The sequence below is a fragment of the Flavobacterium algoritolerans genome (genome assembly GCF_030010385.1).
In the GTDB taxonomy this organism is placed as follows: domain Bacteria; phylum Bacteroidota; class Bacteroidia; order Flavobacteriales; family Flavobacteriaceae; genus Flavobacterium; species Flavobacterium algoritolerans.
Genome location: NZ_JASCRZ010000003.1, coordinates 115,343 through 346,028 on the forward strand (window position 1 = coordinate 115,343; position 230,686 = coordinate 346,028).

Here is a 230,686-nt window from a genome sequence, read left to right on the forward strand (position 1 = left end):
AAGGGTTCTTATTGATGGCAAGCCTTCAAATGCTATTAATATTGCTGAGGCATTGCGATTAATTCCAGCCGATGCGATTGACAAAGTAGAAGTTATTACCAATCCATCTGCACGATATGATGCCGAAGGTGGTGGTGGTTTATTGAATATTATCTTGAAAAAAGGTAAAAATCAAGGTTTGAACGGAACTTTTATAGCTTCAACCGGATATCCTGAAACATACGGTTTAAGCGGTACCTTAAACTATAAATCAAAAAACTTTAATCTTTTTACTACTCAAGGATACAATGATCGTAGTAATCCCGGAAATGCATTTACAGATTCAAGATATTTAAATGCTGATAATTCTACTCGAAATTATGTAAATGAAACTAGAGAAAACGAAAGAGATAATAAAGGGTATAATGGTAATTTTGGAATGGAATGGTATTTAAGTGAAAGCCTTTCTTGGACTAATACCTTTAACTATAGAAAAAGCAACGGTATCAACGTTGATAACGTTTTCCAAAATAATTATGATTCAGGATTTAATTATGACTATACCCGTAATCGTATCAATTTAGAAAATAGCGACAGTGAAAACGTAGAGTTTGCAACAAACTTCACTAAGAAATTTAAAAAAAACGGTCATAAATTAACCATTGACGGTTCCTTTTCTACTAATGATGACATCAACGATGCGCTAATTACAGACACTGCTACAAATACAAGTGTGATAAAATTTGATAACACTATCAACAATCAAACTCAAAGCAGAAATTTACTTCAAATGGATTATGTTTTACCTATTGGAAAAGGAAGCCAGTTTGAAGCAGGATACCGTGGTGATTTCTCAGAATTACTTACTGATTACAGAGTAGAAAATGATGGAGTAATCAATAACAACTTCACAAATACATTAGAATACAAGGAGAAAGTTAATGCGCTTTACACTCAATATGGTGTAAAAATTAATAAATTCTCAGCCCTTTTCGGATTGCGTTTTGAGGATTCCAATATTGAAATCAATCAATTAGCGACCAATGATTTCAACACTAAAAAATACAACAACTTTTTTCCAAGTGCTTTCTTCACTTATGAAATATCAGACAAAAGCAGCGCTTCTTTAAGCTATAGCCGAAGAATTCAAAGACCTAGAGGAAGAATGTTGAATCCGTTCAGCAACTTGTCGAGTAACATCAATATTTTTGTTGGAAATCCAGATTTAGATCCTGCGTTTTCAGATGCTATTGATTTTGGTTACATCAAAAGATGGGAAAAATTAACCTTCAATACTTCCTTATATGTAAATAAAACAACAGATGTTTTTCAATTTGCAAGAAGAGAATCAGGAGATTTCGTTAACGGAACACCAATCTTAATCAGTTCTCCTATCAACTTGGCAACTGAATATAGAACAGGATTTGAATTTACATTAAACTATTCTCCATACAAATGGTGGAAATTAAACAGTAACTTCAATTTCTTCAGAAACGAAACGCAAGGAGATTTTACCTATACAGATTTTAACAATAATGAAATTGTACAAAATTTTGATAACGTAGCAACATCTTGGTCAACAAGACTAACTTCAAAAATCACATTGCCATACAAAATCGACTGGCAGACTAATGCAACCTATAATGGTCCACAAAATAATGCACAAGGAAGAAGCTTAGGGATTTTTGCAGCAAACATAGCATTCAGTAAAGACGTATTAAAAGACAAAGGAACACTTTCATTCAACGTAAGTGATGTATTCAATTCCAGAAAAAGAATCATGGAAAGTAATCTTCCAGGAATTGTAAGTTCGTACAGCGAAATGCAATGGAGAGAAAGACAGTTTAGCTTATCGTTCACGTATCGTTTTAACAAACAGAAAAACGAAAGAGAACAACAACCTAAGCGAAATCAAAATGAAAATGAAGGTGATTTTCAAGGATAAAAAAATAAGGACTCGTGAAAACGGGTCCTTTTTCTTTTTAGACAAAAAGTAAAATAGCTGAGTATAACGCATAAAAAAAAGGGCCCATAAAATGAGTCCTTTTTTTATTTAACAAAAAGTTTAAACTGATTGTTCTTTCTTCGCTTTTCTTTCTTTATATCTTTCCCATAAAGCTCCACCAATCCAATATTGAACGAAACCTACAAGAAAAAACATTAACCAAAATCCTATAGTAAGAATGGTTAAGAAAAGTAAAAAGCCTAAGTACTGTGAAAATTCAAACATGTTTTCCGGAATTTTTGAATGTAGCCACAAATGTAAGTTTAATTCCTTTTCGTACCAATAAAAAAACATAAAAACTACCAATCAATTTTTATAAAAAAGGAATTATCCGTATTTTTGAGCTCAGAATTTGGAGCTGTTTCCCGCTGTTCACTCTAATCTTTTCTTTTTGGCAGCAAAAAGAAAAGGATTTCTCCCGAAGCTTCGGGATCATCGGGGCTAAAACGTATTAAACGACATAATTATTTTTAAATAACAAGAAATGAAATTCAGAATAGAAAAAGACACCATGGGTGAAGTGCAGGTTCCAGCTGATAAATATTGGGGCGCACAAACAGAACGTTCAAGAAACAACTTCAAAATAGGTCCATCGGCTTCCATGCCAAAAGAAATTATTGAAGGTTTTGCTTATCTTAAAAAAGCAGCGGCTTACGCCAATTGTGATTTAGGTGTTTTGCCAATCGAAAAACGCGATGCCATTGGTGCTGTTTGTGATGAAATTCTAGCTGGAAAATTAGATAACGAATTCCCATTGGTGATTTGGCAAACTGGTTCAGGTACACAAAGTAACATGAACGTAAATGAAGTAGTTGCAAATCGTGCGCAAGTATTAAAAGGATTCAATATTGGCGAAGGCGAACAATTCATCAAAGCCAATGACGATGTAAATAAATCACAATCTTCAAATGATACTTTCCCTACAGGAATGCACATTGCAGCTTATAAAGCAGTTGTAGAAGTTACGATTCCCGGTGTTGAAAAATTAAGAGATACACTTCATGCCAAAGCGGTTGAATTCAATAATGTGGTTAAAATAGGTCGTACACATTTAATGGATGCTACGCCACTTACATTAGGACAGGAAATTTCAGGATATGTAGCGCAATTGAACTACGGTTTGAAAGCGGTTAAAAATACTTTGGCACACTTATCAGAAGTAGCTTTAGGAGGAACTGCAGTAGGAACAGGATTAAATACTCCAGAAGGATATGACGTAAAAGTAGCGGAATATATTGCTGAATTTACAGGACATCCGTTCGTAACTGCCGAAAACAAATTTGAAGCGCTGGCAGCACACGATGCTATCGTAGAAACACACGGTGCGTTAAAACAACTGGCGGTTTCATTGAATAAAATTGCCAATGATGTGCGTATGTTAGCATCTGGACCTCGTTCAGGAATTGGAGAAATCCTTATTCCGGAAAATGAGCCAGGATCTTCTATTATGCCAGGAAAAGTAAACCCAACACAGTGTGAAGCATTGACTATGGTTTGCGCACAAGTTATGGGGAATGATGTTGCAATCTCTGTTGGTGGAATGCAAGGTCATTATGAATTGAACGTTTTCAAACCATTGATGGCTGCAAACTTCTTACAATCGGCCCGTTTATTAGGTGATGCTTGTATGTCTTTTGACGAACATTGCGCACAAGGTATTGAACCTAACTACAAACGTATCAAAGAATTGGTTGACAATTCGTTGATGTTAGTTACGGCTTTGAATACTAAAATTGGGTACTACAAATCAGCTGAAATTGCTCAAACTGCACACAGAAACGGGACAACGCTTAAAGAAGAAGCGGTTCGTTTGGGATATGTAACTCCGGAAGATTTTGATGCTTGGGTTAAACCGGAAGATATGGTTGGAAGCCTTAAATAATTAATGATGAATTGTTAATTATTAATGAGTTATAAATTAAAAACCCTGCAACTTACATTGTAGGGTTTTTAATTTAATCTATTTTAAATAATTGAGCTTCTTAGATGAACTTACATGACTTATATGGTTTAAATTTATCAAAATATAAGTTAATTTTAGTTTAAAAAAACATCCGAAATTCTATTTCTTATTAATTGTATCCATTACTTCTTTCATGATTCGAATGCTTTTCAATTTATCTTCATGATTAAAAATCGGACTCGTAATCATCAATTCATCAATTTGCGTATATTCAATAAATTGCTTCAATTCGGTAACTAATTTTTCTTTGCTTCCTACAAACGAACAAGCAGTCATTTGGTTTACATGAAAATGTTCTTCTTCACGCATAATTCCATCAAGCGAATCAACTGGCGGTTGTAACGGCTTTCTATCATTCCGAATCAAATTCAGAAACATTTGAGTTAAACTCGTGGATAATTTTTCCGCTTCTTCATCTGTATCTGCAGCTATTGCGTTTACACAAGCCATTGTTTTGGGTTGGTCTAAATATTTTGAAGGCTCAAAGTTATCTCGGTAAAATTGAAATGCCTGATACATTTGTTTTGGCGCAAAATGTCCTGCAAAGGCATACGGTAATCCATTGGCAGCAGCCAAAGCAGCACTATCCATACTGGAACCTAAAATCCAAATGGGAACATTAGTTCCTTCTGCAGGAAAAGCACGCACTTTTGCAGTAGCATTATCCTCCGAAAAAAATTCCTGTAGTGCGGCAACATTTTGAGGAAATCGCTGCGATTGTTCGAAGAAATCTTTCCGAATCGCTTGTGCGGTTAAACCATCCGTTCCTGGTGCTCTTCCTAATCCTAAATCAATCCGATTGGGATATAGTGTTTCAAGTGTACCAAATTGTTCCGCAATAATTAACGGGGCATGATTGGGCAACATAATACCACCGGAACCTACACGGATATTCTGGGTTTGACTGGCAATATAACCAATCAAAACTACCGTAGCAGTACTCGCTACGTGCGCCATATTATGATGTTCGGCTAACCAAAAACGGTTGTAATCTAAACTGTCAACCAGTTGTGCCAGTGCTTTTGTTTTTTGTAATGTTTCGCTTGCATTGCTATTTTCGGTAATTATCGCTAATTCAAGTAGGGAAATTGGAATATTTTTAGTCATTATAAATTTCAGATTTTGAACAAAATTAGGCAATTACACAAACTCATTAAATTTTGAGGTGTTAATTGATTTATAATATTTCAAAAAGAAGCAATTTTTTAACCAAGAAAATTTCCATAAAAAAACCTGCAACTTTACATTGCAGGTCTATCTATTTTTTAAAGAAACGGTATTTATTTCCCGTCGACATAATCTTGTAAATAACTAAATCTTGGAGTCAGTTTTCCGTTTTCAGTTATTTTGGCTCTTTGTAAGATTCCATCTTTATCTCCATTGAAAAACGCAGGAATTACATGCTCCATAAACATTTCTCCAAATCCTTCACTGGCATCTTTTGGCAATTCACAAGGTAAATTATCTACTGCCATTACCACAATTGCAGCCGGATGAAAAACATCTACTTCCTTATCTTCACTTGGTAAATATCCGTATAGTGGTTCCGCAATTGTTGATGATCTGAGCGTGCAGGCTATTGGACCATTAACATCACAGGAAACATCGGCAACAATCTTAATTTTACAATCATTAGACTGAAGCATATCACGGGTCAAGATTACTGGAGCTTCATTGGCATGAAAATGTCCTGTAATATAAATATCCGAGACTTTAGTAAATCGTTCAAAATCAGAAACGTATTCTAGTGGATTATCATAAAAATCAGTAAAATCCAACACTTGTCCGTCTTTACGTTTGTTGTATTCTAATACATCAATCTGAGTATAAACGGGTTGTGTATAGTTTTTTGTTAAATAATTTTCAACTGAAACTTCTTTTATTTTTATGGCGTCCAGAATCTCTTTTGCCCCATTCCCTACTTTTCCTGTTCCAGTAACCACAAATTTTAATGGAGGTAAAACCAATCGTTTTAAATGTGCGATTAAGGCTTCTTTACCGGAAAGTGTTTCCGCTTTTGGCAATTTAAATAACTCGAATTTTATTCCAAAAGCTCTTATACTATTGTACGCACCCACAATTCCAGCATAACGTCCAAAACCAATTAGCCTGTGATTATGAGGATTTACAATGGTTTCATGGTCGTATAAATCAATGTTTTTTTCTAAAACGGCTTGTAATAATTTTCTATTGTAAGGTTGCTTTTTTATGGTATGCGAAAAAAAGAAATATGCTTTATTAGGAATCAAATTTTCTACCGGAACTTCTTTCACCCCAAATAAAACATCACAATCACTGATATCATTGGTTACTTCAATTCCTAAATTTTTATATTGTTCATCCGTAAAAACCCGAATATCGGAACTTTCTACTTTTATAGAAGCACCTTGATACAGCTGTTTTAATCTGGCCAATTCATCAGGTGAGAAAATAACTCTTCTGTCAGGCGGGTTTTTTCTTTCTTTTAAAATTCCGAATTTCATATTTTTTTATGCTTTTGATTTGTTTTTATTATAACTTTATTTGGTTTATTTGTTACAAATATAACAATTTAAACGAAATTCAATTTATTTTTTTCATAAAAAAAACCAGCAAGAAACTACTATAAGCTGATGTACAAAATAATACAAAAATTGCTCTACTTTGATACTGATAAAATAGTGTTAAGGTTTCAAAAAAACAACGTCTGAAAAGACATTGATTCTATATATTTGCCTTTCTAGCACTACAGAAATGAATTTTATAAAAAAAACAAATATACTACATATATTCCTCCTCTTTTTGGTTTTAAGCTCTTGCAATAAGGAGAAAAAGAAAATAGAATTAAGTGATGCTCAACTCCCAAAGAGTACATTACCTAAGATGAAGCCGTTACGCAAACCTGAGACAAAATTAACTGCCGAATACATCAATTCAAAAAAGATTTCCATTGACTCTTTTTATAAAAAAAACTGGCCCAACAATAGTGCAAACGGAAGTTTTCTGGTTGCTAAAAATGGTCAAATTATTTATGAAAAATATGAAGGCTACTCCAATTTTAGAGATAAAACATTAATTACTAAATCTACTCCGCTCCACATAGCGTCTGTGAGTAAAGTAATTACGGCAACGGCTATTTTAAAACTAATAAATGCAAAAAGACTTGACTTAGATCAAAAGGTGAATACTATCTTGAAAGAGTTTCCGTATCCTGATGTTACGATACAAACCTTGTTGAATCACAGAAGTGGAATGCGTAATTATGCTTATTTTACGGATCGTGACAAAACTATCTGGGATAGGCACAACATACTTACCAATCAAGATATCCTGACAATCATGGCAACAAAGGATATTGGTTTAGAATTCAAAACCGATACTCGTTTTAGTTATTGCAATACTAATTATGCCATGTTGGCATTAATAATTGAAAAAATCACAAAACTTCCTTACAAAGATGCCATGAAACAAATCATTTTTGAACCATTAGGCATGAAAAACACCTATGTTTTTGATTATGAAAGAGATAAAGACACCGCCGTTACTTCTTACAAAGGCAATAAAGTCGAAATTGGAAAGGACTACTTAGATGCGATTTATGGAGATAAGAATATCTACTCTACACCTCGTGATTTATTAAAATTTGACAGAGCCAGAAACAGTTCAGCTTTCCTAACACCAAAATTGTTAAGTCTAGTATATAAAGGATACAGTAATGAACGCAAAGGCACTAAAAACTATGGTTTAGGCATTAGAATGGTCAATTGGGAGACCGGACAAAACTTTTATTTTCATAACGGTTGGTGGCATGGCAACACTTCCTCTTACATTACCTTGAGAAAAGAAAGCGTTACCATTATTGCGTTATCCAATAAATTTACCCGAAAAACATATGATGTTAGGAAGTTAGCCGTTTTATTTGGGGACTACCCGTTCAAATTAAAAGACGAATAAAAAAAGGAATGATTTTTGAAATAGAGTTGGGAGTTTAGCACTACTAATTCAAGTTTAAAAGTGTACATTTGCAAACTCAAAATTCAAATGTTGGATTTTGAAATAAAAAAGGGGTCGACTGGTTTTGACAGCGAGTCGAATTGAGAAGTAAGCACGTCGAGCATTGAGACCTTGCTCGTAAATATAAGATCTTACAATTTTACACGGCGAAAATAACTACGCTTTAGCTGCATAATCCGAATTATAGTACGATTAAGCCACGTTCCTATCAGATAGGAAAGCTGGATTCTCCTTGAAAGCCTTGGTTTGTGGCGGTCAATTTAGGGGAACCGTAAAAATAAACCTAGATTTCCATAAGCTTCGGGTGGATTTCGAAATTAAGAAGATAAGTATTGTGTGGCTGTTTCTGGCCTAGCACACTATCGAAAACCTAATCAGGAAATAAACGCGTAGAAAGCTTTTTAGTTGCTTGTTTGGACCCGGGTTCGATTCCCGGCGACTCCACAAAGGGAAGGTGTCGAACACCTTTCCTTTTTTATTTTTTTTAAGTAACTAAAAATTAAATACTTACTAATTTAGTAATTCAAAAATCAAGACAAATTCCTTAAATATACTAAAAAAACATAGTAATTCCGCAGGAATCAAACAACCTAAACATTTTAAAATAAGCACTTTAATAAACCTGAAAATTGGTGTTCGATCAAAATTTATAACTCCCTTCCACTATCCTTATTTTTTTCATAGAATTCTTCAAATTTCTTTCCCACAATAACTCGGACAAAACAATCAACTATAGCAGCACGTTTTTCCTTTGCTTTACTCTTTTTTTTACTTCCATCACTTTTTTGTGACCTATTAGATTTTTGTTTCATAGTAAGACCAATAAATTAAATTAAATTGGAAAACTTATATTAAAGTTTTTAATTCAATTTAAATTGATCATTAAAGAATAATGATTTTTAGATTAACACTTATTTGATTAAAACAGTATCTAAATATTTATCTTCGAACAGGTATTTATAACTGCTTATTTATGTAAGCTAATTGATAAGTTTTGAAGCATTAATGAAATTTTAGGAATTACTGTTTTCCAAAAGGAAGCTATGAATTAAATACTATCATTTATTTTATTGTTTAAGTACAATTAAAGTAATCAAAATTCAATATGGCAAAAAGTAGAGGTTTCTCAATTTATTTATTAAAAGATATATTTTCACCAGAAATGCATTGAAAGATGTCAATAATCTTCAATTATTGTTGTAAGAAGGTACCAACCTTCATTTTAATGTAGTAATACCAAAATAGTGTAAAAATAGTGCAATGCATTGGCTTATATTAAGCACATAATTCATATCTCGCGATACTACAATTAAAAAAAAAGGAGAAATGAAATGAAAATTTTTGTTAAAAAAAGTAAATGGAATACAAAAAAGTAAGTCGAATAAAAATTTTTCCATCTATTATTATCCATTCCCTCTTTTTATTATCGAAATTCAAAATTTCTTTTTGTAAATTATATAATGTATTAATAATCTTTACAATATGAAAAAAAATTACTTAATTAATTTTTTAATTTAGGTGGAACATAGAAATAGTTGCGTGACTTTTCCAACCAATCAAGATAATTCGTGTCTTATTTTACAGCCTGTATTACCGTTGGTTCCTTACATTATTAATCATTTTCTTTTATTAGTATTATATATTAATTTTTGTTTTGTAATGGGACCAATCTATTATAAATGTGAATGAATTCGGTCTGATCTTTTCAACTTTTTCATTATTCAACTTTCTGATGATAAAAAAAGATTTAAATCATTGTGTAAAAAAAATTATAGTAAGTTTGTAAATGAATCCCATTGAATTTTTTTAAAAGTAACAATAATGAGTTTAAAAGATTTATTAGACAGTAGTAAAGACAAAAGCCTTTCTGGACAAAAGTGGCATATGCTAAGACAAGCAATCGTAAAACGATTATTGTCTGCCGGTAATGCTACTATAGCAGAATTAAGTTCTGAACTACAATCTAGTGTTCCAACGGTAACTAAAGCCGTTAACGAATTATTGCTAGAAGGCTATGTGGTAGATCTTGGGAAAATCACCAATAGTGGCGGAAGACGACCTTCTCTCTATAGTATTAATCCAACTTGCGCTTACTTTTTAGGGGTCGAAGTGAGTATTGCCAATATGTCCATAGGCTTACAAAACATTAAAAACGAATTTGTCAGTATTGAATTAGGTACTTCGTTTGGTTTACAAAATACTCAAGAATCTTTATTGGAATTTTGTACTCTAATTAATTCATTCGTTGAAGACAGTTCTGTAGAAAAAAGTATGATTGTGGGAGCATGTATCAATTTTTCAGGTCGAATAAATTCAATGGAGGGATTTAGCTATAATTATTTCTTTAGTGAAAACAGACCTTTGACAGAAATCATTTCTGAGCAATTAGATTTGCCCGTTCATTTAGAAAATGATACCAGAGCAATGACTTTTGGGGAATATTCTGAAGGAGTTGTTGATGATGAACAGAATATCATATTTCTTAATTATAGTTGGGGTGTTGCTATAGGAATGATTACCGACGGAAAACTTTATTATGGTAAGTCTGGTTATTCTGGAGAATTTGGACACAGTACTATCTTTGATAATGGTATTATGTGCCAGTGTGGTAAACTCGGATGTTTAGAGACTGAAATTTCAGGTTGGTCACTCGTAAATCAATTTAAGGCTGCTTTAAAGGAAGGCAAAGAATCAAAAGTAGTTCTTGATGATAATGCTTTGGCTTTACAGCATCATGCAATTATTTCGGGAGCTTTAACTTTAGAAGATACGCTATGTGTTGATTTGGTGACCAAGCAAAGTGAGAAAATGGGACGTTATTTGTCTATTCTACTCAATATCTTTAATCCTGATTTATTAGTAATTGGTGGGGATTTCGCTCAATTAGGGGATTACACACTACTACCAATTCAATCTGCATTAAAAAAATATTCACTAGGTTTAGTTAACCGTGATATGAAACTTAAAAAATCGACTTTAGGTCGTCGTGCAGGCGTCATTGGAGCTTGTTGTGTTATAAAAGAAAAGATGTTATCCCCATTAATAAATAATTAAAGATTACTTCAAAATTTTAATTATTAAAATAATTTAATAAGTATATTGTATTTATTAAATTTATTTATATATTTACACCGTGATAATAAATAACACGGGGAAATTCTATTTTTAAATTGTTCTTTTACTTTATCTTATAAATTATACACTACAGATTGTCAATAAGATACAATAGTTCAAGCGAAAAATCCGTTCAAAATTACTATTACAAAAAAAGAGATTTTATATTTTAAAATTATTAATCTCAACACGTATTTTTGACTGTAATGTTTCTATTTATATGATTTTTTCTATTGGTAATGATTCTTCAAAACTAAGCCATAATTCATATTCTTAAAATAAAAAGAACAGTTTTTAGATTGCTAAAATAAAAAACAACCAAAATTGGGAATACCCTTTTTTACAAAATATTCATTTGTTATCCATAAAAAAAGCCAGCATATGCTCTAAACATTGCTGGCTGGTTCTTCACAAAAAGAACAGTGGTTGGAAAACAAATAAATAAACCAAGAAGGAAAATTATTATTAACCTAACCATTACAAAAGTATGTATTTATTACCAAAAAGCAAGCCGAAAAATTATTGGCTTACCCCTAACCTAGGGAAAGCTATGAAATTAACATCCTTATTTCTAGTAGCTTTTACCGTACAAGCATCTGCTACGGTATCCACAAAAACGGTTATTTCTTTAGAGAAAAACGGTATTGTTACAAAAGATGCAAACACATTAGACCTATTTCAAAAGAAAATTACAGGAAGGGTAACTAATGAAAAAGGAGAATCTTTACCTGGAGTAAATATTATTGCTAAAGGCACTACTATTTCAACACAGACAGATTTTGATGGAAATTTTGCATTTGAAGTTCCAGACAATACTACAACAATTGTTGTTTCATACATAGGTCTTCAAGAACAAGAAGTAGCCATTGGAAATGAACTGCTAAACATTGTACTAAAGGAGGTAGGACAACAAATGAATGAAGTTATTGTTGTGGGATATGGGTCACAGAACAGAAAAACGTTAAGTACCTCAGTTTCTAAATTAGACAAAAAAGTTTTAGAGAATGTTCCTTATTCAAACGTAACACAATCATTACAGGGAAATGTAACTGGTTTAGTAGTACGCACAGCGTCAGGACAACCTGGTAAAGCATCTAACATTATAGTTCGTGGAGGTACTTCAATTGATAATCCATCAGGAGCAACTCCTTTGTATATTGTTGATGGAGTTATTCGTACCCAAATTGATGATATCAACTCTGCTGATATCGCTTCATTACAGGTTTTAAAAGATGCCGCTGCAACTTCAATCTATGGAGCTCGTGCTTCTAATGGTGTAATTATTATTACAACTTCAACTGGTAAAGCTGGTAAAACCAAAATCACTTATAATGTTTCTACTCAAAATAGTCAAGTAGGCAAAAAATATGATTTTCTAGATGGTGGAGACTACATTAGATTACAACGTTTAGGGTTATATAATGCTGCCGAAATCGCTGGACTTTCAACAACGACAGGTATTGCAAGACTTGGGCAACTAACAGGTGCTACTCCTGCAGGTACTGGAAATAATTTATTGAACAACACACCATTCGCTACATTATTAAAATCAAATTTGGATGCAAACACTATTCAAGGTTTACAAGCTAAAGGTTGGCAGGAAATGACAGACCCGCTTAATGCTAACAATACTATTATGTACAAAAGCACGAATTGGAATGATGTTTTATTTCAAAATGCAATTACACAAAATCACACTTTAGGCTTTAGTGGCGGTGGAGATGCCGGAGTTTTTGATTTGAGTTTAGGCTACTTAAAAGGAGACGGTATCACGATATTTACAGGCTACCAACGTTTTACTAGTAAGTTAAATGCTTCTTTAAAATTAGCGGATAACTTTACAATAAATGGTCGCGTTTTATATTCAAAATCAAGTAATAATCAAGTTGTTGCCAATAGTGTTGTTTTCAACAGATATTTAGGAAATTCCCCAACTACAAAATTATACTTGGAAGATGGGACTTTGGCTCCAGGCCAGAATAATATTAATGGAAATCCATTATATCAGATGGGTAAAGTGAAAGGGATTAATGAAAATAATAAATTGCAAATGAGTGTCGATGGTGATTTAAAAATCACTAATGATTTAACTTTTACACCTTCATTGTCATTATATAATGAAAATGAAAATAATAATACTTTTCAACAAGCTTTTTTAAGTGGAAGTAATGGTTTAGTAGATAATACTCGAACTGCAACCCGATTAAGCAATCAAATTGCACAAATTCAATACGAAGGGGTATTTAGTTATGCTAAATCTTTAGAAAACACAGGTGATTTTCAGGCAAAATTAGGTGTTTCTAAATTCGACAGAACTATAAAAACATTTAATGCTTCCGGAAAAGGAAGTCCTTCGGATCTTGCGCAAACATTAGATTCATCTCCAATACCAGTTTCTGTATACAGCAATAATACAAGATTAGTATTAAACAGTGTTTTTGGACGTGTAAATTATGATTACAAAAGCAGGTATTTTGCAACAGCCTCTTTTCGTTATGATGGTTCTTCCAGTTTAGGTCCCGATAATAAATATGGCTTTTTTCCTGGATTATCTGCAGGTTGGAATGCACACGAAGAGACGTTTTGGAAAGTAATGCCAGAAGTTGTTTCCTCTTTCAAACTTCGTGGAAGTTATGGGGTAAATGGTAACTTAGGTACTTTAGGTGATTTTCAATCTGGAGGATTATACTCCGGTACAACAAATGGTTTCGCTAATAGTTACAATGGTCAATCTGCAATTGTAAACTCTCAAATTGCAAATCCAGGTTTAAAATGGGAACAATCACAAACTATAAATGGAGGTTTTGATTTAGGCCTTCATAATGACAGAATTAGAGTAATTGGAGATTTTTATAATAAATTGACCTCTGATTTATTGACGAATCTAACGCTTCCTTCTAATAGCGGTTTCTCTACAGTACTAACAAACTTAGGCGGATTAAGAAGCAAAGGTTTTGAATTAGAATTGAATGCAAATGTCTACAATCAAAATGATTTAAAAATTAATGTTGGTGCTAATGTTTCGCACAATACAAATGTAATTGAGAAACTTCCTTTCAATGGAAATTTAAACAATAGAATTGGTGGAACAGAAATCTGGGATGCAGCCAGCGGAACATATAAGTATGTTGGGGGTTTACAAGAAGGTCAAAAAATTGGAGATTTTTATGCTCATAAACAACTATACATTCTTTCTACACAAGCAGAAGCAGATGCTTATAACTTAACGACACATGACAATTATGTAACTAAAACTGCTGCTGCAGGCGGAAACCCAACCGGTAAGAAATTTGCTGGAGATGCTGTATTTGAAGATACAGATAACAATGGTATAATTGACAGTCGTGACAGAACTTACATGGGTAATATGTTCCCTAAATTTGTTGGAGGATTTAATTTTGATGTCAATTACAAAGGACTTTCATTGACCGTAAGAACTGATTACTCTTTAGGAGCTACGATTTACAATGAAGCCAGAGCGCGTTTTGTAGGTCAATTTCAAGGAAATTACGGTTTATTGTCCGAAAGTTTACAATCTTGGCAAAATGAAGGTGATATTACTAATGTACCTCGTTACCGTTGGGCTGATCAAACAAACCAAAACAACTTATTCCGTTCTGAAGCAAGTGGTGCAGGTTATAATACTAATATGTTTCAAGGAAATAGCCGTTACTACGAAAGTGGGGATTATCTATGTATAAGAGAAATTACAGTGAGCTATACAATTCCTAAATCAATAATTGACAAAGTTAAATTAGCATCGGTACGTGTGTATCTAACAGGAAGTAATTTACATTATTTTACTAAATATAGCGGTTTAAGCCCAGAAGTACAAGGAATTGATGGCGGGTCAAGCCTTGGATTAAATGATGCTGGAGCAAAAGGTACTTATCCTGTTCCAAAAAACTTCATCCTTGGTTTAAACATTGGTTTGTAATTTTTAATAATAAATATCATGAAAAAGAAAATTCTTTTATACTCTATACTTTTTACAGGACTTTCACTATTCAGTTCGTGTGAAGACGATTTAAACTTACAATCTGAAAGCGTAATTACTTCTGCCAGTTTTTGGAAAACAGAAGATGATGCGAAAGCAGGTGTAAATGGTATGTACTTCAATTTTAGAACCCAAACCCAACAAAATTATTATCTTTTGGGAGGAGCAAGAAGTGCTGAAATAACAAGCGGTGTTCAATCACCTCTCAGTTTGGCAAATTATTACAATAACAACTTAACTGCACAAAATATTGATGTGGATTGGGCTGGTTTGTATACCGTAATTCATCAGGCGAATTTGGTTTTGAAATATGTTCCGACTATTCAATTTAGTCCAACAACTGTAAATGAGCAAAAGAGATATATCGCGCAAGCGTATTCGATGCGTGCTTTGGCTTATTTCATCATGGCTCGTTCTTGGGGTGGTGTGCCAATAGTAACTACACCAACAGAAAACACGAATCAATCCGAATATATTGTTTCGCGCAATACAATTGAAGAAACTTTTGCATTCATTAAGTCTGATATTGAATCAGCCATCGCTAATTATCCTGATGCAACAAACAATAAGACCCAGCTCTCTTTAGCTTCTACTTACGCTTTAAAAGCGGATGTGAATTTATGGACAGCAAAACAATTAGGTGGTGGAAGTACTGATTTAAACACGGCTTTGGCTGCAATTAATGCTATTCCTACTGCACCATCTTTATTACCAAATTTCAAAGACGTATTTGGTTACACCAATAAAGGAAATGCCGAAGTGCTTTTTGCGGTTCGATATTCTTTGGCGGATGTACCGTCTGCGCTATCTGACAATTGGAATTCTTTCATGTTTGTTGGACCAAGTGACTTTGCACCGCTAACGGCAGCAACGGCGACGGCAACTTTTGGAACTTTGGGTGTTGGTACTGGTAATGCAGGTATTTCTAGAGTACAACCAGATATTACCCGTTTCAATTTCAATAATACGGATACCCGAAAAACTGCTACTTATTTAACTCTATACAATGGAGCCACTCCGGCAGTAACAGGTTTAGTAAAGTACAACGGAACTGTTGACGGTGCTACCAGAAGATTTGTTAGCGATATCATTATTTACCGTTGGGCTGACATCTTGTTGATGAAAGCAGAAATTAAAAATGCTTTAGGTCAGGATCCAACTAATGAAATGAATCAAGTGATGCAAAGAGCCGATGCTTCTTCCTCATTTACAAATGGCTCTCAAACTGCTAATGACGATGTTATTTTGAATGAACGTCTAAAAGAATTAGCTTTTGAAGGTAAAGCATGGTGGGATTTAGTTCGTTTCAATAAAACGAATCTTGTGCCTTCTATGGCCGGTAAAAAGATATTGTTTCCAATATCTCAAAATACCATTAACTTTAATCCTAAAATCACTCAGAATCCATAGTAAAAACTGGATTTAAGAAGTATAGTTTAAATAATAAGCCGGGAATATTTAAGTTCCCGGTCTATTTAAACAACATAAATAAAAGACAATTTAAAAAAATACCTCATGAAAATTGAACATTTACAAGGGCTTATTTCAGCTCCTTTTACACCCTTTAACAGCAATGGAAAATTAGATGTTAGCCTAATTCCGGCTTACTATACTTTTCTAAAACGAAACGGAATAACGGGTGCTTTTATTAATGGCTCTACAGGAGAAGGCGTTTCTATTACCTTACAAGAGAAGAAAACGGTTGCTCAAGCTTGGGCAGATTGTTCTAACCATGATGCCGACTTTAAAGTAATGGTATTCTTAGGAGGAACATGCCTTACGGATTGCATTGACCTAGCAAAACATGCGTATGAAATAGGATTGTATGCTGTTTCACTAACGGCTCCATTTTATTTCAAACCAGCTAATGTAGATATGTTGGCGCAAGCCTGTATCGAAGTTGGGAAAAGTGTTCCTAATATGCCTTTCTATTACTACCACATTCCAGTATTGACAGGTGTAAACTTACCAATGTTTGATTTAGTGCAGGCCTTAGACGGGAAACTTCCAAATTTTGCTGGCATAAAATATACACACGAAGATTTCATGGATTTCCAAAGTTGTATGAGTTATGAAAATGGCAAATTTGATATGCTTTGGGGACGAGATGAGAATATGTTATCTGCATTAGTATTAGGTGCCAAAGGTGCTGTAGGAAGCACTTTCAATTATGCGGCTCCTTTATACTATGATTTAATTGCGGCTTTTAATGCAAATGATTTGGTTACAGCTCGTGCTTTACAGCAAAAATCAATCAACATGATTCGTTTATTGGGCAAATATGGCGGTATTTCAGTAGGTAAAGCCTATATGAAAGTAGTAGGACTAAATTTAGGTGAATTTAGATTGCCTGTAAAAAATATGAGCCCTGACCAATTTGAATTATTCAAAAAAGATGTCGAAAGTCTCAATTTTGAAGATTTCAAATCGAAATAACTTCGTTCGTTTTATTTTAAAATAAATACTATGAATAACTATTTTTCTTCTCTAATCCTTTGCTTACTTATTATGTTGACAACAGATGCCCTTTCTCAAAAAAAAGCTGTAAACCATATTGAATGGAAAAAAGGAGCACATCTACAAAATGCTGATGGAACTATATCATTGGGCTTTGCAGGTGCAATTAATGGTATTACTAACGATGTTTTAATTGTTTCAGGAGGTGCTAATTTCCAAGATAAAATGCCTTGGGAAGGTGGAAAAAAACACTATTCAAAAGAAATTCATGTATTACAGAAATGTGATAATACGTATGTTTGGAACAAAAAAGTTTCGAGTGTATTATCCGAACCTATCGCCTATTGCGGTTCAACTTCAACCGACTTAGGCGTGGTATATGTAGGGGGCGAAAATGAAAATGGACTTTCGAATAAAGCTTTTATCTTAAAATGGAATGCATCTAAAAATGAGGTTGAAATAAAATCGCTACCTAATTTTCCGGTAGCTATTACAAATATTGGCTTAACACATATTGGCAATGTAGTTTATGCCATTGGTGGTGATGAAGCGACTAAATCTTCTAATGATTTTTTAAGCCTTGATCTAAATAGCAAAAATCCGGAATGGAAAACACTTCCGAAATTACCTATCGCTCTGGCAAATTCAGTTACGGTAGTTCAAAAAGACAAAAACGGAATCAATATTTATGTGATTGGTGGAAGAACTAAAACACCTACGGGGATCAGTGATTTACACAATACTACTTTTGTTTTTAACATTAAAAAACAAATCTGGGAAAGTCGTGCAAACATATCCGATGGAAAAAACACAACCAACTTTTCCGCAGGTGCAGGTGTTGCTGTAGGCAATCATTCAATCGTAATTGTTGGTGGTGATAATGGTGAAACTTTTCATAAAATCGAAACCTATTTGTCCCAAATTGCAAAAACTGATTCTCCGGAAGAAAAAGCAAAACTATCCGTAGAGAAGAATAAGTTGAATACAAATCATGATGGTTTTTATAAAGGAATTTTGGTATACAACACCCTTACAGATTCATGGTCAACCATTGGTGAACTGCCCTTTCTTGCTCATGTAACTACAACAGCCACACTCTGGAATGACGACATTGTTTTATCAAATGGGGAAGTAAAACCAGGCATTCGTACTCCTGATGTTATGTTAGGAACAATAAAATAACGACACAAAAAATTGGTTTTAGCTGCTTTTTAATGTTGAAAAAGAAGAGTAAAACTAAAAAAAATAAAATATGAAAAATACAAAGCATTATCCTTGGATTGTAGTTGGTTTACTCTGGCTGGTAGCATTGTTAAACTATATGGACAGACAAATGTTGGCCACAATGCGTCCGTCTATGGAAGCCGACATCCCTGAATTAGTATCCGGTGAAAATTTTGGACGTCTAATGGCTATATTTCTTTGGATTTATGCTTTAATGAGTCCTATTTCCGGAATTATTGCTGACAAATTAAACCGAAAATGGTTGATTGTAGGCAGTTTATTTGTGTGGTCAGCGGTCACTTATGCAATGGGATATGCTACAACTTACAATCAGGTATATTGGTTAAGAGCGCTTATGGGAGTGAGCGAAGCCCTTTATATTCCAGCAGGTTTATCACTAATAGCCGATTATCATCAGCAAAAAACAAGATCGCTGGCTATTGGTATTCACATGACTGGACTTTATGTGGGTTCTGCATTAGGAGGTTTTGGAGCTACCATCGCAGCTACCTATTCTTGGCATACTACTTTTCATTATTTTGGAATCGTTGGTGTTGTCTATGCTTTCGTTTTGGTATTCTTATTAAAAGAGAAAAAAGCTACTGAAATAAAACCTATTGATTTAGATTTGATAACAACAAGTGAAAAAAGTTCACTGTTTAAAGGTTTAGCACTGCTTTTCACGAACATCTCTTTCTGGGTTATCTTATTCTATTTTGCCATAATCAGTTTACCGGGCTGGGCTACAAAAAACTGGCTGCCTACCCTATTTTCAGAAAACTTAGCAATCCCTATGGAACAGGCGGGACCTTTAGCAACTATCGCCATATCCTTTTCATCATTATTGGGAGTGATTTTCGGAGGTATTCTATCAGACAAATGGGTACAAAAAAATATAAAAGGCAGGGTTTATACCAGTGCGATTGGTTTGAGTTTAACGATTCCTGCATTATTGTTAATTGGTTTTGGAGATTCATTATTCAATGTTGTAGGTGCTGTACTTTGTTTCGGTATCGGTTACGGAATGTTTGATGCCAATAATATGCCCATTATATGTCAATTTGTTTCTTCAAAATACCGGGGAACGGCCTATGGTGTCCTTAATATGACCGGAGTTGGTTGTGGTGCATTAGTAACTTCATTATTAGGCAAATCATCGGATAGCGGGACTTTAGGTTACGGCTTTGCTTTGATGGCGGGAGTTGTTGCAATTGCATTAGTAGTCCAAGTCAGTTTTCTGCGTCCAAAAGTGAATGATTTTGTCGATGCCTAAAATACACTAGTATCGTTTACTAAGTTCAAAAATTTGTTTTAAGTTGGTTTTGGTTTTTATCTGTTAAGGCGGAGCCTTCTGTTCCGCCTTGCGGATAATTTATGCCCATTTTTAATGATTTTTGAAAAAATAAAAACATAAATACAATGAAAAGGAATCTATTTTTAGTGGTCTTTTTGATTTCAATAGTCACTCATTTTGAGTCAATTGCACAAAAAGCAATACTCAAAGTAGCTTGCATTGGGGATTCTGTTACAGCAGGTTATCTTCTGTCTGATGCTACCAATGAATCCTATCCTTCGCAGCTTCAAATCTTGATGGGCAGACAATATGAAGTGAAAAATTTTGGGCATAGTGGAGCAACACTTTTGAAAAAAGGAAGTAAGCCATATTCCAATACAACAGAATGTGCAGATGCCATTGCATACAGACCAGATATCGCTATTATTCATTTGGGTTTAAATGATACAGATCCTAGAAATTGGCCTAATTACAAAGAAGAATTTGATGCCGATTACACTTGGTTGATAGACACTTTAAAAAAACAAAATCCGGCAGTCAAAATTTACATCTGTCGATTGACACCCATATTTAATGAGCATCCTCGATTTAAATCGGGAACCAGAGATTGGTTTTGGCAAATTCAATCTCATATACCCAACATTGCAAAAGCAAATCAAGTGGGTTTAATTGACTTACATGAAAAATTATACCATCGTCCCGATCTTTTTCCCGATGCTTTACACCCAACGAAAGAAGGAGCAACTATTCTGGCCAAAACCGTTTATGAAAACATCACTCAAAATTATGGAAGATTAAAATTAGCTGCTGTTTTCACTAACAATATGGTTTTGCAACGTAATCAACCCATTCCAGTTTATGGAACGGCTAATGGAGGTGATACAATTGAAGTGACTTTTAAACAACAAAAAAAGAACGTCATTGCCGACAAATATGGAAAATGGAAAATTACTTTTCCCGCAATAAAACAAGGCGGACCGTATGAAATGACTGTCAAATCTAAGAAAACAAACATTATTTTAAAGAATATTTTAATTGGAGATGTTTGGTTTTGTTCAGGACAGTCGAATATGGCATTTCAACTTCAAAATTCAGAAAATGGTGCAGCAGAAGTAAAAAAGGCAATCGCAAATTCTACTATTCGGTTATTCAATGCCAAAGCAATCCGGGAGACTGATGAAACAGCTTGGGATTCAATCACTTTGGTTAAAACCAATCAGCTGGAATTCTTTTCCGGAAGTTGGTCAGTATGTGATTCAATAAGTGCCAAAGATTTCTCGGCCATTGCCTATTACTTTGGTAAAAACATCGCTCACGAAGAAAATGTACCCGTGGGTTTAATTCAAGTTGCCGTTGGCGGATCACCGATAGAATCTTGGATAGACAGAAATACCTTAGAATATGACGACAAAGTAGTTGATGTATTAACCAACTGGCGCAAATCGGATTTCATCATGCCATGGGTTAGAGAACGTGCTAATGTGAATTTGAAAAATGCAACAAATGTAAAACAACGCCATCCGTATGATCCTTCCTATAATTTTGAAGCTGGAGTGGAAACTTTTACAAAATTCCCGATAAAAGGTGTGATTTGGTACCAAGGCGAAAGCAATGCACACAACGTTGAATTATATGAACATCTCATGCCAAAATTAGTAGAAAGTTGGCGTAAAGCTTGGGACGCTAACCTACCCTTCTATTATGTTCAATTAGCAAGTATTGAGCGACCAACTTGGCCAGCCTTCAGAGATATGCAAAACAGATTGCAAAATAAGATTCTAAACAGCGGAATGGCAATAAGTATGGATTATGGAGATGCTTTAAATGTCCATCCAATTAAGAAAAAAGAAGTTGCAGATCGTTTGGCGCTTTTGGCCTTGCGCTACACCTATGGAAAAGCTGTAATTGCGAATGGTCCTTCCGCTTTGAAAGCCATACAAAAAGGCGACACTATTCTAGTTTCGTTTGCATTTGCAAAACAATTAACTACGGCAGACAAAAAGGAGTTAATTGGTTTTGAATTGGTAAATGACAAAGGAATTCACTTTCAAAGTAAAGCCGCAATTGTAAAAAATCAAGTACAAATTACTATCCCGAAAGGAGAAAAAATAAAAACTGTTTTATATGCATGCAAGCCTTTTAGCACAGCTAATTTAGTGAATGAAGCTGGTTTACCCAGTTCCACTTTTAAACTTGAACTCCATGCAATTACCAAAAATTAAAAGAGATTCCGTAAGGCAGATAATCACATACAGTCAAATGTGTTTGACTAAATGACGTCCAAATTAACCCTAGTACAAAATAAAATATAGTAGTTACATAACATATAGTAAAGAAAATGAGTTATTCAAAAATAGATCTTCAAAACCTCAGAAACTTTTATCAGAATCAATTGTTAAATGACACCGTTCCCTTTTGGTTTCCGCGCTCTATTGATACCGATTTTGGAGGTTATTTATTAATGCGTGATCAAGACGGAAGTTTAATAGATGATGATAAAGCCGTCTGGATACAAGGGCGTGCTGCTTGGTTATTGGCAACACTTTACAATACAGTTGAGCCAAAACAAGAATGGCTGGAAGGTTCAAAAACAGGAATTGATTTTTTGAACAACCATTGCTTTGATACTGATGGACAGATGTTTTTTCACGTAACACGAGATGGGCAACCCATACGCAAACGCCGTTATTTCTTTTCGGAAACCTTTGCGGTTATTGCCATGTCAGCTTACGCCAAAGCTAGCGGAGATGAAACAGTAGCTGAAAAAGCGCGATTTTTATTCGGAAAATGTATTGAATACTCTACTAATCCCGATTTATTAGAACCTAAATTCACCGCCACCCGACCGTCAAAAGGAATTGGCACACCTATGATTCTAATAAATACAGCGCAACAGTTACGAGAAAATATTGGAGATCCGCGTTGTGATGAATGGATTAGCAAATGGATTGCAGAAATTGAAACCTATTTTGTAAAAGACGATATCAAATGCGTGATGGAACAAGTAGCACCAGATGGTTCTATTATCGATCACATTGATGGCCGAACCTTAAATCCTGGACACGCTATTGAAGGTGCTTGGTTTATTTTGCATGAAGCAAAATACCGCAACAATGATCCTCATTTAATCGAATTGGGATGTAAAATGCTGGATTATATGTGGGAACGCGGATGGGATAAAGAACATGGCGGTGTCCTCTATTTCCGAGATGTATATGACAAACCAGTACAGGAATACTGGCAGGATATGAAATTCTGGTGGCCACAAAACGAAGTGATTATCGCAACACTTTTAGCCTACACCATGACTGGTAATCAAAAATATGCTGCTTGGCACAAAATGGTGCATGATTATGGGTACAGTAAATTCCATGATACCGCAAACGGAGAATGGTTTGGTTATTTACATAAAGACGGAACCATTGCCCAAACGGCAAAAGGAAATATGTTCAAAGGACCGTTTCATTTGCCAAGACAGGAATGGTATTGTTTACAACTACTTAATGAGTATTTAGAAGACAGTTAAATTTGATTTCGGCTATCGCTGTCAGCTCGTTTAACAAAACCGTTCCGGATTACAATCTTATGCTTTACTAACCAATTTTAACCAAATCTTAAAAAATATGAAAAATTTATTACTTTCTTTTTGTTTGTTTTTTATGTGTTTATACGCTAATAGCCTAAAAGCACAAAGTGGTAAGGTCTTAAACCTTAATGGAACTAGTACGTATATGACGGTTGCTGATCATGCCGATTTAAACTTTGGCACAAGCCAAAATAAAACAATTACCTGTTGGATAAAAACTACCACTACAACTGGTACCCCACGTATTTTTGCTAAAAGAAATGGTTCATCAGGTAATGGATATGAGTTTTGGACCGGTAATGGTTCAAATGCCGGCAAATTTGCCATAAATATGCAAGGTATGGGTATACCAAATAATATTAGTACAGCAGGTTATTCTGCAAATTCAATTGCTGATGGGACTTGGCACCATATAGCATTGGTATTAGATGCTTCCAGTAACAGAACAGTATATGGTTATGTAGACGGTGTTTTAGCAAATACAGGAAAAACCTTTACATCCATTACTTCGGATTTCTCCAATGCGTTGAACTTTGTTGTTGGAGCTACATCTGACACAAATAACAGTTACAAATGGGCTGGACAAATTGATGCTATACGAGTTTGGGACAAAGCAATGACTCCAACAGAATTAATGGCAGACATGACTGCAGTAATAAATGGACCAACCACTAACCTACTCGCTGCTTGGGATTTTGAAAACATAAGTGGCAGCACTGTTCCTGATGTTTCCGGTAATAATCATGCAGGAACTCTTTTTGGGTCTCCAACAGTTTCAAATGCTTTTCCGATGATTTTATCTTTGGATGGGGTAAATGATTATATGTCTGTTGTAAATCATGCCGATTTTAATTTGGCAATGGGACAAAGTTTAACCGTTACCTGTAGAATTAAAACAGCCGATTTCTCTAAAAGAATCTTGAGTAAGCGACCAGGCGGTTCGGGTATTGGTTATGAATTTATCAATAATTCATTAGCTGGCGGCGGGCAATTTGGAGTTAATCTAACAACAAGTGGGGGCGCTGCCGGACCACCTTATGGTACATCAAATGTATCTAATAGCATCTGGCATCATCTGGCAATGGTTATTGATGTGGCCACTACGAGTTGTAAAATTTATGTGGATGGTGCTTTACAACAAACCAAAACTACCTCAAATATTGGTGGTATAAATACTGTTTCTAATACTGGTAATTTATTGTTTGGAACGCTAAGCAATTTTGCATCCTTTATGAATATTCAAATTGACGATATCCGTTTTTGGAGGAAAGCAATGACAGCTGCAGAAGTACTTACAGATAAAACAGCAATTGTTACTGGTACCGAAGCTAATTTATTAGCAGCATGGGATTTTGAAAATGTAAGCGGAGTTACTATTCCAGATATTTCTGGCCACAGCCATCCCGGTACGCTAAACGGCGGAGCATCAGTAATCGCTCAAACAAATACCATGCAAATTAATACCGTATCCTTAATTCAAACGGAACTTCCAACGGGTATGGGAGATATTAATCAACGTATTGTTGCTGTAAAAGTCGCTGCCAACGGAACGATCAATCCACTTACTGTAAGCGCACTAAAATTCACTATGAATGGTACGACAAATAGTGCTGATGTTAGCACTATTAAAATATATTCAAGTGGAACTGATTCCGTTTTTAATACTGCTACTGCTACGTTATTTGGAACTACAGCACCTGCAGTCGGTAACCTAACCGTTAATGGAAGCCAAGCACTAGTGTCCGGAGATAATTATTTTTGGATTACTTATGATGTAGCTTCCGGAGCAACTGAAGGAAATCTATTGGATGCCAGTTGTGAATCGATAGTTGCAAATACTATAACTTATAATACCGCTGCCAACACTGTTGCAGGTAACCGCGTTATCCTATTAGCTAATACCCTTTTATTTACTCCGGGAGATGCCGGATCCTCAAACTATCGTATCCCTGCAATCATAACTGCGGCCGATGGTTCATTGGTAACCGTAACGGACAAAAGATGGAATGGTGCGGGAGATTTAGCAGCAAAAATCGACCCGGTAGCCCGCCGCAGCACAGATAATGGAAAAACATGGTCAGAACCTGTGACCATTGCCAATTTTGGTGCACCTACCGGAGTCGGAGATGCGGCATTGGTTATGGATAAAGCAACTGGTAATTTAATTTGTTTACTTGCTGCCGATTTAGGTTTCTTTGCTTCGACACCAACAAATCCAATTAAAATAAAATATTGCAGAAGTACTGATAATGGAATCACTTGGGGCGCACCAGTAGATATAACGAATCAAATTTATGGCGCTGGTTGCAGTAATGCTATCACTCAAAATTGGTTAGGCGTATTTGTAGCATCAGGTAGAGCGCATCAATTAAGAGATGGTCGTATCGTTGCTGCCATTTGTGTCAGAGAATCAAGTGGCGGAATCAATAATTACATGATTTCAAGTACTGATGGTGGTATTACTTGGACTCCATCAACAGGAATTGCTGAAACAGGAGGCGATGAAGCCAAAATTGTCGAATTGAATAATGGAAATCTGATGATGAGCATCCGTAATTCGGGAACACGCAGATTTAATGTATCAACCAACAAAGGTGTTTCTTGGGGTACAGCCTACAATCAGGCTAATATTACCGATCCTAATTGCGATGGGGATTTTATTCGCTATACCTCAACTTTAGATGGATTTGATAAAAACCGTTTGCTGCATACGATTCCTTTTGCAGCAAATAGGACCAATGTTTCTGTGTTAATGAGTACCGATGAAGGAGCTACTTGGCCAATCAGAAAAACAATTTTTCCTGGAGCATCGGCATATTCTAGTCTAACGGTTTTGCCTGACGGAACATTAGGAATCTATTATGAAAACGGTGAAAGTTCAACTTATCAAATGTATTTTGCCCGATTCAGCTTAAATTGGTTAACAAATGGAGCAGATACATTTGTTCCTAATACATCTTTTTCTTCATCTCAAACCGCAAAGCGTTCTGGTATTTCAATTCCCTCTAATAAAAATTCAATATCAGGTAAGGAACTAAGTATCGATTTAGAACCCAATCCAACCAATGATTTATTAAAGGTTAAAGTTAATAATACCAAAGAACCAGTTACCGTTAAAATATTTAATTTAACAGGTGCAATAATTCGTAAAGCTACAATAGATAATACTGACCTAGAGACAATATTTTCTCTGGGAGATCAAGCTCAAGGTATTTATATCTTGCAGGTAAGCGACTCAAAAACAACAATCAATAAAAAAACAATAAAAAAATAAGCCTGTTGGATTGTATTTTTTAAACAGGAATAGGTTAAACACATTTAAATTATAAAAAATGAAACAAGCCATTGTTAACGGAATTGTACATACTGGCGATGAAATAAATAATGATGTCATTATTATAGAAAATGGAATAATTATTTCTGTCCAAAAAGAAATTCCCAATTCTATTCCTCTAATTGATTTGAAAGGAGAACACATTTCTGCTGGTTTCCTAGACATCCAAATAAATGGTGGAGAGCAACTTTATTTTAGCCAAACTCCAACAGAAGAAACCATTCAAGATATTTATGAAACTAGTTTGAAATATGGTACCACTCATGTACTGCCATGCCTGATATCTTCTTCTAAAGAAACCATTCTTCAAGGAATTGAAGCCATTCGCAATTATAAGGCAAAATACAATAACGGAGTACTAGGAATGCATCTGGAAGGTCCTTTTTTGAATCCTTTAAAACGTGGCGCACATAGCATTAATCAGGTTCGTAAACCTACTAATGCCGAATTAGAAGAAATTATCCGTTATGGTAAAGAGGTGATAAAAGTAATGACAATTGCTCCGGAATGTTTTACTGACGAGCAATTGGATATGCTATTAGAAAGCGACATCGTCATTTCGGCGGGACATTCGACGATGACCTACAAAGAAGCACAATATTACTTTTCTAAAGGGATCAAATTGGTTACCCATTTGTTTAATGCGATGACTCAATTTGGGCATCGGGAACCCGGTTTAGTTGGTGCAACATTCGAAAATAAATCTGTTTATGCACCTGTTATTTTAGATGGTGCACATTGCGATTATGCTGCTGCTAGATTAGCATACAAACTAAAGAAAGACAAATTCTTTTTAATTAGTGATGCTGCTTTTTTAGGACGCAAAGTTGCCAATTTCAAATGGGAAAATTTTGATGCCCATCTAGACAATGGTTTTTACAGAAATGAAGAAGGTAATCTAGCCGGTGCCAGTATTTCGATGAAAGAAGCGGTTCAGAATGCTTTCAATCATTTGAACGTATCGGCTGATGAAGCGATTAAAATGGCGACTTGCCGAGTAGCAGCCGCTATTAATATGGAACATCAATTGGGTAAAATAAAACCCGGATTTCCGGCAAGTTTTGTCACTTTCAATGATAATTTGTCAAGAATAGAAACCCTAATTTATAATCCGATTTAAACAATCAATATTAAAAAAACAACTACACAACTAACTCAAATAAAAAATTAAAATGAAAAGTGTTTTAGAAATTAAACCTGACATCAGTTATAAAAGTGCCGGTAAATTTGAAGAAACGAGATTTGAAAAAATTCATAACGAAATTTTCAAAAATTCGGTTGAAGCTTCAAAAATTGTTGCACAAGAAATAGCGGCATTAATTAGATCCAAACAAGCCGAAAATAAACCGTGTGTACTTGGTTTGGCTACTGGTTCTTCTCCTATAAAGGTCTATGAAGAATTGGTACGAATGTATAAAGAAGAAGGACTTAGCTTTAGTAATGTGGTCACTTTTAATTTGGATGAATACTATCCAATGACAAAAGAAAACAACCAAAGTTATCATTATTTTATGCATCAGCATCTTTTTAATCATATCGATATTAAACCGGAAAATATAAATGTCCCCGACGGAACGGTAGTGATTGATGAACTGAATCAATATTGTGTTGATTACGAAATGAAAATTAAAAATGCCGGAGGACTTGATTTCCAATTATTGGGTATCGGCCGTACGGGACACGTTGGGTTCAATGAACCGGGTTCCCACATCAATTCAGGAACCCGAATCATTACTTTGGATCATATCACAAGAATAGATGCATCGTCAGATTTTAATGGTATCGATAACGTCCCTAAAAGAGCGATTACGATGGGAGTTTCTACCATTTTGAGATCCAAAAGAATTGTATTAATGGCTTGGGGCCAAAATAAGGCTTCCATCATAAAGAGAACCATTCAAGGAGAAATAAGTTCCGAAGTTCCTGCTACATTTTTGCAAAATCATACCAATACTACTTTTGTTTTAGACCAATCGGCAGCTTCCGAATTAACCAGATTTGAAACCCCTTGGTTGGTAGGAGAATGCATTTGGACATCAGAATTAAAAAATAAAGCCATTGTTTGGCTTTGCCAAGAGACAAAACAATCGATATTAAAACTAACCGACAGGGATTACAACAACAACGGAATGTCGGATCTTTTGGCGCAAGAAGGCTCAGCATATGATTTGAATATTAATATGTTCAATGTATTGCAGCACACGATAACTGGATGGCCGGGAGGAAAACCCGATACGGATGATTCCCACAGACCCGAAAGAGCCAATCCTGCAAAAAAAAGAATCATCCTTTTTAGTCCGCATCCGGATGATGACGTGATTTCTATGGGAGGCACTTTTTCTAAATTGATAAAACAAGGTCATGATGTTCATGTAGTGTATCAAACTTCTGGAAATATTGCTGTTACGGATGATGAAGCATTGAAATTTGCTGAAGTTTGCAATGATTTTATTGGAGAAACCGATTGTAATATTGATTTTCCTGCGGTAATCAATTTCATTAACAACAAAACTGAAAATCAAATTGATTCTCTTGACGTTCGAAAATTAAAAGGATTAATCAGACGTCGTGAATCGTATGCTGCAACAAGATACATTGGCTTAAAAGATGAAAACACGCACTTTTTAGACCTTCCTTTTTATGAAACGGGCCGAGTAAAGAAAAACCCATTAGGCCCTGAAGATGTTGCCATAGTTTCTGCCATTATTGCAAAAATAAAACCGCATCAGGTTTTTGCTGCTGGTGATTTGGCAGATCCACACGGTACCCATGAAGTTTGCTTGAATGCCATATTTGCCGCCATGAAACAACTCAAATCAAAACCTTACATGAATGATTGTTGGTTATGGTTGTACAGAGGTGCTTGGCATGAATGGGATATCCATGAAATAGATATGGCCGTTCCCTTAAGTCCTGATGAAGTTTTGCTAAAAAGACATGCTATTTTGTACCACCAATCCCAAAAAGACAGAGTGATGTTTCAAGGAAACGACTCCAGAGAATTTTGGGTTAGAGCCGAAGATCGCAACAAAAATACCGCAAAGATTTATGACGATTTAGGACTTGCTGAATATGAAGCTATTGAAGCTTTTAAACGTTTTGATTACTAACCTTATAATTAAATTTAAAACTATCAATATCCTAAGATTTTAATAAGGATATTGATAGTTTTAAATTTTATAAATAACCCAAATTTTACTTCCAAATGTTCGTGAATAAAAAAAATTAGTTTTCGTCTTAACACTTCTATCCAGTATTACTGTTGGATGTAGTCATGACGAAAACCAAAGCAGTGCATACCAACCTAATTATTCACCTACTCTTGACGCCACTAATTTACCAGTCGGGTAATCACTATTAATTATAATACTTAATTACCGTCCCAATGTCATGACAATTAAGTATATAAATTCATGACCTATATTGTCGGTATCATTCTCTAAAAATAATTAAGTAAATTTAAGAAATAGAATTTAACTTTAATAACTTTCCACATAGCCAGTTTCTTTAAATAGTGTATAAATTAGTTTATGACTTGTCAAGTAAAGGTAATATTTGCAATACAAGTTATAGTACCTAATTTTTCTTGTTTTTTACTCTAGTCTTTAAAAGAGTTCGACAGTCGAACTCTAATGTCTCTTTTAGCGTCAACTTTTTATCTTTAAAAAACTTAGAATTATTAAAAAAAGTTAGGTAAATATTTTGAACCTAAAAAATAATCATTGAATTAAAAAAAAAATCAAATCACTTAAAATCAAATGATTACATTACAGTTTTAAGCTGTCAAAAAAAGTTAATATAGGAATTAGATGTTCGATTGTAGTCCCATCGACTCCACAGAAAACCTTGTAATCAATTGAATTACAAGGTTTTTTTATGTCTAAATTTCAGCAAAATCAAGACTTAACAATAATAGCAGAATCAAAACCAAATTTAAATCTGTTCTTATAAAACAAAAAAACAGTAGTAAACTTGTGCTTACTACTGTCTAAAAATGTTTTTTATATTTGATTCGTAACGTACTGTTTTTTAGAAACTCAAATTAATTTATTTCCAACCGCCACCTAAATCCCTGTAAACATGAACTACAGCATTGAGTTGCTCTTTTTTAGTCTCAATAAGTTCGAGCTTGGATTCCAAAGCATCGCGTTGGGTCATCAAAACTTCAAAATAATCTACTCTGGCAGACTTAAATAAATCACCTGCTACAGCAATCGAACGGCTCAAAGCATCTACTTGTTGTGCTTTCAGTTGGTAACTTTTTTCCAAATTATTAATTTTAGAAAGCTGGCTGGAAACCTCGAGATACGCTTTAAGAATTGCACGCTCATAGTTGTACAAAGCCTGAATTTGTCTGGAATTCGCAGATTTATACTCCGCTTTTATTGCATTTCGGTTGATCAATGGTGCTGCAAAATCTCCCACAAATGAATACAATAATGATTCTGGCAATGTAAACAAGTACGATGACTTAAAAGCATTTGCGCCTACCTTTGCTGTAATATCTAATGAAGGATAAAACTCAGCACGAGCTACTTTTACATCTAGTTTTGCTGCTTCCAATTCCATTTCGGCTTGTTTGATATCGGGTCTGTTCGCTAACAATTGAGCTGGAATCCCAGAATGAATTACCGGAGGCAACAAACTAATAAAATTAGATTTATCTCTCTTTATTTCCTGCGGGTATTGCCCTAACAAGAAACTGATTTTATTCTCCGTTTCATTTATATTCTGAAGAATCTCAAACTCCATACTTTTGGAAGCCATTACCTCAGCCTGAAATTTCTGAACAGCCAATTCAGTTGATCTAGCGGCTTCTTTCTGAAATTTCACAATTTCCAAAGCGGTGCTTTGCAAGGCAATATTCTGTTTTACAATATCCAATTGGCTATCCAAAGCCAGCAATTCGTAATACGAATCAGCAACCTCAGCAATAAGATTAGTTATCACAAAATTCTTCCCTTCAACAGTTGATAAATATCGACTTACAGCAGCTTTTTTAGAATTGCGCAATTTTTTCCAAATATCAACTTCCCAATTGGCATAAGCTGCTATTTTCAAATCGCCCAATGGTTCTGGCATTTCTAAGCCTGGTCTTATTTCAGTTGAAGCATCTCCGGCGCCTTGGCTGGTATATCTCCCTACTTTTTCAATTCCTGCTCCTGCTCCAATACCCACTTTTGGTAAAAGAGCCCCTTTTCGTAAACGAATATCGTTTTTAGCAATTTCAATTTCCTGCAAAGTAATCTGTAATTCCTGATTGTTTTTTAAAGCAATTTCAATCAGGTTTATCAAATTCGGGTCTTTAAAATAGGTTTGCCAAGGTGTCGCAGCTATATTGGTAGTATCCGTACTCTTGTTGAAAAATTCTGGAACTGCTTTGGTTTCAACCAAAGGAGCTAAAGCCGGAGTACAACTTGCCACCGTTAGACAAATAGCCAGCGGGACAATATATTTATAATTCTTTATTTTAGGCATGATTATCATCAAATTCTTCGGTTAATGGATTCTCTTTTTCATTTTTTACGAGTTTATATTTTTCAGCAATTCTACCAAAAACATAATATAGTCCTGGGATGACAAATACCCCGCAAATAGTTCCTATAAGCATTCCTCCTGCTGCCGCTGTACCAATAGTTCGATTACCAATTTTACCGGGTCCAGTAGCAAATACAAGTGGAATCAAACCTGCTATAAATGCAAAAGAGGTCATCAATATAGGACGGAATCTGGCTTTAGCACCCTCCATTGCGGCTTGAAGTACCGTTCTTCCGGAAGCGTGCCTTTGAATTGCAAATTCGACAATCAAAACTGCATTTTTACCCAATAAACCTATCAGCATTACCATGGCTACCTGAGCGTAGATATTGTTCTCCAAGCCTGTCAACTTCAATAAAAGAAAGGCTCCAAAAATTCCTGCCGGTAAAGAAAGTATTACTGACAACGGAAGAATGAAACTTTCGTACTGTGCTGCTAAAACAAGATAGACAAAACCTAAACAGATTAGGAAAATCCAAATGGCTTGATTTCCTTGTGAAACCTCATCAGCAGAAATACCCGCCCAATCAATACCAAAACCTCGAGGTAATTTTGACTCTGCTACTTCTTGTACAGCTTTAATGGCGGCTCCACTACTGTAACCTGGTGCTGCTGATCCACTAATCTCAGAAGAATTATACATGTTATGTCGGGTGATTTCTGATAGTCCATATACTTTTTCCAACTTCATAAAAGCGGAGAAAGGCACCATTTCGTCCCTATTGTTTTTCACATATAATTTCAAAATATCTTCAGGTAAAGCACGGTATTCAGGAGCGGCCTGTACTATGACTTTGTAATTAAACCCGTATTTGATAAAACTGATTTCATAGTTACTACCCACCAATGTTGATAAAGTATTCATGGCGTTTTCAATGGAAACCCCTTTCTGCTGTGCCAAATCATTGTCGACTTTCATCATATACTGAGGAAAACTGGCACTGTAAAAACTAAATACAGATGCTAATTCTGGACGCTTATTCAATTCCTTAACGAAATCATTATTAACGCTTTCCATTTTCTTGTAATCCCCTGACCCAGCTTTGTCCAACAGACGAAGTTCAAAACCTCCTGCGGCTCCATATCCTGGCACAGCCGGCGGTTGGAAAAACTCAATATTGGCACCCGGAATATCTTTAGTTTTCTCTTCTAATTCGCTCATGATTTCTTGTACAGAATGCTTTCGCTCGCTCCATTCTTTAAGATTAATCAAACAAGTTCCGGCATTGGCACCCGTACCTTCCGTAAGAATTTCATATCCAGCCAAAGCAGATACCGATTGCACACCGTCGATGGTTTCGGCAATTTTCTGTAATTTTTCAGCAATATTATCCGTTCTTTCTAATGAGGAACCGGGAGGCGTTTGGATGATCGCATAAAACATTCCTTGATCTTCATTAGGAATAAATCCTGAAGGAACAGTACTGCTAATGAACCAAGTTCCTGCACAGAAACCGATAAGCGCAATAAAAGTTATGGTTCTTCTGTTTACAATGCGACTTAAAACGCTTTCATACTTTTGAGCAGTACTGTTGAACTTCGAATTAAAACCATCTAAGAAGCGGTTTACTGGCGTTCTCTTTCTAGGTTTACCATGATTGCTTTTCAACATCATTGCACAAAGTGCCGGTGTAAGCGTTAATGCCACAATACCCGAAAGAATAATAGCTGTTGCCATTGTAATCGAGAATTGACGATAAAAAATCCCTACAGGCCCAGACATGAATGCCACCGGAATAAATACCGCCGCCATCAAGAATGTAATCGCTATAATTGCTCCTGCTATTTCATGCATCGCTTTTTTTGTAGCTTTTAGTGGCGAGAGATGGTCTTCCTCCATCTTGGCGTGGACGGCTTCGATAACCACAATGGCATCATCGACGACGACTCCAATGGCTAATACTAATGCAAATAAAGTAATAAGATTTAGTGTAATCCCGAATAATTGCATGAACATAAAGGTTCCAATAAGGGAAACAGGCACAGCAATGGCCGGTATAATAGTTGACCTCCAATCGCCCAAGAAAAGAAATACTACCAAACCCACTAAAATAAAGGCTTCGACCAAAGTATGAATTACTTTTTCGATAGAAGGATCCAGAAATTTAGATACATCATAACTGATTTCATAATCCATTCCTTTTGGAAAAGAATTTTTCTTGATTTCAGCTAATTTTAATTTTACATCTTTAATAACCTGACTGGCATTACTTCCGTAGGATTGTTTCAAAACAATTGCAGCAGAAGGTTTTCCGTTTAAGTTCGAATAAATATCATACATCGAACTTCCAAACTCAATATTGGCAACATCTTTTAATCGTAAAATTTCGCCGTCAGGATTTGATCTGAGCACTACATTTCCATATTGTTCTTTACTTGTAAATCGGCCCGAATATTTTAGTACATATTCAAATGCTTGCGATCTTTTACCTGAACTTTCACCTGTTTTACCTGGTGACGCTTCTAGACTTTGATTGGCTAAGGCTTCCATAATTTCCTCTGCAGAAATTTTATAGGCTAACATTCTGTCTGGCTTAAGCCAAATTCTCATCGCATATTCCCGATTACCCAAAACATCTGCAAATCCTACTCCATTTACCCTTTTTAATTCAGAGAGAATATTAATCTCGGCAAAGTTGTACAAAAACTTCTGATCCGTATTCTTATCCGTACTGTAAAGATTCACATACATCAGCATACTCGATTCTTCACGCGTAATTTTCACTCCTTCTCTTACCACTAATGGCGGTAATTTATTGACTACAGAGGCTACACGGTTTTGAACATTTATCGCTGCTTGATTCGGGTCGGTACCCAAATTAAAAATTATTTGAATACTTGCTTCTCCGTCGTTACCCGCATCTGAAGTCATGTATTTCATTCCAGGAACTCCATTGAGTGCCTTTTCTAATGGTATGATTACGGACTTGATCATCAGTTCTCCATTTGATCCCGGATAATCTGCTATTACGTTTACCCTTGGTGGCGAAATGGAAGGGAATTGAGTCACCGGCAAATTGGTTACCGCCAAGACTCCCAAAAAGACAATTATGAGCGATATTACTATCGACAAAACTGGTCTTTGAATAAATTTATTAAACATTATATTTATTTTTTTATGGTTAAACCAAATTGAAAATTATAAACCTATTCCGTTTTTAATCGCAAATGAGCGATGACGTCTTTCGATTTTACAAAATCATACTTTATCTTTTCATCGTCTTTAACTTTCTGAATACCTTCCAGTAAAATCTTGTCATTTTCAGTAATTCCACTGGAAACAACATACAAATCGGGGATTTCACCAGTAATAATAATTTCCTTTGATTCCAGCACATTGTTTTTATTTACTAAAAAAACATATTTTTTATCCTGAATTTCATACGTAGCTTTTTGCGGAATTACAATAGCATTTTTAAGCGGAACATTCATTTGAACCAATCCTGTTTCTCCGTGTTTCAGTAATTTGTTTGAGTTTGGGAATCGTGCTCTGAAGGCTATATTTCCTGTTTCATTATTAAATTCACTTTCAATAACCTCGACATTTCCTTTAAATTGAAACACTTGGTTATTAGCCAATAGCAGACCTACTTTATTAGTTGCACGATCTTTTACATTGCTTTGATATTCTAAGTACTCCGGTTCTGAAACATTAAAATAGGCAAACATTTGACTGTTATCTGAAAGACTGGTTAACAGTTCCCCTTCATCAATCAGACTCCCTAATTTTAAAGGAATGCGATCAATAGTTCCGGCAAATGGCGCTCTGATTTCAGTGAATGATAAATGAAGTTTCGCCAAAGCCACTTCTGCTCTTGCCTGCTCTAATTTGGCTTGAGCCAAAGACTGCTCGTTTCTGGAAACTATATTTTTGTCGGCAAGGTTTTTGGCATTTTGTAATTCAATCTCAGCGCCTTTAGCTTCTGCTTGTGCTTTTAGCAATTCTGCCTGATACATTCCCGGCATAATTCTAAATAGTAGCTGACCTGCTTTTACATATTGACCTTCATCTACATAGATGTTTTGTAAATATCCTTTTTCCTGCGCTCGAACTTCAATGTTACGTACGGAACGAATTTGTGAAACATATTGTTTGGTAAACGAAGTATCAATTTTTATGGGATTGGTAACAATAAATTTTGTCTCTTCTTCTTTTTCTTCTTTTTTTGTTGTACAACTTGTTAGGCACAACAAGGCAATCAAGCCCGTGAACGCGAGTATTTTATTCATGATATAAAATGGAAATTAAGCGATTAAATACTTGGAATTGGGAATTCCTTAGACATAAAAAGTCATCAGTTTCCAAAAAATATTGGAACTGCCATACCGTAAATGAAAGCCTAAAGCGTTCATAAAGTAAGCAATCTCATAAATTTAGTAACTGATTTCAGTATTAATCAAATTCTTAATACCTGCTGAATAATATAAATAGGATATGACTGGCCACAAAATGGCGCGAAGATTTTAAAATTCTTATTACAATAGTTTATGATAGACTGACAAGAAAATGTCTGATACCAAACTTTTGAAATGCCAAATTTTTCAGTAAAATTTTTGTTTAAATTTTTGTTTTTAAGAGAATCGCTGTTGGAGCATTCCTCTTCTAAATCAAAACCGTCAGCATTAATAATTATACTGCTCGAACCAGTCTTAGCAAATTTTACTTGATTCGCTTGTACAAGTTTGGAAATTAATGAGCTGTAAATATCGCTGTCATGCGAAGCAGCATGAACATAATTTCCTCCGCTTTGCAGATAGAAAAACAGGTATAAAAAAAATACAGTTACTCTCATTTGGAGGCCAAAAGTAATGAAAGTAATGAAAGAAAAAAACAATTTTAATTATGTTTAACAAGTAAAACAAAGCGAAAACGATTGAAGTTCTTTTAAAAAACACTATTAAAAGAAATCCATTGATGAGTAGATAATTCTTGTGCCTCAATTGAGCCATTGCTTTCCCCAAGATTACTAAATCGCAAACATGTGATTACTTTCTTCGTAGTTTTCCTTTATGATAGACTCAACTTAAAATGTTCATCGATAAACTATGAAAACCAGATCTAATAAAGCTGTTCGATTTTGATCTCAGTGACTCCACAAAATAAAAAATCCATTCTACAGTTTGTAAAATGGATTTTTTTAGAACTATCTATGATAATCAAACTATCATTTGCCAAACAAAAGAAAGGCAATAATAAGTGTAATAATAATATTGAACAGCTGTGCAATTAAGAAAGCGTAAAGCGGTTTTTTACTGTTTTTACTGAAAAGATCTTTAAAATTGGTTTCTAAACCAATACTGGTAAACGCTAAAGCAAACCAAATCCCTTGTAAATTCTTTAATCCGTCTTTGACCTCATCTCGAGCGTCAGATGTAAGCAAAAAAGAAAAAAGTAATGAAGCTGCGATAAAGCCTATAACAAATTTTGGAAAACGTTCCCAAATCACTTTTAAAGTTGGTTTAGTCACAGTGCTACCATCAGCGGCATTCTGTCTGTATGTCCAATAAACTGAAATAGCAAAAGCGGCTAAACCCAATAATACATTCTGAGAAAACTTAACAATAGTACTAATTTTTAAAGCCGTTTCTCCTACCAGTGAACCCGAAGCTACTACAGCTCCAGAAGTATCAATACTACCTCCTAACCATGCCCCGGTAACTTCTTCGGGGAAATTAAAGTACTTAGCAATTATAGGCATAAAAATCATCATCGGAATGGCAGTTACCAAAACCATAGAGATTACATACGAAAGCTTTTTTGAGTCTCCTTTAATCGCTCCCGATGTGGCAATAGCAGCCGAAACTCCACAAATAGAAACTGCACTGGATATCATCATGGTCAACTCATCATCTACTTTTAGTTTTTTACACAACCAAAAAGCAAAGTACCAAACTGATAATACGACTATCAAAGCTTGTATTAATCCTAAAAAGCCTGCTTTAAGGATATCTGAAAATATTACGCTAGTTCCCAATAATACCAATCCAATTTTCACAAAAATTTCTGTAGAAAGTGCCGCTCTAAACCATTCTGGAAGCGTAAAAAAATTACCAATAGACAAACCGATAATCAAGCTAAAAATTACAGCCTCTAAATTGAGTCCTTTTATTACGCTGTTTCCTGCAATAATCAATGCAATAACGGTTAATAAATAAACTACAGGAAAACCCCTTAAGAAGTTTTTTACTGATTTTCCAGTCAAAAAAGCACCAATACTCCCAATCGAAATAAGATACACAAACTGCACCATAATGATTTGTAAATTCCCGTAATCGAATACATCATTCCCTAAATCTGCTCCATTTGACCACTTGAATACAGGAACCGAGGGAAGAAAAATAAAAAGAGATAACCCGATAATCAGGAAACCTAAGAGTACTACTGTCCAATCTTCATGAATTGTAAATTGTTTTATTTTTTGTGACATGCTAATAAATAGTTATTATTTTTTGTGTCAAAATACAAATTATTTATTTGTACACACCTAAACTGCATTATTTTTTGTTAACCACTAAAGGAACAGCCTCATTTCCAGATCTAATTTTGCTACACTTTATAACAATAGTCGCAAAAGAATTTTTTCAACAGAAGATCTTGTACTACTATCAATAAATCCTCTGAAAATTACATACCTAACAGATCAACACAATGTCGTGTTACTTTATCAGTTTTTCCAACTTTAATTTTACATGGATAAGAAACTATCAAAGGGAAACTGAATCCATTTCCAAATATATTATTTCATTCCAGCGCAATTGCATATTGGATAAATAAGCTCTATTAAGTTTTCAAAGATCGTCTTTCATCATAGGTTTGATATTACATTAAAATAAAATGTTTCATTTTATTCAGCTTTATACAAATTAATTTTTTTATTCAACCCAAAAAACTGTCATCAATAGTATATACAAGCTTTTTTATTTGTGCTTTACTACAGAATCTCCCAAAAAAAAAGGATGTTTTTTTTGCGTAAACAGGATATGTAGATAAAAAATTTATACCTCTATCTCTTAAATATATCCTAAATATTTTTCTATAAATTGATATATCGGGAAAAGTCGATACATTTGCACCATGGATCACATAGAACTATTTAAGGCATTATCAAACAAGTCGAGATTACAAATGCTCGAGTGGTTAAAAGAACCTGAAATAAACTTTCCGGAACAATTAACTGCCGGTTTTGAACACGGTGTTTGTGTAGGACAAATTCAGGCCAAAGCGGGACTGACCCAATCAACCGTTTCAGAATATTTATCGATTCTTCAACGCGCTGGATTTATAGACTCTACCCGTGTTGGACAATGGACCTATTACAAACGCAACGAAAAAGCATTTACAGCACTAAGCAAAATAATCGAATCTAATCTATAAAATAATATGAATACAAATAGTTTATTTACGCCCTTCAAATTGAAGACGCTAAATCTTAAAAATAGAATTGTAATGGCGCCTATGACGCGCTCATTTTCTCCAAATGGAGTGCCTACAGATGCTGTCGCAGCTTATTATCAAAAAAGAGCTGAAGGTGAAGTAGGCTTAATATTATCTGAAGGAACTGTAATTAACAGACCTTCCTCATCTAATGATGCCAATGTACCCCACTTTTATGGTGACCAATCTCTGGCAGGATGGAAACAAGTGATTGATGGTGTACATTCCGCTGGAGGCCAAATGGGACCACAGATATGGCACATGGGAATCATGGACAATCACCATTCCGGCTGGGTTCCGCAAGTACCTTTTGAAGGACCATCAGGATTAAACAGACCTGGTTTTAGTAATGGTACTACGATGACAACAAATGATATCGAAAATACCATTATTGCTTTTGGAAAAGCTGCTGCTGATGCCAAAAGATTAGGTTTTGATTGTATCGAAATTCATGGTGCGCATGATTATTTGATTGATCAATTTTTCTGGGATGCCACAAATCTACGTACCGATAATTATGGTGGTAAAAACTTAGCGGAACGTACACGTTTTGCTGTAGAAGTGATTAAAGAAATCAGAAAACAAGTAGGCGAAGATTTTGCCATAATCATGAGACTCTCTCAGTTCAAACCATCTGATTACAACTTTAAACTAGCAAAAACACCTCAAGAGATGGAAGCTTGGCTAAGCCCTTTGATTGATGCTGGTGTCGATATCTTACATTGTTCACAACGCCGTTTTTGGGAACCGGAATTTGAAGAAAACGACCTTAATTTTGCCGGATGGGCTAAAAAAATCACAGGAAAACCGACTATTACAGTAGGTTCTGTTGGGCTTTCTGGAGATTTCTTCGGAGCTTTTACAGGCGAAAGTTCACAACCTACCTCTTTGGATGAACTAACCAGACGTTTAGACAGAGGTGATTTTGACCTTGTAGCAGTAGGAAGACCACTTTTATCAGACCCAAATTGGGTTAGCAAGATAAAAGCAGGAGAAAATGACCAACTAAAAGGCTTTAGCAAGGAAGCGTTAAGTGAATTAATATTAGAATAAATTAATTCAGTAAATCTAAATCACTACTTTCTATAAATAAGTATACACGATTTTATAAATAGTCTTAATGCCACAACTAAAAGAGAGAAATTTCAATTATTTCTCTCTTTTTTTATGATTTTAAAATCTCATCATTTTATAAAATGGATCCATAATAAAATTACCGATTTTATAAACGAGAACACGCTTAAATAAGCCCTTTAAAATTTAGGAATATTTAATTTTATGTAAACAAAAAAATTTTATTACACTAATAATCAAACTATTTACTAAATTTATTTTATTATGAACTAACCAAAAAAACTATAACCTATAAACACTTTTTTTTTAATAAAACACTTTAAAAATGAACGCAACAACAAATGTGAAAGCTTACGGTACTGTAGCAGCCGATGCTCCTTTAAAACAAATGGATATCCCGCGCAGAAATGCTACTGCAAAAGACATTGAAATCGAAATTTTGTTTTGTGGTGTTTGTCACTCTGACTTACACACGGCAAGAAATGATTGGGAGAACACCATTTACCCTGCAATTCCCGGACATGAAATTGTGGGAAAAGTGATCAAAGTAGGAAATGAAGTTACTAAACTAAAAGTAGGCGATTTTGCTGCTGTAGGTTGTTTAGTAGATTCTTGTAAGACTTGCGATAATTGCAAGCAAGATTTAGAACAATACTGCTCTAACGGATGGGTTGGTACCTATAATGGAGAAGACAAACATTTAGGCGGAATGACTTTTGGTGGCTATTCTGAAAAAATTGTGGTTGATGAAGCCTTCGTTTTAAAAGTACCTGCTAATCTTGACTTGGCTGCTACAGCTCCTTTATTATGTGCTGGAATAACCACTTGGTCACCACTTCGCCATTGGAAAGTTGGAAAAGGCAGTAAAGTTGCCGTTGTAGGTTTAGGCGGACTTGGACATATGGCTATAAAACTAGCCAAAGGTTTGGGTGCCGAAGTTACCCTTTTCTCCAGAACACCAGATAAAGAAAAAGACGCATTAGAATTAGGCGCAGATGCTGTTGTTATTTCAACTGATGAAAATCACATGAATGCAGTAAATGGAAAATTTGATCTAATCATTGACACGGTTCCTTATGTTCATGACGTTAATCCGTATGTTGGAACTTTAAACACTAATGGAACTTTGGTTTTGGTAGGTTATTTGGGTGGCTTGGAACCTATTTTGAATACTGTTCCTATGATTCTGGGAAGGAAATCTGTAGCTGGTTCCCTAATTGGCGGAATTGCAGAAACTCAGGAAATGCTTGATTTCTGTGGGGAACATAATATTGTATCTGAAATTGAAATAATCAAAATGCAGGATATCAACGAAGCCTACGAAAGAATGCTAAAAAGTGATGTTCGTTATCGTTTTGTAATTGATATGGCTTCGCTAAAAAGCTAAATTACGCTATACTTTTAGCCTTCTGCTATAGTCAGAATTGTAAAGAGAACGATGGTACTAATTAGTATTATCGTTCTTTTTAATTTTAAAAAACTATATAAAACGTATCTTTTTACTCTGTTTAAAACCAATGTTTTTTTCAAAATTTGAATTTTTTGATTTTAGTAATATATTATTTGAATTGTATAAATTTTAAATTATTAAATTCATTAACTTGCATTAACAGATATGTTGATTTTCATTTACTTAAAAAATAATATTATATGGCAATAATTAATCTTAAAATCAATAGTAAGGAGTATTCAATAGATGTAGATCCTCAAATGCCACTTCTTTGGGCAATCAGAGATTTTGTAGGGTTAAAAGGAACTAAATATGGTTGTGGTATCGCGCAATGTGGTGCTTGCACAGTTCATTTAAACGGTCAGCCGGTTCGCTCTTGCTCTTTGCCTGTAGCTGCTGTTGCAAATAAAAACATAACGACCATAGAAGGATTATCAGAGGATAACTCGCATCCGGTTCAAAAAGCTTGGATAGAAGAGCAAGTCCCTCAATGTGGGTATTGTCAATCAGGTCAAATCATGGCTGCCGCAGCATTATTATCCAAAAATGCTTCTCCTAATGATGAAGATATTGATGCCGCAATGCAAGGGCATATCTGTAGATGTGGAACCTATCCGCGTATCAAACGAGCCATCAAGAAAGCATCAGAAAACAAGCCTTGAGAAGAGTACTAAAATAACCTATTCTTATATTTTATATGGACATAGATACTATATCAAGAAGAAAATTCTTAAAACTATCTGGTTTAACAGGAGTTGCTCTTACATTAGGATATTATTTACCTGCTGATGCTAAAGAACCTAAATTAATCACTGCTTTTGATGCTGAGAATAGCGGCATTGAGCTTAATTCATGGATATACATTGATGTTTCAGGCAAAGTTACGCTCTATAGTCACAGAGCCGAAATGGGACAAGGAGTCTATCAATCCATACCTCAAATAATCGCTGAAGAACTTCATATAGATCTTGATAAAGTAAACATAGTTTTCGCTCCTGGCGATAATGTGAAATATGGAAATCAAATTACAGGAGGTAGTTCCAGTATTAGAGGATCCTATAAAAACCTTTTGAATCTGAGCGCCACTGCCCGTGTAATGTTAATAAAAGCAGCCAGTAATAAATGGAATGTTTCTGAATTGGAATGTTATGCAGAAGATGGTCATGTAATTCATAAACCAAGTGGTAAAAAATTACATTACGGTGAATTAGTATTGGAGGCATCAAAACTTGATATTCCGAAAAATGTTGTTTTAAAGAAAACATCCGAATATAAATTAATTAGAAAACCACTTCAAAGACAAGATACGCCTTTGAAAACAAATGGTACAGCCGTTTTTGGTATCGATAAAATGATTCCGGGAATGCTGTATGCCATGGTGGAACGAAACCCCAGACTTCGTGGTAAAGTAAAAAGTTTTGACGCTACTGAAGCGCTTAAAATTCCGGGAGTAAAACAAGTTTTTGTAGTTCGTATGGGTGTTTTCAATACGTTCAGAGAAGGTGTAGCAGTTGTGGCTGATTCTATTTGGGCAGCTATGAAAGGAAAAAAAGCCTTAAAAGTGGACTGGGACGATACCGGATTTGAACATTTGAACACCGAGGATATTTATCGTCGAATGGAGGAAGCACTTCAAAAAGATGAGGGACTTTCTTTTGTTTCAAAAGGAGATTCAAACACCATTATAAAATCAGCAGAAAAGAAAATTGATGTTGTATATACTACTCCGTATCAATCGCACAGTTGTATGGAACCACTGAATTGTATTGCTCATTATCAAAAAGATAAAATAGAAATATGGGGGCCAATACAAGCTCCGGAATGGGTTCAAGATTACATCAGTAAAGAATTAGGAATTGCAAGGGAAAAAGTAATTGTGAATATGACTTTCCTCGGAGGCGGATTTGGTAGAAAAGCCTTTATGGATTACCCACATGAAGCCACGATGATTTCTAAAGAAATAAACGCACCGGTTCAGGTTATCTGGTCCAGAGAAGACGACGCAACGCAAGGTCCATACAGACCTGGAGTTTCATACCGTTGTCAAGGTGTGGTTGCAAATAGTGAAATAAGTGCTTTTAAAGTTTCCATTGCAGGTCAGAACAATAGTCATTGGAGAGGCGGAGCAAAAGATATTCCCAACAGAAGTGCCACGGAAGGATTTTTAAAACCATACGTAGACAACATTTCGAATTTAAGTATTGTTGATATACCTTTTGAAACACCAATACCTACTATGTGGTGGCGTTCTGTCTATGCTTCTACCAATGGTTTTGCGTATGAAAGTTTTATGGATGAGTTGGCTGCTGAATCAGCGAAAGATCCAATAACTTTTAGAAGAACCTATCTTAAGGACGAAAGAAGTCGGGAATTACTGGATAAACTAGAAGAGGTTTCAGGATGGAAAAACAGAAGCAAAGGATATGGTGTCGCTATAACGGAATGTTTTGGCAGTACCGTGGGACAAATTGTGAAAGTTTCCAAAAACGCAGAAAATAAAATTCAAATCGATCAGGTTTGGGCAGTAATAGATTGTGGATGGTATGTAAATCCAGATATAATCAAAGCACAAGTGGAAGGAAGTATTGTTATGGCATTAGGTGCTGCAACGATTCATGAAATTACATTCAAAGATGGTAAAACGGTTCAAAATAATTTCAATACGTATAAAATGCCTCGTATAACAGATATTCCACCTATTGAAGTGTATATCATGGAAAATGATGCAGATGCCGGAGGTGTTGGAGAACCTGGATTACCTCCATTTGCTCCAGCTTTAATAAATGCAATATTTGATTTGACAGGAAAACGTATTAGAAAGCTTCCTTTCGAATTAGCAAAAGTTTAATTTTAAAAATACAAAACAAATGAAAATAGTTTTTTCAATAGTAGTTGTTTTAATATTGGCAGTAACGCTGCAATCATTCAATCAGAATTTTGATTTGAAAGCAAGTATTGTACGCGGTAAATCGGTCTATAATACACAATGTGCATCCTGCCACATGGAAGAAGGAAATGGTATAGAAGGTGTTTTTCCAACATTGATAAAATCAGATTATTTTGCAGATAAAAATCGATTGATAAAAGTGGTTACAACTGGATTACGCGGACCAATAGTAGTTAATGGTGTAAACTATGATGGAGAAATGCCCGCTACTGATTTAACTGATGAACAAGTGGCTGATGTTTTAAACTATGTCAGAAATTCATGGGGAAATGAAGCTAAGGCAGTTTTGCCAAGTGAAATACAACAAGCTAAAAAAGCTGTCAATAAAGATTACAAAGCCTATTAATTTGTAACATTTTGAATTCGTTGCATAGAGAGAATTATAAATTCTAAATACTAACTAAATGGTATCAAGACGTCAATTTATTAAAAATACAGGTAAAGCAAGTTTTGCATTATGGTTAGGAGCTACTTCTAATGGTTTTGCAAACGCAGCTTTTATTACAGATGCACCCAGTAATTTTACTCCTTTTGTAAAAATCGAGAAAAACGGAAAAATAACAATTTTCAATACTAAACCTGAAATGGGTCAAGGTACTTTTCAATCTGTTCCGGCTCTTATAGCCGAAGAATTAGAAGTTTCGCTTGATGCAATAACGATTGTTCAAACCAGTGGCGAGAAACAATTTGGCGGCGGCCAGGCAGCTGGAGGAAGTTCTTCCATCAGAGGAAATTATGATGCGTATAGAAAAATTGGTGCTGCTGCAAAAGAAATGCTGGTCAAGGCAGCCAGTGTTAAATGGGGAATTGGAATTGAATCTTGTTATGCCGAAAACGGAAGTGTACATTCTAAACTGTCAAAGGAACATCTTTCTTATGGCGATTTAATTGAAGAAGCTTCCAAATTAGAAGTTCCTAAAGAACCGAAACTTAAAAACAAAAGTGATTTTAAGATTATCGGAAAATCTATTCAAAGACCAGATGTACCCTTAAAAGTTTCCGGAAAAGCAGAGTATGGAATTGATGTAGAAGTTCCCAATATGGTATATGCAACTGTATTTCGTTCCCCGGTAATTGGTGGTACTTTAAAAAGTTTTGATGCTGATGCAACCCTAAAAATTCCCGGAGTCATTAAAGTTGTGGAAGCCAAAACAACTGTTGGAAAATATCAATATTCCGGAGTGGCAGTTATTGCTAAATCATACTGGTCAGCCCTTCAAGGCAGGAAAGTATTGAAAGTGGAATGGGATACAAATGGATATGAAAATTTCAATTTATCCGACTATGAAAATAAGTTGCGAAACCTTTCTAAAGAAGCTGGTGTACTGGATAAAAATATAGGAAATGTAGAAAGCGTTAAAACGGAACCTGGAAATTCAGTGGAGTCCTTTTATGAAACTCCTATGGTGGCTCACCATACGCTTGAGCCGATGAATTGTATCGCACATGTAAATGGTGAAATGCTAACCATATGGACCTCAACTCAGGTTCCAAGTGCTATTACCGGTTCAGGACCAAATGACCTTCATAGCCAAATTGGAATGAAACCAGAGAATATCACTTTACATTCCAAATTTATTGGAGGCGGATTTGGTAGAAGATTGTATACTGATTATGTTATTGAAGCCGTAAATATTGCAAAGCAAATAGAGCAACCCGTAAAAGTAATTTGGTCTAGGGAAGATACCACACAACATAGTGCAGTACGCCCTATGACTTTCTCACAGTTGAAAGGTGGTTTCTCAAAAGAAGGAGAATTAATTAGCTTTCAACATAAAGTGATAAGCCCTTCTTATTTTGATTCGGTAGGTCCAAATTTCGATAAAACAAAAGTAGATGCAATTATGATAGAGGGAATTGGAGAACAGGCTTATCAAATTCCAAATATTAAAACCTCATATGTGTATGCTGATTTTCATGTGCCTGTAGCGGCATGGAGATCCGTAACCAGTTCAACTGTCGCTTTTGCCCATGAATGTTTTATTGATGAATTAGCGTATAAAGTCAAAAAAGACCCTTTGGATTTTAGATTGCAAATGCTAGACAAAGATTCCGATACCAAAAGAGTTTTATTGAAATTAAAAGAAGTTTCCAATTGGGACAAACCACTACCAAAAGGAAAAGGCAGAGGTATTGCGCAATGGGAATTTTTTGCGGGATTGTGTGCTCATGTAGTCGAAGTATCTGTTACAAAAAACAATACTATAAAAATTGATAAAGTTTTTGCAGTAATTGACTTGGGAGAAGTCGTGAACCCGGATAATGTAAAAAATCAAATTGAAGGATCCATCGTGATGGCTTTGACAGCGGCTGTAAAAACAGGAATTACCATTGAGAACGGGAAAATAAAGCAAAGTAATTTCAACGATAATCCAATGATACGAATGCATGAAACACCAGAAATTGAAGTACACATTCTTGCAGATGGCGGAAAAATAAAAGGCGTTGGTGAACCCGGCTTACCTCCTTTTGCACCAGCATTGGCAAATGCCATATTTTCAATTAGCGGAAAGCGCATTAAAAAGATGCCTTTTGACCTTAAATTATCCTAAATATTTATTTATAATTCCATTAATTTTCAAATGAAAGAACTTCAAGAAATTATTAAAAAATATGACGTTGCCAGTCAGAAAAATATAAAATCAGCTCTAGTAACCGTAGTTCATTTAGATGGTTCCTCTTATAGAAGACCTGGTGCCAGAATGTTAGTGAATGATGACGGAAGAATTACCGGTGCCATAAGCGGCGGTTGTTTAGAAGGTGATGCCTTAAAAAAAGCCTTATTTGCCATTTCTGAGCAAAAAAATACTCTTTTTACTTATGACACTTCAAAAGAAGACGATTCAGAAATGGGAATTCATTTAGGATGTGAAGGTCTTATACAAGTATTATTCGAAAGCATCGATTCTAAAAAAGAAGAAAACCCAATACAATTGCTGAGTAAAGCATTAGCCGTTCGACAAAAAGCGGTTCTGGTTACTTTATTTGATTTGAATAATAATCAAAATGTTCAGCATGGCACTTGTTTGCTGTTGGAAGAAAATGGAACACTTTCCGGTAAAATACCACTGCAACAATTTGAAGATGTTGTTTTAAAAGACATAACAGATGTCATGCAAAATGGCGAATCTGTTTTCAAACAATACAGATCAGGTGACGTATCAGTAACCGCTTTTTTTGAATTCTTGCATCCACCAGTTTCCCTTGTGGTATTAGGAGCAGGAAATGATGCCATTCCGCTTATGAAGTTTGCAGATGTCTTGGGATGGGATTTTAGAATCGTAGACCGAAGAGATACGCATGCCAACAAAGAAAGATATCCTACCGCCTCACAAATTTTAGTGGCTAATCCAGATGTTGCCTTAGAACATCTTGCGTATGATAATCGTACTTTTTTTGTTTTAGTAACGCACAGTTACAAGTGTGATTATTATATGTTAAAATCATTATGTGCCGCTGCTGTTCCTTACATAGGTATTTTGGGACCAAAAAAGAAGTTGCATCGCATGCTGGAAGAAATACAACATAATGAAGGCATTCATTTAAATACCGATAAAGTGGCAACAATTTATGGTCCGACAGGTTTAGATATTGGAGCGGAAACACCAGAAGAAATTGCACTAAGTATTATAGCGGAAATTCAAGCCGTATTGACTGGGAAAATGGGTGGCATGCTAAAAACGAAAAATGAAGTCATACATTCCAGAGACTCATTAGACATTCAAATAGAAGATATCAAAATTTATAATGCATCATAAAATAAAGCAATGTGGCATAATTATTTTGGCAGCAGGTTCAAGCAGTCGCATGGGGAAACCCAAACAATTACTTGAATTTGATGGTATGACGCTCTTAACACGGGTTTCAAAAATGGCTTGCCAATCAAAATTATATCCTGTAATTGCCGTTTTAGGTGCCAATGCTGATTTGATTCAAGCACATCTCGATGTTCCAGGACTTGATATTGCACTTAATGAAAACTGGGAAGAAGGAATGGCCAGTTCTTTACGAAAAGGGCTTCATGCCATGAATGAAATGTATCCTCATGTTGATGGCGTCATAATACTTGTTGGCGATCAACCTTACATAAATAATCAGTATATAGAACAACTGATTGATGCTCAAGACAAATCCGGATTGCCAATTTCTGCCTGTTCCTATGCCGGTATTATGGGAACTCCTGCCCTTTTTCACAAAACGATTTTTCCAGAACTGATGTTGATTGAAGGAGATATTGGTGCCAAAAAAATTATCGAAAAAAGAAAACAGGATGTAGCTACAGTACATTTCGATAAAGGAGTTATTGATATTGACACAATAGAAGATTATGAAAATTTACACAACGAAAAAGAATAAATATGCTTGTTGATACATCCAATAAAATCCATGATTACTTGCACATTTCGTTGATTTTATTTGCATCTTACGCCTATTAAAATTCAGCATAAATGGAAACAATTATTTCGGTACACAGCGCTTTGGAATTAATAACAAATCATGTCAAATCGCTACCAGTTGCAGTGATGCAATTAGAAAAAGCAAACGGATTGGTTTTGGCAGAAGACATTTATGCGCCTGAAAATGTGCCTGCATTTCCTCAGTCCAGCATGGATGGATATGCTTTTGCTTTTGACAATAATCGTTCAGATTATAAAATAGTGGGAGAAATTGCAGCTGGGAGTAAACAAACTTTTGAATTAAAGCAGGGCGAAGCTGTCCGGATTTTTACGGGAGCTGCTGTTCCGATAGCTGCTGATACTGTTTTGATGCAAGAAAAGGCATTCGTAGAATCAGAGAAACTAACTGTTACTGATGAAAATTTAAATAAAGGAACTAACCTCAGAAGTATTGGGTCTGAAATAAAAAAAGGAACAAAAGCACTTGAAAAAGGAACCGTTTTAAAACCGGCTACTATAGGTTTTCTGGCGAGTATGGGCATTGCCAAAGTCAAAGTGTATCCTAATCCCAGCGTTGGAATTTTAGTCACCGGTAATGAATTACGATTGCCGGGAGAAGATTTAGAATATGGTCAAGTATTTGAATCCAATTCATTTACCTTGCAATCTGCATTAAATCAATTGAATATTAACAATGTAACTATTTACAGATCTGAGGATAATCTGAATCAATTACAGACTCTTTTATCACAAATATTGGAAGTAAATGATCTCGTTTTAATTTCGGGCGGTGTAAGTGTTGGAGATTATGATTTTACCATGGATGCATTGGAGAAATGTGACGTAAATGCCGTTTTTCATAAGATAAAACAAAAGCCCGGTAAACCATTATTATTTGGAACAAAAGCAGATAAAGTTATTTTTGGACTTCCTGGAAATCCTGCTTCTGTGTTAACCTGTTTTTATGAGTATGTACTTCCCGCAATTGGAATTATGACCGAACGCAACGTAAAATTGCAAACTAAAAAAATGGTACTTACGCAGGAATATCAAAAGCAGGCAGGAATGACACATTTTTTAAAAGCGTCGCATAATAATGATTTAGTTTATCTTGAAACGGGCCAAGAATCCTATAAACTTTCTTCGTTTGCTAACGCTAATTGTCTGGCCATAATTCCAGAAAACGCATCGAAAATTGAATCAGGTCAGGAAATAGAAGTACATTTATTTCCTTTTTAAAATTACAAAATGACATTATCATTATCCTTTTTTTTATTACTGTTTATCATTGCATTTTTATATGCCTCCGTAGGTCATGGTGGAGCAAGTGGTTATTTAGCATTAATGGCTATTTTCAGTTTTGATCCAAATTTTATGAAACCAACAGCATTGGTATTAAACTTATTTGTATCGCTGGTCTCGTTTACGCTGTTTTTTCGCGAAGGACATTTCAAATGGAAACTTTTTCTCCCCTTTGCCTTAGCCTCAATTCCTTTTTCGTTTTTAGGTGGCATGATATCATTAGACGGAGATATTTATAAAAAAGTTTTGGGATTAACACTCTTAATACCAGTTATAAAATTTTTTGTGTATCCAAATACGAATGATTCAGAGTTAAAAAAAAATACGCTTGGATTGACAATTATTATCGGTGCCAGTATCGGATTTCTTTCCGGCCTGATTGGTATTGGAGGAGGTATTCTACTTTCGCCAATACTTTTAATGTTGCATTGGTCAAACCAAAAACAAACTGCAGCTATTAGCGCATTATTTATTTTTGTCAATTCGGTATCCGGTTTAGCGGGACAATTATCTAAGGGTGTTAAATTTGAAAACGACATGCTTGCTTTTGTTGCCGTAGCCTTTATTGGCGGGATATTGGGTGCTTGGTTGGGTGCTAAGAAGTTCAATCAATCGATCCTTAAATATATTTTAGCAACAGCATTATTAGTTGCTTCCATCAAATTATTACTTACCTGATTAATTTTATTTTATGAAAATAGAAGTGCTTTTTTTTGGACAATTAACGGACATTACCGGTTGCTCAAAATTAGTTATTGATTATGTCGACACTACTGACAACTTAAAAAAAATAATCCTAGAGAAATTCCCTGCTTTATCATCGTTGAAATTTGCAATTGCAGTAAATAAACAAATGGTAACAGACAATATTTCAATAGAAAAAAATAGTAGTATCGCCTTTATGCCTCCGTTTTCTGGTGGTTAAAAAACAAAACATGAAACATTTACAGGAGCGATATCAACGTCAACTAATGCTAAATGAATTTGGAATAGAAGCACAAGAAAAACTTTCAAACGCTAAAGTATTAGTTATTGGAGCGGGTGGTTTAGGTTGTCCTATTTTACAATATTTAGTTGCTGCTGGTGTTGGGCAAATTGGGATTGCAGATGATGATGTAGTAAGTTACTCCAATTTAAATCGACAGATTTTATTTGGACAACAAGATGTGGGACGTTTTAAAGTGGATATTGCCAAAGAAAAACTCCTTTTGATGAATGACACAATTGATATTAAAACTTGGAAACTGCGCTTTTCGCAAAAGGACTGTATCAATCATTTCAAGGATTATGATATTATTGTTGATGCCACAGATAATTTTGTCAGCAGGTATTTGATAAATGACGCCTGTGTATTATTTGGCAAACCCTTAGTATTTGGGGCAGTTTCAAAATTTGAAGGGCAAGTAGCCGTATTTAATGTTCCAATAAACGAAAAGGAAAAAACAGTCAATTATAGAGATTTATTTCCTGTACCACCAAACAATAATGAAGTTTTAAACTGTTCCGAAGCAGGAGTTTTAGGAGTATTACCAGGTATGATTGGAGTTTTACAAGCTACAGAAGTCATTAAACTTATAACTGGCATTGGAAAACCATTAACAAACAGAATCTTGACATACAACGCATTAAATCAGGAGTTTTTCACTATGTATTTGACTCCAAATCCAGAAGTTTCCAACTATATTCCAGCTTCTGTAGAAGCCTTTGAAAATACCGATTATGAATGGTTATGCAACTATAGCCCAACTAATGTCATCGAGATTGAATTTGAACAATGGTTGGAAATTAGGGAAAACACTATTTTAGTTGATGTACGAGAACTTATAGAAAAGCCCCGTTTAGATTTCTATTCACATTTATCGATTCCTTTGGCCACGTTACGTTCTAATTTAGATGATTTATTAGATAAAGAGATTGTATTTGTTTGTCAGTCTGGAAAGAGAAGTTTAAAAGCCGTATTATTGTATTTGTCCGTGATGCCAAATGCAAAGGCATATTCACTAAAAGGCGGGGTTAATGAACTGGTAAAAAAGAAATTAATTTAATTTTATGGAGCATAAAAAAGACAAAAATATTTTTGTTGATGGAGTAATACCCGCTTCATTTATTAGTCATAGCATTGCAAAACATGCTACAAAAAACACAATTGGTGGTGACAGTATATTTTAGGACAAGTAAGAGCTGATGAAATAAACGGTAAAAATGTAGCCACAATTGATTGCTTTTGGTGTTTTATTGTCCAATGATTATTTACATCAATACCTACTTTAAATTATAAATTTTGTAGTTTTACCCGCCTATATTCAACCCTTCATGAAACTTAAACAGATCAACATACCTCCATTACCCGCCGTACTTTTAGCAATAATAAGCGTACAATCTGGGGCGGCTATCGCCAAAGGTCTTTTTCCTGCTATTGGTGCTGCCGGGACAGCTTCTTTAAGAATTGGCATCTCCGCATTAATATTATTGGCTGTTTACAGACCAAACCTAAAAAAAGTAACTGCTGACCAATGGAAATTGGTTATTCCTTATGGTTTATCCTTGGGAGCAATGAATTTGATTTTTTATCTTTCCATTGAGAGAATTCCCATTGGACTTGCTGTTACACTGGAATTCATAGGTCCGTTATTAGTAGCTGTTTTTGGTTCAAAACGCATCATAGATTTTTTCTGGGTACTTCTTGCTGCGGCAGGAATCGTCTTAATTGCTCCATGGTCAAATAATGGATTAGATATTTGGGGGATGCTTTTTGCTCTTTTGGCTGGTGCACTTTGGGCGGCTTATATCGTATTAGGAGGGAAAATTTCAAAAATAATGAAAGGTGGAGACGCAGTTACCATAGGAATGTTATTTGCATCTATACTTATTGTCCCTTTTGGAATTCTAGGAAATGGCTTAAGTAATCTTACGCCTCAACTTTTAGGTTTAGGGGTAGCACTCGCGCTATTATCCAGTGCAATTCCTTTCACATTAGAAATGAAAGCACTCGGACAACTTCCTGCACGTACTTTCAGTATTCTGATGAGTTTAGAACCTGCTGCAGCATCAATTTTTGCTTTTATATTTTTACAAGAATACCTTACTTTTAATGAAATTTTAGCGGTTGTTTTTGTGGTAATAGCTTCTGCCGGATCAACAATTACTTCAAAAACGCAAAAACATTAAAATTTTTAGCACAGTTTTAAATACTTATGATGATTTAATTTAAAACCTGCTGATTAAAAAAAAGGACAACTACAATATAAAAACAGCTGCTTATCACAAGCAGCTGTTTTTTTTTATAACTGATAAAAAGCATTGCTCCTACTGCAGATTTCCTTCTTATATTTTTTCTTTTCTAATTTGTTTTTTGAAAAAACTTCCTGTGTAATAAATGTTACTGTACGTGGAATTTTAACTGACAATCTTTGCAGTATAAAATTTTACTACTTATGGAATATATCGGTTATTTTACATCAATACTCATTGGCGTTGCATTAGGATTAATCGGTGGTGGCAGCTGTATTCTTACCCTACCCGTTTTAGTCTATTTATTTGCTATCGAACCCGTTTTAGCAACTACTTATTCCTTAATTTATTGTAGGATTTGCAAGTGCTGTGAATCCTGTGGGCTATTTCAAAAAAGGGTTGGTAAATATCAAAACAGCATTTTTTTTGGCATTCCGTCAATCATTGCAGTTTTTACCTCGAGAGCTTTTATTGTACCTACAATCCCAAAAGAAGTGTTTTCCATTGGAGAATTTATAGTTACAAAAACCTATTGATGATGTTACTCTTTGCTGTAATTATGATTGCTGTTTCGTATAGCATGATCAAAAAAAAATAGACGAAAAGTCCGAAGAACAAAAATTCAATTACCCTCTCATACTTATCGAAGGTGCAATTGTTGGTGTTATTACAGGATTAGTTGGAGTCGGCGGCGGTTTCTTAATTATACCGGCATTAGTCGTATTAAGTAAGCTTCCTATGAAAGAAGCAGTTGGAACATCATTGGTAATTATAGCTGCCAAATCGTTGATTGGTTTCTTTGGAGAAGGAGGAGAAAATGGAATCAATTAGCAATTTCTGATTACCATTTCAACATTTGCTATTGTTGGAATTTTCATTGGCACAGCATTATCAAAAAAAATTAATGGAGACAAACTGAAACCTGCATTTGGTTGGTTTGTTTTAGTAATGGGAATTTATATTATAACCAAAGAGCTTTTTCTAAAATAAAATTTAATAAAAAATCGAAACTAAATTAAATTTTAAAAGTCACTTTAGAACAAAAAATCCTTCTCCTTTTAATACTAAAATGAGAAGGATTTTTTAGTTTCAATGCATTTAAACTGAAAATCATCTATTCCATTTCAGAAGAAAAAACATTGTAATAAGCCTATTTGGCAAAAAAATAATTAAAAAAATATTTATTTTAGTTCACTCATTCAGAGAACTATAAATGATTGAATAATTGTAAAAGCATTTTTTAACAGAATGCAAAAAGCAACCTTTCATTCTCTTTGACATCCTTAGAGCAACAAATAAATTTAATAATTATGAAAAATTTCAGATTACAAGCAGCAGTTATTGTACTATTAGTTTCAACAGCTTTTACATCATGCAGCGATGATGACAACACACCAAATACAGTTACTAAAACCTCATTGGTAACAAAAGTTGAGGGCGCCGTAACAGGAGACATAAATGTTGAAGTTCCATTAACTGTGACTTTTTCAGTTGACAATAATTGTGGTTCTTACAACAAGTTTATCGAAACTGCGGCTACAAACACAAAAACGATTGAAGTGGAATCAAAGTACGAAGGAGTTGATTGTGGAACGACTCCAGCAAGCAAAACTGTAGTTTACAAGTTCAAATCTACAACTGTGGGAACTTACAATTTAAAATTCAAAAAAACGGCTACTGAGTTTATAACACACACTATAGTTATTGATTAATTTTTTTAGTTTGGTTAATTAATGATAGAGGCACCAGTTGAATAGCTGGTGTTTTTTTATTTTTAAAAATTAGTTGTCTGGTGCAACCCACAAAAAACACAAAAATTATATTTTAAAAATTTACAATTATGGCAACTTTTTTTATTGTGTAACATTTGTCACTATCTTCCTTAAATTCATGCTATATCTTTGTAGTATACGTTTATTAAGAAATTTAAGGATATGAAAGACACAAAAGCAATAAACAAAGACTTGATTTTAAGAGAACGATTAGCATTACAAAGGACAGTGCTAGCGAATCAATCTACTTTTCTTGCATTCCTGAGAACGGCAATGTACTTTTTAATTGCAGGATTGAGTTTGCGAAATTTATTAAAAGTAGAAAATAGTTTCCTGATTGAAATAGCACTTTTTGTCATTTCATTCGTGATACTTTTACTTGGCACTTTTAACTATTTCAAGCATAAAAAATCCATTTTTAAAAATAAAAAACACATTGGCGATTATCAATTAGAATACTATGAGTGGTGCTAATCTTAATATTTCCAAGGTCTGACATCGCATTTTCACCTCCAGAATAAGCCACCATGAAACTTAAAGTCCATACATTTTCGTTTAATATACAGAGAGTCTGCAAGGCTAAATTTGAACAGAAAAATTAAACCGTAATTTCGCAAATTAAACACATCAAAATTGAATGAATAATTTGGACTAAAATTTTTAGGAGCTAAAGCAAAATATACTAAAGTGCATCCTTTTAAACTAAAATTTAAAACCAATAAAAATGATCTGGAAAACACCTAAAAAATCTACTCTTCAAAATGTTGCTTTTATTCTATTTATTGCCCTGTTGCTGTTAAGTCCTTTGGGCACTTTTGTAAAAATACAAGTAAACCGCTTAATCGTTTTTTCGCCTAAAACAATTGCAGTAACGGATCAAAAAATGCTGTCTAGTTACCAATGGCAATTAGTCGATGCTACCGGGCAGCGTGTAACTTTGGAAGACTATAAAGGAAAAATGATATTCATTAATTTCTGGGCCACATGGTGTCCGCCTTGCATTGCCGAAATGCCAAGTATACAAAAATTATATGCTGATTATCATGACAAAATTGTCTTTTTGTTTGTTACAACAGATTCTTTTGAAAAAGCAAATACATTTATGGTCAGAGAAAATTTAACGCTTCCTATCTACCAATCGGTTACAAATCCTCCGTTAGAAATGGACTCGACTACAATTCCTGCCACTTACCTTATTGATAAACAAGGATATTTAATTTTAGCCAAAATTGGAACTGCAAATTGGAATAGTGATTCGTTCCGAGAAAAGTTAGATCATTATATTAGAAAATAAAATCAATGTGATTTTTTAAAATCTTTTTTGTTGTGTGACAAAAGTAACACAACTACTCATTTAGAAGTTGAATCTTTGCGGTACTAAATCAACAAAAATGGAAATTTTAGAATTCATCAAACAACCTTGGCCTTGGTATATAGCGGGGCCATTAGTTGGACTTACCGTACCGGCATTATTAATTATTGGAAATAAATCTTTTGGAATTAGTGCTTCATTACGTCACACTTGTGCGATGTGCTTACCGGCAAATATTAAATTTTTCAAATACGATTGGAAAAAAGAAATCTGGAATATGTTTTTTGTATTCGGAATAGTAGTGGGTGGTATAATTGCTTTTAATTTTTTGTCAAATCCAAATCCAATTATTATAAACGATGCTCTAAGAACAGAATTAGCTTCTTATGGAGTTACAAATATCGACGGAATGTTACCCGCACAACTCTTCTCGTGGGAAAATTTAATCACACTCAAAGGATTTTTTATGATGGTTATAGGTGGGTTTTTTATTGGTTTCGGTTCTCGTTATGCGGGAGGTTGTACCAGTGGTCATTCTATTTCCGGTTTGTCTAATTTACAATTGCCTTCGTTGATTGCAACCTCTTGTTTCTTCATAGGCGGATTGATTATGGCAAATATTATTTTACCTTTAATACTTTCTATTTAATACTATCAAACATGCAAAATAAAGATCAAAATACAGATTTTAAAACACGTTCTTTAGACACAGTTTGTGTCAACGAGAGTCAATTAGAACACAAGTGGTATCATAATTTAAAATACGTAATCGTAGGTATAGCTTTTGGAATTGTTTTCATCAAAGCCGAAGTTATCAGCTGGTACCGCATTCAGGAAATGTTCCGTTTTCAATCCTTTCACATGTATGGGATCATAGGAAGTGCGGTTGTGGTTGGAATAATATCTGTTTTGCTGATAAAAAAATTCAATATTAAAACCATTTATGGGGAAAAAATTGAATTTCACAACAAAACCTTCAACAAAGGACAAATCTACGGCGGGCTTATCTTTGGATTGGGTTGGGCCATAACTGGAGCTTGCCCAGGACCATTGTTTGCCCAGATTGGAACTGGCGCGACAGTAATGATTGTTACCTTATTATCGGCAGTAGTGGGGACTTGGCTATATGGCTATTTTAGAGATAAACTACCTCATTAATAAATATGAATCCAGAAAAACAAAATATAGTACAATTAAATCGATAGTAAAAAATGATTTAGCAAAATGAAACGAATTTGAGTTCTATCCATTTTAAAATCCATTTTAATCCAAGTGATAAAATTTCATTATCAAATAATTCAGTAGTAGATACAAAAAGGTTCCTATCACAGCAAGTGTAATGGCAAAGCTAATCAGGTTGAGAACGATATTAGGAATAAACTTCAATCGGGGATGTGTAATTAAGGGTTCCCGATGCAGTCTTTCATGAAAGTTTTCCTTTGCTATTTTGAGTTTCTTTTTGATAGCCCTTGCGTTTTACAGACAATAGCGATGTATAGTCACTATTGATTTTTGGTTTCCTATTTTGAACACTCTAAATTACACAATATATTTAAGATAAATAGGTTATACAATATATTTAATCTGCTTAGGCAGTAACAGTATCAGAATTGCTGCCGTTTATATCCCTTTAATATTCCCTTTATTCTTCAAAAAAATCACTTCAATGATTTTACTGGTCATATCAGCATCAATTTTTAATCGATTTGATAAAACTTCAATTAGGTTTTTTTCTTCTTTTTCCAATGTTCCATCCGCCAGTAACACTTCTAATGCAAGAGCAAATACAGTTTCTTTATCTTCTTCTTCTATTAGTTCACAACAGGCCGAAATATATTTTAACTGTCCCAGTTCTGTTCTTAAATTAAATGATCTTACATAAAGAGGTGAAATATCAATTCCAATAAATTTCTGTTTTGAATGCAATATTCTTGATAACGATGCTGTTTCCGAATCCTTAATTTGATTATCCGCAGAAATACAAGAATATAAAATTCCAACCCAAGCTTCAAACTCCGAGTTTACTGGATTGTGGTCACTATTATTTTTATTTTCAAATAAACTCATATTTTTATTTTTTTCTAAAGTTACTGTTTACCTTCCAACTCGTTGCTTGAGTTTGGGAATAAATTACCATTTATTTTTGTAGCATCAGTAAATTTCTAAATATAGACCTACTTATTCCAGAAATCAATTCCTTATTTTAAAAAAGAAAGTATAACCATATTAAAAATAAAAAAATTTAAAGACAACGATTCTCACTTATTTATTAATTTAATATTGGCTTAATAATATCCTCATGAACTGATGTTCATTTAATTAAATATTTTTAGTACATTTATTAATCACTAATATTATCTACAACTATAGTTTTTATCTATTAAAAATAAAATAAGGTGCGGATAGTTTTTAGTAAATTTGCTTCAAGTAAATAAAAAATCAATCATAATATGGAAAATAACACAAATACAAGTTCAACGTCCTACAATCTCAACAGTGAAAGTAAATGCCCATTCAATCATGGAGCTAGTGCTGGAACTCCTGCTAAGCATGGTGCTGGTTCTGCTCCTGCGAATCGTGATTGGTGGCCAAATCAATTAAAATTAAATATTTTACGCCAACACTCTTCACTCTCAAACCCAATGGGAGAAACGTTCAATTATGCTGAAGAGTTTAAATCTTTAGATTTTGCTGCTTTGAAGCAAGACATCTTGGATTTAATGACTACCTCACAAGATTGGTGGCCAGCAGACTATGGGTTTTATGGAGGATTATTTATTAGAATGGCATGGCACAGTGCAGGAACCTATCGTATTGCAGATGGACGTGGAGGTTCAGGAGCTGGCACACAACGTTTCGCACCACTAAACAGCTGGCCTGATAATGCTAACTTAGACAAAGCACGTTTATTACTTTGGCCAATAAAACAAAAATATGGCAGAAAAATTTCTTGGGCTGATTTATTTATTTTAACTGGTAACTGTGCTTTAGAGTCTGCAGGTTTTAAAACTTTTGGTTTTGCTGGTGGACGTGAAGATGTATGGGAGCCAAATGAAGATATTTATTGGGGTTCTGAACGTGAGTGGTTAGGAGACAACCGTTACAATGGAGAACGTGAATTAGAACAACCTCTTGCGGCTGTTCAAATGGGATTAATTTATGTAAATCCGGAGGGACCTAATGGAAATCCTGATCCAGTATTGGCAGCTCATGATATTCGTGAAACTTTTGCTCGTATGGCAATGAATGATGAAGAAACAGTAGCATTAAGTGCAGGTGGTCACACTTTAGGTAAAACCCATGGTGCTGCAGATCCAGAGAAATATGTAAGTGCTGAACCAGCAGCAGCAAGTATCGAGGAGCAAAGTCTAGGCTGGAAAAACAGTTTTGGTACAGGTAATGCTGGAGACACAATTACTAGCGGTCTAGAAGGAGCATGGACTACTACTCCATCTAAATGGAGTAATAATTATTTCGAAAATTTATTTGGTTTTGAATGGGAATTAACCAAAAGTCCAGCAGGTGCACATCAATGGAGACCAAAAAACGGCGCAGGTGCTGATTTAGTTCCAGATGCACATGATCCTTCAAAAAGACATCAACCGTTTATGTTGACTACGGATCTTTCCCTACGATTTGACCCTGCCTATGAAAAAATTTCAAGACGTTTCTTAGAGAATCCATCAGAATTTAATGATGTATTTGCTAGAGCATGGTTCAAACTAACGCACAGAGATATGGGTCCAAAAACTCGGTATTTAGGACCTGAAGTTCCTACTGAAGAACTAATTTGGCAAGACCCGGTTCCTGCTGTTACACATCCCTTAATTGATGACCAAGATATTGCTACGCTTAAAGCAAAAATTCTGGCTTCAGGATTATCTGTATCTGAATTGGTAACTACTGCTTGGGCATCAGCATCTACTTTCCGTGGTTCAGATAAACGTGGTGGCGCAAACGGTGCCCGCATTCGTTTAGAACCTCAAAAAGATTGGAAAGTAAACAACCCATCTCAACTTGAAAAAGTGCTTAACAAACTTGAAAATATCAAAAATGAGTTCAACAGCGCTAATTTTGGCGGTAAGCAAGTTTCAATTGCTGATTTAATAGTTTTAGGTGGTAACGCAGGAATTGAACAAGCAGCAAAAAATGCTAATCATGATGTAATAGTACCTTTCACCCCGGGTAGAACTGATGCTTTGCAAGAACTAACTGACGTAGAATCATTTGCAGTTCTGGAACCTCAAGCAGATGGGTTCCGTAATTATGTCAAAACAAAATATACGGTATCAGCAGAAGAACTACTTATTGATAAAGCACAATTATTAACATTGACAGTACCAGAAATGACTGCTCTTGTTGGTGGTATGCGTGTGTTAAACACGAATTTTGATCACTCCCAAACTGGAGTTTTTACGAAACGCCCAGAAGCTTTAACGAATGATTTCTTTGTAAACTTACTTGATTTAGGTACAACTTGGAAAGCAGTATCGGAATCTGACGATGCATTTGTAGGTACAGATCGTAAAACTGGTGCAATAAAGTGGGTTGGAACTAGAGTAGATCTTATTTTTGGTTCTAACTCAGAATTAAGAGCCATTGCTGAGGTTTATGGTTGTATAGATTCTCAAGAAAAGTTTGTAAAAGACTTTATTGCAGCATGGACTAAAGTAATGAACTTAGACCGTTTCGACTTAGTTTAATATTAGAATTTATAATTTGTTCGAAAAGGTGGTCTGGTAACGGATCACCTTTTTTGTTTTATTATTTGATTTGCAGACTGATTATAGCTAAATAAAACTTGTTGCTTAATTCAAATTTATTACTTTTCAATAATTTATATACCAGTCATAAAGTGACACTAGTCCCCATTTCGGAAGGCTTAGTGCCATTAAATGACTTCTGCTAATATAGATAACTAACCAAAATTAATCTATACGACCAAATCTAAATGATTCCATTTTCAATGTTTTACTGTTTCCCGTAAAGCATTGAAAATTTATAATTTTTTAAAAATACTTGGACGTATTACATAATTTTTTGAACATAAAAATCTCGTAGTAAACTCAACTCCACAAAAAAGCCGTATCGAAAAAAACGAGACGGCTTTAATTTATAATTAAAAAGAGATTACAAAATATAATCGGTATTGATGAAGTTAGATTCTTTACTGCTTAATAATTCCTGTAAAATAGCATTATTATACTCATTGTCTTTAGACGCTACAAAGGTTCTAATTGAAAACGAACGCAAAGCATCATGAATACTCAATGTTCCTACAGCTGAATCTTTTCGTCCTGTAAAAGGGAAAACATCCGGTCCTCTTTGACAAGAGCTGTTCAAGTTTACTCTACACACTAAATTTACCAAGGCATCAATAAGCGGTGCAATCGTTTTAATGTCTTTTCCAAACAAACTTACTTGTTGCCCGTAATTTGATTCGGCCATATCGTTCAAAGGTTCTTGAATGTCTTTGAAAGAAATAATAGGCACAACTGGACCAAATTGCTCTTCGTGATACACGCGCATTTCTTTATTTATAGGAAATAAAACTGCCGGAAAAATATAATTAGAAGAATGCTTTCCTCCTTTTTCATTGATTATAGCAGCACCTTTACTGGTCGCATCATCAATCAGTTCCTGAATATAAGCCGGTTTCTCTTTTTCTGGCAAAGGCGTCAGAAACACGGATGCATCCCACGGATTACCAAAAACCAACGCATCCACTTTAGCAGCAAAACGTTTGTTGAACTCATCAACAATAGACTCATGCACATACAATACTTTCAAAGCCGTACAACGCTGTCCATTGAACGATAAAGAGCCAGCAATACATTCTTGGATAGCCAAATCTAAATCAGCATCCGGAAGGATTATCGCAGGGTTTTTTGCCTCCAACCCTAATATCAAACGCAATCTGTTTTTATTTGGATGTTGGTCTTGTAATGCAATCGCTGATTTACTGTTTCCTATCAATGCCAAAATATCTACTTTTCCGGATTTCATTATTGGCGAAGCCACTTCACGTCCACGACCATATACAATATTGATGGCTCCTTTTGGAAAACTGCTTCTGAAAGCTTCCAATAAAGGAGAAATCAATAAAACACCGTGTTTAGCAGGTTTAAAAATCACTGGATTCCCCATAATCAAAGCAGGAATCAACAACGAAAAAGTCTCATTTAACGGATAATTATAAGGTCCTAGACAGAGAACTACACCAAGCGGTCCTCTACGAACCATGGCATTTATTCCTTGCACTTTAGAAAAATGAGCACTACGACTGTTTAATTCTTTTAAACTGTCGATTGTATCATAGATGTATTCTACCGTTCTGTCAAATTCTTTTTCAGAATCACCCAATGATTTTCCAATTTCCCACATCAATAATTTAACAACTTCTTTACGGGTTGTTTTCATTTGAGCAACAAAATTTTCCATACACTTGATACGATCCGCTACTTTCATGGTAGGCCATAATCCCTGACCATTATTATAGGCCGCACTTGCCGCATTTACTGCTTCTATCGCTTCAGCCTCTCCCATAAACGGGATTGAACCTAAAATCGTTGGGCCGTATTCTTCGGTAGATGAAATTGTTGAAAAAACAGGAGTGGTCTGACCAGTCCATTTTTTTAATTCTCCGTCAACTAAATACGTATCTTGATTTAACAAGGTGCTAATTTGAAATTCTTCTGGTATTACATTCATACTAAAGTATTTTATGTTTTTAATTTAATTTTAAATAAACAAAGAGGCTATTGCCTCTTTGTGTTTTATGGAGCAACTACCTCTCCATCCCATTCTATAATGCCTCCAACTAAGTTAAATGCATTTTCAAAACCCAGCTCATTCATTATTTCGCAGGCTTTTCCGCTTCGCATTCCGGAGCGACAATACACATAATAATTTTTTGTTTTGTCTAACGCTTCAATTTCAGAAATAAAACCTTGTCCCAAATGAATATCAATATTAATGGCATTGGCTATAATTCCTTCGTTAAATTCGGCTTCGGTTCTCACGTCTAAAATTACTGCGTTCTCGTCAGTTTCAAATTGAGAAACCCAATCTTCTTGTGTTAAATTCATAATGCTGTTTTTTGTAAAAATACAAAGATTTTAGCTAACAATAATCGCACGATTTGTTAATTGGATAATATTTATCAGAAAACGTTTTCGCAAAACATTAACTGTCAATAAAGTATAAAATGAGTCTCTATTTTCATTAAAAACAACCCATTAAATCCATAGGAAATAAGTAAACAAGATGCAATTAATCAAGGTCTTGCCATTTTTTTTAACGCTAAAATCACCATCCCTTTTTCAGTTTTTTAGACTACTTTTACACTACTAACGATAGAAAAAAGACTAAAAATGCTTGACCCTATAAAGAAATTTTTCCCTTCCTTTTCTAATGAATTAGTGAAAGAAATCGAAGCTAATGCAACAATTCATTCCTACCAGACAGGTGATATAGTTATTCGAACAGGACAATACATCAAAAACACTGTTTTAGTAATTAGCGGAAAAATAAAAATTTACCGCGAAGATGAAAATGGAGGCGAATTTTTTATGTATTATTTACAACCTGGACAAGCCTGCGCCATTTCTATGATTTGTGCCACCAAAAACGAAAAAAGCCAAATAATGGCTAAAATTGTTGAAGATGTTGAATTAATCATGGTTCCGCTTCCATTAATGGACAAGTGGATGATGCAGCACCGCAGTTGGTATGAATTTGTGATTGGTTCTTATCGCAGTCGTTTTGAAGAAGTCTTAGAAGTGATTGATAGTGTGGCCTTCAGAGCAATGGATGAGCGCTTAGAATTTTATTTAAAACGCCATGCTGATGCTTGTGGCTGTAAAGAGTTAAAACTGTCTCATCAGGAAATCGCATCTGAACTTAATACATCAAGAGAAGTAATTTCCCGTTTGTTAAAAAAAATGGAACAACGAGGATTGGTCAATTTACAGCGTAATAACATTGAACTTTTGAAATAAATCTTCTCAATGTGATAAATGTTACTGTTTGTAAAAAAATTACAAACAACCTTTGCAGTAAAATTTTTTTAAAATGGAATATTTAGGCTATTTTGCTTCAATTATTATTGGACTTTCATTAGGATTAATTGGAGGTGGAGGATCTATACTTACTGTTCCTATTCTGGTTTATCTATTTAAAATAGATCCAGAAACTGCTACCAGTTATTCACTATTTATAGTGGGAATCACCGCTTTATTTGGCTGTATCAGTCACTATAAAATGGGAAATCTTAAAATTAAATCGGCATTATATTTTGCTATTCCTTCGGTTTTTTCTATCCTAATCATTCGAGAAGTCATTTTCCCAAAAATAGCAGCAACAATTTTTTCCGTTGCTTCCTACCAAGTATCAAAAAATTTCCTAATAATGATTGTTTTTTCAGTACTCATGATAGCTGCCGCTATAGCTATGATACGTAAAACAAAAACAGTAATAAATCCTCCAAAAACAAATTATACACAGCTTGGGCTAATTGGATTTTTAATTGGAATTGTAACTGGATTTTTAGGAGCTGGAGGTGGATTTTTAATCATTCCTTCCTTATTATTTTTTGCTAATTTACCAATGAAACAAGCAGTTGGCACTTCATTATTGATTATCTTTATAAATTCTAGCATCGGTTTTGGAGGTGATTTATATATTGGCACACCTATAGACTATTTGTTTTTACTGATGATTTCAAGTATGGCATTTATAGGAATGATTATTGGCATCAAGCTGTCAAAAAAAATAGATGCAGCTAAACTAAAACCAATCTTTGGTTGGTTTGTATTAGTAATGGGAATTTATATTATTATCAAAGAATTTTTCTTCAATTAAAAAATGGAATGTAACAATTGTCACTGTTTATCCTAAAAAACAGAAGTACATTTGTACTGTAAAATTAAAAAAAGCAATCATGCAAATAGAACAAATATATACGGGATGTTTAGCCCAAGGTGCTTACTATATAACCTCAAATGGCGAAGCGGCAATTATTGACCCGCTACGTGAAACCCAACCTTATCTGGACCGATTGGAGAGAGATGGCGTAAAATTAAAATACATTTTCGAAACCCATTTCCATGCTGATTTTGTTTCTGGTCACGTTGATTTGAGCAGAGAAACCGCCGCTCCAATTGTTTATGGTCCAAATGCAACTTGTGAATTTGAATGTATTTCTGCTAAAGACGAACAGGAATTCTCCATTGGAAACATCAAAATAAAAGTATTGCACACTCCTGGACATACCATGGAAAGCTCTACTTTTTTATTGATTGATGAAAACGGAAAAGACCATGCCATTTTCTCTGGAGACACTTTATTTATTGGAGATGTAGGAAGACCGGATTTAGCCCAAAAAGCGGCACACATGACACAAGAGCAATTAGCGGGGCTTTTATTTCATTCTTTAAGAGAAAAAGTGATGACTTTGGCCGATGATGTTATTGTTTATCCGGCTCACGGTGCGGGAAGTGCCTGCGGAAAAAATATGAGTAAGGAAACAGTATCCACTATTGGCGACCAAAAAGCTACAAATTATGCGTTGCGTGCCAATATGACTGAAGCCGAATTTATACAAGAAGTAACTGAGGGTTTATTGCCTCCTCCAGCCTATTTTGGAATGAATGTGGCGATGAATAAAAAAGGATATGACAGTTTTGAAAACGTATTGCATTTAGGAATGCGCGCGTTATCTGTAGTAGAGTTTGAAGTGGCAGCCGAAGAAACCGGAGCCTTAATTCTAGATACTCGAAAAAACGGTGAATTTGCCAAAGGATTTATTCCTCAATCCATAAACATTGGAATTAATGGTGATTTTGCTCCTTGGGTAGGTGCTTTAATTGCCGATGTAAAACAACCTATTTTAATTGTTTGTGAACTGGGTCAAGAGGAAGAAACAGTAACACGTTTGAGCCGTGTAGGTTTTGACAACTTAATTGGCCATCTTGATGGTAGTTTTAATGCTTGGGCAAAAGCCGGAAAAGAAGTTGATACCGTACATAGAATCACATCCGAACAATTTGCTGAAGCAGTAAAAATTGGCGAAAGCAAAATAATCGATATCCGTAAAGAAAGTGAATATTATGCGGAACATGTTGAAGAAGCCTACAGCAAGCCTTTAGCGGTAATAAATGAATGGATAAAAGATATAAATCCAAAAGAACATTTTTATTTGCATTGTGCAGGCGGATACCGCAGTATGATTGCGGCTTCGATACTGGAAGCTCGCGGTTTTAGAAATTTTACAGAAATTGAAGGTGGCTTTAATGCTATTGCAAAAACGACTGTTCCAAAAACTGATTTTGTTTGCCAAAGTAAAGTTTTGAAATAAAAGCAATTAAAAAAAAATGAAATTATGGAAGATATAAAATGTTGTGTAGTTTCCTGCGATAAACCACTAGACGCATCTTATTGGGAATCGCAATACGAAGCCAAAACTACCGGTTGGGATTTAGGCAAAGTATCGCCACCCATACAAACATATGTAGATACGATTGCCGATAAAAATTGCAGTATTTTGATTCCCGGTTGTGGAAACAGTTATGAAGCCGAATATCTTTTGGAACAAGGTTTTACAAACCTAACCGTTATAGATATTGCGGCAACACCTGTGGCAGTTTTAAGAGAAAAGTTCAAAAACAATCCTAATATTCAAATCATACTGGGTGATTTCTTTGAACATAAAGGGAACTATGATTTGGTTCTTGAGCAAACTTTTTTCTGTGCTTTGCCTCCAACAATGCGTCAAAAATACGTTTGGAAAATGCATCAACTTTTGGCTGATGAAGGAATTTTGGCGGGATTATTGTTCAATAGAATGTTTGAATCCGGTCCTCCTTTTGGCGGAAGCAAAGAAGAATATGAACTGCTTTTTACAGCTGCTTTTGACTTTTTGAAAATGGATGTTTCTGAAAATTCAATTGCACCAAGAGCGAATTCTGAATTGTTTTTCGAATTAAAAAAGAATAATCAGGTAGTGGTTAATTTATATGAATTTGAAGGAATTACCTGTAATGGCTGTATGGAAACCATCACAAAAAAGTTAACCAAAATTGACGGTGTATTAAATGTAAGCATCAGCAGTAACTTTGCTGAATTATTAATTGTCAGTAAAAATGAAATTGCAATCGAAGTATTGCAAGACGTTATTTCTTATGATGAGAAGTATAAAATCAAAAAAATAAATCCGTAAAATTAAATTCTTTTTTTCGAAAAAAATGAAAGCATTAATATTTACAAATTGGCATCTTATGCGCTGGGTTTGTCTGGTGTTTGCCTTATTTTTATTCGCTCAAGCCTATATTTTAAAAGAGTGGATGTTCATTGGTTTTGGACTATTTTTCTTCATTCAGGTCATTTTTAATTTGGGTTGTGGTTCTAATGGTTGTACTATTCCTAACAATAAATACAATAAAGATGAATAATTTCGCTACGATTATCAATTCAGACAAACCGGTCTTAGTAGACTTTTTTGCCACATGGTGTGGACCTTGCAAAATGCTCAGTCCCATTTTGAGAGAAGTAAAAGACAGCTTAGGTGATAATGTTTCCATCATCAAAATTGATGTGGACAAAAACCAGCAAATTTCAAGTCAGTATCAGGTTCGAGGTGTTCCAACGATGATTTTGTTCCAAAACGGAAAACAATTATGGAGACAATCCGGTGTAGTATCCAAAGAGGAAATCATCAAAACTATTTTGGAAAAAAAGCAATAAATAACCCAAAGCATTTGCAGCTTAGCAGTTACTTTTGGGAGTGATTATTGAACTTTTGGCAACACATTTTTTTTCAAAAAAAGCATCATCTAAGTTTTGTTTTATACTTTCAGAATTTAATTGTTATTTTTCCTAACTTAGGCTCACTATGGAAAAACCACGCCAATACAGACTTTCAAAATCTGAATCATTATTTGTAAGAGGACCTTTGACACGATTAAAAAATCTTTTTTTTACTTTCAAAGTCCAATACAACTTCATTAGAGCTTTTCAAAAAATGCATTTTATTGGTCCTTGTGTTACTGTTTTTGGTTCAGCCAGATTTGGTCCGGAAACAGAACATTACAAAAGTGCTGAAAAAATTGGTGCCGAAATTGCCAAATTAGGCTTTACCGTAATGACAGGTGGCGGTCCAGGAGTTATGGAAGCCGCAAATAAAGGCGCCTATGAAGCAGGAGGTTATTCAGTGGGATCTAATATTGTGCTTCCTATTGAACAGAAACCAAATCCCTATTTGCACAAATGGATTTACATTCCGTACTTTTTTGTGAGGAAAGTTATTTTAATAAAATATTCCTATGCATTTGTTGTCATGCCTGGAGGAATAGGCACGCTGGACGAATTATTTGAAGCGCTGACACTGATTCAAAATAAAATAATTAATAATTTCCCTATAGTAATTTTTGATACCGAATATCATAAAGAACTGTACCATCACATTCAAGTCATGTCACAAAATGAGAGCATCAGTCCCGAGGATATGAGCCTTTTATTTATAACTGACTCCGTTGAGGAATTGATTGAGCATCTTAAAAAACATGCTATCAAAAAATTTGGTTTAAAAAAACTTGAGTACAAACCAAAACAGTGGTTTAGATAAAAAAAATTAATTTTTTAACCATTTAAAAAGCACCTTTTCTAAGTTAGCTCGTATAATGGGTTTCGAAATATAATCATCCATTCCTGATTCTAAGCACTTTTCCTTTTCGCCTAACATTATTCCTGCAGTTAAGGCAATTATGGGAATATTATTGTATTTCTTTAGCTGTTTAATTTCGGCAGTAGTTTCATAACCATTTTTATGTGGCATTTGAATGTCCATTAAAATTAAATCCAGTTTCTCTTTTTTATACAGTTTAATTGCTTTTTTACCATCAGATGCTTCTAAAATTGTACTCCCTGGAAGTATTGATTTAAGTAATGTTTTTACCAATAGCATGTTGATTTTATTATCCTCGACAATTAATATTTTCTTGTTTGATAAATTTTTAATTGATGGAATCTCTTCCTCTACCTCAGCATAATCATTAAAATCTTTTGAGTTATTTTTATGATTTGATTTTTCTAATTGAACCGTGAAGAAAAACTCACTTCCTTCGCCAAAATGACTATTCAGTTCTAACTTACTGTTCATTAGAGCTAAAAGCTGGTTTGTAATAGCCAATCCTAAACCTGTTCCTCCAAATTTTCGCGTAATTGTATTATCTTCCTGTATGAAGGATTGGAATATTTTTTCATGATTTTCATCTTTTATTCCAATACCAGTATCCTTAACCAAAAATTTCAAATGACATTGATTTTCATTTTCTGAAAAAACTGCAGTAACATTTAACGCAACAGAACCTTCTTTTGTAAATTTCATCGCATTACCAATTAAATTCACAAGAATCTGTTTCAATCGAACAGAATCAACTAAAACATATTTAGGCACCGTTGCATCAATATTTACTATTAAATCTATACAGTTTGTTTCTGCTTGGTATTTAAAAATATCGACTACATGATGAACGAGATCAAAAAGATTAACCTCCTCAATATTTAATTCTAATTTACCGGATTCAATTTTTGAAAAATCTAAAATATTATTGATAATTTCAATTAATATTATAGCTGATTCATGAACAGTATCCATATACTCGGCCTGATTTTTATCCAGATTAGTTTTCATCAACAAGTCCGTAAAACCAATAATTCCGTTTAGTGGAGTCCTTATCTCATGGCTCATGTTAGTTAAAAAACCAGATTTTGCTCTATTCGCTGCTTCTGCTTGATCTCTGGCTATAATCAATTCAATTTCTAATTTTTTTAGCTCCGTAATTTCAATAAAACTGATCACAACTTCTGCTATTTCACCTAAATTATTAAATACGGGAAAACCATTTATCAAAAGCCATTGAATGGAATCGCTCTCGTTTTTTTTGATTCCAATTATGAAATTCTTTACAGGTTTTCTAGTATTCAGAATTTCGTTTACCGGATAGTTATCAGGAGTCAAAGGCTTGTTATTTTCTTTTATAAATTCCCAATCAGGATTAAAAATCTGTTTCCCATTCATCTGATCTTTATCTAACCCTATCAATTCCGAAGCTTTAGGATTAGAAAAAATTATCGAATTGTCTTTATCATGCAAGATAATCCCAACATCAAGATTGTTTAATAATTCTCTGTACCGTTTTTCGCTTTCTCTCAGAGCACATTCTGTCAATTTGAGTTGTGTAATATCCACCGCAGTAATTAGAGCTTCATTTCTATTTTCAAAAAGCACTGCTGTGAGGTAAACATTTATAGTAAAATTATTCTCTAAAAACAGTTTTACTTCACAACATTCTTTTCTATTACTATGGAAAACATTACTTAAGAATTCATTGAAGATTGGCTTTGTATCATCTGAAATGAAAAAACCAAATTGACTGTTTATTAATTTTGACCTGTCTTTTTGTAATAATTGGGAACCGGTAAGATTGAGTTGTGCTATTTTTCCTGAATTTGTTAGTGTAAAATAACCTGAAGGAGCAAAATCATACAATTCAGTATATTTTTGCATAGCCATTTCGGCTTCTTCTTTCGCAAGAATCAGTTCTTCCTTTTGCATCTCCAATTCTATCTGATGCACTTCTAGTTCATGGATCAGTTTTAATGTTTCCACTTCTGAAAGTTTAGAATCAGTTATTGAATGATTTTGTTGTTGCAATTCCTCTGCTTTCTGTCTCAGGATTATTTGAGCTTCTGATTTATTTCTAATATTTTCCATGAGTACTACTTTTTTAAAAATACTTTTATTCTTGTTTACAATTGGAAATTATATGCTCATTACATTTTTTACACTAGAATTTCATGTATAAAAATTTGAATATTTTTTTGATTACCAATAAAATACATCGTACTAACCAGTTCAATATTGATACTTTTCTTAGTTGCCGTTTCAATTTTCATGTAACGAGAACTAAACATTTTTTTCTGACTTAATTCTATAAATTTTTCTTTGCTTAGGATATTATCTTTAAAAAAATTAACTGACCAGATTTCTTTTCCAATAAAATCTTCTTTTGAAAAGCCTGTTAAATCTGCTAAAAAAGGATTGATTGCATTTATTTTCCCGGTTTCGGCATCAACAAATAAAACACCATCATTAACCGATTCAAATAGATGTTCGTATCTGGTTTCAGTATTGACCAATGCATCTTGGACAAAAACACGATCCGAAATATCCCGGATAATGCATTGAATCACTTTTTTATTATTGACCAGATACACATTGCTTACAAACTCAACATTAATTTTTTTTCCCTTAGCTGTCTCCAGCGGTAAATTCTCATAACGGACAAACTCTTTTTTTTGCAATTCTGAAAACTTATCTTTATTGGCTACAAAATCTTTCAAAGAACCTATTTCCCAGATAGATTTTTCAATTAATTGTTCATGGGAATACTCTAAAATATCTTCCAAAAACGGATTTACGTCTATTATTTTTCCTGTTTCAAAATCAAGAATTAGAATTCCATCTTTAGCAGATTCAAATAAACGACGGTATTGATTTTCCATCTTTAGAAATTCTTCGGCAAGTTTTGCAGTTGTGATATCCGTAAAAGTAATAACGATTCCATCAATACGATCGTCCAGCGTACGATACGGCATTATCCTTACATAATAATACCTACCACCATCTTTTGTAACGACTTCTTTTTGAACAGAAGTCAATGTTTTAATTACTTCAAGAGCATTGCTTACCATATCAGGATAATTCAAATCACAGACTAAATCTGTAAAAGGCCTTCCAGTATCAATTGGTCTTAATTTAAATATCTTGGTTACCGGATCCGTAAATCTTCGAATATTTAATTCCTTATCCAAGAAAAGAGTGGCAATTTCAGTACTGTTGAGCAGGTTTTTCATGTCATTATTGGCCTGTTCAAAATCAATTAATTTACTTTGAAGTTCAGTATTAACTGTTTGTAGCTCTTCATTTAAGCTTTGTAGTTCTTCCTTTGAAGTGGTTAGTTCTTCATTAGTAGATTGCAGCTCTTCATTGGTGGATTGCAATTCTTCATTAGTCGATTTCAATTCTTCCTGAGAAGTTTGCATCTCTTCTCGAAAGCTGTTTAAATCCTCATTACATCGTATCAATTCGGCTTCGAGTTCTTTCTGTTTTCCGGAAACATATTGCTTTTTTTGTTTTGGAGAACCTATTTCTGTTTCTGAATCTACAACTACATCATTGAAGACCAATAGAATCATTCCTTTAATTGCCTCCGGACTTTCAATTTGTTGAACTGTTAAATTTACAAAATGAAATTTTCCCTCCTCCACTATTTTGACATTATCAATTTTTATAGGACTGAAGCTTTCTGAAGCTTTTCGAAAAGCTCCAGGTAATTCATTGATTAAGCCTTCGCGTGCCATAGCATGCACATTCCAGTTTGCTTTACCGGCAACTGGTTCCAAATATTTCCCTGTTCTTCCGGTAATATAAATAATATCTCCTTTACTATTAACTAATACACTTGCAGGTGAAAAACGTTGAAGTAAAATTTGGTCTGTAAGAGTTTGTATGTTTTCAACAACCTTAGTTTCTTTCATAGCATCAGTAGTTAATTTTTTTGTTTGTGGAAAAGAGCTTGGAAAGTTAGTAAATTCAGGAGCTACTGATTTTAAAGTACGTTTAAAAATTTTTAATTTAGAATCAATTACTTCAAATCCATTTATACTGCTATTTATCGTTTCTGCAGTTCCAAGTACCATTATACCACCAGAATTAAGACTATAGTTAAATAGCGTTATTAATTTATTTTGCAATTGAGATTCCATATATATCAACATGTTACGACAAGTTAACATATCTAATTTAGTAAAAGGAGGATCTTTAATAATATCATGCGGTGCAAATACAATCAGTTCTCTGATGGAAGTATTCACGCGATATCCTGATTTTTCAACAGTGAAAAACTTACTAATCCGTTCCGAAGAAATCTCTTTGACTATACTAGACAGGAAAATACCTTTTCTAGCTTTCTCAATGGCGAATACATCTAAGTCAGTAGCAAAAATCTGGAGTTTAATATTTTTTTCCTTTCTTATTTTTTCTAGGGCCTCCTCAAAAACAATCGCCAGAGAATACGCTTCTTCCCCGGTAGAACAAGCCGAAACCCAAACTCGAATAGTATATCCGTTTGGTAACTCTTTCAAAAGATTTGGAATAACATCTTCTTTAAGTTTGTCCCAAACAGCAGTATCTCTAAAAAAACTTGTTACACCTATTAATAATTCTCTAAAAAGCAACTCGATTTCTTTGGGATTTTCCTGCAAGAAACGAACATAGGATTGTACTTTGTCGATTTGATGTACTCCTTTCCTCCTTTCGATGCGGCGAATCAAAGTGTTTTTTTTATACAAAGAAAAATCATGTCCTGTTTGCTCGCGCAATAAAATTATAATCTTATCAATACTACTTTTCGTTTTAGTGAGTACTTCTGAATCGGTATTTATTTTAGGAAAATATTTGAGTAAGTTAATTAGTTTTGCGGGCAATTCTTCAACTGGAGCAACAACATCTGCTATAACGGCATCTATTGCATTGCTAGGCATACTATTAAATTTTGCCGAGGCTGGATCTTGAACAAGTACAACTCCGTTTTTTTCTTTAATAGCTTTAAGTCCTAAGCTTCCGTCAGATCCCATTCCAGAAAGAATGATTCCTATACTTTTCTCCATACGGTCCAATGCTAATGACCTGAAAAAAAAATCTATTGGCAAACGCAACCCACGAGATTCAATAGGTACAAACAAATGTAGTTTTCCGTTTAATATTGATAAACTTTTGTTAGGAGGAATTACATATACCGTGTTTTGTTTTACTTTGAGCGAATCAGTTGCTTGTAAAACTTTCATTAGTGTCATTCTTTGCAACAACTGAGGCATAATTCCAACATGTGTAGGATCTAGATGCTGAATAACCACAAATGCCAAGCCGAGGTTATTTGGCATATTTTTAAAAAACAATTCTAATGCCTCAAGGCCGCCTGCTGATGCTCCAATACCAACTATTGGAAGATCACTGTTATCGGCAATAGACAAGCTTGAATTTAGTTTCAAATCAAGAATTTTGCCTCCCCCTTGGCTGATTTGATCATTTTTTATCATCTCGAAATTAGAATTTCTATCTTTTATTAGTTGAGTTGGATTTTTGTTTCAATAATTGTTTTTTTTAACTTTGAATATTATTGAGCGGCAGGTTTACTCTTTTTTAAAATTACATTTTTACAAAAGTAAAAATGATTAGAAAACTTGTTACATATAACTTAAAAATCACTTTTAATTTAACAATTGTTTATTCTTTTTTAAAATAAATTAAATTTTAACACTTATCTCAATTACACATTTCAATATTTTTTGATAATATATTATTTTTAATTAAAATAATTAACTAAAAAAAATCGTAAAACATGTTAAATATAGGCAAAAAATATTTTTTCTACAAATAAACACAAAACTAAATAAATAAACATTCCATAAAAAAGAAAAAATTTATATTCCTTTATAGATTCTAAAAAATTAAATTTCATAAAAAAAGGTGAACTTTATAGAACACCTTTTTTATGAAATTTTAAACATACAACTAACTTTTAGTCAGCCATTTGTATAATACTTTTTCTAAATCCAACTGAATTATTGGCTTAGGCAAGTAATCATTCATCCCTGCTTCAAAACATTTTTCTTTATCACCAACCATTATTCCGGCGGTTATTGCTATAATTGGAATACTTTCAGAATTTTTTAATTGCCTAATTTCGTCTGTTGCTTCATATCCATTTTTATTTGGCATTTGAATATCCATCAAAATCACATCTGGTTGTTCTTTTTTATAAAGTTCGACAGCCTCATTACCATCCTTTGCTTCAAAAATAGTACAATTAGTGATAATTCTTTTGACTAATGTTTTGGCTAAAAGCATATTAATCTTGTTGTCTTCAACAATTAAAACTTTATTATCTTTCAAAATATGCAGTGGAGTAATGACCTCTGCTTGAATTGTCATTGCCAATAATATATCTGCAATTTTTTTATGATTTGCCTTTTTGAATTTTACCACAAAAAAGAAATCACTTCCATCTCCATATTTACTGATTAAATGCAATTTACTGTCCATTAAGGCTAATAACTGATTTGAAATAGCTAACCCTAATCCAGTACCCCCAAATTTTCTATTGGTAGAGTTGTCTTCTTGGACGAATGAATTGAATATTTTCTCGTTATTGTCTGTTTTTATTCCTACACCGGTATCTTTTACAGAAAACTTTATGGTTGACCATTTTTTATCTGAAACCTCTATTTCATTAATATCCAATCTTATCTCTCCAAAATTGGTGAATTTTATGGCATTACTTAAAAGATTTACCAGTATTTGCTTCAACCTTACAGAATCAGCATGAATATATTGTGGAACGTTTTTATCTATGTGAAGTATTAAATCTATTTTCTTTTGATTTGCTTGAAATTTAAATAAATCAATTACCTGATTTGTCAATTTAAAAAGATTCACTTCTTCAATATCTAACTCTAAATTCCCAGATTCAATTTTAGAAAAATCTAAAACATCGTTAACAATTTCCATCAATGATGTCGCTGATTCATTAACCGTAGTCATATACTCTGACTGATTTTTTTTCAGATCTGACTTCATTAATAAATGAGTAAAACCAATTATACCGTTTAATGGAGTTCGTATTTCATGACTCATGTTAGCAAGGAAATCTGTTTTGGCTTTATTAGCTCCTTCAGCCTGTTCCTTGGCGCTTATAAGTTCCATTTCCATCAATTTTTGCTCTGTGATATCAATAAAACTAATTACAATTTCATTTATAGTACCATTAGCATCAATATCAGGGAATCCATTAATTAAAAGCCATACAACATCTTTATTTATAGGACGATTGACCCCAACTTTTAAATTCTTGATTGCTTTCTTATTAGCTACAATTTGGTTTACTGGATAATTTTCAAACTGCATTACAGAGCCGTCTTCATTCAAAAACTTCCAGGACGGATCGAAGGCGGTAATACCTTTCATTTGATCATCAGTTACACCTAATAATTCTGAAGCCTTTTGATTGTTTACAATGATTGAAGTATCTAATGAATGGACTACAATACCTGCATCTAGATTATTTAACAAACCACGGTATCTCTCCTCGCTTTTAAAAAGAGCATAATCAGATTGTTTCGCGTTGGTAATATCTCTGGAAAGACAAATGAAATGTATATCATGATCTATGCTTTCCTGCATAGGTGCTACAGAAAGTTCAAACCAGTGCAAACCGGTCTCTATTTGTAGTGAATACTGTCTTCCTGCTGAAAATCCTTTTTCTGAAGCTTCCCTTATAGCTGACAGGCACAAATTCGCGGCATCAGAGGGCAATATCTCAGTAAAGTTTTTTCCTAGAAATAGATTAGCTGGCACTGCCAATAAATCATCTCGACGAGAATGGTAGTTAAAAATTTGACCTTTTAGGTCTACTTCAAACAACAAATCAGGAATGGCTCCAAGTATAGCTTCCAGTTTTTTATGCATTTTCTTAAAATCATCGTCTATTTTCTTACGTTCACTGACATCTCTTACTATCGCTACTATACGCCCGTCACTAATCATTTTAGCCGTAATTTCCACAGAAATAAATGATTGATTCTTGTGAAGCATCTTGCGTTCAATCAAGGTTTGCTCACCATTTAGCAATTCTTTATACATTATGGGTCTGGCTACGAGCTCCTCTTTAGTATACAAATCTGTTAAGTTTTTTGTACACAATTCCTGCTTAGTGTATCCTAGCATAACGCAGGCACTATCATTTACTTCGAGTAAATTTCCAGAAACATCATTAATAAAAATAGCATCGGAAGCTTGTTCTATTAGGCTTTTGTATTTTTCCTCACTGTTTATTAATTGCTCTTTTACATTGATTAATTCAGTAATATCAAGCATCGAGCCTATGTATCGAATTGCTTTACCTGATTCATCCCTAATAATACTGGCACGATCATAAAAATTACCATAACTGCCATCGCCTTTCAAAAAACGAAATTCATCTGACCAAGTATTTGAAGTTCCTGCATAAACATCTTCCAGTTTTTTTATAACCCTTTCTTTATCGTCTGGATGAAGTCTTGATCTCCATATAATGGTATTATTCACATTACTTGGTTCATTACTTCCAAAATTAAAAAGATCTATAAAAACTTTATTATTCCAACTTTGACCGGTCAACAAATTAACTTCTGATATGGCATCATTTGTAGCAACTGAAATTCGCTCAAATCGTTCATTAGCAATCCTGATTTTTTCTTCTGCTTTTTTAATTTGAGTTAAATCTAAGCCCATTCCCAGTATACATTTTTTGCCTTCATATTCGATGGCAAGGGAATTGATATAATAAGGGATTTTATTTTTTACTTTTGTATAAAACTCAATTTCAATTCCCAGCAATTTATTTTCAACTCGTTTTAAACTATTTTCTAATACTGTCTTTATTCTTATTCTAACTTTTTCTTTTTCTTCTTTATCAAAGAAATCAAGTGGACTCATTTGGGCTATATCCCCTTCATCATACCCTGTTACATCCTCAAAATTTTTGTTCCATTTGACAAATTTCCCAAATTCGTCATAGAGATAGAAAACGCCCGGAAGATTATTAATTACTGTTTCTGAAAGCTGTTTTTCTTTTAAAATTAGATCTTCTGCAATTTTACGTTCCGTGATATCCGTTATTGTACCAATATACCCTATAATTTCGTTTCTTGCATTTTTCTCGGGTATTGCTTGTCCCATCACCCAAGCAATAGAACCGTCAGGACGCACAAAGCGATACTCTGATAATGATATTTCTTGATTATTTGATGCATTCTCCCATCCTTCAAATAATGTTTTTTTATCTTCTTCATGAACCGCAGTAAACCAGCCATTACCTATGGCTTCCTTAAATGACAATCCGGAAATTCGGCTCCAATATGGATTAACATACGTTGTATAGCCTGTTACATCTGTACGAAAAATTCCTACAGGAGAAACTTCAGTCAGTGTATGATATCTTTGCTCACTTTCAAATATGTCTTCTTCGCTTTTTTTGCGCAAAGCTTCTTTCTCAAAAATTTCTAATGCGAAAGCAACATCTCCGGTTGCTTCCTCCAATAAAGCAATTTCCTCTTCATCAAAAAAGTCTCTTTCATCCGCATAAAAAGAAAAAGCACCAATTACCTTTCCGAATTTTTTTATTGGAACCGCCATTGATGATAAATATCCGCGTAATAATGCTTCTTTCTTCCAAGGTCGCATCATAGAATCGTTTTCAATATCATTGCAAATAACCGATTCACCTTCTCTAGTGGCACGACCAGTTGGACCGCTTCCTTCCAGTTTATCATCTATTGAAATCGTTTTAATTTTAGAAAAATAATCTTTATCATCTCCTGCAATCATTACAGGAAACACGTCATGTGTCCTTTCGTCTATTAGTCCTATCCAAGCCATTCTAAACTTACCTAAATCCACCGCAATGGTACATGCCTCTCTAAACAAGGTTTCTTGATCAGTCGTGCGAACAATCATTTGGTTTATTTGACTGATAAACAAGTAAAGTCGATTGGCTTTAAGGATTTTCTGTTTTGCCAAAATTCTTTCGGTAACATCTGTAATAATTCCATGACAAATTACTGTTCCTTCAGGCTCTACCACCGGTAAAGAATTTACTTCATGCCAAACCATTCCTTTTGTTGGATGAAAATAACGGTATTCTCCTTTGAGAGGAATTAATTTTGTCTTGGTTTTAATAATACTTTTCATAACAAAATCTACATCTTCGGGATGAATGAGATTAAAAATTTTATCGGCATCATTCTCTATATCTTCAAAAGTAAAACCATAGATTTCCTCAATGGCATTACTGGCATAAGGATAACATAAGCTGCCATCTTTGTTTTGACGCATGGAATAGATTAATCCAGGCGAAGTTTCGGCAATTTTAGAAAACTTATCTCTTTCGGCTTTGAGCAGTTCTTGCGCTTTTTTAGTCTCCGTAACGTCTCGCATGTTTGTTACAATACCAGCTATTTCTGGATCATGCAACAAATTATTAACAAAACCTTCCATCCAGATATAATGCCCTTTTTTATGTTTCACCTGAAGTGAAATAGGGATAGGAACACCCGGATTTGAAATCGCATCCTTCATAAACTTTTGAACACTTGCAAGATGGTCCGGATGAACAAAATCGATTGCTGATATTATTTGAAACTCATCATGAGACCAACCTGTAATTCTCTTTCCTGATTGACTTCGAAAAAGAACATTTAAATTCTCGTCTACTAAGGATACAATATCTTGATTGTTTTCTAATAAGGCTTTGAAGCGTCTTTCGCTTTGTGCAATCTTCTCCTCTGAATTTTTCTTTTCAGTTATATTTTTAACAAATCCAAGAAATCTGTTTTCAGAAAGTTTTACCGCATCAACAAAACACCATATCACTTTTCCGCTCTTATGACGAATTTTTATTTCTCCTTTAATAATCCCCTTCGTTTGGAGCACTTCAAATTTATTAATTGTCTGTTCGAATTGATCATTTAAAGACAAATCTCCAAATTTCATTTTTAAAAGTTCCTCTTCAGAATAACCTGTTAATTGAATTGCAGCTTCATTAACTTCTATATAGTTTCTCTGCCCATCAATCACAAAAACTCCATCAGGAGCATTCTCTATATAATTCTTAAATTTAGTATTGCTTTCTTCCTCAATTAATTTTAACTTATGTTTTATTACTGCGGCTTCTTGATCTTTTACAGATTCCTCAATTTGTTTTTTTAGAGTGATATCCTGTGTATTTCCTCTTAATGCAAAAACGTTCCCATTATTATCAATCAATGGAATCACTATAGCATGTACCCATTTTTTTCTATTAGTTGATAATATGACACTTTGTTCTACTTCAAATTGTTTTTTATCTAAAATAGATTGATCTATTTTAGATAAAAAAAATGCCACATCATCTTTAGAAAAAAGATTTAAAAATTCTTGAAACAAATTTTGGTCAGGCTTCATTTCAATTTCATAAATCGAATACAATTCCTTAGACCAAATCATTTTTTTAGTTAATAAATTAAATTCCCAACTCCCCATCTTGGCGATTTTTTGGGCTTCATTTAATAATTTTTCATTCGAGATTAAATTTTCTTGATTTTTTTTTATTTCTGAAATATCCCTACCTATTCCATATACAAATTCTTGTTTGGGAGAGACTGTAATTGTCCATTGTATGGTTACAACATTAGTATTTTTACTTACGTATCTGTTTTCAAAATTAACCGATGATTGAGATTGAGTTAACAATATTGTCTCCTGACTTGTTTTAGCAATATCATCCGGATGAATAAATGTTAAAATGGGATTAGTTAGTAACTCTTCTTCCGAATACCCTAATATTTTTATAAAAGCTGGATTAATCTCTTTAAAAAAACCATCAAAACCAGCAATACAAGCTAAATCCTGAGATCCTTTTTGGTAGAAATCAAAATTACTAGCGGACTGTTCTTTTTTTAATAAACGATTTATTTCTGATTCTTGGTATTCAATCTTACTGAGTAAATCGTCATAGGAAGGTTTGTCTTTATTCATACCTATTAATTTCTAATAAGTGTTAAATATAACAAATTTTAATTATAAATAAAAAAGGTTTTTATTTATAATAGTTACTCGAAGACATTCAGTACTATTGATTTAATATTAATTATACTTCCCAATTTTATTTTTCTCAACTATTTAAAAGTGTACAATTATTGAAAAAATCATGCCTGAAAAATTAAAATAAATTATACTTTTAAAAAGAGTTAACCGAAAAAATTCGGCTTAATTATTGGTAACTATTTATACCAAATCTAGAAACTGATTTTTTATGTTGTACCAAAACAGTTCTTAACCATCTCGTAAAAATTATTTAACAAAAAAATAACTAACACTTGTATATACAAATAAAAAATGTGTTACATTTGTACCAACAAATTACATATATACAAATATGAAAATTGAAGAGATAATAAAATCAACTGTACCGATGGATAATTCGAAAAAAATTATCCTCAACGTTCTGTATACGCAAAACGTGATAACAGATAATTTTAATGAATTATTAAAGCCTTATGACCTATCCGGAGAACAATATAATGTTTTGCGCATATTGAGAGGCCAAAAAGGAAACCCGGCAAACATGTGTGTAATTCAAGAACGAATGTTAGCCAAGACAAGTAATACAACTCGATTGGTAGATAAACTACTGCTAAAAGATTTTGTAACTCGAAAAGTCTGTCCAGAAAACAGACGAAAAATAGAGGTCCTGATTACACAAAAAGGGCTGGATGTTTTAAAGGAATTAGATCCTAAAGTAATTGCACACGAAGAGTTGTTTTCAAAAAACTTAAATGCTGAAGAAATAGATCAATTAAATCAATTATTAGAAAAATATAGAAATCAATAAATAAAACACATTATGAGTACTTTCCTAGAAAATCAAAATTGGAGATATGCAACAAAGAAATTTGATGCAACAAAAAAAATAACTACAGAAGATTTAAATACTTTAAAAGAAGCCATTCGTTTGAGTTCTTCATCTTATGGATTACAACCGTATAAGGTTATTATCGTTGAAAATCCAGAATTAAGAGCAAATCTTCAACCAGCGGCATGGGGACAATCTCAAATTGTAGAAGCATCACACTTAATCATTTTTGCAAATGAAACTAAACTTGATGAGGTAGCTATAGATGAATATATTAAAAACATAAGCCTTACCAGAAATACACCAATTGAAGCTTTAGCAGGTTATGGTGACTTCATGAAATCCAAAATTACTTCTCTTACTCCTGAAGAAAAAAATATTTGGACAGCAAAACAAACTTATTTAGCTTTGGGAAATCTATTGAACGTAGCGGCAGAACTTAAGATTGATGCTACTCCAATGGAAGGTTTTGTTCCTGAACAGGTGAATGAAATATTAGGGCTTGACAAATTAGGATTGAATGCAACTTTAATCGCTACTCTAGGTTACAGACATGATGAAGACGCAACGCAACATTATAAAAAAGTTAGAAAATCAAACGAAGACTTATTCATTACATTATAAATAACTAATTCAATATATTAATATTAATCTAAATTCAAATTCAAACACATGAAAAATTTCAAAACAATCGCATTAGCATTAGTAGTAGTTTTGTCTACTTTATCAGTAACTGCACAAACTAAAAAAGTTGATGCTACAAAAAGTTCTATCAACTGGACTGGAAAAAAAGTAACTGGACAACATGAAGGTACTATCAATATTAAAGATGGTGCATTAGTTTTCAAAGGAAAAAAATTAATTGGTGGTACATTCAATGTAGACATGAATTCAATTGTAGTTACTGACTTAAAAGCAGGTCAAGGTAAAGAAAAACTAGAAGGTCACTTGAAAGCTGATGACTTTTTTGGAACTGATAAATTTGCAACAGCGACTTTAGTTTTCAAAAAATTAGTTACTAAAACTCCTAATGCATATACTGTAACTGGAGATTTAACAATTAAAGGGATAACTAAACCAGTTACTTTTGATTTAACTACAACTGCTAATACAGCTACAACTAACGTAAAAATTGACAGAACAAAATACGATATTAAATATGGTTCTGGAAGTTTCTTTGACAGCTTAGGAGACAAAGCAATCAATGATGATTTCAATTTAGCTGTAGACTTGAAATTCTAATTTCATCTCATAAAAACATATTAAAACCCTAACAAGCAATTGTTGGGGTTTTATCTTTTATAAACCGGGCTCATTAGTTTATTTCACAAAAAAATAAAAAAATCATTAATTTTTTTGTTTAATTCTATTTGGAAAACCAAAATACCTTCCTATATTTGTTTCAAGAAATAAAACATGAAAATAATTTTAAACAATACTTGGTGGTGGAACAATTTACGTCAATCGTCGTGAACAAAGCTTCCTGTAGTATCATTAAACTATAAATATAAAAGGCTTGTCATCACGACAAGCCTTTTTTTATGCTTTATTTATTTGCTATCCAATAATATTAAAAATTTATATTTTGAAACCGTACTTACTAAATACAAATTACAAACAAATCCTTGCAGACACTATTACTCCTGTAAGCGTCTATCTCAAAATTCGTGATAAATTCCCCAATAGCTTACTATTGGAAAGTAGTGATTATCATGGGAATGACAACAGCTTTTCTTATATCTGTTGTAATCCCATAGCTTCAATAAAAATAGAAAACGAAACCATTCATAAAATTTTTCCTGACGGCAGTTTTGATAAAATTACAATTGATTCTACTACTGATATTCCAGCGGTAATTCAAGAATTTTCCGGTCAGTTTAAATCCGAGAAAAACGATTTTAAATTCATCAATAATGGCCTTTTTGGATATATTTCATACGATGCTGTTCGTTATTTCGAAAAAGTATCAATCGCTAAAAAAGAAAATAGCAATACCATTCCCGATGTTTATTATGCCGTATACCAAAACATCATTGCCATCAATCATTTCAAGAATGAAGCATATATTTTCTGTCACAGTTTAGACGGAAAAAATAACATTTCAGAAATCGAGCAATTATTACAATCCCGAAATATTGCTTCTTATAAATTCTCTAAAGAAGGAGAAGGTTTTTCGAATCTAACTGACGAAGAATTCAAACATAATGTGGCTTTAGCCAAAAAGCATTGCTTTAGAGGTGATGTGTTCCAATTAGTTTTATCCAGAAGGTTTACCCAAGGCTTTAAAGGCGATGAATTTAATGTTTACCGTGCATTGAGAAGCATCAATCCATCTCCTTATTTATTCTTTTTTGATTACGGGGATTTTAAAATATTTGGTTCTTCACCTGAAGCCCAAATTATTGTCAAAAACCGTAAAGCCGAGATTCATCCTATTGCTGGAACTTTTAAACGAACGGGTGATGATGAAAAAGATGCTATTCTTGCCAAAGAATTGTCAGTAGATAAGAAAGAAAATAGTGAGCATGTGATGTTAGTCGATTTAGCTCGAAATGATTTAAGCAGAAACGGTCATAATGTAAATGTAGAGAAATACAGAGAAGTACAGTTTTTCTCGCACGTAATTCACTTGGTTTCAAAAGTGACGGGACATTTGCATAAAAATGCGACAACGATGCAAGTTGTAGCTGATACTTTTCCGGCTGGAACATTAAGCGGTGCACCAAAACACCGAGCGATGCAACTGATTGAAGAGTATGAAAAAACCAATAGAAATTTCTACGGAGGCGCGATTGGTTTTATGGATTTTGAAGGCAATTTTAATCACGCCATTATGATTCGGACTTTCCTGAGTAAAAATCACCAATTACATTCTCAAGCGGGAGCCGGGATTGTCGCCAGTTCAGATGAAGAAAGCGAAATGCAGGAAGTATACAATAAATTGAGAGCACTAAATGCAGCTTTGGATTTAGCGGAGACAATATAAAATAATTTAAAGATTCAATAATTTAAGAATTTAAAGATTGCTGAAACACTCGAATTTTTCAATCTTTTAATCTTTTAATTTTTCAATAATAAAAATGAAAAAAATACTAGTCATAGACAATTACGATAGTTTCACTTATAATTTAGTGCATTATCTGGAAGATTTAGATTGCGAGGTAACCGTTTATAGAAACGATGAATTTGACATTGACGAAATAGCAATCTTCGACAAAATTCTTCTTTCTCCGGGACCTGGAATTCCGGATGAAGCAGGATTACTGAAAGAGGTAATCCGAAAATATGGGCCTACCAAAAGTATTTTTGGAGTATGTCTGGGACAACAAGCTATAGGCGAAGTATATGGAGGAACGCTTTCAAACTTAGATAAAGTATATCATGGTGTTGCCACCAATGTAAAAACAGCAGTAAATGATGAGCTTTTATTCGAAGGGTTAGGAAGTGAGTTTGAAGTAGGTCGTTACCATTCTTGGGTGGTAGACAACAATTTACCAGATGTTCTTGAAGCGACTTCATTCGACGAAAACGGACAGGTAATGTCGTTACGCCACAAAACGTATGATGTGCGCGGTGTACAATTTCATCCTGAAAGTGTTTTAACTCCAAACGGGAAAAAGATATTAGAAAATTGGGTGAAAAATTAGTCATAAAGTCAAATGTCATAATGTCGAAAGACTTTTAAGACCTTCAACTTTAAACTTTAAGACATATTATAAAAATGAAAAATATATTAAACAGATTAATCAATCACGAAATGCTTTCGGCGGCAGAAGCAAAAGAGGTATTGGTTAATATATCAAACGGGAGTTACAACACGAGCCAAATTGCTTCTTTTCTGACCGTTTATATGATGCGCAGCATAAGCATAGATGAACTTTCGGGTTTTCGTGAAGCCTTGTTAGAATTGTGCATCCGAGTTGATTTATCAGCTTACAATACTATTGATTTGTGCGGAACCGGTGGTGATGGAAAAGATACTTTCAATATCTCAACTTTGGCTTCATTTGTAGCTGCCGGAGCTGGAATAAAAGTAGCTAAACACGGAAATTACGGAGTATCTTCAATTTCTGGATCAAGTAATGTAATGGAGAAACTAGGAATCAAGTTCAGTAATGATACTGATTTCTTGGAAAAATGCATGGACAAAGCAGGAATTTGTGTTTTACACGCGCCATTATTTCACCCCGCTATGAAAAATGTGGGACCAATTAGAAAAGAATTGGCAGTAAAAACCTTTTTCAATATGTTGGGACCAATGGTAAATCCATCATTTCCACAAAATCAGTTGGTTGGTGTTTTCAACTTAGAACTGGCCAGAATGTATGCGTATTTGTATCAAAACACAAATACTAATTTCACTATCCTACATTCGCTTGACGGTTATGACGAAGTTTCCTTGACGGGTCCTACAAAAACAATTACCAGTTCCATGGAAGGAATGCTTCATCCGGAAGATTTTGGTGTTCGTCTTTTGCTGCAAAGCGAAATCGAAGGAGGAACAACCATCGAAGAATCGGCTCAAATGTTTACCGATATTATTTCAGGAAAAGGAAATGAAGCCCAGAATAATGTGGTTTGTGCCAATGCTGCAATGGCAATTGCTACCGTTACAAAATGTTCTCCTTTAGAAGGATTTCAAATAGCGAAAGAAAGTTTATTATCCGGAAAAGGACTTGTAGCTTTGAAAACATTACAAGAATTGAGTAAATAAAATAGTTTAAAGTTTAAGGTTTAAAGTTCTGAAAATGAATAATTACAAATAATGAACAACTTTAAACGTTAAACAAAGAAAACGTTAAACAAAGAATTAAGAATGAATATTTTAGATAAAATCATAGTTGACAAAAAAAGAGAAGTCGTTCTCAAGAAATCAATCATTCCCGTTTCACAATTGGAAGCTTCTGTTTTCTTTGAGAAAAAGACTATTTCTTTGAGTGATAATTTAAGAAACAGCACATCAGGAATTATTGCGGAACACAAACGCCGTTCGCCTTCTAAAGCAGAAATCAATTACAGCTTTACGGTAGAAGAAGTTACTAAAGGATATGAAAATGCTGGTGCTTGTGGAATTTCGGTTTTGACAGATGGAAAATATTTTGGTGGTTCATTAGACGACTTGCTTTTGGCAAGAGCCACTGTAAACATTCCATTATTGAGAAAGGAATTCATTGTCGATGAATACCAAATATTAGAAGCAAAAGCCCATGGAGCCGATTTAATTTTACTAATTGCAGCGGTTTTAACGAGAGAAGAAATCAAATCATTATCTGAATTTGCCAAAAATTTAGGCCTCGAAGTTTTACTGGAAGTGCACAATCAGGAAGAACTGGAAAAATCGATTATGCCCACATTAGACATGATTGGTGTGAACAATAGAAACCTAAAAACATTCGAAGTGAGTTTGGATTTCAGCAAGCAATTGGCAGCACAAATTCCAGATGATTTTGTAAAAGTTTCTGAAAGCGGAATTTCATCCATAGAAGCTATTAACGAATTAAAACCTTTTGGTTATAAAGGATTTTTAATTGGAGAAAACTTTATGAAAACGGATAATGCCGGTAAAGCAGCAACGGAATTTATATCAAAATTATAAAGATGAAACTCAAGATCTGCGGTATGAAATATCCCGATAATATTCTCGAAGTGGGCGCGCTCCTACCCGATTATATGGGATTTATTTTCTGGGAGAAATCGTCTCGATATTTTGATGGTGTGATTCCAGATTTACCAAAATCAATTAAAAAAGTAGGCGTTTTTGTAAATGCAACACAAGAAGAAATTCTTGAAAAAATAGTAAAATACGATTTGCAAGCCGTTCAATTGCACGGACAGGAATCGGTTGAATTTTGTTTGGATTTGAGAGAGAATCTGAAACAAGCTCAGATTGAAATCATAAAAGTATTCTCTGTTGATGACACTTTTGATTTTGAAGTACTCAAACCGTTTGAAGCCGTTTGTGATTATTTTCTTTTTGATACCAAAGGAAAATTACCAGGCGGAAACGGAACCACATTTGACTGGAAAGTATTAGAAAAGTACCCGTCGAGCAAACCGTTTTTCCTGAGTGGCGGAATCGGAATGGAGGAAATGGAAGCGGTGAAAGAAATTTTAAAAACCAATTTACCCCTTTACGCCATTGATGTAAACAGTAAATTTGAAATAGAACCGGGATTAAAAAACATAGAATTATGTAAAAATATACGTAGAGACGCACTGCAGTGCATCTCTACCGATAACAAAATAAAAAAATAAAATTATGTCATACAACGTTAACGAAAAAGGCTATTACGGAGAATTTGGAGGCGCCTTCATTCCTGAAATGTTATATCCAAATGTGGAAGAATTACGTCAAAATTATTTAAAAATTACAGCTGAACCAGAATTCCAAGCTGAATTTGATGCTTTGCTAAAAGAATATGTAGGTCGTCCTACACCACTCTATTTTGCAAAACGCTTATCAGAACAGTATAACACTAAAATCTACTTAAAAAGAGAAGATTTATGTCACACTGGTGCGCACAAAGTCAACAACACCATTGGGCAAATTTTATTAGCAAAACGTTTGGGCAAAAAAAGAATCATTGCCGAAACCGGTGCTGGTCAACATGGAGTTGCAACAGCTACAGTTTGCGCGTTAATGGGATTGGAATGCATCGTTTATATGGGAGAAATCGACATCAAACGTCAGGCGCCCAATGTGGCCCGCATGAAAATGTTGGGTGCCGAAGTTCGTCCGGCAATGTCAGGTTCAAAAACCTTAAAAGATGCTACTAATGAAGCCATTCGCGATTGGATCAACAACCCTATTGACACCTATTATATCATTGGATCTGTCGTAGGACCGCATCCTTATCCAGATATGGTAGCGCGTTTCCAAAGTGTTATTTCAAAGGAAATCAAAGAACAATTGCTGGAAAAAGAAGGTCGTGAAAATCCGGATTATGTGATTGCTTGCGTAGGTGGCGGAAGCAATGCTGCCGGGACGTACTATCATTTTCTAGATAACGAAGACGTTACTATTATTGCGGTCGAAGCAGCAGGACTAGGTGTAGATTCAGGCGAAAGTGCCGCAACTTCTGCCTTAGGGAAAGTAGGTGTTATTCACGGTAGTAAAACCTTGTTGATGCAAACTACGGATGGCCAAATCACCGAGCCCTATTCCATCTCGGCAGGACTAGATTATCCGGGCGTAGGTCCTATGCACGCTAATTTATTTGCAACAGGAAGAGCACAATTCATTTCCATTACAGATGACCAAGCTATGCAATGGGGAATCAAATTATCTCAAATGGAAGGACTCATTCCCGCCATTGAAAGTGCGCACGCCTTTGCTGTTTTGGACGAAATGAAATTCAAACCAGAGGATATTGTAGTCATCAATCTTTCCGGTCGCGGCGACAAAGATTTGAATACGTATATTGATTATTTTAAACTATAACAAAAGCATAATTTGGGCGTTCCCAAAGGGTCGGGCTGTCCGCTATATCTTTTTCATGGCAGAAAAAGCCATAAAAAAGGATGCCGCTTCCATCCCTAACGCAGACAAATAACTAGAAAAACACTATTTATGGAACAGCTATTCTCTTACGGTACATTGCAGTCAAAAGAAATTCAGATGCAGGTTTTTAATAAACTATTAAGCGGAACTGAGGACAAGCTTTTAGGATACAAACTAAAAGATTTTCAAATAGAAGAAGAATTTGGAATGGAAGATTATTTTGTAGCCATTCCAAGTGAAAATCCTTCGGATGCAATAAATGGTATCGCTTTTACTGTAACCAACGAAGATCTCATAAAAGCAGATCAATTCGAATCTAATGCGTATAAAAAAATTCAAATAACATTGCAATCTGGACTAACGGCCTGGATTTATATTGAAAGTTAATAATCCAGAAAAATAGTTCCGATTTAAACAACCTACTAGCTTTCTAAAACCAAATTTTGAATACAAAATTAATACCCACAAGATTATGGAAACCTAGCAGGAATAAATAAAATTATATTAAAATGAACAGAATAAATCAAAAATTACAAGAAGACAAAAAGATACTTTCCATCTATTTCTCTGCGGGATATCCTAACTTAAATGATACCGTACAAATTATACAGGATTTAGAAAAAAATGGTGTGGACATGATTGAAATTGGATTGCCTTTCAGCGATCCATTGGCTGATGGACCTACGATTCAAGCCAGTTCAACCCAAGCGTTGCATAACGGAATGACCACACAAGTGTTGTTTGACCAATTAAAAGACATTCGCAAAACGGTTGCTATTCCTTTAGTGATTATGGGGTATTTCAACCCAATGTTGCAATACGGAATAGAGAATTTCTGCCAGAAATGTGCGGAGATTGGAATTGACGGATTAATCATTCCTGATCTTCCCGTTGATGTCTATGCCGATGAATACAAAGCTACTTTCGAAAAATATGCCTTGAAAAATATATTCTTGATTACGCCACAAACTTCTGACGAGCGCATCCATTTTATTGACAGCGTGTCTGATGGTTTTATTTATATGGTAAGTTCCGCCAGTGTTACGGGGTCGCAAACTGGTTTTGGAAGTGTTCAAGAAGATTATTTCAAACGCATTGCAGGAATGAATCTAAAAAATCCTCAAGTAATTGGTTTTGGAATCAACAACAAGGAAACTTTTAACCAAGCTACGCAATTTGCCAAAGGCGCGATTATAGGTAGTGCTTTCATCGCACATTTAACCGAAAACGGAACCGGAAAAATTGAAGAGTTTGTACAAGCGATTCGATAAAACAACTTCTTTTATATAAATATTAAACGGCGTTTAAAGTTCATTTAAACGCCGTTTTTTTGTGGTCGAACAATATTTAATTTTAATTTTTTATAAGATTATTTTTATATATTTGATACAATATAAAACTATGCAGATAGTTTTTATTTACATTTTAAATTAATGAAAAACCAGATGAAAAAATATATTTTAACTACAGTTATAGTATTTGTATTTACCTTGACTAATGCACAAAAAATCAAATTTGGTGCAAAAGCAGGGTTAAATATTGCAAATTTAACAGGATACTTTCCTGACAGCTCACCTTTAACTGGTTTTAATATAGGTGTTTTTGGCGAAATAAAAATTACTAATAAATTTGCAGTCCAACCTGAATTATTATTTTCTACGCAAGGTAACAAAATGAAAATACCTGTGCTTGATATTTCTTCCGTTTTTCTTTATTCCTATGATGGCAAATGGAACTTATCCTATTTAAATCTGCCTGTAATGGCTAAATATTATATTCTAGATAAACTGAGTATTGAGACTGGGCCACAAATAGGTTTGTTATTAAGCGCAAAAGCAAAATACAGTTCAGATAAAGCATTACCATCATTAAATACATCTACAGCAGAATATGACATAAAAAATTATATTAAATCAGTTGATTTAGGTTTAAATTTTGGAGTCACTTATGATGTATCGAAAAATTTATCTTTTAATTTTCGTTACAATCTTGGCTTAGCAAATATTAATAATGAGCCAATGAGTAGCTCAAATATCAAAAACAAAGTATTGTCATTATCATTAGGATATAAATATTAATATTTACAAGAGCGTCCCGCTCTTAAACACTAATAAAACAGTATACCAACTAGCGCGAGCGTCCCGCTTGTGCCTATTACAAATTTATAGTTATTTACTCTTAATTAGTGTTCACGAGCGGGACGCTCGCGCTAGCATTCACAACATATAATGTGAAAATCGAGATTGAAAATACCCCCCCGCTCCGCAAAGTGTTCTTCTGAAAAATAAATTTCTCGTTAATGCTGCGCAAATGTCTCTGACTTTGCGCAATTTTAGGAACTTGCCATTAAAACAAAACGCCATAAAGTCTCTGACTTTCATCGTCTTAAATTAAAAAAACACAAACAAGTCATTAAAATCGTTATTTTTATAGTAAAAATACGTCAAAATGAAAGAAGGCTATATAATTCGGGACCAAACTTTACCATATTATATTACGGCAACTGTTGTCGATTGGATAGATATTTTTACCAAGCAAACTTACAGAGATAGTATAATAGAATCTTTGGATTACTGCATAAAAAACAAAGGAATGATTTTGTATGGTTATGTTATTATGAGCAATCACATTCATTTAATTATTCAATCGGAGGACGGGAAATTATCAGATTTGATAAGAGATTTTAAAAAATTTACCGCAAAAAACATTTTGGATAAAATCCAAGCTGTACCAGAAAACCGAAAAGAATGGATGCTAGAACGCTTCAAACTAGCAGCAGAAAAGCATACAAGAAACAAAAATTATCAATTTTGGCAATACGGAAATCATGCAGAAGAGATTTATAGCAATAAATTTATGTGGTCTAAATTAGATTACATTCATCTTAATCCAGTAAGAGCCGGTTTAGTTGAAAAGGCTTCACACTATATTTATTCCAGCGCAAGCAATTACATAAATGATTCCGGATTATTAAAAATAGAAAAAGCAGATAATTCAATCATCAATGTTTTAGATTCGAATGCTTTTGTAAAATACAATCAGCAATGAAATAGTACAAAAGTCAGAGACTTTTATGATACTACCTAATTTAAACAGATGCCGAAAATTACGCAAAGTCAGAGACATTTGCGCAGCATACACAACAAACACTTCGGAAAGCAAGGTTATTTACTTTTAGTTAGTGTTCACGAGCGGGACGCTCGCGCTAGCATTCATAACATATAATGTGAAAAGCGAGATTGAAAATACTCTTCAAAAAAATAAATACATCCTATAATTTGTATTCACAAAATTTAAAGTTTGTTTTGTACTTTTAAAGCCTATTCGTTAACCGAAAAAATTTAAATTACAAGAATGAATTATCACTTTAGAAAAGCGGAGCTATCAGAAATAGCTCCAATATGGGAAATTTTACAACAAGCTATACAACGAAGAAAAGAAGACGGGAGCAATCAATGGCAAGACGGCTATCCAAATCCGGAAGTCATACAAAAAGATATTGAAAAAGAAGAAGCATTTGTTTTGGTTGATGGAGAAACAATCATCGGTTATAGTGCCGTACTTATCAATGACGAACCTGCTTATGAGAAAATTGAAGGAAACTGGCTAACGAATGGTGATTTTGTAGTACTGCACCGCGTTGCCATTTCGGAGAAGTACTTGGGTAAAGGCTTGGCTAAAATGATTCTCAAATGCATAGAAGAATTTGCGGTAAACAACAACATTTACAGCATAAAAGCAGACACCAATTTTGACAACATCGCCATGATGAAAATTTTTGAAAGTTCGGGTTATACGTATTGTGGCGAAGTATATTTTAGAGGAAGTCCCAGAAAAGCATACGAAAAAGTCTTAGCGAAACAGGACTAATTGAAATTATGAAAAACTTAGGGTTACAATTAAAAAACCGCAAATTCGCAGATAAAAATAGTTGGTAACTGTTTCTATACTGTGCGAATTTGCGGTGGTTTTTTTGAAAACAACTTCTCTTAAACTACAGCTTCTTCTTCAGGAGCCGTTTCAAATTCCATGTGATCCACAATTTCTACTGCTGCTTCCGGTTTAGAACCTTTGAGCGCATTGAATCGTTCTAATTATTCCAGTTCCCCTTCTTCGCCACTGAAATAAGGAAAAACATCCATAATAGGAGATTCTGAAATAGCAGGAATGGTATAATCGCCCATCGTGCCTTTCATTACACTAGTGGTGTTATCATAGGCCTCTTTTACATCATTAGCCTGCACTAATAAATACATATTGGTCTTGCGTTCTTTACCGCTTTCTTCGTCATACGCCAATAATGAAACTTTAGATCTAAACCAACGATCCGCATTTTCGAAAGGATGAATCTCTGCATAATTGGCCACTTTTATATTCGTGATTTTGAATTCTTCACTGATATATGCCGACATTTCTTCATTGATTCTACTTTCGGCTTCTGTGTAGGATAACGCATCTACCAAATACGGTTCTGTCGTAATCTTTTGTCCTCCAGTTTCATCCGTTTTTCTATATTTTACCTTGCATTCATACCAAATTGTGCTCATCTCTTTTTTTTTAAGGATGTCAAAGATAGATTTTAGAGCTTAAAAAAAGTAGCATTCCTAAAATAGATATTCACAATTTCGGATGAAGATTAGTGTTGTTATGAACTTTATTCTGGCTCTATTTAAAATGTTAAAACAATGTTAAATAAAAACTAAACAGTTGTTTAAATTAAACACTTGTTTAGTTTTGTTTTTTGAAAAAATTAGATTCCATTGAAAAGTAATTTTAACGACAAACAAATTCAAATTCTTGAGGTTGCAGAAACACTTTTTGCAGAGAAAGGATTTGACGGTACTTCCATCCGAAACATAGCAAAAGTGGCAAAAATCAACATTGCCATGGTTTCCTATTACTTTGGTTCCAAAGAGCGATTATTGGAATCGCTTATTGTTTACAGAACTTCGGATCTTAAAAACCAATTAGAAAATTTATTGCAGGAAGATCTAGAACCTATTGACAAAATCAATAAACTGATTGAACTGTACATCAATAGAATCAATAGTAATCGAGGAATATATAGAATTTTACACTTCGAATTTACCTCCAAAAAGAGAGAACAAAATCTCCAAGCTTTTTCTGAATTAAAAAAAGGAAATTTAAAATCCCTTGAAACCATTATCGAGGAAGGCCAGAAAAAAGGCATTTTCAGAAAAGACGTTATTATTCCGCTTATCACACCTACAATTTTGGGTACTTTCTTTCATTTTCACATGAATAAACCTTTCTTCGAAAATTTATTAAACTTGAAAACTGAAGATTTATACAACAATTACATTAAAACCAATTTGACAAAGCACATTCAACAAACTATAAAAGCACTTCTGATATATGAAAGTTAGTCAACTCATGCTCTTTGGGATTTTCTTTATTGGAATTTCATCCGTAGCAGCACAAGAAAAAACAAGTTTAACATTGAACGAAGCCATTAATTTGGCTTGGACCAAGAGCAATGAAGTTACTCTGGCAAATACAAAAGTGAAAACTAAAAAGTACGAGCTGCAATCCACAAAAAACAATCAATATCCTGATTTGAAACTATCGGGTCAATACCAAAGATTGGCAAATGCATCGGTAGATTTTAAAATAAATCAAAATAATTCCGGTTCACAAGAACCGCTTCCTATAGTAAATCAATTGATGATTGGACAGTTGAACGCCAATGTTCCTGTATTTTCTGGTTTTAAAATCCAAAACAGCATCAAAGTTTATGAGAATCTTTATGAAGCTGAAATGGCAACAGCATCACAAACCAAAGAAGAAATCGCTTTGCGCGTAATTGATTATTATGCTGGTTTGTACAAAGCACAAAAAACAATTGAACTGCTGAAAGAAAATCAAAAAAGTGCACAACAACGTGTAAACGATTTTATAGAGTTAGAAAAAAACGGAATTATTCCTAAAAACGACCTTTTAAAATCACAATTACAAGCCTCGAAAATCCAATTATCATTAGACGAGACGAATAATAATTTGAAAATCATTAATTTTTATTTGGTTACACTTTTAAAATTAAATCCAGATACCAAACTGGAGATTCGTGAAAGTGATTTTGCCGATTTCCAAATGACGAATATCCCAACAAATGAGTTACCGGCATTAGAAAATCGTAAAGATTTAGAAGCCATTCGATTTCAGGGAAAGGCCAGTGAAGCGAATATAAAAATTGCTAAAGGTTCCTATTATCCTGCAATTGCTATTATTGGTGGTTATACCGCATTAGACTTAAGTAATGTCATCACCGTACAAAATGCGATGAATATTGGAGTTGGAATTTCCTATGACTTAAGTGCCATTCTTAAAAACGGAACACTGGTAAAACTGGCTGAAAATAAATTCCTTGAAGTACAAAACTCAGAAGCTATATTAACAGATTATATTAAAGTTCAGGTTCAAAAAGCAATTGAAGATTACGATTTGGCTTTGAAACAAAATGTAGTTTACGGACAAGCAGTAGAACAATCTTCGGAAAATTACCGAATCATAAAAGATAAATATGACAACGGACTTTCGGATACGAATGATTTACTGGAAGCTGATGTGGAGCAACTAAGTTCAAAAATCAATAAAGCATTGGCGCAAGCAAATACCATTCAAAAATACTACGAGTTACTGTCGGTAACTGGTCAATTATCACAAACCTTTACTATTTCAAAAAACTAATCATACCTACCATGGAAAAGAAAAAAACAAATACAAGATTTATTATTATCCTAGTGGCTTTGGTAGTTTTAGGTGGAACTTACGGAACTTATAAATACATGCATTCCTTGGCTCACGAAGAAACAGACGATGCGCAAATTGAAAAAAACATGAATCCTATTATTCCAAGAGTTTCAGGTTATGTGGATAAAGTGTACATCAAAGACAATGATTTTGTAAAGAAAGGCGATACGCTTTTTACTATCGATAAAAGAGATTACCAATTAAAAATTGAAGAAGCTAATGCTGCAATGGTTGGCGCTGAAGGCAGTTTTGAAGTTTCTAAAGCGGATATTGGAAGTGCTTTGGCTAACATTTCAGTTTCTGATGCTAATGTGCAATCAGCGGGTGGGAATATCGAATCGGCAAAAATCAGATTGGATCGTATTACGAGTGATTACAACAGATATAATAATTTGTACAAAAGTCATTCGATTACAAAACAACAATACGAGCAAGCTCTGGCTGCAAAATTGGAAGCAGAAAGCCAAGTACGCGTTTTACAACAACAACAAAGAGCGAGTGCTTTTCAAAAATCAGTAATTGTAGCTAAATCTAAAGTTTCAGACAAACAAACGGAAGTGGCTGCTGCCAATATCAAAAGAGCTAAAGCATTACTTGATGCGGCAAAATTAAATTTGACTTACACCGCTGTAACTGCTGCGATTGATGGTCAGGTTTCTAAAATTGACATTCAACCAGGACAATTAGTGCAACCAGGACAATCGTTATTTTATATTATCAACAACAAAGAAGCTTGGGTAATTGCTAATTTCAAAGAAACGCAATTGAACAAAATGGTAATTGGTCAAAAAGTTACGGTAAAAGTGGATGCGTATCCCGGATATGATTTTCAAGGTTCCATCACTTCGTTCTCACCTGCTACAGGTTCTCGTTTTTCATTGCTTCCTCCTGATAATGCTACAGGAAACTTTGTGAAAACAATCCAAAGATTGCCCGTTAAAATAAGTTTGAACACATCCAATGATCCTGAGAAAATAAAATTACTTCGCCCGGGAATGAACGTGGATGTAGATGTACATTTAAAATAAATTCACCCTTTTGGTGATTTCCAAAATGGCAAAAACGGCAATACTTTTAAGAAAATGATAGTTTACACTTTAGTATAAAATGGTACAAACAGGAGAAGATGATTTAGTAGAATATGGCTTTAGAAGAGTCATAATTACCATTACAGCCGTTCTTTGTGCTATGCTTGAAATTGTAGATACTACAATTGTAAATGTAGCATTAAACAATATGCGAGGCAGCCTTGGTGCGTCACTTACTGATGTGGCTTGGGTGATCACGGCTTATGCTATTGCAAATGTGATTGTGATTCCTATGACCAGTTGGTTGTCACAACAATTTGGGCGTCGGAATTATTTTGCGGTTTCCATCATTATATTCACGGTCGCTTCCTTTTTATGTGGTAATGCCAATAATATTTGGGAATTAGTTGCTTTTAGATTCATTCAAGGATTAGGCGGTGGCGCTTTATTAGTAACTGCGCAAACCATAATTACAGAAAGTTATCCTGTTGCCAAAAGAGGAATGGCGCAAGCTATTTATGGAATGGGAGTTATTGTAGGACCTACTCTTGGTCCGCCTTTGGGAGGTTATATTGTAGATCATTTTTCATGGCCCTATATCTTTTACATCAACATTCCTATCGGAATTATTGCCACTTTATTGACGCTTTCTTTTGTAAAAAGCCCTAAATATGGTGACAAACTAAAAGCAAGTCAGGTCGATTGGTGGGGAATCTTTCTCTTAACGGCTTTTATTGGGTCGTTACAATATGTTTTGGAACACGGTCAACAAGACGATTGGTTCAATAATAGTACGATTGTATTGTTATCTGTTATTTCAGTTTTTGGTTTATTGCTCTTTATTTGGAGAGAACTCACTTATAAACATCCCATTGTCAACTTAAGGGTTTTAAAAGATACCAACTTGAGAATAGGAACCATTATGTGTTTTATTCTTGGTTTCGGATTGTATGGTTCTACCTTTATCATTCCTATTTACACCCAATCCGTTTTAGGTTGGAGTGCTTTGGATGCCGGTTTGTTGTTAATTCCAAGTTCCATTACGACTGGGATTATGATGCCATTCATTGGTAAAATGATTCAGCGTGGTGTACCGCAAGCGTATATGGTAGCTGCTGGATTTTTGTTATTTTTCTTTTTTACGTATTGGATGCAACAAGTTATCACACCAGATTCTGGAGAAGAACATTTATATTGGCCGTTGATATTAAGAGGAATTGGATTGGGATTGTTATTTGTTCCTATTTCTACACTTTCTTTATCAACCTTAAAAGGAAAAAGTATTGGTGAAGGAGCTGCTTTTACGGGAATGATGCGACAATTGGGAGGATCTTTTGGTATTGCCATCATCACCACTTTTATTGCCAGATTCAATCAGGAACACCGAGTAAATCTTATTTCGCATCTTAATGTGACTTCTTATGAAGTACAAAAAACGGTGCAACAACTGAAAATGGGATTCATGTCCAAAGGCTATTCTGAGAATGAAGCTTTGGCAAAAGCCTACAAAGCCATTGAATACAAAGTAATGGTACAAAGCTCTGTACTCTCTTATATGGACATCTTTTTATACTTAGGCGCGCTGTTTTTATTTTGTATCCCTTTTATTCTTTTGATAAAGAAAGGCAAAAACAAAATCAATCCTGCCGACGCAATACATTAATATTAAAACATAAAAAAACGCCGTTATCATTATGAAAACGGAGTTTTTTTTATTTGTTTAAAATATATTAGCGGGTAAAAACCAAATGATTTCCTTCCGATAAATTAGCGTCAAATTGATAACCATCGTAATTGAAACCTTTTAAATCTTCTATCGTTTGAGCATTGGTATCAATAATATAACGTACCATCATTCCCCTCGCCTTCTTAGCAAAAAAACTGATTATTTTAAGTTTTCCATTTTTGTAATCTTTGAATTCTGGAGTAATTACTGGAACTTTCAACGCCTTAACATCAATTGCCGAAAAATATTCATTACTCGCCAAATTGACAAACAACTCGCCTTTTTTAAGCTCCTTATTTAATGCTTTAGTAACGGTTGGCTTCCAAAATTCATATAGGTTTTTGCTTTCGCCAATGGGTAATTTGGTTCCCATTTCCAGTCGATACGCTTGAATCAAGTCTAATGGTTTTAGCAAACCATACAAACCGGATAATATTCTCAAACGATCCTGTAAAGTCTCTATTTTTTTTGATGGAATCGAATAAGCGTCTAAACCAATGTACACATCACCATCAAAAGCATACACTGCCGGACGTGCATTTGAAGTTGTAAAAGGTGTTTTCCAATCTTGATTTCGCTTCCAGTTCAAATCAGCCAGTTTATCTGAAATACTCATTAAATCTGATAAATCAGTGGGCTTTTTTTCTTTTAAAACTTTGTGAACTTGTCGCGATTCTTTTAAAAATAAAGGTTCGGTGTGCAATTGAGTGGGTAACTCTTTTTCAAAATTTAAAGACTTGGCTGGCGATATTACAATTTTCATACACAATACTCTTTCGAGTTCTTTTTATTAATTCTCCCAAAAGTACTAATTGAAATCAAGAAATCAAGAATCTTTAAATTGATTTGTTTAATAGTGCCATAGATAATGAAAATTGTTCCCTAATTTAATTATTTTTGAGTTGTAAATAAACCAAACAACCTTTCTTTAGCTATGAACCCAATTGAAATTAAAAAAGCAACACTATCCGATTTGGAAACAATCCAAAAGATAAGTATCCAAACTTTTATAGAGACTTTTGCTGCTGTAAATACACCCGAAAATATTGCCAATTATATAAAAGACAGCTTAAATACGGAACAATTAACGGCTGAATTGAACAATGCAAATTCTCAGTTTTATGTAGCGTATTCGAATACAGAAGCTGTTGGATATTTAAAAATAAACTTTGGTGATGCTCAAACCGAAACCATTAACAAAAATGCTTTAGAAGTACAACGGATTTATGTTTTGCAAACTTTTCATGGAAAAAACATTGGTCAGCTGTTGCTTGACGAAGTAAAAAAGATTGCACAACACACTGGTGTTGAATATATTTGGCTGGGTGTCTGGGAAAAAAATCACAGAGCACTTCGATTTTATGCTAAGAATGGATTTGTTGTATTTGACAAACACGTTTTTACGTTAGGAAATGACGAACAAACCGACCTATTGATGCAACTTTTAATCAAATAATAATGAGTACTACTTTATCCCCTGAAACTCAAAAGCCAGTCCGAATTCTGAACGCAGCCGTAATCGTGGCCGCACTGGGTTATTTTGTTGACATCTATGACTTATTGCTTTTTGGAATCGTTCGTACTGATAGTCTAAAAGATTTAGGAATAACCGGTGATGCCATCAGGAATCAGGGAGAATTTTTGATTAGTATGCAAATGTTCGGGATGCTTTTTGGCGGTATTCTTTGGGGAATATTAGGCGATAAAAAAGGACGAATTTCTGTTTTATTTGGTTCTATCTTAATTTATTCGGTGGCCAATATTGCTAACGGAATGGTGACCACCGTTGATGGATATGCGTTCTGGAGATTGATAGCGGGAATTGGTCTTGCTGGTGAATTAGGCGCCGGAATTACTTTGGTAACAGAATCTTTGCCCAAAGAAAAACGAGGTTACGGAACTATGATTGTAGCATCTGTAGGTGTTTCGGGTGCGGTGGTTGCTTATTTAGTCTATCAGATTTTTCAAGATTGGCGTTTGTGTTATTACGCTGGTGGCGTTTTAGGTCTTCTTTTATTGTTTTTACGAATCAGTATTTCTGAATCGGGTATGTTCAAAAAAGTACAGGAAAGCGATGAGAAAAAAGGCGACTTCCTTTCATTATTTACCGATAAAAAACGCTTTTCAAAATACATCCAATGTATTCTTATCGGAATTCCGTTGTGGTTTTTAGTTGGCGTGTTGATTACTTTCTCCCCAGAATTTGCCAAAGCATTAGACGTTCAAGGCTTCGAAACTATTGCCGCAGGAAAAGCAATCGCTTGGTGTTATGGCGGATTGGTTTTTGGGGATATTGCCAGCGGATTATTAAGTCAGTGGCTGAAAAGTCGAAAAAAAGTAATGTACATGTTTCTGACTTTTAATCTGATTATGGTTTTTATGTTCCTCAATGCTTTTGGAATTTCAGCATCCACATTTTATCTCCTTTGTTTTATTATGGGCTTCTCCGTAGGATATTGGGTCTTGTTTGTCACTATTGCAGCAGAACAGTTTGGAACAAATATTCGTGCAACAGTAACTACAACGGTTCCAAATTTTGTTCGGGGTTCGTTGCCACTGATTATTATCATTTATGGCTTTTTCAGAGACACTGTTTTTGAAGGCGACATCTTAAAATCGGCAATGATTGTTGGAACACTATTATCGGTAATTTCAATTTTGGCGCTTTGGAAACTAAAAGAAACCTTCCATACGGATTTAAATTATTCCGAAAACGAAACGCAACCTTTCGTATAGCTTTCTTATTTTAAATCTAAAATAAAATGGAATATATCATCATTTGTCTTGCTGCAGTAATAGGTTCCGGTTTGACATTATTTTCCGGATTTGGACTTGGAACACTTCTTGTTCCGGTCTTTGGACTATTTTTTCCTATCGAAATGGCTATTTTACTTACTGCAATAGTACATTTTCTAAACAATCTTTTTAAATTGTTTTTATTGGGTAAAAGCGCTAATCTAGATGTTGTTTTACGCTTTGGGATTCCTGCAATTATTTTTGCATTTCTTGGCGCTTATGTGCTTTCCTTATTGACTGATATGCAACCGCTAACGGATTATCAAATAGGAAATCACACTTTTGAAATTATGCCTATCAAACTGATTATTGGAATTGTGCTGCTGTTTTTCTCTCTATTTGAAGTCGTTCCTAGTTTAACCAACTTACAGTTTGACAAGAAATATCTTCCTGTAGGAGGAATTTTGAGTGGTTTTTTTGGTGGACTTTCCGGGAATCAAGGTGCTTTGAGAGCTGCTTTTTTGATAAGAGCCAATTTATCCAAACAATCCTTCATTGCAACCGGCGTAGTAATCGCTTGTTTAGTGGACATTTCCAGACTAACCGTTTATTCCAAACAAATACTGAACAATCAAACTCAATTTGATTACACTTTACTGATTCTAGCAACACTTTCGGCATTTATTGGAGCATATTTTGGCAATAAATTACTAAAAAAAGTTACCCTAACTACCATTCAGAATATAGTGACTTTCATGCTTGTCCTATTTGCCGTTTTGTTGATTATGGGAATTATCTAATCCTAAAAAATGATTTTTGCCAATCAATCCGTTCACTAATTTAAGAATGAAAATAAAATAGCTATGACTGATTTCACTGACAATAATAAAGGTAATGCTGTTGACAACTATTTAATTAACCTACCCGAAAAACAAAGAGTTACTTTAGAAAACTTACGGAAAATCATTAAAACAACAGCTCCAGAAGCAGAAGAATTTATTAGTTATAAAATGCCTGCTTATAAATTTCACGGCATGTTATGTAGCTTTGCGGCATTCAAAAATCATTGCAGTTTTTATCCTTGGAATGCAACCACTGTTGAACAATTTAAAGATGAATTAAAAGATTTCAGTTTAGCCAGCGGTACCATCCGTTTTACTACTGAAAAACCAATTCCTGAATCACTTTTAAAAAAAATTATTCAAGCAAGAATGAATGATAATTTAAACAAGTCTAAAAAAATAAAGGAATAACAACAAATCCTAAAAACTAATCGGCTGCAATTTTATAAGTGGGATCTTCCATAATATTTACTTCAATTACGGTATCAGCATTTTTTAATAACGTTCTACAATCGGCACTTAAATATCGTAAATGAACTGTTTTATTGAGCTTGGCATACCGTTCCGTAATTTTATTCACGGCATCAATAGCACTCATATCGGTAATTTTACTTTCTTTAAAATCAATAATAACTTCATTTGGGTCATTTGCAACATCAAATTTTTCTAAAAAAACAGTTGTCGATCCAAAAAATAAAGGACCATATATTTCATAATGCTTCACTCCTTTTTCATCCATATATTTCTTGGCTCGAATTCTTTTGGCACTTTCCCAAGCAAAAACCAAAGCAGAAATAATTACTCCAATTAAAACGGCTAAAGCCAAATTATGCAAGACAATAGTTATCAATGCCACCAATACTCCAACAAAAATATCGTGCTTTGGCATTTTATTGATGATTCTAAAACTCGCCCATTCAAATGTCCCAATTGCCACCATAATCATCACGCCAACCAAAGCCGCCATAGGTAATTGCTCAATTATTGGAGCACCAAATAAAATAATTCCAAGTATCGTCAACGCAGCAATAATTCCCGACAATCGCGCTCTGGAACCAGCCGAAAGATTCACTAAAGTTTGAGCAATCATAGGACAACCGCCCATCCCGAAGAAAAAACCATTCAAAATATTCGCACTTCCTTGTGCAATGCATTCTCGATTTCCGTTTCCTTTTGTCTCCGTAATTTCGTCCACTAAATTCAACGTCAATAAGCCTTCCGTTAATCCAACGGAAGCCATGATTAAAGCGTACGGAAATATAATTTGCAGCGTTTCAAGATTTATTGGAATATTCGGAATGTGAAATGGCGGAAAACCACCACTTACTGAAGCAATATCACGTACGGTTTTGGTCTCGATTCCAAAGAAAAAAACCAATGCAAAAACCACAATAATTGCTACTAATGACGCTGGAACTGCTTTGGTAACTTTTGGAAAAAAGAATACAATTCCTATCGTTAACGCAACTAAACTCAGCATAATTAACATGGGACTTCCAGAAAGCCACTCGCTTTGTCCGTTGACAATGGTTTTGAATTGTTCCAATTGTGACATAAAAATAACAACCGCTAATCCATTCACAAATCCAAACATTACGGGTTGCGGCACTAAACGGATGAATTTTCCGAGTTTAAAAACGCCCACTAAAATTTGTAAAATCCCCGCTAAAGCAACTGCTGCAAAAACATATTCTAGCCCATTTGATTTCATTAAAGCGATTAAAACAATCACGGTTGCTCCTGCTCCTCCAGAAACCATTCCGGGTCTTCCTCCCAATATTGCGGTAACCAACCCCATTATAAAAGCGGCATATAAACCTACTAATGGCGGGAATCCAGCCAATATCGCAAAAGAAAGCGACTCTGGAATCATAGTCATGGCGACGGTCAATCCTGCTAAGATTTCTGTTTTATAATCAACAACTTGCTTAAAATCAAATAATTTAAAATATTTTTTCATGCTTTAGATAAGTGGGTATGTCAATAGTGGTATTGGAATTTCTAAAATAAAAATACCGATAGAAGTCAATAAAAATAATACAAAACTGTATCAATAAATTGGTGCAATAGGATTAAATCCAAGTAGTATGACTGAGAAAAAAAATCAAACTCCCTTTTCAGAGAGTGGCAAAAATAAAACTTTTTATTCGATGTGTAAAATAGAAATCGGAATTGCGTAAATTTGGCAAAATTTACCTTTACTTGAAATGTTCCTTAAAATTTATGATTTTGTACCCTAAATAAGTAGTATAAATTATAATAAATTGATTTTGAAACTCATACATTGGTTAAAAAATACTCACTTATTAATTGAAAGATTTAGCAAACCACCCTTTCGATAAAAATTTAAAACATGAAATTAATATATATTTTCCTTTTTATAACAGTATTGAATAGTGCTTATTCTCAAGCACCAAATGACTATTTTGAAAAGATTAGAAACAACGAAGCAGAACTAACCGCTTTCTTTTCCCAAATGCCAAAAGGAGGTGATTTACACCACCATTATTCTGGTTCTATTTATGCCGAGCCGTTATTACAACACGCTATTGCTGATGATTTTTATCTCAATACCGAAACGATGGATGTTCTAAAAGAAAGACCTTCAACCGGAAACTGGGAACAATTTTCGACATTAAAAAGCAACGGAACATTAGACGCTTACAAACAAAAAATAATGCAAAAATGGTCTGTAAAAGATTATAATTATGTGGATTACCCATCAGATAAATTGTTTTTTGAATCCTTTATGAAGTTTGAACCGGCTATCAAAGGGAATTTTGGACAAGGTTTATTGGAACTAAAAAACAGAGCAATTTCAGAAAATGTAAGTTATATTGAAACGCAATTATCTACGATTCCAACCACAATGATTACCGATGATTTGACGCAATTCAATTCCAGATTGCGAAAATTGGCTTTGGTAAAAGATGAAAAAGCCATTACTAAGTCGCTTGATTCGTTATACAATTCATTCCTGAAAAAAGATGCTGAGTCCTATGCCACAGCGTTCAACACCAATTTTGTAGCTAAGCTTCACAAAGACCTTAAAATTGATGATAAACAATTTACGATGCGGTATCAAAATTTTGTATTGCGATTCATGGAACCCGTAGATTTATTTAAAAATCTGGTAATCGCATTCATTTCGGCAGATAGAAGTCCGCTGATGGCGGGAGTTAACATTGTTTCTCCGGAAGATGGTGAAACCTCGATGAAAGATTATTGGTTGCACATGATGATGTTTAAATACTGCCATTCCCGTTATCCAAATGTAAAATACACGATGCATGCCGGCGAGCTGACTCTTGGATTGGTTCAACCGGAAGAGCTGACGTGGCACATTGGCGCAGCCGTTTATACCGCAGGAGCAAATCGTATTGGTCACGGAGTAGCTATGGCGTACGAGAAAGATTCTTATAATTTATTGCGCTACATGGCGAAGAAAACCATTCCTATCGAGATTAACTTAGTGAGTAACGAATTCATTTTGAAAGTGAAAGAAAGCCGTCACCCGCTTACCTTGTATAAAGAATTTGGCGTTCCTATAGTAATCAGCACTGATGATGCGGGGATTTTACGCACCAATATGACTGAGCAATATGTTTTGTTAGCCAAAAGATACAAAGACGTTTCGTATACGGATATCAAGCAATTTGTTTACAACAGTATTAATTACAGTTTTATAAAAGAGGCTTCCGTAAAAAAGCAATTGCTTAAAGATTTAGACAGCAGATTTAAGGCTTTCGAAGCTAATTTTCCAATGAAATAAGTCATTTATAATGAACTGATTGGAATTTTTTATTTCAAAAAAAAAGTCCCATATTGGGGCTTTTTTATGCTCTTGAATTATTTTTTTTTCTTATATTTGATACTACCTACTTGATTTACAAACTATTAAACGCAAACTGTTTGTAAATGGCATTTCTTTATTTTAATTGTTTACTAACAAGATAAATTATTGAAAAATGAGTAGATCTTTAATCTGGTATTTCCGAAGACATCCCTTATTGTACAAAATACGATTTAGTTTACTTTCTAAAAAAGTCACTTTTGATAGGATTGAAAGTTTTTGTTACAATAACTTAAACAAGACTACTGAAATTCCCGAAATTTATTTTGAACTAAATTCATTAATTTTTGCGAAGAAAGAAGCGGCAATAAGTGATCTTGATAAAGCAAAACAGATAGCCGTTTGGTTGAGAAACTATACAAAAGGAGGTCCTGGATTAGGTAAATCATCAGATTCAACCTTAAGAAAAATGATAAATGGCGAAGGTGGCGTTTGCAGTGATTTTTCTCAAGTGTATAATAACTTCTGTGTTATAAACGATTTAAAAGTAAAGGAATGGGGATTAAAAATAGCGTCAGACGACCTATGCATTAAAGGCGGACATGCTTTTAATGAAATCTATTCCAAGGAATTAAGAAAATGGATTTTAATTGATGTTTCTAAATCCGTTCTTTTTTATCCAATAAATCAAACTGTTCCTTTATCCGTTTTTGATCTTATTCATTTAAAAAAGGAAAAACTAGAAATCAGCTTTTCCAGTTTTAACGAAAAAACGATTCTGGACAATAAAAGAATAAACGACTTATTCATCACATCCAATTCTTCTCCCTTTTTAATTACAAATTATCACAATAAAACCTATGATTCTTATCTAAATACACTAAAATTCATGCCAGGTCCTTTCATTCATGGCTTACTGTTTCTTATTGGAAAAAGCTATTTTTTTGAGTTTCCAAAATAGGAATAAATTTCCAAAAGATAAATTTTGATTGCATTTATAATGACCCATTTACTTACAATTCGTTATAGCAATCGCAAGACCCATTTTTAGAATTTATAAGATGCTACTTTTATTTATCAATTAGCTTAAAACTACCAAAGCCATTTTAATAAAGAAACTAATAGGAGAACAAAGCATAATCTGCTTTTCAATAGACAAAATAAAATAGTCTTTATTGATTTTACCCCTGTTCGATAAGGAAAAAACTACACCTCATACTCCTGAGAATTACCCCTTATCTTTATTTTGTTTAAAATTGTAAAGCTTTTCGAGTTAAAATAAGATTAAAAAAAATATTTTTTTTGTACTTTTAGATAAATATTTTCTTAAATTGGCAATACAAATAACTAACATTTAGATATTTAATCCTGGAAAATGCCGCCATTTCTATGATGGCAAACAATATTGTAAAAGTTATTTAAATAGAGACAATTTCTATTTCCAGTATTACGATTGTTAGTTTACAAACAAAATATGTAAAATATGCAGTTTACAATAAACATATTCGTAGTAATTAGAATCAATCTATCAAAACTAATGTTAAATGAATAAATCGATTTTAAAAAAATAGTCTTACATAAAAATAATTCTATCGTATTTACTCTATATGTTTAAATAAATGGCAAGATATAAAATAATATAAGCTTCATCACAAAACATAATTTATATTCTTTATAATAAAAAAAGGAATCAAAATGAATAAACAGTATCGCTTAATATCAAAAATTCTAGCAATCGCGATATCCTCCTTGGGGATAATAGTATTAATAGGATGGCTATTCAATATTTCTGTATTAAAGAGTGTTATTCCAAGTGTTGTTTCTATGAAAGTAAACACCGCTTTATGTTTTATATTTAGTGGATTTACTTTATGGATTTTAAATGAAGAAAGACTAAGTAGTTTTAAAAAAATAGGTTCTATCATTTTTCCTTCGATATTGATTCTTATAGGACTGCTAACTTTTAATGAATACCTCTTTGAAATTAATTATGGAATAGATGAGTTCTTATTTAAAGATGAAACTACAGCGATAGCAACATCTCATCCGGGACGAATGGCACCTATAACTGCTATTAGTTTTGTTTTATCAGGAATATCTTTGTTACTCCTTTACAAAAACAAAGCCTTTCAAATGTTTCAATTACTCAGTCTTTCAGTATTTGTTCTCGCACTATTAACATTAATCGGATATGCCTACGCCGTAAATGATTTTCAGGGAGGAATAGTAAGTTTCACTAAAATGGCTATTCATACATCAATAGCATTTATCTTGCTGTCCGTTGGAATGTTATTTTCAAATTCTGAAAAAGGCATTATGTATATTTTTGCAAACGATGGTATAGCAGGGATTACCACAAGAAAGTTATTACCGTTTATCATTTTCACCCCTCTTATTTTGGGTTGGTTGAGATTGATAGGACAGCAAGCAGGTTACTATAGTACTGAATTTGGAGTAGCACTTTTTACATTTATTACTATTTTAATATTTGTGGTTGTGGTTTTTGGGATTTCCGGAACTCTTTTATCAATTGACAAGAAACGAAAAGAGGCAGAAGAACAATTAAACGAATACAGACATTTCTTTAACATCAACCATGACCTTTGCGGTATTGCTAACATGGAGGGTTATTTTGAGTTCATTAATGCCAACTTTACTAAGACATTAGGATACACTGAAAAAGAATTTTGCGAGACACCGTTTATTGAATTAATCCATCCCTATGATATTCCCGCTACAGTTCAGGAATATGAAAAATTAAAACTGGGTGCATTGGTAATAAATTTTGTAAATCGCTACCGCAAAAAAGACGGCAGCTATATTTATCTCGACTGGAACGCAACCCCCAACCCTGCAACTCAAAAACTTTATTGTGTTGCCCGCGACATCACCAACCGAAAAAAAACGGAAGAGCAACTGATAGTAGCAAATAAAGAATTGGAAAATTATATTCTGCAATTAGCGGAAAGTGAGGAAAAATTCAGAGTAGTTTTAGATTCTGCTCATATAGGGGCGTGGGATTTAAATTTAGTTAAAGACACCGCTTGGCGTTCCTTATTACATGACCAAATTTTTGGTTATGAAAATCTTTTACCGGAATGGGGCTATAATATTTTTATAAAACATGTAATTCCTGAAGATAGGGATTATGTTGAGAAGCGATTCGAAGAAGCATATTCGCATGGCAAGTTTAGTCTGGAATGCCGCATTAAAAGAGTAAACGATAATACCATTCGTTGGATATCAGCGGAAGGCCTTGCGTATAAGAATGACGAAGGAGAATTAACCAAAATGATGGGAATTGTTATTGATATTACTGATCGCAAAAATTCAGAACATGAATTGGAATTTATTACGGCAAAACTAAAAGAAGCACAGGCGTTGGCCAAAATGGGTAATTGGGATAGTAATTTAGTTACCAATACAGATGCATGGTCTGACGAAGCTTTTAAAATTTTGGGTCTTGACCAAAATACAACAATACCTTCACCCGACACCTATTTTTCTTGTATTCACCCAAATGATTTGGCTTTTGTAAAAGAGAAAGTAAATGAAGTTTTCACCACCTTGAAAGGAAACACATATGATTACCGGATAAAAAGAAAAGACGGAACAATCATTCATGCCCTTTCTCAAAGTAATATGGATTTTGATGAAAATAATAATCCCACGCGTTTTTTTGGCACTATTCAGGATATAACAGAAATAAAAAATGCCGAAGAAAAACTAATTGAAATAAATAAAGAATTAGAGTCTTTTTCGTATTCGATTTCTCATGACTTACGTGCCCCACTCCGCGCTATCAATGGTTATGCACAAATACTCAACGAAGATTATGGACAAAGGTTAGATCAGGAAGGAATGCGCATCCTTGCAACAATAACTTCCAATGCCACAAAAATGGGTACTCTCATAGACGACCTACTTGCTTTTTCACGTCTGGGAAGAAAAGAGATGCAAAAAACAGAAGTCGACATGAATCAATTAATCAAAAGTGTAATCAATGAAACAAATAAATCAATAATATACAATACCAAAATCAATACTACTAGTCTCCACAATGTGAAAGCAGATTATAATTTACTTCATCAGGTAATGTTCAATCTAGTTTCGAATGCGATTAAGTACTCTTCAAAGGTAGAAAATCCTATAGTAAAAATTTCTTCAGAGGAGCAGAACGGTGAAATTATATTTTCAGTAAACGATAATGGGGTAGGTTTCGACATGCAATATTCCGACAAATTGTTTGGTGTATTCCAGCGCCTGCATACAGACGAAGAGTTTGAAGGAACAGGAGTGGGTCTGGCAATTGTTCAACGGATTATCACCAAACTTGGAGGAAAAGTTTGGGCAGAAGGAATAGTAGACAATGGAGCAACATTTTATTTTTCATTATAAAAACTAAAACAACATGAACAGCTTACAAATTCTTTTAGTCGAGGACAATATCAACGATGCCGAATTAACCATTCGAGCGCTGAAAAAAAATAATCTTGCAAACGAATTAATCCATCTTAAAGACGGAGCGGAAGCACTAGACTTTATCTTTGCACAAGGCAAATATTTAGAGCGAAAAATGAGTGATTTGCCAAATGTAATTGTATTAGATTTAAAAATGCCAAAAGTAAATGGCATTGAAGTATTGAGGAGAATAAAATCAGACGAGCGTACAAAAAGAATTCCCGTTGTTATGCTCACCTCTTCTAAAGAGGATCCAGATATCCAGGAATGCTATAACTTGGGAGTTAACAGTTATGTCGTCAAGCCCGTAGAGTTTGAACATTTCGTTAAAGCGGTAAGTGATTTGGGATTATACTGGATGATTTTAAACCAACCACCACAATAAAACTACTACAAATATGAGCACTCCATTAAAAATATTAATTCTTGAAGATAATAAAAATGATGCCGATTTACTTCAACATGAACTAAAGAAATCTGGATTTATTTTTACTGCGGAAATTGTTGAAACTCGTAAAGCGTATGAAAATGCGCTTGATAATTTTAAACCCGATATAATATTATCCGATTATCACCTTCCTTCATTTGATGGGGCCACCGCTTTTCTTATTAAGAAAAAAAAGTGTCCCTCAATTCCGTTTATTATTGTTTCTGGCGCTATTGGGGAAGAAAATGCAGTAGAACTGATTAAAAATGGCGTTACCGATTATACCATAAAAGACCGATTATTTACGCTGCCCCCGAAAATAACTCGTTCACTGAAAGAAGCTGAAGAAAAGAAAGAAAATAGAGAAGCTAATGAACGTTTCAGTCTCGCCACCTGTGCTTCTAATGATATCATTTATGAATGGAAGATAAACGATGGTGCTGTTTGGAGAAATGATGCCTACTACAATTTATTGGGGATTAAAAAAGAGAAGGAATGGTTAGACCTCGCAAGCTGGACTAATTCCATTCATCCCGATGACCATGCCAGTGTTACGAAAAGTCTTACCGCTTTTTTTGAAAGCAAAGAAATTTTTTGGACCAGCGAATATCGCTTTTTGGATAATAAAGGAAAAGTTTATTATTTTACAGATAGGGGTTATTTACTCCGCGATCAAAATGGAAAACCCTTCAGAATGATAGGAGCGGTCGCTGATATTACAAACCTAAAAAATCACATAATCCAGCTCAAAGAAATGCTTTTTATGACTTCACATAGAGTAAGAGTACCTATTGCAAATATTCTGGGTCTATCAGATACACTTGATGAATCAATAACTGATCCAACTGAATTAAAAAAAATAGTTGAATTTATAAAACTTTCTGCTATTAATCTGGAAGAATTTACTCATGAGCTAAATCATTTTATTCAAAACTCAAAAGATCAAGCAGAAAATAAAATCCAAAAATAATAAGGATTTACAAAAAATGACAAATAAGCAAATGCCAGCCAACATTTTACTTAGCTGGCAGGAAATATGGGTCTTTACTATTTCAATTTCTTCTTCATTCAAACCCAACTCCGCAAAAGTACCTTTATGTATTTCGTAAATATTTCTCTGCTCTAAAGCATATTCTTAACTATAATAGGATACTAAATAGTATTATTTTGGATTTAATATCATGTCGATTCTTTTAATCGCATCTTCATAATGGTATTTTGTTTCTGCATTTACAGCTTTGGTTTTGGCAACTGATAAAGTAGATTTTAAAGTTGTCAATTCACCTCTAACCAATCCTCTCACATCTGATTGCGCCACATTATAATAGTCAGAAGGACGACCTGATTTAATTTCTTCTTTCATCAGGTAACTCATTCTTTCTATATAAGCACGCTGTAAGTTTCTTCTGTAAATAGTCACATTCGAACCTAAACCAGCTTCTTTCCAAATTCCTCTGCGCATATCACCCAATAAATCCAACGCTTTATAATTAGCAGTACCCATTATTTCGCCATCCATCAATCGGCCAATGCGCTCAAAACTCAATACACTATTCAAATGTCTGGCTTGTAAATTCCTAAAACGCTCTGTGTAACCGGAGTAATCAATATTTTTTAATGTGCTCACATTTACCAACCATGTTGGAGATGCAAAAGCATTGGCTTGCAACCATTGCATGGCTTCTTGTTGCTTTGCTTTTGGTACAATATCGTAAATACTTCCTTTTTGGTTTGGTTTTTTGGTAGCTTCATAAACACCTCCAACATTGGTCACCACATGCCCTACATATCTGCTCCATACATCCATCATCTCTTTGTACAACTCATCTAAATCCTCGTAATTATTAGTCACATCACTCGTCCATTCTGGTAAATGTGCCGCTACATATTGCAAGTTTTTAAGTCCGTAAGTACCCGCTTTCATTGAATTATTTCCAATATCTTCCGTTTGTGAAGACGGGTCAAAACTACTGCTTTGTTTCCCAAATTTATAAATAGGATTTCCGGCTTTTTCCATAATCCATTTGTCTAATGTTGGCACTTCAACCTCTGGTGAAGTAGCATTTGGAATAACTCTGTATCCCCAATTAGTCGCATAATGATCGTAAGGTCCCATTTGGCGTATAAAACGAACGTTTTTATCTCCAGGTTGTGCGATGTAATTAAAACGGGCATAATCCATCAAACTGGCTGCGATTCCGTTTTTCTGTGTAAACTCACCATTTCTGTAATTTTCAGTGTCATAAGCGCAACTTGCACCCATATTATGAGGAAAACCAAGAGCATGACCTACTTCGTGAGCGATAACCATACGCATCATTTCTCCCATTTCTTCATCGCTAGTATTTAATGTTCTTGCTGTAGGATTTGCAGCTCCCGTTTCTAATAAATAGCGATTTCTGTACGAACGCAAATGGTTGTGGTACCAAATTACATCACTCTCGATAATTTCTCCCGTTCTGGGATCAGAAACACTGGGTCCAACGGCATTACGAGTCGTGCTAGCCACATAACGAATTACAGAATAACGGATGTCTTCCGGGCTAAAATCAGGATCTTGTTCCTTCGTTGGCGCGTCTTTGGCAATAATTGCATTTTTAAAACCAGCTGTTTCAAAAGGCTTTTGCCAATCTTCAATTCCTTGTTTGATGTACTTGCGCAATTTTTCAGGCGTAGCAGGATCTAAATAATATACGATAGGTTTTATTGGTTCAACCAGTTCGCCTTTTGCGTAAGCGACAGGATCTTTAGGCTCCAATTTCCAACGACGGATATAAGTTTTGCTATCTGATTTCAATTCGTTGCTTCCATAATCGATTTGATTCATCGTAAACCATCCCACACGTGGATCAGCTAATCGGGGTTGCATTGGTTTTTCAGGCAATAAAATCATCGACTGATTCATTTGAATGCTAATCGTTTCTGAATCTTCCTGAACAGGCGGTTTAGAAGCGTTATAGGTGAAATCCTGAATCACTTCAATGTTCATCGGGAAACTTTTCATCGTATTGATAAAACTGCGGGAATCATCCATTCCTTTGACTTTGTAGGTTTCTCTCATTTCTGCCGATAAACCACTGATAGCTCTCACATCGGTACCATAAAATTTAGTCACATCAATCACCGTATTTGCAGAATCTTTGCTGAAGGCAACGATATCAAAAGCAAATAATGTAGGCTCATAATTATTGGATTTCACCGAAATGCTGATAGGCAAACTGTCATTGGCAACCGCACTGAACGATTTTAACTTGATAAGGATTTTATCCTGAAAACGCTGCCAAACTATCAATTGCTCATTGGTTTCAGAGCCAGCATTTACATATCCGCCACCTAAATTAGAAGGCAGTTTAGACAAACGGCTCACTAAAAGCATGTCTTTATCCAAGTATTTATTAGGGATTTCGAAGAAATATTTTTTATCTACTTTATGTACCGTAAACAATCCTTGGTCAGAAACAGCGTCTTTAGTAATTACCTTGCTGTATTCCTTGATAGTGGTTTCCGGTTTCTTTTCGGGAGGAGGAACGACAGCGGCATTTTTATCTTTTTTCTTTTTGGACTGTGCAAATTGGGTGGTGGGCACAAGCATCGCTGCAGCGATTGCGGTTAAAATGAAAAGTTTCTTCATTTAGTGGTTTTTTAATGGTTAATCAATATCAAAAATAAATTTTAGTGCCAGTAAATTGAATAGTATTCATTGGTTTAACTTTTAATTAACAACCGTTCTATTTCTTGTTGTACATTTCATACTGGAATTAGTAGTAATGTTTTCCCTGAAATGATTTTACAGGACGGATTTAGTTTTAAGAAACAGATATATTTGTGAGAATAATTTGATTATATTTGAGAAATGAATACTGACGGTTATCAGATAAAATTACCGAATTTTGGGTGTATTTGTCTAACAGTGTCAGACATATAAACGAGTTACTAGCCATTTTAAAAGAAATCATGAACTATTTCAAGAATATTTTTCAGAAATCAAGTCCCAAAACAGATCTCAAAAAATTAAAAGTAGAACTTAAAAAGGAAGATTTAATAAAACAAGAATCAACAATCAAAGATGTTGAAGGATTAAAAGTTTTTTTTGAAAAGTTAAAAAGCCACGGAATAAAACGGTACGATAATTTTTTCAATCTTTGCATAATAAGTTCTATTGCAAACTCTGACATTATGCTTCTCAAGCATCAGATTGCACTGACAGATCAAAAATTAGAAAAACTTTTAGCCGCAAGAATGCTAGCTCTTGTAATAATTGAATATCTACAAGATATGAATGATTTGCTTGGCAATAAACTTGTGAAAGAAATGAATGAAAATAGTTTTAAAGAATTTATACCAAAACTTCGAGAACTTAATAGTGAGTTTGCTCAAATTAGAAAAAAACATCAATCTGTATTATCTAATATTCGTAATAATATTGCTGCCCATAAAACAAAAAATGGGTTGAGTCTTGTCAATCAAATATTCAATTTAAATCCAAGTGAAATTATGGAGATGGGAAATGAAGGTTGCATCGTGGATAATAACTTCACAAAAGAGACTACCAAAATTATTTATAGAATTATTCAGGAAGCAGAAGAAAATAAAAAAAAGGCTGGTAAAAGCTAATACAAAGGATTTGGGGAATTGGCTTAATTTGAAAATGATTTTGTGTTTGGATGTAAGGCAAATCCGAAAATATGGCTCAATTTAGCCCCAAACCAATACTAGCAAGGAAACGTTAGTGGCAATCTTACCAAAAATGGCGAAGAAATTATGACGAAAATCATGAGGAAACAATCTACACGTTTAACGATAGTCATTAGTTTGATTTTCATACTAAGTTCTCTACTTCCGTTAATGCAAATATTTCTAATGTATGGTAACGGTGGTCTTTTAGCGATTGTAGATGAGATTCTATTCCGAAATGATTTAGACAACACAAAAGTAACAAATGGGATTGTAAATTTTAGTTTGTCATTATTATCATTAACTCTTTATTTCAAAACAAAAACTAAATCTTTAAAAATTATCTATTCTATTTTATTTACTGTTTTTTCTTCTTTGTTTATTTGTTTCTTGGCATACGACTATTTTGGCACTGAAGATCCAAATCCATATTATCTATATTTTGTAATTTCAAGCTTAATTTCTGGAATAATTTTAAATTTAGTTTCATTACTTAAGGATAAAAATGAGATTGAAAGAGTCAGCCACTAACAACGGTTGGCTCCTGCTCCGCAAAGTATTACCTTCTATACGCTGCGCAAATGTCTCTGACTTTACGCCCACAACAATAAGCAAAACAAACATAAACCCACAAAAAAAGCCCCAATCCGGGGCTTTTCATATTTTTATTCTTGTTCTTGATCAGTGCCATGGGATTTTGAATAGCCTCTCCATTTCTCAATACAATCCTGAAAATCCTGCGGCAGTTCCGTATCAAAACGCATCATTTCTTTGGTTGTAGGATGTACAAACCCTAATGTTTTAGCATGTAAAGCCTGTCTTGGTAAAGCTTTGAAACAGTTGTCAATAAACTGTTTGTATTTCGTAAATGTAGTTCCTTTCAAAATCAAATGACCGCCATAACGCTCGTCATTAAAAAGCGGATGACCTATGTGTTTCAAGTGTGCCCGAATCTGGTGGGTTCTTCCGGTTTCCAGTTGGCACGAAATCAATGTTACGTATCCAAAACGCTCCAAAACTTTATAATGCGTCACGGCAGGTTTCCCTATTTCGGGATCAGCAAAAACCGCCATTTGCATGCGATCTTTCAAGTGTCTTGCTAAGTTTCCTTCAATGGTTCCGTTCTCTTCGGCTACATTTCCCCAAACCAAAGCGACATACTCTCTTTCAGAAGTTTTCGCTTCAAATTGCTTGGCAAGATGCGTCATAGCTGCTTCGGTTTTGGCAATTACCAATAAACCCGAAGTGTCTTTATCGATTCGATGCACTAATCCGGGACGTTCACTGCTGTTCATGGGTAAATTCTCAAAATGAAAAGCCAACGCATTCACTAATGTTCCCGTATAATTCCCGTGACCGGGATGCACCACCAATCCTGGCGGCTTATTAATCAATAAAAGAGTAGCATCTTCATAGACAATATCTAATGGAATATCTTCAGGGTCTACCCTATTTTCAAAAGGAGGATGCGATAACATAACACGAACCACATCATTAGCTTTGACCTTGTAATTCGACTTTACCGTAGCGTCGTTTACAAAAATATTCCCTTCGGTAGCGGCGGTTTGTATTTTATTGCGAGTTGCATTTTGAATTAGGCTCATCAAGTATTTATCAATTCGCAAAGACGTTTGGCCTTTAGGAACTTCAAACCTGAAATGTTCAAATAACTCGTCTTCTAAATCTATTGTATCTATATTATTGTTCATCAACTGGTGTTTCTTCTATTGGTGCAACCAGAGTATCCGCAGCACTTTCTTCTTCTTCATAACTCATTTTTCCGTCTCCTAAAACCAAATCAATTTTAGATGATTTCAAGACTCTGTCCCCTACTTTCAGGTTTCTTCCTTTGAAACGCATTTCCAATACCATATCTTTTCCAAGATTTGGAACATACGTAACCGTTCCTTCCTCAAGGCCTAACGCTTTCAAGGTTGGCACTGCTTCACGATATGTTTTTTCTATCAAATCAGGAATTCGCACAGATGAAAATCCCGAAGTATTTATTTTTATGTATATTTTTCTACCTACTTTTACCTTCGTACCTGGCGTCGGATCTTGCTCAACCACACTAAATTGCGGGAAATCACTTCTATAATCCACACTATCCAAAAGCACATAATCTAAATCCAACTCATCCAGCTTTTCTTCCACTTGCTCTTCAGTCAATTTACTCAAATTCGGAACTGCAATTTCATGACCATGATCTGTTGTAAAAGTCAACCAATGCATAAACAAATAGCCCAAAGCAGCAATAATGGCAAGAGCAATTAATACTTGTACTAAAAAGACGCGGCTTGTAAGATACTTACGTAAACTCATAAATTTATTTTTATATGTGGCAAAGATAAAGCTATTTCGTTTCAAAAAAAATGATAATTTTGTTTAATGCTTTTTGGAGCTATTTCCCGCTATTCGTTATAATCTTTTTATCCGCCAAAAAGGCTGATAAAAAGGATTTCCACTACTATCGGGGCTAGAATCTAGTGCTAAAAACACCATATTATTTATTCGAACAACTAAGATCAAAACGATACAAAATGAAAAACATTGCCATCATCATGGGCGGATATTCCAGCGAGTATAAAATCTCACTTATCAGCGGAAACGTCGTATATCAATTTCTAGACAAAACGAAATACAACGGATTCCGAATCCATATTTTCAAAGAAAAATGGGTCTATGTTGATGCTAATGACACTGAATTTCCTATCGATAAAAATGATTTTTCAGTAACTGTTGATGGTAATAAAATCACTTTTGATTGCGTTTTCAATGCCATTCACGGAACTCCCGGTGAAGACGGATTGATGCAGGCGTATTTCGAATTATTGCATATTGCACAAACTTCCTGCGATTATTACCAAGCGGCATTAACGTTCAACAAACGTGATTTATTATCCGTTTTAAAACCATACGGCATAAAAACCGCCACTTCCTATTACTTAAACAAAGGCGATGCTATCAATACTGAAGAGATTGTCGCTAAAGTTGGTCTGCCTTGTTTTGTAAAACCAAATAAAGCGGGATCCAGTTTTGGAATTTCCAAAGTAAAAACCATCGATGAATTGCCTATCGCCATAGAAGTCGCTTACAAAGAAGACAACGAAATCATCATCGAAAGTTTCCTTGACGGCACCGAAGTTTCTGTCGGAGTAATCAATTACAAAGGAAAAGTAATCGTTTTGCCAATTACTGAAATCGTTTCTGACAATGATTTCTTCGATTATGAAGCTAAATATTTAGGTAAATCACAAGAAATCACACCGGCAAGAATCTCAGATGAAATGACCCAAAAAGTGAGCGAAATAGCCAAACGCGCTTACGAGGTACTCAAAATGAAAGGTTTCTCGAGAAGCGAATTTATATTGGTAAACGGAGAACCACACATGTTGGAAATGAACACCATTCCTGGATTAACAACCGAAAGTTTGATTCCGCAACAAGCCAAAGCTGCCGGAATTTCATTGGAAGATTTGTTTAGCAATTCGATTGAATTGGCTTTAAATAACTAACGCTCCATTATGATAGAAATTTTTGAATGGAACCGATTATTATACAATGATTTACCAGAATCCTTTCTTTTAGAGGTCATTTTCCGTTCTACCATAATGTTTACAGTTTTATTGTTGACATTAAAAGTAGCTGGAAAACGTGGCGTGAAGCAATTATCTGTTTTTGAAACAGTCATCATTATTGCTTTAGGATCTGCAGCGGGAGATCCCATGTTTTATGAAGAAGTTGGAATAATCCCTCCTATAACAGTATTTCTGGTCATTATACTTTTATACCGATTAGTAACGTGGCTGACAGGAAAAAGTAAACGGTTTGAAGAGTTTATAGAAGGCAAAACCGAATGTATTATCAGCGAAGGGAAATTTTCAATTGCAACTTTCAAAAAGGAAAGTTTGGCACAAGATGAATTTTTTTCAGAACTCCGATTGAAATCGGTAGAGCATTTGGGGCAGGTAAAAAATGCCTTTATGGAAACCAGTGGTGAAATCAGTGTTTTCTATTATGAAGACCATGAAGTTCAACCAGGATTGCCAATTCTACCTTTTTTATTTAAACAAAAAAGTAAAACGATTCCAACAGAAGGTATTTATTCCTGCACCTTTTGCGGAAATACTGAAAGCCACAAACCAGGAAATGCGGAGTGTAGAGTTTGTGAAAAATCCGAATGGGTCGAAGCAATACAAACACTTCGAAAAACCTAATTGAACAAAACATAAGTTCAATTTAATTATATCTTATAAAATGAGAAAAGCTATATTTCCGGGTTCTTTTGACCCAATAACATTAGGACATGAGGACATCATCAAAAGAAGCATTTCGTTGTTTGATGAAATCGTAATCGCTATTGGTGTCAATGCCGAAAAAAAATACATGTTTTCTCTGGAAGACAGAAAACGTTTTATCGAAGAAACATTCAAAAACGAACCTAAAGTTTCGGTGATTACCTATGAAGGTTTAACTATTGATTTGTGTCATAAAATAAAAGCCGATTTTATCCTTCGTGGTTTGCGCAATCCTGCCGATTTCGAATTTGAAAAAGCAATCGCACACACCAATCGCCGTTTATCAAAAATAGAAACTGTCTTTTTATTGACTGCCGCAAGAACTTCATATATCAGTTCCAGCATTGTGAGAGATGTAATCCGCAATGGAGGGCAATATGAAATGCTGGTTCCAGATGCAGTGCGAGTGAAATAATTTTAAGAGATTTTGTCAAGTCGAGCGCAGTCGAGACTAAATGATACGTCTCGACTGCGCTCGACTTGACAAATAAACAGTAATAAATAAATTTGTGAAACGAGGCAATAAGCCATAATTTCGCCTAAAAATAAAAGCCATCAAACAATGAGTATAGAAAGAGAATTAAGCAAGCGTAGCGGATCGAAATGTGAACTTTGTGGTGCAACCGAAAACTTAAAAGTATATCAAGTTTTACCAACCAAAAAAGGTGGACTTGATGAAAGTATTATGGCTTGTAGCACGTGTATCGACCAAATCGAAAATCCGGATAACGTAGATTTAAATCATTGGAGATGTTTGAATGACAGCATGTGGAGCGAACATACCGCGGTACAAGTAGTAGCGTGGAGAATGTTAAGCCGCATGCGTGCTGCGGGATGGCCTCAAGAATTATTGGACCAAATGTATTTAGACGAGGACACTTTAGCTTGGGCGCAAGCAACAGGCGAAGGTGAAGACGATGAAAATAAAGTAATTCACCGCGATAGCAACGGCGTAATTTTGGAACACGGAGATTCAGTCGTTTTAATCAAAGATTTAAAAGTAAAAGGTTCCAGTATGGTGGCTAAACAAGGAACTGCCGTTCGTAACATTAGACTGGACCATGAAAATGCCGAATACATTGAAGGAAAAGTAGATGGTCAGCAGATTGTTATCATTACACAATACGTTAAGAAAATATAGTCATCAGTTGGCAGTGTTCAGTTATTAAAAAAAAGAGTGAGCAGTGGCTTCATTATAGCAAAAAATCGTTAACAGTAAATCAAATTTACTGTTAACGATTTTTTATTGTTATACTGTTTTTTTCTGCTCACTAAAAGCTGAACACTGAATACTGATTACTCCTCTTCCTTCTTAATCACTTTTCGGGCCACTTCAATTTTAAACTTCTTGCCTTTCATTTTTTCGTCTTTAATGGCATGAAGCAAATCTTTCACTTTGTTGAATTTCACGGCTGCAAATGAGATAAAATCTTTCACTTCGATTAATCCTAAATCGCCTTTTTCCAGTTTTCCTTTTTGGGAAAAGAAACCGACAATGTCAATTTTATTCAATTTATTTTTCTTTCCGCCACTGATGTAAATAGTTTGAAATTCAGGTGGCTTTGGTAATGAAGTGGAGTTTTCAACTTTCAAAGCTTGCATGCCATAATCGATATAATCCATTTTTTTCTCACTTTCATGAGCAATAATATACGCCGTCCCAGAAGCTAACATACGTGCTGTACGTCCGTTTCTATGGGTAAATTCATCTTCTTTAGAAGGCAAATGATAATGGATTACGTGATTCATTTCGGGGATATCAAGACCACGGGCAGCCAAATCAGTAGTGATAAGATAGCTTACACTTCCGTTTCTGAACTGGATTAAAGCGCGTTCTCTTTCGTCCTGATCCATTCCGCCATGATAATAGGTGGCGTAAATTCCTTTTTCGTTCAAGGTATCGCTGATGCGTTCTGCAGCATCACGATGGTTACAAAAAACAATTGCCGATTGTGATTTCAACGAACAAATCAAGTTAAACAAGCTACCTATTTTGTCTTTCTCTTTCGAAACAACCATTTTCATGGAAAGATTCGTTTCGTCCACGTTTTCTGGAATGAAATCCAAAATAGTTGGATTTACGACTCTTGTATATCTTGGAATCTCAATATCCGAAGTGGCCGAAACCAAAACACGTTTGTTCAGTTTCGTTAATTTTCCAATGATAAATGACATTTGCTCATGGAAACCCAATTGCAATGATTTGTCAAATTCATCCAAAATCAAGGTTTGAATTTTATCCACACGAAAAGTTCCTCTGTCGATATGATCTGCAATTCTTCCCGGAGTTCCTACTAAAACTGCTGGAGGATTACTTAAATTCTTGATTTCAGTATCAATGGAATGTCCGCCATAGCATACATTTACTTTGTAATCAGTTCCCATTTTTTTCCAAACTTGCTCAATCTGTAATCCTAATTCGCGTGATGGAACCAAAATCAAACATTGAACCGATTGGATTTCAGGTTGTAACATTTCTAAAATAGGCAACAAAAAAGCCAAAGTTTTTCCGGAACCAGTTGGCGAAAGCAATAAAACATTATTGTCATTCAGGATCGTATCTTGTGCTACTTCCTGCATTTCATTCAGGCTTTCGATGCCTAAATTCAAAAGTATATTGTTGGAATGGTGTTTCTTATTCATTTTGCAAAGGTAATTTTTAATTCTGAGTTATGAATTTTGAATTCTAAATTTTCATTTTTTTAAATCGGGAGCTTCCTTTTCTTACGATCATTTCTATTCCTATCGAAAAAAAGCTACATTTGAAATTCAATTTAAAAACCGAAATATGAGATTTTTCACATTCCTTTTTTTACTATTCTCCATCAACTCATTTGCACAAAAAACGAATAAATACGATACTTTTTTCGAAAAAGGAAATGGAAATCAATCCGCATCCTACCAGGAAACAATCGCTTATTATAAACTCCTGGCAGATGATTTCCCGACTATCGAAATGCAAAAAATGGGATTGACAGATAGTGGCGAACCATTGCACATGGTAGTTTTTAATCCTGAAAGGCAATTTGATTTTGGAGCCATCCAAAGAAACAAAGCCGTAATCCTGCTCAATAACGGCATTCATGCAGGTGAACCGGACGGAATTGATGCCAGTATGCAATTGTTTAGAGATTTGGCTTTAGGCAAAATAAAAGTACCAAAAAATACCGTTATCGTTTGTATTCCTGTGTATAATATTGGAGGTGCTTTAAACAGAAACTCCACTTCAAGAGCTAATCAGGACGGACCGGAAATCTATGGTTTTAGGGGTAATGCCAGAAACTACGATTTGAATCGCGATTTCATCAAGTCAGATACCCGAAATACCAAAAGTTTTGTGGATATTTTCCATAAAATAAATGCCGATGTTTTTATTGATAATCACGTTAGCAATGGCGCAGATTATCAATACGAACTTACCTACATTATGACCCAGCACAACAAATTGGGAACCGTTTTAGGTAATTTTTTAAATACCGAAATGATGCCTGCTTTGGTCAAAGATTTACAAGAAAAGGAAATTGAAACTACGCCTTATGTCAATGCTTTTCAGGATACTCCGGATAAAGGTTTTGGTCAATTTTTTGAAAGCCCACGATTTGCTACGGGCTATACTTCATTGTTCAATACCATTGGGTTTGTGGTGGAAACACACATGCTGAAAAAATACGCTGATCGTGTGAAAGTAACATACGAATACATGCGTTCCGCAATTGATTTTACGGATGCAAATTATCAAAAAATCAAACAACTACGATTGAAAAATGAAGAGCAGTATAAACCAAAAAAATCGTACCCTATAAAATGGGAAATTGACAGTACAAAAACGATTCCTTTTTCGTTTTTAGGCTATGAAGCCAGTTATAAGAAAAGTGATGTAACATCCGGAAATCGCTTGTTTTATGACCGTACAAAACCATACAAAAAAGATATTCCGTACAGCAAGGAATTCAAATCCGTAAAAGAGATAATCATTCCGGAAGCGTATATTATTCCAAGAGGATTTTGGCCGGTAATTGAATTATTAAAGAGCAATACTATCTCCTATCGCCAACTAAAAAATGACACTATAATTGAAGTGGAAAGCTATAAAATCGTCGACTTTAAAACAACAAGTTCAGCTTATGAAGGACATTATTTACACCGAAACACTTTGGTAACCGCTAAAATGGAGAAAGTGGCTTTCGCCAAAGGAGATTACGTTATTCCAACACAGCAAAAAGGAATCAAATATTTATTAGAAACATTAGAACCCGAAGCAATAGATTCTTTTTTCAACTGGAACTTTTTTGACACGATGTTACAGCAAAAAGAAGGCTATTCTGACTATGTTTTTGAAGATTCAGCTACGCAGATTTTAAAAGAAAATCCAAAACTAAAAGCCGAATTTGATCTAAAAAAACAAAGCGACGTAAACTTTATCAATAATCCGGAAGCGCAGCTGGACTGGATTTACAAACATTCCGTTTATTATGAAAAGGCACATTTACAATATCCGGTGTATCGCATCTTAAAATAAAAAAAAGCTCCTATTTCAGGAGCTTTTCTTCTTCAAATAATAATTTTATATTCTCGTACGAGTTTTTTAGCGCCTCTTTTATTTGTTCCGGATTCATCCAAGCTACCTTTTCGATTCCTTCTTCTAATTGCCCTTGTGGGGTTCCTTCAAAATCAGATTGCATTTCGAACCAATGCGTGATTTTTAGTTTATATTTTCCATTACGTCTAAAAACGTGATATGTTTTTTGAAGCTTATGAGATATTGTCAATCCATTTACACCAGTTTCTTCCTCTACTTCACGCATGGCAGTGGCATCAATTTCCTCCCCTTTTTCGATTCCGCCCTTTGGTAAATCCCATTTTCCATTTCTGAAAATGAACAAAACCTCGCCTTTTTTATTGTAAACTAAACCGCCACCAGCTTTGGCAACAGGGATTTTTGCTTTCAAAGTCTTCAAAATAACGCTTTCATCAGGATGATATAGGTAGGCTTTTTGAATTTTATTTTGAAAGATTTTTACTATAAGCTGCTCTATGTCAATGCTTTCTAATAAAAACAATTGAAAATCCGTCTCCTTAGAGATGTGATTTGTCAAAAAAAGTGGTTTGTCGTTAACAAAAACTTTATACATTTGTACTATGATTTTTAATAAAGATACAGCCGAAAAAACAGCCGAATTTCTTTTGCAAATAAATGCAATTAAATTGAATCCAAGAAATCCTTTTACATGGGCTTCTGGATGGAAATCGCCTATTTATTGTGATAACCGATTAATCCTCTCATTTCCAGCCGTAAGAAATTATGTCCGGGATGAATTTTCCAAAAATATTGAGAAACAATTTGGTAAACCAGATGTTATTGCTGGTGTAGCCACTGGAGCAATAGGAATTGGAATGCTAGTAGCGGAAAGTTTGGGATTGCCATTTGTGTATGTTCGTCCTGAACCAAAGAAACACGGAAGGCAAAACCAAGTGGAAGGTTTTTTACAAAAAGGACAAAATGTAGTTGTTGTAGAAGATTTAATCAGCACCGGAAGCAGCAGTTTGCTTGCTGTAGAAGCTTTGCGCGAAGCTGGAGCTAATATAAAAGGTATGGCCGCCATATTTACGTATGGTTTTGAAGTTGCTGAGGAAAACTTTAAAAACGCACATATCGATTTGTTTACATTGAGTAATTATCAAAATTTATTAAATTTAGCTGTTGCCAAAAGGTATATTACTGAGGAAGAAGAGCAAACTTTAAGAGAATGGAATGTGAGTCCGTCCACTTGGACTATTGAAGTTTAAAACAACCTAATAAATAAATACCACAAAGATGAACTTAGAAAGTCCAAAAGTCAGTGTTCAAAAATCAGCTCAAGAATTATTTGACTTGTTGAGTGATGTCAAAAATTTTGAAAAATTAATGCCTGAAAACATTGCTAAATTTGAAGTTATAGGTGACGATGCTTTTATTTTTGGACTGAAAGGAATGCCAGAAATTAAGCTTAAAATGAAAGAAAAAGTAGCTCCAAACAAAATTGTTCTAGGAGCGGCAAGTGATAAACTTCCATTTACATTGATTGCGAACATAGATTCGGTTTCGGACAATTCCAGTGATGTAAAACTTGATTTTGAAGGTGATTTTAACCCTATGATGGCAATGATGATAAAAGGACCAATTGGAAAATTTATAGAAACTTTAGCCGGAAATATGACTAAATTGTAAAAAATACATTAAATAAATAATAGGAAACCCTTTCAGTTTAAACCTGAAAGGGTTTTTTAATGAATTGTTACAATCAGCCATTAATATAACATTTGAATTTCTTTGATATCAAATTCAGCTATACTGTCATCTTCCAGAAGAACCTGCAGTTTCCCAATTGAAGAAACTCCTTGAATTATCCCCATAAAATTTTGTTCCATTTGATTTGAAAAAGGCATTGGCAACCCTTTTTTATACAATTTATCACTATAAGCTGACCACAAAACGGCAGCATTGTGTTTACATACCTTCACATTTTTTTCTATTGCGTCACAAATGGAAAAAAGAAGTTCGTCTTTATCAAATTTTGTATTACAAATAACCGCCAAAGAAGAGGCTTTTGGTAAATTTTCGAAATTGGTTTGGTTCACATTTAGTCCTAAACCTACAATAGAAATAATGGTTCCGTCACTTTTGATACTGTTTTCAATCAAAATGCCACCTATTTTTTTATTGTATGACATTATGTCGTTAGGCCATTTTATACTAAGATTAGGAATCTTAAACGATTCCAAAACTTCAATTACAGCAAGTGAAACCGCAATATTCAGGTTGAAAATCTGACAAATATCCTCCAAAAAATCCTTAACCAAAATACTCATTATTAAGTTTTTACTCGTCTCAGAGACCCAAACAGCACCCATTTGGCCTTTCCCCTTAGTTTGATTCTCAGCAGTTACAACAGTAAAGTTTTCTAACTCTTGTTTATTCGATAACCCTTTAAGGAATTCGTTTGTAGAATCTATGGCATCGAGTTTGATTAGTTTCATATACAGTTTTTTGTGAAACAGAATTTAATATTGTGTTAAGGTTCAAAAATAATCACAAAAAATGGTAACTTTACAAACTTATATATAAAAATAATTCATGGCGAAAAAGACTATAAATAATGACGTTCTATTAGCGAACATCATTAAAGGGATAGAAGAGGTAAAAGGAAATGATATTGATATTCTTGATTTAAGAGAGATAGACACCGCAGTTTGCGACTATTTCATCATCTGCAATGGTAATTCAAATACACAAGTTAACGCTATAGTCAACTCCATTCAAAAAACAGTATCCAAAGAATTAAAAGACAAGCCTTGGCATGTTGAAGGAACTGATAATGCAGAATGGGTACTGATGGATTATGTAAATATTGTAGTTCATGTATTTCAAAAACACATCCGTGAATACTACAACATCGAAAGTTTATGGGGCGATGCAAAAATAACTACCATTGAAAACAAATACTAAAGAAACATAACTCCTAGTAATGGCTAAAGATAATAATCCAAATTCGAATAAGTTTAAAATAAGCCCTTGGTTAATTTACACTGCAATATTATTAATTTTCTTGTTTATAAGTTTTATAACTGGCGGTTCTAGTTTAAACGAACCAGGTCAATTAACTTCTTCTAAATTTAACGATTATTTAGAAAAAGGCCAGATCGAGAAAGTTATAGTTTACAATAAAACAGAAGCTGAAGTTTTTCTTAATGCTACAGCATTGAAAGATGCAGCACACAAAAAAGTTTCTAAAGACGTTTTTGACAGACCTAACAAAGGTCCTCATTATACTTTTGACATTGGTAACGATCAGATTTTCCAAAACAAACTGGAAAAAGCTGTAGCAGAAGGTAAATTGAAAGATTTTAACTTCTTACCAAAAAACAACTGGTCGGATATTTTAATCAGTTTATTGCCAATCATCATTATTATAGCTGTTTGGATATTCATCATGCGAAAAATGTCTGGTGGTGGCGCTGGTGGCGGTGGCGGGCAGATTTTTAATATTGGGAAATCAAAAGCTAAACTTTTTGACGAAAAAACAGATATCAAAACTACTTTTAAAGATGTAGCTGGTTTAGAAGGGGCAAAAGAAGAGATACAAGAAATTGTTGAATTCTTAAAAAATCCTGAAAAATACACTAATCTGGGTGGTAAAATACCAAAAGGAGCTTTACTTGTAGGGCCTCCAGGAACCGGAAAAACCTTATTGGCAAAAGCCGTAGCTGGTGAAGCGCAAGTACCGTTTTTCTCTTTATCAGGATCTGATTTTGTTGAAATGTTCGTAGGTGTGGGAGCTTCCCGTGTACGTGATTTATTCAAACAAGCCAAAGAAAAATCTCCAGCGATTATATTTATTGATGAAATTGACGCAGTAGGTAGAGCCAGAGGGAAAAGCAATATGTCCGGTGGAAATGACGAACGTGAGAATACGTTAAACCAATTACTGACAGAGATGGACGGTTTTGGTACTAATTCTAATGTAATTGTTTTAGCTGCGACAAACAGAGCTGATGTACTGGACAAAGCCTTAATGCGTGCAGGTCGTTTTGACAGACAAATTTTTGTAGACTTACCAGACATTCGTGAACGTGCTGAAATTTTCAAAGTACACCTTGCACCTTTGAAAAAAATTGAAGGATTGGATACTGACTTTTTAGCCAAACAAACTCCTGGTTTCTCAGGTGCTGATATTGCAAACGTATGTAATGAAGCTGCTTTGATTGCCGCAAGAAACAACAAAACTGCAGTTGACAAACAAGATTTCCTTGATGCTGTAGATAGAATTGTAGGCGGTCTTGAAAAGAAAAATAAAATTGTAACTCCTGATGAGAAGAAAGCAATCGCTATTCATGAAGCAGGACACGCAACCGTTAGTTGGATGTTGGAACATGCAGCTCCATTAATTAAAGTAACCATTGTACCTAGAGGACAAAGTTTAGGAGCCGCTTGGTACTTACCAGAAGAACGTTTAATTGTTCGTCCTGATCAAATGCTAGACGAAATGTGTGCAACTATGGGTGGAAGAGCTGCTGAAAAAGTAACTTTTAACAGAATTTCTACCGGTGCTTTAAGTGACTTAGAAAAAGTTACAAAACAAGCCCGAGCTATGGTAACTGTTTATGGTTTGAATGAAAAAATTGGTAATGTAACCTATTACGATTCAACAGGACAAAGCGAATATAATTTCTCTAAGCCTTATTCAGAAGAAACAGCCAGAGTTATTGATGAAGAAATTTCATTATTAATTGAAGGTCAATACCAAAGAGCGATTCAAATATTAGAAGAGAATAAAGATAAACTAGACCAACTGGCAAATATCTTAATCGAGAAAGAAGTCATTTTTAAAGATGACTTAGAAGCTATTTTCGGAAAAAGAACATTTGATAAAAATCTAGAGGAAGTAGTATCTTAGCAAATACATAAATTATTTAATTATTTTTAAAATCTTAATTCAAAAACTACTTTTGAATTAAGATTTTTTTATCTTTGGACGTTTTCAAATAACAAATTATAGTATTTTACAAAAATATGAGTCTTTTTAGAAAAATTTTTGGTTCTAGTAATCCGGCTTCTGATGAAGATCAAGAAAGTGAATTTAGTAAATCCCATACTGATAATACAACCTCTATAGATGAAAGATTTATCTACAATTTCAAAAAAAATGGAGGTAAATTTTTGTACTGCGAAAACGCTGAAGAAGTAAAAGAACAATTTGAAAACATATTAGAAGAAAATGATTGGTTTGAAAGTGAAGTTTTGTGCTATGAACCAAATCTTTTTGGAATGCTTGATGATAACAAACTTACCTACGACAAACCTGTAAATCCTAAGTTTCTTCTTGCAAGTTGTGAAAATTTGATTGCTGAGGAAGGTTCTATCCTTTTTTCATCAAAACAAATTAAACAAAACAAACCTAACGAATTACCTACCAATATTATCATTATAGCGAATACTAGTCAAATTCTTGCTGCAAAAAGCGATGGACTTAGTGCTATAAAAAAGAAATACGAAAGAGATTATCCTACCAATATTACTACAATAAAATATTTCGAGAAAGCTAAAGAAGAAGATTTCACACAATACGGAAGTTCAGCAAAAAATCTATATTTATTGCTTTTAGAAGATCTTTAAGATGAATGAAACTCTAAAACGAGGTATATCAGGAGCTATTTATATTCTATTATTACTTGCTTCTATTTTATATTCTACTGAAAGCTTTTTTATCCTTTTTGGTATATTTCTGATTATTGCAGTTTATGAATTTTGTAACTTAATTCAAATACATAAAGTCTTTCCAATACTTTTTGGAACAGTCTTATACACTACAGTCACATTCGTAAGTCATTACAATAAAATCGCTACTGATACGATAAATCAAATCTTCAATACTGATTTAGAAATAGCAGTAAATATCCAACAATTAGATGTCGTTTTATTGGTCATAGCATTAGTAGTATCTATAAAATGTATTCTTTTTTTATTTTATGATAACATTCAAAAAATAAGCACTTCATCAAAATACCTCTATTTATTAGGGTATATTATTCTCCCTTTTGTGTTCATCACTAAAATTTCATTTGGAATAAATGATTATAATCCAAAAATTATAATTGGATTATTTATCTTAATCTGGACCAACGATACCTTTGCCTATATTGTAGGCAAATCTATAGGCCGAACCAAATTATTTGAAAAAATATCCCCTAAAAAAACAATTGAAGGGTTCCTTGGCGGAATCATTTTTGCAGTTTTGGCTGGTTATTTAATCTCGAAATATTACATAAAGGCTAATCCTGAATTTAGCGACAGATCCATTCTAATTTGGACTTCTATAGCTGTTATTGTTGGAATTGCAGGTACTATAGGAGACTTAATTGAATCTAAATTCAAACGTATTGCAGGCGTAAAAGACAGCGGAAACATAATGCCTGGCCATGGAGGCATCCTAGATCGATTAGATAGTGTTATATTTGTAGCACCAATTATATTTTTATTTTATCAAATTTTAAACTATGTTTCATAAAGAAGGAACCCAATCTATTTTATTAGGCACTATTTTCACGGCTGTTGTCCTTTTATTGTCTGATAATTTCATTGATACCAACTGGATCAAAATGGCTATACAAATAGCTACTTTGTTACTTTTGATTATCATTCTGCAATTTTTCAGAAATCCAAAAAGAACAGTGGTAATCAATGAAAATCATATTCTTGCTCCTGTAGACGGGAAAGTTGTAGTTATTGAAGAAGTGTTTGAAAGCGAATATTTCAAAGATAAACGTTTGCAAATCTCCATTTTTATGTCCCCAATAAACGTACATGTTACGCGTTATGGATTAAGTGGAATTGTAAAGTTCAGTAAATATCATCCAGGAAAATTCTTGGTAGCATGGCATCCTAAAGCCAGTGAAGAAAATGAAAGAACTACGGTTGTCATCGAGAACAAAACATTTGGTGAAATTTTATACCGTCAAATTGCTGGAGCTTTGGCACGAAGAATTGTGAATTACGCCGAAGAAGGAATGCAAGTAATTCAGGGAACTGATGCTGGTTTCATAAAATTTGGTTCAAGAGTAGATATCTTTTTACCATTAGGAACACCAGTAAATGTTGTACTGAATCAAAAAGCAATCGGAGGAAAAACTATTATTGCTACAAAATAAGCATGATTGAAAAAGATTTAGATACTCGGTTTTTAGAAGCAGTAGAAATAGCTTCTGAAATGACGCAGGCATCTTTACCTCAAGATGTCCAATTGCGGCTTTATGCTTTTTATAAACAAGCAACTTTTGGGACTTTAGATTTAAAACAAACATCATCATACCATTTGAGAGATGCTTTTAAAACCAATGCCTGGATGCAAATTAGTCATCTAACTCCTGATCAAGCCAAAGAACAATACATAGAAATAATTAACACACTGATCAAAAAATAATACAAATTATGAAATCGCCTTGATTCCAAATAACAAACAGGGATGAAGAATGGCGATACCATATTCCGCTAAAAAAATATTGTCTTCATATGAAAAAGCTAAATTTTTTAATTTCTGTTTTATTTTTATTTATCACTTTACTTTCTTGCAACAACAAGAAATTAACTGAAGTAGTCGAAGTCCCTTTACCTACAACCGAACAAACAGTTGCCATTATGGGATCTCCCGATGACGTAAAAGCAGATGAAGGCTCTTTTCAGCTTGAAAAATTGCCTTACGCGTACAATGCTTTGGCACCAAGTATATCAGCTACGACTTTAGAAATGCATTATTCCAAGCATTACCTTACCTATACCAATAATTTGAATAAAGCAGTGTTAGGAACGCCTTTAGAAAATTTGACAATCGAAGAAGTGTTGTCAAAATTAGATCCTAATGATGCTGCTCTTCGTAACAATGCCGGTGGATTTTACAATCATTCCTTATATTGGAAATGTATGGCTCCAAAAGCTGGAGGGGAACCAACAAATGCATTAGCAGAAGCTATTATTAAAGATTTTGGTTCATTAGAAGACTTTATGACATTATTCAAAAACGAAGCAACAAAACAATTTGGTTCCGGTTGGGCGTGGCTTATAGTAGACAGAACCGGAAAGCTACAAGTAACTAGTACTCCTAATCAAGATAATCCTTTGATGCGTAATGCAGCTGTTCCCGGAACTCCAATATTAGCTTTAGATGTTTGGGAGCACGCTTATTATTTAGACTACCAATACCGACGAAAAAATTATATTGATGCATTTTTCAATGTAATTAATTGGAATAAAGTTGCTGAAAATTACGATGCTATTTTAAAGAAATAAAAACACGAAATAACCCGTAAATTTCACAACATATTTTTGAATTTTATAACAACTATAGTTAGATAAAGGGCAACCTTTACATGATAGTTAAATCAAATAAAAATTCAAATAAAATGAAAACTTTAAGATTAAATTTTTTTTCAAGAAATGTTTTATTAGGTGCTTCTGCAGCTCTACTTTTATTTTCTCTCACTTCTTGTGCCAAGAAAGTTGTATTCTTGACGTCATCTGTAGTTCCTGCTGCTCGAGGTCAGGTTACTGTTAAAAAAGACAATAACAACAATTTTGCGATTAAAATAAAAATAGATAATTTAGCCGAAGCAAAAAGATTGGAACCTTCAAAGAACACCTATGTAGTTTGGATGGAAACCGATGAGTCTATGGTAAAAAACATTGGACAGATACAAAGTAACAATCCATTTATGTCTTCAAAACTAAAAGCAACATTTGAAACCGTTACTGCATTTAAACCTAAAAAAATATTTATTACCGCCGAGGATAACTCAGATGCACAATACCCCGGGAATCAGTTTGTTTTAGAAACGAAAAGATTCTAAAATAAAATCAACCAAGTAGATTTTAAAGAGTACTAAAAAAGCTGAAACAAAATCAATTTTGTTTCAGCTTTTTTAGTTACAATTTTCAAGGAATTAGTAAATGACATTACTCAATACTACAATATCCATAGGTTTTATCACTAGATTTTTCATTGCTTTTTTAGTAAAAACGTCTCTGAATTTTCCTTTTTTAAGAATTAGATTGGTGAAATGAACATTTTTATCACTTCGATTTATAATTACAATCACTTCTTGAGTGCCAAGTTTACGGCTAAAGGCATACGTCTTTTCAGTATCATTTGTTTCAATTGTTGTGTAATTCCCAATCCTGATTGCCTCGTATTGATTGCGTAAACCAATGAATTTTTTATACCAATTAAATAAATCAGTATTGAAGTCCACTTTATCCGCCTCATGTTTACTTTGGTCGGGATTTAATATTTCTGCGCTATAATTTTTGTCATTCCATACCATAGGTTTACGACAATCAGGGTCATTACTTCCCCACATACCAGTTTCATCTCCATAATAAATCATTGGTGAACCTAAATATAATACTTGAAATGCAGCTATAAGTTTTTGCTTTTTCAATTGCTGCACGGTAGGTTTTCGAGCAATATAGTTGGTATTATTACTTTTCTGGCTCCAATTAAAATACACTCCCCAGTCACTAAATTTCTTCCCCTCAGGATTTGCTACCGCACTAGCGATTCTTGTAGCATCGTGGCTTCCAACCAGATTTTGCATATTCATTGCAACTCCTTCTCCAAATCCTTCACGCAATTCCTTCAACTGAGTATCAAATTGGGTAACAGAAATCCCTTTTGCATCTTGCACAAAAAAATCATGTACCAGGAAAGAAAAATTATAATTCATCGTCGCGTCAAATTCGTCTCCGCTTAAATAAGGTTTTGTTTTTTCAATGGGATCGACTAATTCCGCCGTCAAATAAGCTTCGCTGTTAATTGATTTTACCAATTTTCGCCAATCTTTCCAAAAAGGATGTGCAATACAATACGCCACATCTAATCGCCAACCGTCAATTCCGTATTGAGCGCCTTTATTCATTGGATTCATCCAACGCTTGGTAGCATCAAAAATATATTTTTTAGGACCTGAAACAATTCCATTTTCATCCTCTTTAAACTCCGGTAACGTTTTTATACCAAACCATCCTTGGTATTCAAACTTGGTGCCTTTGACAGCATTTTTCCAACTGTCAACCATAAACCAATCTTTGTAAGCTGATTTTTCTTGTTTTTCCTCCACATCACGAAAAGCAAAACTGTTTACTCCCAAATGGTTGAAAACGCCATCAAAAATGATAAACATTTTACGTTTATGCACTTCATCAATAAGTTTTAGCGCCAGTAAATCTGCTTTTGTCCAAACCCATTTTTCTGGATTTAAAGGGTCTTCATTTGCAATTATTTTTTTATCACCTTCAGGATCTGGACCAAATGATGGGTCAATATGATGGTAACACAATGCATCATACTTATGAGAAGAAGGCGCCCAAAAAACAGGATTCATATAAATAGCGTTAATACCTAATGATTGCAGGTAGTCCAACTTGTCAATAACTCCTTGCAAATCTCCACCATAGCGTCTGCGTTGAAGATTGTAATAAATATCTTTACCATTTTTCTTTTCGTAAGGTTGCAATTCATACCAATCGCTTGTCCAGGGATGAATTTGAAAATCAGAAGTTATATCAAAAGGATATGCACCATCTTGATCATTCACTTTTGGATCGTTTGAAGGATCTCCATTATGAAACCGATCCGGGAATATTTGATACCAAACTACTCCTTTACTCCAAATAGGCGTGAAATCTTTTTGTGCAAAGGATACCAAGGAAATTAAAAACAATAAACAAATTGTGAATATTTTTGTCATTAAAAATGAGTTTAAAAATTTAAAATTAATTTTAAAAGAATGTCTTACAATTGATAAATAAACGATTCCGAAGGTGCAATTGTAATTTGTAATTTTCCTTCACCATTCAAAACTTTCAGTTGAACGGAACTTTTATTGTACAACTGATCTGTTAATGTGTAATTTCCATCTTTCAAATTCCATTTTTGAATGATATCTGAAGGAATTTTCAATTCGAAATTGCTAGTGGTAAGCCAAGAAAAATTAGTGACAACTACTAGTTTTTGAGTATCTGACCAACGTGTGAACGCATAAATTCCAGGATCGTAGGCTTGAGTAGTTTGGCGATTTAATGTTTGAATTTCTTTGTATTTCCCCATTAAAGCCGAGCTGTTCAAAGAAAAATTCAATACTCTTTTGTAAAAATCACGCAACTCTTTTTCATCCTGCGATAATTGACCGCCATCAAATTTCCCTCCATTCATCCAACGCTGATGATTCGGGACTCCAATATAATCAAAGATTGATGTTCTGGAATGAGTTCCAAATCCTGCATTCTCATTTCCGGCCTCTCCTACTTCCTGACCAAAATAAACCATCGTAGGCGAAGTGCTTATGGTTGTTGAAACCACCATCAGAGGTTTTCCTTTTTGTGGTGTTCCCGCAAATTCCGGGCTAGCCAAACGCTGTTCATCATGATTATCCAAAAAATGCAACATATGATGCTCAATATCTACCATTCCGTTTTGTATGTCTGATAATCCATCCGGTAAAGATCTTCCTTGAATGATATCTTTTAATTTATCATAGGTTTCTACTTTATCATATAAATAATCCATTTTACCTAAATGAATGTAATTTCTATATTCCTTAGGATTGTAAACTTCGGCTAATAAAAAAGCATCTGGATTATTTACTTTAATGGCTGAATTCATATAACTCCAAAATTCATACGGAACCATTTCGGCCATATCAAATCTAAAACCGTCAACTCCTTTTGCGGTCCAATACAAAGCAATGTCTTTGAATTTATCCCAAGAATCTGGAACATCTTTTCCTTTCCAAAAATCGAAATGTTCCTGATACGATTTGGTATCAAAACCCGCCGGAAGTTCCGGGAAATCTTTGGAGCCATCCGGACGAATTCCGTAATTTACTTTTATGGTTTCGTACCAGTCATTCTTATCAGGTCTGGCTAAACGAGAACCGTTTCCGGTCCATTTTGCGGGACTTTCTTCAAATTTACCATCAATTAAAGGATTCTTTTCTCCATTTAACGGTTTATCCGTATCGGGAATTTCAAAGTGCGTATTTGGAATATAATAGAAGTTATTATCTCTTTTGTATTCAACAGTTGTATCATCATCAGCTCCAAAATCTCTAACACCTGCCGGATTACTTTTTCCTTCGTACTTACGTGCAATGTGATTCGGAACAATATCAATAATCACTTTTAATCCCGCTTTGTGAGTTCGCGCAATCAAAGCCTCAAATTCTTGCAACCGATTCGCTGGATTTACGGCTAAATCTGGATTTACATTGTAGTAATCTTTTACGGCATAGGGAGAACCTGCCCTTCCTTTTACCACTTCCGGGTCATCATTGGAAATACCAATATCCGAGTAATTCCGTATCAAAGCATGATGCGGAACTCCGGTATACCAAACATAAGTAACACCCAAATCCTTTATTTCCCGTAATGCTGTATCGGTAAAATCGTTGAACTTCCCTACTCCATTTTCTTCAATGGTTCCCCAAGGTTTATTGGTAGTATTTTTATTTCCGAATAATCGGGTAAAAACCTGATATACAACTTCTTTTTTATTAGAGACTGACTCTTTCTGTTCTGCGTTCATTTTTAAATCTTTTGTTTTACAAGCTGTTGCCAAAAGCACCACGCTTATCCCTGCAACAATAGTTATTTTTTTCATCATATAAAATTATATATACCGATTTCAATTCTTTTGATAATAAAATGAGTATCAATTTTTAAATTTAATATTTTTTAAATAAAAGAAGTCTATATCGTTTGAAATTAAATAATTCTGTACACATAAGCAGAAACTACATCGAAGGAGTAAGGCCATTTGTTGATAACTTTAAAGAGAGACAACAATAGCTTTTACCGCCTTTTTGACTAATTATAAATAAATCCTAATATAGATTAGGATTGTTTCCTTTTTCATAAATTTGACAAAAAATAAATCCATTGAAGAAATCAATATTTTTCCTTCCTTATTGTTTGATACTGCTTGTTACTAATTTAGTTTTGGCGCAAGCCCCAAAAAAAATTATTGTAGAAAACTCTGATTTTGCTGATGTAAACCAGGTAGAAATTCCGGATGCATTATTACTTATCGGAAACGTACGTGTCAATCATGATGGCGTGGTGATGACCTGCAATAAAGCGTATTATTTCCAAAAGGAGAACTATATCAAGGCTTTTGGAAATGTACAAATGGTGCAAGGAGACACTTTATTTCTGAACAGTAAATACGCTGAATACAATGGAAATGTAAAAAAAGCATATGCTTCCGGTGATGCTGTAATGAGTTCTCCAGATGCAACTTTGACCACAGAAATAATTAATTTTGACCGAAATATCCAAGAAGTATTTTACGATACGCCAGGGACAATTACCAATAAAGACAACACGCTAAAAAGTAATTCAGGAAGATATTATGTAAAACAAAAGAAATTCCAATTCCTGACTGCGGTTACCATCACAAATCCAACGTATGTAATCAAATCAAATCACTTGGATTATTTTAGTAATTCCGGACATTCCTATCTTTTTGGGCCATCAACAATTACCAGTAAAGCCAATTATATTTATACCGAAAAAGGGTTTTACGACACCAAAAAAAATCTGGCGCATTTTCTGAATAAATCATACATCAGATACGATGACCGGGTGATTAAAGGAGACAGTTTATATTATGACCGCAACCGTGAATTTGCATCGGCAACACGCAATGTAAAAATAACGGATTCCATCAATCGCGGAATCGTAAAAGGACATTATGCCGAAGTGTATAAAAAACTGGATTCAATGTTTGTGACCAAAAGAGCCGTTGCCGTGAATTTTGTCGAAAATGACTCAGTTTACATCCATGGTAAAAAATTAATGGTTACCGGAAAAGAAGGAAACCGAATTATCAGAGCGTTCAATAATGTCCGATTTTTTAAAACTGATATGAGTGGCAAATGTGATTCGATTCATTCGAGTTCCAAAACAGCTTTGACAAAAATGATTGGAAATCCGATACTTTGGAACGCAGAAAACCAAATCACAGGAGATGTAATGCATCTTATAGGCAATAATACCACTCAAAAACTAGATTCACTCAAAGTGCTCAATAATACGTTTATAGTCTCCAAAGACACACTGGGAACCGGCTATAATCAAGTCAAGGGACAAAATCTCTATGGCAAATTTGAGGAAGGCAAACTCCATGATGTCGATATTGTAAAAAATGCCGAAGTCATTTATTATATGCGGAATGAAGCACAAGAACTCATTGGTATCAACAAAAATGTGAGCAGTAAAATCAATCTTATTTTAGAAAAAAATGAGATTGAAACCATTACCTTTTTTCAGCAAGTAGATGGCGAAATCTATCCTGAAAAAGAGTTGCCGGAGAACGCAAGAAAACTGCGAGGATTAGTCTGGCGAGGCGATGAACGAATAAAATCCAAAGACGATATTTTTCCGCCTGAAGAAAATGAAGACAATGATAAAATAGCGAAAGCAACCGAGGCCGCTGAAGCCAAAGAAGATATTCCTATGAAAATCAGGAAAGAAACCCTGAATTACGATAAAAAGAAAGGGAAAAAATAGTGTTAAGTCGCAGTATTCAGTTTTTCTGAAAACGACTAATCCAATAAACGATTAAACAAATAAATTTTGAATACCGATTTCTTAAAATACCAAGCGCAAACCTCACCATATCCATTGGGCATGGAAGTTTCACACGCTGTAGGTTCTTATATTTACGATACTAATTCTAAAAAATACTTGGATTTTGTGGCTGGAGTTTCCGCTTGTGCATTGGGACACCAACATCCAAGAGTCAATCAAGCCATCAAAGATCAGCTGGACAAATATTCTCATGTCATGGTGTATGGGGAATATTCTCAAAGTCCTGCGGTTCAATATTGCAAATTATTAGCCTCGCTCCTGCCCGCTACTTTAGACAAAACCTATTTGGTCAATTCAGGAACAGAAGCCATTGAAGGCGCGTTAAAACTCGCCAGACGTACCACAGGAAGAAGCCAGTTGATTTCATGTCACAATGCGTATCACGGTAATACTATGGGTTCTATGAGCGTCATGGGATTTGAAGAGCGCAAGCAAATCTTTCGTCCGTTGATTCCTGATGTTGATTTTATCACGTTCAATAACGAAGATGATTTACAAAAAATAACGACTAAAACCGCAGGAATTATCCTGGAAACCATTCAAGGTGGTGCCGGATTTATTCAGCCACACAATGATTTCCTTAAAAAAGTGCGCGAGCGCTGTACCGAAGTGGGCGCGATGATGATTCTCGACGAAATTCAACCGGGCTTTGGGAGAACCGGAAAACTTTTTGGATTTCAAAATTATGATGTCGTTCCTGATATCGTGGTGATGGGAAAAGGAATGGGCGGCGGCATGCCTGTAGGTGCTTTTACAGCTTCATCAACAATAATGGATTTGCTAAGTCATGATCCAAAACTAGGTCATATCACTACTTTTGGAGGTCACCCTGTCATTGCGTCAGCCTGCTTGGCGACTTTGAAGGAAATAACTGAGACCAACCTTATGGCCGAAGCGATGGAGAAAGAAAAGCTATTCAGAACACTTTTGGTACATCCTTTGATAGAAGAAATAAGAGGAAAAGGATTGATGCTGGCAGCAATGACAAAAAGTGCCGATATAACAAACGAAGTGATTCTCAAATGTCAAGACAAAGGGCTTATTTTATTCTGGTTACTGTTTGAAGGTTGCGCCATTAGAATAACACCTCCTCTAACCATTTCTGAAGAAGAAATACGAGAAGGTTGCAGCATCATACTTGAAGTAATGGATGAAATGATGATTGAAGCATGATGATAAACAATTTTTGATTTCAGAAGTAGCAACACTGATTACATATCAAATAGATATTCAAGACAATTAAAAAAATTGGGAGCTATTTACTTTGTCAGTTCGCTTCGCTCGTGTCCTGCTATCCGTTATAATCTTTTACTTTTTGGCAGCAAAAAGTAAAAGGATTTTCACTCTTATCAGGGCTATGGCAACCTTTTAAACCAAAGCTTTTTTGTTAATTAAATTGTTCACAACAATTCTAACTTTCCCTCACAGTACACGCACGATTACCTAAATTTATTTAGGCCAAATTAAAAACACACAGTATGCAATTAAGCAACGAAGAAGAAGACTATAACTTATCCCTGTCTAAATTTGAGTCCATGTTGAAAACCAACAAAGTACTCTTTTTTGACTCCGAAGAATTTGAAGAAATTATTCTTCATTATCTCGATATGGGTAAGGCCGCTTTGGCAAAAAAAGCACTGAAACTGGCATTGGAACAACATCCAAAATCTACCGGACTAAAACTAGTTCAAGTGGAAATGTTAGTCTATGATGACAAACTCGAATTAGCCGAAAAGCTATTGAATGAGTTGTATGCCATTGAACCAACTAATGAAGAAATTTACATTCAAAAAGCCAATATCTGCTCCAAAAGAGACCAACACGAAAAGGCGGTTGAATTACTAAGAATAGCTTTAAAATACACCGATGATTATGCTGATGTCTATAATTTAATAGGAATGGAATATCTTTTTATGGACAATCTTGAAATGGCAAAAGAAAGCTTTATCAAGTGTTTAGAAGAAGATTTGGAAGATCAATCAGCGTTGTACAACGTTGTATATTGTTTTGAGTTTTTAGATCAAAATCAAGAAGCGATTACCTATTTGAAAAAATACATTGACAAGAACCCCTACAGTGAAATCGCCTGGCATCAACTGGGTCGTTTGCATTATGGAGTTAAAGAATATGAAAATGCCATTCGTGCCTTTGATTATGCCACTTTAATCGATGATGAATTCCTTGGTGCTTTTATGGAAAAAGCAAAAGCTTTTGAGCGATTAAAAAAATACGATGAAGCCATTGAAAGCTACAGTAGAACCATCGAACTAGATGATGCGACTTCGTATGCTTTACTTCGAATGGGGAAATGTTATGAAAAACTGGGCAATAAAGCTTTAGCATTAAAATATTTCAATCAAACCGTGCATGAAGATCCACTTTTAGACAAAGGTTGGATTGCCATTACTGATTTTTACGTTCGTCAAAAAAATTACCAAAAAGCGTTATTTTATGTCAACAAAGCATTAGCTATTGACAACCAAAATCGTTTGTATTGGAAACGTTTTGCGACTATTAATAAACAAATGAACTTCTTTGAAGAAGCTGAATTTGGATATAGAAAAGCGGTGGAATTTGGTGATTATGGTTTAGACACTTGGTTATTCTGGGTGGATATTCTTCAGTTTTTAGGAGAATTTGAAAGCGCTATACAAACTTTATTACAAGCTTCAGAGTATTTTCCGGAAGAGAATGAAATTGAATACCGTTTGGCTGGATTGTATTTTATGTTAACTGATAATACAAAAGCAAAATTCCATTTAAGTAATGCCTTACGATTGAATTTTGACAATTATATTCTTTTAGAAGATTTATTTCCAGTAGTTTGGGCAAAAAAAATGGTGCAGAATTATATTGCAAAACATAAAAAACAATAATGGTTGACATAGTTAGAAAACGCTTTGGATTATTAGGACGCAACATTAGTTATTCCTTTTCTAAAGGATATTTTACAAATAAATTCAATAGTGAGAACTTTGCAGGTTGTACCTATGAAAATTTTGATATTCCCGAAATAAGTGCTTTCCCGGAGGTAGTTAAAAACACTTCGGATTTAAAAGGATTAAATGTTACCATCCCGTACAAGGAAACTGTAATTCCGTTTTTGGATAAATTATCTAAAAAAGCGGAGCTAATTGGTGCTGTAAATACTATCAAAGTTACCAAAAAAGGCAAGTTGAAAGGCTACAACACGGATTATTATGGTTTCAAAAAATCATTAGAACCGTTATTGGAACCGTACCATAAAAAAGCCTTGATTTTAGGAACAGGAGGCGCTTCTAAAGGAGTCGCTTTTGCTTTGGACGAGCTTGATATACCGTATACTTTTGTTTCGAGAGAAGCCAAAGAAAATGCAATCGACTATAACCGAATCAACGCAACGACATTTGACAATTACCAAATCATAATTAACTCGACTCCGGTAGGAACAAGTCCTAATGTGGAGGCGTTCCCATTAATTCCATACGAATTTTTCACGGAGAAGCATATTGCTTATGATTTGATTTATAATCCTGCTGAAACGCAATTCCTTAAAAAAGCAAAACAACATGGAGCACAAATCAAAAATGGTTTGGATATGCTCATTTTTCAAGCAGAGAAAGCTTGGGAAATTTGGAATAAATAATCTAAATACGGAGTTAACTTCTTACACGTATTCGAGTACGTAAAAAACCACTCTTTTGGAGTGGTTTTTTGTTTGTAATAACATATCGAACTCGAGAAAAAAAATTATAATTAAAACCCCAGAACCCTAGCCCTGATGGCAGCGGCATCCTTTTTTGTTCGTCTTTTCGGCGAACAAAAAAGATACAGCGAACAGCAGGAAATTGCTTCAAAAAGAGCTGATTCCTAACCTAAAACGACTATAAATAGAAGGAATTATTTTGAAATTTCATGCTCCTTTACTATCTTTCGTGTTCGATAAAAAAAATAGAAACCTTACACATTGAAAAAATGTTAGAAGAAAAGAATGATAACCTGCTTGAGGCAGATGGAAATTTAGAACACAATTCTGTTGAATCTACTCCAATAGAACCAGAAGTTTTGGAAACGGAAACTAGTGATACTGTTACTACTATTCCTGCAGAAGATAATGCTGTAACTCTAAATGATGAGGAGTTGACAGCTAATGAACCTATTACAGAGACTGAAAACCAGACTGTGCTAGATGCTATTACCGAGACAAATGCTGCCGAAAGTGAGGACGAAACGTTGAAGGAACGTCATGAAATTCCAATGCAGGATTATGATACCTTATCACTTGAAGAACTGGTAGACGAGCTGAAAAGTTTAGTTTCCAATGAAAAAGTAATGTCGTTTAAGGAGCATATTGAAGAAATCAAAAAAGCATTTTTGGCTAAATACAACCACCTTCTTGAAGAGAAAAAAGAGGAGTTTTTAGCAGAAAATCAAGATCCAAATGAAGAATTTCAATATCATTCTCCACTAAAAACAAATTTTGATAAATATTATTCTCTTTTTAGAGATACTAAAAATACCCATTTCAAGAGTTTACAAACGAATCTAAAAACAAATTTAGAAAACCGTTTGGCTATTGTTGAGGAATTGAAAGAGTTGATTAACCCACAGGAAAACATCAAAGACACTTTAAAACATTTTAATGATTTAAGAGAACGATGGAAAACTGCCGGACCAATTCCGAAAGATAAATACAACCACGTTTGGAACAATTTCCATTTTCATGTTGAAAACTTCTATGATTACCTGCATTTAGACAGAGAAGCCAGAGATTTAGATTTCAAACATAATTTAGAGCAAAAACAAAAAATTGTAGCGCGTGTAGAAGAATTGGTGAATGAAGCCGATATCAACAAAGCATTCAGAGAACTGCAGGATTTACATAGAATTTGGAAAGAAGACATTGGTCCTGTTTCCAGAGAACATCGTGATGCCATTTGGAACAAGTTTAGCGATTTGACCAAACAAATGCATGATAAACGTGAAGTTTTGTTCGAAAATCAAAGAGGAACAGAACTTGAGAATTTAGAAAAGAAAAAAGAAATTATTGCCAAGATTGAAGTTTTGGCTACTGAAAAAGTAAATGCACACACACAATGGCTTGCTCAAATAGAAAAAGTGGAAGCGTTGCGTACTGCTTTCTTCTCTGCCGGAAAAGTTCCTTCGGATGTGAATGAGGAAACTTGGGCTGGTTTTAAAACTGCTGTCAGAAATTTCAATTCTTTCAAAAATTCGTTTTACAAAGACATTAAAAAAGATCAAAACGACAATTTAAGCAAGAAAACGGCTCTTGTTGCCAAAGCCAAAGAATTGCAAGAAAGTCTTGATTTTGCTGCTACTACTCCTATCATGAAACAAATTCAGGATGAGTGGAAACAGATAGGACATGTACCAAGAAAATATTCGGATAAAATCTGGAAAGAGTTTAAAGATGCCTGCAATCATTATTTTGACAAGTTAAAAGAGCAAAAGAATGAGGAAAACACTGAAGAAGTTGAAGCTTTTGATAATAAAAAAGCCTACTTGGAAACGTTGAGAGAATTTCAATTGACAGGAGATCACAAAACAGATTTGGATGCAATCAAATTGCATATCGAAACCTGGAAAAACTTTGGAAAAGTGCCTTTCCCAAGAAGACATATTGAAGGGAAATTCAATAAAATCCTGGATGCGCTTTTTGAAAAATTGAGTTTGAGCAAAAAAGATACTGATATGATGCGTTTTGCTAATAGAATGGATCATCTATCAGAAAGCAATGACACTCGAAAACTGGACAACGAAAAGATTTTCCTAATGCGTAAAATTGATGAAGTGCAGAATGAAATTTTCCAATTGGAAAACAACATTCAATTCTTTACCAATACCAGAAATGCAAAAAAAGAAAACTCTATAGTATTAGAAGTTCGTAAAAACATCGCTATTCATAAAGAAAGCCTTGATGTTTGGAAAGAAAAACTAAAACAACTGAGAAATCTAAACCAAGAGTAAATCTTAGTTAACGTTAAAATAGAAACCTCGATCTTAAACAGTTCGAGGTTTTTTTATGGGAGAAAACTACCTAACACTAAATTTTAACTTTCATTTATTAGAAAAAGTTATATAAATCGGGTGACAAATTTTAAATTTGCAAAATGGATTTTTTTCGAAAAACACTTGTTTTTATTGGGCTTTTAATAGCTTTTTTATTTGCTCTTAGTGCAAGTGAAGCTGCTATTCATACAACTCAATTGGAAAAATCCAGTTCTTCCGTTTCTGTTGACAGCATCCATTCTTTAGATTTTATACAACCTCAAGTAAGCAATCCGTTTACTTCCTATCATAAAACTCCGGATTATACGATTGCTAAATATCTGGAAAATTTTCTGATTGCAATTCCGGATTTTAAAATTAGCACATTCTTTATTCGCTTTGCGAAACAAGACATCAATCGATGTGAAATGGTTTCGCTCCTACTTTTTCCTTTCCATTTTTTTTGGTGATTTGAAGCACTGATTTCGTAATTAGAAGATCTAATCTTCCCTTTTGAATTGATTCCTTTTTAGGTTTTCGGTTCAGATTATCATGCTTTACAAATAACTAAAAAAATAAAAAAATGGATACATCCGTAACAATAATTGGTCTGGCACTAACTTTTATAATTGCCATTCCTCTTTTCTATGTGATTCGCTCAAACTCGATTAACAAAACAAAAATCAAAAATATAAAAACCAAATTCAGCCAAAACAATCGCTTTAATTTTGAATTGACCGAAACATAAAACAAAAAAGTTTTGGCTTTAGACGAAAAAAACAAAGGATTTCTTTTGATTGATTTTAATGCAAAAGAAGAAGTTGTTTCTTTTGTTGATTTAAATACAATTCAATCTAGCAAACTGATTCCAACTACGGAAAATAATAGTGATACGATTCTAAAAATTGAATTTGAATTTCAATACAAAGAAGCTAAAAAAATAGAGTCTATTTCATTTTACAAAATTGAAAATGATCAAATAGGTCAAGTTTGTTTATATGAAGATCATCAACTAGCCAAAAAATGGGCAAAAATGATTCAGGATTGTATAACCGTTTAAGAAACTGATTTGTTCTGTAAAAGAGGCTTTTGAAGCCTCTTTTTTTTGCAAAAGGTTCTCTCGATATGATAATTATCATTTTAATATTTGAGTGGTCGTTCTACTTTTGATTAACGTTAAATGACTCTGCCATGAAAAATTCTTTAATTCAAAAATACAATGTTCCAGGTCCCAGATACACCAGTTATCCAACGGTTCCCTATTGGGATGAAACTGATTTTTCAGATGAAATTTGGGCTGAAACGCTAAAAAAATCATTTATAGAAAGTAATACTTCAGAAGGAATCAGTTTATATATTCATTTACCTTTTTGCGAAAGCTTGTGTACTTTTTGTGGTTGTAACAAGCGTATTACCAAAAATCATGGGGTTGAAAATCCGTATATAGAGGCCGTTTTAAAAGAATGGACATTATATTGTAAAATCCTTGGAGAGAAACCAATCATAAAAGAGATTCATTTGGGCGGAGGAACTCCCACATTTTTTTCTACAAAAAACTTAGAGGATTTAATAAATGGTATTTTTTCTCATGCAAATAAAGCCAAAGACTATGAATTTAGTTTTGAAGGTCATCCGAATAATACTTCACACGAACATTTACAAAAGCTTTACGATTTAGGTTTTAGAAGAGTAAGTTTTGGTGTTCAGGATTACTCAGAAAAAGTCCAAAAAGCAATTCATCGGTTGCAGCCTTTTCATAATGTGGCAAAAGTTACATTTTGGGCTAGAGAAATTGGGTATACTTCCATAGGTCATGATATCATTTTTGGATTGCCTTTTCAGGAAATAGAAGATGTTATTGATACGATTGAGAAAACAAAATCATTACAGCCCGCCCGTTTGGCATTTTATAGTTACGCGCATGTTCCTTGGATTAAGGGAAATGGACAACGCGGTTTTAACGATGAAGACATTCCAAAAGATGATAAAAAAAGAATGTTGTACGAAACAGGAAAAAAACTATTGTATGAAAACGGATATCATGAAATAGGAATGGATCATTTTGCTTTGGAAACAGATAGTTTGTATAAAGCTTTTAAAGATGGAACATTGCACCGTAATTTCATGGGCTACAGCTCTTCAAAAACACAATTGATGATTGGATTGGGCGTTTCTTCCATCAGTGACAGTTGGTACAGTTTTGCACAGAATGTAAAAAATCTGGAAGATTATTATCAAATACTAGAATGGAACAAATTACCGGTTTTCAGAGGGCATTTATTGACTGATGAAGACCTCATCATCCGAAAACACATTCTGAATTTGATGTGCCAATTTGAAACTTCGTGGAAAAACAAAGAAGGTTATTTCAACGAAATTCCAGACGTATTAATTCAATTGAAAGAAATGGAAAATGATGGTTTAGTAATCATTAAAAACAATAGCATTGTCGTTACAGAAAAAGGGAAACCTTATGTTCGAAATATTTGTATGGCATTTGATTTACGTTTGAAAAGAAAAGCTCCAGAAACCGAATTATTTTCGATGACAATCTAATATTTCACAATCTTACAAAATAAAAAAGCACGCTGAATGGCGTGCTTTTTTATACAAAACTATTAGAATATTAATGACAATTAGGATCAGCTTGAATAAATAAACTCATATTTGACGGGGAAATATAAGGAATTCCCAATCCCAATCCCCTTAAAATAAATAAGCAACCAATACATACCGCTACATAAGGAATCGCTTTTTGGATTCGGTTTCGAATAGGTACCGTAAGAAATGAATTGATATACACGACGCTGCTCATCATAGGAACGGTTCCTAATCCGAATAAAATCATATACAAAACCCCAAGACTTTCACTTTGCATGGCAATAGCACCAAACAAGGCGACATAAACCATTCCGCAAGGTAAAAAGCCATTCAGCAAACCAATCGTGAACAGGGATTTGTAACTCTTATTTCTAAACTGACTTCCTAACGCCGTTTTGATTTTAGAAATTAATTTAAAAACTGGTTTTGAAAAATTATATTTCGCAAAAAGTTTGTCTGGAATTATAACTATCAGAATCATGGCAACACCAATGAATATGGATAAATTCTGTTGCAAACCAGCCATAAAAAAACCTTTTCCAAGCAGTCCAAAAACAAAACCTATTGTAGCATAAGCCGTTAATCTTCCTAAATGATAGGTAATGATTTGAGTCGCTTTTTTGGTCTGATTCGTTCTGTCTACGGGCAACATCATAGCAATAGGACCGCACATACCAATGCAGTGAAAACTACTTATTAAACCGAAAATGAAGGCAGTATAAAGCATTTTTTTAGTCTAATGTCATAAAGCCGAAAGTCATAAAGCTAATTGATGGACTTTCTGACTTTTGACTTTAAGACTAATTGATATATATCGTTTCTTTAGACAAATACGATTTTCCATCATATTGCCATTCCATATTAATGTCCCATCGACCGCCTGCCAAACTTTTTTTAGGTATGAGCAAAGTAGTAGCATCAGATAATGAAATTGGAATTTCAAAATCTAATTTTTTGTTAGACGGTCTGTAAAGGGACACTTTACCTTTGATATTTTTTGGAACAAATACTTTTGGAAATATTATTTCAACTCCATTCGAAGCATTATTTATTGTTGGCTTTTGAGCCAAATCTGCAACATTTTGAACACGAGTCATTTCATCTCCAAAATGTGCATCATGTTTATAATATTCCTCTACAACTAACTCGTTGTCATATTTTGAATCGGATTGTACCGTAAAAACAAAATACAAAATGAAGGTTATAAACAACCCAAAAGCGATTACGATTCCTGTTCCCCAGCTAATTTTCATGATCTATTTTTTTATAAATTCTATTCCCAACTTAAAAGGATATTAATCAAAACTACGCGGACTTAAAAAATTAGTTGTCGCCGTTTCAATTTTTTCATCCCCATTATAAACCTCAATTTTCAGTTTTGTTTTATCACTGTCTAATAAATTTTGGTTAATTTCAACAAACAGCGTTCCGCCATTCATACCCTGTTTTGGTGCTTTTAAATCTTGTTTTCCAACCACTTTTAAAGTTCCTTTTATTCCAACAAGTTTAAAATGAATATCATTAAAATCAGTATTCGTTTTATTGATGATTTTAAAAGTATAAATGTTACTGATATTTTCGCCTTTGTGTTCGAATAACTGACCCGGAAGCCTCAAAATACTGGCTTCAACATCAGAACGTAAAAACAATAATCCAATCAAAATACCTGTCAAAATGAATAATACGGCTGAATACCCTTTCATTCTTGGCGTGAACTTGAACGTTACTTTTTTCTCAATTTCATCTTCAGATGCATATCGGATCAGTCCTTTGGGTAAACCTACGCTATCCATAATCGTGTCACATTCATCAATACAAGCTGTACAATTGATGCATTCCATTTGAGTCCCGTTACGGATATCAATTCCGGTTGGACAAACATTTACACATTGCTTGCAATCGATACAATCGCCTTTTCCGTTAGCAGCTCTAACCTCTTGTTTGTTAAATTTTGCCCTACCCACTTCTTTTTCGCCACGAACAAAATCGTACGCTACGTTTATCGATTTATCGTCTAATAAAACACCTTGCAATCTTCCGTATGGGCAGGCGATAATACAAACTTGTTCTCTAAACCACGCAAAAATAAAATAGAAAACTCCGGTAAAAATCAATAACGAGACTAAAGTACTCAGATGATTTTCTGGTCCTTCTTCAATCATTAAAAGCAACTTGTCGCTACTGATAAGATACGCCAGAAAAACATTGGCAATAAAAAAAGAAATGATTAAGAAAATTGTCCATTTAAAGGCTTTTTTTCTGATTTTCTCTGCATTCCATTCCTGTTTTTCCAAACGAATCTGAGCACCACGATCACCTTCAATCCAGTATTCAATTCTGCGGAAGACCATTTCTAAAAAGATGGTCTGCGGACAAATCCATCCGCAAAATATTCGTCCATAAATCACCGTAAAAAGGATGACGAAAACGACGCCAATAATCATAAAAAGAACAAACAGATAAATATCCTGTGGCCAAAATGGAAATCCGAAAATATTAAATCGTCGCTCCAATATATTGAACATCATGAACTGGTTCCCATTTATCTTCATAAAAGGATTTGCAACAAGTACAATCAGTAAAAAATAACTAACCCATTTCCTGTAATCATAAAACTTTCCTGAAGGCTTTTTAGGGAAAATAAATTTTCTGTTTCCTTCTTCATCAATCGTCCCGATGGTATCTCTAAAAGCTTCGTCTGGTAATTTTGACATTTCTTTTTATTTAAAACACAAGTTCAAAATAATTATTAAAATTCTTAAGCTAAATAAAAACGTGTGTTTCTAATTGTTATTTAACTGCAACAGTAACATTTTCTTCTACCCAAACTTCGCCTTCCGCAGCTTTAGCATCTGGTGGATTGCTTCCTTTCAAGGATAAAATGTAGCTGGCAACTTTTTGCATTTCTTTAGGTTTCAATGTTCCTTTCCAAGAAATCATTCCTTTTCCGTCACGTCCTCCATTTACCAGCGTATGAAATACATTTTTTATTCCGCCACCTAAAATCCATTTCTCATCCGTTAGATTTGGTCCAATTTGTCCTCCACCGTCAACTCTGTGACAAGCAGCGCAATTGGCAGTAAAAATTTCTTTTCCAGCAGCTAAATCTGCAGGATCAGTCAACAAGGTCACCGTTTTTTCATCCATTAAATCCGGAGCAGTTTTCATGTATTCCGCAATATCTATTTTGGCTTGAGCAACTTCTTTTTTAAGTTCCATTTCTTGATTATCAGCTCCTAAAACTTCATATCGCACCATATAAACAACGCCAAAAAGAATACAAGCGTAGAATAAATATACCCACCAAGGCGGCAAATTGTTATCTAATTCTTTGATGCCATCGTAATCGTGTTCTAATAATAACTGATTTTCATTTGCTAAAGGTTCGGTTTTAGTCAATTTTTCCATCAACTTTTTGTACCATTCGCTATCCTTGAAACTCAAATCATTTGCTTCATTTAATTGGTTTTTTTGTTCCTCGGTCAATAAATGATAGGTAATATTATCAACTGCCTTCATCGTGATTTCTATCGCTATCAAAAGGAAAAGGAACACGAATAAGAATACAGAAACCATTGGGAATTTTATAAAAGCAGGTCTGTCTCCTGAGTCTATGAAATATTCCATTGCCATCATGACAGCAAAGAAAATAACAGGTACTCTAACGTATACTGGAATTAATTTTTTCATTTTCTAAATTTTAAAAAATTATACTATTTGATTGTCTCTCAATGGAATTTGACTCAATTCATTTATCGTTTCTTTCTTATAAGAGAACACCCATAGACCGAGGCCCACGAAAAAGACGAAAAAAATTAATAATGATAAGATGGGATATATTGCCACACCTTCAATCGTTTCCATATTGTGTTTTATTTGTTCGAACATAACTTTCATTTTTTAGCGATATCTTTTACTTTAATATCTGTTCCAAGTCTTTGCATGTAAGCAATCAAGGCAATGATTTCCCTTTCGTTCATTGGAACAAATTTCTCTCCTCTGGCTTCGGCTTTTTTCTTGCTTTCGTCATAACTTTTTACAAAGTCAGGGTCATTTTTCAAGTTTTCTTCAATTGCAATCGCTTGTTTTCTTAAATCATCTAAACCACTAGCAATCTGAGCTTCAGTGTAAGGAACTCCAAGCGTAACCATGACCTGCATTTTCTTTTGAGTCAAAGAAACATCCATCGGTTTATTATCAAACAGCCATTTGTATCCTGGCATAATGGAGCCTGCGGATATACTTTGCGGATTCCAAAAGTGGTTAAAATGCCAATTGTCATTGTATTTTGCTCCAACTCTCAATAAATCCGGACCGGTACGTTTTGATCCCCAAAGGAATGGATGATCGTATACAAATTCCCCAGCTTTAGATTGCGGTCCATAACGTTCCACTTCACTACGGAAAGGACGAACAGACTGTGAGTGACAACCAACACAACCTTCACGAATGTATAAATCACGTCCTTCTAATTCTAATGGAGAATACGGTTTTACACTTGCAATGGTTGGAATATTGGATTTAACCATAATCGTAGGAACAATTTGGATAACACCACCAATTAAAATAGCAACAGTTGCCAAAATGGTTAACTGAATCGGTTTTCTTTCTAACCAAGGGTGAAATTTCTCTCCTTTTACTCTTCCTGCACTAATTTTTAATAATTCAGGAGCTTCAGCCAATTCATCTTCAATTTTAGAACCTGCTCTAACCGTTTGGATAATGTTATACACCAAAGTAAACATTCCAATTAAATAAAGGGTTCCACCAATAGCTCTCATCCAATACATTGGCATGATTTGAGTTACTGTCTCAAGGAAGTTACCGTAGGTTAAAGTTCCGTCCGGGTTGAATTGTTTCCACATAGATGCTTGTAAAAAACCGGCAACATACATTGGAATCGTATATAATATAATACCTAAAGTACCAATCCAAAAGTGAAAATTAGCCAACTTAACTGAGTACAAATTGCTTTTGGTCATTCTAGGAACCAACCAATAAATCATACCAAAAGCCATAAAGCCATTCCAAGCCAATGCGCCAACGTGAACGTGAGCAATAATCCAATCCGTGTAATGCGCGATAGCATTTACATTTTTCAAGGATAACATCGGACCTTCAAAAGTTGCCATTCCGTAACCAGTAATTGCTACCACAAAGAATTTCAAAACGGGTTCCACACGCACTTTATCCCAAACCCCTCTCAAGGTTAAAAGTCCGTTTATCATTCCACCCCAAGATGGCGCAATCAACATAATAGAGAAAGCAACCCCTAAATTTTGAGCCCAGTTAGGTAAAGCCGAATATAATAAATGGTGAGGTCCAGCCCAGATATAAATAAAGATTAATGACCAAAAGTGAACAATTGACAGTCTATAAGAATACACGGGACGATTCGCCGCCTTTGGAATAAAATAATACATTAATCCTAAGAAAGGTGTAGTCAAGAAAAACGCAACTGCATTATGACCGTACCACCATTGTACTAAAGCATCTTGAACTCCTGCGTAAACAGAATAACTTTTCATTCCAGAAACCGGCAATGATAAACTATTGAAAATATGTAAAACTGCCACAGTAACGAATGTTGCCAAGTAAAACCAAATCGCGACATATAAATGGCGCTCTCTACGTTTTATAATAGTTCCAATCATATTGATACCAAAAACAACCCAAATCAATGCGATTGCAATATCTATTGGCCATTCTAATTCGGCATATTCTTTAGAAGAACTATAGCCTAATGGCAATGATATGGCTGCAGCAACAATGATTAATTGCCAACCCCAGAAATTAAGATTACTCAAAAAATCACTGTACATTCTGGCTTTTAACAATCGTTGCAACGAGTAATAAATACCCGCAAACATTGCATTTCCTACGAAAGCAAAAATAACTGCATTGGTGTGTAAAGGTCTTAATCGACCATAACTCAACCACGAAATACCATCAGTAATATTTGGAAAAAGGAACATAAAGGCCAATGTAAGCCCAACTAACATTCCTACCACTCCAAAGACAATGGTTGCGTAAATGAATTTTTTTACAATTTTGTTGTCATAATAAAACTGCTGTATTTCCATATTTATAATTATTTTTAAAGTTGTTTATTATTTGTTTTGTTGAAAGTCATAAAATTGAACATTACAAAGTCGTTGAACTTTTGGTTTTCGGTTTTTTAACTTTCGACTGAATTAGCTCATCGTCAAATAACATTCTGACTGATGGCGTATAATCATCGTCATATTGACCTGTTTTTACTGCTCGTATAAAAGCAATAAAGAAACCAATGGCGACTATTATACTGATGGAGATTAATAAATAAATGACACTCATACCTTAATTTGTGTTAACAAAGTTACTTTGACGTTTTGGAGTAAAATATGACATTTGTCATACTTATCGATATCTGTTAAATTTATGTGAAAGCGCAACTCAAAACGTATACAATTCTATTTTTTATTTGCATAATAACTACTCATCACCGTTACAAAACTCACAATGGTTATTGTGCTCAACGGCATGATAATAGCTGCAACCAAAGGCAATAAATTACCTGTAATGGCAAACGATAATCCTACCACATTGTACAATAAAGAAAGCGCAAAACTCATTTTGATTGTCGTTATGGAATTCTTGGATAATTTCAAGAAATAGTTCAATTTTTGAAACTCACCGGCATCCAAAATAGCATCACAAGCCGGTGAAAAAACATTCACATTCTCAGAAATGGAGATTCCAACATTGCTTTGCGCCAAAGCTCCGGCATCATTCAATCCATCGCCAACCATCATTACGTTTTTACCTTTGTCCTGCAAATTTTTAATGAATTCTAATTTCTGTTCCGGTTTCTGATTGAAAATCAATTCCGTGCCTTTCGGCAAAAGTTGTTCAAGAGTAGCGCGTTCACCTTCATTGTCACCAGATAAAACCTTGATTTGATAGTTATTCTTTAAACTTTTAAAAAGCTCCTCAAGTCCTTCTCTATATTGATTGTTAAAAATAAATTTTCCGTAATAAACATCATTTATCTTGACATGAACCGACGTTTGCTGAATGTTATTACCTTCTGTTTTATCTACAAAAGCTGCAGAACCTATTTTAATTTGGTGACCAAAAATCTGAGCTTGGATTCCTTTTCCGGTAATTTCTTCAAAAGCATCTACTTTCAACTTTTTGGTATCATTTTCTGATTTATTTTGCAAAATTGGAATTGGCAAATAATCATACAACATTCGGCTCAAAGGATGGTTTGAAGCCCGAAGCACATTTTTTATCAGCAACAAATTCTCATCGGAAAGAACGGTTCCTTCATAGGAAATATTCGATTTTTTATTGGTGGTAATCGTCCCTGTTTTATCAAAAACAATAGTATCTACCTTCGCCAATTGCTCTATAACCAACGCATTTTTGAGATAGAATTTTTGTTTTCCTAAAATTCGTAATACATTCCCAAAAGTGAATGGTGCCGTCAATGCCAGAGCACAGGGACAAGCAACAATGAGCACTGCTGTAAACACATTGAAAGCGGTATTTGCATCAATAAAAATCCAATAGCAGAAGCCTGCAAAAGCAATCAATAATAAAATAGGTGTAAAATAACGGCTGATGCTATCGGTAATCGTTTTGTGTTTTTGCTCCACATTTTTTTGGAACACATCATTACTCCATAATTGCGTCAAGTAACTTTGAGAAACAGAATGTAAAACTTCCATTTCGATTACTTTTCCTATTTGCTTTCCTCCGGCAAATACTTTATCACCAGAATGTTTCGTAATAGGAATTGCTTCTCCCGTGACAAAACTATAATCGATTTCAGCTTTTTCCGAAATTAAAATCCCATCAACCGGAATGAGTTCTTGGTTTCTGATGAGTAATCGATCGCCTTTTTCAACTTCGTAAATAGCCACACTTTCTTCAGACAAATCAGAATTAATTTTAGTTATTGCTATTGGAAAATAGGATTTAAAATCCCTTTCGAAACTCAAAAAACTATAGGTTTTGATTTGGAACATTTTCCCCAAAAGCATAAAGAAAATCAATCCGGTTAAGCTGTCGAAAAAACCGGAACCGTAATCCATGACGATATCAAACGTACTTCGTACAAACATTACAACAATTCCTAAAGCAATAGGAATATCGATGTTCGCTCCCGAAACTTCGGGATTGGTTTTGATACTTTTATACGCTGAAACATAATAACCACTTGCCGAGTAAAAGAAACTGGGTAGCGCTAAAGCAAAAATCAACCAACGGAAAAAACCACGGTATTGATCCAGCCAATATTCTTTCACCTCAAAATATTCCGGAAACGAAAGCAACATGATATTTCCAAAACAAAAGAAAGCAACGCCCAGTTTATACGTTAAACTTCTATCGACATTATTGCTTCCCGTTTCATAGTTTTCTAAACTGATATAGGGTTCATAACCGATGGAACTCAACAAATAAACAATCGTTTTGATAGAAACTACTTCAGGATTGAAAGTGATTCGGACTCTTTTTTCAGGGAAATTAACCTGAGAAGTGCTTATTCCTTTTTGAAGACGCTGTAGATTTTCCAAAATCCAAATACACGAGCTACAATGAATATGAGGAATGTTAAGTGAAATAATTGCGGTTGAATTTTCTTGAAATTCCAAAAGTTTGGATACAATACTTTCATTGTCTAAAAAATCATATTTACCATTAATGTCTTGCGGGGTTGCTCCAGGGGATTTTTCAAAATCATAATAACAAGTCAAATCATTCAGACTAAAAATTTCGTAAACGGTTTTACAACCATTGCAACAAAAATTTTTTGTATCAAAAATAATTTTTTCTTCTACTACAATATCTAACCCACAATGGAAACAGTTTTGTGTGTCCATAACTTTGCTCATTTTACCTTGAACAAAGGTCATTAATCGAATGAATTAAAAATATGACATTTGTCATATTAAATAGTTAGTTTTGTACTACCAATAAATCACAAACAATATGAGCAAATGCGAACAATGTATCGTCAGACAATTTAGCTCTTTAAAAGCCTTAACTAAAGACGAATTACTAAAACTTTCTGACTGTAAAACATCCCACATAATTAAAAAGGGTGAAGTTATATTTGAAGAAGGAGAAAATGTAAATGGTATTTATTGTATAAAAGATGGTGTTTGTAAACTGACTAAACTCAGTGCAAATGGTAAAGATCACATTGTAAAACTGGTTACAAAAGGTGAATTATTGGGACAACGTTCCATGATTAGTGATGAACCGGTAAATCTAAGCGCCGTAGCTCTTGAAGACATGCAAGTTTGTTTTATTCCAAAGTCAGAAGTGATGGGCTTTTTTGACAAAAACAATCAGTTTTCGATGAACGTGATGAAAACTATTTGCGGCGACCTAAAAGAAGCCGATGACAACATGGTAAATTTAGCCCAAAAAACAGTCAAAGAAAGATTAGCAGAAACGCTTCTTCATTTACACGATACCTTTGGGAAAAATGAGGATAATTCATTAAAAATACAACTTTCCAGAGATGAACTGGCCAGCATGATTGGTACTGCCACAGAAAGTTGCATCCGTTTACTTTCTGATTTTAATAAATTAGGACTTATTGAATTGAATGGAAAAAAAATTATTCTAAAAGACATCAACAAACTAAAAAAATTAGCAGATTAATTCCAATTCTCTTTAGTCTTTCTTATTCATCACAAAATAATACACCGGAATTCCCAACGCCACAATACACAATCCCAAGCCTGTATTGAACGTATCATAAATCAATAAAGTGAGACAAATTGCTACTGTAACCACAATATAAAGTGCAGGTACAAATGGATACCCAAACGCTTTATAAGGTCTATCTGCGTTAGGCTCTTTTTTTCGAAGGATGAAAACACCCAGAATCGTCAGTATATAAAATAACAAAGACGCAAAAGTCGCATACGTTAACAAGTCCCCAAATTTTCCTGAAATACAAAGCACACAAGCCCAAATACATTGTACCCATAATGCTTTTGCAGGAACCTGATTTTTATTAAGTTCTGTTGCTTGTTTGAAAAATAATCCGTCTTTTGCCATTGCAAAAAATAATCTTCCTCCGGAAAGAATCAAACCGCTATTGCAACCAAAAGTGGAAACCATGATAAGCCCAGCCATTACAAAAACACTTATATTTCCCATAATCATACTTGCTGCCGCCGCACCTACTCTGTCATTACTGGCAAACATGATTCCGTTACCGGCAATATCAGCAGCGTTTGGAGTTCCCTGCATTGGCAACAAAGCCAAATAAGCAACATTCGCTAAAACATAAATAATGGTCACAATCAAGGTTCCAAGAAACAAACTTCGGGGAATATTCTTTTTGGGTTCTTTAATTTCACCTGCAATGAAAGTGACATTATTCCAGGCATCACTAGAAAATAAAGAGTTAATAATAGTTGCTCCTGCAGCTCCCAAAATTGCCATTCCTGCTAATTTTGTTACTGTAATTGTTCCGTCAGGATTCACAACCGTTTTACTGGCTTCCCACATGTTTTCGAAATTATTGGACAAAACATCCGTTTGTAAACCAACATACAATCCTAAAATAATCAAAGCAAAAAGCGCAATTAATTTAGCCGAGGTAAAAATCAATTGAACTGTTTTTCCGCTTTCGACACCTTTGGTATTAATGTACGTGAGCAGTATTATACTAAAAATAGCCAACACTTTTTGGTACGAAAAAACAAAACTGGTACCAACCGTAAAAAGTGTATGATCTAAAACCGGAAAGAAGATAGCTGCATAATTAGCGAAAGTAACCGCAATTGCGGCAATAACTCCCGTTTGAATTACCGTGAAAACGGTCCAACCGTACAAGAAAGAAACTAATCTTCCGTACGCGCGTTGTATGTAAACAAATTGTCCGCCCGCATTGGGCATCATTCCTGCCAATTCTCCGTAACTCAATGCCGCAGCGACCGTGATTAATCCCGTTACCAACCAAATTACCAATAACCAGGCAGCAGATCCAATATCTCTCGCCATAGCTGATGTAACTATGAAAATCCCGGATCCTATCATGGAACCGGCTACTAAACTCGTGGCATCAATTAATCCTAAAGAACGTTTTAACTCGGTTTTATTTTCTGGCATTGGATAATTTTATAAATGATGGTAATTTAATTATTTAATACTGAACACTATAGCTTCTTCGCTTCTTCCCAAAATTGAGTTATTTGGAAATCATAGATTTCCAATTCCTATTTATTAGGAAGACGCTTCGCTTCTTCCCAAAAAACATCCATTTCGGCAAGTGTCATATCCATTAATGGTTTTCCTAATTCTCCAGCTTTACTTTCCAAATATTGAAAGCGTTTAATGAATTTTTTATTGGTGCGTTCCAAAGCATCTTCGGGATTTACGTTAAGAAATCGGGCGTAATTTATCATCGAAAATAAAACATCTCCAAATTCGGCTTCAATTTTATCTTGATCTCCTGCTTGAACCTCGACTTGCAATTCTTCCAATTCTTCTTGAACCTTATCCCAAACCTGATGCGATTCCTCCCAATCAAAACCTACTCCTTTTACTTTATCCTGAATTCGGCTTGCTTTAACTAATGCGGGTAAACTTTTTGGAACACCTTCCAAAACAGATTTTTTACCTTCTTTGAGTTTCAATTTTTCCCAATTCTGCTTTACTTCTTCCTCGTCTTTTACCACAACATCACTATAAATATGGGGATGACGGTGAATTAGCTTTTCACAAATTTCATTACAGACATCGGCCATATCAAAATCGTTCGTCTCGCTTCCTATTTTTGCATAAAAAACAATATGCAATAACAAATCCCCAAGTTCTTTTTTGACTTCGTTTAAATCATTATCCAGAATTGCATCACCTAATTCGTAGGTTTCTTCAATAGTCAGATGACGCAAGGTTTGCATGGTTTGCTTTTTGTCCCAAGGACATTTTTCTCGCAAATCATCCATAATGTCTAATAATCTTTCGAAAGCTTGCAGTTGGTTTTGTCTTGAATTCATCAGAAATGGTTTTTGGTAAAAATAAAAAAATCCTGTTCAGAAAAATAGCTGAACAGGATTAAATATTATTTTAAAGTAAAATTACTCTTTTTTAGCTTTTGCTTTTTTAGCAGGAGTTTTAGTTTCTGTTGCAGGAACTTCTTCAGCAACAGCAACAAGTTCTTCAGCAGCAGGTACTTCATCAGTAACTAATCCTTTTGCTTGCAACATATTATACCAGTTTAAAACTTTTTTGATATCCGAAGGATACACTCTTTCTTCATCATAATCAGGCAAAATTTCTTTAAAATAAGCTGTCAATGTAGCATTGTCTTCTTTATGTGAAATTGCTTGACCTTTGTTTTCCTTATCAGCAATTTTTTGCATGATTTCAGCTAATGGTTTTTCGCCTTCATACGTATAAATTGAAATTTCCGATAATAAACTCACATTACTTTTTAAGTTTACTGTGATTTTTTTTCCATCCAATAATGATTCAGCAACAAACCCAGTACGTGTTTGCACTCTTAATACATATAAACCTGGTTTCCCAGAAATGGCTAATATTTTTTCTAAATTCATGTTTTGTGTAATTATTATTAAGAATTTGACTTATTTATTTTTTCATTTAAAACCAAAAATCATACCAAGATAAAACTGTAAAAGCTGTTTTATCTTCCTTTTTTAGCAAAAAATTTCATTCGGTAGTCTTGGAATGTTTTTCCTTCCAAAATGTTTTTCAATTTCTTTTGAATCAATCGTTTTTTTAATGACGAAATTTTATCTGTGAATAATACTCCTTCAATATGATCGTATTCATGTTGGATTACTCTGGCGATTAATCCATCAAAAACTTCGGTTTTCATTACAAAATCCTCTTCGCAATATTCAATTGTTATGGTTGGATTTCTATATACATCTTCTCTAACGTCTGGAATGCTCAAGCAACCTTCATTAAAACTCCATTCTTCACCTTCTTCTTTTATCATTTTTGCATTGATAAAAGTTCTTTTGAATCCTTTCAATTCTTTTTGTTCTGTGTCTCCTAATTCTTCATCATCGCTAAAAGGCGTCGTATCGATTACAAATAAACGAAGTGCCAATCCTACTTGAGGTGCGGCAAGTCCAACACCATAGGCATTATACATCGTTTCGTACATGTTAGCAATCGTTTCTTTCAAATTAGGATGCTCTGGTGAAAGAACTTCGCCTACTTTTCTTAAAACTGGATCACCGTATCCTATAATTGGTAAAATCATTGTTTTTATATTAAGTATTATCTACTATAAACTGAAATAAGTTTCCCTTTAATTCAGTGTGCAAAAATAGTAAAAAAATAGACAATGAATAATCCTGTATTGATAATTCGCGTTTTTTTACCATTTAGGCAAAAACAGGGCAAATTATTCTTTGAATCAGTCACTCAATTCTTACCTTTGCTTGTAATCCAATTGTATGATTTACAAAATCCGAAAATTTACCGACAGCACTTATTTCACTAATGCTCTAAAAGTAACAATAGCAGCAGTTATTCCGGTTGTAATACTTTCTTTTTTAGGCAAATTCGAAATAGGTTTTACCATCGCTTTAGGTGCTTTTTTCACTTATCCAAGCGATATTCCCAGCAATCTAAAACATAAAATAAACGGTATTCTGGTTACGGCTTTACTTGTCGCAGGTGTCAATTTGTTAGTGAATATTGTCTATCCTTATTCTATTATTTTCTATCCTTTTTTGGCTGTATTAATTTTTCTGATTTCGATGCTATCTGTCTATGGACAACGGGCAACAATGGTGTCTTTCTCTGCGCTAATTTCAGTTTCATTGGCCTTTGCAAGTATCAATACCGGTTGGGCAATGGTCCAACACTCCCTTTTAATATTATCCGGAGGATTATTTTACCTAATGATTTCCCTCATTTTTCATTATGTAAGACCTCATCGCTATGTTGAATTACAAATTGCAGAATGCATTAAACTTACGGCTAAATATTTAAAATTAAGAGGCGATTTATGGACGATTAATGCTGATAGAAAAGCAATTATTGAAAAACAATTACACCTTCAGGTAGAACTGAATACCATTCGACAAAACATAAGAGAAGTATTGATTAGCAGTCATACAACTTCTGGATCTTCCAATCAAAACCGAAAAATGTTAATCGTTTTTATTTCATTGATGGAAATTCTGGAGCTTGCATTAGCTACTTCATTCGACCATGATAAATTGCATCAAAAATTTGACGACCATCCAAAGGTTTTGTTGACGTATCAAAAATTAGCATACAATCTTGCCGCAAGTTTAAAAAAATTGTCCAAAAGCGTACAAAACCGAACTAAATATATTTCTAAACATACTCTACGAGGTGATTTAAATGCTTTACAACTTGCCATTACCGATTATGAAAATGATTTAGGAAAAATTCACGCTTCCGAAGGTGTTTTTATGCTAACCACCATGCTCCAGTATGCTGAAAAGCAAGTGGAGAAAATAAAAATTGTAGAGCGCGCTTTTACATTAGCCTTCAATTCACAAGATTTTAAAGAAAAGGACAAAGACTTAGAAAAATTCCTGACGCCACAATATTATCCTTTGAGCACTTTGATTGAAAATTTCAGTTTCTCTTCCACAATTTTCAGACATTCGCTACGATTAACCATAACATTGTTGATTGGTTTTATCATCGGAAACATACTGCCTTTTCACAATGTCTATTGGATTTTGTTGACTATTATAGTTATTATGCGACCTGGATATGGTTTGACGAAACAGCGTTCTTTTCATCGAATTTTTGGTACTATTATAGGAGGGTTAATCGCTTTTGGTATTCTTTCATTAGTACATGACAACATGACAATCAGTATCCTTTCTATTTTAAGCATGCTTTTAGGGTTTTCATATACCCAAATAAATTATAAAGTCAGCGCCACATTTGTAACTATGTATGTTGTTTTTATTTACGGGATATTAACTCCTAATATTGGCGATGTAGTTCAATATAGAATACTTGACACCATTGTAGGTTGCACTTTGGCTTTCCTTGCCAATCATTTTTTATGGCCTTCATGGGAGTTTTTAAATATTCCTTCACACATAGAAAAATCAATTGTTGCAAATCAAAATTACTTAAAAGAAATTTCTGTTTTTTATAATAAAAAAGGGACTATATCTACTTCGTATCGGTTAGCCCGAAAAAATGCTTTTATCGAAATAGGTAATTTAATGGCTTCTTTCCAAAGAATGGTACAAGAACCAAAATCGAAACAAAAGCAATTACCACAAGTATATAAATTAGCGGTGCTGAATCATTCCTTGCTATCATCATCAGCTTCATTAGGAACGTACATCCAATCGCATAAAACTACATCAGCTTCTGAAGCGTTTAATGTTGTAGTGGATACTGTCATTAGAAATCTGGATAATGCAATTGCACTTTTGAAAGAAAATGATTTATATCTAAAAGAAAATCTCCCAAAAGAAGATTTGGCCATGCGATTTACTGAATTAAAAAACATTAGAGCCAAAGAGTTAAAAGAAGGAATTCCTATTGATGAAGAAGCGTTTCAATTGAAAATGCAGGAAGCGCAATTGGTTATAGAACAATTAATCTGGTTGACTAATCTCTCTGAAAATATTTTAAAAACCACAAAAGAATTAATGGAACTTTAAAAAAGTGTTCAGTAATCAGTGCTCAGTAGCTTACTGAACACCGATTACTGAACACTGTATACTAATTAGTCAGTTTTAAAACAGAAGCAGTATCTTTTCTTATTTCGGCTAATAAAGCTGGATTATCATTTAAAGTCTGACCATAAGAAGGAATCATCACTTTCAATTTTTCCTGCCATTCCGGCGTTTCAATTTCATCTTTGAAACATCTTCCTATTAAATCTACCATAATAGAAACTGCGGTTGAAGCACCAGGAGAAGCACCCAATAAAACAGCTAAAGTTCCATCAGCAGTTGTGATAACTTCAGTACCAAACTCAAGTATACCACCTTCTTTTTCGTCTTTTTTTATCACTTGCACACGTTGTCCTGCACGCTCTAATTTCCAGTCTTTAGATCTTGCACCAGGAACATATTCTCTCAACGCATTGATTCGGTCTTTAGGAGACTGACGTACTTGCTCAATCAAATATTTTGTAAGTGGTATATTTTTAATACCGGCAGCAATCATCGGAATGATATTATCCGGTTTTATGGATAATGGCAAATCAGAATACGAACCATTTTTTAAAAATCGAGTAGAAAAACCTGCAAAAGGTCCAAAAAGCAGTTGCCTTTCTCCATTTATCATTCGGGAATCAATATGTGGAACTGACATTGGTGGTGCACCCACACTTGCTTTTCCATATACTTTTGCCTGATGTTTTGCAATCACTTCAGGATTGGTGCATTTTAACCACTGACCGCTTACAGGGAAACCGCCATAGCCTTTTCCTTCGGGAACATTTGCTTTTTCTAATAACGGCAATGAACCGCCTCCGGCACCAATAAAAACAAACTTGGTATATGCTTTTCTTTTTTGGCCTGTGGCCAAATCAGTAATTTTTATTCTCCACGATTTATCCTCACGTTGTCTCAATTTTTGGACTTCATGATTGAAATACATCGTAACTCCATCCAATTTAGTCAAATAACTAAAAATATTTCGGGTTAATTCTCCAAAATTCACATCGGTACCAATAGCCATTGAGGTAGCTGCAACTTTCTCAGATTCATTTCTACCTTCCATGACCAGAGGCATCCATTCTTTTAATTGCGTAAAATCAGTGCTAAAAACCATTTGTTTAAAAAGAGGATTCGAATGTAAAGCCTCAAATCTTGTTTTAAGGTATTCTACATTTTTTTCTCCCCAAACAAAACTCAAGTGAGGAATACTTTTAATGAAATTTTCAGGTGATGAAACTTTATTTTGTTGTACTAAATAGGACCAAAATTGTCTGGAAACCTCAAAAGATTCCGCAATACTAATTGCTTTTTTTGGGTTGATGTTTCCATCTTCACTTTCTGGAGTATAATTAAGCTCACAAAAAGCAGAATGTCCAGTTCCGGCATTATTCCATGCATCAGAACTTTCGGCAGCTGCCATATCTAATCTTTCGTATATTTCAATCTTTATATCTGGTTGTAACTCTTTTAGGATTAAGCCAAGAGTGGCGCTCATTATTCCAGCTCCTATAAGAACTACATCACTTTGCGAACGAATGGTTGTATCGGGCATAACAAAATTTTAAAGTGCAAAGATACTTTATATATGCAAAAAAAATGTAACAAATTATTGTTAAAAAGTAAGGAATTTCAAATCTATTTTGGTCAGTTGACCAGCTTTGCAGTTGGATTTTTAAAACATCTTCCGAGTCAAATAATCCTGAAGCATAATCGTTGCCGAAATCTCATCGATAAGTGCTTTATTTTGACGCTGTTTCTTGCTAAGCCCGCTGTCAATCATGGTTTGAAAAGCCATTTTTGAAGTAAACCGTTCATCAACCCGAATGACTTTCATATCTGGAAAATGATTGGTAAAATGTGTTACGAAACCTTTTATGACGGAAGCACTTTCTGAAGGTTCTCCATTCATTTGTTTAGGCTCACCAATAAGAACAGCCTCAACTTTCTCTTTGGAAAAATAATCCTTCAAAAAAGCGATTGCAGTTGGGGAAGGAATAGTTGTTAATCCCGAAGCTATAATTTGCATTTCATCGGTAACGGCTATTCCTGTTCGTTTTTGTCCGTAATCTATGGCGAGAATTCTTGGCATTTGTATGTTTTTTTCAAAGGTAACTATTTTAATTTTCCAATTCTTAGCAACAATGGAAAAGTCACTTTCTTATCGCTTTTTTGCCAAGAAATTTTCAAATCATCGTAAATCAAATCTATTGGGTTTTTATTGTTTTTCGAAATATAATGTTGTGTCACTGACCATGTTTCCAAATACCCTATGAGTTCCTCAAAAGTCCATGTTAACTTATTTTCGAAAGTTTCCGTAACAATTTCATCAAATGGAAATGGTATTGTTTTGTAATTTTCATCCAAGTATTTTCGCTCGGCATCCCAATATCGTCCTATAATATTGCGATAATAATCTTGCACTATCTTATCCGAATCCGCATTGGTCGAAAACAAACCATACCCCAGAACGGCAAAGATTCCATCTGGTTTTAAGATTCGATAAATTTCTTTGTAAAACAAATCAAAATCAAACCAATGAACTGCTTGGGCAACTGTGATTAAATCAAACTCCTGATTTTTGAAAAAGGTGTTTTCTGCAGCGGCTACTTTGTAAATTATGTTTTCCGTTGGAATCGCATTGTTGAGTTGGTTCTGACTAATATCAATTCCATAAACCGTTTCAAAAAAACTCGAAAGTTTTTGTGCGACTTGTCCATTTCCAGTAGCAATATCTAGCGCAACTCCTTTGTTGTTGACAAATGAAACCAAATAATCAATCATTGCATCTGGATATTGTGGTCGAAATTTAGAATACTCAGTAGCTTGTTTGGAGAAATTATCTTTCATGTTTGAATGATTTTCATTTATTCCTCAAATTTACAACATTTGAAAAACATTAAATATACTATAAGTTAAATCTGTAACATTTTTCAAATCAATTTGCGTTTTTGATTTTAGTTAAAAAACATATCTTTGTCAAAAATCTAATTAAAATGAATCCATTACAAATTATTATAGAGCAAGCTTGGGAAAACCGTGCTTTGTTGCAAGAAACTACAACAACTGATGCTATCAGAGCTGTTATTGAATTATTAGACACTGGAAAATTACGTGTTGCTGAACCGGTAGGTGAAGGATGGCAAGTAAACGAATGGGTAAAGAAAGCGGTTGTGATGTATTTCCCTATTCAAAAAATGGAAACTTTAGAATCTGGAATTTTTGAATACCATGACAAAATGTTGCTAAAAAGAGGCTATGCCGAAAAAGGAATTCGTGTAGTTCCTAATGCTGTAGCGCGTTACGGTGCTTATATTTCTAGTGGTGTTATTTTGATGCCAAGTTATGTAAACATTGGTGCTTATGTTGATGAAGGAACTATGGTGGACACATGGGCAACCGTAGGAAGTTGTGCTCAAATTGGTAAAAACGTACACTTAAGTGGTGGTGTTGGTATTGGTGGTGTTCTTGAACCATTACAAGCAGCTCCAGTAATTATCGAAGACGGTGCTTTTGTTGGTTCTCGTTGTATTGTTGTAGAAGGTGTACACGTTGGGAAAGAAGCCGTTCTTGGTGCCAATGTTTGCTTGACTGCCTCTACTAAAATTATTGATGTTACAGGAGAAACTCCAGTTGAAATGAAAGGGTATGTTCCTGCTCGTTCTGTTGTAATCCCTGGAAGTTACACTAAAAAATTCGCAGCAGGTGAATTCCAAGTACCTTGTGCATTAATCATTGGAACACGTAAGCCTTCGACAGATTTGAAAACATCATTGAACAATGCGTTACGCGAATATGACGTAGCCGTTTAATACCTCTTAAAATAAAAAATTATTGTATATTCCTCCCTTAAACGGGAGGTTTTTTATATTATGAAAATGATGAAAATATTGGTGATTCAACAAAAGATGATTGGTGATGTATTGGCTAGCAGTATAATTTGCAACAATTTAAAGTTGATTTATCCCAATTCTCAAGTAGATTATCTAGTTAATCCTTTTACTGTTCCAGTTTTAGAAAACAATCCAAATATTGATAACCTTATATTGTTTGAAGATAGGTACCGCAAAAGTAAACTAGCATTGTTAAAATTTTTAATTGCCATCAGGAAACGAAAATACGACCTGGTTATAGATGCATACGGAAAACTGGAAAGTAATTTGGTAGTCGCTTTTTCTGGTGCCAAAACAAGAATCGGATTCTACAAACCCCATACAAATTATCTCTATTCTGTAACAGTAAAAGAAATCATAAATCCAATTACTGAAGCAGGAACGGCTTTAGAAAACAGATTAAATTTGTTAATGCCATTAGCGCCAAATGCAAAATTAAAAAACAAGCCAAGTATTTTTTTAACCGAAAAAGAAATTGAGAATGGTAAAGCTATTTTAGTGGAAAACAAAATTGATTTTTCTAAAAAGTTATACATGATCAGTGTTCTTGGAAGCGGTAAAAACAAGACCTATCCTTTTCTGAATATGGCAAAAATACTTGATCGAATAGTTGAAAAAAATCAAGCAGTTTTACTTTTCAATTATATGCCATCACAGGAAAAAGAAGCCAAAGCAATTTTTGATTTATGTCAGCCTAAAACTCAAGAAAACATAAAAATTAATGTTGTCACTGGAAGTATTCGAGAGTTTTTATCCATAACCTACCATTGTGATGCGTTAATTGGTAATGAAGGAGGTGCAGTAAACATGGCCAAAGCGATAAACAAACCTACGTTTACTATATTTTCTACATGGATAATCAAAGAAGCTTGGAATTCTTTTGAAAATGAAAAATCAAATGTATCGGTGCATTTAAAAGATTTCAGACCGGAATTATATGGTACGAAATCTGCAAAAGAAATGAAGAATGAAGCTTTAAATTTATATGAATCTTTTGCGCCTGAACTTCTTTTTCCAAAATTAGAAAGTTTTTTAGAAAATAATTAAAAGCGCTTATAAATTAGAATCTATACCATTGGAAGTTCTTACTATCTTATTCAGATTAGTAAATTTTCTAATGGCTTTATTTTTTTTTAATGCTGCTTCATTGACATAGCCGCGACTATGATCCAAGTGAATACATATTGCGCTATATCTAATTTGTTTAGATTTCAATCCCATATTGAATAATCGCTCTCCTAATTCTCTGTCTTCGCCTCCGTATTGCATTTCTTGATTAAAACCATTAACTGCTATTAAATCATTTTTCCAACCAGAAGCATTATGCCCATTCCAACTTGCATTAGTAGGCGTTATGGCATTTAAAATTTTAGATTTAAATTTAGACGAACTAATTTTAATGTTTTTATAAGATTTTTTTAAACCATGCTGTAATAACCACTTTACATCAAAACATCTTTGAGAAACTATATCTTCCTCTGATATCGCTTTAGAAATAGACATGGGTAATTTAAAATATCCTCCCGAAAGAAAATATCCTTTCTCTCTATTATCAAGATGAACAGCAACAAAATCATTCCTTGGGATACAATCGCCATCCGTAAAAATTAAATAATCCGAATTAGCATTAACAATCGCTTTATTTAAAATTTGAGTTTTCTGAAAACCATTATCCTCATGCCAAACATGAATAATAGGATTTGAAATCTTATTTCTCATTTGATCAATTAATTCTTTTGTTCTTGGACCAGAGCCATCGTCTGCGATAATAATTTCAAAATCCTTTTCAGTTTGAACATTAAATCCAAAAAGTACTTTCTCTAACCATGCCTCTGCATTGTATGTACTTATTATTACAGATGCTTTCATAAATATTTTTGAAGTTAAGTAGTGCAAAAGTAGTTAATAAATTATATTTGTGAAATACTACCCTTTCATGAATCTAAATTTAGCGCCAAAAATATCAGTCTTAGTAATAACTCTAAACGAAGAAGCAAATATGCAAGCCCTTTTGGTTGATTTGGGTTTTGCAGACGAAATTATTATTGTAGATTCTTGTAGTACCGACAAAACTAAGTCAATAGCGCAATCATTTTCTAACGTAAGATTTATTGAAAATAGATTCGAAAATTATTCTTCTCAAAGAAATTTTGCGATTTCGCAAGCAAAAAATGATTGGATTTTATTTCTGGATGCTGACGAAAGACTTACTCCAGCACTAAAAGAAGAAATTATAGAAACCTTACGAACAAACAAAACTTATTCTGCTTTTTTATTTTACAGAAAATTTATGTTTGAAAATACCGTTTTACATTTTAGCGGATTGCAAACCGATAAAATTCTCCGACTATTTGATAAAAACTTTGCAAAATACAGTAGCGATCGATTGGTACATGAAAAATTAACAGTGAATGGAAAAATAGGTGTTTTTAAAAATAAGCTTCTTCATTATTCCTATTCAGGTTATAAATGCTACAAATCTAAAGCTACTCGATACGGAAAGTTGAAAGCTCAAGAACAGTTTATCAAGAAACAAAAACCTTCCTTTACACTTCACTTTCTTCATCCTTCCTATAATTTTTTATATAATTATTTTATTCGCTTGGGTTTTCTTGATGGCAAAAAAGGAATTACTATATGCTATTTAAATGCCTATAGTGTGTTTGTAAGATATCAGGAATTAAAGCTTCTTTGGGATAAAAAAAACATTATTTCCAGAAAAAATATTTAGCTTTCAATCTGCGTTTTCTATGATATTTTTCTTGAAATTCACAAGTATAATACCACATTGTATCAAAAACCTCCTTGAATGATTTATTGTATAATTTTGCATATTCCTCGCTCATTATTTCAATCATCTCTTTTTTTGGAGTTAATCTCGAAAGGTTTTTCATTCGCATGTTGACATCCATTTCAGCATGAAAATTCATTCTGTTTAAATCAACTAAGAAAAATTCGTATTGTTTTTCAGAAACTTTTTTTATCAAAGTATTCCCTGGTGAATGATCTAAAAACTCGATGCCTTTTTCATGTAAATTGAAAGAAAAACGGGTAAACTGACGCAAAATAGTTGCGTGTTCGGGATAATCTGGAATTTCAACGAGTTCTCTAAAAGTCAGTTCTGCCTGAAGATGCTCGCTAGCATAATAGCTTTCTTTCAATCCCAGCCAACTATAATTTTCAAAAAAAGCAATAGGCTGCGGTGTTCCGATTCCTTTTTCTAATAAATTTGTTGCATATTCAAAAGAACGTCTGGCTTTAGACTTTCTAAAATATTTGTAGGCAATTTTATTAATTAGATTTGGAATTTTAAACGATTTAATATTCGTCTTTTTACCCTCTAAATCAAACAGCTTAATTTTATTTCTTTGACCATCACCAAAAAGGTATCCGCTTGAATCGAAGTTTTCAATAATTGTATTTAATTCCGATATGTACTTCTGAAATTTAGGGTCAATATGTATTAGCATCAATATAAAATAAGTGTAAACAAAAGTAGGGATTGCTTTTTATTTATCCAATTTAAGGATTACTTTTACTCAAATTCAATATAAAAAATGGCAAAAACTGTTTTCCTCGAAACACATAATCTTAAAAATAAAGCAACAGGATTAGGAACTTTTAATTATGAATTGATCAAAGGATTATCGAATTTAGAGTTTAACAACTTAGAATTGACCTTAAACGTTAAAAATCCAGAACTGCTTAAGGCAGAATTTGGAGAAAAATTTCAGTATCACAAATACAATAATTTATCCAGACATAGTATCTTTAGAACTCGAAAAAAATATGATTTATGGCATTCAGTAAATCAAAATACTAAAATTGAACCTTTTCATGTGAACAAATACCTACTTACGGTTCACGACGTCAATTTTGTAGAGGAAATTTCATCTGATATGAATCACAAAGCAAACAAATTGTTTCTTGCTAAACTGGAAAAATCGACAGCGATAACTTATATCTCCGAATTTGCAAAAAAACAAACACACGAATATTTTAAAGTTCCGAATGTTCCCGAATATGTAATTCATAATGGCAATCCTATTTCAACTATTTTGGACACTTCAGCTTTCATAACTAAAATACCTTTGGACAAACCATTTTTATACTCAATAGGTGACTTTTTAGAGCGAAAAAATTTCCTTTCCATTGTAAAAATGATGATTCATATAACGGATTTAAACTTAATTATATCCGGTAATAATAATAAATCATATGGGCAAGAAATAGCACGATCCATTCAAGAAAATAATTTAGAAAATCGTGTTTTTCTGACAGGTAAAGTGGATGACATTGCTAAACAATTTTATTTATCTAAGTGCCATGCTTTTCTATTCCCTTCTATTCGCGAAGGATTTGGACTTCCTCCTATTGAGGCAATGCATTTTGGTAAACCCATTTTTTTGTCTAATAAAACTTCCTTGCCTGAAATAGGTGGCGAACATTCTTATTATTGGGATAATTTTGATCCTGAATATATGAAAAATAAGCTAATGGAAGGACTAAATCATTTCTACAGCAATCAAAATGAAATGGAATTACTAATGAAAAAAAGAGCAGCAAGTTTCGATTGGAAAGTTGCTGCTGCTGAATATTTAAATGTATACGAAAAATGTCTTTTTTAAAAATATTCTTCAAATAGCACCCTTTTATTAAGTTTAAAAATCTTTCTATGCTTGAACCATTGACCAAAATTTTTCTTTGCTAAAAAAAAATTTGAAATTTTCATGTCTTCATTTTTTTCAAAATAATTTCTAATTTCAATCGGATCTTTTGTCGGGATATAACCCAATTCTTTCCATTGTGTAGGCTTTAGATAAAAAACATCTTTTATATCCTTATAATTATCTTTATTAGCACTTTTCCATTTATCTAAAAAAGTAGGATTTACATCCTCACGATGACTCCAGTTTTTTAATTTGTATTCCAATTCTTCAACGGAACGCGACATCGATTCGTGAAGTGTGAAAGAATTGACATAAATAATACGCTCTCTGCTTTGACGCGCCAGTTTATAATTTGGATAATTGGTGGCTAATAATACTTTACAAGTATTTTTAACATATAGAATTCCATCGTCTAAATATTTATAAATATCAATATGGTATCCTGAAATTTGGACAGGATGATTTTGTGGATTATCTAAATACTTATCATATTTTCTAAGAGATTTTACATATTTTGAAAAATTCAAAAAATATTCATCACTATCAACTTGAACAAGCCAGTTTCCAATCCCCATTTTAAGCGAAAGTAAATGACGCTCTCGTGTATCCATTTGAATTCCAGTAAGTCCAGGAACATAAAAATTATCCCGGTAAATTTCGATTTTTTTGTCGACATCAAACTTTTCTAACCAGTCAAAAAACTGTGGGTCAATTTCAAACTTATTGCCTGACCAAGTACTTAAATTTTCATCAACAGCTACAAAAATTCTATCAGCGTCCTTGTAAACTGGTGGAATTGATAATTTCAATTTATCATAATCATAGGACAATAAAAAACCTACATGAATTTTTTTCATATTTTATTTCGGGACACAGCCTTTTTTTTAATCAAGACTTCGTTAGTTGAAACAAAATTAGGAATAATTAGATGCAAATTTCAAATTCTAAGAAAATCTTCCTTCTTTTAAAAAATTAATTATACCGCTAATTCTTAAACTAAATTTTAAAGAACCCCATTTTAAAGAAAATTATATTTTAAATCTAAATTACGACATCAGTAAGCAAAACTAAACAATGGCAAAATACTTATTTAAAATTTATACATTTGCGGTTCTATAAAACTCGTCCATTTTACAAAAAAAACAATGTCTGACAATTCTAATTCGCTTCTAAATACTGAAATCCACAATGCCTACGAAGTCATAAAAGAAGGAGGAATCATTTTATATCCTACTGACACCGTATGGGGAATTGGTTGTGACGCAACAAACCCTGAGGCTGTTGCCAAAATCTACAAACTCAAACAAAGAGCCGAAACCCAAAGCATGATTGTTTTGATGAATAGTGAAAAAATGATGTATAATGTTTTTAAAGACATTCCCGAAGTAGCTTGGCAAATCATTGACCTATCCGAAAAACCAACTACACTAATACTCGACAAACCCCGAAATGTTGCTCCCAATATAGTCTCTACTGATAACTCACTGGGAATACGCATTGTGAAAGAACCGTTTTGCTTCAAATTAATGGAAAAGATGAAAAAGCCATTGGTTTCGACATCTGCAAATATTTCAGGTCAACCCACTCCTATTGCCTTCAAAGATATTAGTCCGGAAATTATAAAAGGTGTGGACTATGTTGTAAATTTGCACCATGAAAAAATTGGTGGAAAACCGTCAACAATAATAAAATTAACGAATGATTCTCAGGTGAAAGTGATTCGGAAATAGATTGCAGTATTCAGTTTTAAGTTTAGCAACTTTAAACTTTAGACTTTAAACATTTTAAAAATGAGTATCAAAACTTCATATAAAGAAGCCTTAAATAATAAAATTTTCGAAGTAATTTCTCAAGCTTCCCAAGAACTTAACATTGAAAGTTATGTTATTGGTGGATTCGTGAGAGATTTACTTTTAAATAGAGACTTTAAAAAAGATATTGATATTGTTGCTGTTGGCAGCGGAATCGAATTAGCTTTGAAAGTTTCCCAATTACTTCCAAAAAAACCAAAAGTTCAGGTTTTCAAAACATACGGAACAGCGATGTTGCGTTTTGAAGATACTGAAATTGAGTTTGTAGGTGCCCGAAAAGAATCTTATCATTTTGAGAGCCGCAATCCTGTTGTAGAGAATGGAACATTGGAAGATGACCAAAATCGTCGTGATTTTACCATAAATGCGCTGGCTTTATCATTAAACGCAGCTAATTTTGGAGAACTTTCAGATCCTTTTAACGGATTGCAAGATTTAAAAAACAAAATAATTAGAACGCCTTTGGATCCAGATATTACTTTTTCTGATGATCCGTTGCGCATGTTGAGAGGGATTCGCTTTGCAAACCAATTGGAGTTTGATATCGAAGAAAATTCGTTGAACTCCATAACCAAAAACGCAAACCGAATCAAAATCATTTCCGGAGAACGCATTGTTGATGAGTTGAACAAAATACTTTCTACAGATAAACCTTCCGTAGGATTCTTGCTATTGTTTAAAACAGGACTTTTAGATATTATCCTTCCAGAATTGACCGCTTTGAATCAAGTGGAAGAAATTGAAGGTCATACGCATAAAAACAATTTCTATCATACGCTGGAAGTTGTTGACAATATTTGTCCGCATACAGATGATGTTTGGTTGCGATGGTCAGCATTATTGCACGACATTGGAAAAGCACCTACAAAACGCTTTAATAAAAAACAAGGTTGGACCTTCCATGGACATGAATTTCTTGGTGGAAAAATGGCAAAAAAAATATTTGAACGCTTACACATGCCACTAAATCAAAAAATGAAATTTGTACAAAAAATGGTCATGATGAGTTCTCGCCCGATTGTGTTATCTCAAGACACGGTTACGGATTCAGCAGTGCGTCGTTTAGTTTTTGACGCTGGTGAAGATGTAGAGAATTTAATGACATTGTGCGAAGCGGATATCACTACCAAAAACCCTAATAAATTCAAGAAATACCACAACAATTTTATAATTGTGCGCAAGAAAATTGTGGAAGTCGAAGAACGTGATCAGGTACGTAATTTTCAACCACCAATATCAGGTGAGGAGATTATGGAAAAATTCAATCTGAAGCCTTCAAAAGAAATTGGAATGCTGAAAGAAGCAATAAAAGAAGCTATTTTAGAAGGAGAAATTCCAAATGAATATGAAGCAGCATATCAATTTATGCTAAAAAGAGCCGCAAAAATTGGTTTAAAGATTAACGCTTGTTGAATTAAGAATTAATTCCATTTCAAATATCTTTGCATAAATTAATTTCAAACAATGAAAAAAGAGAATAATTACGTTATCATTTGGTTGTTATCTGGATGCTTATTATTGTTTATGATGGTTGTAGTGGGAGGAATTACCCGATTGACCAATTCCGGTTTATCGATGACCGACTGGCACTTAGTAACCGATACTTTTCCGCCTTTAACAGAAGAAAAATGGTCGCATGCTTTTGAAGAATATAAAAAATTTCCAGAATATCAAAAAATCAATATTCATAATGATTTTACCCTAAGTGATTATAAATTCATTTATTTCTGGGAATGGTTTCACCGTTTTATAGGGAGAATAATAGGTTTAGCGTTTATCGTTCCTTTTGTCTATTTCTTATTCAAAAAACGTCTTTCGCCTGAAACCATTAAAAAATGTGTGATTTTATTATTCATGGGAGCTTTTCAAGGATTCCTTGGCTGGTTCATGGTACGAAGCGGGTTAATCGATAATCCGGATGTAAGTCATTTTAGATTAGCATTACACCTAACATTTGCCTTTATTACTTTTGCATACACACTTTGGGTAGCTTTGGATTTAATTTATCCAAACAAAGCAACAGTTATACTTCCATTGCGAAGACTAGCACGCGTCGCATTAGTGTTTTTGCTGTTGCAAATTATCTATGGAGGATTTGTTGCCGGTTTAAATGCGGGTTTACTACACAATTATTGGCCACTAATGAGTGACGGACAACTCATTCACGATAGTGTTTTTATAGAAAAAAGCACTTTGTTTTTGAGTCTTATCGAAGGAAAGAGCGGCGTTCAATTTGTACACCGAACCATGGCATATGTTGTAGTAGGATTGATTCTTGCTCTTTATTACTCTAGTAAAAAACACATCCTTTCTTCATTACAGAAAAAAGGAATCAATGTCTTAGTAATAATCGTATTTTTGCAATTCACATTAGGTGTTTTTACGTTGCTTTACAGTGTTCCGCTTTGGTTAGGATTATTACATCAAGTAATGGCTTTCTTTTTACTGACAGCAATGACATTCACTTTACATCGATTATCAAAATAAAAATATATCAACCATAATACCTGACTATATTGTCGCATTTCTTTGTTTATAAACATAAATGTCTAAACTTGCTGCTCAAGATAAATTTTTAGATTTATCAGATTATGGAAGACCATTTGGAAAACTTCTTGCCAATCAATTAAAAAACACTCGGTTCACTCCTATTCACGTCACCTTACTTTTTGGTATTTCAGGCTTGATTGCTATTTACTGTATTCTGCAAGGAAGTTATTATTTAGCTAGTTTTTTCATCATTCTAAAATCAATGATTGACGCTGCCGATGGAGAACTGGCGCGATTAAAAAACAGACCTTCTTACACCGGAAGATACTTGGACAGTGTATTTGATATCCTCCTGAATTTTCTATTTTTAATGACCATTTGTTATGTTTCGCAAACATCATTTTGGTTTACTGTTTTGGCTTTTATCGGCATTCAATTGCAGGGAACTTTATACAATTATTACTATGTGATTTTAAGAAATAAATCAGTAGGCGGAGATACAACAAGCAAAATATTCGAATATAAATCTCCAAAGGCTCTACCGGGAGAAACCCAAAAATCAGTTGATATTTTATTCCGGATTTACACTATTGTTTACGGTACTTTTGACAAAATAATTCACGCACTTGACCAAGAAGCATACAAAGTAAAAACATTTCCAAACTGGTTTATGACCGTACTTTCAATTTACGGTTTGGGTTTTCAACTATTGATAATTGCGGTAATGCTACCTATGGATTTAATTGAATATATCATTCCATTTTTTATAATTTACACAGCACTAATTTTTGTCATAATTGGCATTCGAAAAGTGGTTTTCAAGGTTTAAAATCGTCATAAGGATAATCTATACTGGAAACATAATGTACATATTATCAGATTTTTAAATAATTCGATCTAAATTAAAAATCCAACTGTTTAATTAGCCAATCCAATTCTTAAAATCAGAAACTTTTTCTCTGCTTACAATCACTTCGTCTTCTTTATAAGAAGGTAAAATAACCTTTAATCGAGAGTTACTGTAGATTACAATTTCCTTAATTGCTTTTAGAGGAACAATGAATTTTCTACTAACTCGATAAAAAGCTGCTGGATCTAATTCCTGTTCTAAAAGCTCCAAAGTTGTTTCAATTAAATAATTCCTATTGTCAAAAGTATGAAGATAGGTTCCTTTATTTTCACTAAAAAAACACTCAATTTCATCGGTAGAAATCACTTTCAAATGTTGCCCTATTTTTACCGTAAACCGTTTTTTATGATTTTTTTCGAATGGATTGGAAAGCATTTTTTTAATCTGCTCAAAATCCATCCCGAAGTCTCGGGAGCCGGTTTCTTGTTTTGGCAAACGCGCTTTAAATTTAGAAACGGCAACCTCTAAATCGTCCTCGTCAATAGGCTTCAAAAGATAGTCGATACTATTCAATTTAAAAGCCCGTAAAGCATACTCATCATAAGCCGTGGTAAAAATCACAGCACTCTTAATTTCAACTTTATCAAATATTTCAAATGACAATCCATCCGACAATTGAATGTCCAAAAAAATCAATTCCGGATGTTCATTATTAGAAAACCAATCAATTGCTTCTTCTACAGAATGCAGCATTACGTCTACTTGAATATTTAGTTTTTCTAATTTTCGTTGCAGCAATCTTGCAGCTGGTTTTTCGTCTTCGATTATTATTGTCATCATTTAATATTGAATCGTTTATTTTGGTGATTTTGGTTAACTTAAATTAAATTAGGGCTGAATCTCTGGTTCTATTCCCATTTCTCACTTTTCTCTTTTTCCATGAATTCCTTGATTTTTTGCTGTTCCCAGTTTTTTCCAAAAATAAAATTGGGCATAAATATAGAAAATGTATGCACCAATAATCCAATTCCCCAAAAGAAAGCCGTAAAGAAATTTTCTATTTTAAAATAGCTTTCTCCCGCATCTAAATCTCTAATATTGATAAACACAATCATTATGTTTATGACTATATAAACAATTAAATGCGTGTAAAATCCCTTTAATCGTTTCACTCTTCGTTGCGCATCAGCATATTTATCTTCTGGCTGAAACCCTTCAAACTCCGATTTATAATTCCTTTTCATCTTGATGGTATTATGTATTTACTATTAAAAACAAATTCTATTTTGAGATAAAAATTACGGTATTAAGTCCAATTGTCTTTTCTTTCATTTTCTTTATCCATAAACTCTTTAATTTTTTGCTGCTCCCAGTCTCTTCCGAGAAAAGGACTAAAATTAAAAGCCTTCAATCCATGAAAAAACACTCCGAGTCCCCAACCGATTAATGGCCAAAAGAACCACAAATGATTCGGAGATGTTACTAAATTCAGAATCATCAATCCTATGTTTATAACGATATAAGCAATCAAGTTGCCATAAAATGATTTTATTTCTTCTACTTGTTTTTTCGCTTTAAAATAGCGCTCTTCGTTTTGATATGTATTTTCCATGATTTTTTATTTAAAATTTGTTCATTGTCTAAAAAGCCTTAGCCCATTATTTCCATGATTGCTTTTGCTCTTCTTTTTGTAAAATTTCCTGAATTTTTCTTTCTTCCCAATTGGAACTGTATCCAAAAACTTTGAAAGCATGCATCACCAATCCAAATCCCCATCCTGCAACCGAAAACCAAAACCATTGAAAATGTGGAGAATATGTTAAATTTATAAATATCAAAAATGGAATGACACAACAGTAAGAAATCAAGTTTCCGTAAAACCCTTTAAGTTCTTCCACACGTTTTTTAGCTCTATAATAAGAGGTATCTTCATTGTAATTTGTAGTTGTTTCCATAACTGTAATTTGTTTTGTCAAAAGAGGTATTTTGACTGTAAATGTTTTCTCGTTTTGAATAATCAATACTTTTCTGTTGGTTATAATTCCATATCTGTTGACGATATTTTGTAAACCAACACCTTGACGTTCTTGCAATACTTCTTTCTTTTGATAATCGTTTTGAACGGCTAAATAATCACCCTCAACATAAATCCGAATGTGCAATGGCCTTTGTTCACTAACCACATTATGCTTCACCGTATTCTCTAATAAAAGTTGTAAAGAGAGCGGCACTACTTTGGCATCTGGATTTATAGCTGTCGTTGGTAATTCATAAAACAAACTGTTTTCAAAACGCATTTTCAATAAATTCATGTACGTTTTGGCGAAAGCCAATTCTTCTTCAACCGAAACCAGCTCTTTATCTTTTTGTTCTAATACATAGCGATAAATCTTTGATAATGAAATCGTAAACCGCTGCGCATTATCTGGATTTTCTTCAATCAAAGAACTCAATACATTTAAACTGTTAAATAGAAAATGAGGATCAATTTGATTTTTTAAACTCTCGAATTTTGCGTTAGCTGTTCCTGCAATAATTTTCTGTTCCTTGACTTTGTTCTCATTATACGCTTTGTAAAATGAAATCGTGTAAATGGATAAGGTGACGAAAAAAGTGATTATTATTGATGCTAAATAACTTGAAGGTTTTTCGTTTGCCAAGAAATAATCAAAAGAATTCTTGTTATACACCACTTCTTCAAATAAGTGCATTAAAAAAATAACTGCTAATGAAACTAAAAACGAACCTATAAAACCAAGTGTTAATCTTTTTACAGAAAATTTATCTTCAAAATAAGAGTCTAATTTCCAAAAAAGGAACATGTTAGCAGCGTATAAAGAAAAAGTATACATCATTGTGAATAAAAAATTGACTAGCAACCTTTTACCAAAATAAACTTCACTTCCCATTATCACATTGACTAATTGAATCACAGCAAAAATAATAAGTGTCAATTTTATCGCTCTTTGAAGTTCTTTATATATTCTATTCATTTTATTTTGATATTTATTCTGATTGTAGCATCAATAAAAGACTTGAAAATCACTTCTATTCTTTCTTGTTTCTACTTCCTATTTACAATTTTTCTGTGCTTCTAAAGCTCTTTCTAAACCCCATTTTGGAGAGAAAGGTGTTTCAGGTTTAAAAGTAGCAAAAAGTCCAATAGCTTTTTCAATTTGCACACACATTGGTTTAGTGTCTGTTCCCCAAAATTTAGCACCGCCTATTTCAAATTCGGCTTTACCAAAAACAACTCTTGGATTTTCCGGTGCAATTGCCTGTGCTTTTCCGTACAATTCCATAACCGTTCCAGATAATTTTTGTCCGTTCGTCATGGGGTCAAAAGCAATCCAAGCAGTGTGAATCATTGCTTGCATTACCAATAATTCGGCATTATTTGGATTTTTATCCATTTCTATATCCAATGATTTTTGTGCTTTCGAAAGTAATAAATTCATTTGATCTTTATCTTTTGTTCTAAAAGCGGTCGTTGTATTCACTAATGCAACGTAATAATTAGGCAACCAACTTGTTTTTTCAGCACCGGCTATTCTTTCGAATAAATCAGAAGCTTCCGTGTTTTTTCCTTCGCCCCAAAGCTGGAATGCTTTTCCCATTCCTTGTTCGAATTGCCCTTGAGCTGATAATAAACTACATACTAATAATACGATTGTGGTGATAACTTTTGTCATGATTTCTTGTTTTAAAATGGTTATTTTTTTGATGATTGAAACGTTGTAATAATTTATACTTCAAAAGTATCTCAGTTTTTATTGGTTTAAAATTTATAGATACTGAACTGTAGAATTTGATGGATGAATTGTGATTTAGTCGAAAGTCATACAGTTGAAAGAGTTTACAAAGACAGTAGACTTTACGACTTTGTGACTTGTTTTAAAGATTCTTCAACTGATTGTCTTTTTTATCGTTGCTGATGGTCCAAAAGAATCCTACGAAGAAAAAACGATCGGCCGTAGGAACAATTTCTTTTCTGTTGTAAAAGCCTGTATTATCAGGATTGTTGGCATATTCGTATCCAAATACATTCTGACTTCCTAAAACATTAGAAACCGAGAAATATAAAATCTTTTGCTGTGACACTAAATAAGCCCAGTTGAAACTTAAACTGTTGTAGGATTTTGTTTTTCCGTTCATGAATTTAGCTTCGTTTGGATTGTTGTAAGGACGTCCAGAACTGTATGAATTCGTAAAACCTATTTGTGATTTCCAGTCGTTTATCCAGTATTTAGTAACGATTGACAAGCTATGATCTGCAACAAAACTTGGTGTCACTTGAGAACTAAAACTTTTATAATTTCTCTCTGTGTCGATGTACGAATAGGAAACCCAATATTCTAAGTTTTTGATTGATTTTCCGTCTCTCCAGAATAAATCCAATCCTTTCGCATAACCAGAACCGGAATTATCATAAACCGAATTATACGCCGCCATTTCTGTGTCGAATTTTACCAAACTACTGTAGTCTTTAAAATAGGTTTCTGCACGAAAGGTTTTTCCGTTTTTATTGTATTGAAAATTCAAGATGTAATGCGAAGCTTTTTCACTTTCAAACTGATGATTGTTGGAATACTTGATGTATTCCGCGTTTGGAGTTTGGGTGAAATCGCCATAAGCAAATGAAAACTGACTGTTTTTAGCCATTTTATACGCAAATGAAATTCGGGGTGAAATGGCGGTTTCATTCAGCAAATCGTTATTAGAAGCCCTAACTCCTACTTTGGCTGCCCATTTTTTAGAGAAGAAAATATCGGCTTCTGTATAAACAGCTCCAATGTTAGCATCGTACCCATTGGTGAAAACCGAACCTGTATTTTCCTTAAAATCTTCATTGAATTGAGTAACAAAATAATCCGCTCCAAAAGACAGTTTCAATCTTTCCGAAAAGCTTTTTCTTAATTTTAATTTCAAATGAGCCGCATTTTCATCATTAGCCACTTTATCTGAATCCAAATTTATTTTATTGTTGCTGTAACCATAACTTAACCCGGAAGTAATTTGCCAATTATTCCCAAAAACGCCTTTGTAAGAAGAATTCAAATAGAAATTATTGTTGTTCAAGTCAACTCTGATTTTCTCTGGCGAATTAATATTTTCCTGATTTATATCGAATTTAGAACTATCAAAAGCAGCGTATACTTTCAAAATTCCATTATTAAAGTTATAACGATAAACGGTTTCTCCTGACAACGATTGAAAAGGACTATTCCAATCCACATTTTGAGGAATAACCGCTTGATACGGCGCTAAATTGATATAATTCGCATTTACGCTCAACGAACTTTTCTTCCACTTTTGGGTATTCCCAATTCCTAAACCTACAGTCATCAAAGCGATTTCAGTTTTGTTTTGGTCTGGATCATCTTGTGTATTCAATAACAAAACACTAGATAATGCTTCGCCATATTCCGCTGAATAACCACCCGTAGAAAATGATATTCCGCTGAATAAAAAAGGAGAAAACCTGCCTCGTGTTGGCAAATTATTTGTGGTTGCGCCATACGGTTGCGCCACTCGAATCCCGTCTACAAAAGTTTGTGTTTCATTGGCTTCTCCACCACGAACAAACAATCTACCATCCTCGCCTACCGTTTGTGTTCCTGGCAACGTTTGCAAAGCCGCTATAATATTTCCCGCAGAGCCCGCCGTAGTCACGATGTCTAATGGTTTTAAAACCGATACTCTTGCTTTATCGCCCGCTTCTAATGTTCCTGCTGTAATCACAACCGCGTCAAGCGATGTAACACTTTCTCGTAATTTGATAGTTTTATTTTGGAAATTAGCCACATCAATTACTGTTTTTGAAGTTTCATAAATCAGGAAACTCACAACCAAAGTTTGATTCCCGGTTGTTGTAGTTGTAAAACTAAAATTCCCCGTTTCACTACTGGAAGCTCCGTCATAAGTTCCTTCAATAAAAATATTAGCACCTGAAACCGGTTTTCCTTTCTCATCCACCACTTTTCCTGAAATTGTATTTTGTGAAAAAATAGTTAAGCTGAATACTAAAAAGGCAAACGTAAAAATAAATTTAAGCCTTGCGTTCGAATGATTTGATTGTTGCGTAAATGTTGGTTTCATGATATTTGATTTTGATGAAGCAAATATCTATTGCAAAAATCAGAACCAGAAAAAGTTATTACTGAACTGTTGAAATTACAGGATGAGTTGTTTTGCCTAATACATTTCGAATTTGAAATCATGCATTTTTTATTTTATAATGAAAACCTTAAATTTGTGTACAACCAAATTCTGTAAAAATGAAAAAATCAATCTTATTCCTTTTATTGTTCTCTTTTAGCACCGTACTATTTTCTCAGGAAACGGAATCAGCATTTGATGAAAAACTGGCAAAATCTCTTAAAGCAGATGATTACGGAATGAAGCAATATGTATTTTGTTTGTTAAAAACTGGAAGCAACACAACGGCAACGAAAGAAGAAACTAAAAAACTATTTGAGGGTCACATGGCTAATATCAATCAATTAGCAAAAGAAGGAAAACTGGTTGTGGCGGGTCCTTTCATGAAAAACGAACGAAATTATAGAGGCATTTATATTTTTAACGCCAGTAGTATTGAAGAAGCTAAAACATTTGTGGCGACAGATCCTGCGGTACAATCGAAACTTCTGGAAGCAGAAATGATGCTTTGGTATGGAAGTGCGGCACTGCAGGAAACACTAAAAATCCATGATAAAATAACTAAAACTAAAATGTAATAGCAAAAATGACTAATTGTATTGCTTAAATTGAAAAAACTATGACAACTGAAAAAGAAAAAATGATTGCCGGAGAATATTATTTGGCAGGCGATCCTGTTTTAGTAAAAGACAGACGAAAATCTAAAAATTTACTCCATCGATTAAATGTTACAGAATACAGGGTAACAAAAAAAGCGAGAGAGATACTTAAAGAGCTCATTCCTAATGCAGGACCAAATCTTTATATTGAACCTCCATTTTTTTGTGACTACGGATACAATATCAGTTGTGGCGAAAATGTTTATTTCAATGTAAACTGCGTTGTTTTGGATTGTGCCAAAGTCACTATTGGTTCCAATGTCTTTTTTGCACCGGGCGTTCAACTGTACACCGCCACACATCCGCTGGATGCTGAACTGAGAAAAACACTGGAAAATGCATTGCCAATAACCATTGGTGATGATTGCTGGATTGGCGGAAATTCAGTTATTTGTCCTGGTATTACCATTGGGAATGGCTGCGTAATTGGAGCAGGCTCAGTGGTTACAAAAGACATTCCTGACAATTCTTTGGCAGTAGGAAATCCGGCAAAAGTGATCCGAAAATTAAATGTTTAATCAATATCCCAACCCAAATTACAACTCCTCAAGATTAAAATTTCTTATCTTTGTTATAAACATTTAAACTTTATAAAATCATCATGAAACATCTCAAAGCATTTCTAGTCTTGGCATTTATTGTAGTCGCAAACTCCGTTTCGGCACAATCCACTTTCGAAAAATGGCCTGCCATAAAAGAATTTCACGAAGTAATGTCACAAACATTTCATCCTGCTGAAGAAGGAAATCTTGCTCCAATCAAAGCACGTTCAGAAGAAATGATGAACAAAGCCGCCATGTTATTAAAGTCTGATATTCCTGCAGAATTTAGAACAAACGCTATATTGGCTTCAGCTGAAAGATTACAGTTAAAAAGTAAAGCACTGCATAAATTAGTTACTTCAAATGGATCTGATGCAGCAATTTTGAAATCAATCACTGATTTACATGACACTTTTCATGAGATTGTGGGACTTTGTTCTGACGCAAAAAAATAAAAACCTAAAGCCTAATCAACCGATTAGGCTTTCTTCCTTTTACACCTCATCAATTCAATAAAAATGCCACATTTATTAGCAAAACTTAAAAATGTTCCTATTGCGGTCATTAGCGAGATTTTAGAAAAAGACAAAGCCTTTCATGCCGAAAATAATATGTTTCTGGAGCATCTTTGGCAAAATGCCGATGATGAAGACGAAGTGTTTTTTCTTTTTCGAATAAATGATATTGATGAAACCAAAGCGCTGATACATCAACTTCATGCTGATGCTTTGACCCAAGATGCCAATGTAAATCTTCCAATAATGACTTATTTAAAATAACATGCTACAACTTAATAAAGTTCACCACATCGCCATTATTTGTTCTGATTATCAGAAATCAAAAACGTTCTACACAAATATTTTAGGACTAACAATTGTTCAAGAAATTTATCGCGCAGAAAGACAATCGTATAAACTGGATTTGGCTTTAAACGGAAATTACATCATTGAGATTTTTTCGTTTCCAAATCCTCCGCAACGCCCTTCAAAACCTGAAGCGGCAGGATTACGCCATTTAGCCTTTGAAGTGGATGACATTCAATTAACCCGCGATTTTTTAGTCAATAACAATATAAGTTCAGAAGAAATTCGTGTTGATGAACACACTAAAAAACGCTTTTTCTTTATTGCAGATCCAGATGATTTACCGATAGAGTTTTATGAAAAATAAGTCATTTTTGTTTATGAAAAAGTAAAAACAATGTATTAATCGCAAAAGAAAATAGTCCAATCCTTTTTTCAATTCAAATCTGATTTTGTTTCTTTAATTTTGTAATACTCAGACACATTACTTTTTCAAATGAACAATACCGCACAAATTAAAAAGAACTATCAATTCATTAAACTTCAAAAACTTGTTGTTGTATCCATTTTAATTGGTTTTCTTTCTGCTTTTTTGGGTGTTATTTTAAAAAACACAACTGAATATTATGAAGAAATCTTTTTTCACCAAACGATTGTAAATCCAATATTTTTTGTTGTTTTCCCCGTTTTTGGATTGTCAATTATTTATTTTCTTAGGGAGTATTTATTTAAGAAAAAGGAAAACAAAGGCATAAAAGAAGTTTTTGAAAGCACTAATTCCAATTCGAAGAATTTACCAAGCTATAAAATTCCTTCCCATTTCATTAACGGTTTATTGACCGTGGTTTTTGGTGGCTCTACAGGAATAGAAGTTTCAACAGTTGTCGCTTCGGCTACTATTGGTTCTGTTGCACAAAGGAAACAAAATGTATTCCGACAATACAAAACCGAGTTAATCTGTGCGGGAGTTGCGGCCGGAATTACGGCATTATTCAGCAGCCCAATAGCCGGAATTTTATTTTCTCTTGAAGTGATTTCAAAAAAAGTAACTCGAGCGTTTGTACTAACAAACCTGATAGCTGTTTCAATCGCTTTTGGACTCATTTATTTGCTGGACGAAAAACCATTGTTTGCAGTGCACATAACTACTTGGCATTTAAGAGCTATTCCCTACTTTATACTATTGGGAATTATTGCAGGAATAAATTCTGTTTATTTAACCCGTTGTGTGTTATTTTTTAAAGAACAATTTTCGAAAATAAAAGTGCCCTATTTCAAAATCATCTTCGGGTCTGTGGTTTTAAGTATTTCACTTTTTGTATTCCCTCAGCTTTATGGCGAAGGATATCACGCTATTAAAACTATTTTTATCAATCCAAATGGAATAGTACTTTCACTTTCATTAGTACTAACTTTCATTGGAATTTTAGTTTTGAAACCCATTGTTACTTCAGTTACGCTAGCCTCAGGAGGAGATGGCGGCGTTTTTGCTCCAAGCTTGTTTATTGGTGCGTTTTTAGGATTATTACTCGCATTGATTCTCAACACGTATTTCAATGCCAATGTAATACCGCTAAACTTCATCATAATAGGAATGGCAGCCGTTTTGAGTGCCAGTATTCATGCACCTTTCACAGCACTATTTCTGGTTTGCGGATTAACCAATGATTATACGTTGTTTCTTCCAATTCTAGTGGTTTGTTTGATTTCAAAATATACGGCTAAAATGATTTATCCGTTCACTGCTTACTCCTATTCCCCAAGTTTAGTAAAATAATTACCTATGCCTGTTCAAAAAATAAAAAGGAGTTATCGCAAAACCAAATACATTCTTTACAAAGAAACTTTAATTGATTTTAAGGAACATTTTTGGGCTTTTCTGGGTTCATTTATCGGCATCGGATTAATAGCTTACATGCAATCTAAAACTTTATTGCATGTAGATGTAGTCTATTTAATTGGGTCTTTTGGAGCTTCAAGCGTATTGGTTTATGGAATTATTCAAAGTCCATTGGCACAACCGCGAAATCTGGTTGGCGGACATATCGTGTCTGCACTTGTTGGCGTTACTGTCGCTAAATTGATACCTGATATTTTATGGATAGCTGCTCCACTGGCCGTTTCGTTATCTATCGTTTTAATGCAAATGACAAAAACGCTTCATCCTCCGGGTGGCGCTACTGCTTTGATTGCCATCATTGGCACACCAAAAATTAAAAATCTTGGCTATTGGTATGTACTTTATCCGGTTTTGACTGGCGTACTAATTTTATTGGTTGTCGCTCTAATTTTCAACAATATGACGCCAGACAGATCTTATCCAAATCATAAGAAGTACCATATCATTAGAAAAAAACTCGTTGGTAAGATTAAAAAAAGTATCTCTTAACATACACCCAAAACAAAGCACAATTAGCACATTTATTTTATACAAAAATCTAAACACTCATAGAATAAATGACAATCAATCACTTATTTCCTTTGAAAGTCATACACAAAAATCTTATCAACAAATCGAAAATCTAAAATCTAAATCTAAAAATTAAATTTTACCTTTGAGCTTTCAATAAAAACAAAGATTATGGTTTATAAATTTAGAGTGATTCTAGACGCGGAAGAAGATGTTTTTAGAGACATTGCAATACTTGAAGACGATACTTTAGAAGATTTGCACAATGCAATTTTCAATTCCTTCGGATTTGACGGAATGGAAGTGGCTTCGTTTTATACTTGCGATGAAACTTGGAATCAAGAAGATGAAATTTCACTTTTTGATACCGGTGATATTCCAGGGGAGCAAAAAATCATGAGCGATTACCAATTGTCAGATATTTTAGATAAGGAAAATACTAAAATCATCTATGTTTATGATTTCATCAATATGTGGACATTCCTTGTAGAACTAGCTGCAATAGAAGATCAACTTGCTGGAAATACCTATCCGGAAACTATTTTTTCTCACGGTGAAATGCCGGATGAAGCGATGGAAAAAAACTTTGAATCAGATAATGCCGATGACTACAATAATGAATTTGAAGACGGATTAGACGACGATGATTTGGATATGTTTGAAGGAGACGATAGTTTTGAAGATTTTGGATTTGAGGAAAACTGGAATTAAAGCATTATACAATTAAGAATCAAGAACCAAGATAAAAGACCTTTTTGCTGTCTTTCATCTTGGTTCTTTTATCTAAAAAAATAAAAATATGATCAATTTATATAATACACACATCGAAAACTTATCAATTCACAGAGTTGGTAATAAAAGTAGAAATGAAGCGATTTTTTTATCAGAGCAACCTTTTAATCTGAACGATGAAATTGTGCCTTTGATGAAAGAATTTTTCTTTAAACCATTTAGAGAAAAAGAAGAGAACTATTTTCAGTTTGCCCATGAAATTGATTTGGATTACAATGATATGTTCAAATTTGCAACTGAGATTTTTGAGAATCCAAATACGATTCATGAAGTTTCTCAAAAAATCACAAAACATTTATTTGAGCAATCTAATCATCCTCACATCAAGAATGGTGAAGTATATGTTACCTATTTAACCAACGTAAGCATTGATAATAATGTCGTGGATGCGATTGGAATTTTCAAAAGTGAGATTCAAGCTGACTTTTTACAATTTGAAGAGAAGGAAACGCATCTAGAAATGATTTTGCAACAAGGTGTGAGTTTAAATAAATTAGATAAAGGATGTTTAATCTTCAATTATAAAAAAGAAGAAGGCTATAAAATCTTGACTGTAGACAGCAACCGCTATGATGCCAGATATTGGCTAGAGCATTTTTTATCAGTTGATGCGTTTGAAGATGAGAACTTTATCACTAAAAAGTATTTAAAATTCTGTCAGAACTTTGCCAAAGATGTTGTTTTCCCTGCTGAGGACAAGAAAGAAGAAGTGATGTTTATGAATCGTTCCGTGAATTATTTTGCTAAAAATGATCAGTTTGAAGAAACTAATTTCTTAAATGAAGTTTTAGACAATCCTGATTTGATTCCAGAATTCAAAAATTACAAAATAGACAAAGGAGAGAAATACAGCATTGAAGATGTTACATCTTTTCCTATTGCAAATGCCGCAGTTTCTGATGCTAGAAAATCAATCAAAAACGTCATTAATTTAGATACACATATTCAAATTAAAATGGACTTCATCAATCCTGAAAGTGCCGAGAAATTTGTAGAAAAAGGTTGGGATGAAGAAAAACAAATGTATTACTATTTAGTTTATTTCAATAAAGAAGAGAAAAGCTAGTTTATTTATTCCTACTTCTAAATTTCTAATCCTCAACCACTTGAATGGCTGAGGATTTTTTTTAAAATAAGTTTAATTTTATAAGAATTTTATAGTTTTTTTCTAATTTAAAGTGTATTTAATCGATTTTATTTGATATTTAAACGGTTATTAATTAAGTTTAATCCCAATTTCAAATAACCAAATAGTATGAGTACAGCTGAAATCAAAGAAAAATTTCTCAGTAAAAAAATTCTGTGTTTGCTATTTGGTCATAAAATAATTACAACCCGAAATATAACAAATCATTTCAAAGAATTTAAATGTACAGTTTGTGAGCTCGAATTAACTAACGACGAGAAAGGCAGAAAAACATTTCTTACACCAGAACTAAAAGAAATAAATGAAACCCTCATAGGTTTCTACAATAAAAGAATTCATTCAGTGTAAAATTAATTCCAGAAATTATTACAATTCATTTGATTACCAAAACAACCAATTATTACTTTTTATTCTTAAAAAAATGCTCACGTGAATGTTTCAAAAATAAATATTCAATTATGTTTAGCTTGCAAAAAAACATGTTAATTCTTCTATTACTAAAATCAATACTTATCTTGACTCAGAAAAAAATCAAAAAAAACTACTACTCGACAATAGCATTTCTGTCAGATAATTTCCCAAAAAAACAGGCGTATTTTGTAACACAAAAAATTTGATTTTCTAAATTAAAATCAAAGTAATTCTTTAGAAAAAAGAACCGGAAATTTGTCAATACAATTTCGTTTATTAGTAATTTTGTATTCTAAATAAACTATCAGATGGATTATCATTTGTTTAAAGAAAGCCCGTTCAAAACTCTAATTTCGTTCCATAAACTCATTGAAGCTTTAGAGAAAATCGCAGTTACTAATGTCGATTACCGCTCAAATTATGCGAAAGCTTTATTGAAAGAAATAGAACCTTTTCCTGAATTCAAAACTGGAATCGAGGATTTGAATTTAATTCCTGAAAACGAAACTCTGATAAACTATTTATTAGCTGATCTTTTCCCTACCGCGCTGACTCAAAACGAAATTAAAGCGGCTACCATTCCTTTTCAGAACTTTACGTTCAATTACTCCGAAAGATTCAAAAAAATACTTCAAAATGCCGGAAGAACATTTGATATGACTATCAGGGATTTTAATCAAAATCAATTCTACATCATGAATTGTATTTTGATTTTGAATACCTTTTATAATCAGCATTTTGATTTTAACAGACCTTTATTTTACGATATCCCAGATGCAAATGGCATCATGAAGCATTATAGAATTTTATATAATGCTGATTTTATGGAAATCATCCCTACTGATAAATCAATAACATTATCTGCTGAAGATATAGATTTATTGATGGATAATTATGATAATATCGATTTGTGGAAAGAAAAATTCCCTTCTGAAAGCTGGATTTTAAAAGGCTTTGGTATCGTATCACTATTTGACGCATCTATTGAAAGTGCAATCTCAAATTTGAAAAGTAGTCTTTTAAAATCAGAAAAACATCAGACGGATAGTAGTAATGATTTTGAAACTATTTTTCGCTCTATTTTTAAAGTTTCAGATTTGAAAGTTGGTTTTATCATTTACAATGAAGAAGATGAAAAGTTTGTTAAGCCTCCCTATGATGATAAAAAAATAGACAGTTTTATTCTACACGACATGCAAGAAGTCGATTGTAAAAATGCACTTTTTGGTTGCTCATTGGAAAATATTTTGGAACAAAATAAACCGTTTGTAATTTCAAATGTTGAAAAATTTGCCAAAACATCAGAAAATGAAAAACTGGGAGAACATTTTTTAAAACTCAATATTCAAAGCTGTATTCTTGCTCCGGTGATAAAAAACGGTAAACTTTTGGGCATCATAGAATTAGTTTCGGGAAAACCAAGAGAACTTAACAGCATTAATGTAAACAATCTGGATTTGATTTTACCATACGTGGTAGACACATTAGAGCGTTACAAAAATGATATGCAACACCAAATAGAAGCTATCATTCAAAGAGAATATACAGCCATACACCCAAGTGTTTATTGGAAATTCAGAAGAGAAGCGCTTAAATATTTTCAGACTAATAATCCAAATAAAGACTATATTTTCAAGGAAATCGTGTTTAAGGAAGTATACCCTTTGTATGGTCAAATAGACATTAAAGGTTCATCTAATCATAGAAATGAAACGGTAAAAGAAGATTTAAAAAATCAACTGGGTGCTCTTATAAAAATCTTTGAAAATCAAAATTCAAATACTAATTTGGTTTTATTGGAACAACGAAAGTTTGAATTGCAATCATTTTACAATCAATTGGAATTCCCTTTAAAAGCGGATACCGAACAACAAATTCAACTTTACATAGAAAAAGAAATTCATCCTATTTTAAGGAATACAAAAACTAATGCGCTAGGTGAAACGCTGGAGCAAAATTACTTTGAAAGTCTAGATGAAAAAACAGGAATGTTTTACCATTCGAGAAAGAAATTTGACAATGCCATGTCTATTGTCAATAAAAAATTAGCTTCTATTCTGGATAAAAAACAAGTTGAAGCACAAAATATTTTTCCGCATTATTATGAGCGTTTCAAAACCGATGGTGTGGAACACAATCTTTATATAGGTTCATCAATTACGCCAAGTAAAGATTTTGATAGTATGTATCTTCATAATTTGAGATTATGGCAATTGCAAACCTTGTGCGAAATGGAGCTGGAACACCATCAACTCAAATCTACTTTGCCTTATGAACTTGATGTAACTTCGTTGATTTTAGTGTTTAGTTCTGCTATTTCTATCCGATTTAGAATGGATGAGAAACGTTTTGATGTTGACGGTACCTACAATGCCCGTTACGAAGTAGTAAAAAAACGTATCGACAAAGCCAATATCAAAGGAAGCAAAGAGAGAATTACCGAAAAAGAAAAAATTACAATTGTCTATTCCCATAATAATGAGGAAACAGAATATTTGAATTATATCAAATTTCTACAATTTAAAAAAGTATTGGAACCAACCATCGAACAATTTGAAGTGGAAGAATTACAAGGCGTTTCGGGTCTAAGAGCAATCAGGGTAAAAGTGATTAATGATATTAAAGAACAAACGCCCAAAAACTTTTCTTACCAAGATTTACTGGATGAATTGAATTAAGTACCAACCATTTTAAACGCAATTACAAAAGCAATTACCGAGATTATAATTCCTATCATGAAAAAATTATAGGCAACTCTTAATAAACGGTATTTTTTCTCGAGAACTAATCCCAGAAAATATAAATCCTTAATCATGGAGTTATAAAGGTATTCCCTATCTTTCATCATTTCGTTCATAGCCCATTGGTATTCATCCAAAGGCATTTTATAGAAGTTTCCAAAGAATAGTAAATTCACTTTTTTATTTTCAATATCTTGTCGTGTAAAAACTCCTTTCGTCACTTTTGGTCGTGTGGAAAGTATGGCGAAAATAATAGTAATAACACTGGAAATCAGCATGATGAAAGTAGGAACCATCAGATGAACATTTTTTGGACTGTCTAATTTTGGAATCAACGTAGAAAGCGCTATCGAAATAATAATAGCATTTACAGAGAGTAAAATATTGGCTTTACTGTCAGCAATTCCGCTTAAACTGGTATGATTATTCAATGTTACCCTAAATAAAGTATCAACCGCTCGTTCCGGTTTTTCTTCTTTTTCTCTTTTTTTATATTCTTTATCTGGTTCGTTATTCGTTTTCAAGTTCATTTTTTTTATTTTTTTCTGAAGACGTTTTATGTTTTTCTCCTTTAAAGGTTGCCAATTTTCAATGGCATAATCCGTATAAAACCGATGAATATTAGCTAAAAAATTGAAGTTCTCTACAGCCCAATCTTTATCAGTAAAAGATTTTCCTTCTATATTTCTCCATTCGTTTCTTAACCCTTCACAGCTAAAAATATAATCATCACTCAAAATATGGAAATAATCGGCATCTTTTATTATTCTTTCAAAAAGGGTTTTGGGAACATACTCCTTTTCGGTGGCTTTGATTAATCCTGCCACTTTCTCAATATAGTCCGCAGATTTTCCGTTTTTTGTTAAAAAATCAGAAGCTATTACAATGCTTGAATCTTCATGATTACTGCAACCCGTTATATATCCTGTGTCATGAAACCAAGCGGCAACAACTAAAACCTCTTTATCATAAGTAGTTATACCTTCACTATCAGCAAGTGTAACAACAGCATTAACTACATCACGGGTGTGATTAAAATTATGGTAAGTATATGAATGAGAAAGTTTATCTTTGAGCAATTTACTAACAAAATTTTCTACTTGTTCAATAAGGTTCATACAGGAATTTTTACACTACTAAAATATGAAATTGTTTTCGGATAATCGTTTTATAACTTCAAATAAAGCAGTTTTTATATTATTTGCTTCGGGATTCATTTTTCAATCGTGTGCAACACATCACGCACAATTTGGTAAAAAAATCAAAAATCCGGTACTACAAAACGGAACAGATAGCTCAAAAATTGCACATACTTTTTATTTAATTGGTGATGCAGGAAATGCCAATGAAGAAAAAGCACAACAAACAATGGGTTTACTGGAAGATCGATTAAAAAAAGCAAACAATAATACAACTCTTTTATTTCTTGGCGATAATATTTATCCAAAAGGATTACCCAATACGGATCATACAAATGAGCGAATTATTGCTGAAACCAAATTAAAAAATCAACTTCAATTATCTAAAGACTTTAAGGGTAAAACTATTTTTATTCCCGGAAATCACGATTGGTACAGCGGAATAAAAGGTCTGGAACGCCAAGCAAAATTTGTAACGGAATATTTAAACGATAAAAAATCATTTTTGCCCAGAAAAGGCTGTGGGATTGATGATGTAGAAATCAATAAAAACCTAACTTTGATTACTATCGACAGTCAATGGTTTCTGGAAGACTGGGATAACAGCCCCACTATAAACGATGATTGCACTATAAAATCAAGAGAAGCTTTTTTTAATGAGTTAGAAGATATTCTGAATAAAAATCAGGAGAAAACAATAATTCTGGCGTTACATCATCCACTAATGAGTAATGGAACACACGGTGGCCAGTTTTCATTGGAAAAACAACTATTCCCATTAGAACAAAAAATTCCGCTTCCTGTGTTAGGTTCCGTTATCAACTTTGTCCGAAAAACATCTGGAATAAGCCCGCAAGACATTCAAAACAAAGACTATACTATTTTCATAAAACGCATAAAAACACTATTGCAGAGTCAGGATAATGTTATTGTGGTTTCTGGTCACGACCATAATTTACAATACATTGAGAAAGACAATATCAAGCAAATTATAAGTGGTGCCGGATCAAAATCAGAGGCTGCAAAAGCCGTTTTTCCAAATGATTTTTCTTATGGTGGAAATGGGTATGCCGCATTAAGCATTTATGAAAATGGAGCTGCAAAAGTTTCTTTTTACGGAAAAGAAAACAACAAAGAAAAACTGATTTTCGAACAATTTATAGTGGCTAAAAAAGATGATTTCAGCACCAAAAATTTTCCGACTTCATTTGCTAAAACTACCTCTGCGACCATCTATTCAGAAAAACAAACAGATAAAAATGCATTTTATAGATTCCTTTTCGGGAAGCATTATCGAAAGTATTACAGCTTACCGATAGAAGTAAAAACAACAACGATTGACACTCTTTTTGGTGGTTTAAAACCAAAACGTGCCGGTGGCGGACATCAATCCAGATCATTGCAAATTGTTAACAAAAACGGAAAAGAATATGTAATGCGCGCCTTGAAAAAAAGCGCTTCTCGTTTTCTGCAATCGGTAGCTTTTAAAGACCAATTTATCGAAAATGAATTTGAAGATACGTATGCCGAGAATTTTTTACTTGATTTCTACACCACTTCACATCCTTACCTGCCTTTTGCTGTTGGGAATTTAGCCGAAAAAATTGGTGTCGCACATTCAAATCCTGTTTTATATTATATTCCTAAACATAAAGCTCTAAAAGATTTCAATGCAAATTTTGGTGATGAATTGTATATGGTGGAAGAGCGTCCTACTGATAGTCAAATAGACGTAAAAAGCTTTGGGAATCCTACAGCAATAATCAGTACGGAAGATGTATTGAAGAACCTTCATAAAGATGAAAAATATGTCATTGACGAAGAGGAATATATCAAAGCACGATTATTTGATATGCTCATTGGAGATTGGGACAGACATGAAGATCAATGGCGTTGGGGAGAATATAAAGTGGGCAAAAAAATAATTTACAAGCCCATTCCTAGAGATCGTGATCAGGCATTTACAAATTATGATGGAGCATTGCTGACTCTTTTGATGAATATGCCGTCATTACGCCACATGCAAACCTTTAATGAGAAAATTAAAAATGTAAAATGGCTGAATCGTGAACCTTATCCATTGGATCTTGCTTTTCTAAAAACTGCCAATGAAAAAGATTGGTTACAACAAGCCAAATACATTCAGGAAAACCTTTCGGATAGTGCTATAGAAAATGCATTTAATAATCTGCCAAAAGAAGTTCAGGAGGAAACTATAGCAGACATAAAACGTAAATTAAAAATACGAAAAACAGAATTACAGCGCTATGCATCTGACTATTATAGAGTGCTTCAAAAAACAGTTTTAATTGTTGGTACCGATAAAAAAGACAAATTTATAATCCGTCAGACAGCAAAAAATAAAATTGATATTGAAGTGTATCGTTTAAAAAATGAAGGAGATGAATTGCTGTACACAAAAGATTTTGTTGCTGCAAACACAAAAAATATTTGGATTTATGGATTGGATGATGATGATATTTTTGAAGTAAAAGGAAACGCGAAATCAGACATAAATATTCGATTAATTGGAGGACAAAACGAAGATTCCTATACTGTAGAAAATGGAAAAAAGGTAAAGATTCATGATTTTAAATCAAAAACGAATACCTACGTTTTAGATTCAAAAACCAGAGTTCTTTTGTCTGATGATTATGAAGCCAGTCTTTATGATTATGAAAAGCCTAAATACAATGCTTTTTCAGGATTACCAAATATTGGTTTTAATCCTGATGATGGTGTCAAAATAGGTTTTATTACCAACTACACCATCAATAAATTCAATCAAAATCCGTACACGCAAAAACACATTTTAAAAGCAAATTACTTTTTTGCCACAGACGGATATGAACTTATTTACAATGCACATTTCCCGAAGTCTATTGGCAAATGGGATTTAGATTTGGAAAGCCAATTCACGAGTCCAAATTTTACAATTAATTATTTTGGCACTGGAAATGAAACCGTAAACAATAATGAAACTTTCGGAATGGATTACAACCGCGTGCGCATCCGAATGCTGAAAGTTCTGCCATCAATCAAAAAAGTGGGTAAATATGGAAGTACAATCCATTTCCAAACTTCCTTTGAGCAAATCAGCGTGGAGGAAACCAATAATCGATTCATAAACATTCCCGGAATCGTAAATCCTGCTATTTTTGACAGTCAACAATTTGCAGGAGCAACACTTAAATACAGTTTCGAAAATTATGACATCCCTTCATTTCCTTCTATGGGAATGGGATTTTCTATAGCTGGAACATGGAAAATGAATTTGAATGATGCAAAAAGAAATTTTCCTTCATTAGAAAGTAAACTGAATTTCAACCATAAAATTGATGCCAATGGCAAAGTAGTTTTGGCGACTATTTTGAAAGGGAAAATGTTGCTAAATAACAATTTCGAATTTTATCAAGCTGCGGTTTTGGGAGGTGATTATGACTTAAGAGGTTTTAGAAACGAACGCTTTTTAGGTAATCAATCCTTCTATCAAAGCAGTGATATCCGATGGAATTTAGGAAAAATCAGAAGAAGCGTTTTGCCTATGACTTACGGAATTCTGGGTGGTTTTGATTATGGTAGAGTTTGGCAAAAAGGCGAGGATTCAGATAAATGGCATCAATCTTTTGGAGGTGGATTATGGCTCAACGGTCTGAATGTAGTTACAGCCAGAATCACTTATTTTAAAACTGCCAATGAGGAAGCCCGAATTGCTTTTGGTTTAGGATTTGGGTTTTAGTTTTTTGATACTTACCTCATAAACATTCCCTCCAATGCTTTTGGATCTTTCATCGGCAATAAAAAGTCTGTCATTATCAATAAAAGAAGCCGCTTCTTTTTGGGAAAAATGATCTAATTCTAGGATAGTTTTTGTTCCTTTTAGAAAATTATCACCTTCGAAACTTTCGAATAAAAAAACTTTATCATGAGTCAAAACAGCAACTTTGGACTCATCAGGACTTATTGTTGCAGCTGTAATTGCACAATGATTGTAATTGTCACAAGTTTTGAATTCCCCCATTAAAACTGCCTGATAAAAACCTGCCGTATTGGGGATTTTGTATAAAAAAGCGGTTCCGTCAAAACCTTTGCTTCGATTTTTGGTGAAGAGGTAGAAATTATTTTTAAACTCAAAAAAACCTTCTACATCATAGAACATTTCTGTTTTTTTAGGAGGAAAATCTTTTTGTTCCGGATACTCAAATGAAATTTTGTAAGCCGGAATTGCACTTTCAGTAGCTAAAGAATTTTTATCAATTTTATAAATACTCAAATCCTTTCTTTCATTGTCATTGTTGCCAAAATCTCCAATATATAGATTTCCATCTTTGTCTTTAGTAATATCTTCCCAATCAATATTCTCTGTGTTTTCGATGGTTATCGTTTTTTCAATTTTGCCATTTACAAAATTCAGTCCATAAATTTCATTCGCATTGCCGCTGTCTTCCAGTGACCAAAGCAAATTACTTGATGTCAAATAAGTAATTCCCGAAACTTCTTTTAGCTTTTTAGGTAGCGAATAAACTGTTGTCAAAGCACCTGAATCTTGTTGACAAGACAAAAAAGTAAAAACAGATAAGATGAAAATATAGTTTCTCATAGTTGAATTAATGTAAATTATAAATTTATAAAAAGACTAAAATTCCGTTTTAAATAAATTTGTGTTTTTAAAGTTTCTCGTAATAAATTCAAAAGCAGCACTCATGATATTACCCATAGATTTTGCTTTTTTAAAATTCAAATCATTCGTGTAACGGTACAATTCTAACTGCAATTGCTTCAAATGTTCTTCTGGAGCAATAACATCATTTCCCATAATTTGCAATAATCTTTTGATACGATTCTCGGCAGAATGAATTCTTTTGGCAAGAACCGCTCTTTCTTCGTCTTTGTATTGCTCGATTGAACTGTTTTGAAGTTTGTCTTTAACTAATTTTACCATTGGATAATTTTCTTTGAAAAATTGAGGTCGGTAGACTTTAAAATTCCCTTCGTAACATTGCTGGTCAAAATCGATAGCACGTATTTTATAAACAACGTGGTCAAAATCATGTGTAGGAACAATTACATAATTATAGGAACGCATGTCTCCCAATAATCGTATCATGCAACGCTCGTTGAATTTCACAAACTCTTTTGCAATTTGTGATTTTTCAGTTTCGGTACAATCTGCCAAAAGTGTTTTTATAAAAACATCACCAGGAATTCCCATGATATGCTCCTCTATCAAAGTGTCATTGTACACTAAAAAATTTATTTTATCCGGAGATAAAATATGTTCTAATTCAAGTCCGTAAATACGGGAAGCATCTGCTTTCTTGATATAAAAATGAGTGTAATTGTCATTCAGAATATTTCTGACTTTTATTCGAAATGGCTTCGAGTTCCCAAAAGTGCAGTAGTCAATGGAATCCACATTCAAAAATTTAATAATCCCCAGATTACCATCAGAATGGAGCAAGGAATAGATTTTTTTTAGATTCAAATCAATTTCTTGCCTTTCAAATTCGTTATAATACACCCGAATCCATAAAGTATCTTCGTCATTTTTATCATAAACGTTCACAGATCCTGAAAAACGCAATAAGTCATCGTAAAAAATAGAAACTTTTGATAAACGGTCAAAACGCTCCAAGTATTCCAAAAGTGATTTGTTTATGGGATAGGATGGTTTTTTAAAAAGCATTACTGGCTCACTACTCATTTGAAAAATAATTTGTTACAAAATTACAATAAATTAAGTCGTTGAAGGGTATTCCTTTTTAAATATGTGTTTTCAAACTACTTAGTAATCAGAAATGAAAAAGGGTTTCGAATACCATTTTGATTTTCTGTTTTAAAACCAAATAAAGGTATACCATAAGCACTAAAAAAGACTAAAAAATCAAAAATAAACCATAACTACTTAATTATTAGATATAAAAAATGGCTTTTATATTTTTTTAAAATTTATAATAAAAAACGCAAACAACTAAAAAAGAACGTATTACATTTTTTTAAATAAAATAAAATTACAAGTCAGTAGTTTTTTATGTTAAAAATAGTTAGCTCAAAGATTTAAATTTTATATTTGATTATCCCCAAGACTATTAAAAATATATAAACCCTACTGATGATAGATAAGCTTGAACTCTATTTCAAGGCCGCGCAATCAGCCAAAATTGGAATATGGAAAATGAACCTGCAAACCAATGACGTTTTTTGGGATGCTGTTACGAAATGTATTCTTGAAGTTCCTGAAGATTTTGAACCGGTAAATGGAAACGGCATAAATTTTTATACAGAAGGTGAAAATAGAGATCGAATTAAGGTACTTATCGAAAAAGCGATCAATGAAGGAATTTCATTTAATGATAAATTTCAGATTACTACAGCTAAAAACAACATCAGGTATATTGAATGTATTTGCCAAGTAGAAATTATTGACGGAAAACCTCTAAATTTATTGGGTACATTCCAAGACATAACAAATGAACAGAATCTAATCAATGAGCTACAGTTAAATGTAGAAAAATTTTCTTCGATTTTTTCCAGTGCCAATGATGCCATTTTTATTATTGACACGTCAAATGGGGTAATTACTGACTGTAATCCCCGATCATCAGAACTTACTGGATACAATAATTCTGAATTAAAGGGTTTACATAATTCAAAATTATTTCCGGTTGAGTTAAGGACAGAGCTTCGGTTATTCTTGAAATATAATCTAACACGAAATGAATATACCGTAAATGAAACGTATATCAAAACAAAATTAGGAGAAACAATTCCTGTTGAAATAGCTTCCGGAAAAATATTTCAAGTCGACAACATAAAGTATTTAGTTTGTTTCATTAGAGACATTAGCGAAAGAAAGAACGTTGAAGCTAAATTGAGTTTACTATCGCTTGCGGCTTCTGAAACTACAGATACCATTGTAATAGCAAATGAAAAAGGAGAAGCAGTATGGGCAAATCAAGCCTATTTAGATCTTACCGGTTTAAATATGGAGGAAATAATAGGAAAAAAACCTGGTTATTTATCCAAAGGCCCTGAAACTGATTTAAACGCTTCATTATTAATGAGAAAAGCAATTAAAAACAAAGAAAGTATCAAAATCACAATACTTAATTACAATAAAAAAAACGAGAAATATTGGTTTGAATTAAATATAACTACCGTGTTTGACAGTAATAATAATTTCATCAATTTTGTTGGTGTTGGTAGAAACGTAACCCAACGAATTGAAAAAGAGTTTGAACTTAAACGCTTATTGGATGTAACCAGTAGTCAAAACAATAAATTATATAATTTTACCCATATTGTTTCCCACAACATACGCTCACACACAAGTAATTTATCAATGGTAGTGGATGTAATTGAAAATACCGATGATATTGATGAAAAACTTTCTTATTTTGATTTATTTAAAGAAGGAACAGAAAAACTATCAGAATCAATTGAATATTTGAATGAAATTATTACCATTCAACAAAAAACAAATATTGAAAAGACTAAGATTCAGTTAAAAAATGAAATTGAAAAAACAAGAATGGCTTTAAGTTTAGCCATAAAAGATAGTCAAATAACGATTACGCATACAATTCCAGAAAATCTGATTGTTAATGTAATTCCAGCATACTTAGATAGCATTTTGCTGAATTTATTCACAAATGCCATTAAATATAAATCTCCTGACCGGAAAGCTACTTTAGAAATTAGTTACGAAATCATTAAAGATTACACTATTATTAACTTTAGAGACAATGGGTTAGGCTTAGATTTGAAAAAAAATAAACATAAACTTTTTGGGATGTATAAAACATTTCATGGTAACGAAAATGCAAAAGGAATTGGATTATTTATAACCAAAAATCAACTCGAAGCTATGGATGGAAAAATTGAAGTTGAAAGCGAAGTGGGTCACGGTACTAATTTTAAAATTTATTTAAATGAACAATAAATTAACATACATTATCGATGATGACAAACTAACCGTGAAATTGATGAGTATTCTCATCTCTAAAAGTAAGTTTTGCGAAGAAATCCATTCCTTTAATAATGCTCAATTTGCCATTGATAAATTAAAAGAAAATTGGGATGATAGTGAAATTCTACCTGATGCTATTTTACTTGATTTAAATATGCCGGTGATGGATGGATGGCAGTTTTTGGATGAATTTATTCATTTACCTATAAAAAAAGAAATTTCAATTTTTATCATGACCTCGTCAATCGACCCTGCTGATATAGAAATGGCAAAAAAATATGATGTGATAAAAGATTATATCATGAAACCTATCACTGCAAACAAATTAGATATGCTATGCAAACTAATTTCAAAAATAAACTAATTTAAGTTTAGCAGTAACAATTTCCTATCTTGTTCGTCCTATTATTAAATCAAAAAGATGAACCCATTGGAAACTATACTTTCTATCAAAAATATCAACAAACGTTATGGCTCACTTCAAGCCTTAAAAAACGTTTCTTTCGACATACATAAAGGCAATGTATACGGAATTTTGGGCCCTAACGGAAGCGGAAAATCAACAACTTTAGGCATTGTTTTAAACGTAGTTAACAAAACCTCCGGAGAATACAGCTGGTTTAGCGGTTCAATGGAAACGCATGAGGCTCTAAAAAAAGTAGGTGCCATTATAGAAAGACCAAATTTCTATCCTTACATGACTGCTAAGGAAAACTTAGAACTGGTTTGTAAAATTAAAGGAATCAACTATGCAAAAGTCAATGAAAAACTTGAATTAGTAGGTTTAGTAGATCGACAAAACAGTAAATTCAGTACTTTTTCTTTGGGAATGAAACAGCGGTTAGCCATTGCTTCTGCCCTACTGAATGATCCAGAAATTTTAATTCTTGATGAACCCACAAACGGTTTAGACCCTCAAGGGATTCATCAAATTAGAGACATCATTAAACAAATTGCCTCAAAAGGAACTACTATTTTACTCGCTTCTCATTTATTGGACGAAGTAGAAAAAGTATGTACCCATGTTTTGGTTTTAAGAAAAGGCGAAATCCTATACACTGGTTTAGTGGATGGTATGTCAGCAAATGAAGGCTTTTTTGAATTGCAAGCTGATGATACTGAAAATTTAATCCTGGCGGTTACAACTCATCCTGCAATTAAAAATGTAGTAAATGAGGAAGGGAAAGTTTTAGTTTATTTAAAAAATGATTTGGAAGCTAAGGAATTGAATCGATTTCTTTTTGAAAAAAATATCGTACTAAATCATTTGGTAAAACGTAAAAACAGCTTAGAGGAACAATTTTTAGAACTGACTAAAAATCAATAACAATTTCAATTAGAATTTCAATACAAATAAATTCTAAAAATCCAATAGTCTAACAATCTAATACTCTAAAATGAAAAGATTACTCTCAATAGAATTACAAAAAATTTGGAAAAACAAAGCCAGTCGTGTTTTAACATTGGCTTATTTTATTCTCTTAACTTTCATAGCTTTAATAGCTTCCATAAAATTTGATCTTGGTATTTTTAAATTTCACCTTGCTGAAATGGGAATTTTTAATTTCCCTTTTATATGGCATTTCAACACCTATATCGCGGCCATATTAAAATTATTTTTAGCGATAGTAATTGTCTCCATGATGGCAAATGAGTATAGTTATGGAACACTAAAACAAAACTTAATTGATGGAATGAGTAAAAAAGAATTTATTCAATCTAAATTTCTAACGGTCGTTTTGTTTGCTACAGTATCCACTATTTTTGTTTTTATAATGTCACTCATTTTAGGGCTTAGCTATTCTTCCTACACTGAATTTAGTATCGTTTTCTCTGATTTAGAATACCTTTTAGCTTATTTTGTCAAACTGGTTGGTTTTTTCTCATTCTGTTTATTTTTAGGAATATTGGTAAAACGTTCTGCTTTTGCACTTGGATTTCTTTTGGTTTGGAATATCATCGAAGGAATTATCAATGGTGTTTTGACTTTTAAAGTATTCCCAAATAGTACGACGGCAGCATCAATTACTCAGTTTTTGCCTTTGCAATCCATGTCGAATTTAATAGTGGAACCTTTTAGCAGATTATCAGTCGTAAAAAATCTGGGAACCCAAATTGGTTTGGATAATATTAAAGAATACGATGTGAGTATATCGTCTATTATTATTGTATTATTTTGGACTGCGATTTTCATTTTCCTTTCCCATCGATTATTAAAAAATAGAGATTTGTAGTATCTTTACACATGATGAAATGTGTAAAAATAATATTATTTTATATTTTTATTAGTTGCGCTGTATGTGATGCAACCGCACAATCTATTTCAGTAAATGACTCTTTTACGGCACAACAACTTGTTGAAAATATTTTAGTTAATAGTTCTTGTGCTAATGTTTCTGCTATTAGTGTAAAAGGAGATACATTTTCCGGTGGTCAAAACAGCTACGGGTATTTTAATTCCGGAGCAAGTAGTTTTCCTTTTACACAAGGCGTTCTTCTGAGTACTTGGAGTAGCAAGAATTCTGAAGGTCCCTACGTTTCCACTCGAGGAGGAGGAAATAAATCATGGTTAGGTGATTCAGATTTAGAGCAAGCATTAGGAATAACAAATACAATAAATGCCACAATTTTAGAATTTGATTTCGTTCCATTAACTAATTTTATAAGTTTTAATTACATCTTTGCATCTAATGAGTATCAATCTTATTTCCCTTGTGAATTTTCTGATGGATTTGCCTTTTTAATCAAAGAAATTGGCACAAGCACTTATGAAAATTTAGCCGTGCTACCCAATACTACAACTCCTGTTTCATCCGTAAATGTTCACCCCTTAATAAATCCAATTACTGATACTCAAGGAAACGTTAGACCTGGTTGTCCATCAATAAACGAAACTTACTTTAACGGATTTAACAATCTCTCCAGTCCTATAAATTACAGTGGTCAAACTAAGGTATTAACAGCGCAAACAAATGTTGTAGCAGGAAAAACATACCATATAAAACTAGTAATTGCTGATGATGAAAATGAAGATTATGACTCAGCAGTTTTTCTTGAAGCAGGTAGTTTTTTGCCAAAAATTGATTTGGGACCAGACCGATTATTAGCGACAAACAATCCTATTTGTTTTGGCGAAAGCTATATTATAAACCCTAATTTACTATCTGGCTATACTTATAAATGGTTTAAAGACAATGTTGAATTGACAGATACTTCTCCTACTTATACCGTTACAAGTCCTGGTATTTACAGAGTTGAAGTACTATTGACACCCAGCTGTATTGCTACCGAAGACATAAAATTTGAATTTACTTCAGAAATTGATTTGAATGACACCTCGCTTTCGCAATGCGACATTGATAATGACGGAATATCTATTTTTAACTTAACTAAAGTCGATGCCATTGTAAAAAACAATAATAGCAATTTAAGTCCTGTTGTTTATTATGAGACTTTGGTCGATGCTCAAGGACAAATTAATCCAATTGCTAATCCCACAACATATAGCAACAAATTAGTTAACCAGTCTGTATTTGCAAGAGTGAGCAATTCATTTAAATGCGCAAATTATGCCGAGGTAAGGCTGATTATTTCCAATAACGCTATTGCAGTTCAAAATCCAATTTCAACTTGTGACACTGATGGTACAAATGATGGTTTATCACAATTTGATTTAAACACTCAAGTAACGCCACAGGTAGTTATGGGTTTACCAGCCGGCTTAATTGTAGAGTATTATTTAAACCCAACGGATGCCATAGCCCAACAAAATCAGTTATCAAATATTTTTAAAAACACTGTGGAAACCCAACAAATTATTTATGCCCGAATCGTAAATGGTCCTGACTGTTATGCAATTACTCCCATTACACTTGTAGTAAACACCTTTGACCCTCCAAATTTTCAAGATGAAACTTTTGTTTTGTGCGAGACAAGCTCGATTAACCTAACCGTAAATTCTGGGTTTTCTAGCTATTTGTGGAATACTGGAGCGACTTCAAACACCATAACAGTTAATACTCCGGGCGATTATTCAGTAACCGTTACGAGTTTTGATGGTTGCCAAAAAACAAAAAAACACCTTGTAGCTGTTTCTGGAATTGCTACAATTACCGGAGTAACAGTGAATGATTTTGAAAGAAATGAAAATTCAATATCAATTGAATATACTGGAATTGGAGATTATGAATTTTCTATAGATGGATCTTATTTTCAGGATAGTCCAATGTTTAACGGAGTTGCACCCGGAGAATATTTAGTTTATGCCAGAGATAAAAATGGCTGTGGTTTATCAATTCCGTTTGTGGCATATGTTTTAGATTACCCACGTTATTTTACGCCTAACAACGATGGTTATAATGATATTTGGCAAATTAAAAATCTGGATAATTTACCTCAATCAACTTTATTCATTTTTGACCGTTACGGAAAATTATTAAAACAATTAGTCTCTTCAGATATAGGATGGAATGGTACTTTTAACGGATTTACATTGCCCACAGATGATTATTGGTTTCATTTGAATTTAGAAAACGGCAAAATAATAAAAGGTCATTTTTCATTAAAAAGATAATCTAAATTTTGCTATTTTTAGCAAATGAAAAAAATATTACTATTACTCATTACCCTTTTTTCCATAAGTTGTTTTTCGCAGTTTAGCAAAACACACTATATCCCGCCATTGACCTGTGCAACAAATTTAGCAGGTGATCATTATTTATATATATCAACACCAAGCACTTCCGATGTTAATTTTAAAATTATAGAAAACGGAGGTAGCATAATTACTGGTGTAGTCAAAAATACTACTCCGTATATCTATTCTATTGGTCAAGGACAAAACACACAGTTGTTCACTCCAAAAACTAATATTGGAATTGTAACCAACAAAGGATATATAGTTGAGGCCGAAGATTTAATTTATGTAAGTGTTAGGGTTAATGCTGGTTTTTCTTCTCAAAATAATTCCTATAATCATGCGGGTGGACTTGTCTCAAAGGGAAATAGTGCCTTAGGGAGAGAATTTAGGCTAGGAGCCATGCTAAATCCGGTTTACGATCAAAGTGTATTAAATTTTGCTTCGATACTATCAACAGAAAATAATACTAAAGTCACTATTTCAAACATTCCAATAGGGTCAATACTATCAGATGGAACCATTATAGCTGGACCTATAACTGTTACTTTAGGCAAAAATGAAAGTTATATTCTGGCTTTGGAAAATTATAACAATACAGTTTCTAACAGTTCAACTATGATTGGTGCCTTAGTAGAATCTGATAAACCTGTAGTTGTCAATTCGGGTTCTTTTGGAGGTAGTAACAGTACTATTGTTAATACTCAAGGAAATCCCATTGGCAGAGATGTAGGTTTTGACCAAATTGTTCCAACCGAAAAAACCGGTACAGAATATATATTTGTAAAAGGACTTGGAACTGATGAATTAGAGCGAGTTTTATTAATTGCTAATGTTGACAATACCAAAGTTTTCGTTAATGGATCAGCGATAGCTTTTGCCACTATTAATAAAGGACAATATACCGTTATTGACGGAAGCCAATTTATAGATGGCAATTTACACGTCTTAACCTCTGAAAACGCATCTGCTTATCAGAGTATTGGTGGAGATTTTTCATCAGCAAATCAAAATTTATTTTTTGTACCGCCCTTAAATTGTGCTACGCCAAGCATTGTTGATAATATCCCTTCTATTGAATCGATAGGAAATACACTTTATAATGGTGGATTAAATATTGTAACCGAAGCAGGTGCAACTGTAACCATAAACAACATTGCTATCTCAAGCCCTCCTGTAGCTGTAACAGGAAATACAAATTATGTGAGATATACCGTTTTTAATCAAACTGGGAATATTGCTGTAAAATCTACTAGGCAAGTTTATGTTTCTTACTTTGGAACAAATGGCGCGGCTACTTATGGCGGTTATTATTCAGGTTTTGATACGAAACCAGAAATAGTAACTGATAAAATTACAGTGTCTAATTCAGCATGTATCCCAAATGTTGTTTTAAAAATTAGTACTTTATCATCATACGATACTTTTCAGTGGTATTTTAATGACAATCCAATTATGGGTGCAAATTTAAATTCATACACCCCTACTCAACCTGGTTATTATCAGGTAAAAGGAAGTATTGTGGGTTGCCCGACTACAGTTCCTATTTTCTCTGACAAGATTCCGGTCAGCGACTGCCCATTAGATTCAGATAATGATGGAACTAATAATAATATTGATATCGACTTAGATAATGATGGTATCCTAAACAATCTTGAAGCCAATATTTCGCTGTTAAACCAGTCAAATACTACCTCAAGTTCTGATTATACTGCTACAATTACGGGAAGCGGAACCATTACGGGAAAACCATTTTACGGATTTGTTTCAGAAGTTCCTGCTGGTATAACAAATAATGTTACTTACAATCTGAATCTCACAAAAAATGAGACTATCAACATTCGCTATATAGCACAAGACAATCCTACGCAAACTACCGCTATTACAGAATATATAAACGCAGATGGTGATTTTATTTTACAAGTGCAGGCAGATAAAACCATTACTTTAACAAATCCACAAAATCAATTGCTTGTTGATACTAATTATGATGGGATTTTTGAAAGTGGCGTAACCGAGTTTTCTTCCTTCGAAATCCGATTTAGATTAAATAGTACAACACCATTAACGCCTGGTTTAGGTAGCTTTCAGTTTTCTTCTTATCTCACTAATTCAGTAAAATTAACTCATAATAATCTATCCGAAACAGCTGTTAATAAAGCTATTTTCATGATTAACCGTACAGAAAATTTTGATTCTGATTCTGATACGATTCCAGATTTATTAGACATAGACAGTGATAATGATGGAATTCCTGATACTATTGAAGCACAAGGAAAAGGTTTTAAAATCTTTTCTGGAACTGATTCAAATAAAGATGGCCTTGACAATGCTTTTGAACCCGGATTAACACGAATTAACACAGACAATGACGTCTTCAATACTTTTTCTGTTGTTTATGATTTACTAGATTTAGACAGTGATAACGACGGAATTTTTGACTTAATTGAATCAGGCAGTACTGCAATTGATCTTAATAACGATGGAATTATAGACGGCCCAACTGCTATTTTTGGTACAAATGGTTTATTTGACGGACTTGAAACGAGTCCGGATAGTGGTAAACTAAATTATACCGTTACTGACACCGATTCAGATGGAACATTTAATCACATCGATTTGGATAGTGATAATGATGTTTGTTTTGATGTTATCGAGGCTGGTTTTAATGACCCTAACAATGATGGAACAGTAGGAAATAATCCCGTTACTGTTAACGGCAAAGGAAAAGTAACGAGCGGTGTGGGTTATACAACTCCAAATAACAATTATGTAATTGCGGCGCCAATAGCAATCACATCTCAACCTCAGGCAAAACCAACTTGTGAGCTAGAAAACACAACAATTACAGTTCTTGACAATGGTGGAAATACCTATCAATGGCAGTTGTCAACTGACGGAATAACTTGGAACAATATTATAAATAATGCTACTTATCAGAATGCTAAAGCACAAACCTTAACACTGATAAAAGTGACTAACGCAATGAATGGTTATAAATACAGAGTGAAATTGGATAAAATTGGAAATTCATGTGGTTTGATTTCTTCCGAAACTACTTTGACAATTTATACCTTACCTGTAGTCAATACGGTCACAATAGTTCAATGTGATGACGATACAGATGGTTTCTCTGATTTTAATTTAACGATAAAAAATAATGTGATATCGTCAAATTATACTTCCGAAACTTTTACCTATTATACATCACAATTGGGAGCTGAAACAGCTGACATGGGAAAATTAATATCTAATCCTTTAGCTTTTACAAATACAATCTCAGGTGGCATGCCGGTTTGGGCCAGAGTAAAAAACACTAATGAATGTAGTAGTATAGTTCAAATTAACTTAATAGTTTCTACTACACAAATTCCAGCTTCATTCAGTCGTACTTTTTCTACTTGTGATGACTTAGGAGAAGAAAATGATGATACTGATGGAATTGCAACTTTTGATTTTAGTAGTGTAACCACTGATATTTTAGCTATTCTTCCTTCATCGAGTTCTTCTTATTCAATAAAATTTTATAAAAATGAAGCTGATGCCTTTTCAGAGAATGATGAAATAACAAATACATCAAATTATAGAAACGTTGGATATGCAAACGAACAAAAAATTTGGGTTCGTGTGGAAAGCACATCAGACAATGCATGTTATGGTTTGAGTCCAAGAGTTACTTTGACAGTAAATCCAAAACCTAATATTGATACAAACGCTGATTTTGAAGAAAATGAATTAGTATGCTCGAACCTTCCTACTTTCTTTGTGAGATTAGATTCCGGAATTCAAGATGGCACTTCCAGTACTGACTATACGTATGTTTGGACAAAAGATAATGTAGTTTTAACGAATGAGACTGGTGCAACATTGAATGTAAACGCACAAGGTAATTATACCGTAGAAGTTAGTTCAGTAGCTGGTTGTAGTAGAATCCGAACAATAAAGGTGACAGCCTCAGATATAGCAGTAATAACAAGTATTTCAATTATTGATTTATCAGATGTAAACTCAGTTACAGTAAATGTAACCGGACTAGGAGAGTATGAATATAGTCTGGATGCTCCTTCAGGGCCTTTTCAAGATTCTAATTTCTTTGATAATGTAACTGCCGGAATTCATGAAGTATACATTAATGATAAAAATGGTTGTGGAACTGTAAGTAAAACAATTGCTGTGATTGGTGTTCCAAAATTTTTTACTCCAAACGGAGATGGCTACAATGACTATTGGAATGTAAAAGGAGTGAATGAAAATTTCAATGAAAAGTCAGTCATTTATATTTTTGATCGTTACGGTAAGCTATTAAAACAAATTCTTCCTTCTGGTCAAGGTTGGGATGGTACCTTTTTAGGTTTGTCATTATCTTCAGACGATTATTGGTACTCCATAAAATTAGATGGAGGTAGAGAAGTCAAAGGACATTTTAGTTTGAAAAGATAATATACAAGTAATATTGATGATCCGAAATATTACTTTTTTGTAGATATTGACTATATTTGATAGTAATGAAATACTATTATTTATTGTTTATTTTCCTTTTTCTAACTATTCCCTCTTTTGGACAAAAAGAAGCGGCTATATGGTATTTTGGTAATAATGCCGGTCTCGATTTCAATTCAGGAAGTCCAATTGCTTTAACCAATGGTAAATTAAATACTGCCGAAGGATGCACAACCATTTCTGATAAAAATGGAAAACTATTATTTTATACTGATGGATCAATAGTATATGATAAATCACATCAGGTAATGCCAAATGGGTATGGTCTATTTGGCCATAACTCAAGTACTCAGTCAGCTATAATTGTTCCACATCCGAGTAATCTAAACTTATATTATATATTTACAGTAGATCAGCCTAATCCAAAAAATGTAGACGATAATCTCACTAACGACGAGGACCCACCAAATAATGGATTAAATTATTCGTTAGTTGATTTGAGGTTGAATAATGGCTTAGGAGATATCTCTATCAAAGAAAAGAACATTCATCTCATTACTTATGACCCCAGTGATAGTGATGATGTGAAATTTAAATGCTCCGAAAAAATTACTGCTGTTCAACATGGCGATGGCATTTCGTTTTGGGTAATAACCCATTTTAAAAACACTTTTTACTCTTTTAAAATAAGCACATCTGGTGTTGATAAAAAACCTATTCAAACTACCACATCTTTAAATGTACCAACAGGCGGTTATATTTCTAATGCTATAGGCTATCTAAAAACATCTCCAAATGGAAAAAAAATTGCTATGGCAAATTCTTCCTTGAAAGCGACTGATGAATTAGGTCCTAAAGGTGAGATTAGACGAAATACCGGTAATGTATGGTTATTTGATTTTAATGCAGCTACAGGAAAAGTAAGTAATGGTTCTTCTATTCTTAACGGAACTAATCCATACGGTGTAGAATTTTCTTCAAAATCAAGAAAGTTATATATCACAGTAAATTTATTCGATTCTGAAGGAATTTCTTTAGGAAGCTCATTAATTCAATTTAATCTTAAAAGCATGAATATTATTGCTTCGAAAGTAATTGTAAATACTTCATTATATACAGCTGGAGCATTACAACTAGCTCTTGACGAAAAAATATACCGCTCTGGTTACAATTCTAATGGAAATGATAACAGCGATAAATTATCAGTTATAAACAACCCTGAATTAGATGGTTCTAACTGTAATTACTCACAAAACGAAATTGATTTAGGTGGAAAAAAAGCCAAATTAGGCTTACCCCCATTCATCACTTCTTTATTCTTATATTCCTTTAATTATGAATTCAATTGTTTAGGTGGCGCTACTCATTTTTATAGTAACTCTGTCGAAAAAATTGACAGTGTACTTTGGGATTTTGGTGATGGATTTACCTCCACCGATATTGATGCCTATCATACTTATGCTCAAGCTGGTGATTATAAAGTAACACTAATAAAAACTGTAAACGGGGAAGACAGAGAGCCTCTTGAAAAAACAATTACAATTTATGATGCTCCGAAAATACTTTCAACAACTTACAAGTTAACACAATGTGACACACAAGACAGTACTCCTACTGATGGATTAGCTTTATTTAATTTAGCTCTTGCTAATGAGCCAATTAGTTTATATGAAAAAGATTTTAAAGTATATTATTATCATAACGCGAACGATGCTGAAAATGATTTAACTAACACTCAATCCATTCCTGCAAACTATCGAAATAGTGTTCCAGATGAGCTTTTATACGCAAAAGTCACCCAACCAAATTCAAGTTGCTACAGTATAGGAACAGTTATTTTGCATGCTAACAAAAACTTATCATTATTACCTGAAGCAATGCATGAATGTGATCTTGGTGATGGAAAAGGATCATTTGACTTAGAACCGAAAAAAGATTTAATAAAAACCGAATTGAATTTACCTTCAGATGTGCGTTTGTTTTTTTATTCAAATGAAGAGGATGCCTCAATGGGAATAAATGAGATCAAAGAGCCTTTTGTTTCTGAATCTAAAACAGTATTCATTCGGGCTGAAAACGCTGAAGGTTGTTATGGAACTGGAAATTTTGAAATTATAGTCGAGTCATCTCCAAAAATTAATATTTTAGAAAATATAATTTTATGTGAAGGACTTGTAAATCCTTCTATACTATTAAATGCAGGAATTTTAGCCCCGGCTAGGACCAGTGATTTCACTTATTTATGGTCAACAGGCGAAACAACTCCTACCATATCTATTAACAAAGAAGGTGAATATAACGTAACTGTAAAAAATAAATCAGGCTGTACTACTACACGAAAATGCATTGTAACTCTATCTTATTTGGCAAAAATAAATACTATAATTATACATGATTTACAGCAAACAAATCAAGTTATAATTAAACTTGATAATCCCAGTGATTATAAATATATGATTCAATACGAAAATGGAACTGAAACTTCTTTTCAAGCTTCAACTCTTTTTGAAAACGTACCAGGTGGTTTTCACGAATTAATTGTGGAAAACAATAATGGATGTGGACAAACAAAAAAAGCCTTTACTGTATTAAATGCTCCTAAATTCTTTACTCCTAATGGTGATGGATACAATGATTATTGGAATTTGAAAGGAATAAATAGTAGTCTTTATGAAAATGCAATAATATACATTTTTGATCGATATGGGAAATTATTGACACAATTATCTCCTTCAAGTCTTGGTTGGGATGGTACTTTCTTAAAGGAACCATTACCCGCAGCTGATTATTGGTTCACTATAAAACTTGAAGACGGAAGAGAAGCTAAAAGTCATTTTAGTTTGAAAAGATAATAAGAATTTCATTTATTACCTTAACTACTTTTTAATTACGTTTCTAATAATAAATTCGACAGAAGAAGTTACTAAACAAACATAAAAAAAGCCATTCAAATAAATGAATGGCTTTTTGAATCTTATAAAGATAGAATTAGAATTTAAATCTTTTTCTATCTGTTTCAGTCAAATATATTTTTCTCAATCGAATAGATTTTGGCGTTACCTCAACATATTCATCTTTTTGAATGTACTCTAAAGCTTCTTCTAATGAGAAAATAATCGGAGGAATAATCCTTGCTTTTTCATCATTTCCAGAAGAACGAACGTTAGATTGTTTTTTCTCTTTAGTCACGTTCACACACATATCATCACCACGAGAGTTTTCTCCAATTACCTGACCTTCGTAAATTTCTGCATTTGGTTCAACAAAAAACTTACCACGATCTTGTAATTTATCGATAGAATAAGGAATAGCTTTCCCTTTTTCCATGGAAATCAATGAGCCTTTGTTACGTCCTGAAATTTCTCCTTTATAAGGTTCGTATCCAATAAAACGGTGCGCCATAATAGCCTCACCAGCAGTGGCAGTAAGCAATTGATTACGCAATCCAATAATTCCACGTGATGGAATATTAAATTTTACAATCATACGCTCACCTTTAGTTTCCATACTCAGCATTTCACCTTTACGCATTGTAACGAACTCAACCGCTCTACCTGAAAGAGTTTCTGGTAAATCGATTGTCAATTCCTCAATTGGCTCACATTTTTTACCATCAATTTCTTTAATGATAACTTGTGGTTGACCGATTTGTAACTCATACCCTTCTCTTCTCATTGTTTCAATAAGAACAGATAAGTGAAGTACTCCACGTCCAAAAACCATAAACTTATCAGCTGAATCAGTTTCACCCAATTTCATTGCTAAATTTTTCTCTAATTCTTTTGTCAAACGATCTCTAATATGGCGAGAAGTTACAAATTTACCCTCTTTACCAAAGAAAGGAGAGTCATTAATTGTAAACAACATACTCATAGTAGGCTCATCAATATCAATTGTTGCTAAAGCTTCTGGATTTTCGAAATCAGCGATAGTATCTCCAATTTCAAATCCTTCAACACCAATAATTGCACAAATATCTCCAGCAATTACTTGTTGTACTTTTTTACGCCCAAGACCTTCAAAAGTATGTAATTCTTTAATTCTAGATTTCATTACAGTACCATCTCTTTTTACTAATGAGATTGGCATACCTTCATTCAACACACCTCTCTCAAGACGACCAATAGCGATACGACCTGTAAAAGCAGAGAAGTCTAACGAAGTAATCAACATTTGTGGAGTTCCTTCAGAAACTTTAGGAGCTGGTACATTTTCAATAACCATGTCCAACAATGCTTCTACATTATCAGTTACGTTTTCCCAATGATCAGACATCCAGTTGTTTTTAGCAGAACCATAAACAGTTGGAAAATCCAATTGCCACTCTTCAGCACCTAATTCAAACATTAAGTCGAAAACTTTTTCATGCACTTCTTCCGGAGTACAGTTTTCTTTATCAACTTTATTGATTACAACACAAGGTTTAAGACCTAAATCAATAGCTTTTTGTAATACAAAACGAGTTTGTGGCATTGGTCCTTCAAAAGCATCTACTAGTAGACAAACACCATCAGCCATGTTCAATACACGCTCAACTTCACCACCAAAATCGGCGTGACCAGGGGTATCAATAATGTTGATTTTTGTTCCTTTGTATACTACCGAAACATTCTTTGAAGTAATGGTAATACCTCTTTCACGCTCTAAGTCGTTGTTATCAAGGATTAAGTCACCTGTGTTTTCGTTGTCACGAAATAACTGACAGTGATACATAATTTTATCAACCAAAGTTGTTTTACCGTGATCGACGTGGGCAATAATTGCAATGTTTCTAATAGATTCCATCTGTGATTTTTAATGGGTGCAAAGGTACACTTTATTTTGATATAAAAAATATTTATACAATAGTTTACATATTCTTAACCCATTAGACACAAAAATAGACCTTTAAAAAAATCTCCAAAAATAAGTTATCGATGTTCATTAATAATTCAGCAATAATTAATTATATTTGAGTAATGAAAAGCAAAACCAATCAAGTAATCATCATCTACATTGTAATCTCAATGTTTGTAGCCATTGTTAGTCATAAATTATTAGCACAATATATTTCTGATTCAAACCATCAATTTTACATTTTTACCAAAGACATCTTATTTATATTTTTAACTGGAATAATTTTCAAACTTATTTTATCAAAAAACGATAACCGAAATATATCTATTTTCAAAAAACTTAAAAATACAAATGACGAAATTAAGGAGTCGAATGAAAAATACGATATTGTAGCAAAAGCAACCAGCGATACTATTTGGGACTGGAAAATACAAGAAGACAGCTTTTCTTGGAATAAAGGAATTGAAAATGTTTTTGGCTATACTGAAAATGAAGTTGGCAATAGTTCAAAATGGTGGTTTGATAAAATTCATCCCGAAGACAGTATCAAAATGTCTATCAGGCTCTACTCTTTTATAGAACAAAAAACAGAAAACTGGCAAGATCAATATCGCTTTAAGTGCGCCAACAACTCCTATAAATACGTCTTAGACAGAGGCTTTCTATTAAAAGATGAAAATGGAAAAGCTATCAGAATGATTGGAGCTATACAAGACATCACAAAACAAAAAGAGGAAGAACAAAGATTGAAATTACTAGAAACTGTATTTACACAGTCAAAAGATTCAATTATTATTACCGAAGCAAATTCCTTTGACGGTAAAATCCCTAACGTGATTTATGCTAACCCGGCTTTTTTCTCCATGTCAGGATATGAGTTTGAAGAAATCTCAGGAAGATCAGCAGACCCTTTCAACAGTCCAAATTCCGATAGGAACGAACTTGAAAAACTTTTAAGCTCCATTAAAAATAAACAGGAATGCCTTATTGAAACAATTAGCCTAAACAAAAAAAGAGAAGAATACTGGGTTCGCTTTTCTATGATACCTATTTATAATTCTGAAAATGAACTTTCTCACTGGATCTCCATTCAAAGAGATATAACCGATGAAAAAAAGCAAGAAAAGGAAAAAGAGCAACTCATCAGAGAATTAACCCAGAACAACAAAGACTTAAAGCAATTTTCTTATATAACCTCCCACAATCTCAGAGCACCATTATCAAACTTAACAGGATTGCTGAATCTATTGGAGGACATTCCTGTTGAAAATCAAGAATTAAAAGAAATCCTGAACGGCTTTAATAAATCCACTCATTTATTAAATGATACTATCAATGATTTAGTAAAAGTTATTATCATTAAAGACAATCCTTCTATTCAAAAAGAAGCAGTTTTAATAAAAGAAATCTTTGAAAATGTTTTTAGCCAACTTAATTTTCAAATAGAATTATACAAACCAATCATAAAACTTAATTTCGAAAAAGTTTCTATTATAAACATCAATAAAGCATATATAGAAAGTATATTATTGAATCTTTTGACAAATGCAATAAAATACAAATCCGAAAGCAGAAAACTTAAAATAACTATTACTACTCGAGAAATCGACAATACTGTTGTATTAATATTTACAGACAACGGAATAGGCATCGATTTAGAAAGAAATAAAGATAAAGTATTTGGGCTTTATCAGCGTTTCCATAATTACCCTGACAGCAAAGGGCTAGGCCTCTATTTAGTAAAATCACAAGTTGAAACGATGGGAGGAACAATTGAAATTGAAAGCGAAGTAAACAAAGGAACTACATTTACATTAACATTTAAAAACAAACAATAATGTTAGATCAAATTTTATGTATTGATGACGATCCAATAACACTTATGTTATGCAAAAAAGTAATAGTTAAATCATCGTTTTCTAACGAAATAATAACAGCTCAAAATGGCGAAGAAGCACTAAGCTACTTCAATACTATGAGGTACGCTAAAAGCAAATCAAACGAACAACCACAATTAATTTTTTTAGATTTAAATATGCCCGTAATGGGTGGATGGGAATTTTTAGACTATTTCAACAGTCCAGAATTCTCAGAATTTAATACCATAAAAGTCGTAGTCCTTTCCTCAACCATTGACCCTGAAGACTTAGAAAAAGCAAAACAATACCCAATGGTCATTGACTTCCTGTCTAAACCAATTACCCGTTCAATGCTTGAATACCTAAAAAACAAGATGGAATAAGAGACAAAAAGGCATAAAAAAAGCTCTCATTTATGAGAGCTTTTTTTATGCCTTAACAATTGTATAAATTACAATTTAGCAACATGCTTAGTTAATTTAGATTTTAAATTAGAAGCTTTGTTATCATGAATGATATTCTTTTTAGCTAATTTATCAATCATAGATATCACGCTTGATAATTTAGAAGTAGCATCTGTTTTGTCAGTAGCTATTCTCAAGGCTTTGATAGCGTTACGAGTAGTTTTATGTTGGTATCTATTTAATACTCTTCTCTTTTCGTTACTTCTAATTCTTTTTAAAGCTGATTTATGATTTGCCATTTTATTATTTTTTTATCTTTTACTAATTTTTGTAGTCCGTAAGGGAATCGAACCCCTGTTACCAAGACGAAATCTTGGCGTCCTAACCCCTAGACGAACGGACCATTATCCCCTAAGTTTTTATCAATCTAAAATATTGAAATTTGTAGCCCGTAGCGGAATCGAACCGCTCTTACATGGATGAAAACCATGCGTCCTAACCGATAGACGAACGGGCCTTACTCCCTCTAAGTTCAGGAAAACTTTAACATGCAATGAAAATAGTAGCCCGTAGCGGAATCGAACCGCTCTTACATGGATGAAAACCATGCGTCCTAACCGATAGACGAACGGGCCCTGCTTCTCTAATGCGGATGCAAAAATACAACTATTTTTGAAACGTACAATAGTACATGCAAAAAAAATTATTTTTTTTTAATACGCCTTTGCAAACAACACTCTTCCTACTGAGCTTTCCCCAGTAAAAACACAGCTTCCCGCCTCTTCTACTCTATCCAAAGGAATACATCTGATAGTTGCCTTAGTCAAGTCTTTAATCTTCTCTTCAGTTGCTGCAGTTCCATCCCAATGTGCTGATACAAAACCTCCTTTAGTGTCTAAAACCTCTTTAAACTCTTCAAAACTATTTACTTCAGTAATATGCGTATTTCTGTAATTTAATGCTTTTTCGAACAATTCTTTTTGAATTTGCTCTAATAAATGACCGATGTAAGTTGTAATTCCATCTTTAGAAACTACTTCTTTAGTCAATGTATCCCTTCTAGCCACCTCGAAAGTTCCATTTTCTAAATCTTTTGGACCAACTGCAATCCTAACAGGTACTCCTTTTAATTCCCATTCAGCAAATTTAAAACCAGGCTTCTGAGTCGTTCTATCATCCAATTTCACAGAGATGTGTAATTTTCGTAAAGCTGCTGTCAAAACATTTACTTCGGCTGTTATAGCGGTCAATTGCTCGTCTGTTTTGTAAATAGGAACAATCACTACCTGAATAGGTGCTAAACTAGGAGGCAACACCAACCCCTGATCATCTGAATGCGTCATTACTAATGCACCCATCAAACGAGTAGAAACTCCCCAAGAAGTTCCCCAAACATATTCTTGCTTCCCTTCGGCATTTGCAAATTTAACGTCAAAGGCTTTCGCAAAATTCTGACCTAAAAAATGTGACGTTCCAGCTTGTAAAGCTTTTCCATCCTGCATCAAAGCTTCTATACAATAGGTCTCTTCAGCTCCTGCAAAACGTTCGGTTTCAGTTTTCATCCCTTTTATAACTGGAATTGCCATAAAATTCTCGGCAAAATCAGCATATACATTCATCATTTTTTCTGATTCTTCAACTGCTTCTACTTTTGTAGCATGAGCCGTATGCCCTTCTTGCCATAAAAATTCTGCTGTTCGCAAAAACAATCTGGTTCTCATTTCCCAACGCACTACATTCGCCCATTGATTAATTAACAAAGGTAAATCTCTATAAGACTGAACCCATCCTTTGTAAGTAGACCAAATAATAGCCTCACTTGTAGGACGAACGATTAATTCCTCTTCTAATTTCGCATTAGGATCAACCATAAGTTTCCCTGGTTTGTCTGGATCGTTTTTTAATCTATAATGAGTCACAATTGCACATTCTTTTGCAAATCCTTCTGCATTTTTCTCTTCAGCCTCAAACATGCTTTTGGGAACAAATAGTGGAAAATAGGCGTTTTGATGACCTGTTTCTTTAAACATTCGATCCAATTCAGCTTGCATTTTTTCCCATATTGCATATCCGTATGGTTTGATAACCATACAGCCTCTAACTCCTGAATTTTCGGCTAAATCGGCTTTAACAACCAATTCGTTATACCATTTTGAATAATCTTCTGATCTTGTAGTTAAGTTCTTACTCATATTGAATAATTTGGCACAAATTTTGCGTTAATAATTTTAAGTAAATAGTTCAGCAAAACTAACTATTTTTGTAATGTGCAACAATAAAAACTCCATATATATGAAAACTAGTACTCTTTCCTTCCGAAACCCAACAATATATTACTTTGTTGGATTTTTGAGCGTCCTGTTGACATCCTGTGGCTCCTACCAAAACAGTTCTTACTATGATTCTGACGGAATATATGGTAACACTCCAAGAAGAGCTGTAGAAGTTGAGACGCAAAATGCTCCAAATAATCAATACAAAGACTACTTTGGGTCTTTGCAGAACAATAACCAACCTGTAGAAATTTTTACAGATGTAGACAATTACAATGATTATAATATAGAAAACGACAGTATAGACTATAACAACTATCCCGGATGGGGCAGTAATCCTCAAACTGTAAGCATAAACGTTTATGACAATGGATGGGGAATGAATAATTGGGATGGAAATAACTGGGGTTGGAATACTGGTTATGGATGGGGATGGAACGTTGGTTTTGGATGGAATAATTGGTACGGAAACAATTGGTACGGAAATAATTGGGGTTGGAATAGTTGGTATGGAAACAACTGGGGCTGGAATAACTGGTATGGTAATAATTGGGGATATCCAAATTACTACAACAATAGAGCCTATTCCTATAACGCAAGCAGAAGAGGTTCTTCTTATACTACCAATACAAGTAGCAATAGAAATTACAGTACCCGAAGTTCAGCAAATTACTCTAGAAACCAGAGCAATACCGTTAGTCGCAGAACTAATTCAAATTACAGAGGAAATACGAATACTGATTTCAGAAGAAGTACTACAAACGGATTCAATAGAACTAGTCCAACATTTTCAAGAAATCAAAACAATTCCAACAGTACACCTAGCAGAAGATCAAATACAAGTAGCACACGTAGTGAAAACAACTCTCCTGCAAGATCATATACTCCAAGTTCAAGAAACGATAACAATTCCAGATCATACACTCCTAGCTCAAATAGTTCGGGAAATTCTGGTGGCGGCGGTAGATCATCTGGCGGTGGCGGAAGAGGTGGCAGAGGATAATAATTCTTTCTATACCTTCCTATTTTGATATTAAATTAAAACCTACGAATTAAAAATGAAAAAATATATATTTTTATTAGCTTTAGGCTTCACTGCAAGCGTTGCACAATCACAAGAAATATCAGATGCCATGCATTACGCACAGGACAACCTGAACGGAACAGCTCGTTTTAGAGCTATGGGTGGCGCTTTCGGAGCTCTTGGTGGGGATTTATCCTCTCTAAATGTAAACCCTGCAGGTTCTGCAGTGTTTACAAACAACCAAATGACTCTTACCTTAAGTAATTTTGATACAAAAAATAAGTCTAATTATTTTGGCAACACAACAAGCGAGAAAAACAATTCCTTTGATTTGAATCAAGCGGGTGCAGTTTTTGTTTTTAATAACAAAAATCCAAACAGCAATTGGAAAAAGATTTCATTGGGCGTTAATTACGAAAACATTAAAAATTTTGACAATGGCTTTTTCTCTGCCGGAACCAACCCAAACAATTCTATAGGCGATTATTTTTTAAGTTATGCCAACAATTCTAATAATGGAGCTCCCGTACCTCAAGAATTTGTAAATACAAATCCCGGAGAATCTATATCTGATTTATATTCGTTTTTAGGAAGCAATCTCCCTAATAACCAGTATCCAAATTTAAATGGATTTGCAGCGCAACAAGCATTTTTAGGTTACCAAGGTTTTATTATTGATGCAGTTGACGAAACTAATAATAATTCCCCTTACATATCAAATGTTCCAACTGGAGGTGATTATTACCAAGAAAATTCTATTTACAGCACTGGATATAACGGAAAATTATCTTTTAATGCTGCGACATCATATAATGACAAGCTGTATATAGGTCTGAATTTGAACTCTCATTTTACCGACTTTCACAAATCATCTACTTTTTTCGAAGAGAATAATGCCCCATTAACAAATGATTATACAGTAACTAGATTGAGTTTTGAAAATGACTTATACACTTACGGAACAGGATTCTCTTTTCAATTGGGTGCAATCGCAAAGGTTTCTGATGAAATTCGTTTAGGCCTGGCTTACGAATCATCTACATGGTATAAATTAAATGATGAGTTATCGCAAAGACTATTTGCAGTAAGCAGCGCAACAAATGCTGACGACACCAATGATGTTGTAAATCCACAAATCGTTAATATTTACGAGCCTTATAAATTACAAACGCCAAGCAAACTAACAGGAAGTTTTGCTTATGTTTTTGGGAAATCTGGTTTAATAAGTGTTGATTACGCTATTAAGGATTATAGTAATACTAAATTCAAACCTGAAAATGATCCTTATTTTAATGATTTAAACAGCGATATGAATTCAATCTTAGATACAACAGGCGAACTACGAATAGGTGCTGAATATAAAATTGATGCTTTGAGTCTAAGAGCAGGATATCGTTACGAACAAAGTCCTTACAAAAACTCTGTAACAATAGGAGATTTAACTGGATATTCAGCAGGTTTAGGGTACAGTTTTGGTTCTACCAAAGTAGATTTGGCCTATTCATACGCCAAAAGAAACTCACAACAAGCATTTTTCAATCAAGGATTTACTGATGGTGCAAGTATTGAGGCGATAAACAACAATGTTTCAGTAACATTATTATTTGAATTGTAATCAATCCGAAAAATAAAATTTAAAATCCGTTTCGTTATCATGGAACGGATTTTTTTTAGCCCTGATAGTCCCGAAGCATCGGGAGAAATCCTCCCGTTTTTTCGGGAGATTATTTCACTATACTTTTATTTTTATTGGAGTTCACTGAACTTCGTTTGCAACGTACAGCAGGAATAGCTCCATAAAAAACACAAAGATTTATGGTCCTAAAAATAAAAATTGTAATTTTGCAAAATTCCCAAATTATCGGGATTCTAATGTTATGAGAACTAAGTCGTTAAAAAAGAATAAAATCAACGTAATCACTCTTGGGTGTTCGAAAAATGTGTATGACAGTGAAGTGTTAATGGGACAACTTCGCGCAAGCGGAAAAGATGTTACGCACGAAGCTCCGGAAGCTGAAGAGGGAAATATTATTGTAATAAATACTTGTGGATTTATTGATAATGCTAAAGCAGAATCAGTAAATATGATTTTGGAATATGCTGACAAGAAAGAAAGAGGTTTGGTCGATAAAGTATTCGTTACAGGATGTTTATCTGAACGTTACAGACCAGATTTAGAAAAAGAGATACCAAATGTAGATCAGTTTTTTGGTACTACAGAATTACCACAATTATTGAAAGCTTTAGGAGCAGATTATAAACATGAATTATTAGGGGAACGATTGACTACGACTCCAAAAAATTATGCCTATTTAAAAATTTCAGAAGGTTGCGACAGACCGTGCAGCTTTTGTGCGATTCCGTTAATGCGAGGAAAAAACGTTTCACAAACTATTGAAAAATTAGTCAAAGAAGCGGAAGGATTAGCTAAAAACGGCGTGAAAGAATTGATTCTCATTGCCCAAGATTTGACTTATTATGGCCTGGATCTTTACAAAAAGAGAAATCTTGGTGAATTATTGGAAGCGTTAGTAAAAGTAGAAGGAATCGAATGGATTCGTTTACATTATGCCTTCCCTACCGGTTTCCCAATGGATGTTCTGGAAATAATGAAGCGCGAGCCTAAAATTTGTAATTATATTGATATTCCGTTACAACACATTTCAGATTCTATCTTGAAATCAATGCGCCGCGGAACAACTCAAGCAAAAACAACAAAATTATTAAAAGATTTCCGCGCTGCGGTTCCCGGAATGGCTATTCGTACTACTTTGATTGTAGGATATCCTGGAGAAACACAAGAGGATTTCGACATATTAAAAGATTTTGTTCAAGAAATGAAGTTTGACAGAATGGGTTGTTTTGCTTATTCTCACGAAGAAAATACACATGCTTACGCACTGGAAGATGATGTTCCAGATGCCGTAAAACAAGAACGTGCAAACGAAATCATGGAATTGCAATCGCAAATTTCTTGGGATTTAAACCAAGAGAAAGTAGGACAAACATTCAAATGCATCATTGACAGAAAAGAAGGTGGACATTTTGTAGGAAGAACTGAATTTGACAGCCCCGATGTAGATAACGAAGTCTTGATTGACGCATCAAAACATTATGTGAAAACGGGTGAGTTTGTAATGATCAAAATTATTGAAGCAACAGAATTTGATTTATACGGAGAACCAGCATAATTTTCTTAAGACGATTTTAATCCATTTTAAAAACTAAATATGAAATCATTTCAATCACTATTAATCATCGCATTTGTATTATTATCGACAAATATAATTTCTGCGCAATACGGTAATGGCGGATATGGAAACGGTTACGGTAATGGTTATGGAAGTAATCGTAGAATGAACAGTGCAATGGATCAATCCAGAACTCAAGACAAACCAAAAGAAATTCCTGTTGAAGTAACGGTTGGAAAAATCATGAATCGAATACAACCGGAACTTATTCTGGACGAACTTCAGGTAATTGCAATCTCAAATATTTTGACCGAAAGCATAAAAACTCAAGGTATGCTTATAAAAGCAGAAGTTAGCCAAGATGAAAAAATAAAAAACATAACAGTTCTCTCAGAAACTACTGATAGAAAAATAATGGAATTATTAAACAAAGACCAAAAGGAGAAATATATAGCTATGAATGAAGAAGCTAAAAATCCTAAAAAATCGAAATCTAAAAAGAAATCTAATTAATCGATTTTTAGTCTGTTGCTAAATGAAAACCTACATGAGAAACATTTTTTATTACCTTATTTTGGCAGTTATCGCTGCATCTTGCTCAACAAATCCTTATAAAAAGAGTGAAAAAATTTATGACTCTAAACTCAAAACATTAAAAGAGACTATTTCTAATAAAGATCCGCAGCCATTACCTGTTATTCCTCATGTAGAAATAAACATTGACACACTATACACAAAACAGTTGCACACCTATAAAGATACTCTTTCAAAAATGGGGTCTACACCTTTAGAAAACGGTGTTAATACGGAATGGATAGGAACAGTGAATTTTAATTTAAGAAAGCCGAATTTCATTATTATCCATCATACAGCACAGGATTCATTACAACAAACACTAAAAACATTCACCAAAATAGAATCCCAAGTGAGTTCGCATTATCTAATTTCGGATGACGGTAAAGTGGTTCAAATGTTGAATGATTATTTAAGAGCGTGGCATGCAGGTGCTGGTACTTGGGGGAAAAATACAGATATTAATTCAACTTCAATAGGAATTGAATTAGACAATAATGGATCTGAAGTTTTTTCTGAATTACAAATCAACAGCTTACTGGCGCTTTTGACGAAGCTAAAAAAAGATTACAATATTCCTGCTCAAAACATTATTGGTCACGCAGATATTGCACCAACAAGAAAAAAAGATCCCAGCCAATTATTTCCTTGGAAAATATTAGCCGACAAAGGTTTTGGTATTTGGTCAGATGAGTTTTTAGAAACTGCTCCTATTAATTTCAATATAGAACAAGGATTGCGAATTATAGGATATGACACAAAAAATTTACCCGCCGCAATAACTGCTTTTAAACTACATTATATTCAAACAGAAGTCAATGATGTATTAGATGAAAAAACAATAAACACCATTTATTCCATTTATAAAAAACAGTAAATAGTTTACATCATACAAACACCTATAAAAACGGTTTTTTGAATTATTCAAAGAACCGTTTTTTATTTAAATAGATTTTCAAACTCTTCTCGTAGTTTATCCTAATGTAGACTTCTTTTACTTTTAAAAGCTAAACAAACAGGCTAACATAAACCCGGAAGCATAATAACAACTCCATACAAGATGAACAAGTTGTTGCAAGTAATACATGAACCCTTAAAGTTTTTATGACTGCATAACAAATCCAACTGTAATATCTAAACAAAAAAAAGCTGCCAAAATACTTAAAAGCATCTTGGCAGCTAAAAAAAAAAATATTATTTCAATACTAGAACGAGTATGTTGTTGCAAGTAATGCATAAGCTGTTAAACCTTTTGGCGCAGCATCACTGTTTGTAAAGATATCTTCTGAAGCTGTGTCAACACGGAATTCAGGAATAATAGTCAAGTTTCCTACTTTATAGTTTAGTGATAAAGTATTACCTACAACACTAGTTCCAGCAAGTGAACCAAGTCCAGCAGTTGCATCTTTAGCATCCAAATACTCTAATCTGTAAGCTAAACTTAATGATTCTTTCAATGCGAAATTTGCATATCCTACTAAAGCAAACCACTCACCATCTAATGTACTATCAAAGTCATTGTTAGTCATTGCATAAGTACCGTTGAATCCTAAAGAGAATGAATCACTCACTTTCTTTGAACCTACAAAATCAAATTGTGTTTTGTTCTCATCAGAAGAAGGATTACTACTTCCAGAAGTAACATTGAAATATGCACTTCCAGTATCACCAACATAGCCTAATTGACCTATGAACGTTTTTTGGCTTGAACCTGCTTCAATTGTTGTTTTAAAATCTGTTGGATTTGAAACTCCTGCCATGAAGCTGAATTTTCCAGAAGTATATTGTGCTTTTACTCCAGTATTAAAGAATGGACCGTAAGTAAATGCATAAGACATACTGTAGTTTTTATTATCTACTGCATCTAGAAGTTCATATCCTACATGGGTTCCAAAACTACCTGCAGTAACTTTAAATTTATCTGAAAATTCATAAGTGAAATTCAATTGTTTGATCATGAAAGTTGAAGCGGCATCATTATAAGTAAATTGAGCAGCTCTGTTTCCAAACCCCAAATCAACAAAAACAGATGCTTTCCCCATTTTATGAGATGCTTCGATGGAAGCCATCCCTAATTCAAATGAATTGTGAGAATTTGTAAAACTGGTCAAACTGTTGTCTACACCAGAAAAATCATATTTATAATATGCATCAGCAGATCCTGCAAAAGTAGTTGAAGGTGCAACTGGAGCGTCTTGTGCGAAAGTTAAACTTGTTGTTAGCATTAATGCTAAAATAGCTAGGTTTTTTTTCATCTTTAATTGGTTTTAATTAGTAATCTAGTTTGGTTATTATTTTGGTCTTAGTTTATACGGTTTAAAAAATTCTAGTACTTATAATCCAGAAAACTGCTTTGAAATACACTTTTTTTAATGTGAAATTTTCTTGTTTCTGAAGCGAATTTATTAACTTTTATTTCACTTGAATTACTATTTGGCACTTTTTTGCCTTGTTTTGAGAAGAATTATTAATAACGAAAAATCAACAAAAAATAATAGATATTCCGTATTTTAAAGCATCAATTTTAAAAATTTAATAATCAGTTTTTAAACACATACCCCTATTTTTTTAATCATAAAGTACAAATAAATTTTAAAAATCATTTTTTAAAGATATTTTTACATAAAATAAAATCAAACCCCCATAAAAAATACATATTGAAATAAATATTTAATTTTAAAAACAGAACCTTGATGTGCTGATTTTTTTATACAAAGACACATGAATATAAAATTTTCATCGTTAGAAACACAACTTAGACTACATTGAAAAAGCGGCTAAATCAAGAATTATAAAAAACTAAATCACCCTATTATTAACACTAATTTTATTAAAATTTTAATTGTGAACAGATTCCTTTTTTAGTACTTTTAAACCATGTTTCGTTTAGCACTTAAAATTTCTGTTTTACTTGTATTCCTCACTTTTTCCCTTATTTGGGTAAGTGATAAACTTTCAATACTTATTCATGAGAAGCAATATGATTTTTATGAACTAGCCGAAAATAACACCGAAGAAAACAATTTTGAGAGTAAGCTAAAACTACTTTTCATGGATTCAATTGAACTTTTTAATTGTTTCGAATATTACTCTTCCAATAAAGCCCGAATTAACTCTTTCGATTTATTTGTAGTCAAAGAGTTTGCTTTAAAAAATTTCACTCCTCCGCCAGAAATAGTTTAATCCCTATTTTTTACTAAAAAAACATTATTAATATATGTCCCAATTTAAAAATGGGAACATACACCTTTACTATTATCTAAACACATGAAAAATTTATTTATAGCGTTCACTATTTTATTTACAACGTCATTAATTGCACAAACCCATCAAATTATCAAACATGATGGCGAAACGATGGATATAAACTTTATTAAAACAGCAAATAATTTAGTTTACTATACGTTACCTCAAAGCGTCGAAGAAAAGACAATCAGTCAATACGCGGTAGCACAATTGAATGAAAAGTCAAAAAGTGATTCTAAAATCATATCTGAAAAAATTCAACTAAATGGAAAATCAGATTATAAAAAAGTTGTTGTACTAAAAAAACATCAAACCATAGGATTGAAAGAATCTGGGATAATTACTAGTTTTTACGGAGGAACGAAAGGAGAATCTCCTTTATCGTTTTCTGATAACGGTGAAAAACGATTAAAACAAAATGCCGCGCTTAAAGGGTCTGCATTTATTGTGATTCTATCCAATGAACTAAAAGATTTAAAAGCGGCTATTTATACCTATTAGTAAGTTTAAATCAAGTAATGAATTGACAACTTGATACTTTTATAAATAGGAATCGAGTGAATAAAAAAATCGAGAACAGATTTGTTATAAATACAATTCCTGTTCTCGATTCTTTACTTATAATATGCACTAAATACTATTATTCTATAATCAATGACTTCATATTCATAAATTCTTTGATTCCTATTGCACCTAATTCTCTGCCATAACCTGATTTTTTTATGCCTCCAAAAGGAACTCTAGAATCAGATCGCACTAATGAATTCACAAACACATTTCCCGCTTCAATTCTCCTTGCCAGTCTATATGCATTTTCTCTATCTTCTGTCCAAATTGCAGCAGCCAATCCATATCTATGATTATTGGCAATCGTTATAGCATCATTCTCATCTTTAGCTCTAATAACAGTTGCTAATGGTCCAAAAATTTCTTCCTGAAATGCAATATTATTTGAATCAACAAAATCTATTAGCGTAGGTTGAAAATTACAATCTTCGCGCTCCCCACCTACTATTAATTTAGCACCTTGCTGCAATGATTTTTCCAATTGATTTGCTAATTTCTCCGCTAAATCAAGC

The 230,686-nt window shown here is 33.7% G+C and carries 187 protein-coding genes, 3 tRNA genes, 1 other RNA gene and 2 pseudogenes (2 of these 193 cut by a window edge); 133 read left to right on the forward strand and 60 right to left on the reverse strand.

Features of this window, described 5'->3' with window-relative positions; translation table 11 throughout:
- A protein-coding gene (locus QLS65_RS08345) for a TonB-dependent receptor (protein ID WP_345959507.1) crosses the window boundary here: on the forward strand, positions 1-1,924 show its 3' portion. 539 nt of this gene lie to the left of the window's left edge; the window shows 1,924 of its 2,463 coding nt (coding positions 540-2,463); the start codon falls outside the window, past its left edge; it ends in the stop codon at positions 1,922-1,924.
- Between the two features lie 120 nt (positions 1,925-2,044).
- Here QLS65_RS08345 and QLS65_RS08350 read toward each other — a convergent pair whose 3' ends face one another.
- Positions 2,045-2,209, reverse strand: a complete 165-nt coding sequence (locus QLS65_RS08350) for a hypothetical protein (RefSeq protein ID WP_099716357.1) — start codon at positions 2,207-2,209, stop codon at positions 2,045-2,047.
- Between the two features lie 259 nt (positions 2,210-2,468).
- On the opposite strand from QLS65_RS08350, the gene fumC reads away from it, so the two are divergent.
- A complete protein-coding gene (gene fumC / locus QLS65_RS08355; RefSeq protein ID WP_282716675.1) occupies positions 2,469-3,866 on the forward strand; it encodes a class II fumarate hydratase in 1,398 nt (465 codons plus the stop codon).
- A gap of 180 nt (positions 3,867-4,046) precedes the next feature.
- Here the strand turns inward: fumC and QLS65_RS08360 are convergent, their stop codons facing one another.
- Together QLS65_RS08360 and QLS65_RS08365 are read right to left on the reverse strand one after the other, a co-directional pair.
- Positions 4,047-5,054 carry an LLM class flavin-dependent oxidoreductase gene (locus QLS65_RS08360; RefSeq protein WP_282716677.1) on the reverse strand — a complete coding sequence of 336 codons (1,008 nt, stop codon included), beginning with the start codon at positions 5,052-5,054 and terminating at the stop codon, positions 4,047-4,049.
- Between the two features lie 173 nt (positions 5,055-5,227).
- A complete protein-coding gene (locus tag QLS65_RS08365; protein ID WP_282716679.1) occupies positions 5,228-6,430 on the reverse strand; it encodes an NAD(P)-dependent oxidoreductase in 1,203 nt (400 codons plus the stop codon).
- 250 nt (positions 6,431-6,680) lie between these two features.
- Here QLS65_RS08365 and QLS65_RS08370 point away from each other — a divergent pair, with 250 nt between their 5' ends.
- Together QLS65_RS08370 and ssrA are read left to right on the forward strand one after the other, a co-directional pair.
- A complete protein-coding gene (locus QLS65_RS08370; protein WP_099715730.1) occupies positions 6,681-7,880 on the forward strand; it encodes a serine hydrolase domain-containing protein in 1,200 nt (399 codons plus the stop codon).
- 110 nt (positions 7,881-7,990) lie between these two features.
- Positions 7,991-8,387, forward strand: a transfer-messenger RNA (tmRNA) gene (gene ssrA, locus QLS65_RS08375).
- Between the two features lie 200 nt (positions 8,388-8,587).
- Here ssrA and QLS65_RS08380 read toward each other — a convergent pair.
- On the reverse strand, positions 8,588-8,752 hold the full coding sequence (locus tag QLS65_RS08380; protein ID WP_282716681.1) for a hypothetical protein: 165 nt from the start codon (positions 8,750-8,752) through the stop codon (positions 8,588-8,590).
- Positions 8,753-9,824: 1,072 nt separating this feature from the next.
- Between QLS65_RS08380 and QLS65_RS08385 the strand changes: the two genes are divergently transcribed.
- The 11 genes from QLS65_RS08385 to nagB all read left to right on the forward strand — a co-directional run bounded on the left by QLS65_RS08385 (position 9,825) and on the right by nagB (position 30,056).
- The gene (locus QLS65_RS08385; protein WP_282716683.1) at positions 9,825-10,994 is read left to right on the forward strand and encodes an ROK family transcriptional regulator; all 1,170 of its coding nucleotides are present in this window, start codon (positions 9,825-9,827) and stop codon (positions 10,992-10,994) included.
- A 610-nt stretch (positions 10,995-11,604) separates the two neighbouring features.
- A complete protein-coding gene (locus QLS65_RS08390; protein WP_282716685.1) occupies positions 11,605-14,991 on the forward strand; it encodes a SusC/RagA family TonB-linked outer membrane protein in 3,387 nt (1,128 codons plus the stop codon).
- A gap of 18 nt (positions 14,992-15,009) precedes the next feature.
- Complete coding sequence (locus QLS65_RS08395) at positions 15,010-16,461, forward strand: RagB/SusD family nutrient uptake outer membrane protein (protein WP_282716691.1); 1,452 nt, start codon at positions 15,010-15,012, stop codon at positions 16,459-16,461.
- A 105-nt stretch (positions 16,462-16,566) separates the two neighbouring features.
- Complete coding sequence (locus QLS65_RS08400) at positions 16,567-17,487, forward strand: dihydrodipicolinate synthase family protein (RefSeq protein ID WP_282716693.1); 921 nt, start codon at positions 16,567-16,569, stop codon at positions 17,485-17,487.
- A gap of 30 nt (positions 17,488-17,517) precedes the next feature.
- Positions 17,518-18,690: a kelch repeat-containing protein gene (locus QLS65_RS08405; RefSeq protein WP_282716696.1), complete on the forward strand. Its 1,173-nt coding sequence runs from the start codon at positions 17,518-17,520 to the stop codon at positions 18,688-18,690.
- 70 nt (positions 18,691-18,760) lie between these two features.
- A complete protein-coding gene (locus QLS65_RS08410; protein WP_282716699.1) occupies positions 18,761-20,005 on the forward strand; it encodes an MFS transporter in 1,245 nt (414 codons plus the stop codon).
- Positions 20,006-20,151: 146 nt separating this feature from the next.
- On the forward strand, positions 20,152-22,248 hold the full coding sequence (locus QLS65_RS08415) for a GDSL-type esterase/lipase family protein (protein ID WP_282716701.1): 2,097 nt from the start codon (positions 20,152-20,154) through the stop codon (positions 22,246-22,248).
- 116 nt (positions 22,249-22,364) lie between these two features.
- Positions 22,365-23,552, forward strand: a complete 1,188-nt coding sequence (locus QLS65_RS08420; RefSeq protein ID WP_282716703.1) for an AGE family epimerase/isomerase — start codon at positions 22,365-22,367, stop codon at positions 23,550-23,552.
- Between the two features lie 97 nt (positions 23,553-23,649).
- Positions 23,650-26,886, forward strand: a complete 3,237-nt coding sequence (locus QLS65_RS08425; RefSeq protein ID WP_282716708.1) for a LamG-like jellyroll fold domain-containing protein — start codon at positions 23,650-23,652, stop codon at positions 26,884-26,886.
- Between the two features lie 58 nt (positions 26,887-26,944).
- A complete protein-coding gene (gene nagA, locus QLS65_RS08430) occupies positions 26,945-28,066 on the forward strand; it encodes an N-acetylglucosamine-6-phosphate deacetylase (RefSeq protein ID WP_282716718.1) in 1,122 nt (373 codons plus the stop codon).
- Positions 28,067-28,118: 52 nt separating this feature from the next.
- Positions 28,119-30,056, forward strand: a complete 1,938-nt coding sequence (gene nagB / locus QLS65_RS08435; protein WP_282716720.1) for a glucosamine-6-phosphate deaminase — start codon at positions 28,119-28,121, stop codon at positions 30,054-30,056.
- A gap of 937 nt (positions 30,057-30,993) precedes the next feature.
- On the opposite strand, the gene QLS65_RS08440 is transcribed toward nagB, so the two are convergent.
- From QLS65_RS08440 to QLS65_RS08455, 4 genes are all read right to left on the reverse strand, one after another.
- Positions 30,994-32,424 carry a TolC family protein gene (locus QLS65_RS08440; RefSeq protein WP_282712013.1) on the reverse strand — a complete coding sequence of 477 codons (1,431 nt, stop codon included), beginning with the start codon at positions 32,422-32,424 and terminating at the stop codon, positions 30,994-30,996.
- A complete protein-coding gene (locus QLS65_RS08445; RefSeq protein WP_282716722.1) occupies positions 32,417-35,587 on the reverse strand; it encodes an efflux RND transporter permease subunit in 3,171 nt (1,056 codons plus the stop codon). Before QLS65_RS08445 ends, QLS65_RS08440 begins: the two co-directional genes overlap by 8 nt.
- Before the next feature lie 44 nt (positions 35,588-35,631).
- On the reverse strand, positions 35,632-36,714 hold the full coding sequence (locus tag QLS65_RS08450) for an efflux RND transporter periplasmic adaptor subunit (RefSeq protein WP_282716724.1): 1,083 nt from the start codon (positions 36,712-36,714) through the stop codon (positions 35,632-35,634).
- Positions 36,715-37,649: 935 nt separating this feature from the next.
- Entirely contained in the window at positions 37,650-38,912 is a 1,263-nt protein-coding gene (locus QLS65_RS08455; RefSeq protein WP_282712016.1) for a YeiH family protein, read from the reverse strand.
- Between the two features lie 647 nt (positions 38,913-39,559).
- Here QLS65_RS08455 and QLS65_RS08460 point away from each other — a divergent pair.
- From QLS65_RS08460 to QLS65_RS08560, 20 genes and pseudogenes are all read left to right on the forward strand, one after another.
- Positions 39,560-39,859 (forward strand): ArsR/SmtB family transcription factor, encoded by a 300-nt coding sequence (locus QLS65_RS08460; protein ID WP_282712017.1) that lies wholly within the window; start codon positions 39,560-39,562, stop codon positions 39,857-39,859.
- Positions 39,860-39,865: 6 nt separating this feature from the next.
- The gene (locus QLS65_RS08465) at positions 39,866-40,972 is read left to right on the forward strand and encodes an NADH:flavin oxidoreductase (RefSeq protein WP_282712018.1); all 1,107 of its coding nucleotides are present in this window, start codon (positions 39,866-39,868) and stop codon (positions 40,970-40,972) included.
- A gap of 346 nt (positions 40,973-41,318) precedes the next feature.
- Positions 41,319-42,380, forward strand: coding sequence for an NAD(P)-dependent alcohol dehydrogenase (locus QLS65_RS08470; RefSeq protein ID WP_282716731.1), 1,062 nt, complete (start codon positions 41,319-41,321; stop codon positions 42,378-42,380).
- Between the two features lie 263 nt (positions 42,381-42,643).
- Positions 42,644-43,105 (forward strand): (2Fe-2S)-binding protein, encoded by a 462-nt coding sequence (locus tag QLS65_RS08475; RefSeq protein WP_282712020.1) that lies wholly within the window; start codon positions 42,644-42,646, stop codon positions 43,103-43,105.
- 35 nt (positions 43,106-43,140) lie between these two features.
- Positions 43,141-45,291, forward strand: a complete 2,151-nt coding sequence (locus tag QLS65_RS08480) for a molybdopterin cofactor-binding domain-containing protein (protein WP_282716746.1) — start codon at positions 43,141-43,143, stop codon at positions 45,289-45,291.
- Between the two features lie 19 nt (positions 45,292-45,310).
- Positions 45,311-45,736, forward strand: a complete 426-nt coding sequence (locus QLS65_RS08485; protein ID WP_282716748.1) for a c-type cytochrome — start codon at positions 45,311-45,313, stop codon at positions 45,734-45,736.
- A gap of 58 nt (positions 45,737-45,794) precedes the next feature.
- Positions 45,795-47,942, forward strand: a complete 2,148-nt coding sequence (locus QLS65_RS08490) for a xanthine dehydrogenase family protein molybdopterin-binding subunit (RefSeq protein ID WP_282716752.1) — start codon at positions 45,795-45,797, stop codon at positions 47,940-47,942.
- A gap of 30 nt (positions 47,943-47,972) precedes the next feature.
- The gene (locus QLS65_RS08495) at positions 47,973-49,148 is read left to right on the forward strand and encodes an XdhC family protein (protein ID WP_282716754.1); all 1,176 of its coding nucleotides are present in this window, start codon (positions 47,973-47,975) and stop codon (positions 49,146-49,148) included.
- Positions 49,138-49,746 carry a nucleotidyltransferase family protein gene (locus tag QLS65_RS08500; protein WP_282716756.1) on the forward strand — a complete coding sequence of 203 codons (609 nt, stop codon included), beginning with the start codon at positions 49,138-49,140 and terminating at the stop codon, positions 49,744-49,746. The genes QLS65_RS08495 and QLS65_RS08500 overlap by 11 nt, the downstream gene beginning before the upstream one ends.
- Positions 49,747-49,838: 92 nt before the next feature.
- Entirely contained in the window at positions 49,839-51,026 is a 1,188-nt protein-coding gene (locus tag QLS65_RS08505) for a molybdopterin molybdotransferase MoeA (protein ID WP_282716758.1), read from the forward strand.
- 9 nt (positions 51,027-51,035) lie between these two features.
- Positions 51,036-51,767, forward strand: coding sequence for a sulfite exporter TauE/SafE family protein (locus QLS65_RS08510; protein WP_282716760.1), 732 nt, complete (start codon positions 51,036-51,038; stop codon positions 51,765-51,767).
- A 13-nt stretch (positions 51,768-51,780) separates the two neighbouring features.
- Complete coding sequence (locus QLS65_RS08515) at positions 51,781-52,014, forward strand: MoaD/ThiS family protein (protein WP_121341823.1); 234 nt, start codon at positions 51,781-51,783, stop codon at positions 52,012-52,014.
- Positions 52,015-52,024: 10 nt separating this feature from the next.
- The gene (locus QLS65_RS08520; RefSeq protein ID WP_282716763.1) at positions 52,025-53,134 is read left to right on the forward strand and encodes a HesA/MoeB/ThiF family protein; all 1,110 of its coding nucleotides are present in this window, start codon (positions 52,025-52,027) and stop codon (positions 53,132-53,134) included.
- A gap of 268 nt (positions 53,135-53,402) precedes the next feature.
- Complete coding sequence (locus QLS65_RS08525) at positions 53,403-54,257, forward strand: EamA family transporter (RefSeq protein WP_282716765.1); 855 nt, start codon at positions 53,403-53,405, stop codon at positions 54,255-54,257.
- A 266-nt stretch (positions 54,258-54,523) separates the two neighbouring features.
- Positions 54,524-55,310 (forward strand): annotated as a pseudogene (locus tag QLS65_RS16165) (sulfite exporter TauE/SafE family protein).
- A gap of 320 nt (positions 55,311-55,630) precedes the next feature.
- Complete coding sequence (locus tag QLS65_RS08540) at positions 55,631-56,032, forward strand: hypothetical protein (RefSeq protein WP_282712034.1); 402 nt, start codon at positions 55,631-55,633, stop codon at positions 56,030-56,032.
- Positions 56,033-56,254: 222 nt separating this feature from the next.
- On the forward strand, positions 56,255-56,566 hold the full coding sequence (locus QLS65_RS08545; protein WP_282712035.1) for a DUF202 domain-containing protein: 312 nt from the start codon (positions 56,255-56,257) through the stop codon (positions 56,564-56,566).
- Positions 56,567-56,816: 250 nt separating this feature from the next.
- Positions 56,817-57,386: a TlpA family protein disulfide reductase gene (locus QLS65_RS08550; protein WP_282716770.1), complete on the forward strand. Its 570-nt coding sequence runs from the start codon at positions 56,817-56,819 to the stop codon at positions 57,384-57,386.
- 103 nt (positions 57,387-57,489) lie between these two features.
- The gene (locus QLS65_RS08555; protein WP_282717167.1) at positions 57,490-58,053 is read left to right on the forward strand and encodes a YeeE/YedE family protein; all 564 of its coding nucleotides are present in this window, start codon (positions 57,490-57,492) and stop codon (positions 58,051-58,053) included.
- An 11-nt stretch (positions 58,054-58,064) separates the two neighbouring features.
- Positions 58,065-58,562 carry a DUF6691 family protein gene (locus tag QLS65_RS08560; protein ID WP_282712037.1) on the forward strand — a complete coding sequence of 166 codons (498 nt, stop codon included), beginning with the start codon at positions 58,065-58,067 and terminating at the stop codon, positions 58,560-58,562.
- 462 nt (positions 58,563-59,024) lie between these two features.
- On the opposite strand, the gene QLS65_RS08565 is transcribed toward QLS65_RS08560, so the two are convergent.
- Positions 59,025-59,471, reverse strand: coding sequence for a TerB family tellurite resistance protein (locus tag QLS65_RS08565; RefSeq protein WP_282716772.1), 447 nt, complete (start codon positions 59,469-59,471; stop codon positions 59,025-59,027).
- Positions 59,472-59,854: 383 nt separating this feature from the next.
- Here QLS65_RS08565 and katG point away from each other — a divergent pair, with 383 nt between their 5' ends.
- Complete coding sequence (gene katG / locus QLS65_RS08570) at positions 59,855-62,107, forward strand: catalase/peroxidase HPI (protein ID WP_282716777.1); 2,253 nt, start codon at positions 59,855-59,857, stop codon at positions 62,105-62,107.
- Between the two features lie 427 nt (positions 62,108-62,534).
- On the opposite strand, the gene QLS65_RS08575 is transcribed toward katG, so the two are convergent.
- Positions 62,535-64,115, reverse strand: coding sequence for an NADP-dependent glyceraldehyde-3-phosphate dehydrogenase (locus QLS65_RS08575; protein ID WP_282716782.1), 1,581 nt, complete (start codon positions 64,113-64,115; stop codon positions 62,535-62,537).
- Positions 64,116-64,180: 65 nt separating this feature from the next.
- On the reverse strand, positions 64,181-64,492 hold the full coding sequence (locus QLS65_RS08580; RefSeq protein ID WP_282712041.1) for a rhodanese-like domain-containing protein: 312 nt from the start codon (positions 64,490-64,492) through the stop codon (positions 64,181-64,183).
- Positions 64,493-64,777: 285 nt separating this feature from the next.
- Between QLS65_RS08580 and QLS65_RS08585 the strand changes: the two genes are divergently transcribed.
- The 7 genes from QLS65_RS08585 (at position 64,778) to QLS65_RS08615 (ending at position 70,026) form a co-directional block, all read left to right on the forward strand.
- Positions 64,778-65,404 carry a Crp/Fnr family transcriptional regulator gene (locus tag QLS65_RS08585; RefSeq protein WP_282712042.1) on the forward strand — a complete coding sequence of 209 codons (627 nt, stop codon included), beginning with the start codon at positions 64,778-64,780 and terminating at the stop codon, positions 65,402-65,404.
- Positions 65,405-65,477: 73 nt separating this feature from the next.
- The gene (locus QLS65_RS08590) at positions 65,478-66,266 is read left to right on the forward strand and encodes a sulfite exporter TauE/SafE family protein (protein WP_282712043.1); all 789 of its coding nucleotides are present in this window, start codon (positions 65,478-65,480) and stop codon (positions 66,264-66,266) included.
- A gap of 79 nt (positions 66,267-66,345) precedes the next feature.
- Complete coding sequence (locus tag QLS65_RS08595; protein ID WP_282716785.1) at positions 66,346-67,761, forward strand: MBL fold metallo-hydrolase; 1,416 nt, start codon at positions 66,346-66,348, stop codon at positions 67,759-67,761.
- A gap of 24 nt (positions 67,762-67,785) precedes the next feature.
- Complete coding sequence (locus QLS65_RS08600) at positions 67,786-68,622, forward strand: methyltransferase domain-containing protein (RefSeq protein ID WP_282716787.1); 837 nt, start codon at positions 67,786-67,788, stop codon at positions 68,620-68,622.
- Positions 68,623-68,647: 25 nt separating this feature from the next.
- The gene (locus QLS65_RS08605; protein WP_282716789.1) at positions 68,648-68,854 is read left to right on the forward strand and encodes a hypothetical protein; all 207 of its coding nucleotides are present in this window, start codon (positions 68,648-68,650) and stop codon (positions 68,852-68,854) included.
- Positions 68,847-69,146: a thioredoxin gene (gene trxA / locus QLS65_RS08610; RefSeq protein ID WP_099715796.1), complete on the forward strand. Its 300-nt coding sequence runs from the start codon at positions 68,847-68,849 to the stop codon at positions 69,144-69,146. Before QLS65_RS08605 ends, trxA begins: the two co-directional genes overlap by 8 nt.
- A 148-nt stretch (positions 69,147-69,294) precedes the next feature.
- The gene (locus tag QLS65_RS08615; protein WP_282712047.1) at positions 69,295-70,026 is read left to right on the forward strand and encodes an LOG family protein; all 732 of its coding nucleotides are present in this window, start codon (positions 69,295-69,297) and stop codon (positions 70,024-70,026) included.
- Between the two features lie 6 nt (positions 70,027-70,032).
- Here QLS65_RS08615 and QLS65_RS08620 read toward each other — a convergent pair whose 3' ends face one another.
- The 3 genes from QLS65_RS08620 to QLS65_RS08630 all read right to left on the reverse strand — a co-directional run bounded on the left by QLS65_RS08620 (position 70,033) and on the right by QLS65_RS08630 (position 82,077).
- Positions 70,033-72,177, reverse strand: coding sequence for a PAS domain-containing hybrid sensor histidine kinase/response regulator (locus QLS65_RS08620; protein WP_282712048.1), 2,145 nt, complete (start codon positions 72,175-72,177; stop codon positions 70,033-70,035).
- A 68-nt stretch (positions 72,178-72,245) separates the two neighbouring features.
- Positions 72,246-75,563 carry a chemotaxis protein CheB gene (locus QLS65_RS08625; protein WP_282716791.1) on the reverse strand — a complete coding sequence of 1,106 codons (3,318 nt, stop codon included), beginning with the start codon at positions 75,561-75,563 and terminating at the stop codon, positions 72,246-72,248.
- 475 nt (positions 75,564-76,038) lie between these two features.
- A complete protein-coding gene (locus QLS65_RS08630) occupies positions 76,039-82,077 on the reverse strand; it encodes a PAS domain S-box protein (protein ID WP_282716792.1) in 6,039 nt (2,012 codons plus the stop codon).
- Between the two features lie 400 nt (positions 82,078-82,477).
- On the opposite strand from QLS65_RS08630, the gene QLS65_RS08635 reads away from it, so the two are divergent.
- The 14 genes from QLS65_RS08635 to QLS65_RS08700 all read left to right on the forward strand — a co-directional run bounded on the left by QLS65_RS08635 (position 82,478) and on the right by QLS65_RS08700 (position 94,325).
- The gene (locus QLS65_RS08635) at positions 82,478-82,933 is read left to right on the forward strand and encodes a MarR family winged helix-turn-helix transcriptional regulator (RefSeq protein ID WP_282712052.1); all 456 of its coding nucleotides are present in this window, start codon (positions 82,478-82,480) and stop codon (positions 82,931-82,933) included.
- A 12-nt stretch (positions 82,934-82,945) separates the two neighbouring features.
- Positions 82,946-83,578, forward strand: a complete 633-nt coding sequence (locus QLS65_RS08640; RefSeq protein WP_282716794.1) for an NAD(P)H-dependent oxidoreductase — start codon at positions 82,946-82,948, stop codon at positions 83,576-83,578.
- 48 nt (positions 83,579-83,626) lie between these two features.
- Positions 83,627-84,196, forward strand: a complete 570-nt coding sequence (locus QLS65_RS08645) for a YceI family protein (protein ID WP_282716796.1) — start codon at positions 83,627-83,629, stop codon at positions 84,194-84,196.
- Positions 84,197-84,539: 343 nt separating this feature from the next.
- Positions 84,540-85,940 (forward strand): anthranilate synthase component I family protein, encoded by a 1,401-nt coding sequence (locus QLS65_RS08650; RefSeq protein ID WP_282716798.1) that lies wholly within the window; start codon positions 84,540-84,542, stop codon positions 85,938-85,940.
- Positions 85,941-86,034: 94 nt separating this feature from the next.
- Positions 86,035-86,601 carry an anthranilate synthase component II gene (locus QLS65_RS08655; protein ID WP_282716800.1) on the forward strand — a complete coding sequence of 189 codons (567 nt, stop codon included), beginning with the start codon at positions 86,035-86,037 and terminating at the stop codon, positions 86,599-86,601.
- Between the two features lie 74 nt (positions 86,602-86,675).
- Positions 86,676-87,668, forward strand: coding sequence for an anthranilate phosphoribosyltransferase (trpD, locus tag QLS65_RS08660; RefSeq protein WP_282716806.1), 993 nt, complete (start codon positions 86,676-86,678; stop codon positions 87,666-87,668).
- Positions 87,669-87,770: 102 nt separating this feature from the next.
- The gene (gene trpC, locus QLS65_RS08665; protein WP_282716813.1) at positions 87,771-88,550 is read left to right on the forward strand and encodes an indole-3-glycerol phosphate synthase TrpC; all 780 of its coding nucleotides are present in this window, start codon (positions 87,771-87,773) and stop codon (positions 88,548-88,550) included.
- 2 nt (positions 88,551-88,552) lie between these two features.
- Positions 88,553-89,209, forward strand: a complete 657-nt coding sequence (locus QLS65_RS08670) for a phosphoribosylanthranilate isomerase (RefSeq protein WP_282716815.1) — start codon at positions 88,553-88,555, stop codon at positions 89,207-89,209.
- Between the two features lie 4 nt (positions 89,210-89,213).
- Positions 89,214-90,395 (forward strand): tryptophan synthase subunit beta, encoded by a 1,182-nt coding sequence (trpB, locus tag QLS65_RS08675; RefSeq protein WP_282712060.1) that lies wholly within the window; start codon positions 89,214-89,216, stop codon positions 90,393-90,395.
- 129 nt (positions 90,396-90,524) lie between these two features.
- A complete protein-coding gene (locus QLS65_RS08680; RefSeq protein ID WP_282716817.1) occupies positions 90,525-90,842 on the forward strand; it encodes a gamma-glutamylcyclotransferase family protein in 318 nt (105 codons plus the stop codon).
- Between the two features lie 122 nt (positions 90,843-90,964).
- Complete coding sequence (gene trpA, locus QLS65_RS08685) at positions 90,965-91,726, forward strand: tryptophan synthase subunit alpha (RefSeq protein WP_282716819.1); 762 nt, start codon at positions 90,965-90,967, stop codon at positions 91,724-91,726.
- 174 nt (positions 91,727-91,900) lie between these two features.
- A complete protein-coding gene (locus tag QLS65_RS08690; protein WP_282716821.1) occupies positions 91,901-92,533 on the forward strand; it encodes a porin family protein in 633 nt (210 codons plus the stop codon).
- 370 nt (positions 92,534-92,903) lie between these two features.
- Positions 92,904-93,503: an REP-associated tyrosine transposase gene (locus tag QLS65_RS08695; protein WP_282716824.1), complete on the forward strand. Its 600-nt coding sequence runs from the start codon at positions 92,904-92,906 to the stop codon at positions 93,501-93,503.
- Between the two features lie 306 nt (positions 93,504-93,809).
- Positions 93,810-94,325 (forward strand): GNAT family N-acetyltransferase, encoded by a 516-nt coding sequence (locus QLS65_RS08700; RefSeq protein ID WP_282716826.1) that lies wholly within the window; start codon positions 93,810-93,812, stop codon positions 94,323-94,325.
- A 119-nt stretch (positions 94,326-94,444) separates the two neighbouring features.
- On the opposite strand, the pseudogene QLS65_RS08705 reads toward QLS65_RS08700, so the two are convergent.
- Positions 94,445-95,002, reverse strand: a pseudogene (locus QLS65_RS08705) (DUF4494 domain-containing protein).
- Positions 95,003-95,215: 213 nt separating this feature from the next.
- Here QLS65_RS08705 and QLS65_RS08710 point away from each other — a divergent pair.
- From QLS65_RS08710 to QLS65_RS08725, 4 genes are all read left to right on the forward strand, one after another.
- Positions 95,216-95,842 carry a TetR/AcrR family transcriptional regulator gene (locus QLS65_RS08710; protein WP_369869774.1) on the forward strand — a complete coding sequence of 209 codons (627 nt, stop codon included), beginning with the start codon at positions 95,216-95,218 and terminating at the stop codon, positions 95,840-95,842.
- A complete protein-coding gene (locus QLS65_RS08715; RefSeq protein WP_282716828.1) occupies positions 95,832-97,163 on the forward strand; it encodes a TolC family protein in 1,332 nt (443 codons plus the stop codon). The genes QLS65_RS08710 and QLS65_RS08715 overlap by 11 nt, the downstream gene beginning before the upstream one ends.
- 11 nt (positions 97,164-97,174) lie before the next feature.
- Positions 97,175-98,254, forward strand: coding sequence for an HlyD family secretion protein (locus QLS65_RS08720; protein ID WP_282716830.1), 1,080 nt, complete (start codon positions 97,175-97,177; stop codon positions 98,252-98,254).
- 79 nt (positions 98,255-98,333) lie between these two features.
- Positions 98,334-99,917, forward strand: a complete 1,584-nt coding sequence (locus tag QLS65_RS08725) for a DHA2 family efflux MFS transporter permease subunit (RefSeq protein WP_282716832.1) — start codon at positions 98,334-98,336, stop codon at positions 99,915-99,917.
- A gap of 67 nt (positions 99,918-99,984) precedes the next feature.
- Here the strand turns inward: QLS65_RS08725 and yaaA are convergent, their stop codons facing one another.
- Positions 99,985-100,743 carry a peroxide stress protein YaaA gene (gene yaaA / locus QLS65_RS08730; RefSeq protein ID WP_282712073.1) on the reverse strand — a complete coding sequence of 253 codons (759 nt, stop codon included), beginning with the start codon at positions 100,741-100,743 and terminating at the stop codon, positions 99,985-99,987.
- A 171-nt stretch (positions 100,744-100,914) separates the two neighbouring features.
- Between yaaA and QLS65_RS08735 the strand changes: the two genes are divergently transcribed.
- The 4 genes from QLS65_RS08735 to QLS65_RS08750 all read left to right on the forward strand — a co-directional run bounded on the left by QLS65_RS08735 (position 100,915) and on the right by QLS65_RS08750 (position 103,969).
- Positions 100,915-101,436: a GNAT family N-acetyltransferase gene (locus tag QLS65_RS08735; RefSeq protein WP_282712074.1), complete on the forward strand. Its 522-nt coding sequence runs from the start codon at positions 100,915-100,917 to the stop codon at positions 101,434-101,436.
- A gap of 2 nt (positions 101,437-101,438) precedes the next feature.
- On the forward strand, positions 101,439-102,716 hold the full coding sequence (locus QLS65_RS08740) for an MFS transporter (RefSeq protein ID WP_282712075.1): 1,278 nt from the start codon (positions 101,439-101,441) through the stop codon (positions 102,714-102,716).
- A 26-nt stretch (positions 102,717-102,742) separates the two neighbouring features.
- Positions 102,743-103,516, forward strand: a complete 774-nt coding sequence (locus QLS65_RS08745; RefSeq protein ID WP_282712076.1) for a sulfite exporter TauE/SafE family protein — start codon at positions 102,743-102,745, stop codon at positions 103,514-103,516.
- Positions 103,517-103,579: 63 nt separating this feature from the next.
- Positions 103,580-103,969: an iron chaperone gene (locus QLS65_RS08750; protein ID WP_282712077.1), complete on the forward strand. Its 390-nt coding sequence runs from the start codon at positions 103,580-103,582 to the stop codon at positions 103,967-103,969.
- Between the two features lie 16 nt (positions 103,970-103,985).
- On the opposite strand, the gene QLS65_RS08755 is transcribed toward QLS65_RS08750, so the two are convergent.
- Complete coding sequence (locus QLS65_RS08755) at positions 103,986-105,518, reverse strand: SulP family inorganic anion transporter (protein WP_282716836.1); 1,533 nt, start codon at positions 105,516-105,518, stop codon at positions 103,986-103,988.
- A 393-nt stretch (positions 105,519-105,911) separates the two neighbouring features.
- On the opposite strand from QLS65_RS08755, the gene QLS65_RS08760 reads away from it, so the two are divergent.
- From QLS65_RS08760 to QLS65_RS08780, 5 genes are all read left to right on the forward strand, one after another.
- Positions 105,912-107,330, forward strand: a complete 1,419-nt coding sequence (locus tag QLS65_RS08760; RefSeq protein ID WP_282716838.1) for an amidohydrolase family protein — start codon at positions 105,912-105,914, stop codon at positions 107,328-107,330.
- A gap of 196 nt (positions 107,331-107,526) precedes the next feature.
- Positions 107,527-108,312, forward strand: coding sequence for a transglutaminase-like domain-containing protein (locus QLS65_RS08765; RefSeq protein WP_282712081.1), 786 nt, complete (start codon positions 107,527-107,529; stop codon positions 108,310-108,312).
- Between the two features lie 734 nt (positions 108,313-109,046).
- Entirely contained in the window at positions 109,047-111,749 is a 2,703-nt protein-coding gene (locus tag QLS65_RS08770; protein ID WP_282716843.1) for a PAS domain-containing protein, read from the forward strand.
- 13 nt (positions 111,750-111,762) lie between these two features.
- On the forward strand, positions 111,763-112,197 hold the full coding sequence (locus QLS65_RS08775) for a response regulator (RefSeq protein ID WP_282712083.1): 435 nt from the start codon (positions 111,763-111,765) through the stop codon (positions 112,195-112,197).
- 13 nt (positions 112,198-112,210) lie between these two features.
- Positions 112,211-113,209, forward strand: coding sequence for a PAS domain-containing protein (locus tag QLS65_RS08780; RefSeq protein WP_282712084.1), 999 nt, complete (start codon positions 112,211-112,213; stop codon positions 113,207-113,209).
- A gap of 192 nt (positions 113,210-113,401) precedes the next feature.
- On the opposite strand, the gene QLS65_RS08785 is transcribed toward QLS65_RS08780, so the two are convergent.
- Entirely contained in the window at positions 113,402-115,870 is a 2,469-nt protein-coding gene (locus QLS65_RS08785; protein WP_282716849.1) for a zinc-dependent metalloprotease, read from the reverse strand.
- A 323-nt stretch (positions 115,871-116,193) separates the two neighbouring features.
- On the opposite strand from QLS65_RS08785, the gene QLS65_RS08790 reads away from it, so the two are divergent.
- Positions 116,194-116,853: a hypothetical protein gene (locus tag QLS65_RS08790; RefSeq protein ID WP_282716851.1), complete on the forward strand. Its 660-nt coding sequence runs from the start codon at positions 116,194-116,196 to the stop codon at positions 116,851-116,853.
- A gap of 147 nt (positions 116,854-117,000) precedes the next feature.
- Positions 117,001-117,444 (forward strand): hypothetical protein, encoded by a 444-nt coding sequence (locus tag QLS65_RS08795; RefSeq protein ID WP_282716853.1) that lies wholly within the window; start codon positions 117,001-117,003, stop codon positions 117,442-117,444.
- 134 nt (positions 117,445-117,578) lie between these two features.
- Here the strand turns inward: QLS65_RS08795 and QLS65_RS08800 are convergent, their stop codons facing one another.
- Complete coding sequence (locus tag QLS65_RS08800) at positions 117,579-118,622, reverse strand: RluA family pseudouridine synthase (RefSeq protein ID WP_282716855.1); 1,044 nt, start codon at positions 118,620-118,622, stop codon at positions 117,579-117,581.
- Positions 118,612-119,235: a PASTA domain-containing protein gene (locus tag QLS65_RS08805; protein ID WP_099715835.1), complete on the reverse strand. Its 624-nt coding sequence runs from the start codon at positions 119,233-119,235 to the stop codon at positions 118,612-118,614. The genes QLS65_RS08800 and QLS65_RS08805 overlap by 11 nt, the downstream gene beginning before the upstream one ends.
- Positions 119,236-119,453: 218 nt before the next feature.
- On the opposite strand from QLS65_RS08805, the gene QLS65_RS08810 reads away from it, so the two are divergent.
- The 4 genes from QLS65_RS08810 to QLS65_RS08825 all read left to right on the forward strand — a co-directional run bounded on the left by QLS65_RS08810 (position 119,454) and on the right by QLS65_RS08825 (position 122,352).
- The gene (locus QLS65_RS08810) at positions 119,454-120,428 is read left to right on the forward strand and encodes a D-alanine--D-alanine ligase (RefSeq protein ID WP_282712091.1); all 975 of its coding nucleotides are present in this window, start codon (positions 119,454-119,456) and stop codon (positions 120,426-120,428) included.
- Positions 120,429-120,437: 9 nt separating this feature from the next.
- Positions 120,438-121,130, forward strand: coding sequence for a DUF421 domain-containing protein (locus QLS65_RS08815; protein ID WP_282716858.1), 693 nt, complete (start codon positions 120,438-120,440; stop codon positions 121,128-121,130).
- 40 nt (positions 121,131-121,170) lie between these two features.
- Positions 121,171-121,626: a pantetheine-phosphate adenylyltransferase gene (gene coaD, locus QLS65_RS08820; protein ID WP_099715839.1), complete on the forward strand. Its 456-nt coding sequence runs from the start codon at positions 121,171-121,173 to the stop codon at positions 121,624-121,626.
- A 147-nt stretch (positions 121,627-121,773) separates the two neighbouring features.
- A complete protein-coding gene (locus tag QLS65_RS08825; protein ID WP_099715840.1) occupies positions 121,774-122,352 on the forward strand; it encodes a PhnA domain-containing protein in 579 nt (192 codons plus the stop codon).
- A gap of 155 nt (positions 122,353-122,507) precedes the next feature.
- Here QLS65_RS08825 and QLS65_RS08830 read toward each other — a convergent pair whose 3' ends face one another.
- Positions 122,508-123,854: a DEAD/DEAH box helicase gene (locus tag QLS65_RS08830; protein WP_282716861.1), complete on the reverse strand. Its 1,347-nt coding sequence runs from the start codon at positions 123,852-123,854 to the stop codon at positions 122,508-122,510.
- A 145-nt stretch (positions 123,855-123,999) separates the two neighbouring features.
- On the opposite strand from QLS65_RS08830, the gene QLS65_RS08835 reads away from it, so the two are divergent.
- On the forward strand, positions 124,000-125,730 hold the full coding sequence (locus QLS65_RS08835; protein WP_282716863.1) for a M14 family metallopeptidase: 1,731 nt from the start codon (positions 124,000-124,002) through the stop codon (positions 125,728-125,730).
- 10 nt (positions 125,731-125,740) lie between these two features.
- On the opposite strand, the gene QLS65_RS08840 is transcribed toward QLS65_RS08835, so the two are convergent.
- On the reverse strand, positions 125,741-126,343 hold the full coding sequence (locus tag QLS65_RS08840) for an NUDIX hydrolase (RefSeq protein ID WP_099715843.1): 603 nt from the start codon (positions 126,341-126,343) through the stop codon (positions 125,741-125,743).
- A gap of 7 nt (positions 126,344-126,350) precedes the next feature.
- Between QLS65_RS08840 and pyrE the strand changes: the two genes are divergently transcribed.
- Together pyrE and QLS65_RS08850 are read left to right on the forward strand one after the other, a co-directional pair.
- A complete protein-coding gene (gene pyrE / locus QLS65_RS08845; RefSeq protein ID WP_282716865.1) occupies positions 126,351-126,998 on the forward strand; it encodes an orotate phosphoribosyltransferase in 648 nt (215 codons plus the stop codon).
- 28 nt (positions 126,999-127,026) lie between these two features.
- Positions 127,027-127,419: an SRPBCC family protein gene (locus QLS65_RS08850; RefSeq protein ID WP_099715845.1), complete on the forward strand. Its 393-nt coding sequence runs from the start codon at positions 127,027-127,029 to the stop codon at positions 127,417-127,419.
- A gap of 80 nt (positions 127,420-127,499) precedes the next feature.
- On the opposite strand, the gene QLS65_RS08855 is transcribed toward QLS65_RS08850, so the two are convergent.
- Positions 127,500-128,228: a biotin--[acetyl-CoA-carboxylase] ligase gene (locus tag QLS65_RS08855; protein ID WP_282716867.1), complete on the reverse strand. Its 729-nt coding sequence runs from the start codon at positions 128,226-128,228 to the stop codon at positions 127,500-127,502.
- A 97-nt stretch (positions 128,229-128,325) separates the two neighbouring features.
- On the opposite strand from QLS65_RS08855, the gene rsfS reads away from it, so the two are divergent.
- From rsfS to QLS65_RS08895, 8 genes are all read left to right on the forward strand, one after another.
- Positions 128,326-128,697 (forward strand): ribosome silencing factor, encoded by a 372-nt coding sequence (gene rsfS, locus QLS65_RS08860; protein ID WP_039109645.1) that lies wholly within the window; start codon positions 128,326-128,328, stop codon positions 128,695-128,697.
- 19 nt (positions 128,698-128,716) lie between these two features.
- Positions 128,717-130,645, forward strand: coding sequence for an ATP-dependent zinc metalloprotease FtsH (ftsH, locus tag QLS65_RS08865; RefSeq protein ID WP_099715847.1), 1,929 nt, complete (start codon positions 128,717-128,719; stop codon positions 130,643-130,645).
- Positions 130,646-130,761: 116 nt separating this feature from the next.
- Positions 130,762-131,364, forward strand: a complete 603-nt coding sequence (locus QLS65_RS08870) for an LUD domain-containing protein (protein ID WP_282716871.1) — start codon at positions 130,762-130,764, stop codon at positions 131,362-131,364.
- A gap of 1 nt (position 131,365) precedes the next feature.
- Positions 131,366-132,256, forward strand: a complete 891-nt coding sequence (locus QLS65_RS08875) for a phosphatidate cytidylyltransferase (RefSeq protein WP_282716873.1) — start codon at positions 131,366-131,368, stop codon at positions 132,254-132,256.
- Complete coding sequence (locus QLS65_RS08880) at positions 132,246-132,896, forward strand: phosphatidylserine decarboxylase family protein (RefSeq protein WP_121341691.1); 651 nt, start codon at positions 132,246-132,248, stop codon at positions 132,894-132,896. Before QLS65_RS08875 ends, QLS65_RS08880 begins: the two co-directional genes overlap by 11 nt.
- Positions 132,897-132,898: 2 nt before the next feature.
- Positions 132,899-133,168 (forward strand): acyl-CoA-binding protein, encoded by a 270-nt coding sequence (locus QLS65_RS08885; protein WP_099715851.1) that lies wholly within the window; start codon positions 132,899-132,901, stop codon positions 133,166-133,168.
- Between the two features lie 89 nt (positions 133,169-133,257).
- Positions 133,258-134,031, forward strand: coding sequence for a superoxide dismutase (locus QLS65_RS08890; RefSeq protein WP_282716881.1), 774 nt, complete (start codon positions 133,258-133,260; stop codon positions 134,029-134,031).
- Between the two features lie 113 nt (positions 134,032-134,144).
- The gene (locus QLS65_RS08895; RefSeq protein WP_282712105.1) at positions 134,145-134,588 is read left to right on the forward strand and encodes a hypothetical protein; all 444 of its coding nucleotides are present in this window, start codon (positions 134,145-134,147) and stop codon (positions 134,586-134,588) included.
- A gap of 93 nt (positions 134,589-134,681) precedes the next feature.
- On the opposite strand, the gene QLS65_RS08900 is transcribed toward QLS65_RS08895, so the two are convergent.
- A complete protein-coding gene (locus tag QLS65_RS08900; RefSeq protein WP_282716888.1) occupies positions 134,682-136,487 on the reverse strand; it encodes a glycoside hydrolase family 13 protein in 1,806 nt (601 codons plus the stop codon).
- Positions 136,488-136,531: 44 nt separating this feature from the next.
- Positions 136,532-138,400, reverse strand: coding sequence for an alpha-amylase family protein (locus QLS65_RS08905; RefSeq protein WP_282716890.1), 1,869 nt, complete (start codon positions 138,398-138,400; stop codon positions 136,532-136,534).
- A gap of 275 nt (positions 138,401-138,675) precedes the next feature.
- On the opposite strand from QLS65_RS08905, the gene QLS65_RS08910 reads away from it, so the two are divergent.
- The 9 genes from QLS65_RS08910 (at position 138,676) to hemN (ending at position 148,932) form a co-directional block, all read left to right on the forward strand.
- The gene (locus tag QLS65_RS08910; RefSeq protein WP_121341677.1) at positions 138,676-140,307 is read left to right on the forward strand and encodes an OstA-like protein; all 1,632 of its coding nucleotides are present in this window, start codon (positions 138,676-138,678) and stop codon (positions 140,305-140,307) included.
- A 66-nt stretch (positions 140,308-140,373) separates the two neighbouring features.
- Positions 140,374-141,561 (forward strand): aspartate aminotransferase family protein, encoded by a 1,188-nt coding sequence (locus QLS65_RS08915; protein ID WP_282716893.1) that lies wholly within the window; start codon positions 140,374-140,376, stop codon positions 141,559-141,561.
- Positions 141,562-141,866: 305 nt separating this feature from the next.
- The gene (locus QLS65_RS08920; protein ID WP_282712109.1) at positions 141,867-143,264 is read left to right on the forward strand and encodes a tetratricopeptide repeat protein; all 1,398 of its coding nucleotides are present in this window, start codon (positions 141,867-141,869) and stop codon (positions 143,262-143,264) included.
- A complete protein-coding gene (locus QLS65_RS08925) occupies positions 143,264-144,013 on the forward strand; it encodes a shikimate dehydrogenase family protein (RefSeq protein ID WP_282716896.1) in 750 nt (249 codons plus the stop codon). Before QLS65_RS08920 ends, QLS65_RS08925 begins: the two co-directional genes overlap by 1 nt.
- 329 nt (positions 144,014-144,342) lie before the next feature.
- A complete protein-coding gene (locus QLS65_RS08930; RefSeq protein WP_282716897.1) occupies positions 144,343-146,355 on the forward strand; it encodes a DUF349 domain-containing protein in 2,013 nt (670 codons plus the stop codon).
- Positions 146,356-146,498: 143 nt separating this feature from the next.
- Positions 146,499-146,846: a hypothetical protein gene (locus tag QLS65_RS08935; RefSeq protein ID WP_282712114.1), complete on the forward strand. Its 348-nt coding sequence runs from the start codon at positions 146,499-146,501 to the stop codon at positions 146,844-146,846.
- Between the two features lie 113 nt (positions 146,847-146,959).
- Positions 146,960-147,124, forward strand: a complete 165-nt coding sequence (locus QLS65_RS08940) for a hypothetical protein (RefSeq protein ID WP_282716899.1) — start codon at positions 146,960-146,962, stop codon at positions 147,122-147,124.
- A 12-nt stretch (positions 147,125-147,136) separates the two neighbouring features.
- Positions 147,137-147,436 (forward strand): hypothetical protein, encoded by a 300-nt coding sequence (locus QLS65_RS08945; RefSeq protein ID WP_282716901.1) that lies wholly within the window; start codon positions 147,137-147,139, stop codon positions 147,434-147,436.
- 131 nt (positions 147,437-147,567) lie between these two features.
- Positions 147,568-148,932 (forward strand): oxygen-independent coproporphyrinogen III oxidase, encoded by a 1,365-nt coding sequence (hemN, locus tag QLS65_RS08950; RefSeq protein ID WP_282716903.1) that lies wholly within the window; start codon positions 147,568-147,570, stop codon positions 148,930-148,932.
- Positions 148,933-149,002: 70 nt separating this feature from the next.
- On the opposite strand, the gene QLS65_RS08955 is transcribed toward hemN, so the two are convergent.
- The 8 genes from QLS65_RS08955 to QLS65_RS08990 form a co-directional block, all read right to left on the reverse strand.
- Complete coding sequence (locus QLS65_RS08955; protein WP_099715862.1) at positions 149,003-149,704, reverse strand: sulfite exporter TauE/SafE family protein; 702 nt, start codon at positions 149,702-149,704, stop codon at positions 149,003-149,005.
- A gap of 73 nt (positions 149,705-149,777) precedes the next feature.
- Positions 149,778-150,230: a FixH family protein gene (locus QLS65_RS08960; RefSeq protein WP_282716906.1), complete on the reverse strand. Its 453-nt coding sequence runs from the start codon at positions 150,228-150,230 to the stop codon at positions 149,778-149,780.
- A 42-nt stretch (positions 150,231-150,272) separates the two neighbouring features.
- Positions 150,273-151,691 carry a cytochrome c oxidase accessory protein CcoG gene (gene ccoG / locus QLS65_RS08965; protein WP_282716908.1) on the reverse strand — a complete coding sequence of 473 codons (1,419 nt, stop codon included), beginning with the start codon at positions 151,689-151,691 and terminating at the stop codon, positions 150,273-150,275.
- A 76-nt stretch (positions 151,692-151,767) separates the two neighbouring features.
- Positions 151,768-152,667, reverse strand: coding sequence for a cbb3-type cytochrome c oxidase N-terminal domain-containing protein (locus QLS65_RS08970; protein WP_282716910.1), 900 nt, complete (start codon positions 152,665-152,667; stop codon positions 151,768-151,770).
- Positions 152,668-152,685: 18 nt separating this feature from the next.
- Positions 152,686-152,874, reverse strand: coding sequence for a cbb3-type cytochrome oxidase subunit 3 (locus tag QLS65_RS08975; protein ID WP_428831874.1), 189 nt, complete (start codon positions 152,872-152,874; stop codon positions 152,686-152,688).
- On the reverse strand, positions 152,871-155,060 hold the full coding sequence (ccoN, locus tag QLS65_RS08980) for a cytochrome-c oxidase, cbb3-type subunit I (RefSeq protein ID WP_282716917.1): 2,190 nt from the start codon (positions 155,058-155,060) through the stop codon (positions 152,871-152,873). Before ccoN ends, QLS65_RS08975 begins: the two co-directional genes overlap by 4 nt.
- Before the next feature lie 61 nt (positions 155,061-155,121).
- On the reverse strand, positions 155,122-155,313 hold the full coding sequence (ccoS, locus tag QLS65_RS08985; protein ID WP_282712128.1) for a cbb3-type cytochrome oxidase assembly protein CcoS: 192 nt from the start codon (positions 155,311-155,313) through the stop codon (positions 155,122-155,124).
- A gap of 116 nt (positions 155,314-155,429) precedes the next feature.
- Positions 155,430-157,847, reverse strand: a complete 2,418-nt coding sequence (locus tag QLS65_RS08990; protein WP_282717170.1) for a heavy metal translocating P-type ATPase — start codon at positions 157,845-157,847, stop codon at positions 155,430-155,432.
- A gap of 109 nt (positions 157,848-157,956) precedes the next feature.
- On the opposite strand from QLS65_RS08990, the gene QLS65_RS08995 reads away from it, so the two are divergent.
- Complete coding sequence (locus QLS65_RS08995) at positions 157,957-158,637, forward strand: Crp/Fnr family transcriptional regulator (RefSeq protein ID WP_282712130.1); 681 nt, start codon at positions 157,957-157,959, stop codon at positions 158,635-158,637.
- Between the two features lie 12 nt (positions 158,638-158,649).
- Here QLS65_RS08995 and QLS65_RS09000 read toward each other — a convergent pair whose 3' ends face one another.
- The 4 genes from QLS65_RS09000 to def all read right to left on the reverse strand — a co-directional run bounded on the left by QLS65_RS09000 (position 158,650) and on the right by def (position 162,226).
- Positions 158,650-160,098, reverse strand: coding sequence for an APC family permease (locus tag QLS65_RS09000; RefSeq protein ID WP_282712131.1), 1,449 nt, complete (start codon positions 160,096-160,098; stop codon positions 158,650-158,652).
- A 107-nt stretch (positions 160,099-160,205) separates the two neighbouring features.
- On the reverse strand, positions 160,206-160,988 hold the full coding sequence (gene mazG, locus QLS65_RS09005; protein WP_282716924.1) for a nucleoside triphosphate pyrophosphohydrolase: 783 nt from the start codon (positions 160,986-160,988) through the stop codon (positions 160,206-160,208).
- Positions 160,989-161,069: 81 nt separating this feature from the next.
- Complete coding sequence (locus tag QLS65_RS09010; protein ID WP_282712133.1) at positions 161,070-161,549, reverse strand: DUF5606 family protein; 480 nt, start codon at positions 161,547-161,549, stop codon at positions 161,070-161,072.
- 89 nt (positions 161,550-161,638) lie between these two features.
- Positions 161,639-162,226 carry a peptide deformylase gene (def, locus tag QLS65_RS09015; protein ID WP_099715872.1) on the reverse strand — a complete coding sequence of 196 codons (588 nt, stop codon included), beginning with the start codon at positions 162,224-162,226 and terminating at the stop codon, positions 161,639-161,641.
- A gap of 196 nt (positions 162,227-162,422) precedes the next feature.
- Between def and QLS65_RS09020 the strand changes: the two genes are divergently transcribed.
- A complete protein-coding gene (locus QLS65_RS09020; RefSeq protein WP_282716927.1) occupies positions 162,423-164,636 on the forward strand; it encodes an FUSC family protein in 2,214 nt (737 codons plus the stop codon).
- Between the two features lie 61 nt (positions 164,637-164,697).
- Here QLS65_RS09020 and QLS65_RS09025 read toward each other — a convergent pair whose 3' ends face one another.
- The 3 genes from QLS65_RS09025 to QLS65_RS09035 form a co-directional block, all read right to left on the reverse strand.
- Positions 164,698-166,194, reverse strand: coding sequence for a malate:quinone oxidoreductase (locus QLS65_RS09025; protein ID WP_282716929.1), 1,497 nt, complete (start codon positions 166,192-166,194; stop codon positions 164,698-164,700).
- A gap of 120 nt (positions 166,195-166,314) precedes the next feature.
- Positions 166,315-166,731 (reverse strand): Holliday junction resolvase RuvX, encoded by a 417-nt coding sequence (ruvX, locus tag QLS65_RS09030; RefSeq protein WP_282716931.1) that lies wholly within the window; start codon positions 166,729-166,731, stop codon positions 166,315-166,317.
- A gap of 23 nt (positions 166,732-166,754) precedes the next feature.
- A complete protein-coding gene (locus QLS65_RS09035) occupies positions 166,755-167,489 on the reverse strand; it encodes a class I SAM-dependent methyltransferase (protein WP_282716934.1) in 735 nt (244 codons plus the stop codon).
- A 146-nt stretch (positions 167,490-167,635) separates the two neighbouring features.
- Here QLS65_RS09035 and QLS65_RS09040 point away from each other — a divergent pair, with 146 nt between their 5' ends.
- Positions 167,636-168,451, forward strand: a complete 816-nt coding sequence (locus QLS65_RS09040) for a 2,3,4,5-tetrahydropyridine-2,6-dicarboxylate N-succinyltransferase (RefSeq protein WP_282712141.1) — start codon at positions 167,636-167,638, stop codon at positions 168,449-168,451.
- 66 nt (positions 168,452-168,517) lie between these two features.
- A complete protein-coding gene (locus tag QLS65_RS09045; RefSeq protein ID WP_282712142.1) occupies positions 168,518-169,579 on the forward strand; it encodes a glycosyltransferase family 9 protein in 1,062 nt (353 codons plus the stop codon).
- A gap of 6 nt (positions 169,580-169,585) precedes the next feature.
- Here the strand turns inward: QLS65_RS09045 and QLS65_RS09050 are convergent, their stop codons facing one another.
- Positions 169,586-170,401, reverse strand: a complete 816-nt coding sequence (locus QLS65_RS09050; protein ID WP_282712143.1) for a glycosyltransferase family 2 protein — start codon at positions 170,399-170,401, stop codon at positions 169,586-169,588.
- A 67-nt stretch (positions 170,402-170,468) separates the two neighbouring features.
- Between QLS65_RS09050 and QLS65_RS09055 the strand changes: the two genes are divergently transcribed.
- Positions 170,469-171,263, forward strand: a complete 795-nt coding sequence (locus QLS65_RS09055; RefSeq protein WP_282716937.1) for a glycosyltransferase family 2 protein — start codon at positions 170,469-170,471, stop codon at positions 171,261-171,263.
- Here the strand turns inward: QLS65_RS09055 and QLS65_RS09060 are convergent.
- On the reverse strand, positions 171,241-172,002 hold the full coding sequence (locus QLS65_RS09060) for a lipopolysaccharide kinase InaA family protein (protein WP_282716939.1): 762 nt from the start codon (positions 172,000-172,002) through the stop codon (positions 171,241-171,243). The genes QLS65_RS09055 and QLS65_RS09060 overlap by 23 nt on opposite strands.
- Positions 172,003-172,089: 87 nt before the next feature.
- Here QLS65_RS09060 and QLS65_RS09065 point away from each other — a divergent pair, with 87 nt between their 5' ends.
- Positions 172,090-173,160, forward strand: coding sequence for a glycosyltransferase family 4 protein (locus tag QLS65_RS09065; RefSeq protein ID WP_282716941.1), 1,071 nt, complete (start codon positions 172,090-172,092; stop codon positions 173,158-173,160).
- Here the strand turns inward: QLS65_RS09065 and QLS65_RS09070 are convergent.
- A complete protein-coding gene (locus QLS65_RS09070) occupies positions 173,157-174,059 on the reverse strand; it encodes a hypothetical protein (protein WP_282712147.1) in 903 nt (300 codons plus the stop codon). The two genes, QLS65_RS09065 and QLS65_RS09070, sit on opposite strands and share 4 nt — an antisense overlap.
- Positions 174,060-174,347: 288 nt before the next feature.
- Here QLS65_RS09070 and QLS65_RS09075 point away from each other — a divergent pair, with 288 nt between their 5' ends.
- The 4 genes from QLS65_RS09075 to QLS65_RS09090 are packed head-to-tail and all read left to right on the forward strand — an operon-like array spanning position 174,348 to position 178,332.
- Positions 174,348-174,932, forward strand: a complete 585-nt coding sequence (locus tag QLS65_RS09075; protein ID WP_282712148.1) for an L-threonylcarbamoyladenylate synthase — start codon at positions 174,348-174,350, stop codon at positions 174,930-174,932.
- 60 nt (positions 174,933-174,992) lie between these two features.
- A complete protein-coding gene (locus tag QLS65_RS09080) occupies positions 174,993-176,426 on the forward strand; it encodes a CCA tRNA nucleotidyltransferase (RefSeq protein ID WP_282712150.1) in 1,434 nt (477 codons plus the stop codon).
- A gap of 51 nt (positions 176,427-176,477) precedes the next feature.
- Positions 176,478-177,500 (forward strand): COX15/CtaA family protein, encoded by a 1,023-nt coding sequence (locus QLS65_RS09085; RefSeq protein WP_282716954.1) that lies wholly within the window; start codon positions 176,478-176,480, stop codon positions 177,498-177,500.
- 58 nt (positions 177,501-177,558) lie between these two features.
- Positions 177,559-178,332: a CDP-alcohol phosphatidyltransferase family protein gene (locus QLS65_RS09090; protein WP_282712154.1), complete on the forward strand. Its 774-nt coding sequence runs from the start codon at positions 177,559-177,561 to the stop codon at positions 178,330-178,332.
- Positions 178,333-178,425: 93 nt separating this feature from the next.
- On the opposite strand, the gene QLS65_RS09095 is transcribed toward QLS65_RS09090, so the two are convergent.
- The 6 genes from QLS65_RS09095 to QLS65_RS09120 all read right to left on the reverse strand — a co-directional run bounded on the left by QLS65_RS09095 (position 178,426) and on the right by QLS65_RS09120 (position 184,452).
- Positions 178,426-179,193 carry a LytR/AlgR family response regulator transcription factor gene (locus QLS65_RS09095; protein WP_282712155.1) on the reverse strand — a complete coding sequence of 256 codons (768 nt, stop codon included), beginning with the start codon at positions 179,191-179,193 and terminating at the stop codon, positions 178,426-178,428.
- A 68-nt stretch (positions 179,194-179,261) separates the two neighbouring features.
- Positions 179,262-179,597: a 2TM domain-containing protein gene (locus QLS65_RS09100; RefSeq protein ID WP_282712156.1), complete on the reverse strand. Its 336-nt coding sequence runs from the start codon at positions 179,595-179,597 to the stop codon at positions 179,262-179,264.
- 62 nt (positions 179,598-179,659) lie between these two features.
- Entirely contained in the window at positions 179,660-179,965 is a 306-nt protein-coding gene (locus QLS65_RS09105; protein ID WP_121341600.1) for a 2TM domain-containing protein, read from the reverse strand.
- 46 nt (positions 179,966-180,011) lie between these two features.
- Complete coding sequence (locus QLS65_RS09110; RefSeq protein WP_282716957.1) at positions 180,012-181,346, reverse strand: 2TM domain-containing protein; 1,335 nt, start codon at positions 181,344-181,346, stop codon at positions 180,012-180,014.
- Between the two features lie 78 nt (positions 181,347-181,424).
- Entirely contained in the window at positions 181,425-182,045 is a 621-nt protein-coding gene (locus QLS65_RS09115; protein ID WP_099715891.1) for a hypothetical protein, read from the reverse strand.
- Positions 182,046-182,247: 202 nt separating this feature from the next.
- Positions 182,248-184,452, reverse strand: coding sequence for a TonB-dependent receptor (locus tag QLS65_RS09120; protein ID WP_282716959.1), 2,205 nt, complete (start codon positions 184,450-184,452; stop codon positions 182,248-182,250).
- Between the two features lie 179 nt (positions 184,453-184,631).
- Between QLS65_RS09120 and QLS65_RS09125 the strand changes: the two genes are divergently transcribed.
- The 10 genes from QLS65_RS09125 to QLS65_RS09175 all read left to right on the forward strand — a co-directional run bounded on the left by QLS65_RS09125 (position 184,632) and on the right by QLS65_RS09175 (position 193,954).
- On the forward strand, positions 184,632-185,090 hold the full coding sequence (locus QLS65_RS09125; RefSeq protein WP_282716961.1) for a YciI family protein: 459 nt from the start codon (positions 184,632-184,634) through the stop codon (positions 185,088-185,090).
- Positions 185,091-185,131: 41 nt separating this feature from the next.
- Positions 185,132-185,689: a sugar O-acetyltransferase gene (locus tag QLS65_RS09130; RefSeq protein WP_282716963.1), complete on the forward strand. Its 558-nt coding sequence runs from the start codon at positions 185,132-185,134 to the stop codon at positions 185,687-185,689.
- 83 nt (positions 185,690-185,772) lie between these two features.
- A complete protein-coding gene (locus QLS65_RS09135) occupies positions 185,773-186,168 on the forward strand; it encodes a hypothetical protein (protein ID WP_282712161.1) in 396 nt (131 codons plus the stop codon).
- Positions 186,169-186,231: 63 nt separating this feature from the next.
- A complete protein-coding gene (locus QLS65_RS09140; protein ID WP_282716965.1) occupies positions 186,232-186,492 on the forward strand; it encodes a hypothetical protein in 261 nt (86 codons plus the stop codon).
- Position 186,493: 1 nt separating this feature from the next.
- On the forward strand, positions 186,494-186,883 hold the full coding sequence (gene gloA2, locus QLS65_RS09145; RefSeq protein ID WP_282712164.1) for an SMU1112c/YaeR family gloxylase I-like metalloprotein: 390 nt from the start codon (positions 186,494-186,496) through the stop codon (positions 186,881-186,883).
- Positions 186,884-187,012: 129 nt separating this feature from the next.
- Positions 187,013-188,293, forward strand: coding sequence for a chloride channel protein (locus QLS65_RS09150; RefSeq protein WP_282716967.1), 1,281 nt, complete (start codon positions 187,013-187,015; stop codon positions 188,291-188,293).
- A 6-nt stretch (positions 188,294-188,299) separates the two neighbouring features.
- Positions 188,300-188,905 (forward strand): HPP family protein, encoded by a 606-nt coding sequence (locus QLS65_RS09155; RefSeq protein ID WP_282712166.1) that lies wholly within the window; start codon positions 188,300-188,302, stop codon positions 188,903-188,905.
- Between the two features lie 192 nt (positions 188,906-189,097).
- A complete protein-coding gene (locus QLS65_RS09160; RefSeq protein WP_282712167.1) occupies positions 189,098-189,637 on the forward strand; it encodes an IS1096 element passenger TnpR family protein in 540 nt (179 codons plus the stop codon).
- A gap of 88 nt (positions 189,638-189,725) precedes the next feature.
- Positions 189,726-190,784: a nucleoid-associated protein gene (locus QLS65_RS09165; protein WP_282712168.1), complete on the forward strand. Its 1,059-nt coding sequence runs from the start codon at positions 189,726-189,728 to the stop codon at positions 190,782-190,784.
- Between the two features lie 800 nt (positions 190,785-191,584).
- Positions 191,585-193,954, forward strand: coding sequence for a GAF domain-containing protein (locus QLS65_RS09175; protein ID WP_282716971.1), 2,370 nt, complete (start codon positions 191,585-191,587; stop codon positions 193,952-193,954).
- Here the strand turns inward: QLS65_RS09175 and QLS65_RS09180 are convergent.
- Complete coding sequence (locus QLS65_RS09180) at positions 193,951-195,135, reverse strand: Pycsar system effector family protein (protein WP_282712172.1); 1,185 nt, start codon at positions 195,133-195,135, stop codon at positions 193,951-193,953. The two genes, QLS65_RS09175 and QLS65_RS09180, sit on opposite strands and share 4 nt — an antisense overlap.
- Before the next feature lie 25 nt (positions 195,136-195,160).
- Here QLS65_RS09180 and QLS65_RS09185 point away from each other — a divergent pair, with 25 nt between their 5' ends.
- Complete coding sequence (locus QLS65_RS09185; RefSeq protein ID WP_282716973.1) at positions 195,161-198,895, forward strand: metallophosphoesterase; 3,735 nt, start codon at positions 195,161-195,163, stop codon at positions 198,893-198,895.
- Here the strand turns inward: QLS65_RS09185 and QLS65_RS09190 are convergent.
- Together QLS65_RS09190 and QLS65_RS09195 are read right to left on the reverse strand one after the other, a co-directional pair.
- Positions 198,878-199,756, reverse strand: coding sequence for an esterase-like activity of phytase family protein (locus QLS65_RS09190; RefSeq protein ID WP_282716980.1), 879 nt, complete (start codon positions 199,754-199,756; stop codon positions 198,878-198,880). The genes QLS65_RS09185 and QLS65_RS09190 overlap by 18 nt on opposite strands.
- A gap of 36 nt (positions 199,757-199,792) precedes the next feature.
- Positions 199,793-200,860 carry a hypothetical protein gene (locus QLS65_RS09195; RefSeq protein WP_282712175.1) on the reverse strand — a complete coding sequence of 356 codons (1,068 nt, stop codon included), beginning with the start codon at positions 200,858-200,860 and terminating at the stop codon, positions 199,793-199,795.
- A gap of 408 nt (positions 200,861-201,268) precedes the next feature.
- Between QLS65_RS09195 and QLS65_RS09200 the strand changes: the two genes are divergently transcribed.
- The 7 genes from QLS65_RS09200 to QLS65_RS09230 all read left to right on the forward strand — a co-directional run bounded on the left by QLS65_RS09200 (position 201,269) and on the right by QLS65_RS09230 (position 215,053).
- Positions 201,269-203,098, forward strand: a complete 1,830-nt coding sequence (locus tag QLS65_RS09200; protein ID WP_282716985.1) for a PAS domain S-box protein — start codon at positions 201,269-201,271, stop codon at positions 203,096-203,098.
- A complete protein-coding gene (locus tag QLS65_RS09205) occupies positions 203,088-203,489 on the forward strand; it encodes a response regulator (RefSeq protein ID WP_282716987.1) in 402 nt (133 codons plus the stop codon). The genes QLS65_RS09200 and QLS65_RS09205 overlap by 11 nt, the downstream gene beginning before the upstream one ends.
- Before the next feature lie 66 nt (positions 203,490-203,555).
- Positions 203,556-204,452, forward strand: coding sequence for an ABC transporter ATP-binding protein (locus QLS65_RS09210; protein ID WP_282717172.1), 897 nt, complete (start codon positions 203,556-203,558; stop codon positions 204,450-204,452).
- Positions 204,453-204,522: 70 nt separating this feature from the next.
- On the forward strand, positions 204,523-205,359 hold the full coding sequence (locus QLS65_RS09215; RefSeq protein ID WP_099715911.1) for an ABC transporter permease: 837 nt from the start codon (positions 204,523-204,525) through the stop codon (positions 205,357-205,359).
- Between the two features lie 11 nt (positions 205,360-205,370).
- Positions 205,371-207,698, forward strand: a complete 2,328-nt coding sequence (locus QLS65_RS09220) for a T9SS type B sorting domain-containing protein (RefSeq protein ID WP_282716990.1) — start codon at positions 205,371-205,373, stop codon at positions 207,696-207,698.
- 24 nt (positions 207,699-207,722) lie between these two features.
- Entirely contained in the window at positions 207,723-212,201 is a 4,479-nt protein-coding gene (locus QLS65_RS09225; RefSeq protein ID WP_282716992.1) for a T9SS type B sorting domain-containing protein, read from the forward strand.
- A 65-nt stretch (positions 212,202-212,266) separates the two neighbouring features.
- Entirely contained in the window at positions 212,267-215,053 is a 2,787-nt protein-coding gene (locus QLS65_RS09230) for a T9SS type B sorting domain-containing protein (RefSeq protein ID WP_282716994.1), read from the forward strand.
- Between the two features lie 136 nt (positions 215,054-215,189).
- Here QLS65_RS09230 and typA read toward each other — a convergent pair whose 3' ends face one another.
- Positions 215,190-216,986, reverse strand: a complete 1,797-nt coding sequence (gene typA / locus QLS65_RS09235; RefSeq protein ID WP_282712186.1) for a translational GTPase TypA — start codon at positions 216,984-216,986, stop codon at positions 215,190-215,192.
- Positions 216,987-217,159: 173 nt separating this feature from the next.
- On the opposite strand from typA, the gene QLS65_RS09240 reads away from it, so the two are divergent.
- On the forward strand, positions 217,160-218,875 hold the full coding sequence (locus QLS65_RS09240; RefSeq protein WP_282716996.1) for a PAS domain-containing sensor histidine kinase: 1,716 nt from the start codon (positions 217,160-217,162) through the stop codon (positions 218,873-218,875).
- On the forward strand, positions 218,875-219,279 hold the full coding sequence (locus QLS65_RS09245) for a response regulator (RefSeq protein WP_282716998.1): 405 nt from the start codon (positions 218,875-218,877) through the stop codon (positions 219,277-219,279). The genes QLS65_RS09240 and QLS65_RS09245 overlap by 1 nt, the downstream gene beginning before the upstream one ends.
- A 68-nt stretch (positions 219,280-219,347) precedes the next feature.
- On the opposite strand, the gene rpsT is transcribed toward QLS65_RS09245, so the two are convergent.
- From rpsT to proS, 5 genes are all read right to left on the reverse strand, one after another.
- On the reverse strand, positions 219,348-219,599 hold the full coding sequence (gene rpsT, locus QLS65_RS09250; protein WP_035673520.1) for a 30S ribosomal protein S20: 252 nt from the start codon (positions 219,597-219,599) through the stop codon (positions 219,348-219,350).
- A 32-nt stretch (positions 219,600-219,631) separates the two neighbouring features.
- A tRNA-Glu gene (locus QLS65_RS09255) sits at positions 219,632-219,703 on the reverse strand.
- Positions 219,704-219,745: 42 nt separating this feature from the next.
- A tRNA-Glu gene (locus QLS65_RS09260) sits at positions 219,746-219,817 on the reverse strand.
- Positions 219,818-219,863: 46 nt separating this feature from the next.
- Positions 219,864-219,935 (reverse strand) — tRNA-Glu (locus QLS65_RS09265).
- A 78-nt stretch (positions 219,936-220,013) separates the two neighbouring features.
- Entirely contained in the window at positions 220,014-221,492 is a 1,479-nt protein-coding gene (gene proS / locus QLS65_RS09270; RefSeq protein WP_282717000.1) for a proline--tRNA ligase, read from the reverse strand.
- 100 nt (positions 221,493-221,592) lie between these two features.
- Between proS and QLS65_RS09275 the strand changes: the two genes are divergently transcribed.
- The 5 genes from QLS65_RS09275 (at position 221,593) to QLS65_RS09295 (ending at position 227,238) form a co-directional block, all read left to right on the forward strand.
- Positions 221,593-222,576: a hypothetical protein gene (locus QLS65_RS09275; protein WP_282717002.1), complete on the forward strand. Its 984-nt coding sequence runs from the start codon at positions 221,593-221,595 to the stop codon at positions 222,574-222,576.
- A 55-nt stretch (positions 222,577-222,631) separates the two neighbouring features.
- Positions 222,632-224,212 (forward strand): OmpP1/FadL family transporter, encoded by a 1,581-nt coding sequence (locus tag QLS65_RS09280; protein WP_282717007.1) that lies wholly within the window; start codon positions 222,632-222,634, stop codon positions 224,210-224,212.
- A gap of 262 nt (positions 224,213-224,474) precedes the next feature.
- Positions 224,475-225,788, forward strand: coding sequence for a 30S ribosomal protein S12 methylthiotransferase RimO (rimO, locus tag QLS65_RS09285; RefSeq protein ID WP_282717013.1), 1,314 nt, complete (start codon positions 224,475-224,477; stop codon positions 225,786-225,788).
- Positions 225,789-225,827: 39 nt separating this feature from the next.
- On the forward strand, positions 225,828-226,301 hold the full coding sequence (locus QLS65_RS09290; RefSeq protein ID WP_282712195.1) for a hypothetical protein: 474 nt from the start codon (positions 225,828-225,830) through the stop codon (positions 226,299-226,301).
- A gap of 34 nt (positions 226,302-226,335) precedes the next feature.
- Positions 226,336-227,238 (forward strand): N-acetylmuramoyl-L-alanine amidase, encoded by a 903-nt coding sequence (locus tag QLS65_RS09295; RefSeq protein ID WP_282712196.1) that lies wholly within the window; start codon positions 226,336-226,338, stop codon positions 227,236-227,238.
- A gap of 328 nt (positions 227,239-227,566) precedes the next feature.
- Here QLS65_RS09295 and QLS65_RS09300 read toward each other — a convergent pair whose 3' ends face one another.
- A complete protein-coding gene (locus QLS65_RS09300; protein ID WP_099715921.1) occupies positions 227,567-228,616 on the reverse strand; it encodes an outer membrane beta-barrel protein in 1,050 nt (349 codons plus the stop codon).
- 622 nt (positions 228,617-229,238) lie between these two features.
- Here QLS65_RS09300 and QLS65_RS09305 point away from each other — a divergent pair.
- Positions 229,239-229,544, forward strand: coding sequence for a hypothetical protein (locus tag QLS65_RS09305; protein WP_282717016.1), 306 nt, complete (start codon positions 229,239-229,241; stop codon positions 229,542-229,544).
- A gap of 84 nt (positions 229,545-229,628) precedes the next feature.
- On the forward strand, positions 229,629-230,108 hold the full coding sequence (locus QLS65_RS09310) for a hypothetical protein (protein ID WP_282717018.1): 480 nt from the start codon (positions 229,629-229,631) through the stop codon (positions 230,106-230,108).
- 139 nt (positions 230,109-230,247) lie between these two features.
- On the opposite strand, the gene QLS65_RS09315 is transcribed toward QLS65_RS09310, so the two are convergent.
- Positions 230,248-230,686 carry the 3' end of an NAD-dependent succinate-semialdehyde dehydrogenase gene (locus tag QLS65_RS09315; protein ID WP_282717020.1) on the reverse strand. The gene runs 914 nt beyond the window's last position, so the window shows 439 of its 1,353 coding nt (coding positions 915-1,353); its start codon lies beyond the right edge, outside the window; its stop codon occupies positions 230,248-230,250.

Bases quoted from the DNA above. Each gene is read 5' to 3' on its own strand.
- QLS65_RS09310 (WP_282717018.1), top strand. From the start codon at position 229,629: ATGAAAAATTTATTTATAGCGTTCACTATTTTATTTACAACGTCATTA.
- QLS65_RS09120 (WP_282716959.1), bottom strand. From the start codon at position 184,452: ATGAAACCAACATTTACGCAACAATCAAATCATTCGAACGCAAGGCTT.
- QLS65_RS08515 (WP_121341823.1), top strand. From the start codon at position 51,781: ATGAAAATAGAAGTGCTTTTTTTTGGACAATTAACGGACATTACCGGT.
- QLS65_RS09025 (WP_282716929.1), bottom strand. From the start codon at position 166,194: ATGCCCGATACAACCATTCGTTCGCAAAGTGATGTAGTTCTTATAGGA.
- QLS65_RS08565 (WP_282716772.1), bottom strand. From the start codon at position 59,471: ATGAGTTTATTTGAAAATAAAAATAATAGTGACCACAATCCAGTAAAC.
- QLS65_RS09090 (WP_282712154.1), top strand. From the start codon at position 177,559: ATGTCTAAACTTGCTGCTCAAGATAAATTTTTAGATTTATCAGATTAT.
- QLS65_RS09240 (WP_282716996.1), top strand. From the start codon at position 217,160: ATGAAAAGCAAAACCAATCAAGTAATCATCATCTACATTGTAATCTCA.
- QLS65_RS08625 (WP_282716791.1), bottom strand. From the start codon at position 75,563: ATGATAAAAAATGATCAAATCAGCCAAGGGGGAGGCAAAATTCTTGAT.
- QLS65_RS08615 (WP_282712047.1), top strand. From the start codon at position 69,295: ATGGAAAAACCACGCCAATACAGACTTTCAAAATCTGAATCATTATTT.
- yaaA (WP_282712073.1), bottom strand. From the start codon at position 100,743: ATGAAAATTGTAATATCGCCAGCCAAGTCTTTAAATTTTGAAAAAGAG.
- QLS65_RS08505 (WP_282716758.1), top strand. From the start codon at position 49,839: ATGGAAACAATTATTTCGGTACACAGCGCTTTGGAATTAATAACAAAT.
- QLS65_RS08815 (WP_282716858.1), top strand. From the start codon at position 120,438: ATGATAGAAATTTTTGAATGGAACCGATTATTATACAATGATTTACCA.
- QLS65_RS09040 (WP_282712141.1), top strand. From the start codon at position 167,636: ATGAATCCATTACAAATTATTATAGAGCAAGCTTGGGAAAACCGTGCT.
- QLS65_RS08460 (WP_282712017.1), top strand. From the start codon at position 39,560: ATGGATCACATAGAACTATTTAAGGCATTATCAAACAAGTCGAGATTA.
- QLS65_RS09055 (WP_282716937.1), top strand. From the start codon at position 170,469: ATGAATCTAAATTTAGCGCCAAAAATATCAGTCTTAGTAATAACTCTA.
- QLS65_RS08875 (WP_282716873.1), top strand. From the start codon at position 131,366: ATGAATGAAACTCTAAAACGAGGTATATCAGGAGCTATTTATATTCTA.
- QLS65_RS08855 (WP_282716867.1), bottom strand. From the start codon at position 128,228: ATGAAACTAATCAAACTCGATGCCATAGATTCTACAAACGAATTCCTT.
- hemN (WP_282716903.1), top strand. From the start codon at position 147,568: ATGAAAAATTCTTTAATTCAAAAATACAATGTTCCAGGTCCCAGATAC.
- nagB (WP_282716720.1), top strand. From the start codon at position 28,119: ATGAAAAGTGTTTTAGAAATTAAACCTGACATCAGTTATAAAAGTGCC.
- trpB (WP_282712060.1), top strand. From the start codon at position 89,214: ATGTCATACAACGTTAACGAAAAAGGCTATTACGGAGAATTTGGAGGC.
- QLS65_RS08590 (WP_282712043.1), top strand. From the start codon at position 65,478: ATGGAATATTTAGGCTATTTTGCTTCAATTATTATTGGACTTTCATTA.
- QLS65_RS09280 (WP_282717007.1), top strand. From the start codon at position 222,632: ATGAAAAAATATATATTTTTATTAGCTTTAGGCTTCACTGCAAGCGTT.
- QLS65_RS09110 (WP_282716957.1), bottom strand. From the start codon at position 181,346: ATGAATAGAATATATAAAGAACTTCAAAGAGCGATAAAATTGACACTT.
- QLS65_RS09230 (WP_282716994.1), top strand. From the start codon at position 212,267: ATGAAATACTATTATTTATTGTTTATTTTCCTTTTTCTAACTATTCCC.
- QLS65_RS09180 (WP_282712172.1), bottom strand. From the start codon at position 195,135: ATGAACCTTATTGAACAAGTAGAAAATTTTGTTAGTAAATTGCTCAAA.
- QLS65_RS09275 (WP_282717002.1), top strand. From the start codon at position 221,593: ATGAAAACTAGTACTCTTTCCTTCCGAAACCCAACAATATATTACTTT.
- trpA (WP_282716819.1), top strand. From the start codon at position 90,965: ATGAACAGAATAAATCAAAAATTACAAGAAGACAAAAAGATACTTTCC.
- coaD (WP_099715839.1), top strand. From the start codon at position 121,171: ATGAGAAAAGCTATATTTCCGGGTTCTTTTGACCCAATAACATTAGGA.
- QLS65_RS08485 (WP_282716748.1), top strand. From the start codon at position 45,311: ATGAAAATAGTTTTTTCAATAGTAGTTGTTTTAATATTGGCAGTAACG.
- QLS65_RS08580 (WP_282712041.1), bottom strand. From the start codon at position 64,492: ATGAATTTAACACAAGAAGATTGGGTTTCTCAATTTGAAACTGACGAG.
- QLS65_RS09245 (WP_282716998.1), top strand. From the start codon at position 218,875: ATGTTAGATCAAATTTTATGTATTGATGACGATCCAATAACACTTATG.
- QLS65_RS08630 (WP_282716792.1), bottom strand. From the start codon at position 82,077: ATGAATAAAGACAAACCTTCCTATGACGATTTACTCAGTAAGATTGAA.
- QLS65_RS08850 (WP_099715845.1), top strand. From the start codon at position 127,027: ATGAACTTAGAAAGTCCAAAAGTCAGTGTTCAAAAATCAGCTCAAGAA.
- QLS65_RS08905 (WP_282716890.1), bottom strand. From the start codon at position 138,400: ATGATGAAAAAAATAACTATTGTTGCAGGGATAAGCGTGGTGCTTTTG.
- trpD (WP_282716806.1), top strand. From the start codon at position 86,676: ATGAAAAATATATTAAACAGATTAATCAATCACGAAATGCTTTCGGCG.
- QLS65_RS09295 (WP_282712196.1), top strand. From the start codon at position 226,336: ATGAGAAACATTTTTTATTACCTTATTTTGGCAGTTATCGCTGCATCT.
- QLS65_RS08360 (WP_282716677.1), bottom strand. From the start codon at position 5,054: ATGACTAAAAATATTCCAATTTCCCTACTTGAATTAGCGATAATTACC.
- pyrE (WP_282716865.1), top strand. From the start codon at position 126,351: ATGATTTTTAATAAAGATACAGCCGAAAAAACAGCCGAATTTCTTTTG.
- QLS65_RS08415 (WP_282716701.1), top strand. From the start codon at position 20,152: ATGAAAAGGAATCTATTTTTAGTGGTCTTTTTGATTTCAATAGTCACT.
- QLS65_RS08680 (WP_282716817.1), top strand. From the start codon at position 90,525: ATGGAACAGCTATTCTCTTACGGTACATTGCAGTCAAAAGAAATTCAG.
- QLS65_RS08885 (WP_099715851.1), top strand. From the start codon at position 132,899: ATGATTGAAAAAGATTTAGATACTCGGTTTTTAGAAGCAGTAGAAATA.
- QLS65_RS08880 (WP_121341691.1), top strand. From the start codon at position 132,246: ATGTTTCATAAAGAAGGAACCCAATCTATTTTATTAGGCACTATTTTC.
- QLS65_RS08970 (WP_282716910.1), bottom strand. From the start codon at position 152,667: ATGAAAAAATTAATTCCAGTATACGTTAGAGTACCTGTTATTTTCTTT.
- QLS65_RS08895 (WP_282712105.1), top strand. From the start codon at position 134,145: ATGAAAACTTTAAGATTAAATTTTTTTTCAAGAAATGTTTTATTAGGT.
- rimO (WP_282717013.1), top strand. From the start codon at position 224,475: ATGAGAACTAAGTCGTTAAAAAAGAATAAAATCAACGTAATCACTCTT.
- QLS65_RS08520 (WP_282716763.1), top strand. From the start codon at position 52,025: ATGAAACATTTACAGGAGCGATATCAACGTCAACTAATGCTAAATGAA.
- QLS65_RS08480 (WP_282716746.1), top strand. From the start codon at position 43,141: ATGGACATAGATACTATATCAAGAAGAAAATTCTTAAAACTATCTGGT.
- QLS65_RS08975 (WP_428831874.1), bottom strand. From the start codon at position 152,874: ATGAAAGTTATGTTCGAACAAATAAAACACAATATGGAAACGATTGAA.
- QLS65_RS08420 (WP_282716703.1), top strand. From the start codon at position 22,365: ATGAGTTATTCAAAAATAGATCTTCAAAACCTCAGAAACTTTTATCAG.
- QLS65_RS08930 (WP_282716897.1), top strand. From the start codon at position 144,343: ATGTTAGAAGAAAAGAATGATAACCTGCTTGAGGCAGATGGAAATTTA.
- QLS65_RS09225 (WP_282716992.1), top strand. From the start codon at position 207,723: ATGAAAAAAATATTACTATTACTCATTACCCTTTTTTCCATAAGTTGT.
- rsfS (WP_039109645.1), top strand. From the start codon at position 128,326: ATGGCGAAAAAGACTATAAATAATGACGTTCTATTAGCGAACATCATT.
- QLS65_RS08540 (WP_282712034.1), top strand. From the start codon at position 55,631: ATGAAAAATTTCAGATTACAAGCAGCAGTTATTGTACTATTAGTTTCA.
- QLS65_RS08760 (WP_282716838.1), top strand. From the start codon at position 105,912: ATGAAATTAATATATATTTTCCTTTTTATAACAGTATTGAATAGTGCT.
- trpC (WP_282716813.1), top strand. From the start codon at position 87,771: ATGAATATTTTAGATAAAATCATAGTTGACAAAAAAAGAGAAGTCGTT.
- QLS65_RS08775 (WP_282712083.1), top strand. From the start codon at position 111,763: ATGAACAGCTTACAAATTCTTTTAGTCGAGGACAATATCAACGATGCC.
- QLS65_RS08495 (WP_282716754.1), top strand. From the start codon at position 47,973: ATGAAAGAACTTCAAGAAATTATTAAAAAATATGACGTTGCCAGTCAG.
- QLS65_RS08400 (WP_282716693.1), top strand. From the start codon at position 16,567: ATGAAAATTGAACATTTACAAGGGCTTATTTCAGCTCCTTTTACACCC.
- QLS65_RS08640 (WP_282716794.1), top strand. From the start codon at position 82,946: ATGAGTACTTTCCTAGAAAATCAAAATTGGAGATATGCAACAAAGAAA.
- QLS65_RS08960 (WP_282716906.1), bottom strand. From the start codon at position 150,230: ATGAAAATTAGCTGGGGAACAGGAATCGTAATCGCTTTTGGGTTGTTT.
- QLS65_RS09200 (WP_282716985.1), top strand. From the start codon at position 201,269: ATGATAGATAAGCTTGAACTCTATTTCAAGGCCGCGCAATCAGCCAAA.
- QLS65_RS08870 (WP_282716871.1), top strand. From the start codon at position 130,762: ATGAGTCTTTTTAGAAAAATTTTTGGTTCTAGTAATCCGGCTTCTGAT.
- QLS65_RS08695 (WP_282716824.1), top strand. From the start codon at position 92,904: ATGAAAGAAGGCTATATAATTCGGGACCAAACTTTACCATATTATATT.
- typA (WP_282712186.1), bottom strand. From the start codon at position 216,986: ATGGAATCTATTAGAAACATTGCAATTATTGCCCACGTCGATCACGGT.
- QLS65_RS09095 (WP_282712155.1), bottom strand. From the start codon at position 179,193: ATGATGACAATAATAATCGAAGACGAAAAACCAGCTGCAAGATTGCTG.
- QLS65_RS08800 (WP_282716855.1), bottom strand. From the start codon at position 118,622: ATGAACAATAATATAGATACAATAGATTTAGAAGACGAGTTATTTGAA.
- def (WP_099715872.1), bottom strand. From the start codon at position 162,226: ATGATTTTACCAATTATAGGATACGGTGATCCAGTTTTAAGAAAAGTA.
- QLS65_RS08560 (WP_282712037.1), top strand. From the start codon at position 58,065: ATGCAAAATAAAGATCAAAATACAGATTTTAAAACACGTTCTTTAGAC.
- QLS65_RS08470 (WP_282716731.1), top strand. From the start codon at position 41,319: ATGAACGCAACAACAAATGTGAAAGCTTACGGTACTGTAGCAGCCGAT.
- QLS65_RS09135 (WP_282712161.1), top strand. From the start codon at position 185,773: ATGAAACATCTCAAAGCATTTCTAGTCTTGGCATTTATTGTAGTCGCA.
- QLS65_RS08940 (WP_282716899.1), top strand. From the start codon at position 146,960: ATGGATACATCCGTAACAATAATTGGTCTGGCACTAACTTTTATAATT.
- ccoG (WP_282716908.1), bottom strand. From the start codon at position 151,691: ATGTCAAAATTACCAGACGAAGCTTTTAGAGATACCATCGGGACGATT.
- QLS65_RS08510 (WP_282716760.1), top strand. From the start codon at position 51,036: ATGACATTATCATTATCCTTTTTTTTATTACTGTTTATCATTGCATTT.
- ccoS (WP_282712128.1), bottom strand. From the start codon at position 155,313: ATGAGTGTCATTTATTTATTAATCTCCATCAGTATAATAGTCGCCATT.
- QLS65_RS08575 (WP_282716782.1), bottom strand. From the start codon at position 64,115: ATGAATGTAATACCAGAAGAATTTCAAATTAGCACCTTGTTAAATCAA.
- QLS65_RS08545 (WP_282712035.1), top strand. From the start codon at position 56,255: ATGAAAGACACAAAAGCAATAAACAAAGACTTGATTTTAAGAGAACGA.
- QLS65_RS09125 (WP_282716961.1), top strand. From the start codon at position 184,632: ATGAAAAAATCAATCTTATTCCTTTTATTGTTCTCTTTTAGCACCGTA.
- QLS65_RS09130 (WP_282716963.1), top strand. From the start codon at position 185,132: ATGACAACTGAAAAAGAAAAAATGATTGCCGGAGAATATTATTTGGCA.
- QLS65_RS08645 (WP_282716796.1), top strand. From the start codon at position 83,627: ATGAAAAATTTCAAAACAATCGCATTAGCATTAGTAGTAGTTTTGTCT.
- QLS65_RS08770 (WP_282716843.1), top strand. From the start codon at position 109,047: ATGAATAAACAGTATCGCTTAATATCAAAAATTCTAGCAATCGCGATA.
- QLS65_RS08825 (WP_099715840.1), top strand. From the start codon at position 121,774: ATGAGTATAGAAAGAGAATTAAGCAAGCGTAGCGGATCGAAATGTGAA.
- QLS65_RS09115 (WP_099715891.1), bottom strand. From the start codon at position 182,045: ATGACAAAAGTTATCACCACAATCGTATTATTAGTATGTAGTTTATTA.
- QLS65_RS08925 (WP_282716896.1), top strand. From the start codon at position 143,264: ATGGTTGACATAGTTAGAAAACGCTTTGGATTATTAGGACGCAACATT.
- QLS65_RS08835 (WP_282716863.1), top strand. From the start codon at position 124,000: ATGAGATTTTTCACATTCCTTTTTTTACTATTCTCCATCAACTCATTT.
- QLS65_RS09195 (WP_282712175.1), bottom strand. From the start codon at position 200,860: ATGAGTAGTGAGCCAGTAATGCTTTTTAAAAAACCATCCTATCCCATA.
- QLS65_RS08810 (WP_282712091.1), top strand. From the start codon at position 119,454: ATGAAAAACATTGCCATCATCATGGGCGGATATTCCAGCGAGTATAAA.
- QLS65_RS08550 (WP_282716770.1), top strand. From the start codon at position 56,817: ATGATCTGGAAAACACCTAAAAAATCTACTCTTCAAAATGTTGCTTTT.
- QLS65_RS08805 (WP_099715835.1), bottom strand. From the start codon at position 119,235: ATGAGTTTACGTAAGTATCTTACAAGCCGCGTCTTTTTAGTACAAGTA.
- QLS65_RS08440 (WP_282712013.1), bottom strand. From the start codon at position 32,424: ATGCCTAAAATAAAGAATTATAAATATATTGTCCCGCTGGCTATTTGT.
- QLS65_RS08365 (WP_282716679.1), bottom strand. From the start codon at position 6,430: ATGAAATTCGGAATTTTAAAAGAAAGAAAAAACCCGCCTGACAGAAGA.
- QLS65_RS08385 (WP_282716683.1), top strand. From the start codon at position 9,825: ATGCTAAGACAAGCAATCGTAAAACGATTATTGTCTGCCGGTAATGCT.
- QLS65_RS09215 (WP_099715911.1), top strand. From the start codon at position 204,523: ATGAAAAGATTACTCTCAATAGAATTACAAAAAATTTGGAAAAACAAA.
- QLS65_RS08500 (WP_282716756.1), top strand. From the start codon at position 49,138: ATGCATCATAAAATAAAGCAATGTGGCATAATTATTTTGGCAGCAGGT.
- QLS65_RS08890 (WP_282716881.1), top strand. From the start codon at position 133,258: ATGAAAAAGCTAAATTTTTTAATTTCTGTTTTATTTTTATTTATCACT.
- fumC (WP_282716675.1), top strand. From the start codon at position 2,469: ATGAAATTCAGAATAGAAAAAGACACCATGGGTGAAGTGCAGGTTCCA.
- QLS65_RS09155 (WP_282712166.1), top strand. From the start codon at position 188,300: ATGCCTGTTCAAAAAATAAAAAGGAGTTATCGCAAAACCAAATACATT.
- QLS65_RS09185 (WP_282716973.1), top strand. From the start codon at position 195,161: ATGAAATTGTTTTCGGATAATCGTTTTATAACTTCAAATAAAGCAGTT.
- ruvX (WP_282716931.1), bottom strand. From the start codon at position 166,731: ATGCCAAGAATTCTCGCCATAGATTACGGACAAAAACGAACAGGAATA.
- QLS65_RS08600 (WP_282716787.1), top strand. From the start codon at position 67,786: ATGGAAGATATAAAATGTTGTGTAGTTTCCTGCGATAAACCACTAGAC.
- QLS65_RS09205 (WP_282716987.1), top strand. From the start codon at position 203,088: ATGAACAATAAATTAACATACATTATCGATGATGACAAACTAACCGTG.
- trxA (WP_099715796.1), top strand. From the start codon at position 68,847: ATGAATAATTTCGCTACGATTATCAATTCAGACAAACCGGTCTTAGTA.
- QLS65_RS09300 (WP_099715921.1), bottom strand. From the start codon at position 228,616: ATGAAAAAAAACCTAGCTATTTTAGCATTAATGCTAACAACAAGTTTA.
- QLS65_RS08780 (WP_282712084.1), top strand. From the start codon at position 112,211: ATGAGCACTCCATTAAAAATATTAATTCTTGAAGATAATAAAAATGAT.
- QLS65_RS08720 (WP_282716830.1), top strand. From the start codon at position 97,175: ATGGAAAAGAAAAAAACAAATACAAGATTTATTATTATCCTAGTGGCT.
- QLS65_RS08715 (WP_282716828.1), top strand. From the start codon at position 95,832: ATGAAAGTTAGTCAACTCATGCTCTTTGGGATTTTCTTTATTGGAATT.
- QLS65_RS08995 (WP_282712130.1), top strand. From the start codon at position 157,957: ATGAGCAAATGCGAACAATGTATCGTCAGACAATTTAGCTCTTTAAAA.
- QLS65_RS09045 (WP_282712142.1), top strand. From the start codon at position 168,518: ATGATGAAAATATTGGTGATTCAACAAAAGATGATTGGTGATGTATTG.
- QLS65_RS08380 (WP_282716681.1), bottom strand. From the start codon at position 8,752: ATGAAACAAAAATCTAATAGGTCACAAAAAAGTGATGGAAGTAAAAAA.
- QLS65_RS08690 (WP_282716821.1), top strand. From the start codon at position 91,901: ATGAAAAAATATATTTTAACTACAGTTATAGTATTTGTATTTACCTTG.
- QLS65_RS09085 (WP_282716954.1), top strand. From the start codon at position 176,478: ATGAAAAAAGAGAATAATTACGTTATCATTTGGTTGTTATCTGGATGC.
- QLS65_RS08585 (WP_282712042.1), top strand. From the start codon at position 64,778: ATGCTTGACCCTATAAAGAAATTTTTCCCTTCCTTTTCTAATGAATTA.
- QLS65_RS08390 (WP_282716685.1), top strand. From the start codon at position 11,605: ATGAAATTAACATCCTTATTTCTAGTAGCTTTTACCGTACAAGCATCT.
- QLS65_RS08370 (WP_099715730.1), top strand. From the start codon at position 6,681: ATGAATTTTATAAAAAAAACAAATATACTACATATATTCCTCCTCTTT.
- mazG (WP_282716924.1), bottom strand. From the start codon at position 160,988: ATGAATTCAAGACAAAACCAACTGCAAGCTTTCGAAAGATTATTAGAC.
- QLS65_RS08920 (WP_282712109.1), top strand. From the start codon at position 141,867: ATGCAATTAAGCAACGAAGAAGAAGACTATAACTTATCCCTGTCTAAA.
- QLS65_RS09220 (WP_282716990.1), top strand. From the start codon at position 205,371: ATGATGAAATGTGTAAAAATAATATTATTTTATATTTTTATTAGTTGC.
- QLS65_RS08450 (WP_282716724.1), bottom strand. From the start codon at position 36,714: ATGAATAAAATACTCGCGTTCACGGGCTTGATTGCCTTGTTGTGCCTA.
- QLS65_RS08655 (WP_282716800.1), top strand. From the start codon at position 86,035: ATGAAAAAAATACTAGTCATAGACAATTACGATAGTTTCACTTATAAT.
- QLS65_RS08605 (WP_282716789.1), top strand. From the start codon at position 68,648: ATGAAAGCATTAATATTTACAAATTGGCATCTTATGCGCTGGGTTTGT.
- QLS65_RS08840 (WP_099715843.1), bottom strand. From the start codon at position 126,343: ATGTATAAAGTTTTTGTTAACGACAAACCACTTTTTTTGACAAATCAC.
- ccoN (WP_282716917.1), bottom strand. From the start codon at position 155,060: ATGGAAATACAGCAGTTTTATTATGACAACAAAATTGTAAAAAAATTC.
- QLS65_RS08395 (WP_282716691.1), top strand. From the start codon at position 15,010: ATGAAAAAGAAAATTCTTTTATACTCTATACTTTTTACAGGACTTTCA.
- QLS65_RS08595 (WP_282716785.1), top strand. From the start codon at position 66,346: ATGCAAATAGAACAAATATATACGGGATGTTTAGCCCAAGGTGCTTAC.
- QLS65_RS09060 (WP_282716939.1), bottom strand. From the start codon at position 172,002: ATGCTAATACATATTGACCCTAAATTTCAGAAGTACATATCGGAATTA.
- QLS65_RS09070 (WP_282712147.1), bottom strand. From the start codon at position 174,059: ATGAAAAAAATTCATGTAGGTTTTTTATTGTCCTATGATTATGATAAA.
- QLS65_RS08490 (WP_282716752.1), top strand. From the start codon at position 45,795: ATGGTATCAAGACGTCAATTTATTAAAAATACAGGTAAAGCAAGTTTT.
- QLS65_RS09150 (WP_282716967.1), top strand. From the start codon at position 187,013: ATGAACAATACCGCACAAATTAAAAAGAACTATCAATTCATTAAACTT.
- QLS65_RS08750 (WP_282712077.1), top strand. From the start codon at position 103,580: ATGACTGATTTCACTGACAATAATAAAGGTAATGCTGTTGACAACTAT.
- QLS65_RS09305 (WP_282717016.1), top strand. From the start codon at position 229,239: ATGTTTCGTTTAGCACTTAAAATTTCTGTTTTACTTGTATTCCTCACT.
- QLS65_RS08935 (WP_282712114.1), top strand. From the start codon at position 146,499: ATGGATTTTTTTCGAAAAACACTTGTTTTTATTGGGCTTTTAATAGCT.
- QLS65_RS08900 (WP_282716888.1), bottom strand. From the start codon at position 136,487: ATGACAAAAATATTCACAATTTGTTTATTGTTTTTAATTTCCTTGGTA.
- QLS65_RS08745 (WP_282712076.1), top strand. From the start codon at position 102,743: ATGGAATATATCATCATTTGTCTTGCTGCAGTAATAGGTTCCGGTTTG.
- QLS65_RS09010 (WP_282712133.1), bottom strand. From the start codon at position 161,549: ATGAATTTAGAAAAAATATTAGCCATTTCTGGGAAACCAGGTTTATAT.
- QLS65_RS09065 (WP_282716941.1), top strand. From the start codon at position 172,090: ATGGCAAAAACTGTTTTCCTCGAAACACATAATCTTAAAAATAAAGCA.
- QLS65_RS08410 (WP_282716699.1), top strand. From the start codon at position 18,761: ATGAAAAATACAAAGCATTATCCTTGGATTGTAGTTGGTTTACTCTGG.
- QLS65_RS08755 (WP_282716836.1), bottom strand. From the start codon at position 105,518: ATGAAAAAATATTTTAAATTATTTGATTTTAAGCAAGTTGTTGATTAT.
- QLS65_RS08790 (WP_282716851.1), top strand. From the start codon at position 116,194: ATGAACTATTTCAAGAATATTTTTCAGAAATCAAGTCCCAAAACAGAT.
- QLS65_RS09080 (WP_282712150.1), top strand. From the start codon at position 174,993: ATGAGTATCAAAACTTCATATAAAGAAGCCTTAAATAATAAAATTTTC.
- QLS65_RS09165 (WP_282712168.1), top strand. From the start codon at position 189,726: ATGATCAATTTATATAATACACACATCGAAAACTTATCAATTCACAGA.
- QLS65_RS09000 (WP_282712131.1), bottom strand. From the start codon at position 160,098: ATGCCAGAAAATAAAACCGAGTTAAAACGTTCTTTAGGATTAATTGAT.
- QLS65_RS09035 (WP_282716934.1), bottom strand. From the start codon at position 167,489: ATGAAAGATAATTTCTCCAAACAAGCTACTGAGTATTCTAAATTTCGA.
- QLS65_RS08445 (WP_282716722.1), bottom strand. From the start codon at position 35,587: ATGTTTAATAAATTTATTCAAAGACCAGTTTTGTCGATAGTAATATCG.
- katG (WP_282716777.1), top strand. From the start codon at position 59,855: ATGGAAAATAACACAAATACAAGTTCAACGTCCTACAATCTCAACAGT.
- QLS65_RS09105 (WP_121341600.1), bottom strand. From the start codon at position 179,965: ATGGAAAATACATATCAAAACGAAGAGCGCTATTTTAAAGCGAAAAAA.
- gloA2 (WP_282712164.1), top strand. From the start codon at position 186,494: ATGCTACAACTTAATAAAGTTCACCACATCGCCATTATTTGTTCTGAT.
- QLS65_RS08955 (WP_099715862.1), bottom strand. From the start codon at position 149,704: ATGCTTTATACTGCCTTCATTTTCGGTTTAATAAGTAGTTTTCACTGC.
- QLS65_RS08700 (WP_282716826.1), top strand. From the start codon at position 93,810: ATGAATTATCACTTTAGAAAAGCGGAGCTATCAGAAATAGCTCCAATA.
- QLS65_RS08635 (WP_282712052.1), top strand. From the start codon at position 82,478: ATGAAAATTGAAGAGATAATAAAATCAACTGTACCGATGGATAATTCG.
- QLS65_RS09160 (WP_282712167.1), top strand. From the start codon at position 189,098: ATGGTTTATAAATTTAGAGTGATTCTAGACGCGGAAGAAGATGTTTTT.
- QLS65_RS08465 (WP_282712018.1), top strand. From the start codon at position 39,866: ATGAATACAAATAGTTTATTTACGCCCTTCAAATTGAAGACGCTAAAT.
- QLS65_RS08525 (WP_282716765.1), top strand. From the start codon at position 53,403: ATGAAACTTAAACAGATCAACATACCTCCATTACCCGCCGTACTTTTA.
- QLS65_RS08475 (WP_282712020.1), top strand. From the start codon at position 42,644: ATGGCAATAATTAATCTTAAAATCAATAGTAAGGAGTATTCAATAGAT.
- QLS65_RS08425 (WP_282716708.1), top strand. From the start codon at position 23,650: ATGAAAAATTTATTACTTTCTTTTTGTTTGTTTTTTATGTGTTTATAC.
- QLS65_RS08670 (WP_282716815.1), top strand. From the start codon at position 88,553: ATGAAACTCAAGATCTGCGGTATGAAATATCCCGATAATATTCTCGAA.
- QLS65_RS09100 (WP_282712156.1), bottom strand. From the start codon at position 179,597: ATGAAAAGGAATTATAAATCGGAGTTTGAAGGGTTTCAGCCAGAAGAT.
- QLS65_RS09020 (WP_282716927.1), top strand. From the start codon at position 162,423: ATGATTTACAAAATCCGAAAATTTACCGACAGCACTTATTTCACTAAT.
- QLS65_RS08455 (WP_282712016.1), bottom strand. From the start codon at position 38,912: ATGTCACAAAAAATAAAACAATTTACAATTCATGAAGATTGGACAGTA.
- QLS65_RS09190 (WP_282716980.1), bottom strand. From the start codon at position 199,756: ATGAGAAACTATATTTTCATCTTATCTGTTTTTACTTTTTTGTCTTGT.
- proS (WP_282717000.1), bottom strand. From the start codon at position 221,492: ATGAGTAAGAACTTAACTACAAGATCAGAAGATTATTCAAAATGGTAT.
- QLS65_RS08735 (WP_282712074.1), top strand. From the start codon at position 100,915: ATGAACCCAATTGAAATTAAAAAAGCAACACTATCCGATTTGGAAACA.
- QLS65_RS09075 (WP_282712148.1), top strand. From the start codon at position 174,348: ATGTCTGACAATTCTAATTCGCTTCTAAATACTGAAATCCACAATGCC.
- QLS65_RS09290 (WP_282712195.1), top strand. From the start codon at position 225,828: ATGAAATCATTTCAATCACTATTAATCATCGCATTTGTATTATTATCG.
- QLS65_RS08620 (WP_282712048.1), bottom strand. From the start codon at position 72,177: ATGGAAAATATTAGAAATAAATCAGAAGCTCAAATAATCCTGAGACAG.
- QLS65_RS09175 (WP_282716971.1), top strand. From the start codon at position 191,585: ATGGATTATCATTTGTTTAAAGAAAGCCCGTTCAAAACTCTAATTTCG.
- QLS65_RS08785 (WP_282716849.1), bottom strand. From the start codon at position 115,870: ATGAAGAAACTTTTCATTTTAACCGCAATCGCTGCAGCGATGCTTGTG.
- QLS65_RS08725 (WP_282716832.1), top strand. From the start codon at position 98,334: ATGGTACAAACAGGAGAAGATGATTTAGTAGAATATGGCTTTAGAAGA.
- QLS65_RS09140 (WP_282716965.1), top strand. From the start codon at position 186,232: ATGCCACATTTATTAGCAAAACTTAAAAATGTTCCTATTGCGGTCATT.
- QLS65_RS08405 (WP_282716696.1), top strand. From the start codon at position 17,518: ATGAATAACTATTTTTCTTCTCTAATCCTTTGCTTACTTATTATGTTG.
- QLS65_RS08765 (WP_282712081.1), top strand. From the start codon at position 107,527: ATGAGTAGATCTTTAATCTGGTATTTCCGAAGACATCCCTTATTGTAC.
- QLS65_RS08350 (WP_099716357.1), bottom strand. From the start codon at position 2,209: ATGTTTGAATTTTCACAGTACTTAGGCTTTTTACTTTTCTTAACCATT.
- nagA (WP_282716718.1), top strand. From the start codon at position 26,945: ATGAAACAAGCCATTGTTAACGGAATTGTACATACTGGCGATGAAATA.
- QLS65_RS08990 (WP_282717170.1), bottom strand. From the start codon at position 157,847: ATGGACACACAAAACTGTTTCCATTGTGGGTTAGATATTGTAGTAGAA.
- QLS65_RS09050 (WP_282712143.1), bottom strand. From the start codon at position 170,401: ATGAAAGCATCTGTAATAATAAGTACATACAATGCAGAGGCATGGTTA.
- rpsT (WP_035673520.1), bottom strand. From the start codon at position 219,599: ATGGCAAATCATAAATCAGCTTTAAAAAGAATTAGAAGTAACGAAAAG.
- ftsH (WP_099715847.1), top strand. From the start codon at position 128,717: ATGGCTAAAGATAATAATCCAAATTCGAATAAGTTTAAAATAAGCCCT.
- QLS65_RS08795 (WP_282716853.1), top strand. From the start codon at position 117,001: ATGACGAAAATCATGAGGAAACAATCTACACGTTTAACGATAGTCATT.
- QLS65_RS08740 (WP_282712075.1), top strand. From the start codon at position 101,439: ATGAGTACTACTTTATCCCCTGAAACTCAAAAGCCAGTCCGAATTCTG.
- QLS65_RS08830 (WP_282716861.1), bottom strand. From the start codon at position 123,854: ATGAATAAGAAACACCATTCCAACAATATACTTTTGAATTTAGGCATC.